Here is a 230,686-nt window from a genome sequence, read left to right on the forward strand (position 1 = left end):
TGGCATGCGCTGGAGTGGACAGGAACTGACGACCGAGCAGGCCGGGGCCCTGCCCGGCCTCGCCCGGCTGAACAACCTGGTGCGCAGCGTGCGCACGCCCGAGTTCGACGGCATCACCTTCCACGAGGTGCTCGCCAAGTCCGCCCTCAACCGGGTGCCCGGCCAGAGCGCGATGCCCTTCGGCTGGACGATCAACCCGTACCGGGGCTGTTCCCATGCGTGCACCTATTGCGTGAGCCCTGAAACCCTCATCCTGATGGCAGACGGGCGGCAAAAGCCCCTGTGGGACGTCAAAGTCGGCGAGGCCATCATCGGCACCCGAGTGGAGGGGTCTTATCGTCGCTTCGTGCAGACCACCGTGCTTGCGGCTTGGAACACGCGCAAGCGGGGCCACCGGATCACTCTGGGCGACGGTACGGAGATTGTGGCGAGCGGCGACCACCGCTTTCTGACCGAGCGAGGCTGGAAGTTCGTCACCGGCTCGATGAGCGGCGATGGGCAACGTCCGTATCTCACCACGAACAATAAGTTGATGGGCTTCGGGCTCAATGGACTCACCGAGACAACTCAGCCCCAGTACTTTGCGCCCAGTTATAGGCGGGGTTACCTGACGGGGATGATACGAGGCGACGGCATGATGATCTCCCGTGATTATCCGCGTCGGACGGGAGGCGGTAGCAAGGTGCGGCTGTTCAGGCTCGCATTGGCTGATCCTGAAGCGCTCAACCGCACCCGCCTGTTTCTCGACCAGGAAGACATCCACACGCTCACGCGGCCCTTTTCAGCCGCCTCCGAAACGCGGCGGGCGATCAACTCGATCTACTCGGGAAAGGCGGCGAACTACGCCCAGATCACCACACTGATTGCGTGGCCCGAGTCGCCGGATGTGGATTGGCATGCTGGGTATCTTGCGGGCGTGTTCGACGCCGAGGGATCGTGTTCGCAGGGAGTTCTGCGCATCAGCAACAAAGACGATGCGATTCTCGCCAACATTCAGAGGTCCATGGAGATGCTGGGAATCGATCACGTGCTCGAGGACGCGAGACCGAATGGTGTCCGCTGCGTTCGAGTGACCGGTGGGCTGGCGATGCGGTCGAAGTTCTTTAACCTGAGCGGCCCTGCCATCGACCGTAAGCTCTCCATCGCTGGCAGAGCCGTCAAATCGGATGCCAAGCTTCAGATCGTGTCGATTGAAGACCTCGGCGCCACCATGGACATGATCGACATCACCACGGGCACCGGAGACTTCATCGCCAATGGCATCGTCAGTCACAATTGCTTTGCTCGCCCCACCCACAACTACCTCGACCTCGACGCCGGCAAGGATTTCGACAACGAGATCATCGTGAAGGTGAACGTGGCCGAGGTGCTCCGGAAGGAACTCGCCAAACCCACCTGGGGCAAGCATCCGGTTGCGCTCGGCACCAACACCGACCCGTACCAGCGCGCCGAGGGTCGCTACCGGCTGATGCCGGGCATCATCGCGGCGCTCGCCGACTCCGGCACCCCGTTCTCGATTCTCACCAAGGGCACCCTCCTGCGCCGCGACCTCGACCTGCTCGCTGAAGCCAGCCGGCAGGTACCCGTAGACCTGGCACTGTCTATCGCGATCTACGACGATGCGCTGCAGCAGGCCGTGGAGCCGGGTACCCCAAGCACGAAGGCCCGGCTGGCCACGGTCACCGCGATCCGCGAGAAGGGCATGGACTGCTCGGTGTTCATGATGCCGATCCTGCCGTTCCTCACCGACACCCGCGCCCACCTCGACGAGGCCATGCGGCAGGCCAAGGCCGCCGGCGCCACCGGAGTGCTCTACAGCGCCCTGTACCTCAAGCCCGGGGTCAAGGAGTGGTACTTCCACTGGCTCGAGCAGGACCACCCCGAGCTAATGTCCCGGTACCGCGAGCTCTACAAACGGGGCACCTACGCGCCCAAGGAGTACCGCCAGTGGCTGGCCGAGCGGATCCACCCGCTGCTGCGCGCGCACGGGCTCGAGCGGCGCCGCGAGGACCCTGCAACAGGCGGCATCCGCTCGACGGCCCTGACCGGCGTGCCCCAGAACCGCGCCGCCAATGCAACGCCCGGCTCACTCATCGCCGCGGAGCTGCCGCCCGAGCTGACGCCGACCCTGTTTTGACGGTCCTCGACCGCGATCGACCTGCGGCCCGGGTGCTTCACGCAGGCCCCTCGACTGAGATAATCAGACGCGGAGAGGGCACGATGTCACTAGGGTTACCCGGTCACCTGGTTCAGGCCACGTTGAGCCGTGCGCTCGCCCGCGCCTCGCACTGGTTCGGCTTGATCTGCCTGGCTGGAGCCCTGCTCTCGGTGATCGCGCTGAGCGTGTTCCCGCCCACCGACCGGCTGCTGGTCACGGTTGCCGCGATTCTGGGCATGGGTGCTCTGCTGGCGCTCCTCGCCAAGTGGCGCACGGTGCCACTCACGATCGCCTACCTGGTGATCGGCGCAGTCTGCACGTACCTCTTTACTGGCGCCGTGCTGGGCATGCCCGGCTGTTCCCGGCCTCGGACATGTTCCTCATCTCCCTGCCGAAGATGGCGCTCATCATGGTCGGCGGGGCCGGGTCGGGTGCGCTCGTCGGGGTGCTGTGGAGCACCCTCGGCTTCCTGATGGCGGAGGTGGCAGCCACGCTGGCCGTCTCACAGACTCCGGTGCCTGACCGCCCCGACATCTTCACCATCGTCACCTACCTCTTCCTGGTGGGGGTGATGCTGCTCGACGGGCTCGCCCGCCGCACCGGGCGCACCGCGCAGCCGGCGATTCACCGTGCGGTGCAGGATGACGAGTCCCGAAGCCTGCGCCACGACTTCGACCTGCGGGCCGTGGCGCTCATGCACGACACCACCCTCAACCAGCTGGTGTCGGTCGCCCGCGCCAAACCCGGCCCCATGACCCCTGCCCTTGAGGCCGCCGTGCGCGAGACCCTGCACACTCTCGAGCAACGCGACTGGCTCACCCATGTCGACGAACGCACCGCCACATCGCCGGGCAGTGACGGATGGCTCTCCAGCGCCGTCTTCGCCACCATCGACCGCATGCGGGACCGCGGCCTGGTCGTCGACATCACCGGCGACAAAGAAGCCCTGGCACGCCTGGACGCCCAGAGCGACCGCGAACTGGGCCTGGCCGTACAGCAATGCCTGGTCAACGTGCTGCTGCACGCCGGCATTGTCACTGCCGAGGTCGTCATCGATGCCGACGAGCAGAACGTGTCGGTCATGGTGCTGGACGCCGGTCGTGGCTTCATGGAAGCCGAAACCGGCAGCGACCGGCTCGGGCTGCGCCAGTCGGTGCGTAAACGCATCGAACGACTCGGCGGATCGGTGCAGGTGTGGTCGCGGCCCGGCGCCGGCACCTCGGTGCTGCTCACTCTGCCCGCGCCGCCCGCCCGCCCCGAAGCTCCCACCTCGCCCGCCGTTCCAGCCATCGAGCCCACCCCGTGACGCCGCGCCGCGCCACCCAGCAGCGCCTCGACCCGCTGGGCACCCTGGCCGCCTGGCCCCTCGCGCCCCTGATCGCCGCGATCGTGCTCTGTTACTCCGTCATCGCCACGGTTCTGCAGCAGAGCCAGATCCAGAATCCTCTCCTGGCGACCCTCGCGGTCCTGGCGATGGCCGCCGCGGCCGGCATCCTCGTGCTCGCCACCCAGCCGGCCAACGCCCCGTTCGACGGTCGACTGCACCTGGCGATGCTCGGATTCGCGCTGCTCGGCTACCTCCTCGAACAGTTCAGCCGGTGGGGCGGCAACCTGCTTGTGCAGGATGACTTTGGGCCGGTCTGCATCGGGTTCCTACTGCTCGCGCTGGCGCCCTACCGGCCCTGGCGGGAGATCGCCCTCTCCGGTGCCATCGCCAGTGTCGTGGCCATCGTGATCACCGTTCCGCAGCAGCCGTACTACGAGATCACCGTGCCCATCGCCGTGTATGCGATCGTCTCCGCCACCCAGATTCTTGCGCCTGCCGCGGCCGGAGCGGCGTACTCGCGGCGGATCGTGCGCTCCATCCTGGCCTGGCAAGAGGATGCCCGCCGTGCCATCGTGGCTCGCACCGAAGAAACGCGCGGCCAGATGGCGCGCGCCGTGGTGGAACAACAGATCGCGGCCTTGAGGAGCGGCGTCATCCCTTTCCTCACCGAGCTGCTCGAGCGCCGCAGCGTCTCTGCCGTCGACATCGCCCAGGCCGGTCAGCTGGCCGCAGAGGTGCGCCGCACGCTCGTGGCCGAGATCGACCGCACCTGGCTGGACTCGGTAGCGACCCGGGAACGCGCCGCCCTCACCGAGCGGGGAACCCCGGGGTTGCTCGTGGTCGCCGACCCCGACCACCGCGCCAACGCCTTCCGCGCCGAGCAGCGTGCCGCCACCGCCGCGCTGATCGGGGCGCTCTGCGCCGCACCGGGTTTCGACCCGCACAGCCTCGTCGTGCAGATCGCCGGCGCCGCCAAACCCGGCGCCACCAACGCCGTGCAGCCGCTGGTTGACACGATGACGATTCAGGCCGCGCTCGACCTTCCTCCTCGCCGAGTGCGCGCGGTGTTGCGGCCCTACCTCGGAGTCATCCGCGTGGTCTTCGACAACGTGCGGGTCACCGTGCGCCGCCCCTCGCTCACGATCGAATTCGACAGCGTTCGGGCGTCGCACGCCGGCGACCAGGCGGACGAGGCGCCGGCCACACCCGCCACCCCCGCAGGGGTGCGCGCGCGCCACACGCCCCGCCAAGTACGCTGAAACCTCAACGGTCATGCCCCGGCGGGGTGAGTCCACGAAAGACAACGCATAAAGGCGGTACCGGCGGTTATGGCGAAACTGTATTTCCGATACGGGGCGATGAACAGCGGCAAGAGCACCTCGATGCTCCAGGCCGCCTATAACTATGAGGAGCGCGGCCACCGCGTCCTGCTCACCAAACCCTCCATCGACACCAAGGGCGACCGCGGCATCCTCTCCCGTCTGGGCGTCACCCGCGGGGTCGACTTCCTGCTCACCCCCGACACGGATGCATACACCGCGTTCCAGGAACACCGCGCCGGCGTGCTCGCCGGCACCGGCCTCGACGTGAGCGCCCTGCTCGTCGACGAGGCCCAGTTCCTCACCGAACCGCAGGTGGACGACCTGCTGCGCATCGCCATCATCGAGAACGTGCCGGTGTTGGCGTACGGCATCCGCACCGACTTCCAGACCGTCGCGTTCCCCGGCAGCCGCCGGCTGCTCGAGGTGGCGCACAGCCTGGAGGAACTCAAGACCATCTGCCGGTGCGGGCGCAAGGCCGTCTTCAACGGCCGCAAGGTCGACGGTGCCTTCGTTTTCGACGGCGACCAGGTCGCCATTGACGGCGTGGAGGTCACCTACGAATCGCTCTGCGGTTCCTGCTACCTCGAGGAAAGCCACGGTGTGCTCAACAACCGCCGCCGCGAAGCGCTGCGGCACGAACCGGAGCACGGGGGCCAGGAGCGGGGGCGCTCAACCGACGGACGCCCGCAGAACGCAGACTATTTCGTCGAGAGCGCCCCAGCCAGCCCCCCGGCGCATTCCCCTTCACCACAGTAAGCACCCAGCTCGGCCGGTGAAAGCCGTCATTTATCAGGGCACCCGTTGCGGGGGCAGCGAGAGGAAGAGCATGCACAGGTACCGGGTCGCGATGATCGACGATCACGAGATTGTCGCGCGCGGGTTCGCCGGTCTCTTCGACACCATCCCGGAAATCCACGTGGTGGCGACTGTCGCCACCGTAGCAGAGCTGCTCGACCAGGTGGGGGAGACCCACATCGACCTTGTCATTCTCGACCTGCGGCTCTCCGACGGTTCCACCGTCACCGGCAACGTCGACCGGTTGCGCGCCACGGGTGCGGCGGTGCTCGCGTTCACCGGCGGTGATGACGCCCAGCTCATGCGCGCCGCCGCCCATGGCGGCGTGCTCGGCGTCGTGCGCAAATCCGAACCGGCCAATGTTCTCCTCGACGCCGTCACCCGAGCCGCGGCGGGCGACACCATCGCCTCCACCGAATGGGCGGCGGCGCTGGATGGCGACCCCGACCTGTCCGACGCCGGCCTCAGCCCCCGGGAACGGGAGGTGCTCTCGCTCTACGCCGCCGGAGCGAAGGCGCCCCTGGTGGCCTCGCACACCGGGCTGAGCGAGCTCACCGTCGTGGACTACATCCGCCGGGTGCGCTCGAAGTACGAACGGGTGGGCCGGCCCGCTAACACCAAGATCGACCTGTACAAGCGTGCGCTGGAGGACGGCATCCTGCCGGTGCCCGGACGCTCATGAGCCCCCAGGATCCGCTGGTCCAGCCCCCCGCGTCGGTCGACCACCCTTCGCCGGTCGAGCCCCCCACGCTGGTCGAGCCTGTCGAGACCAAGCCGCCCCCGCCCGCCGAGACCCTCGTCAAGCCCCTCACCGCCGCAACCAACCTCACCCGGCTGCTCTGCATCGCCGTGGCGTGCGCGGCAGCGATCTTCGGCGTGCTCTCGATCGGCACCTTCGCAGAGCAGATCTGGCACCCGAACCCGCAGCTGGCCGTGGCGGCGTGGGCCGCGTCCTTCGGACTGCCCGTGACGCTCGGCCTCTGCTCCGGGTGGGCACCGGTGCGGGTGCTGCGCCTCATCGTGGCCACAGAGATGTTCTGCTTCATCGCTATCACCGGCTTCTGGCTCTTGGTGCGGCCCGACCAGTTGCCGGCCGGCGCCGACATTCCTTGGGCGATCACCTTCACGGGGGTGCCTTGCGTGGCGGTGGCGATCTTTGCCCGGGGCGGCACGGCCTGGGCGTTCACGCTTCTCGCCTGCACGCTCAGCGGGCTGGTGAGGTTCAGCACCTCGGCGGAGGCTAACCCAGCGCTCATCGGCCTGGCCGACGGCCTCTACTCGCTGTTGCTGGTGAGCGTCTTCGTAGCCCTCACCCTCGCCGCCCGCCGTGCCGCTGCACGCGTCGATGACGCGACCCTGCTCACCCGGCAGGCCGAGGCCGGCCGGGCCGCCCAGGTGGCCCGCCGCCAGGAACGCCTGAGCATCGACGCCCTCGTGCACGACAGCGTCATTTCCACCCTGCTCATGGCCGGGCTCGGCCGTACCGCACCGGCCGTGGTGGCCGAGCACGCGTCGAAGACCCTATGGCAGCTCGACGCCCTCCGCTCCCCACCGGTGCAACCCGTCGTCCTGGTGTCGGACCTCGTGCGCCGGCTCACCCGGCTGACCCACCAGATCGCACCGGATGCCGTCGTGCGGGTCGACAACGCCGGCACTCCGGCCGGTGCCGCGCCGGTGGAGCGCACCGTGCCATCCGATGCCGTGGCGGCGATGCTCGGCGCCGTCGGCGAGGCACTGCGCAACTCCGTCGCGTCGGCCGCAGGGCCGGGACCTCGGCGCGGAACCGTCCGGCCGGTGCGCCGCACCGTGACGGTGCTGTCCACCTCCGCCGGTTTTCAAGTAACGGTAAGCGACGATGGCGTCGGCTTCGAGCCCGCCCGGGTGCCGCCGGAGCGCCTCGGCATCAGCGAGAGCATCATCGGGCGCATGCAGCGGGTGCCGAACGGTGTGGCCAGCGTGCGCTCCCACCCCGGCCGGGGCACCGACATCATGATCGCCTGGGTGCCCGAGCGCAGCACGCCAAGCACCCCCACAACGCTCACCCCACTGGTCGAGCGCACCCCTTCGCTGGTCGAGCCTGTCGAGACCCGCGCCCCAATCCGCCCACCGCGCACCTCGGTGCTCGAACCCACCCCCACGCTGGTCGAGCCTGTCGAGACCTCCCCGCGCGACCGCCGCGCCGCCGAACGCCAGCCCGAAACACCGCTGCCCAGCGGGGCCAACGCCTACTCCCTGTCCCGGGCGCTCGACCTCTCCACACCGTTACCCCGGCTGATCCTCGCCCTGTTCGTCCTTGTACACGGCGTGTTAGCCATCATCGCCATCGTGCCGGGCCGGCCGCTGGCCGAGATGGCCGCCGCCTATCTGGTGATCGTGTTGGCGGCTCTTTCGCTGATGCGTCCCCTCCACGAGCCCTTCCCGCGGTCCCAGATTGCCATCGTCTTGGGCCTCTGCGGCGTCGGCGCGGTGCTGATGTTCCTCTACCTGCCGCCGCGCAGCGGGGTCCCGTTCGCCCACTGGCACCTCGGCGCGATCACCCTGATCCTCGTGGTCCTGGCCGCACGTGGCCAGATCCGCGCGGCCTGGATCGGCTACGCCGTGCTCGCGCTTTCTACGGTCGCGTGGGCCGTGGCCACCGGCCAGACGGTGGGCGCAGGCGTCGACCTGGTCATCCGGCATGCCGGCACTCTACTGGCAGGCACCCTATTCGTAGTCGGGCTCGATCGCACCGAGGCAACTTTGCGCGTGCTCACCCACGACGACATCGCCCGCGCACGCCGCGACGCCACCACGGTGGCCGCGCTGGACGAACGCGAAGCCGAACTGAGACGGGTGAACCTGCTCGCCCGGCCCACCCTGCTGCGCCTGGCCGAACCGCACGCCCTCACCGCCGCCGAGCGCGCCCAATGCCTGCTCGTCGAGGCCAGCCTCCGCGACGCCATCCGTGGCCGCGCCCTGTTCGTGCCCCCGGTCATCGACGCCGTCCAGGCCGCCCGGCAACGCGGCGTGGAGGTCACCATGATCGACGACAGCGTCGACAGCCCGCCCGCCCAGCTCGCCGTTCTGGCCGCCACGGTCGCCGAGGTACTCCACACGGTGAGCACCGGCCGCGTGACCGTGCGGGTACTGCCTGCCGATCGCCCCATCATCGCCACGCTGGTGGTCGAGTCTGGTGAATCCCGCATGCTCGTGGTTGGTCCCGACGGCCGGGTTGTCGGTTCCTAGGGCGCGCGCAAAAGAGGGTATGCAACCCCGGTCTCACCGACCGCTAACATCAGGTTCCGGTGACCTCATTCATGGTCTCTGCTCCTAGACAGGTCCCACATGAGCCTTCGCGCCGCCGCCCTCACCACCGTCACCGCTCTCGCGCTCGCGATCGGCTGGCCGGCATCCGCTCTTGCCGCCCCGGTGGTCGACACAGTGACTCCCACGGCAACCATCGTCGTCGACGACACGACGCTGGTCTTCAAACAGAGCACGCCGGTTACGTTCGAGTTTTCCGAGGCGGTCCTCGGCTTCACCAACGCCGATGTCACGATGCCGAACGGCACTCTCACCCCGGTGAGCTCTACAGACGGCGGCACCACCTACACCGGAAGCTACCGCCCAGCGGCATCAATCACCGCAGCCGCTAACGTGATCACGCTTGACCTCACCGGTGTCACGGATGTAGCCGGCAACGCCGGCCTCGGCACGGCCACCTCCAATACCTTCGCGATTGACACCAAGCTCTTCAGCGCCACAACCGTGGTCGCCGACACCTCGATCAACGTCGACGAGACCTCTCTCGTCACCTTCACCTTTTCCGAACCGGTGACCGGCTTCACCAACTCCAACGTCGTCGTCTCGAATGGCACTCTGACGGAGGTGTCATCCTCCGACGGCGGCACCATCTGGACGGCGACGTTCACGCCGGTGAGTGGCACCACAGTCGCCACCAACTGGATATCGCTCCGCTACTCCGGCATCAAGGATCTCGCCGGTAACCCGAACGTCGGCTCGGCGACCTCGAACCCCTTCGCCATCAACACCGTCCGGCCCACCGCATCCGTCACCGTGACCGATACCGCACTCATCGCGGGGGAGACGTCGCTGGTCACCGTCACGTTCTCCGAAGCCGTCAGCGGCCTCGACACCGGTGACGTCACCGCCGCCAACGGCACCGTCTCCGCCCCGAGCTCGGCGGACGGCGGCATCACCTGGACCGCCACGCTCACCCCCACCGATGGCACCGCGGAAACCACCAACCAGGTCACTCTCAACCTCGCCGGCGTCACGAATTCCGCCGGCAGCACCGGAACGGGCACGGCCGCATCGAACAACTACGCCATCAACACCGTGCGTCCAACCGCGACCATCGTCGTCGCCGACGAGGCGCTGGCGATCGGCGAGACCTCGCCGGTCACGATCACGTTCTCCGAGGCCGTGACCGGCTTCACCAACGCCGACATGCTCGTCGCGAACGGTACCCTCACCGCGGTGAGCTCATCCGACGGCGGCATCACCTGGACGGCCACCTTCACCCCGTCGAGCGCCACCACCAGCGCCACCACCGTGATCACTCTCGACCTCGCCGGTGTCTCCAACAGCACCGGCAACGTGGGCGCCGGCACAGCCACCTCCAATACCTTCACGATCGACGCTGAGCGCCCCACCGCCACCATCGACCTCGACGACACGGCGTGGGCGATCGGGGATGTACCGCGGGTTACGATCACGTTCTCCGAGGCCGTCACCGGCTTCACGAATGCCGACCTCGCCGTCGACCTCGGCCGCCTCAACGCCCTGAGCTCGGCCGACGGCGGCGTCACCTGGACGGCCACCATTACGCCGCACTGGGCCCTCGAGGACGCCACCAACGTCATCACCCTGACGGCTGGGGGCGTGACCGACCTGGCCGGCAACGCCGGCACCGGAACGGTCACCTCCGCGAACTACACGGTCGACACCAATCGCCCCTCTGGGGGCATCGTTGTGGCCGACGCCCTTCTCACAGCCGGCGAGACCTCCCTCGTCACGGTGACGTTCTACGAGGCCGTCACCGGTTTCGACAACGCCGACCTCACCGTCGAGAACGGCTCGTTGTCTCCTGTGGCGTCGACGGACGGCGGCGTCACCTGGACGGCGACGCTCACCCCCGCGAGCGGCGTCACGGCCAACACCAACTTCATCACCCTTGACAATGCCGGTATCAGCGACGTGGCGGGCAACGCGGGCGATGGTTCGGGCGATGACCCGGTCGTATCCAACTCTTACAGGGTCGCCACGGTGCGCCCCACGGCGACCGTCCTGGTGCCTGACGACTTCCTCAACATCGGCGATTTGACGCGCATCACAATCACGTTCTCCCAGAGCGTGAGCGGCCTCACCGCGGCCGACATCTCGTCCCCGAACCTCACCCTGGGCCGTCCGAGCAGTCTCAACGGCGGTAGAACCTGGTCGGCCCTTGCCACCCCGATCAGCGATGTCACCGACTTCAGCAACGTGCTGACGGTCGATCTCACCGGTGTCACCAATTCCGCCGGCAGCACGGGCATCGGCACGGCCGACTCGAACAACTACGCCGTCGACACCCAGCGCCCCACCGCGACCGTGGCACTCGACACCTCCGCGCTCACCGCCGGGCACACCTCGCCCGTCACGATCACGTTCTCCGAAGCCGTCACCGGTTTCGACAACACAGCCCTCAAGGTCGCCAACGGCACGCTGTCCGACGTCACATCCGCCGACGGCGGCATCATCTTCACGGCTACGTTCACGCCGTCGGCCGACGTCGTCGACGCGACCAACGTGATCACGGTTGATCAGTCCGGTGTGAGCGACCTGGCCGGCAACGCCGGTACCGGCACGGTCACCTCCGCGAACTACACGGTCGACACTCAGATACCCACGGCCACCGTGGTCGTCGCCGACGACACCCTCAGCGCCGGCGAAACCTCGCTGGTCACCATCACCTTCTCCGAGGCCGTGACCGGATTCACCCTCGCCGACCTCTCGGCCGGAACCGGCGCGCTCTCCAACCTCAGCTCCGCCGACGGCGGCCTCACCTACACGGCCACCCTCACCCCGACCGACGGCACCACCCAGGCGCCCAACCTGGTCACGCTCGACCTCACCGGGGTGACGGATGCGTCCGGCAACCCGGGTGCCGGCACGGTCGACTCCACCGGCTACGCCGTCGACACCGAGCGCCCCACGGCCACCATCGTGCTCGCCGACACCGCACTGAGCATCGGTGAAACCACCCCGGTCACGATCACCTTCTCCGAAGCCGTGACCGGCCTCGGCAACGCCGACCTCACCGTCGCCAACGGCACCCTTTCCGCGTTCAGCTCCACCGATGGCGGCCGCACCCACACGGGCACGTTCACCCCCACAGTCGGCGTCACCGCGCTGGCCAACGTGATCAGCCTCGACCTCACCGGGGTTGCGGATGCCGCCGGCAACGTCGGTTCCGGCTCCGCCGACTCGACCACCTACGCCATCGACACCGAGCGCCGCACCGCCGCCGTGCTGCTCACCGACGCCGACCTCGCCATCGGGCAGTCCTCGCCGGTCACTGTCACGTTCTCCGAGCCCGTCACCGGCTTCGACACCGCCGACCTCACCACCGCGAACGGCGTTCTGGCCAACCTCACCTCCGCCGACGGCGGCCTCACCTGGGCCGCAACGTTCACCCCCACGGATGCCGTCACCGCTACCAGCAACGTCATCACCCTTGACCTCACCGGCGTGACCGATTCAGCCGGTAACACCGGCACGGGCACGGTCGCCACCGCGAACTACACGGTCGACACCCAGCGCCCCACGGCCACCGTCACCGTGGCCGACGACACCCTCACGGCAGGGGAGTCCTCGCTCGTCACCGCGACCTTCTCCGAAGCCGTCACTAGCCTCACCGTCGCCGACTTCACGGTCGGCAACGGTCGTATCGCCAACGGCACCGCGAACGGCCTGAGTTCCGCCGACGGCGGCATCACCTGGACGGGCACATTCACCCCGACCAGCGACATCACCGAACCGGCCAACCTGATCACTCTCGACCTCGCCGGCGTGACGGATGCTGCCGGCAACACCGGATCCGGCACCGCCACCTCCAACACCTACGCCATCGACACCACGACCCCGCCGACACCGACCACCCCGCCGACGCCAGAACCGGCACCGACCACCCCGCCGACGCCGGCCCCGGCGCCGCAGCCCACCGTCGCCCCGGTCGCTCCCAGCGAGACCGACGTCACGTCGGCCACCCAGAACGCGATCAACTTGAGTGACAACGCGGTCGCCGCCGGCGACCAGATCACGATCTCTGGCCTGGCGCCCAACCAGTGGTACTTCACCTGGTTCTTCTCCACCCCCACCCCCACGACCTGGCAGCTCGCCTCCGCCGCCGGAACCATTGCCCTGACGGTGCCGACCAGCCTGCCCGCGGGCGAGCACCGCGTCATCGTGCAGAACTCCGCCGGTGCCGTCTACGGCTGGGCCGCTCTCACCGTGCAGGGCGAGCTGCCGCAGGCCACGGCAACGCCTACCGCGCAGCCGCGGGCCGAGTCCACGGTGCAGGCGCAGGGTGACGCCACCCCGCTGGTGCAGAAGTCAAGCAAGCTCGCACAGACTGGCTTCGACGCCGGCGTTTTGCTTGCTGCCGCCGGGGCGCTCGTTCTGGTCGGACTGATCCTCGCTGGCGTCGCGCTCCTCCGTCGCCGTCGACTAGTAACGCCCTAGCCACCCGCAAGACGGGATCAGCCCAGCAGCGCCGGCACCACCACGAGCGCGTTGAACGTCACGTGCGCCACAATCGCTCCGCCCAGCCGCCCGGTGAGCACGGCCAGTGCGCCCGCGCCCAGCCCGAACAGGAACGTAGACACCCCGATCACCACCGTCGCGATCAGCGACCCGGTGTCGATCATGTGAACCAGCGCGAAAACTGCCGCGCTCACCACCACGGCGGTCCCGGCAGCGACCGCCGGCGAAACCCCCTTGCCAGAGGCCGCGCCCCGCACCGACCGCAGCACCAGCCCGCGAAAGAACATCTCCTCTATAAGAGGAGAAAGAACCACGGGTGCCAAAAGCACCACGAACAGCCACCACAGATCCCGCACCGGTTCGCCCAGAGTCGCGCCGGTCGATCCCATCTGACCGTACCCGGCAATCTCCACGATGGTGGCTAGCACTCGGGCCACAACGCCCACAGTGAGCCCCCACAGCACATCCAGCGGCCGAAAGCGCAAGCCAATGTCGCGCACCAGCGACCGCGTGCCAAACCCGAAACAGAAAATTAACACCGCGCCCAGAAAGGGTACCCACGCCACGAGGTAACTCAGCAGTGTGCCGAGCTGCTGGTCGAGAATGATGCCTCGAGTCAGCAGGATGTTTACCCCCACCACCAGCAGAACAGCCGCGACCACGCCAACGGCTGCAATCTCCACGCCAAGGCGCGGGTGGGCGTCGCGATCAGTGCCTGTTGTCATGAAGCCCAAACTATCTGTTCGAGGGGTTGCCTTTCGAACACTTCGGTGGATGAAGACCGGCTCGCGTATGGCACCATAACTAGGGGGTGAACGATTCTGGCCTCGTACCTGTCTGGCAAGCACCAAGGAAAGGCCGCTGAGTGGAACTTCGCGACTACATTCGTATCCTCCGCAAGAGCTGGGTGCTGATCGTGCTACTCACCCTTGTCGGAGTTGGTGCCGCCGCTGCGTTCTCCCTAGTTCAGACGCCCAAGTACAGTGCCACAGCAAAGGTCTTCGTCTCCACGCAATCCACCGGTACCGCGTCCGATCTGGTGCAGGGTAATAGCTTCACGGTCCAGAGAGTGAAGACATACTCCGACCTCGTCGCGACCCCTATTGTGCTGCTGCCCGTTATCGGCACTCTCGAGCTCGGAATTACGTCGGATGAACTAGCCGCGCGCGTAACCGCGTCCGCGCCGCTCGACACGTCGATTATCGACATCGCTGTGACCGACACTGACCCTGTGCGCGCCGCTGACACCGCCAATGCCATCTCACAAAGCCTCACAGCGGTCGTCGAGGAAATCGAGACTCCGCTCACAGATGACGCGATCTCCCCGGTCAAGCTCACCCGTGCGCAAGAAGCGACCGTGCCGTCCGTGCCGGTTAGCCCGAATGTGCCCCTGAATATCGCCCTCGGTGGGCTGGTGGGCCTTGCGCTGGGAGTTGGCCTAGCCGTGCTGCGTGAGACTCTCGAAACGCGAATTCGTAATGAACACGATGTCGAGGGTGTCACCGACGTCGCCATCCTCGGGGGCATCGTCTTCGATCCGAAGGCCCAGGACCGCCCCCTCATCGTGCACGTCGACCCACGCAGCCCCCGAGCCGAGTCATTCCGCACCCTGCGAACCAACTTGCAATTCCTTGACGTGGGTCGCACCGACCGCAGCTTCGTCATCACCTCTTCTATCGAGAGCGAAGGAAAGAGCACCACGGGCGCGAACCTAGCCATCGCCCTCGCGGACGCCGGGTCCAGAGTGCTACTGATCGATGCCGACCTCCGCCGTCCTAAGGTCGCCGACTACATGGGTGTAGAAGGCGCTGTGGGCCTCACGGACGTGCTGATCGGGCGCGCCGAGCTCGATGACGTCATCCAGCCCTGGGGACGAGCGCAGCTGTTCGTGTTGCCGGCCGGGCACGTCCCGCCCAACCCGAGCGAGCTGCTCGGCTCCGCGCGCATGACTCACTTCATCGCTGAGTTCAACCGCATGTTCGACGTAGTCATCTACGACACTCCGCCCCTGCTGCCGGTCACCGACGCGGCCATTCTGGCCAAGAACGTCGGCGGTGCGATCATCGTCGTCGCCGCAGGCCGCACGCAGAAAAACCAGCTCAAGGGCGCGATCTCCTCGCTCGAAAACGTCGGCGCTCCCATCTCCGGTCTCGTGCTCACTATGCTCCCCACTAAAGGCCCCGACGCCTACGGTTACAACCGCTACGGGTACGGATACGGCTACGGGTATGGCGATGAAGTCACGACTGATGAGCCCACCAGACGCGAGCGAGCCCAGCAGGCAAAGCGAGCACGGGTCACCAAGGCCAAACAGTGAGTGACCTGCCCGCCGCCCGGTTGAACGTGCTCGTTGTCTGCACCGGAAACATCTGCCGGTCACCGCTAGCCGAGCGTTTGCTGCATGCCCAGCTTGAATCCGCCGGAATCCCGGCGGTTGTCGCAAGCGCGGGGACGCAGTCGATGGTGGGGCACGACATGACCCCCGAAGCAGCGCAATTGGCGCAGCACTACGGCGCCGACCCGACTGCCCACCGCGCCCAGCAGCTGACCGAGCGACTAATCGCTGATGCTGACTTAGTGCTCACGGCTACGCGCGAACACCGCAGCGCGGTGGTTTCCCTGCACCCTCGTGCCTCCCGATACACCTACACGCTCAACCAGCTAGCCCGCCTCCTGCCCGGGGCCCTGGCCCCGTCGTCGGAGGGGGAGCCGCTCTCGCCGGTCGAGCTTGTCGAGACCCCGCAAGCCGACGCGGCCACGACCCTGCGGGCTCTCCTGGGCGACGTGTCCGCCACCCGAGGATTTTCCCCGCCCCCTACCCACCCCGACGACGACGACATTGAGGACCCCTACCGGCAGTCCGCCGAGGTATATGCGCGCGTGGGCAGTGTTGTGAATATTGCGGTCACGACTATCACCAACGACTTCGCCACCGCGGTGGGTCGCCGCTAACCCCATGCCCCGCCCACCCCGCTACAGACCCCGTGATGCCTCGCGCCGCCGCGGCTGGATCTATCTCGCCGTCATTGCGTTTATTCTCGTCGACGTGCTCCTCATCATCTGTGCATTGGGCGGCCGCGGCGCTGACACCGCTCCAGAGCCATCGCGGCCTATCCCCACGTTCACCCCGAGCGAGCAAACGCCCACTCCGACGGCCGAAGCCGCGGTATCTAACGCGATACCATCCACGCGACTGCTCTCCGCCCTTGACGCCACCACTGCCTGGAGGGCCACTACCGGGGAGTGTCCCACGGCGTCGGCCACACCGGAGATCTCCACTGATGCGGGAGCCACATGGCAGGCCACCGACGCTACGAGCGACGTCCAGGTCACGGCCTTGCAGCAACTCAACGTCGTCACTGAATCCCTCGTGGAGCTGGTGGGTTTATCCGCCGCAGACTGCACACCTCAGTTCGTGAGGTCATTCGTCGCAGGAGCGGACTACTCTGACTACCCGAGCCAGCTCGCCAGCGAGTGGTACATCGACCCAGCAGACCGGTCAATCGTCCATTCGCCTGCGGGCACGCAGGCTGCGTCGTGCTCTACGGTCGTCGCACTTGCGGCGCGCGCCGACGAAGAAGAAGACTCTGCTGCGGTTCTATGCGATGACACCCAGGTATTCACCACTGGCGACAGCGGCACAACCTGGGCCAGTCCCATTCAGGTGTCCGGCGCAGTTAATATCGCCGTAACCCCAATGGGGTACATTGTAGCGACGGTCGGTCTCCCCGATTGCAAGGGAGTGCAGCTTGCCGTCCTGACTACTGAACAGCAGTCGGTTCAGCAGACAGGATGTCTCGCTGTTGATCTGCCAACGGAGATTATGCAAGATAACGTGGCCATTTCTGAAGCGGGCGGCACGGTGTGGGTGTGGGCTGGCGATTCAGTTCAGCGATCCATCGACTGGGGAAGGACCTGGCAGTAGCCAGGTGTAACGCGGGGGACCATGAGCAAGACACAGGTAGGCGGAGCGACGGCCAACACCAGACGTCAGGGACGCAACTGGCGCGATGTGTATGCTGCCCGACTGGTTCTCACGGATCTTCTCGTGCTGGTCTGGGTGGTATTCGGTGTCCAAATCTTCTGGTTTGGGATTGCCGCTGCGGACGTTCGTTTTGGTGGCAACCTCACCGAGGTCGCTGTTAGTTATACCGCCATTTCTCTCACCATCATTACGGCGTGGATGCTGATGTTGGGGATCTATGGTAGTCGTGGATATCGCGTATTAGGCACTGGCCCCCAGGAGTACCGGCAAGTCGCTGACGGCACAGTTAGGCTATTCGGCCTCGTCGCAATCGTGTCGTTTCTCTTCCAGATCGACTTCGCCCGCGGTTACATTCTCATTGCATTTCCCCTCGGACTTGTTGTCCTCGTTTTCTCTCGATGGATCTGGCGACTGTGGCTCGGCGCCCAGCGACTGGATGGAAAGTTTTCGTCCAGAGTGCTGCTCGTGGGCTCCCAAGACTCGGTTATCCACCTGGCACGTGAACTGGCGAGGCAATCAGCAGCGGGTTATCTGGTTGTGGGAGCTTGTATTCCGGGAAGCTTCGGCCTCGATTACCTGCCCGGCACGACGGTCCCCGTGTTCGAGAACATCGACAAGCTTCAGGACGCGATGGCCGCTGTCGGAGCAGATACCGTCGTGGTCAGCAGCAGTGATGAGCTTCCCCCGCAGCGAATGCGCGAACTTAGCTGGGGACTGGAACCCGGTCGCCAGCACCTCGTAGTGGCGCCTAGCCTTATCGATATTGGTGGGCCGCGTATTCACACTCGTCCCGTTGCCGGACTTCCGCTAATACATGTGGAGACTCCTCGGTACGAAGGAAAGCGCCAGTTCGCGAAAAGAACCTTCGACATCATTGGAGCCGGCGGTCTGATTCTTGCTCTCTCGCCGCTTCTGGCGCTCATTGCGGTGTCAATTCGTCTAAGCACACCTGGCTCTGTCCTCTTCCGACAAGAGCGAGTAGGGCACAACGGGGCTCATTTCAGAATGCTCAAGTTCCGCTCGATGGTTGTGGATGCTGAGCTTCAGCTGAGCGGGTTGCAGAGCCAGGCACGTGATGAGGGCAACCGCGTGATGTTCAAGATGAAGAATGACCCCCGCGTGACTCCAATCGGTAGATTCCTGCGCCGGTACAGCCTCGACGAACTACCCCAGCTCTTCAATGTCTTCGGCGGGTCTATGTCACTCGTCGGACCTCGTCCTTCTTTGGAAAGCGAAGTCACAGAATACGAATCTCACGTGCACCGCCGATTTCTTGTTAAACCGGGGATCACTGGACTCTGGCAGGTAAGTGGTCGATCGAACTTGTCGTGGGCCGAGACAGTCCGCCTGGACCTCTATTACGTAGAGAACTGGTCCATCACGGGTGACATCTCCATCCTGTGGCGCACCGCGAAGGCTGTGATGGCACAGGAGGGCGCCTACTGATGATGATGATCGGACGGTACTCAACATCAGCGATATTCGAATATCTTCGGCGCAAATAGGAAGAGCAGAAACTTAGAGTGATGGGACGACGTAAGTGACCGCCAAGGATCAGGAAGTCAAGAAAACGGTGGCAATTGTCGGCACGAGGGGGTATCCGAGCTATTACGGCGGGTTCGAAACTGCGGTGCGCAGGTTGGCACCGTTTCTCGTACGTGAGGGTTGGGATGTCATCGTATACGGTCGTCACGGTGCCACGAAGGACGATGATCCCAGCCGCGAACCACTCGTCAAAAGACGAGTGACCCCAGGAATCGAATCGAAGTCGTTGAGCACCCTCTCCTACGGGCTAACTGCATGTCTAGATGTGGTTCGAAGCAAGCCGGACGTCGTGATCGTAATGAACGTTGCCAACGGTTTCTGGCTGCCTCTTCTGAAAGCACGGGGAATTCCAACGCTTGTGAACGTGGATGGAATTGAGTGGGACCGAGCCAAATGGGGCCGCTTCGCGAAGCTCATGTTCCGGGCAGGCGCAAAGATGACAGCTTGGTTCGGAGATCGCTTGGTTTTTGACGCACGAGCCATTGCTCGTCGTTGGGACCGGGAGTTTTCTAGAGGCGGCGAATTTATACCTTACGGTGGGGATATCCCCGCGCTCCTGCCGATAGAAGAGGGACTCAGTCATCGCGGCTATATTCTTGTGGTCGCCCGTTTTGTCCCGGAGAACACCGTTCCCGAATTTCTAGCTGCAGCTCGGACCCTTGCGGAATCGTGGCCGATTGTCATCGTTGGCTCGGGGGGGTATGGCGGGCAACTCGACGATCAGGCGAGAGCTCTGGCGGCGTCCTCAGCGAATGTGCACTGGCTTGGTCACGTGAGCGATGACGTGCGGCTGATGTCACTTTGGCAGCATGCCGGTGTCTACTTCCACGGTCATAGCGTCGGAGGGACGAACCCCGCCCTGGTGCAAGCTATGGCCTGCGGCGCGCCGACGGTGGCTCGAGATACGGAGTACAACCGTGAGGTCCTCGGGGAAGACGGCGGTCTGTTTGCGGAGCCCACGCCTGCCTCAATTACGCGCGAGATCGACCTGCTGATGAGGAATTCACTTCGTCAAGAGCACCTCAGCGGGCTTGTTGTGAAGCGTGCAAGTGCGGAGTACCAGTGGAGTGGAATATGCGCAAGATACAACGAGTCTCTGATGAAGCTAATCGACCGAGCGGAAAGGTGAACGTCCAATGAAGATCTTGGTGATAAACAAGTACTGGCGGAATCTGGGCGGTGTCGAGACTCACACATTTGCGGTCGCTAAGTGGCTGGCTGACTCCGGGCATGAGGTGATCCCATTTGCCATGCAGGAAAGTGAAACCCTTCCGACCCCTCACTCGGCATTTTTCCCGAGTGAGGTGGACTTCAGAATGCGATCTGCGCGAGGCGCGATCAAATCTGTGGAACGCTCGACTATCTCTGGCGAGACCAAGACGAAGCTGCGTGCCCTCCTTGATGAACACAAGATTGAAGCTGCGTACGTTGTCCATGCGTACCACCAGCTCGGCACAGTGGTCTTGAACATCCTCGCGGAGCGCGGAATACCCACGGTATTGAGTCTTCACGACTACAAAATCGCGTGTCCCAACTATCGGCTGTTTTCGGAGCGGACCAACAAGATTTGCACGAAGTGCCTTGATCACCGATCAGGGTTTCTCTGGGCTCCCGTGGTTGAGCGCTGTTGGTCTGGAAGCGCTATAGCGGGTATAGCTCTTACGTTAGAGGCTACCGCTACGAGGTTGAGGCGAAGCTATCTCGCTCCGGCGGTCGTTGTGACCACTAACTCATGGCAAGACCGATCTGCTATCGCTGCGGGCGTGGATCCTGCGCGAATTCTGCGCATTCCGCACCCGGTTGAGCTGGAACCAGAAAGAGAAACTCCATCGGACGCAGATCTCGTCATGATTGGACGTCTGGTACCGGAAAAGGGTACGGACATCATCATTCGGGCATCGGCGTTGAGTCGCATACCTGTGACCATTGTGGGAGACGGCCGCGATAGAGGGGCGCTCCAGGCTCTAGCGACCGAACTGGGGGCTCCTGTTCGTTTCACCGGGGCGCTGTCGCTCGATGAGACGCGCGAGCAACTTAAGGACTCTGCGGGCCTTCTTGTGCCGTCTGTTTGGCACGAAGTTAGCCCCTTGTGGTCTACGACGCAATTGCGCGGGACGTCCCAGTCGCGGGCTCCGATGTAGGAGGAATCTCTGATCAGTTGGCGGAAGGGCGAGGTTACTTGGTCGAACCCGGTGACGTCACAGCCTGGGCCGCGGTCATGGAGGAGATGATCAAAAACCCGGCCGGAGGCATCCAGAAGAGTCGTGCCGCCAGGGATTTCGCAGCCACACACTGGTCCCCGGACTCATGGGCGCACAACCTGACTGGTGCGTTCTCAAAGGCCGGAGTCAGCCTCACAACTGAGAATTCCGATTCTTCTTTAGATGTGCCGGAAAGCGGAAGCGGGACCTCAATTGTCTGACCATATCTTCACTCCAACGGCGGGTATTGAGCTTGGGGCCGAAGATGACCTTCACTTCGCGCGTGCTGACTCACGCATGCGAAGGTATGTGCCCCAACCGAATCTTCAACGCCACTGCGCAAGGTGGTCTGAGTGACCCTGGCTGGCGAGACCACCGATGGGTCAGTCAATGATTCGTATGCACTACTAGTTGTAGTTACGTATCGTTCCGAGTCGCACATCGATGAACTTGTGGATGTCTTGGGGGACTGGCTGAGTAGCGGGGCCGGCCGAGTCGCAATAGTCGAAAACAGTGGATCCAAGTCCCTGATTCGCGCTGTCGAGAAGCACCTCGCGTTCGCAGCACCGCGAACGCTTGTCCGCCTCAACGATGTTAATTCCGGGTTTGCCCCAGCCGTCAATGCGATGTTTGCAGAAGCAAGATCGACATGGGGCCCTCCGGAGCGTGTGATTCTGCTCAACCCGGATGTTCGGACTAGTTCTGCGACCATCACAAGCCTCTGTGACGTTCAGGACCGGGAAGGGTACGGAATTGTCGCACCTTTGCTTGTGGGAGAGGACGGGCACACGATCGACCGCGGGAGCATGCGACGTAGGTGGAACAAGAGGAGACTGTTCGCTGAGGTGATCGGCATACCGAAAGCTGCCAAATTCTTGGGCACGAGGGACCGGAATTTATCACGTCAAGAAATGGGTGCTTCAGGACGTCTCACTGTCGACATCACCTCCGGCGCTTTCATGGCAATTCGGTCAGACATCTTTGGAGATGGACTGGATGAGCGGCTTCCGATGTATTTGGAGGATCAAGAAATCTGTTATCGATCCCACCAACTTAAGTCAGGGGTTGTTGTCGCGTCCAATCTCGTTGCGACACACCTCGGGGGCGAAAGCCGAAAGTCAAACCTCAAGAGCCAGCGTGCTCTCCGGATGATGGAACTGGCGGATGCTCCTCTGCGATCTTGGGCTGACTGGAGTGGCGGGTCTTTAGGTGTCGGACGACTAATCGTTAGGACGGGCGGCCTTGTCAGGGTGATCCTGGCCATCTTGATGAGTCCCCTTCGTCTGCGGACACGCGAGAGCCGGAGTTGGCTCAAAGACCAGCTCGTCCTTGGCAGTTGGTTCATGCGCTATCGAGTCCGACGCCACAGCGCGTCTGGAGATCTGCGATGAGGCATCTTGCTATATCTGTGTCGCGCTCGGTACACGAGCCGGTACGTGGTGGTGCGTCTTGAATTCAGCGACGGAAGAATGGGACGGTCGCGGAGATACACGAAAATCGCTCGTGTCGATTTCGTGGTTTGTCCCATACTCCGGGATAGACCACGCAGGTGGTGAACTTTTACGTCGTCACTTGCAGGCGCTACTCCACGACTATGAGGTCGCGTTATTTGCCCCCGACGAAGGTCACAACCTCACTCCGGGCGATACCCACGATCCTGAGAGTGTTTCAGTTTTCAAGCTCGGGGGCACCATCCTGTCCCACAAATGGATGAGGCCGGCCAGAAAGACGCTGAGCTTTCTAAAAGGTGCAACATTGGGGTCTGATTTCGAGTTGGCGGCCCACCGTAGTCGGGTGCTGAAGAATCACCTTAGGGCCGCTTCGGTCGTAGAGTTCCAGTGGATTGAGAGTGCCTCTCTCGCAGGATGGGTACGCAGGATCGCGCCTACGGCGAAGCAAGTCTTGATCGTGCACGATCTCAACTCGCAACGCTGGGCAAGGCTGATTGAACACGAACCGAAGAGATCTCGGCGGATGGTGGCTCGAGTGCGAGCCTGGCTATCGAACCGAACCGAGGCCCGAGTGCTCAGGTCGGTAGATCACATCGTGGTGCTCAGTGATAAGGACCGAGACCTGGTGAAGGCCGTTTGTGAGCGTGCAACCGTCTCCGTGATCAATCCGCCTCTGGGAGTGGAGGGAACTGAAACTCGCGCCGTGGTGACTCCGGCGTCGTCAGCCAGTCGTGTGCTTTTTGTTGGGGCATTTGGGAGGCCAGAGAACAGCGAAGGCGCCCTCTGGCTAATTAAGGAGGTGTGGGAAAGAGTCAGACGACAAGTGCCGGACGCGACCCTGATCTTGGCTGGTTCCAAACCACCGCCCTGGCTCGTGGATGCGGCTGAATCTAGTGAAGGTGTCCTGGTCACCGGCTATGTGGACGATTTGTCGCCATATTTCAAGCAGGCTGATGTGTTTGTCGCTCCTCTTTTCCGAGGAGCAGGCGTGAAATTCAAGACAATTACCGCGATGCTGCATTGTGTTCCGGTAGTCTCGACGACAGTGGGCGCTGAGGGAATATCCAACGCTTCTTCCTACGTTTCTATCGTGAATGACGCCGACGGCTTCGCAGATGGAATTATCTCTGGCCTCACCAACATGGCGGCGCGTGAGGCGGCCGTGAAATCTGCATTCCAGTGGTGTGAAGGTCGCTTTGGTGAAGAGAAGTTTGCGGATGTTATAGGCCAGCTGTACCACCGGATTGAACAGAGTTCCAGGTAGATGAAAAGTACGCATAGAGGGGCCGATTCAGAATCGGCTCATTCCAACCTCACGGGCATGGGGTTGCGGTCCCGATCCAATACCAGCCCGGGCGAGCGGAGAAGACGTGGCTGAAGCCGTCCTTTTAATTCCGGCCTGTGTCTTCCTCGCACTCTTCACACAACGTTTCGGCTCGGCCGTAGCCATAGTCGTCGTTCTTGTAGGGTCGCTGGCGATCTTCCCCGTTGTACTCACATCTACTGTGCGTGCGCCCCATGTTGGGGTTGCGGGACCTGGCTTAGACATCTCCACGTACGGAGCAGGAGTCTGTCTGGCTCTGCTGATCGCCTTGTTTAGTCACGGCAGCGGGAGCAAGACTCAGCCGCTATGGATGTTCCTGCCTTTCGTTGTTTTCCTAATAGTTGGCATGTGCTTTCTCTGGTCGGGCACGAATGAGCAGGTTGCGGGCACTTGGCAGTATCTGCTGGGAGTAGGTGGCTGGATCGTTGGTGGATTCGTAGGGAGGAAACTCGTCGTCGGTCAAGGTGGGACCGCGGGTGCCTTCACGACTGTCATCTTCTGTGCGATCGTGATTCAGTTTGCGCTGAGCGTACTTCAGTGGGTGGGCGTGCTTGCGCCTTCCGTCGACGCGCAAACAGCCGAGCTTGTGGGCGGAAGAGTTAGCGGTTCGCTCAATCACCCAAATAACCTTGGCAAGACGCTTTTTCTCCTGATGGCGCTTTTGCTTCCGTTCACCAAGTCTGACAATCGGCGGATCCGGCTGACCTCGCAGGCTGGCTTGATTGTCGCGCTGATTCCGCTGGGCCTTACTGGTGGGCGAGCGGTACTCGCCGGTGCCATTCTGCTGATGGGAGCTTGGGCGGTCCTGCAGCCCGCCGCGCTTGATCGTGGGCGGCGCTTTGTCCTTCCTGCAATGGCCGGATTGGCCGTTCTGATGTTCGGAGGGGCAGCGCTATCTCGACTTGAAGAAGACCCAACGGGAGGGTCGCGGGACCGCCTTCTAGCAGTTGCTCTCGACCTGATACCGTCGCACCTTTGGACCGGGGTGGGCCCGAACTCATACGTCACTGCCGTGGGTCCATACGATGCGCTTACGGCGACCGGATGGCCAGTTCACAACACTTTCGTGTTGGGAGTCGTCGAACTTGGCCTCATCGGAGCAGTGTTGTTGTTCGTTCCCGTGGTGTGGGCTGCCCTGCGGGCCGTTGTGCACCTGGGACAAAAGGGCCCGCATGCTGCGTTTTCCGCCGCCGCGATTTCGAGTATCCCCGGCCTTCTGCTGATCGGAACCACAGGGTGGGGAATGCTCGCGGGGCCGATATTGCCATTGTGGTTTTTTGCAATGGCGGTTTTAACGAGTGCGGCCAGCGAAAACGGCCTGCGCGCGGGCCGGGCCAATGGCCAACAGGCATTCGAGCGCGAACCAGGCCTGACGTTCCTCGCACAGGCAACAAAGCAGACTTCCATGAAAGGTAAATAACGATGCGCTCAACAAAACTCTTTTGGTGGGCCCCTTCGCGGTCCATCAGGGCCTTAGTTCCAGAGCTTCGTTCAAATCCGGGTGTCTGGGCGCGCCTTGCCGTGTCCAGCCGACGGCTTTTGAAGAATTTCGGTGATGAATTTTCGCCCATGGCGTTGGAGTATGCGACGGGTAGGCGAGTGGAGTGGGCACCCTTGGGAAGCGCGGATGTCGTTGCAATCGGTTCCGTTCTAGACCTAGCCATCGAAGCGCAATCTGACGCGTTGTATTGGGGCACTGGAGCAAGAGGCCCGTTGAACGGTGTGTCACTAAGCTCATTCGATACTTCCCGCGTTCTAGCCGTCCGCGGACCATTAACAGCTGACGCGATTGGTCATCCAGATTCCACTCTTGGTGACCCTGGCCTTTTGATTTCTGAGTTCATAGCCAAAGCGGATAGGCGTAAGAAGCTGAACCACCGAGTATTTGTTCCGCATTTTCGTACGTGGGCTTCAGCGGCCGGAAGGCAAGAGATTCGGATTGCCAGGTCATCCGGCTATTCGATAGTCGAGCCAACTCGATCACCGATCGCCGTGGCGCGACAGATAGCGTCCGCACAGTTTGTGGCTTCTTCCAGTCTCCATGGACTGGTCTTCGCTCACTCTCTAGGAACTCCTGTTCAGATGGTCCTCCCGACCGGCGGTGAAGACCCTTTCAAGTATCGAGATTACTTTTCATCGATGGAATTGCCGTTCGACCCGATCACGATTGATTCTCTAGTCCTCCCTTCCACTGTGTCGCAGCGATTCGCGGCCCTCGAGAGAGATGCGAAGGTTGCCGCAACGAACGCCGCTGCCTTGAGTGAGGGCCTCCTGAGGGCTGCGAGTCGAGCGTGAGCACGAGCCGGGTTCACGCTCGGGGCGCCGGCGAGAAGGAGTCTAGGTCCTTGATTGCGCTCGTGAGAATCACGTCCAATCGCGACCCTTCGGAGGAGCTGAGTTGGCCTCTCTAGGGCAACAGGCGGCGAGGGGTGGGGGAATTACGCTCCTGGGTCAAGGGGTGAAACTAGTTCTGCAGATTGCCAACCTCGTAGTGTTGAGCAGGATACTTAGCCCTCGGGATTTCGGTCTTGTTGCTATGGTCACGGCCTTGATCGGTGTCGGTGATGTAATTCGGGATCTGGGACTGTCGTCCGCCGCAATGCAAGCCCGGACATTGTCGCGACACCAAAAGTCGAATCTGTTCTGGATCAATTTGGGACTCGGCGCTTTCCTCGCCGTGGCGACATTTAGCGTCGCTCAGCCGATCAGCGCCTTTTACGGAAAGCCCGAGTTGGTGGCGATAACCAGTTGGCTGGCACTGACTTTTCTTCTGAATGGCTTTCAAACTCAGTTTCAAGCCGAACTGGGTCGGAACCTTCGGTTCTTTAGTCTTGCTTGGACCGAACTATTGGCTCTGGTGCTGGGATTCGCAGGCGCGGTCTCAGCTGCTCTGCTGGGCTACGGATTTTGGGCATTGGTGGTCCAGCAGCTTGTTCAGTGTTTCTTCATGACGCTATTGCGAGTAGCGTCGGCGAGCTGGTGGCCGGGACTGCCTCGACGACATGCGAACATGGGTGGCCTGCTCAGATACGGCGGCAATTTGACCGGCACCCAGGTGCTCGTTTACGCAAGCTCGAATATCGACAGTGTTATCGTAGGAGCCGCTTTCGGATCGACCACGTTGGGTCTCTACAACCGGGCGTTCCAACTTCTTTCGGCTCCTCTCAATCAGTTTTTCTCGCCCATAACGCATGTCGCGCTGCCCGTATTATCTAAGCTGCAGGACAGCGCGAGTGAATTCATGGCCTACGTAGTTCGAGCGCAGCTCGTACTCGGCCACTCTGTGGCTTTTATCTTCGCGGCGGTGATTGTTGCGGCGGAACCTTTGATTCGCATCGTGCTGGGCGATCAATGGACGGCGTCCTCTCCTATATTGCAGATCCTGGCGATTGGCGGAGCCGTGCAAGCTGTGAGTTACCCGGCCTACTGGGTCTTTCTTGCACGCGGGCTGACTGGTGCCCACCTCAGGTTTTCCCTAATCTCCCGGCCCGTGGTTATTGCGATGATTGCTCTTGGCAGCATTTTCGGCGTAGAGGGCGTCGCTGCCGGCTATGCGGCAGGCATGTGCATTACCTGGCCGTTGTCGCTCTGGTGGCTTTCGCGTCAGGGTGTATCAGACGTCAAGCTTCTCCTCTTCACAGGATTGAGGGTCCTTGCTGCTGGCGCCTTAGCTGGCAGCGCTACGGGAATTCTCGTCCACTTGATTCACCCAAGCAGTTCGGTTGCGCACATCGTTCTCACTGCCGTTTTCTTGTTTGCGTCATACTCCATATTGATTCTCGTGAGCCGAAAACTGCGATCGGACCTAAGAGCCATGGTGCTCGTGCTGATGCTGCTGCGAGGACGTAAGGCAATCGGGCAGGAGACGCAGCCGCCCGCAGGCACGATGCGGGGTAGGGGGCGTTCTGCTTCGATGTGGCGCCTCGCGTCTAGAAGCCGAAGGAAAGCAAATCGGGAGTGAGTATGAGCTGAATGCTAGCGTCAGCCCCTGGTCGCCGCGCGACTCGGATCCTGACTCTGGATTCTGGGACGGACATGCCCTTGCGGCATTATGGACGGCGTACCCCAAACCTGTTTGGCGGAATAGGAGTGCAAACGCCGCCTTTCAGAATCGTCGTCCACCCCTGCGAATGGCGAATTACCACTAAAGAAGGGCGCAAGTTGAAGATCCTCGTTACCGGCGGCGCCGGTTTCATCGGCTCGAACTTTGTTCGCCGCACCCTGCAGGACGCCTACCCGGGCCTGGAAGGCGCTGAGGTGGTCGTTCTCGACGCCCTCACCTACTTCGGGAACCTGGAGAACCTGGCCCCCGTGGCCGACTCCCCCCGGTACTCCTTCGTGCAGGGCGACATCCGTGACGGTGCCCTGCTCGACACTCTCTTCCCCGGCCTGGACGCCGTGGTGCACTTCGCTGCGGAGTCCCACGTGGACCGCTCCGTCCGCGACGCGTCGATCTTCGTCGAGACCAACGTGCTCGGCACCCAGCAGCTGCTCGACGCGGCGCTGCGCAACGACCTGCCCCGGTTCGTGCACGTGTCCACCGACGAGGTCTACGGCTCCATCGCCGAGGGCTCCTGGAACGAAGAACGCGCCCTCGAGCCCAACTCCCCGTACTCCGCGTCGAAGGCCGGAAGCGACCTGCTCGCCCGCAGCTACCACCGCACCCACGGCCTGAACGTGTCGATCACCCGCTGCTCGAACAACTACGGCCCGTACCACTTCCCCGAGAAGGTCATCCCGCTGTTCGTGACCAACCTCATCGACGACCTGCACGTTCCCCTCTACGGCGAGGGCAACAACATCCGCGACTGGCTGCACGTGGACGACCACACCCGCGCCATCGCCATGGTTCTGGTCAACGGCCGCGCAGGCGAGATCTACAACATCGGCGGCGGCACCGAGCTGACCAACGTCGAGCTCACCCAGCTGCTCCTCGACGCCACCGGTAAGGACTGGTCCTACGTCGACCGCGTCGCCGACCGCCTCGGCCACGACCTGCGCTACTCCGTGGACATCTCGAAGATCCAGGCCGAACTCGGCTACTCTCCCGAGGCGCCCTTCGCCCAGGGCCTGGCCGACGTCGTGCAGTGGTACCGCGGCAGCCGCTCCTGGTGGGAACCGCTCAAAGCCCGCGCGGCGCTGAGCTAGCAGCCGATAGCCGAAGCGCATACCGTTTGCGCTGTCGGGCGGTTGCAGTGGGCGGGTTCGAAGACCTGGACGGTAGCGTTGACCTAGCTTCGCACCCGATGCACACCAGAACGGACCCAGAATGTCACATTCCCACGCTCGCACTCGGCGATCCCGACCGGTTCGGCGCAGGCGACGTGTGGCTGTGTGGGTCATCTGCAGCGCGGTCATTCTTGTCTTGGGTGCGGTTGCCTGGGTGGGCTCGCGGGCGTTGATGGCGAAGAGCGAACTGGAGAGCGCAATTCCGTTGGCGAGCGCTGTGCAAGACCAAGTGGTGGCAGGGCAGAGTGCGGAGGCAGGTGGCTCTGCGGATCAGCTGGTGAAGCATGCAGTGCGGGCCGCCGACCTCACCAGCGACCCCATCTGGCGGGCATTCGAAGTGATTCCCGCACTCGGCCAGAACCTGTCGGCGGTGCGCCAACTGGCGGCAGTCGTGGAAAACATCGCCACGGGCGCGGTCGCGCCGCTGACAGAGGCTGCTGGATCCATCGATATCGAGGCGTTCAAGCCGACAGACGGAGCTATCAACGTGCAGCCTATGGTGGATGCCCAGCCCAGTGTGGCCCGGGCCGCGTCAGCCTTGTCGACGGCCCAGACGGATATTTCTGCGATCAACTCTGCGAACAGCATTGGTCAGGTCAGCGACGCAGTGAATCAACTTCGCGAGGTCGTTGACGGTGCTGCTCTGAGCATCGACTCCGTGGACCGCGCAGTGCGCCTTCTGCCCTCAATCCTGGGGGTCGCTGGCCCTCGCGACTACCTGGTGCTGTTCCAGAACCCCGCAGAGCTGCGTTCGACAGGTGGCATTTCCGGAGCGGTCGCGCTGCTGCACACGGACGGCGGTCAAATCTCGCTGGCTCAACAGGTGTCGAGCGCCGAATTTAAGCATTTTGACTCACCGGTGCTGGAATTACCCACGGAGACGCGCGGCATCTACGGTGACATCACGGGCCGTTTCATCCAAGACGTGAATCTCACGCCCGACTTCACCCAGTCCGCGAAACTCGCCCAAGAAATGTGGCGCCTGCAATTCGGCCAGGACGTGGCCGGGGTGTTGTCCATCGATCCGGTCGCTCTCAGCTACCTATTGCGGGCCACGGGTCCGATCACGCTTCCGACGGGCGATGTCATGTCTTCGGAAAACGCCGTGCAGTTGCTGTTGTCAGATGTATATGCGCGCTACCCCGATACTGATGACCAGGACGCGTTCTTCGCGTCAGCGGCAGGGTCAGTGTTCGCCGCAGTGGCCGGTGGAAGTGCCGACCCCCTAACGCTTGTGCAGGCTCTGGCCCGTGCGGGCAGTGAACATCGTGTTCTCGTGTGGAGTGCGGACGATACGGAACAGAGCATTCTGGCCGATACCACCCTGGCGGGTGGGCTGCCGATCAGTAGTGCAGACACTGAGCGGTTCGGGCTCTACTTCAATGACGCGACGGGCGCCAAGATGGGACCTTTTTTGGACGTGCAAACGGCGGTCGGGCAAACGATATGCCGTAACGACCGTCGGCCCAATTACGCGGTTGACGTCATACTCACCAACACTGCGCCCGCAGACGCCGCGACGGCGCTGCCCGGATATGTAACCGCGGAAGGAAACTTCGGCGTGCCCCCAGGAAGCGTCAAGACGATCGTGTCGGTCTACGGCGCACCCGATATGGACAATCTCGGACTTACCCGGGACGGTGTGCCTGTCGGCTACCACCCGGCGACAGATAGCGGCTACCCGGTAAGCGGAATCGCCATCGAACTCGCGCCGGGCGAAACCACGACCATTCGATTCAACTGGTTGGGCGGCAGCGCCGCAAAAAAGACCCAGGAGCTACAAATGACACCCGTTATTCACAGGAATGAAACAAGAAAACTGGAAATAGCCTGTTAACGTGCCCTAGTCTAGAAAAAGCCTCATTCGAGGTCTGCCCCATTCGGGGCACGCCAGTGTCGGCAAATACGTTCTAAATCCAGCAGGGGGTACCACCATGGCAAAAAGACCTTTGCGACTATCGCACTCGCGGTTCTCGCAGTCTTCGCAGTTCCGGCCGCAGCTAACGCTGCCGGCTACGTCCCGGAGAGCAACGTTGTTGTCTCTGGCACCGTCGCACCGGGAGCAACGGTCGCCGTTGCTTTCACCGACGGATCCTTCACTCCCGGCGAAACGGTTTCGTTCGCTGTCACCGGGTCTGGTACCGCCACCCTCTCTGTCGTCAAGGCCGCCACGGTCTCGCTCACCAAGTCAGCAACGGGTGCGGGCGCCGCCAGCGTTAACGTTGTGCTTCCGGCCGACGCGACGGGCACCTACACAACGACCGCCACCGGCCTGACCTCTGGTACCGTCGGCACCGCAGCCATTAGCCTCGCTGCAGCAGACTCCGCCGCAGGCTCAGGCTCGTCCGCTAACGGCGGACTTGCCAGCACTGGCTACGACGCACCGATGCTCGCCATCTGGGGTGCCGCCGGAGCACTGCTGCTCGGTGTGGCGCTGACGGTCGCACTGACCGTTGTGCGCCGCCAGCGCGCCAACGCATAATCGCCCCAACAGGCTAGAGGCACCACCTTCCGACACTGTGTGTGGTAGCTAGTCAGCAAAACAGAAGGCCCCGAACATTATGTTCGGGGCCTTCTGTGTGTTCCGCGGACGCTTGAGTAGGCAAGTTGCACTGTCCCGGTATGCTCTGATGCATGGGCGCAATCGAATGAAAATTTCAGTTATCGGCTGCGGATATCTCGGCGCAGTTCACGCCTCGGCAATGGCCGAATTGGGCCACGAGGTCGTCGGCATCGACGTGGACGTCGACAAGATTCGGGCTCTTGCAGAGGGAATCACGCCATTCTACGAACCTGGCCTTCCCGAGGTGCTGTCGTCTGCACTTGCATCCGGTCGTTTGCGTTTTAGCGCGGACATTGCGGATGCCCGTGGTTCAGCCGTGCATTTCATCGCCGTGGGCACTCCGCAAAAGGCGGGCAGCAACGCTGCAGACCTGCGATTCGTGGACGCCGCTTTACACGCACTGATACCACACCTGCAGAAGGGCGACCTGGTCGTCGGAAAGAGTACGGTACCCGTCGGTACCGCTGCGCGCCTCGCTGAGGTGCTTTCTTCGTCCGGAAGCGGAGCCATATTGGCGTGGAACCCCGAATTCCTCCGTGAGGGGTTCGCCGTGCAGGACACGATTGCCCCCGATCGTTTGGTGTACGGCGTTGCGGCCGGGGAAGATGGGCGCCGGGCGACTGCGCAGCTCAACGAGGTCTACGCCACCGCGATTGAGGCCGAGACCCCTTTGGTCGTCACTGATTACGCCACAGCTGAACTCGTCAAGGTCGCCGCTAACGCGTTCCTCGCGACCAAGATCAGCTTCATCAATGCGATGGCGGAAATCGCGGAGGTTTCGGGTGCAGACGTGACCCAGCTCGCTGACGCGATCGGCTACGACAGCCGCATCGGTCGACGATTTCTCAACGCAGGTGTGGGGTTCGGCGGAGGGTGCCTTCCCAAAGACATCCGTGCCTTCACCGCACGAGCCGAAGAGCTTGGTCGTGGCGAGTCGGTTGCTTTCCTGAAAGAAGTGGACGCCATCAACCTGCGGCGGCGTCAGCGTGTTGTCGACCTCACTGTGGCTGCGTTGGGCCGCTCCGTGCACAACGCCAAGGTCGCAGTATTAGGGCTGAGCTTCAAGCCGCACTCCGATGACGTGCGGGACTCACCAGCTCTGGACGTCGCCGTGCAGCTGAGAGGCCTTGGTTCTGACGTAATGGCAACTGATCCCCAAGCCATTGAGAATTCACGTTTGCGTCACCCGCAGATCACGTATTCCACAGACATCGAGGAGACTCTTCGCGGTGCCGACGCGGTGGTCCTCGTCACCGAGTGGCCCGAATTCAAGTCAATAGACCCAGTCTGGGCAGCCGGACTCGTGAATTCGCGCACCATCATCGACGGGCGCAATACGCTGGACGCGGCAGCATGGCGAGACGCCGGCTGGAACTACTACGGATTGGGCCGACCCTAAATGGCATTGCAAGACCCCCGCTTAGTCGCTTTTGACCTCGATGACACCCTGGCTCCCTCGAAGTCACCCATCGATCAGCGCATGGCGACGTTGCTGGTGAGGCTGCTGGAGGTGGCAGAGGTGTGCGTCATCTCGGGCGGACAGTTCGCGCAGTTCTCCATGCAGGTCATCGATAACCTGGCCGGGGTTGACGACAGCGCACTCGCGCGCTTGCACCTCATGCCCACCTGCGGTACTCAGTACTACCGCCACCAGTCTGGGGACTGGGAGCAGGTCTACGCCGAGAACCTCACCGATGACCAGAAACAACGCGCCCTCGCCGCAGTGGAGACGACGGCTCGTGAGCTGGGCTATTGGGAGACCGAGACGTGGGGGCCCATCCTTGAGGACCGGGGCTCCCAAATCACCTTTTCGGCCTTGGGCCAGGCGGCTCCCGTAGCGTCAAAGACAAAGTGGGATGCTGACGGTGCAAAGAAGACGGCGTTGCGGGAGGCTGTTCAGGCTTTGCTGCCCGATCTGGAGGTTCGCTCCGGCGGATCGACATCCGTGGACATCACCCGCCGGGGGATCGATAAGGCGTACGGTATGACCCGCCTGGCCGAACTCACCGGGATTCCGCTGGCAGACATGCTCTTCATCGGGGATCGACTCGACGAAAACGGCAACGACTATCCCGTGAAGGCACTCGGTGTCGACTGCGTTGCCGTCGAGAATTGGGAAGACACGGCGTCGGTGCTGGACGACCTGATCCCCACTCTCGTCCCTTAGGACGTCGCTGCGATATTGAGGCCTTGCCTTCAGCTCGTACTCGTGTGTTTATGTACGCACACACTGTACGACTGGAGGCAACCCGATGCCCAATGTCCTGACTGCCCTATCACCGCGCTCGCTCTTCCTGCGTCGCGGTCGACGTTGCCGCCAATGCGGATCGCCGATCGCCGATCGCGAACGCTACTGGTGCTCCGACGAATGTGAGGAGTACTGGGTGGATGACTGTCTGTAGGACTATTCGCCGTTGAGGTCTGCGGTAACTCGAGCGCTCTGATCAGGGCAGTTCTTGGCCGCGGACTGCTCGAGCACGCGGTGGGCCAGTTCCACGCGTGATTCCTCGGAGAGTCCCTCGGTGGCGTAGGTAGCAAGCACCTTGTCGACGGCGGCGTTGAGGTCGATGTCGGGGTGCTCGGCGAGGTTGGTACAGACAACCTGGCTGTAGAGGTTCACCATGGTCTTGGTCTGCTTGTCGAGCAGCTGCGGTTCCGTAAGTGCCGTCGGCGTCGGCGTTGCCGTCGCCGTGGGGGTTGCCGTGACCGCGGGCTCTGGGGCGGAGCACCCTGCGAGAAGGATGGCGCCGAGGAGAACGGTGACTGGGGCTTGAAGACGCATTCCGTGAGCATACCCAGTGTGGGATGCGAATTCACCCGTGGCCTCGGCCGGGTTCACATGGTGCGGATGGCGTAGAGGGCCAGAGCGGCCACCACAACCGCGGCGATAGTGACGAGGATCACGCGGGCGGCTAGCATCCCCGCGCTGTGTTCGTGCCGTCGGTACCAGCGGCGAATCCGACGAGTCCGTCGGCGGATTCCCATGCGGCCCAACCTAACGGACGGTGACTTCAAATGCACCCCGAATGAGGACCCCCAGTTCGGGTGTAGGTGAAAAGGGGGACACTAGCCCGGTCTGAACCGGCGGTCTATGGTGTGCGCACCGCATCCCGACTGTTCCGCAGGAGGCAACCCGATGCCCACAGTGCCCGCAGTGCAACCCGCCCCGGTGCGACATGAAGCGCCGCCCGCCCGCCGGCGGGTCTGGCACATCGTGTTCCTGGTCTTCGGGGTCGTCGCCGTGGTGGTGTTCGCGGTGGCGGGTGTCACGGTCTTCAACCTCACCCGCAGCTTCGATGCGGTCGAGAAGATCCCGGATGCGTTCCCGGCCGCGAGCGTGGACCGGCCGCCGGTCTCCACGGGAACCGCGGCCACGGCGCTGAACTTCCTGCTGCTCGGCTCCGACTCCCGCGGCGACAGCACCGGCTCGATCGCGAACATCAGCGGGCAGCGCTCCGACACCATCGTGATCCTGCACATTCCCGCCGACCGCGCCGGCCTGTCAGTGATGTCGATACCCCGCGACAGCTGGCTCGAGATCCCCGGTTATGGGGAGGCCAAGGTGAACGCGGCACTGTCGTATGGCGGAGTACCGTTGGCGGTGCAGACCGTGGAGGGCCTGATCGGGGCGCGCATCGACCATGTGGCGGTGGTGGACTTCGCCGGTTTCAAGGCTGTGACGGATGCGCTCGGCGGTGTCGACATCGACAACCCAATCGCCTTTGACTCGTACCATCTCGCCGGCCACGTCTTCCCGCAGGGCGTGCAACACCTCGACGGCACCGAGGCTCTGGCCTTTGCCCGGGAACGCTACGCCTTCACCGACGGTGACTTCCAGCGGGTGCGTAACCAGCAGTTGCTCATCCGGGCCCTGCTCAGCGGTGTGATGCACAAGTCCACCCTGACCGACCCGGGCAGCATGGGGGCGGTCATCGGGGCGGTCACGCCTCATCTGGCGATCGACGACAAGCTGTCCTCCGCCGACCTCGTGGCTCTCGGCGTGGAGCTGCGTGACGTGCGGGCGGACGACGTGTCGTTCTTCACCATTCCCACCGCCGGAACGGGCACAGCAGACGATGGTCAGTCGATTGTCAACCTGGACTGGACGGCCCTCCCCTCGGTACAGGACGCCTTCCGCGCGGATACCGTCGGAGCGCTGGCGCAGCAGTAGGTTGCGGGCTGACTAGGTCAGGTAGCCGTCTTCGGCAGCGCGGCGGATGAGATCCCCCCGCCGACTGGCCGGCCTGCCGACCTTGGCGTACTTCTCACGTACCCGGCGGAGGTACGTCTTGGCGGTCTCGTATTGCACTCCCATGTGCTCGGCCACATTCCTGGTGGTGTGGCCAGCCGAGTAGAGACGGAAGGCAGTGACTTCTCCAGGGCTCAGGAGGGGCGGTAATGGCCGCTGTGCACCTCGTGGGGGTGCGGGAAGGGGTTCCAGCGCCTCCAGGCGTGACGGGCGACCCATGACCGCGCGGGCCGCCTCCATGAATTGAGCCATCGAGAGATCCTTGGTGAGGTAGCCCGTGGCCCCGGCGAGACGGGCACGGTCGTGAACCTTCCAACTGTCGACGTTGCTGACCACGACCACGTTGGCGCCGGCTGCCCTGCACGTGCGCACCCGAGCTTCGATAGACACCGGTCCGGCGATGTGGTCGTCCAGGACCACCAGGTCGGCAGGGAAGTTGGGATGGTGCACGAAGTCCGCCCAGGTGGTCGCGGTGAGGACCAAATCAAAGTCCGGCGCGTGCTGTCCGATCCACGCGCCCATGCCGTCCAGCAGTAGTTCATGGGTGTCCAGAAGGCCAAGCCGGATCGGTGCGGTGTCGTCACGCGTGGTCACAGAGGAATCTCACAGTCAGGTTGGCGGCAGAGGGTTCATGGCGGCCCTGAGAGGTGGAGAGCTAGGAGGCGGGTCCGAGGTGCCCACCACTGAGTCCCGGAGGACCAGCCTACGCGCTCACGTCGTCTGTGATCCTGCCTTGTAGACGAGAGCGGGGGAGCGGGAGCCGATCGCGGCGAGCAGCACCAGCGCCAGCAGTGCACCGAGCAGGGACCCGGAGGTGTTGGCGATCACATCCATGACGGTGGCGTAGCGAGAGGGTAGGAAGACCAGCTGCCCCAGCTCGGTGACGCTGCTGGCGACCAAGCCCGCCAGAACGGCCATCCACCATCGTGCACTGCCGAGAAGAATCACACCGAGCAGCCCGACCGGCACGAACAACGCAATGTTGGCGGTGAATTCCACGAGCCCGTAGTTGAACCACGTCGGCACGCCGTGCGCATGCAGGTGGGCCAGGACGGTCGTGATGGGGCGGTGCGCACCTCGGTCCACCGGGGTGGGCCAAAATGCGATGAGAGCAAGAGCCACCAGGTACGCAGCTGCGAGGACAAGGGCGCCGCGCCGCAGGGCGTGAGGTGCGCGCCGGCTGTCAGTGCTCATGCGACTCTCCCTCCTGCGGAACGGGAGAGGCCTCCGGCACGGTTCATCGCGGGAGGACATCACCGTCAACGGACCAAGTGACCAGACTAGCGAGCCGCTGCTGTGAGGCCAAGGGGAGTCAGCGGCCGGGCACCTCGACGCGCTTGGGCAGCAGGAACACCAGGAGCAGGGCCACCACGCTGAGCGCGGCGCTGACCGCCATCGCCAGGGTGGCGCTGTCGGTGAATCCCGTGGCCAGGGCCTCCGGGCCGGGGCCGGCCACCACCAGGGTGCCGAAGAACACGCTGCCCACGACGGCGATGCCCGCGGCGCTGCCCACGCGCTGCATGACGCCCACCACGCCGCTGGCCGCACCGGCCTCGGCACGGTCGACGGTGGCGACGATGAACGACACGTTCGGGGCGATGAACGCGCCACTGCCCAGGCCCGCGATGAACAGCGGCGGCAGCAGGAGCCAGTTGGTGAGGTCGGCCGGGTCGGTGATCAGCAGCACCAGCCACACCCAGACGAGTCCAACGGTGACCAGGGCCACGCCTAGCACCAGTACGGTGCGGCCCAGGCGCTGGGTGAGCCTGTTGCTCTGCGAGGACGCGATGATCGAGCCGATCGCGAACGGAATGGAGACGAGCCCGGATTCGAGCGCGGTGTGACCGAGACCCGCCTGCCAGAGGATGGAGATGGTGAAGAAGATGCTGGTGAAGGCCGCGAAGTAGACCAGGGCCAGAATCACGCCGCCGGTGAAGGCCGGGTGGGAGAACAGGTGGGGCGGCACGAGCGGGCTCTGGCCGGCCTTGCTGACCCGCACCTCCCAGGCGCCAAACGCCACGATCAGCAGGGCGCCTGCGGCGAGTACGAGGTAGGTCCAGACCGGCCAACCGCGGTCCTGGCCTTCGATGAGCGGCACGAGCAGTGCAACAAGACCGGCCGAGACCAGCAGCAGGCCCACCCAGTCGATGCGGGAGGACGCGGCGGCGCCCGGGTCGGAGGCCGTGCCGGTTCCGGAGGGCAGCAGAATGGCGGCCGCGATGAGCGCGACGATGCCAATGGGCAGGTTTACCCAGAACACCAGGCGCCAGCCGTTCTCCACGCCGAAGGCCTCGATGATCAGGCCGCCCACGATCGGGCCGAGCGCGGTGGACACGCCGATGACCGAACCCATGATGGCGAAGGCCTTGCCGCGGAAGCGCGGCGGGAACATCAGCTGGATGACGGCCGTGACCGCGGGCACGAACATGCCGCCCGCGAGTCCCTGCACTACCCGGGCCACGATGAGCTGCAGCTCGTTCTGAGCCAGACCGCACGCCAGGCTGGCCACAGTGAAGAGGGCCAGGCCGGTGAAGAAGACCCATTTGTGGCCGATGCGGTCACCGATGCGGCCGGCCGGGATGAGCGCCAGGCCGAAGGCCAACGCGTATCCGGAGATGATCCAGGAGAGAGTCGCCTCCGACGCGGTGAGGCTGGTCTGGATGCTGGGCAGCGCCACGTTGACGATTGTGGTGTCGAGCAGAGCCATGAACATGCCGGCGAGCAGCACGATGAGCGCCTGCCAGGCACGGCGGGAGACGGCGGGAGCCGGCGACGCGAGGGGGGAGTCAGACATGAGGGCCTTCCGGGCGCAGAGGAACAGAAAAACCCCCACTCGCAAGAGTGGGGGTTTCTTCTGTCGGGGTAACAGGATTTGAACCTGCGACCTCGTCGTCCCGAACGACGCGCGCTACCAAGCTGCGCCATACCCCGATGGCCCTGTAGGCCTCGTCAAGTATAACCCCATCGGCTCGGGGGGTTTCGACCAGCCCGTTTCGCCGGGCTCAACCACCGTGAGTACGGTGGTCGAGCCTGGCGAGACCTTGTTACTGCTTGCCCACGACCACGATCACGGTTCCGCCCGGAATGGCGGGGGAGCCCGCCACCGGGTTCATCACCGTGACCCGGCCCACCTGGGCGGGGTCGGTGACCGTGTCTTCGAGAACCTGCACGCCGAAGCCGCTCAGCGATCCCTTGGCCTGATCCAGTGTCTGGCCCACCACGTTGGGCAGCAGCACCTGGGAGCCGTTGCTGGAGTACGCGGTGATGATGGATCCGATGCTGGCGGAACCGCCGCCGGCCGGGTCGGTGCGGGCCACCATGCCGGCGGGCAGCTCGGAGTCGGTGATGCCGCCGTCGGCGAAACCGAAACCGGCGCTCTCGATCTTGCTCTTGGCATCGCCCATGCTCAGACCACGCACGTCGGGAACGGAGACCTGGGCGCCGCGGATGACGTTGCCGGAGGCAGCCTCGAAGTCATCTCCGCCGTATTTCTCATTGGCGGCGCTCATGATGACCGGCCAGATGCGGTGTCGGGCCGTGGCTACCTGGAGTCCATTGAACTTGGTGTCGCGCTGGTTCTGGAAGCCCGTCACGTTCACCACTCCGACGACTGTGGCGACCTTGGTGCTCGCTCCACTCATCCAGGTAGCGAGAGCATCGTCGGTCGTACCGGTCTTACCGATCATCGGCACCCGCGGGTAGGTGTTCCCGTAGGACTGCGTGGCCGACCCCTCGCTCATCACCCGTTGCATGGCATAGGCCATTCCGGCGGCGACGGCCGGCTCCACCGATTCGGTGCACGTGGACGCTGGTGGGGTGATCTCCGTTCCATCGGCACCGACGATCCGGTCGATCACGATGGGGGAGCAGGTGGTGCCCTTGTTGGCGATACCCGCGAAGGCCACGGCCATGTTCAGGGGAGCCACCTCGTTGGTGCCGAGCACCGACGACGGGGTCTTGCTGAGCGGGTCGCCATCCGCCCGCACCACGCCGAAGGAGGTGGCCATGTCGCGGATCTTGCACAGGTCGAGGCGCTTGGCCATACCCATGAACCCGGTGTTGATGGAATCGATCGTGGACTGCAGGGCGGTGTAGTTGGTGCCACCCTCGTTGCCGTCGTTGCGAGGGTTGTATGACCCGGCAGACTGCGGTCCGTCGCAGTAGTCCTGGAAGGTTCCCCAGTTGGACTTGCGGGCCGAGTCGACTCGTTCGCCCAGCGCGTGGCCTTCCTTGAGCCATTCGGCCAAGGTGAACACCTTGTAGGTGGAGCCAGGCTGGAAGCCGGTCGAGCCGCCCTCGGTGTAGTTGGTGTTGTAGTTGATGCCGGTGTACTCCGGGCCGGGGGCTTCCTCCAGCTGGGTGTACTTCTTGTTCTGAGCCATCGCGATCACCCGGCCGGTGCCCACCTGCACGCTCGTGGCCACGGCGCCGACGTCCCAGGACGCCGTCATGGGGATCTGGGCGTTGATGGCGTCCTCGGACGCCAGCTGCAGGTCAAGGTCGAGGGTGGTGTAGATCTGGTAGCCGCCGCGACGGAAGTTGAGCATCCGGGTATCTTCGTCGGCGCCGAAGGTGGGGTCGCTGCGCAGCACGTGGGTGACGTAGTTGCAGAAGAAGCCAGCGCCGCCGGCGGTCTGGCAACCGGTGGAGGGCTCGGTGATCTGCGGCTCGATGGGGCTGGCGACCGCGGCTGTGTAGTCGTCGGCGCTGATCTTCTCGTACTTGAGCATCTCGCGCAGGATGTAGTCCCGGCGGTCCTTGTTCGCGGCGTAGCCGTTAGCCGCGCCGTTCGTTTCGCTGTCGGGCCGGTCGAGGCGGAACTTTTCCGGGTTGTTCACGATGGCGATCAGGCTGGCCGCCTGGGGCAGGTTGAGCGTGGCTGCGCTGGCGTTGTAGTAGTACCGGGCGGCGGATTCGATGCCGTACACGGTGCCGCCGAAGCCGGTGATGTTGAGGTAGCCCTGCAGGATCTGGTCCTTGCTGTACTGCTTCTCCACACCGATCGCCAGGCGCATCTCCTTGAGCTTGCGCTCCGGGCTGGTCTTCGTGGCGTCGTCGAAACAGGCATCCAGCTTGGCCTGATCGGTCATGATCTCGCACTTCTGCACGAGAACGTTTTTCACATACTGCTGGGTGACCGAGGAACCACCGGACACGTCACCACTGGGGGTGAGGGTCGACAGTGCTCCGCGGATGGTGCCCTGCAGGTCCACGCCGCCGTGCTCGCGGAACCGGGGGTCTTCACCGGCGACGACGGCATCGAGCACGAACGGGCTCATTGATTCGATGCCCACCTCGACGCGGTTCTGGTCGTAGAACGACGCGAGCGGATACGGGTTGCCATCGTTCTGCACCGCGTAGATCGTGCTCACCTGCGAGAGTTCCTCGATCGCCAGGTAGTTGGGCAAGTTCTCGAAGGCGTTGATCGTGCTCGTGGTGGCCATGCTCGAAATTGCCAGTGCAGGCGTGATGGCCACGGTGACCAGCAACCCGGCGACCGCGCTCATTGCGACCAACCCGAGAAGCCCGCCGAGCGCGCCACCGAATGTACGTTTGTTTTCCCCCATAAGCGTGAGCCTATGCCAGAACGGCTGGATCCCGCCTTCAGAGGGTGGCCCCAGCTTGGGGGTCGAGGTGCGGAATTACGCGGCGGTGAGGGTGAGCAGGGTCGCCTCGGGCGGGCACGCGAAGCGCACCGGAGCGTAGATCGAGGTGCCCAGTCCCGCCGAAACATTGAGGTACGAGGTGCGCAGGCCCACGTTCCACAGGCTCAGGCCCTTCACCTGGCGGCGCGGAATATCACAATTGGTTACCAATGCGCCGTACTTGGGTATGCACACCTGTCCGCCATGGGTGTGACCGGCCAAAATCAGCTGCGCGCCGTGGTTCACAAACGAGTTGAGCACGCGCTGGTAGGGCGCGTGCACCACTCCCACGGTGAGGGTCGAGCGCGGGCCGGTCGGCTCTTCGGGGTCCGGCCAGGTCTCCTCGGTGAGCGGGTCGTTGCCGCGCAGCTCGTCGATGGCGCCGGTGATGAGGTCGAGACGGTCCCGGCGGATGTGCGGGTCGTCCACGCCGAAGAACTCGAGGTGGGTGCCGTTGATGTCGAGCGCATCCGCCGCGTTGTTCAGGTCGATCCAGCCGAGTTCAGCGAAGACCCGGTGCAGGTCGTCGGTGTCGAGCTCGATGTGGCGGGGGCGCAGCATCGACGGGCCGCCGAAGTACTTGAGCGGGTTCTTCGGCTGCGGGCCGAAGAAATCGTTCGACCCGTTCACGAAGATGCCCGGGACGCCCGCAAACGGCTCCAGTGCGTACTCCACACCGGCGATGCCGTCTTCGTGGCCCAGGTTGTCGCCCGTGTTGACCACGAGGTCGGGTTTGAGGGCCGCGAGGCCCCGCACCCAGTCCTGTTTGTCGCGCTGCCACGGAGCCATGTGCAGGTCGGAGAGATGCAGCACCCGGATCGGGTCGGAGCCGGGCGCGAGCACGGGAACGGTGACCTCGCGCAGGGTGAACCGACGTCGTTCGACGAGGGACCCCCACGCGAACGCGGCCAGACCGGCCGCGGTCACGGCGGCGGTCGACGCGACGATGGCGCGTCCGGCGCTCAACCCGCAGCCCCCATCTTGCCGACCACGATGGTCACGGTTCCGCCCTTGGTGCCGGGGGTGCCGGCCGCCGGGCTCATCGAGAGCACCTTGTTGTTCTGCGTCGGGTCGGTGACGGCCTGGTCGTTGGTCACCACGCCGAAGCCGTTCAGGGTGGCCTTGGCCTGGTCGGCGGTCTGGCCCACGACGTCGGGAATGAGAACCTGGTTGCCGTTGCTGGAGTACACCGTGATGGTGGCTCCCACGCTGGCGTTGGACCCGTTACCGGGGTCGGTGCGCGCCACGGTGCCGGCCGGCAGCTCTGAGTCGGTCACGCCGCCGTCGAGGAACTCGAAGCCGGCGCCCTCGATGGCACTCTTGGCATCCGCCATCGACTTACCGCGCACGTCGGGCACAGTTACCTGAGCGCCCTGGATGACGTTGTTCGAGGCTTCGTCGAAGTCGTCTCCACCGTACTTGGCGTTGGCGGCGCCCATGATGTCCGGCCACATGCGGTGCCGGGCGGTGGCGGCGGATCCGCTCTCGAAGTTGTTCTTACTGGAACGCTGGTTGGCGTCACCGGTGACGGTCACGACGCCAACCACGGTGGCGACCTTGGTGCTCGCGCCGCTCATCCAGGTGTCCTTCGCGCCGTCGGTCGTACCGGTCTTGCCGATCATGGGCACCCGCGGGGAGGTGGAATTGTAGGACTGCGTTGCCGAGCCCTCCGTGAGCACGCGCTTCATGGCGTACGCCATGCCGGCGGCCACCGACGGCTCCACCGACTGAGTGCAGGTGGAGGCGGGCGGCGGGATCTCGGTGTCGTCCGGGCCGACGATGCGGTCGATGACGACGGCGGAGCAGGTGGTGCCCTTGTTGGCGATGCCGGCGAAGGCCACCGCCATGCTCAGCGGTGCGATCTCGTTGGTGCCGAGCACCGACGAGGCGCCCTTCTCGAGCTCGTCACCGTCGGCACGGTGCACGCCGAAGGATTCGGCGGTGTCGCGGATCTTGCAGAGGTCGAGCTTCTTGGCCATGCCGATGAAGCCCGTATTGATCGAGTTGATGGTCGACTGCAGGGCGCTGTAGTTGCGGCCAGCCTCGTCGGCGTCATTCTTCGGGTTGTAGCCCGGGAACGTCTGCGGGCCGCTGCAGTAGTCCTGGAAGGTGCCCCAGTCTGCCTTGCGGGCCGAGTCGACCCGTTCGTTGAGCGCGTGGCCTTCCTTCAGCCATTCGGCGAGGGTGAAGACCTTGTAGGTGGAGCCGGGCTGGAAACCGCTGGAGCCGCCCTGGTTCTTGTCGGTGTTGTAGTTGATGCTCGTGTACTGAGCGCCCTGGCTGAGGACGTCAGGGTCCTGGCTGTAGATCTTGTTCTGCGCCATGGCGAGAACCCGGCCGGTACCCACCTGAACGCTAGTGGCGACGGCACCCATGTCCCAGCCGTCGAAGGTCTCGGGCACGTTTTCGGAGATGGTGTCTTCGGCGGCCTGCTGCAGGTCGAGGTCGAGCGTGGTGTAGATGTCGTAGCCGCCGCGACGGAAGTTCGTCATGCGGGTGTCTTCGTCTTCACCGAAGGTGGGGTCGGTCTTGAGGATCTGGGTGACGTAGTCACAGAAGTATGCGCTGCCACCGGCGGTCTGGCATCCGGTGCTCGGCTCGGTGATGCTGGGTTCGATCGGCGCGGCGATGGCGGCGTCGTAGTCTTCCTGGCTGACCTTCTTGTACTTGAGCATCTCGCCGAGGATGTAGTCGCGGCGCTCCTTGTTGTCGGCGTAGCCGGTGGCGGTACCGTTGGTTTCGCTGTCGGGCCGGTCGAGGCGGAACTTCTCCGGGTTGTTCACGATGGCGATGAGGCTGGCCGACTGCGAGAGCGTGAGGTTGGCCGCACTGGTATTGAAGTAGTAGCTGGAGGCGGCTTCGATGCCGTACACGCTGCCACCGAACAGGGTGATGTTCAGGTAGCCCTGCAGAATCTCCGGCTTGGTGTATTCCTTCTCCACGCCGATGGCCAGACGCATCTCCTTGAGCTTGCGCTCAGGAGTGGTGGCGGTGGCCTCGTCGTAGCAGGCGTCCAGTTCGTCCTGGTCGGTGAGGACCTCGCACTTCTGCACGAGAACGTTCTTGACGTACTGCTGGGTGATAGAGGAACCACCCTGGGTGCCGCCGCCGGTGACCGTGGACAGGGCGCCGCGAATGGTGCCTTGCAGGTCGACTCCGCCGTGTTCGAAGAAGCGGGGGTCCTCGCCGGACACCGCGGCATCCTGCACGAACTGGCTCATGCTCGCCAGGGGGACCTCGACGCGGTTCTGGTCGTAGAACGAGGCGAGAGCGTAGGGGGCGCCGTTGTCCTGCACCGCATAGATGGTGCTCTTCTGGGACAACTGGTCGACCCGGAGGTAGTTGGGCAGACTCTCGAACACGTTGATCGTGTTGGTGGTGGTCATGCCCGTCACGGCCAGGGCGGGGGTCACGGCGACAGTAACCAGAACACCGGCGACGGCGCTCATTCCGATAATGCCGAGGAGACCGCCGAGCGCTCCACTAACCGTACGTTTTTTGGCAGACATACAATTGAGCGTAAGGGACAATTCTGAAAAACAGCCTGAATCGGAGCCGCATGACTGCCTGGGAGTACCTCACCACCCCGCTGATGATCCACAACACCGCCGCGATCCTCAACAACTGGGGATCGGAAGGCTGGGAGCTCGTGCAGGTCGTCACCGGCCCCGAGGGTGGACTCGTCGCCTATCTCAAGCGCCCTGTCGCCGGCGCAGAAGGAGCATGACAATGTCACAGGTAGAAGCTCGCCTGGCCGAGCTGGGAATCGAACTGCCGTCGGTCGTTCCGCCGGTCGCCTCGTACGTGCCCGCCGTCGTGAGCGGGTCGCTGGTGTTCACCTCCGGCCAGCTGCCGATGGTCTCCGGCGCGCTGCCCGCCACCGGCAAGGTCGGCGACGGCCACGGCCTCGTGCCGGCCGCGGACGCCAAGGAGTACGCCCGACAGTGCGCGCTCAACGCGCTCGCCGCCATCCAGAGCGTGATCGGGTCGCTCGACCGCATCACCCAGGTGGTCAAGGTCACCGGTTTCGTCGCATCCGCCCCCGACTTCACCGGCCAGCCCGGCGTCGTGAACGGGGCCTCCGACGTGCTCGGCGAGATCTTCGGCACCATCGGCGTGCACTCCCGCTCCGCCGTGGGCGTGGCCGTGCTGCCGCTGGACTCGCCCGTCGAGGTGGAGCTCATCGTCTCCTTCGCCTAACCCGCCACTTCAGGGCATCGTGGGTCGAGCTTGTCGAGACTCATCGGGATCTCGACAGGCTCGATCAACGTGTCGCCGGGTTTATGAGGCGGTCGCGGCTTCGGGGCGCGGATGGCTGGCCGAGAACGCGGCGCCGGCACGGGTGGCCAGCGCCTGCGCGGGCAGTTCCACCCAGCGGTACATCAGCTGTGCGAGCACCAGGCTCAGCGGCACCGAGATGAGCGCACCCCACCACCAGTGCTCCGGGCCGAAGAGCTGGGCGAAGGTGACCACCACGGGGAAGTGCACGAGATACAGGCTGAAGCTGATGGCGCCGAGCCAGCCGAGCAGCCGGCCGCTGAGCAGCCGTTGCACCGGCGACCAGAGGGCCACCGTCGCAACGATGAGAACGGCGCCCGGAACGCGGAGCGCCAGGGCCAGGGAGTTCCACGGCTCGCTGAGCAGCGGGCGCGCCAGCCAGTAGCCGATGAGCAGCGCCGGCCCCAGTATGGCGATGGCCGCCCATGCCAGCGTGCCGCCGCGTCGCCGGGCGAGCCGCGTCGAGCGGGCCAACAGCGACCCGTGGTTGGCCGCGAGCAGCGCACCCAAGCCGAACGCGGGCAGATACATCAGCGGCTCGATCCCCAGCACGTACCCGATGGTGGAGGTGGCCAGCAGCACGGCCACCCAGGCCAAGGTCCACCGTCGGGTGGCCACAGCCAGGATGACGCCGATGGGGAGGAGCAGTGAGAACCACATTTCCCAGGCCAGCGACCACAACGGCGGATTGACGTCCGGGCGCCCCGTGTAGCCGACGATGCTTGCTTCGCGCAGCAGATTGCCGATGCCGAGACCGGCGTCGCCCTGCTTCGCCATCCAGGCGCCGGCGTTGGCGTCGACGCTTCTCGGAACCAGGGCGATCCACACGGCGGCCAGCCCCACGGAGACGAGTACTGGGATTGCCAGCCGGATCACCCGGCGGGGGTAGTAGGCCAACCAGTCGTAGCCGGCCGAATGCGCCGGGGGCGCGACCGGGATCTGGGTGCCGGCAGCGGGATGGGCGTCCGGCTGCATCCACGGCCAGCGGCGCAGCGGGGCGAGCACGAGCACGAAGCCGCTGAGCACGAAGAACACCAGCACGAACTCCGGCCCGGCGAAGAAGATCTTGAGGGGGGAGAGGGTGGCCCACCAGCCCGTGGAGAAGATCGCCACATTCGCGCTCGACGAGTACGCGGCCGAGATTGACGGAGCGGTCATCGACACGTGGTGCACGAGCACGACGACGGCCGCGACGCCACGCAGGGCGTCGAGGGCGACGAGACGGGTGCGGGGTTCGGCGGCAGACATCCGCTTCACGCTAGGGCCCCTTCGTGAACGTTTCCTCCAAGCACACCCGCGAGCCGTGAGCTAAGCACCTTCCCGGGCCCGGGACGGTGCTTAACTCACGGCTCGCGAGGGGTCAGCGCATGCTGTCGGTGATGATCTGCATAATCGAGGTGTCGGCGAGGGTGGTGGTGTCCCCGATCTCACGGCCCTCGGCCACGTCGCGCAGCAGGCGCCGCATGATCTTGCCCGAGCGGGTCTTCGGCAGCTCGTTCACGATGTGGATCTCCCGTGGCCGGGCGATCGCCCCGATCTGCAGTGTTACATGTGCGCGGAGGATCGCACTGATGTCGGCGTGGCTCGCCGCATCCGTCTGGCTGTACTTGATGATGACGAACGCAACCACCGCCTGCCCGGTGGTCTCGTCGTGCGCGCCCACCACCGCGGACTCGGCGACCATGGCGTGCGCCACCAGCGACGACTCGATCTCGGCCGTGGACAGCCGGTGCCCCGACACGTTCATCACATCGTCGACCCGGCCGAGCAGCCAGATGTCGCCGTCGCGGTCGAACCGGGCGCCGTCGCCGGCGAAGTACAGCGGGCCGTTCGGCGCATCCTGAAACTTCTCCCAGTACGTCTCGATGAAGCGCTCCGGGTCGCCCCAGATGCCGCGCAGCATCGACGGCCACGGTTCGGTGACCACGAGCAGGCCGCCGTTGCCATGCCCGACGTGGTGGCCGTCTTCGCCGATCACGTCGATGGAGATGCCGGGGATCGCCACCTGCGCCGCGCCCGGCTTGGTCTCGGTGATGCCGGGCAGGGCGCTGATCATGATCGCGCCGGTCTCGGTCTGCCACCAGGTGTCGACCACCGGGGTGAGCTGGTTGCCGATCACCTCGCGGTACCACATCCACGCCTCGGGGTTGATCGGTTCGCCCACCGATCCGAGCAGGCGCAGGCTGGTCAGGTCGAACTTCTGCGGTTCCTGCCGACCGATCTTCATGAACGTGCGGATGGCGGTGGGCGCGGTGTAGAGGATGCTCACCTGGTACTTCTCGATGATCTCCCACCAGCGGCCGGGGTGCGGGGTGTCGGGGGTGCCCTCGTAGAGCACCTGGGTGGCCCCGTTGGCCAGTGGCCCGTAGACCACGTAGCTGTGGCCGGTGATCCAGCCCACGTCGGCGGTGCACCAGAAGACGTCTTTCTCGGGCTTGAGGTCGAAGACGTTCTTGTGGGTGAAGGCCACCTGGGTGAGATAGCCGCCGCTGGTGTGCAGGATTCCCTTGGGCTTGCCCGTGGTACCGGAGGTGTAGAGGATGAACAGCGGGTTCTCGGCGGGGAACGGCTGCGCCTCGTGCTCGGCATCGACGGCGGCGAGTTCTTCGTGCCACCACTTGTCGCGGTCGTTCCACTCCACGTCGCCGCCGGTGCGTTCTACGACGAGCACGGTGTGCACGCTCGAATCATTGCTGGCCAGGGCCGCGTCCACTGCGGGCTTGAGCGGGGTGGCGCGGCCCTTTCGGTAGCCGCCGTCGGCAGTGATCACGACCACGGCCTCGGCGTCGTCGATGCGGGAGCGCAGGCTCTCGGCGCTGAAGCCGCCGAAGATCACCGAGTGCACGGCGCCGATGCGGGCGACGGCGAGCATCGCCACGACGGCTTCCGGGATCATCGGCAGGTAGATGGCCACCCGGTCGCCGGCGCGCACCCCGAGGCCGAGGAGCACGTTCGCGGCGCGCTTGACCTCGTCGGTGAGCTGCGCATAGGTGATCGAGCGGGAATCGCCCGGCTCGCCCTCCCAGTGCAGCGCCACCCGGTCGCCGTTGCCGGCGAGCACATGCCGGTCGAGGCAGTTGTAGGCCACATTGAGTTCGCCGTCGTCGAACCACTTCGCGAACGGTGGGTTGGTCCAGTCCAGCGTGCGGGTGAACGGCTTGTGCCAGTGCACCAGTTCGCGGGACTGGTCGGCCCAGAAACCGAGCCGATCTGCTGCCGCATCCGCGTAGAGAGCCTCAGTGGCCACCGATTGGGCGGCGAACTCTGGAGAGGGCGGGAATCGGCGGGACTCATGGAGAAGATGGTCGATTTGCACGCTCATGATGGTTCGCTCCTTTGCGAGTTCAGGCAGTGTCGAGGCGCCGCGGCGGCCTCATCCCTGAACCCTACACGGCCCGTGCGACCCGCTCGAGAGCATTTCTCGGCGAAAGAACGACCGAATTTCTGCCCGGGATACATTCGGAAAACGCTTCTCACGTGGCTTTCTTTTCGTGTCCTCATTTAGGGGGACCCAGGGGACTTGCGTATCTGGTTTTCCCAAGTATGCTTGAGCTTGTCTGAACGAAAGTTTTGACCTGTGGTGCGTTTGGTTCCCCCAATCAGCGCACTGCCGAGGCGGCACCTGTTCCCCCCAATAGGTGCCGCCCCCCTCTTTTTAACGGCGCTCCCGTGTCTCTCAACGACATGCCCGCGCCTTCCCCCGCACGGCTCGCGCGCCCCACTGCGAGTCGTGCACCTGCGTGACCAGCTGTACCGCTTCACCGCTGTATCGGCCCCCTCCAGGCACACCTGTTGCCCGGTCGGACTTCTGAGCCCCGCACGCCGGGCGCAGTCGTCCGGCCGGGCAACACGTGTCTCTCCGCCCGGGCGCCGCTCCTCCACAGTGGGGTGCCGAGCACGCCTCCGCACAACGGTGGCTGTGGCCCCTCCCGCCGGCCGCCCCAGGCCGTACGGTGCACGAATGCCAGAGCCCTTCGTCGCCGTACCCTCCTACCTGAGCCGGCCCAACCCCGTGACCGTCAGCACGGTCCCCCATCCCGCCGCGGCTGGGGGAGACCCGGCCCGTGACAGGCCGGGCGCGCAGCCAGATCGCGCCCGTGGTGTGGCCGATTCGGCGCCAAGCCCGGCCCGCGACACCATGCCGCCCGTGCTAACCCGCGCCGATGTGTCGGTGCTCGGGCCGCTCGCACCCTTCGCCCGCGATGGTGCCGTCACCGATCTGTTCATCAACGGGGCGGCCGGCCTCTGGCTCGACGCCGGTCACGGCCTGGTGGTCGCGCCGGACTGGCACAGCGACGAGCGCGGCATCCGGGACCTGGCCGTGCGGTTGATCGCGCTCGGCGGGCGCCATATCGACGAAGCCAGCCCATGCGTGGATGTGCGGCTGGCTGACGGTATCCGGGTGCACGCCGTGCTGCCGCCGGTCTCGAGCACGGGTACCTTGCTTTCCATCCGGCTACCGCGGGCGCACCGCCTCAGCCTCGACGCCCTGGCCGCCGCCGGCATGTTCGGTGCCCGTGAGGCTGCGGACGCTCAACTCGGCCGCCTGCGCGCCGCGGTGCTCGACCGACAGAACCTGCTCGTCACCGGAGCGGCCGGCAGCGGCAAGACCACCCTGCTGGCCGCCCTGCTGGCCGAGGCTCCGGCCGACGAACGCATTGTGGCCATCGAAGACGTCGCCGAATTGCGCATCGATCACCCGCACGTCGTGGGCCTGGAGTCGCGGCAGGCCAACCTGGAAGGGGCCGGGCGGATCGGACTGGAGAGCCTGCTGCGCGAAGCGCTGCGGATGAGGCCCGACCGGTTGGTACTCGGCGAGTGCCGCGGCGCCGAGATCCGCGAGCTGCTCGGCGCCCTCAACACTGGGCACGACGGTGGGGCTGGCACCCTGCACGCCAACTCCCTGGGAGACGTGCCCGCCCGGCTCGAGGCGCTCGGCGCGCTCGCCGGGATGAGTCCGGCCGCCGTGGCGCGGCAGACCGTGAGCGCCATCGGCCTGGTGCTACACCTCGAACGCCGCGGCGGCACCCGCCGGCTCGCCCAGGTGGGCCGGTTCGTTCTTGACGCAGCCGAACGCCTGAGCGCGGTGGAGGCATGACCAGGCGTGCGGCGGCGCCCAACCCGATTGATGAGGTCGCCCGGATCGCCGAACGCCTGGCCGTGCTGCTCGCGGCCGGAGTCTCGCCGGTCTCCGCGTGGGACTACCTCGTGCCACCTGCCGGCGCCGACCCGCCGGAGCGGCGATCCCGCAGCATCCTGATGCGTCGCGCCCTCGGCCGGAGAGCCGCGCCGCGCCACGGCCCGCCCGGCCGCACACCCGTCGGGTGGTTTGGCCGGTGGTTCGGCCGGGCGCCGACCGACGCCGGCTCCCGCGCTGTGCTGCTGGCGGCCGCACGGGCGGCGCACGCCGGCGACAGCGTGTCCGAGGCGATCGCCCACGAGGCGCAGCAACTGCCCACCCAGCCGGCGGATGCCTGGCGGGCACTCGCCGCTGCCTGGGAGGTCGCGACGCAGGCCGGTGCCCCCTTGGCCGGATGCCTGCGCGACCTGGCCGGCGCGTTCCGTGACCTGGGCCAGCTGCACCGCGACCTGACGGTGGCGTTGACCGGACCCCGGGGCACCGCCCGGATGGTGCTGGTCCTGCCGCTGGTGGCGCTGCTGTTCGGCGCACTGCTGGGCTTCGACACCGTGCACACCCTGTTCTTCACCGGCCCGGGCCTGGGGTGTCTCGCCGCGGGCTTGCTGCTCATGGTGGGTGCGTCCCGGTGGAACCGGGCTCTGGTCGCCTCCGCCGGGGCCCAGCTCACGGCGCCCGGTCTCGAGCTGGACCTCACCGCCATCGGGATGGCCGGAGGAAGCTCCATCGACCGGGCCCGCGACGTGGCACGGCAGAGCGCCGAACGGTTCGGTCTGCGCCCGGTCCACACGGAGATCGCGGCCGACACGGTGATCGATCGGGTGCTCGAACTCTCGGCCAGAGCGGGCATCCCGGCCGGTGAACTGCTGCGCAGCGAGGCCGACCAGGCCCGCCGGGATGCCCGCAGCGCCGGCCGGCAGCGCGGCGAATCGCTCGGCGTAGCCCTGATGATCCCGCTCGGGGTGTGCGTGCTGCCGGCCTTCATGCTCGTGGGCGTGGCGCCGCTCCTGCTTAGCGTGCTCTCCTCCACACTCACCGCGTTCTAGGTTTTCGCGTCAGAGCGCCGGGCGCGCGACCGGACTCGTCCCCCTCCCCCTCCCGCGAGCTGTGACTTAAGCACCGAAATCCCGGGTTTTCTGGGGCTTTACTCACGGTTCGCGGATACGTGGGAGGGGTGTTTGCGGGCTACAATCCTTATCAACGTCAGTGGTCAGCGAGAGGGTGGGATGTCACCAGACACAGAGGGGGAGCGATGCCTGAGCACGTGCCGGAGCACACGCGAAAGGACTGGAGCCAGCCCGCCGTGGCGAAGATCCAGGGGAGATGGATGAACCCGCCTTCGCGCGGTGGAGAGCCCGGGGAATCGATACTCCTCAGCATGTACACCGACGACGACTTTTACGCGATCTACAGGAAGCCCACCTGCGTGGTGGTCTGCCCGTTGGATGGGTGCGGAACCCGCCTGATTGCCAAGAGAAATGATCATGAAACTCGTTGGCTCGCCACCCACCCTGGATCGGTGTCCTGCTCCCACAATGACGTGCCGTTGATCCGACCGACCGGTGGCGGTGGGCCGGAATCGGATGAGCATCTGTGGATGAAATCGCGCATCGCTCTCGTTTGTCGCAAGTTCGGCTACGACGCTGTGATCGAACACCAGCCCACTCACGCAGACGTCTTCCTCCCCGACTCCAAGATCGCAATCGAGTACCAGCGTTGGGACACCAAGTTCGACAAACGGAATCTGGATCGTTCACATGCGGGCGCCGACACCACCCTGTGGTTCTTCCCCGAGCCCCCGCGGGGATTGACGACGCAGGACGACAAAGCGCTGGACACGCTCATCAAGGCCCGCATCAGGCAGCACGGCGGGATTTACCTCACTCCGCGCGGGAGAGGCAGCCGGGTTGACAGCCGTCTGGTCAACCAGAAACCTTGGGACCATCCCAAGGACACCGAGATGAGGCGGACGACGAGGTTGTTCGTTTCCGGCTCGCTCGTCACGTACAGCAACGACCGCGACACCAAGGGCCTGAAATACGCCGGAAGCGTCGGCCTTCAGCGCTTCATCAGAGAGGTCGTCAGCGGCGAACGCACGCTGCAATACGCGAACGTCCGGCTCGGCGATGGCACCGTCCGGAGAAAGGTATGGGTGCTCGCCAGCGACCTGCAGCAGGTCGCGGCGGATGCGGCGAGGGCGGCGGCGCAGAAGGCAACGGCGGAGAAGGCCGCGGCGGAGAAGGCGGCGGCGGCGGCGGACGAACGGGCACTTCGGATGCGCGAGGAGGCGGACAGGGTCGTGATGAACGGGGAGGGTCTGCGGGCTGATGAGGTCCAGGGCCCTGCACTGGCGCGGGAGATCGACAATGCCGAGACAGTACAGGCCGACGGTCTCACAGCAACAGAAATCCCCTCACCTTGGGAGTCGACGGCGGACGTTCACACGCCACGCGTGGCCCGCCGATCACTATGGCAGCGGGTGAAGGGTTCGCTCGGAAAGCGTTGGCCCAGGCCGTGAAGTGGGTGCGTGCATGAGTGCACCCGCGGCATCCTTCGGGCGATGACCGAGCGTCTCATGTGATGCCTATTGGAGCCGATCCGGCACTCCTCCACAGGTAGGTGCGTCGATGATCTTTGCACTGACGGGACCACAGCGATGGTGCGCACGGTGCTGCCGACACAGAGTGGCTGGACTCGTGCCACCGCACCGCGTCTCTGACGCGAAAGGAGACCCATCATGCTCACCCGCCACACCCTCGACACCACCGATCCGCGCACAACCGGGAGCGGTCCGACCAGGAACGGCCCGAAGCTCGAACCGGCCCCGCCCGAGGAGGTGCACAGTGTTCGCCACCAGCCTCCGACCGCCAGCGTGGGAACCGGGGTAGGGAACGGCCTGGTGCGCACCCGCACCATCCGTTCGAACACCCAGCGGGCCCTTGGCCGGCTGCGGGACGACCGCGGTGCCGCCACCGCCGAGTACATCGTCGCCACCATGGCTGCGGTCGGCTTCGCGGGGCTGCTCATCGTGATCCTGCGCGGCGACGAGGTGCGCGGCATCCTCACCGAGTTGGTGCGCAGTGCGCTCACGGTGGGGTGACGCGCAGCGCGGCAGTGTCACGGCCGAGTTCGCCGCGCTGCTGCCGGCCGTGTTGCTGCTGCTGGGCTGTTGCCTGGGCGCGGTGCAGGTGGTCGGTCAGCAGGTGCGGTTGGCGGATGCCGCAGGGTCGACGGCCCGGTTGCTCGCCCGAGGGGAGGGGTCTGGTGCGGCGGCGGGGCTGGTGTCCGGTCTGGGCCTGAACGCCACTCTCACGGTGCAGCATCAGGGCGAGTTCGTCTGCGCCCAGCTCCGTGCCGTGAGCGCGTTCGGGCCGTTCGCCACCGTGGGGCTCACCTTCGGGGCGCGCTCCTGCGCTCTGGCGGGCGGCCCGTGAGCCCGCCCGGTTCGGCGGGAGCGGCCGTGCGGGTGCGGCCGTCGGGGGAGCGCGGCTCGGGGTCGGTGCTCGCCGTGGCCGTGGTGGGAGCGATCGTGGCGGTGACCGTGCTTCTGCTGCCGATTCTCGGCCTGCTGGCGATCGGCCAGTCCGTGCGCGCCGCGGCGGACGCATCCGCGCTCGCCGGAGCGGACACGGCTGCCGGGCTGGTGCCCGGGGTGCCGTGCGAGGTGGCGCAGCGAGCAGCTGACCTCAACACGGCGCGGCTGGTGACCTGCACGGTCGACGGCCTCGTGGTCACCGTGATGGTGTCCAGAAGCGCCGGCGGCTTCCCGATATCCGCCCGCGCGCGAGCAGGTCCGCCGCCCGCCCGTGGTTAGACGATGGCTGGAGCACCGCTAGAGCGTTTGCGAGGCGACGGAAGACGCGGAGCGGGCGCATCCGCTCACCGGTTCAGGAGGCGGAGGAGCCAGACGCCTCGAAAACGGCCTCCAGATAGCGGTAGTCCACGGCCGTGGGACGTTCGGGGTGTTCGGTGGAGTCGAACTCGAGCCCGGCGGCACGGGCATAGAGGTAGCGCTTGCCGTGCGAGTCCGAGGGAATCTCGATGCGGGGCCGGGGATCGCCGGATTCGAGAAATTCCGTCGTGACGGTCTTGCCCTCGAGCGGGCCATCGGTGAGTTTCGCCGTATATGTGTCGTGCGTTGCTGTACCCATGTCTCCATTCTCCGTCTGGGCCCCCAGGAGGCAACCCCCCAATCCGAATCCGGCGCTCGGGCCATGCCGGGCACCGCACGCCCCCAGCGCATTTCCGGGAACATGTGCGGCGCCCGGCCCAGGCCTTGCATCGGGCCACAGTCGAGCTACCGTGGAGGGGATTCGGAGCCCTCCAGCGCGGTCTCGGTAGGCGCACACCCGATTCCTGTGTGTATGGTGTGGCTTGGTCGTTACACAGACCGTTACCTATAAAGAGGAGTCTGGTGCCAGGCACTAAGAAGCTGGTCATTGTCGAGTCGCCGACCAAGATGAAGTCGATCGCCGCCTATCTGGGCGACGGATACGAGGTTTTGTCGTCGGTCGGTCACATTCGAGACCTGATCGAGCCCAAGAATCTGCCGCCGGAGCTCAAGAAGGGCCCGCTGGGCAAGTTCTCCGTCGACGTCGACAACGGCTTCGAACCGTACTACGTGGTCTCCGACGCCAAGAAGAAGACGGTCAGCGACCTCAAACGAGCTCTGAAGAACGCCGACGAACTCCTCCTCGCAACTGATGAGGACCGCGAAGGCGAGGCCATCGCGTGGCATCTCCTCCAGGTTCTCCAGCCCAGGGTTCCGGTCAAGCGGATGGTGTTCCACGAGATCACCAAGGACGCCATCATCGCGGCCACCAACAACACCCGTGATCTCGACACCGCGCTGGTGGATGCGCAGGAGACCCGGCGCATCCTCGACCGTATCTACGGCTACGAGATCTCGCCCGTGCTCTGGCGCAAGGTGGGCCCCGGCCTGTCCGCCGGCCGGGTGCAGTCCGCCGCCACCCGCCTCGTCGTGGATCGCGAACGCGAACGCCTCGCCTTCGTCTCCGCCGGCTACTGGGATCTGTTGGCCCAGCTCGCTCCGGGCGCCTCCGCTGAGAACGGCTTCCAGGCCAAGCTCGTGCGCCTCGGCGGCGAACGTATCGCTACCGGCAGCGACTTCGATGACACCGGCAAGCTCAAGCCGAAGGTTGTCGCTGCGACCCTCGACGAGGCATCCGCCCTCGCCCTCGCCGACGCGCTCAAGGTGCCCGGTGTGCCGATCACGGTCACCAAGGTGGCCTCCAAGCCGTACCGGCGCAGCCCCGCTGCGCCGTTCACCACCTCCACCCTGCAGCAGGAGGCCGCGCGGAAGCTGCGCTTCACCGCCCGGCAGACCATGAGCGTGGCCCAGTCGCTCTACGAAAACGGCTACATCACCTACATGCGTACCGACTCGCCGTCGCTGTCGCAGCAGGCGATCACCGCCGCCCGCAAGCAGGCCGCGTCGCTGTATGGCGCCGAGACCGTGCCCGCGAGCCCGCGCCTGTACAAGGGCAAGAGCAAGAACGCCCAGGAAGCGCACGAGGCCATCCGCCCGTCGGGTGACACGTTCCGCACCCCGGCGTCGCTGGCCAGCTCGCTGCGCGGCAACGACTTCAAGCTCTACGACCTGATCTGGAAGCGCACCGTCGCCAGCCAGATGGCGGATGCCACCGGATCGACCGCGTCGGTGACCATCGCCGCGGGCCCCACCGGCCAAGCCGCGCACCCCGCCGCGTCGGAGGCGCTGGCCGAGTTCGCCGCCAGCGGCACCGTGATCACCTTCCGCGGCTTCATGCTCGCCTACGAGGAGTCGAAGGACGAGGAACGCAACGCGTCCACCGACGCCACCGAATCGAAGCTGCCGCCGCTGGAGGAGGGCCAGTCCCTCACCCTCGTCGAGGTGGAGGCCAAGGGCCACGAGACCACCCCGGCCGCCCGCTACACCGAGGCCAGCCTGGTGAAGAAGCTCGAAGAGCTCGGCATCGGCCGCCCGTCCACGTACGCGTCGATCATCTCCACCATCACCGACCGCGGCTACGTCACCCCGCGCGGCCAGGCTCTGGTGCCCAATTGGATCGCCTTCTCCGTGGTGCGCCTGCTCGAGGAGTTCTTCTCCGACCTGGTGGAGTACGACTTCACCGCCGAGATGGAAGACGACCTCGACCGCATCGCCGGCGGCACCGCCGACCGGGTCGACTGGCTGACCAGCTTCTACTTCGGTTCCGACAAACACCGCGGGCTCCGTCAGGTCGTCGACAACCTCGGTGAGATCGACGCCAAGTCGATCAACTCGATCCACATCGTCGACGACATCACCCTGCGCATCGGCAAGTACGGCCCCTACCTCGAGGTCGTCGACCCGAGTGCGGGCCCGGATGCCACTCCCCGCCGGGTGAACATCCCGCCGGACCTGGCACCCGACGAACTCACCCCGGCCAAGGCCCGTGAGCTCGTCGACGCCCCGGTCGTGACCGACCGCGTCATCGGGGTGAACCCCGACAACGGCAAGGAGATCGTCGCCAAGGACGGCCGGTTCGGCCCCTACGTGACCGAGCTCGAGCCGCCGGCCGACACCGACGGCCCCGGCGAGACCGTGGACCCGCTCACCGGCGAGGTCACCCAGCTGGCCGACGCCACGGCGACGGCCGCCGCATCCGCTGCCGGCGCCAAGCCCAAGCGCAAGGCCCCGGCCAAGAAGGCCGCCGCCGCGGTGAAGCCGCGCACGGCGTCGCTGTTCAAGTCGATGGACCTGGCCACGGTCGACCTCGACACCGCGCTGGCGCTGCTCAACCTGCCGCGCGTGGTGGGTATCGACCCGGAGACCCAGACCGAGATCCTCGCGCAGAACGGCAAGTTCGGCCCGTACCTCAAGAAGGGCGTCGACACCCGCTCACTCACCAGCGAAGACCAGATCTTCGAGATCGACCTCGCCGGTGCCGTCGACCTGTACAACCAGCCGAAGTACGGCGCCCGCCGTGCCTCCAGCGCGCTCAAGGACTTCGAAGAGCCCGATCCGGAGAGCGGCAAGGCCATCAAGATCAAGGACGGCCGGTTCGGCGCCTACGTGACCGATGGCATCACCAACGCCACCATCCCCAAGGCCGAGAGCATCGAAGAGGTCGACTACGAGCGCGCCGTGCAGCTGCTCGCCGACAAGCGGGCCAAGGGACCGGCGGTGAAGAAGGCTCCGGCCAAGAAGGCGGCCGCGAAGAAGGCGCCCGCCAAGAAGCCCGCCGTGAAGAAGGCTCCGGTGAAGAAGGCCGGCAGCGCCACCACGACGGCTGCCAAGCGCGCACCGGCCAAGAAGACCGGTACCTCGGCCGCGACGCTCGGTACCTCACCGCGCGCCGAACGCACGCCGGAGCAGAAAGCCGCGACAGCCGCGAAGGCAGCGGCCACTCGGGCGGCCACCGCGGCCGCGAAGGCTGCCCAGGCTTCGCAGTCGTGACGGATGCTGTGACGCCCGGCCTGTTCATCACCCTCGAGGGTGGCGACGGGTCGGGCAAGAGCACCCAGGCCCAGCTGCTCACCGATTGGCTCCAGGCGCAGGGGCGCACGGTCGTGCGCACCCGCGAGCCCGGCGGCACCGAGGTGGGTGTGGAGATCCGCGAGATCGTGCTGCACCACCGTGGCGAGGTTTCGTCGCGCGCCGAAGCCCTGCTTTACGCTGCCGACCGGGCCCAGCACATCGCCACGCTGGTGCGCCCGGCGCTCGCCCGGGGTGAGATCGTCATCCAGGACCGCTACCTCGATTCGTCCGTGGCCTACCAGGGTGCCGGCCGGGTGCTCGGCGGCACCGAGGTGCGCGACCTCTCACTCTGGGCGGTCGAGGGTCTGCTGCCGCACCTGACCCTGCTGCTCGATCTCGACGAGACCGCCGCCCGGAGTCGCCTCGACGCCGACAACAAGGTCTTCGACCGGCTTGAGGCCGAGAAGGGCGAGTTCCACGCCCGGGTACGAGCGGCCTTCCTTGACCTGGCCGCCGCTGAGCCCGACCGGTTCCTGGTGCTGGATGCTGCAGCGCCGATCGACGAGATCGCGGAACGCATCCGGGCCCGCGTCGCCACCCTGCTGTAGCAGCCGGGCCCGGGTAGAGGTCGTCTCGGCCTGGGGGATCTCCCGTGAGTTGCGGCGAAAGTAGCCGTCCCGGGCGCCGAGGCGGCACTGTGCCGCAAGTCGGCGGATGCGGCCGCCACGACATGCGGCGACCCGCCCCCCTCCCGGGCTCCCGCAGGGGACTTGGCGGCAACTCGGTGGCTCGGTGGCATGGACGCTGCTGTCGCCGACCTGCCGCTGGCCCTGCAAGTGGGTCCGCTTCGGTGAGTTGCCAGTTGCCGCCCCGTCGCGGGCGCCCAAAGGGCACCAACTGGCACCTCACCGCAACGCAGGGTCGTGAGTTGGCAGTTGGGGCCGTTTGGCGGGCATCCATGGGGCGTGAAGTGGCATCTCAGCACCCAGCCGACGCTCGGGGAACGTGAGGGCTATCCGGAGTCGGAGCACGGCCGGGAAGCACCGGCTTGTCGGCGGGGCCGGGTACCCTTGTTGGATGGCAGTGTGGGACGACCTGACGGGTCAAGCAGACGCGATCGCCATTTTCCGCGCGGCAGCAGAGCGCCCGGGAGCGGTCGCCACTCTGGAGCGCCCCGACGGTGACGAGGATGCCGCCGCAACCGGCGCCGTTACAGGCAGCCGGGACGCCACGTCGGCAGCCGGCACCGCTGCCGCGAACACCGCATCGGTCAGCACCGCGTCCGCCACCACCTCGGCGTCGATGACCCACGCTTGGTTGATCACCGGGCCGCCCGGCTCCGGGCGCTCCAACCTGGCGTTCGCGTTCGCCACCGCGCTGCTCAGTGACGGCACGCCCCAGGGGGACACCTCCACCGGCCGGCTGGTCGACGCGCGCACTCACCCCGACCTCACCGTGCTCAGCACCGAGGGCGTCATCATCAAGATGGAATCCGTCAAAGAGGCCGTGGCCCGGTCTCAGTACTCTCCGTCGGTGGGCCGCTACCGGGTCGTCGTCGTCGAAGACGCCGACCGCATGGTCGAGCGCACCTCCAACGTGCTACTCAAGGCGCTCGAGGAGCCGCCGGAGCGCACGGTGTGGATCCTCTGCGCCCCCAGCGAGGCCGACCTGCTGCCCACGATCCGCTCCCGGGTGCGCACCGTGCGCCTGCGGGTGCCGAGCATCGCCGACGTGGCGACCCTGCTCATCCGCCGCACCGGCGTGGACCCGACGATCGCCGAACGGGCGGCTCGGGAAGCCCAGAGCCACATCGGTATGGCCCTGCGGTTGGCGACCAACGCCGAGGCCCGGGCCCGCCGGGAGGAAACCCTCCGCGCGGCGCTCGGTCTCAGCGGTGTCTCCAGTGCGGTCAACGCCGCCGCCCGGCTGCTGGCCATCGCCGGCGACGACGCCAAGGCGATCACCCTTGAGCGCGACGCCACCGAACGTGAGGGCGTGCTGCGCTCACTCGGCGTGGAGCCGGGCCAGTCGGTGCCGCCCGCGCTGCGCGGCCAGATCAAGGCCCTCGAAGACGATCAGAAGCGCCGCGCCACCCGCAGCCTGCGGGATGGAATCGACCGCATCCTGGTGGACCTCACCTCGCTGTACCGGGACGTGATGATGGTGCAGCTGGGCCGGGACGACACCCTGATCAACCTCGAACTGCTGACCGAACTCCGCCGCGCCGCGAACGCCTGCGCGCCGGCCGCGACGGTGGCCACGATGGATGCCATCGCCCTGGCCCGGCAACGCATCGAGGCGAATGTGGCCCCGGCGCTGGCACTCGAGGCCATGCTGGTCTCGATGATCCGCCGCTGACCCGGCTGCCCGCCGATGTTGACGACTCCAGACGAAGAACCGAAGAAGGGGAACCCGTGAGCAAGCGCACACGCGTATTCACGACCATGGCGGCCGCGGTGGCGCTCACGCTCGGACTGACCGGCTGTGTGCCATGGTTCCTGCCGCAACCGGCCCCGTCGACCTCCACCCCCACCGGGGAGAACGTGGAGGGCGACCTCGCCCCCTTCTACGGCCAGGTGCTGGCGTGGACCGACTGCGAGGACGGCATGCAGTGCACCACCGCGACAGCTCCGCTGGACTGGGAGGACCCGGCCGCCGGGTCAGTCGACCTGGCGCTGGTGCGGCACCCCGCCACGGGTAACCGGATCGGCTCCCTGCTGGTCAACCCCGGCGGCCCAGGCGGCTCCGGTTACGACTTCGTCAAGGACTCCGTGGACTACGCGACGGATGCCGCGCTGCAGGCCCGGTTCGACATCGTCGGGTTCGACCCGCGTGGTGTCGGCAGGTCCTCGGCCGTGGCCTGTTACGACCCGGCGCAGATGGACGAGTACCTGTACGGGCTCACCACCGCCGAACGCGGCAGCGACGCCTGGATTCAGGAGCAGGAGGCCAGTGCCGCGGGCTTCGCGACCGCCTGCCAGGACAAGACCGGCGCTTTGCTCGGCGAGGTCGACACCAAGAGCGCAGCCCGCGACCTCGACCTGCTCCGCGCCGTCCTCGGCGACAAACAGCTCAACTACCTGGGCTTCTCCTACGGAACCTTCCTCGGCGCCACCTACGCGGAGCTGTACCCCGACAAGGTCGGCCGCCTCGTTCTCGACGGCGCACTGGACCCGTCCACCAGCAACTTCGAGGTGACCAGCACCCAGGCCAAGGGCTTCGAGAGCGCGCTGCGGGCCTACCTCACCGACTGCCTGGCCGGTAAGGACTGCCCGTTCGACGGCACCGTCGACGACGCCATGGCCACCATCTCGGCCTTGCTCGCTTCGGTCGACGCCAGCCCCATCACCGCTTCGGACGGTCGCCAACTCGGCGCGAACTCGCTGCTCACCGCCATCATCTACCCGCTCTACCAGGCCACAGCGTGGAGCTACCTCAGCGACATGTTCGAGGGCGTCTTGCAGGGCAGCGCCGACGGCGCCATGCAGTTCGCGGATGCCTACAACGGCCGAAACGCCGACGGCACCTACCTGGACAACTCCACCGAGGCGTTCATGGCCATCAACTGCGTGGACTACGCCTACAACGCCGACCCGGCCAGCATGCGGGCCGAGGCCGCCCAGATCGAGCAGATCGCCCCCACCATCGGCAAGTACATGGCCTACGGCGATATCTCCTGCGCGGCCTGGCCGTACACCTTCACCGGAGAACGCCAGGAGATCCACGCCACCGGCGCCGCCCCGATCCTGGTCGTGGGCACCACCAACGACCCGGCCACCCCGTACGTGTGGGCGCAGAACCTCGCCGCCCAGCTGGACAGCGGCCAGCTGGTGACCTACGAGGGGGAGGGGCACACGGCGTACAACAAGTCGAACTCCTGCGTGAACGACGCCGTGGACAACTACCTCATCGACGGCACGGTGCCCGCGACCGACCCGACGTGCTGACCGGCTCCCGCCCGGCATCCCACCGGGCGGGCCGTTTGCGCCGCGTGCAACAATTGAGCCATGGCTACGGAAGCTGACGGAGTGGGTCTGCGGGAACGCAAGCGCCTCGCCACGCGCCGGGAAATCCAGCGGGCTGTGCTCACTCTCTGTTCCGAGCGGGGTATCGACAAAGTCACCATCGAGGAGATCAGCCGGCACGCCGACGTGTCGCCGCGCACCTTCTTCAACTACTTCGCGTCCAAGGATTCCGCGCTGGTCGGCGACGAGCTGGAGCTGGCCTGCGACTCCGACATCGAGGCCTTCGTGGCCGCCGGACCCGGCGATGTGCTCACCGACCTGGCCACCCTCCTCGCTCAGAGCCTGCAGAACACCGACGGTGACCGCGAAATCCACGAACTGCGCCGCGCGGTGATGAAGGAGAACAGCTACCTGTTCACCATGCGGATGGCCACCCTGCGCAACTTCGAGGCCGGCCTGCAGGCGATCGTGGAGCGCCGGTTCGCGGCCGACGACCCCCGACTCGCCCAGGACCCGCAGGCGTTATCGCAACGGGCGTTGCTATTCACCCTGGTGGCCATGGCGGCAACCCGGCACGCCTGGCGGTGTTGGGCGGAAGCGGACGATTGCAGCCCCTCTCGGCGTGGGTGGCCAAATCGTTCCGCGAGCTGTACACGGTGACCTCTCCGACCGACTAAGCTTGGATGCTGTGTCGCCGAGCGTTCTTGCGCAAGGAAGAATTCGGTCTCACGCCGCCTTAGCTCAGTTGGTAGAGCGATTCACTCGTAATGAATAGGTCATCAGTTCGATTCTGATAGGCGGCCCCAACACGGACCGAAGCCTCACGGCTCCGGTCCTTTTTTCATGCGTGCGATCCTTCCCGCTTGCCGTCTGCCCCGGGGTAGGGTCGAGACGTGCCTGACTGGACCGAACACGTAATCTGGTGGCACGTGTACCCGCTCGGCTTCGTCGGAGCGGACGTCGCCGGCGTCGACCGCCGGCCGACGCACCGGCTGCGGATGCTCGTGCCCTGGTTGGACTATCTGCTCGAGCTCGGCGCCAACGGCCTGGCCCTCGGCCCGGTGTTCACCTCCCGCACGCACGGATACGACACCACCGACTACCTCGAGGTGGATCCCCGGCTCGGCGACACCGCCGATCTCGACTACCTCGTCGCCGAGGCGCACCGCCGCGGCATTCGGGTGATGCTCGACGGGGTCTTCAACCACGTGGGCCGCGAGTTCGGGCCGCTGGTCACCGCGCTCGCCGACCCGGCCGCGGCCGAGAACTCCCTGTTCCGGCGCACGCCCGCAGGCGACCTGGTGGCGTTCGAAGGGCACGACGCCCTGGTGACCCTTAACCACGACGACCCCGCCGTCGCCGACCTCGTCACCGGCGTGATGACGCACTGGCTTGACCGGGGTGTCGACGCTTGGCGCCTCGACGCCGCCTACGCGCTGCCCGCGGAGTTCTGGGCGGGCGTGCTCCCGCGGGTGCGCGAGCACCACCCGGAGGTGTACGTGATGGGCGAGGTGCTGCACGGCGACTACGCCGCGTTCGTCGCCGCATCCGGGGTCGACGCCGTGACCCAGTACGAACTGTGGCAGGCGATCTGGCACAGCCTGGCCGAGGGCAACTTCTTCGAGCTGGACTGGGCGCTCACCCGGCACAACGCGTTCCTGGGTGCCTTCGTGCCGTACACGTTCGTGGGCAACCACGACGTGACCCGGCTGGCCAGCCAGATCCCCGACGCGCGCCACCACGCGCATGCCCTCGTACTGCTACTCACTCTGGGCGGGACCCCGGCCATCTACTACGGCGACGAACGGGGCCTGCAGGCCGTGAAAGAGGAGCGCGCCGGCGGCGATGACGCGATCCGGCCTGCTTACCCGGAGAGCCCCGCCGGCCTCGACCCGGCGGGTGCTGCCACGTTCGTGCGGCACCAGGAGCTGATCGGACTGCGCCGGCGGCATCCGTGGCTGCACACGGCCACGAGCCGGCCGCTCACCCTCACGAACACTGGGTACGTGTTCGAGGTGACCGACGGCAGCCGTCGCCTGGTCGTGGCGCTCAACCTGAGCGACGAGGCCCTGCCGGTCGACACAGATGCGACCCCGCCGCTGGCCGGCACGGCCCACGCGGGCCCGGCCGGGGTCACGGTGCCGCCGCACGGCTGGGCGATCTTCGGCTGAACGGAGCGACCTCGCTGGTCTGGTGCCGGTTGCCCTTCAGCCGAGCGGCCCACGGTGCCCGGAGATCGTCGTGGCGCAGGTTTATCGTCGCGGCGCAGGTTTGCGCGGGGTTTAGCGTGCGCCGCGAGACGCATCCTGCGCCGCGAGACGCATCCTGCGCCGCGAGACGGAACCTGGGTCGCGAGCATCCGCGCGCTTCGCTGGCACCGGCGCTCGCGCGCATGGTTGACTCAGGTATGGCTGAAACTGGGCGCGAACGGGTCGAATCGGATGCGCGAGCGCGCGGGCTCGAGATCGACATCGTCGAGCGGCCCGCGGCCGACAGCCTTGAGAGTGCGGCCCGGCTGCTGGGGATCGACCCGGCCGGCATCGTGAAGTCCCTCGTGGTGAAGCGGCACGACGGGGACTACATCTTCGTGCTCGTGCCCGGCGACCGGCAGATCAGCTGGGCCAAGCTGCGTGGTCTCGTGGGCGTGAACAAGCTCTCCTTGCCGCACGAGGATCTGGCCCTGGCCGCCACCGGATACTCGCGCGGCACCATCACCCCGCTGGGCAGCAGCACCGCCTGGCCGGTGTACGCCGACGAGCGGATGCGCGGCATCCGCGTGGCGATGGGCGCGGGGAGCACGGCTACTCGGCGTTCGTCGACGCGGACGCCCTGATCACCGCCTACGACGCCACGGTCGCCGACATCACCGACGAGCTCAAGCCCCGCTCCTAGGTCTGGAGTGGCGCCACAAGCCGCATCCCCTTTCGCGAACTGTGACTTAAGCACGCGTCCGGGCCCGTTTTAGGTGCTTTGCTCACGGTTCGCGGATGGGGTGGGGCGTGTTCCGGGTTGCAGCCGGAGTTGTGGCGAGGGCCGTCTCTCGCTCTTTCCCCTTCGCGAACTGTGAGTTAAGCACGCGTCCCGGGGCTTTTTTGGTGCTTTGCTCACGGTTCGCGGGATGAGCGCGCTCGCCGTCGCCTCCTAGGCTGGGGAGATGGCCGACCCGCGCACACCGACGAACGATCCGGGCGCGCCGACGAACGGCCGGCTTGTCTCCGCGAAACCGGCCGGGGCGACCCGCCGGCACAAGATGCTGCTGCTGGGCGCAGGGCTGCTGGTGGTTCTCGGCGGCACGGCCGCGGTCGGGGTGGCCCTGACCGGCTTCGGGGCGGCATCCACCTCGTCGTTGGTGCCCACCCTGCCCCGGCCGCCGCGGAACCGGCGCCGACGGCTCCGCCCACGGATCCCGCGGAGCCCGGCGACGCCGCCGAACCGACCGCCCCGGCCCCGGCGCCGGCCCCGGTGGCCGTCTTCCTGGGCGACTCCTACACGCAGGGCTATGGTGCGGTTCCGGTTGAGCGGCGCTGGTCCTCGCTGGTGGCCGCGGACGCCGGGTGGACCGAGGTGAACCAGGGCCTGGGCGGCACCGGTTATGTCACCCCCGCGGACCTGCACGCTTGCGGCCTGGACTACTGCCCCACCTACGTGGAGAGGGTGCCGGGCGTGATCGCCGCCGCCCCCGATATCGTCGTGGTCGCCGGTGGCCAGAACGACCGCTGGGCGCTGGCCGGCAGCCCCGATCAGGTGCGGGCGGCGGTCGACGCGACCTTCGACGGCATCCGCCAGGGGTTGCCGACTGCTCGCATGATCGCCGTGGGCCCGTCGACCGCCGAAGCGCCGACGGCGCTAATCGTGGAGCTGGACGGCTGGGTGCGGGCCGCCGCCGAGCGCGTCGGTGCGGAGTACGTGAGCCTGATCGAACCGGTGTTGATCGAGGAGGCGATGATCGCGCCCGACCGGGTGCACGTGACGGATGCGGGCTACCGCGCCCTCGCCGACCGGGTGCTCGCGCAGATCAACCGGTGAGGCTGACGGGTCAGCGGGGCAAGCGGCGGTCCTTGACCACCAGGACCACGAAGACGTAGAGGCCCACCAGCTGCCAGAGCGCACGAAATAGCAGGTCGGTGGGGGAGTTGCGGGCGCAGAAGTCGGGCGGGGGCGGGGTCGCCGGCCGCGTGGGGGAGACGGGACTCGGCACGACTCGCTGGTGCTGAGCCGTGCGCCGGGGGAGAAGCAGATTCTCGCTCACGGGGGTCAGCGTACGCGCGGCCGGTGACGGCTCGGCAAACGGCAGATGACGCATCCGGGACGCCGCAACTCGCTGGTTGAGCCTGGCGAAACCAGCTGGCGGACCCGCTCCTCGGAGGAGACCGGCCTCCGTGGTCTCGACAGACTCGACCGACGATGGTGCCGTGGTCTCGACAGACTCGACCGACGATGGTGCGGTGGTCTCGACAGACTCGACCGACGATGGTGCGGTGGTCTCGACAGGCTCGACCACCGAAGGTGCGGTGCCCAGGTTGGTGAGCGGCCGGCTGCCGCGACCTACTCGGGGTTGCCGGGGCACACGGCGGCCGTTTCGGCCACGTCGATGCGCTTGATTCCGTCGGACCTCTCCTCCACGGTCACCCGCGGCGCGGCATCCGCTTCGCTCGCCTTGGGCGCGGTGGTGAGCTGATCGTGCCGGTTCTCGTCGAAGGATTTTTCGCTCATGAACGGCACAATAACACGCCAATCGGGGAGCGGCCGGGCCGATTCGCTAGGCTCGCAGCATGACTGAAGCACTCCGCTGGGGAATCCTGGCCACGGGCGGAATCGCCCACCAATTCGCCGGCGACCTCGTGAAGAACAGGTTCACGGTGCAGGCCGTCGGCTCCCGCAGCCAGGCGTCGGCGGATGCGTTCGCCGCCGAATTCGGCATCCCCACCGCGCACCCCTCCTATGAGGCGCTCGTGGCGGACCCGGAGGTGGACATCGTCTACGTGTCCACCCCGCACCCGTTCCACGCGGCCAACGCCGCCCTCGCCCTCGAGGCCGGCAAGCACGTGCTCGTGGAGAAGCCGATCACCCTGAACGCCGCCGAAGCGCGCACCCTGGTGGCGCTCGCCGAGAGCAAGAACCTGCTGCTGCTCGAGGCCATGTGGACCCGGTTCCTGCCGCATATGGCGCGTATTCGCGAACTGCTCGCCGCCAACGCGCTCGGCGACGTGCACACGCTGCTCGCCGACCACACCCAGGACCTGCCTGACGACCCCGCGCACCGCATCAACTCGTTGCCGCTGGGCGGCGGCGCGCTGCTCGACCTCGGCATCTACCCGGTGTCGTTCGCGTCGGCGCTGTTCGGGCAGCCGGAGAAGATCCTGGCCGCGGCCACGTTCAAGGACACCGGGGTGGATGCGCAGATCGCCAGCGTGTTCCGCTACCCGGGCGGGCAGATCGCAACGCTGCACTCCGCTAGCGACACCAAGGGACCGAACACCGCGAGCATCCTCGGCACCGCTGGGCGCATCGACATCGACGAGGTCTGGTACTCGCCCACCTCATTCCGCGTGTACGACAGCAACAACGAGGTCGTCGAGACCTATGACACGCCGGAGTTCGCCGGGCGGGGCATGCACTTCCAGGCCACCGAGGCCGAGCGGCTCGTGGCCGCCGGACTGATCACCAGCGAGCTGCTCAGCACCGCCGAGTCGGTGCAGATCATGGAGACCCTCGACGAGATGCGCGCGCAGATCGGTCTGGTCTACCCCGGCGAGTAAGGCAGCCTCACACCCTCGCTCGCTAAAATGAGCGGGTGGATACACCAGATGCGACCGTGCCCGATCCCGGGGATCCCTCGCTGAACCCGGCTGAAGAATCCACCCAACGCATCGGAACCGCCACCTCCGACGGCGCCGGGTCGGGCGCTCCAGCCGGCACCGGCGGTTCAGCCGGTCCCGCTGGAGCATCCGGCACCGGCGCATCCGCGAACCTCGCAGCTCTCTGGGCCAACCGGAGGTTGCGCGTCATCCTCGCGGCGGCCGTGGCCTTCGTGCTGCTCGGCAGCGGTGCCATCTGGGCCGGCGCCGCCACCGGAGGCCTCGAACCGCGGGCGGTTCCCGCGGCCGGGACCACGAGCACCCCGACCCCGACACCCACCCCGACCACCCCGGAGTTGCGACCGGCCCCCGCGGCCGCCACCGCCGCCAGCCCGCTGCGCACCTGCTCGGTGGCCGACCTGGCCGGCGACTCCCGGCTCGGTGACTTCCAGGCGCAGGTCGTGAACGCCGCCACCGGCGAGATCCTCTTCGACCGCGGCGGCAGCACCACGTCGCGTGCCGCCAGCGTGCTCAAGGTGCTCACCTCCGCGGCGGCCCTGAGCGTTCTCGGACCGGACTACCGCGCCACGACCACGGTTGTAGCTGGCAGCGAGCCCGGCCAGATCGTGCTCGTCGGCGGGGGCGACCTCACCCTGTCGAGCACCCCCACCGGTGACGAGTCGTTCTACCAGGGTGCGGCCCACCTCGACGCGCTGGCGGAACAGGCCCGCACCGCGGTGGACGGGCCGATCACCTCGGTGGTTCTGGACTCCTCCTACTTCGGTGACCCCGGCTGGGAACCCAGCTGGGAGCGCAAGGAGCAGACCGACGGCTACATGCCCGAGATCACCGCGCTGCAGGTCGATGGCGACCGGAACGACCCGTACCGCAGCACCTCCGCGCGCAGCGACGACCCCGTCGCCCGCGCCGGCGCCGCTTTCGCCGATGAACTCGGCGGCGACGTCAGCGTGAGCGTGGGCACCGCCCCGGCCGGAGCCACCGTGCTCGCCTCGGTGCAGTCCCAGCCCGTGTCGGTGCTCATCAAGCAGTCCCTGATCGTCTCCGACAACGCCCTGGCCGAGATGCTGGCCCGCCTGGTGGCCGTCGAGGGCGGCTCCGGCAACACCTTCGACGCCATCGAGCCCGCAGTGCTCGCGGGGCTGAAGGGGTACGGCATAGACACCACGGGCATCCGTATCGTGGACGGGTCGGGTCTGTCCGACAACAACGCGGTGCCGCCGGCCTACCTCACCAAGTTGTTCCAGAAGATCAACGCCCGCGAGGGCAATCTGGGCGTCATCTTCGACGGCCTGCCCGTCGCCGGCGGCGACACCGGATCCCTGTCGTACAGCGACCGGTTCACGGGCGCCAACGCGGATGCCGACGGTGCCGTCTTCGCCAAGACCGGCTGGATCGACACCGGCTACACCCTCTCCGGCATCATCAACGCCGACGACGGCACCACCCTGACCTTTGCCGTATACGCGCTGGGGGATGTGGGCGATAATGCGAAGCAGGCGATCGACACCATCACGACGGGGTTCTTCCGCTGCGGAAACAACCTCTCGAACAACTGAATTCCAACGATAGGAGTGCTTCCGTGACCCGCGCACTGATCATCATCGACGTTCAGAACGACTTCACCGAGGGCGGCGCCCTGGGCGTCGCCGGCGGGGCGGCGGTGGCCGAGGCCATCACTGCGCTGCTCACGGCGCATCCACACAGCTACGAGCACGTTTACGCCTCGCGCGACTGGCATGACGCCGAGGGCGGAAACGGCGGCCACTTCGCGGTGGACGCCGAACCCGACTACGTCGACACCTGGCCGGTGCACTGCGTGGCCGACACCGCCGGCGCCGCGTACCACCCGGCGCTGCACCTGCCCGAGACCACGGTGCACATCCTCAAGGGCCAGGGCCGGCCCGGCTACTCCATCTTCGACGGCGTCGACGTCACGGGCCAGAAGTTCGGCGAGCTGCTCATCGACGCCGGCGTGACGGATGTCGATGTGGTCGGCCTGGCCACCGACTACTGTGTGCGGGCCAGTGGGCTCGACGCCCTGGAACATGGCCAGCACGTGCGCGTGTTCACCGACTTGGTGGCCGGGGTGGCGCCGGAGTCCAGCGAGAAGGCTCTGGCCGAGCTCGCCCACGCGGGAGCGGTGCTGGCCGCCTCGGAGCTCGTCGACCAGGCCTGAGTTCGCGGCAATTCGTTGCGGCGTCGCCTGCCGCTGCGCTGACCTGCGGTATGTTGCCGTCTGCAAGGGCGGGACGGGCCACTGCGCGGCACGTGGGCGCTGAAGGATGTGCCGACTTGCCGGCAACTGCCCTCTGCGCGGGCGCGAGACGGCGCTTCGCGGCAAGCGGATGCTGAGCGTCACGCCGAGGCGTCGCCACGTGGCCCGGGGATCGGCCCTGGTCTGCGCCGCGGCATCCGGCAGGCGCGGTATCCCTCGTACAGCGCCATCCCGCGGGCTGCGGCATCCGGCGGGCTGCGGCATCCGGTGACGTGGCAGTTGAGGCCCCCTGGGAGTGCTTGAAGGGGCGGGAAGCGGCAACTCGCACCCTCGCGGAAATTTTCCAGGGCGGGTGCATCCGAACGGGGTCTCTTCCGGAAGTAACGGGTAACGGGTAAACCGACAGGTTCCCGCTCTCGTTTCACTGACTGGAGGAAACCATGCGCAAGACCCTTATCGTCGGCGTTGCAGCCGGCGCCCTTGTCGCCCTGGCGGGAATCGCCCCGGCGAACGCCGCAGACGACGTCGCCCAACTATCGGTGTTGCACGGGGTACCCGGCCTCACCGTCGACGTGTACGTCAACGGCGACCTCACCCTGGACAACTTCGAGCCCGGCGACCTCGCCGGCCCGCTCGAACTGGCGCCGGGTACCTACACTGTGGCGATCACGGCCTCGGATGCGGCGGACGCGAGTTCACCGGCCATCGGCCCGGTCGACCTCCCGTTGGAGGGCGGCAAGAACTACACCGCTGTGGCTCACCTCGACGCCGCCGGAACGCCCACCGCCACCCTGTTCACCAACGACATCAGCACCGTCGGGGCCGGTGAAGGCCGACTCACGGTGCGTCACGTGGCCGCGGCACCCGCTGTGGATATCCTCGCGGGCGGCACCGCGGTGATCACCAACCTGACCAACCCAACGAGTCGCTGCTCACGCTGCCGGCCGGTACGGTGTCGGCCTCGGTGGCCGCGACCGGAACCACCGACCCGGTGGTCGGCCCGGCCGACGTGAACGTGGCCGAGGGCACCAACACCATCGTCTACGCCTGGGGCAGCCTCGCCGACAAAAACCTGGCGCTGGCCGTGCAGACCATCGACGGCCTGCACTCCAACCCCGACGGTGTCCCGGCCGGTAGCGCGGGTCTGGTCGCCACCAACCAGCCCGGTGACGCCACCGGCTGGTGGATCGGCGGTGCGGCCCTCGCCCTGGTGCTGGCCATCAGCGCAGCTGCGGTCTACGGAACCCGCCGCGCCGAGGCGCGGCGCTAGCGGAAACCGATAAGGAAAGGTCGGGTCACGGTGAGCTTGTTCGGGTTGCCCACCGTGGCCCGCGCCGTGCGGGAGCGGGGCCGTCAACCGGCCCGGTCCCGTCGGCCCAGGAACCGGCGGCCCGCCGTGGTCACCACCCTGGCCGGCGGTCTGCTGGCCGGTTTGGTTCTCCTCAGCGGATGCGCCGCCCCGGGCGGGGCGCCGGCCGGCACTGATCCTGCCGCCGGTGCCTTCACCGGCCTGGGCGGTCCCGCCTCCGCCACGCTTCCCGGCGGCATGCCGGGCGCCTCCCCGCGCCCCGATGCGCGAGCCGAGGTCACCGTGCCACGGATGACAGCATCCCCGGCGCCCGCCCCGTCGGCCACAGTGTCGCGGCAGTCCGCGGCCCTGGCCGCGCAACCGGCTCCGGTCAGCGCCCCGGTGCGGGTGCGGGCCGAGGCCCTCGATATCGACATGCCCATCGAGGCCGAAGGCCTGGCCGACGGTGGGGCGATGGCGCTGCCGGCCAATCCGGCCGTTGCCGCCTGGTACCGGTACGGATCCGGCCCCGGCAGTGCCGCCGGCGCTACCGTGGTCGCCGCGCACGTGGACTCCCTCGCCTACGACATCGGCCCGTTCGCCGCTCTGGCGGATGCCCCGGTGGGAACGGAGATCGTTCTGGAGACCGCCGACGGTGGCGCGCACCGGTACACCGTCGCATCCGTCGAAAGTCAGGAAAAGCCCGAGGTGCCGTGGGCGAGCGTCTTCGACCGCACCGGGCAGCCCCGGCTCACGTTGGTGACCTGCGGCGGCGAGTTCGACTACGACGCCCGGCGGTACCTGTCGAACGTGATCGTGACAGCGGTGCCGGCACCATGACCGGGGTCCGGATGCTGCGGTGGGTGACGCCTGAACGGGGCGTGCGGGAATCGGTCGGTGCTGGATATGCTGGTCGCACTTGCGAGCCGGAACCTGCGGGTCGCGAGGTCTGAGATGGATACCCGCACCACGCGGCACCGACCCGGGAGGCCACACGGCTTCGTGAGCGCACCCTACGCGAACGGCACCGACGACGACCGCGACCTTGCGAGCCTGGTCGCCGGCTTCAGCGCGGGCGACGAACGAGCGCTCGCCGAGGCCTACGCACGCTGGTCGTCGCTCGTATACACGCTGGCGATGCGTTCGCTCGGCCACACCGGCGACGCCGAAGACGTCACCCAGAAGGTGTTCATCGCCGCCTGGCGGGGCCGCACCGGATTCAACGAGGCCCGGGCGCCGCTGCCGGCCTGGATCGTGGGTATCGCCCGGCACTGCATCGCCGACGCTCACGAGGCCCGGGCGCGGCAACGGCGCATCGAACAGAGCCTGGTCGACGACGCCGACACCCTCGCCGTCGACGAGTCGGCGGATGTGGCCGAGCGGCTTCTGCTGGGAGAAGAACTCAACAGGCTCGAACCGGTGCCGCAACGGGTTATGCGGCTCGCGTTTTACGAAGACCTCACCCACGTGCAGATCGCCGATAGCCTCGGATTGCCGCTCGGCACAGTGAAGAGTCATATCCGCCGCAGCCTCACCCGCTTGCGCACCCGATTGGAGGCGAACGATGACGCATCTTGACCGCGATACCCTCGCCCTGGTCGCGCTCGCTGAGCTCGAACTCAGCCCCCAGGAACGCGCCCACTTGGCCGACTGCCCCGGCTGCACGGGCGAGCTGGATGCGTTGCGCCACACCGTGCTGATCGGCCGCAGCGCCGGCAGTGTCGACCTGGTCGAACCGGCGGATGCCGTCTGGGGGCGCATCCACGCGGCCCTCGGACTGTCCGAGGGCGTGGTCGGGGTGCCGAGACTGGCGGACCCGCAAGGCGCCGCGGCCGCCGAGGAGTTCGTCGCGGACAGTGCTGCCGTGCGGCCGGAGGGTCCGGTGGCGGCCGAGACCACGGAGGTCGGTCCGAGAGGTGAGAGCGACGAGGTGCCGCGAGCGCCGGCTGCGCCGAACGTTCCCGGTCACACGGGCGCCGGGGTTCCGGGCGCTGGGCCTGATGATGTGCCCGGTGGCCCGGCGCGACTTCCGGCATCCGTTGCGGATCTGGGTCGGCGCCGGCGCCGCTGGCTTCCTCTGGCCGCCGCGGCCTGCGCGGTGGGTCTGGTGGGCGGTATCGCTGCCGGAGCCTGGTGGCAGGCGACCCGGTCACCCGCGCCGGTGCCCGTGATCGCCGAGGCACAACTCGACGCACTACCGGGCTGGACGGCCAGCGGCAGCGCCGCGGTGGAGGAGAGTGCGGACGGTGAGCGCGATGTCGTGGTGGACCTGACCGGGGGAGATGACTCCGCCGGGCTGCGCGAGGTCTGGCTGCTGACCGCTGACGCCACCGGGCTGGTGAGCGTGGGCCTGCTCGACGGCTCGAGCGGACGGTTCGCAATTCCGGCAGATATCGACCTGTCCCAGTACCCCGTGGTGGACGTCTCCGCCGAACCCGACGACGGCAACCCGGCGCATTCGGGCGACTCCATCGTGCGCGGCACCCTGCACGGCCTCTGACCGCACCGAGCGGCCAGCGAATTGCCACTTCGCGTCCTCTCGGAGGCCGGCACTGGGCCTCAAGTGGCAACTCGCAGGGCGGCGCTGCCGTGACGTGCCAGTTGCCGCCCATTGGGACGCCGTGAGGGGGCCTCAAGTGGCAACTCGCGCGAGAAGCGGACTTGCCGGCGCACCTTCCTCTCCACCCGGGCGCCGCTTCACCCGAGTGGGGGATTGTGACCGACCCGTCGGGGGAACAGGCTGGCGGCATGACCGCCCACCCCACATCCGCCCGCCCCACCCTCGCCGAGACCGACCGCGCGACGCCCCGGCGTTGGTGGGTGGCGTTGCTCGTGGTGGGGTGGTTCAACCTCGTGTCGGCGGTAGGCGGTGGCGTCGGCCTGATTCTCGGCAACGGGATGGGTATGCCGCTGAGCTGGCTGGACGGTACGCCGTTCGACTCGTTCGTGATCCCCGGGCTTGTTCTGCTGCTCGTGGTCGGCGGCACCCAGGCACTCGCTGTGCTGCTCCAGCACCGGCACCTGCCCTGGTATCCCGCCGCAGCCGGGGTCGCGGGATTCGGCATGGTCATCTGGATCTACGTGGAGGTGGCGCTGCTGCCGGTCTATTCGATCCTGCACACCATCTACTTCACCACCGGGCTGCTGCAGCTGATCTTCCTGCTGCTCTGCCTGGGCATCCTGCCGGCTGATCGACGGGCGCGGGGTTGATTCGAGCCGGGCCGGTCTCGGCGGACGACCGGGGTGCGACTCGCACGGGAAGCGCCGGTGCCGCGGCCGGTAGGGGATGCTCAGCGGCACGCGAGTAGATTTGAAAGCAACGACTTCAGGGAGGCATTTGTGGCGCACGTAACCGAAGCAGAGCTGCTCCAGCACGTACCCAACGAGCTGTACATCAACGGGCAATGGGTGCCCGCCGCCGACGGGAACACCCTCACCGTGCACGATCCGTCCACGGGCAAGGTGATCAAGACCATTGCCGACGCCGGTGTCGCCGATGGCCTGGCCGCCCTCGCCGCCGCCGCCGAGGCGCAGGATGCCTGGGCGGCGACGCCGCCGCGGGTGCGGGGTGAGGTGCTCCGCCGCAGCTTCGAGCTGCTGCAGGAGCGCAAGCACGAGTTCGCGCTGCTGATGACCCTGGAGATGGGCAAGCCCCTCGCCGAGTCCTACGGCGAGGTCGCCTACGGTGGTGAGTTCCTGCGCTGGTTCAGCGAGGAGGCCGTGCGCATCACCGGCCGCTATGGCACAAACCCCGAGGGCACCGGGCGCATGATCGTCTCGCAGCACCCGGTGGGGCCCAGTTTCCTGATCACCCCGTGGAACTTCCCGCTGGCCATGGCGACCCGCAAGATCGCGCCCGCGCTCGCGGCCGGATGCACCGTCGTGATCAAGCCCGCGGCGCTCACCCCGCTCACCACCCTCTACCTGGTCAAGCTGTTCGAGGAGGTGGGCGTTCCCGCCGGGGTGATCAACGTGGTCACCACCTCGCAGTCCTCCGCTGTGTCCGGGCCAATCATCGCCGACCCGCGGCTGCGGAAGCTCAGCTTCACCGGGTCCACCGGCGTCGGCCAGAGCCTCATCGCGCAGTCCGCTGAGAACGTGCTGCGCACCTCGATGGAGCTCGGCGGCAACGCCCCGTTCCTGGTCTTCGAAGACGCCGACATGGACCGCGCGGTGGAGGGCGCCCTCGCGGCGAAGTTCCGCAACGTGGGCCAGGCCTGCACCGCCGCCAACCGGTTCATCGTGCACCGTGACGTGGCCGAGGAATTTGCCCGCCGGGTCACCGAGGCGGTCAGCGAATTCACCGTGGGCCGAGGCACCGAATCCGGCGTCAACATCGGCCCGCTGATCAACGCGGAAGCCGTGACCAAGGCCGACACCCTGGTGCAGGATGCGCTCGGTCGCGGTGCGACGCTACTCACCGGCGGGCACGCCCTGGCCGGCACGGGCACGTTCTACGAGCCCACCGTGATCAGCGGAGTCAAGCCGGGCAGCGACATCCTGCGCGAAGAGATCTTCGGGCCGGTGCTCTCGATCGTGCCGTTCGACGACGAGGACGACGCCGTGCGCATCGCCAACAACACCGAGTACGGCCTGGTCAGCTACGTGTTCACCCGGGATCTCGCGCGGGGGCAGCGGATGATCGAGCGTCTGCAGACGGGCATGATGGGCCTGAACATGGGCGTGGTTTCCAACGCCGCCGCCCCGTTCGGCGGGGTCAAGCAGTCCGGACTCGGCCGTGAGGGCGGCTCCGAGGGGATCCACGAGTACCTCTCGACGAAGTACACCCTCACCCCCGACCCCTTCGTCGACTACGACTAACGCCTTCCCTTCCCTCCCCGTCCGCGAACTGTGAGCAAAGCACCCAAAATCCGGGATTTTGGGTGCTTTACTCACAGCTCGCGGGGGTGGTCGGGGTCGTTAAACTCGGGGGATGCCCGTTATCGAGATCTCCGACCGCAGCGACCCCCGGCTGGCCGACTACACCCAGTCGACGGATGTGGCGCTCAAGAAAACACGCGACACCGAGCACGGGCTGTACATCGCCGAGTCCGCGCTGGTGCTCGAGCGGGCGCTGCGCGCCGGACACCGGCCCCGCTCGGTGCTCACGCTGGCGAACACGCTCGACGAGGCTCGCGCGCTCGTCGGCGACGACGTACCGGTGTTCGTCGGACCGGGAGACCTACTGACCGAACTGACCGGCTACGTGCTGCACCGGGGACTGATCGCCGCGATGCACCGGCCCGCGTTGCCCGACCCGGCCGCACTGCTGGCCGGCGCCCGCCGCATCCTGATCCTGGAGAACGTGACCGACCCCACCAATGTGGGCGCCATCTTCCGCTCCGCCGGGGCGATCGGGGCCGACGCGATCCTCGTCACGCCGCGCTGCTCCGACCCGTTCTACCGCCGGGCCATCCGGGTGTCGATGGGCACCGTGCTGCAGGTGCCGTGGACCCGGGTGGGCGACTGGCCGAGCACCCGCCGGCTGCTCACCGAGCACGGTTTCCACGTCGCGGCCCTGGCGCTCACCCCGGACGCGGTGAGCTTGCGCGACGTCAACGGGGAACAGCATGCCCGGCTGGCCCTGCTGCTCGGCGCCGAGGGTGAGGGGCTCACGGATGAGGCGCTCGCCGCGTCGGACTCCGTGGTGCAGATCCCCATGAAGCACGGCATCGACTCCCTCAACGTGGCCGCCGCCAGCGCCGTGGCGATGTGGGCCCTCTCGGGCTGACCGCCCCCGCCGGGCGCGTCCGTCCGGCGCACCGCCGTCGCACCCGCCGATCGCACCCGCCGATCGCACCGCGATGGTCCCCGCCAGTCCGGTCCCCGTCGGTCCTGGCCCGGCCGGTGTGCACAACTCCTGCTCGATTCCGCCCGGCCGGGCCGGGGCCGCGGGATTCCGGCATCCGCTCGCCCCGCCATACCGGCGGGACTTGCAGGAGTTATGCACCCGTCTGCGCCGGGTGGCGAGCCTAGGCTGGGGGCATGAGCAATGATGCTGTCATCGTCGACGTCGTTCGCACGCCCTCCGGCCGCGGTAAGCCCGGCGGTGCGCTCGCCGGGGTGCACCCCGCCGACCTGCTCGCGGGGGTGCTGGGCGAGTTGGTCAGCCGAAACGACCTCGATCCGGCGCTGGTCGACGACGTGATCGGCGGATGCCTCACCCAGGTTGGCGAGCAGAGCACCAACATCACCCGCACCGCGCTGCTCAGTGCGGGGTTTCCCGAGTCGGTGCCGGGCACCACCATCGACCGGCAGTGCGGCTCGAGCCAGCAGGCGGCGACCTTCGCCGCCCAGGGCGTGCTCGCCGGCAGCTACGACATCGTGATCGCCTGCGGGGTGGAGTCGATGAGCCGGGTGCCGCTCGGGTCGGCCGGGGGACCGGTTCCCGCCGGCGGCTCCGACGCGGCCGGCCGCACCGAGGGCTGGGGCTCGCCCACGGCCTGGTCGGCGGTGGCCAGCCAGGACCCGCACGGCCGGCTGATGCACGAGCGCTACCCGAACGGGCTCGTGGGCCAGGGAGTCTCGGCCGAGCTGATCAGCGCCCGATGGGGCCTCACCCGGGCCGAACTCGACGAGTACGCCGCCCGGTCGCACCGGCTGGCCGCCGCAGCCGCCGACCGCGGGGACTTCGCCGGCAGCCTGCTCCCGGTGTCCCTGCCCGACGGCCGCCGAGTCGAAGATGACCAGACCATCCGGCGCGGCACCACCATCGACACCCTCGCCGACCTTCCGCTGGCCTTCCGCACCGACGAGCTCGCCGCCCGGTTCCCCGAGGTGGACTGGCAGATCACCGCCGGCAACTCCTCCCCGCTCACCGACGGCGCCTCCGCCGCCCTGATCATGAGCGCCAGCCGCGCCGCCGCCCTCGGCCTCACCCCGCGGGCCCGGTTCCACAGCTTCGCGGTCACCGGCAGCGACCCGCTGCTCATGCTCACCGGCGTCATCCCCGCCACCCGACGCATCCTCGCCCGCTCCGGGCTCGGCATCGACGACCTGGACGCCTATGAGGTCAACGAGGCGTTCGCCTGCGTGCCGCTGGTCTGGCAACGCGAATTGCACGCCGACCTGGCCAAACTCAACGCCAACGGTGGAGCCATCGCCCTCGGCCATGCGCTGGGTTCCTCGGGCACCCGGCTGCTCGGCACGCTGCTCGAAACCCTCGAAGTCGGCGGCGGCCGCTACGGCCTGCAAACCATGTGCGAGGGCGGCGGCATGGCCAACGCCACCGTCATCGAACGGCTCTGACTGTGCGTATCACCGGATGCTCAGCCCTCGTCACCGGCGCCGCCTCCGGCCTGGGCCTCGCCACTGCGCAAGCGCTGCTCACGGCCGGAGCTCACGTGGTGTTGTTCGACCTGGCCGGCTCGGCGGGCGAGGAACGGGCGGCGGAGCTGAACGCATGGGCCCGGTCAGCGCCCCATTCGGCGGGCGACAGCGCCGGCTCGGATCCGGCTCATTCCCTGGCGGGGATGGAGTTCCCCGCAGGAGCCACTGCTATATTCCATCCGGGGGATGTGACCTGCGAGTCCGACGTGGCGGCGGCGATAACGGCAGCCGGAACCCACGGACCATTGCGCATCGTGGTCAACTGCGCGGGGATCGCCCCGGCGGCCCGGGCCGTGGGCCGGCAAGGCGCCATGCCGCTGGCTGACTTCGAGCGGGTGCTCCGGGTGAACCTCCTCGGCACCTTCAACGTCGTGCGCCTGGCCGCCGCGGCAATGCAGGCCGTCGACCCGCTCGACCCCGGCGCCGCGGGCCCCGCAGGCAGCGCGGGCCCCGCGGGCCCTGCGGGCCCTGCGGGCTCTACGGGCCCTGCGGGCCCCGCAGACCGCGCCGGCTTAGCAGGTTCCGCGGGCTCCGGCCCGCTCGGCGCAGAGACCGAATCGGGCTCGGCCGGCACCGATCGGTTCGACTTCACCGTCCGAGGCACACCGGAACGCGGCGTGATCGTGAACACGGCATCCGTCGCGGCGTTCGACGGCCAGATCGGACAGGCGGCCTACTCCGCCTCGAAGGGCGGGATCGCGGCGATGACCCTGCCGTTGGCCCGCGAGTTCGCGCGCTCGCTCATCCGCGTCATGACCATCGCCCCCGGACTGTTCGACACCCCGCTGCTGCAGGGGCTGCCCGCCGAGGCCCGCGCGTCGCTGGGTGCCCAGGTGCCGCATCCGGCCCGGCTCGGTCACCCGGCCGAGTACGCCGCCCTGGTGCGCCACATCGTGGAGAACCCCATGCTCAACGGGGAGACCATCCGTCTCGACGGCGGCATCCGGATGGCGCCTCAGTAGCAGTCCCCCAGCGGCCGGATGGAGCCCGCGCGTGGGGACGCCCGCGAAGCGATCCCTCGTAGCGTGCCTCAGCGCTCGCTGCGTGTCTCGGCGCTCGCAGCGTGTCTACGTGCTCGCGGCGTGCGGTAAATCGGCAACTATCGCCTGCTTCGAGCACTTTCTCCTGCTTCGAGCACTTTCTCCTGCTGCGAGCACGTTCACCCGCCGCGAGCACTATCTCGTGCGCCGAGGGGGACCAGCGGCCGGGCCACTACACTCATCAGAAAACTTCAGGGAAGGTGCCGGCGTTGACATCATTCGAGACCGAACTGCGGCGGGTGGTGCAGCCCCGCGCCCGGGTCATCATCGACAACGACTTCTCCGGCGATCCCGACGGGCTCGTGCAGCTCGCCCACCATGTGCTCTCGCCGTCGGTGGAGATCCGCGCCATCATCGGCTCACACCTGAAGCCCGGCGACCCGTTCGACCCCTCCGAGCAGACCGCCGACAACGCGGCCGCGGCTGCCAGCACCGTGCTCGACCTGCTCGGCCGCGCCGGCACGATTCCCGTGCTGGCCGGGTCGAACGCCGGCATGACCGACCCGCTGTCACCCATCCGCTCGGCGGCGACGGATGCCATCATCGCCGAGGCCATGCGCACCGACACGAACCTGCCACTGTTCGTGGCCTGCGGGGCCGGTCTCACCGAGATCGCCAGCGCCTACCTGCTCGAACCGCGCATCGCGACGCGGCTCACCCTGGTCTGGATCGGCGGCCCCGAGCACGACGGCCTCGCCGCACCACCGCCCGGGTCCCACGGCCCCGAGTACAACCTGGCCATCGACATCCCCGCCGCCCGCGTGATCTTCGACTCGTTCATGCCGATCTGGCAGGTGCCGCGTGACGCCTACCGGCAAACCCTGTACTCCTGGGCCGAACTGCTCACGGATGTGCGCCCGCACGGCGCCATCGGAGCCCACCTCTACGACGCGCTCGCCCAGGTCGCCGTGATGGCGGGCAGCCACGGCCTGCCCCTCGGGGAGACGTACATCCTGGGTGACGGCCCCCTCGTGCTGCTGACCGCGCTGCAGTCGTCGTTCGAGCCGGACCCCTCGTCGAGCGAGTACGTCACCCGCACGGTGCCGCGGATTCGCGCCGACGGGTCCTACGACACAATTCCCCGGCAGGGCCCCCGGCCGATGCGGGTGTACCACCGGCTCGACCTGCGGCTGCTCTTCGCCGACTTCACCGCCAAGCTCGCCGCCCACGCCGCCGGCTGACCGCCCTGCGCCCTGGCTGCTGGGGCCGGCGCCCGCCCCGTTGCCTGGCGGCGTGGCGGCCCGGCGGCCTGACCTGTGGCCGCACGGGTTGCGCGGGCACTGTGCCGCTGCGCGGGTGGCGCGCGCCGGGCGCGCAGCGGCGTCTGACCCGCGCATCAGTATCCTGCCGGCTACCGCGCGCGGGGTGACGGCCGCGACGGGCCCCGGCAGGACGACGTCTGGTGTGGCTCCGCGCTAGCGGGCGGCGGCGAAGAGGGGCGCACGAAGGTGGCGAAGTGGGGATTCGCCGACTGACAGGCCGCTTGCTACGAGGAGGCCGGCAGCTTCCTGTTCGAGGTCGGCACGAGCGTGGCCGAGTTGCCCCTGTCCGCCCCGATCGTCCTGAACTGAGCGGCGTCATGAGCGACCTTTCCTGGCCCAACCCGCTGATCGCCGCGTTCTACCCGTGCCCACGCTGGGGGGCGTCTGTGCACCCACCCTTCGGTACCGTGACGGAGTCTTTTACGTGGTGGTGACGGATGCGGTGGGGCGCCCAGGAGACCGCAGACTCGTTCACCGGCTTCCGCGCCAACGGTACTGAGTGACTCCACCGCGAGCTGAGACAAAAGCCCCAGAATTCTCGAATTCTTGGGGCTTTTCTCACAGTTCGCGGGTTGGGGAACGGCTTGCGGCGATAGCACCTGGGAGGATCAGTCCATGGACTCCCTGACGATCCCCGGCCCGCACGGCACCATCCCCATCCGGGTCTACCGTGCGGCCGGTGCCGGTGCCGGTGCCGGTGCCGGTGCGGATGCGCGCCCGGCGCTCGTCTGGGCGCATGGCGGAGGCTTCGCCTGGGGAGACCTCGACATGCCCGAGGCACAGTGGGTGTCCCTGGAACTCGCGGCGCTCGGGGTCACCGTCGTCAGTGTCGACTACCGGCTGGCCCCGGTGTCGGAGGCGCTGACCGACGGCGAGCCGGCCCGCGACGGCGTGCGTTTTCCGGTGGCCTCAGAGGAAGTCGCCGAATGCTTCCGGTGGACCGTCGCGCACGCCGGGGAGTGGGGTATCGACCCCGGCCGGGTGTCGCTCGGCGGTGCGAGTGCCGGGGGCAACCTGGCCGCGGGGGCGGCCCTGCGGTTGCGCGATGCCGGGGGTGAGCATCCGGTGTCGCTGATGCTCGCCTACCCGCTGGTGCACAGCGTGCTGCCGGAGCCCACCGCGGCTCTCGCGGGGATGATTGCGCTGCTGCCCGCTGAAGCCCGGTTCGAGCCCGACGACGTGCGCGCTCTGAACCTCAACTATGTGGGCGATCCCGCTGAACTGGCCAACCCCTACGCCTTCCCCGGCGGGCACGATCCGGCCGGGTTGCCGCCGACCTTCATCCTGAACTCCGACCACGACAGCCTGCGCTCGTCGGGGCAGGCGTTCGCCGCCGAACTGGCGCTGGCCGGCGTGGACGTGACCGTCTGCCACGAGCCCGGAACACGGCACGGGCACCTCAACGAACCGGACAATCCCGGCGCGCACGCCAGCATCCGCCGTATGGCCGCCTGGCTCACCCGCCGCGAGCTGTGAGTTAAGCCCCGAAAACGGGCGTTTTTGGTCGCTTAAGTCACAGTTCGCGGACCGGGGCGCGGGGGAGTGCGGGGGAGTGTGCCAGCATGGGGGCATGGCGCGGCGGGGCGAGATGCGCATCCGCCGGCCGGGCATGGGGTGCCTGATGGTTATTGCTCTAGGGATTGTGCTTCTGGGCGCATCATCGACGCTGTTCACGGCAGCGGTGCGGATCCGCGCCCGTGCGAACCCGCATGACCCGTTCCCCTTCTGGTCGAACCCGCCGGTACGGCCGCCGCGGGCAAACCTGCTGCAGGGACTGGCCGGCGCGGCACTGATACTCGGCGGCTTCGTCCTCTTCCCCGCCCTGGGCTTCTTCACCGCCCTCCTGTTCGCCGCGGCCACCGTGGCGCCGGCGCTGGCCATGCTCGGGCATAATCGCGCGGCGGTCGCCTGACTCCTGCTCGTCCGGCCGGTTCCGGCCCGCGAACTGTGAGTTAGGCCCCGAAAACGGGCGGTTTTGGGTGCTTAGGTCACAGTTCGCGGGGAGAAAATACCAGAGCTGGTGGGCCCTGCTGCGAACCTGAAACCGGGCGGTCGACACCTTGAGAGCACAGGGACTCTCGGCCCGGCTCTTACCTGGGGAGAACGCCGACGCCACCCAGCTGGTGGAACCATCGTGTTCCTCCTGTCCGGCACGCTGCTCACCTTCTCCGCCTGCCTGTACCTGCTGGCGGCTGGGCTTGGGCGGCCGTGACCCGGGCGCCGGTGAACTCGGTTTGTGTGCCGTCGACGGTCAGGGTCGCCTGGGCCGCGCGCCCGGCCGGGAGCAGGCGGCCGACCGCGCGGGTCTCCGCCGCCCCGATCAACCCGGCCATCCAGGCGAGGATCGGTGCGATGACGGCGTCGTCGACGAATCCGCCGTTATCGTCGAGCAGCAGAACGTCCACGCCGCGCTCCCGGGCGGCGGCCACCACGGTGCGGAGCGGGTCACGGGCCAACAAGCCAGCGCGCAGCCCGTCGCGGAGGTCTCCCTCGCAACTGGCGTACTCGCTCCGCTCAACGTCGGTCGGCTCCGTCCCGCTGCCGATGCGTCGCAGCAACGGGATGACCGTCCGGGCGAGTTCCGCGACCCGGCCGGTCAGCTCCGAGCGCGCGGCCAGCGTCCAGCTCTGCTTCTGCGCCGAGACCAGGGCTTCCCGGTGCAGCAGGGTGATGCGTCGCTGCATCCGGTCGACGACGAGGAGGAGCGCGACGGCCAGCCCCACCAGGACCACGGGCCGCACCCCGACCTGCACGATCTGCACGGCCGGGGCGCCCCCGAGAACGCCGGCTGTGACGAGCACCGCGACGATCACTGCGGTGCCGACCAGGGCCACGCCGCTTCGCCCGCGCAGGGCGAGCGAGACCAGGAGGAAGGCGGCGCCGACGGCGAACCACATGGTGCCGTAGGAGAAAGCCATGCCGTAGAGGGAATGGGAGGCGATGACCCCGGCGATCAATCCACCACCGGCCAGGGAGACCACGACAGCGGTGCGGCCAAGTGACGGTACCCGGTGGGGAGCGGCTCGGAGGATCTCCGCGGCGCCCAGGGCCGTCGCGAGCATGGCCAGCTGCAGCGGCCAGGAGCCGGGAATCAAGATGGCCGCGAGAAGGGCGCACGCGGCCTGGGTCGCGACGTAGATGTACGTGAGGACGGTGACGCCCGCGCGCAGGGATACCCGGTTGTCCGGCAACCCGATTTCCGGCTCGGGGGCCACGGTCACGCGGAGACGGATAACCGTTCCACGCCCGGGAGCCGAATCGATGTCGGCGCTGCCGCCGGGCAGACGATCCATGCGACCGACGATGCTCTGCCGGATACCCAACCTGTCGTCATTGATCCGGCCCGGGTCGAAGCCCGGCCCGTCGTCGCTGATCTCCACGCGGATCTCCGAGTCCGTATAGATCAGAACGACGCTGCGTGCCGCATCCGGAGCGTGTTGGATGCTGTTGCGCAGAGCCTGTCGCATCGCTCCGATCAGGCCTTCGTGAGTCTGGGCGAAGGTGGCACCGGATGCCGGCGTGGACTCTCCCCGCACGCTGAAAGAGACGCAGTGGAGCCGGGCCTCCTCGGCCAGAGCCGCGCGCAGCATGACCGGCTCGTGCGCCTGCCCGTCGGCCAGGGACGTCACCGTGGACACGGCCGTGCGCGCCTGCGCGGCGAGCCGTTCCCGGGGGATCGGAAGGTCGGTGGAGGCGAGCACCAGGGTCGCGAGCACCTCGTCGTGCACCAGTGTCGCTGCCTTCGTGCGCGCCGCGAGCCGCCCGCTCTCGGCGGACTCCCGGGTCGCCGACACGGCAGCCGACGCCGCCTCGCCGTCCAGCCCGCGTCCGACGGCCAGCATGTGCCCGCCGATCACACAGATCAGCGCGCCCGTCAGAAGCGCTTGCAGGTCGTTGACCACGCCGTCGAGGTCGAGTCCGCCGTAGAGGGTGCGGAATACCATCCCGGCCGTCGTGCCGGCGATCACGGTCGCCCAGCCCAACGCCCGACCGCCGGCCACGAGCGCAGCCGCCGCCGCTGCGCCGGTGGCCGACAAGGTCCACGGAATGCGATCGATCCCCTCAACGGGCACCGCTGCCGGGAAGGTGACCAGGGTCATCCAGTACAGGGCCACGGCCAGCAGGGCGAGCAGGCGCAGCGTCAGATCCGAGACCCGGCGGGCGATGACGCCGGCCACGAGCGTGACGAATGCGGCGAGCCAGGCGATCATCAGCGACCACAGGGGGAACTGCCCCTGGCCGCCCTTGAGCAGGAAGGTCACGTGAACGGCCACGACGATCACGATCAGCAACGCCGAGTCGAGGACGAGGATGTGTCGTGCTGACCGCTCAGCCGTACCGATTCTCTCGCCCCGGCCGGTGTTAGTCACGCCCGGGCGCCTGCACGAAGCCGTCTTCGATGCCGCGCTGGTAGAGCTCGACCTTGGTCGTGGCCGACCGGCCGAGCCGGTGGTAGAGAGAGCGGATGCGGCGGAGATGATCGTTGACCGTGTTCTCGGAGATGAACAGGCGCTCCGCGACCCCGCGGGCGCCCAGGCCGGACGCGTAGAGGCTGAGCACCTCGCGCTCCCGGAAGGTCAGGGGAGCCGCAGCGAGCAGCGGGTCGGTGTCGAGGGCCGACGCCCACTCGGTGGTGGGCACTAGTTCGCCCCTGGCCGCGGTCTGCACCGCTTCGACGAGCGCCTGGCGGGGTGTTGACTTCCGCACGATGCCGAGCACCTCGGCCCGTGACGCGTTCCGCACCAGGAACGGGTCTTCGCCGGAGGTGAGCACGAGCACGTCGGCACCCCAGTCACGGATCAACCGCACGTTCTCGGCCGGGTCGGTGCCGTCGCGCAGGATCAGGTCGAGCAGCACGAGGTCGGCGTCGCGCATCCGGCCCACCAGGCCGGCCACAGATGTCGCGTGGCGGGCGAATACCAGCCCGTCGGCCGCATCGACCAGGTTCTGCACTGCCAACGCGACCAGTTCGTGGTCGTCGACGATCGCGACCCTCGTCGTGGCCCTCATCTGTGCTCCTGATCTGTGGCGCTGCCCGCGTTGCCCCCGCATGAGGGGACGTGACCGGGCCTTATCGTCAGACTAGCGGTGCCGGATGCCGCTTTTATAACCCCGTCGGGGTACACGGTGAGTCAACGTCGAATCATGACGGCGGCGGGGGAGGGCCCCCTGCGTTTTGGGACCGGTCAACGGTCCGTCGCCGGCCGGGTGGTGCGGGACTCAGACGTTGCTGTCGGAGGTCAGGGCGAGGGTCATGAAGACACTGTGCGGGTCGAGTACGTAGTCCGCGAAGGGCGGGCAGACGGTGAACCCATGCCGGGCGTAGAGCCGGTGGGCCGGCGCGAAGAACTCCTCCGTGCCGGTCTCCAGGTAGAGCCGCTCGAGGTTGCGCTCGCGGGCATCGGCCAGGATCCGGGCGAGCAACAACGCGGCGACGCCCCGCCCGCGGGCCGTGGCGGTGGTGCGCATCGACTTGATCTCAGCCTGGGTGGCGGTCAGGCGTTTCAGCGCGCCGCAGCCCAGCAGCGCCCCGTCCTCGCGCGCCGTCCAGAACGAGATGTCCGGCGCCGACAACGCCGAGTGGTCCAGGGCGTGCACGCTGTCGGCCGGTGAGGTGGCGAACATGTCGGCCAGGTGCTCATCCAGCAGCAGACGCACGTCGACGGTGGTGGGGCTGTCCGGCTCGATGTGAATCATGGGGACAAATTTACCGAAGGGCTAAACAGGGCGCTGCCGGCGGTTTGATGTTGTGGGGTACCGTGGCGATCATCCAGGGTGTCGGGCCGGCCGGTCTCCTCGTGATCATCCCGGTCTGGTTGCCGGCCGTCCTGGTGATGCTGCGTCACAACCGCCGCCTCGCGGCGTAACGCTCAGAGCGTCGGCGGCCCGGCGGCGATGGCCTGCAGTGCGGCGACATGGATGCGCATCGCCGCCAGGCCGGCATCCGTGGCGGTGAGCCAGGTGCGCGGCCGGTTGCCCACGAAACCCTTGCGTACAGTGACGTAGCCCGCTCCGCTGAGGGTGCTGATGGCCTTGCTGAGCGCAGAGTCGTCGGTCTCGAGCAGGTGGCGCAGGGTGGCGAAGTCGATTTCAGCATCCGCCCGCAGCGCCGCCATCACGGAGAAGCGCAGCGGGGTGAGCAGGGCGTCATCGAGGTCGTGCCGGGGGTGGTGTTCGCCCATCAGACCTCCCAGATCGGCGCCGGTCGGAACGCCGCGACCACCAGCGGAGCCGCGATGAGGAGGCCGCCGACGACGCTCACGGCGTCGAGGTTCCAGCTGGTGCGGGAGAGCACGACGGACAACACGAGCGTCAGTGTGTACGAGTAGCCGAGCGCGGTCCACTGGGCAGGTCCCCAGTCCTTTGCGATTTGATCCAGGTCCACCCGGGTGGTGTGGCTGGCGATCAGGAACAGCAGGAACGCGCACGCGGCGATGGTCCCGGCGAGTCCGAAGGACGGCCCGGTCAGCACTCCGATACCGCCGAGTCCGATGCCCAGCGCCGCGGTAAGGGCCCGGCCGGTGGGGTCCAGTAGGCCGGAGAGGGTCGGCTCCGAGCGTCGGACCCCGGCCGCGCGGGCCCGTCCGGCCGAGCGCAGCGCGACCACGATCACGGGAACAGTCGAAGCGACCGCCAGCGCCAGCGTCGCCGACCACGGCGTGCCCGGTGCCAGGAAGGTCAGGTAGGCCATGGCCGCGAACGGGAGGAGGCACCCGGCGATGTAGCCTGCCCGATATCGTTTGGCTCCCCGGCGTGTGGGTCGCCGCAGGCTATCCGAGAGCCCGCCGGTCAGAGTGGAGAGGGCGAAGATCCCCGACAGGACGAGGGATCCCAGGTCCATGGCGTCACGCCCTCTGTCATAAACCCCAGGGATGAGGTTCGTGCCGGACGCCCCACTGAAGCCGGTCAAGGCGAACGCGAGGGCGTAGGTCACCACCGCCAACGCCATCCACGCGTCGATGATGGCCTGCGTACGGGCATCGATGGCCTCGCGCACCCGGTCGCTGACCGCGTCACTGGCCTGCAGCAACCGCGCTGCCGCCTCCGGCGTACTGCGGTTCGTCTGCTGGTGGTTCGTGTTCTGGTCGTTCATCGTGTTCCCCCGATCACCGCGGCGATCGCGCCGCACAGTCAATCTAGCATCTACTTGCCACTTGGCAAGTGGATGATCGCCTGCTGGTTCGGCCGCCCCGACGGCGCTCGCCGCGGCCGTACTGTCTACTGTGGAGGGGTGACCATTGAGCCAGAATTCCCCTCCGCCCAGGACGCCGCCAACGATTCGCGGATACTGGTCTTCGGACGCCTGCTCGGTGCGGCGAATCGGCTCGAGTACATCCTCGGTCGCTCGCTGGAGGAAGAGGCCGGACTCAGCCACTCGCTGTTCGAGCTCCTGCTCGTGGTGGGGCGTGCGGGTCCCGGCGGAATCGCGGCCCGCGACATCGCCCAGGCGCGGGTACTCACCTCCGGTGGGGCGACCCGGCTCGTCAATCGTGCGGCCGAACGAGGCCTGATCACTCGCCGAGTCTCTGACGACGACGGCCGGGTGCAGCTCATTGAGCTGACCCCGCACGGCGAGGAGGTGCTTCTGGCGGCAAGCACGCTGCACGCGCACAACGTCCAACGCTATCTCCTCGATGTGCTGCCCGCAGACCAGGCCGAGGCATTCGCCCAGACGATCCGCACGCTCAGCAAGGCGGCGGCGCAGGCCCTTCCGCTGATGCCCTGACGGCTACAACCGAAGATCTCCACCGAACGGGAATAGCTGACTAGTCAGCTAACGTTATGAGCAGTGTGCGGCTGATCGCCGCTGTACTCGGGCTCGTCCGAGTGCCCCTACGGAAGGATGATCTGTCACCATGTCGCTCAACTATGAGGTGTTCGACCTCGATTTCCCCGCCGGTTCTCAGAACAAGTCCGCGGTGCTCGTCACCGGCGACACCGAGGCGCTGCTCGTCGACGCCGGTTTCACCCGCGCCGACGGACACCGTCTGGTGGCCGCCATCCTCGACTCCGGAAAGACCCTGACGACCGTCTTCGTCAGCCACGCCGATCCCGACTACTACTTCGGCCTCGAAGCCATCGCCGACGCGTTTCCTGATGCCGCGTTCGTTGCGACGCCAATCGTGATCGAGCACATCCAGGCCTCGTTCGAGGGCAAACTCAAGGCCTGGGCCGCACTGGGGGCGAATCTGCCCACCCGGCTGGTCGAGCTCACCCCGCTGACGACGGATGCCCTCGTCGTCGACGGCCAGCACCTCGAACTCCGGGGCGGCTCCGCACTGCTGCCCGACCGGCACTACCTTTTCAGCGCCGACGATCGCGCCATCCTCGGCGGCGTGCTGGTGTTCCAGCAGGAGCATGTCTGGACCGCGGACACCGCGACCCCCGAGCTGCGCGCCGCCTGGATCGCGCAGCTCGACGAGATGCTCACCCTGAACCCGGCTCTCGTCATTCCCGGCCACCGGCTGCCCGGCACGGCGACCGATTCCTCCGCTCTGGAGTACACCCGCGGCTACCTGCAGGAGTTCGAGCGTGTGCTCGAGATCTCGGCAGATGGCGCGGCGACAACCGCCGCACTCGTGGCGGCGTATCCCGCATCCGGCATGCTCATTGCGGCCCAGCTCGGCCCGAAGGTTGCCAAGGGAGAAATGACATGGGGCTGATCGACTCCGACCCGGCCACCTCAACGGCGCCTCGCGATGTCGTGCGCCGGCAGTACCTCGCCTCGGCCGCCGGCGACCTGGAGGCGCTCCGCGCCACGATGGCTCCCGACGTGGAGTGGACCGAGATGGCCGGCTTCCCGTTGGCCGGCACCTACCGCACCCCGGAGGGCGTCACCTCGAACGTGATGGAAATCCTCGGCCGCGACTGGAGCGGCTGGGCAGCCCACGACGACAGCTACGTCGTCGACGGCGAGAACGTGGTGGTGCTCGCCCGCTACACCGCCACCCACCGCACGACCGGCAACAGCCTGGACGTGCGCGTCGCCCACCACTTCATCGTGCGCGGCGGGCTCATCGTGCGGTTCGAGCAGTTCGTCGACACCCTCAAGGTCGCCGAAGCCGCTCAGGGTCACGCGGCCTAACCCCGCCCGCTTGCTGCACGGAAAGTCGAGGCCGCGACCGGGGCGTCCATCGGTATCCTCAACGTCTCGTCGTACGGCAACCTGACGAACCCCGAAGACACGCATGGCGTTCCCGTCGTCGCCGCGTGGTGCGGCTAAGTTCGAACGATGTCAGTACATCGCACAACCTTGGTCATCTTCGGCGCCGGCGGAGACCTGAGCACCCGATTGCTCCTTCCCGGGCTCGGTCAGCTGCTGGCGTCCGACCGCGACATCGACCTTGAACTGATCGGCGCGAACAACGTGGAGCTCTCCACGGATGCGTGGCAGGACATGCTCCGCACCGCGTTCCTGAAGGGCGGTGCGGACCCGGCCGCCACCGATCCGGTGGTCGCGCGCAGCCGCTACGTGGTGGTGGACGCCACCGACGCCGAGGATCTGCGCCGCCTGATCGGCGACTGTGCCACCCCGCCCGTACTGTACTTCGCGCTGCCCCCGGCTGTGACCGAAGCCAGCTGCCGGGCCCTGGACACGATCGAGCTCCCCGAGGGCCTCTCTCTGGCCCTGGAGAAGCCATTCGGCACAGACCTGGCCAGTGCAGCGGCGCTCAACCGGCTCGTCTCGCGGCTCGCACCCGAGGCGCGGATCCACCGGGTGGATCACTTCCTCGGCAAATCCACGGTGCTGAATCTGCTCGGGTTGCGCTTCGCGAACCGCCTCTTCGAGCAGAACTGGAACGCCGAGAATATCGAGAAGATCGAGATCAGCTACGACGAGAAGCTCGGCCTGGAAAGCCGCGCCGGCTACTACGACAAAGCCGGTGCGCTCGTGGACATGATCCAGAGCCATCTGCTGCTCGTGTTGGCGCTGGCCACGATGGAACCGCCGTCGACCCTCGACTCTGACGACTTACGTGGAGCCATGGCGCAGGCCCTCCGCGCCACGCACCTCTGGCCGGGTGACCCTCGCCTGGTGGCCCGCCGTGCGCGCTACACGGCCGGCACCATCGACGGACGTGATCTGCCCGCCTACACGGACGAGAAGGGTGTCAACCCGGAGCTGGAGACCGAGACTCTCGCTGAGATCACCCTCGCCGTCGACAACTGGCGCTGGGCGGGCGTTCCCATTGTGTTGCGCTCGGGCAAGGCCCTCGATGACACCCGCAAGAACATCGTGATCACCTTCAAACCCGTGCCGCACCTGCCCACCGGGTTCACCAGCACGACCTCGCCCGCACGGTTGCATATCGCGCTGGATCCCAACGGTCTCAAGCTCGACATCAACGTCAACGGTGAGGGCGATCTGTTCACCCTCGAAACGATCTCCCTGCAGACCGATCTCGGTGCCGGACACCTCGACGCCTATGGCGAGGTACTCGCGGGCATTCTCACCAACGACCCGTCGGTCTCCGTGCGCGCGGATGTTGCGGAGGAGTGCTGGCGCATCATCACCCCGGTGTTGGAGGCGTGGAAGAATGGCGACGTTCCGCTGGATGAGTACCCGGCTGGCAGTGCCGGCCCCGAGGACTGGCGCTGACCTGACCTGAGCTGACCCGGCCCGAGCGCGAGCCGTCGGTCGGCGGGTTGTGGCCGCTACTGGTCGGCATGGGCCTCGAGGAATTCGTAGACCTCGGTGTCGTCGACGCCGGGGAAGGTGCCCGAGGGCAATGGGGAGAGCACGTGCGCGTGCAGCCTGGCGCTCGGCCAGGCCTGGCCGGCCCAACGGGAGGCGACCGAGCCGGACGGGCGACGGCAGCAGGACTCGTCGGGGCAGCGCGACACCGCCCGTTGCGTGGTTTCCCGCCCCCTGAACCACTTCGCCTGCGCGAACGGGGCGCCGACGCTGATCGAGAATTCGCCGTCCGAGGTGGTGCCGGTCTGAGTGGCGCACCAGAACGTGCCGGCCGGGGTGTCGGTGTACTGGTAGAACTCGGTGGTGCGGTTGGTGTGCGTGAACGCGCTGCGGGCGCTCCACTGCTTGCAGACCAGTTGCCCCTCGATCGACCCGGTCACGTCGGCCGGCAGCGGCAGGCCGTCGTTCTCGTAACCCTTCTGTAGGGCGCCGTCGCCGGAGACCCGCAGGAAATGCACGGTCATGTCCAGGTGCGCGGTGGCGAGGTTGGTCAGCCGCAGAGCCGCGGCTTCGTGGGTGACCCCGAACGCGTCGCGGAGGTCTTCGACCGAGAGCACCCGGTCGCGTTTGGCGGTCTGCAGAAAGCTGCGGGTGACCTCCAGCGGCATCAGGCAGCAGGCGGCGAAGTAGTTGATCTCCAGCCGCTGCCAGAGGAACTCGGCGTAGCTGGCCGGGCGTTCGTGGCCGAGCAGCCGGTGCCCCATCGCCTGCAGCGCCATCGAGCGCAGCCCGTGCCCGCCGGGGATCGACGCCGGCGGCAGGTAGATGCGGTGGTTGGCCAGGTCGGTCACCGACCGGGTGGAGTGCGGCAGGTCGTTCACGTAGATCAGGGTGAAACCCAGCTGCTCGGCCATCACGCTCACCTCCCGGTGCGTGAGGGCCCCGGAGACGTGGCCGGAGGCGCGCACCCGTTCCTCGGCGAGTTGCTCGATATCGGGCATGTAATTGCCGCGTTCACGCATCCGTTCACGCAACTCGGTGTTGGCCCGGCGGGCCTCCTCGGGGGTGGCGATGGCCTCGCTGGCCCGGCGGGCCAACTCCCGGTGCAGGCCAACGAGCGACTCGATCGCCGGCAGCGGCATGCCCTTGGTGACCTTCACCTGAGGCAGGCCGAGGGCGCCGTAGAGCGGGTTCTTCTGCGCCCGGGCCAGTTCGATCTCCAGGGCCGCGCGGGTGTTGGGCGCCTCCCCGCTGAGCAGATCGGCGAGCGGCACCCCCAGCGCCTGGGCCAGCTGTTGCAGCGTGGACAGCTTGGGCTCCCGGCGTCCATTCTCGATCAGCGAGAGTTGGCTGGCCGCCAGGCCCACCTGCTCGCCGAGCTGGTCGAGCGTGAGCGCTCGCTCGCTGCGAAAGTGACGGATGCGGTGACCCAAGGTGACGAGGTCGGAGGCCGGCGTTGGCATTCCTTAAGCATACGTAAAGAACCGTGTTTCTTAACCAGGGTTTTTCGGTTTCTGCACCGAATCCGGTCGCATTCTTAATGAACAGGACGAAATTAGCGTTCCTGCCCATGCCTCACACACCGCGGCAGCCGCCCGGAAACCAGTGAAAAAGCATCTTGAGGAAGGCCAGACAATGACCGTCACCCACCCCGGCCAGAGCCGCATCCGGGCCCACGCCGCCCACTCCACCGAGACCACCGTGCCCACCGCCTACGGGGCGCCCACCGGCACCACCGATCCCGCCCTGCAGGCCTGGGTCGACGAGATCGCCCGCCTCACCCAGCCGGATGCCATCGTCTGGTGCACCGGCACGGCCCAGGAGGCCGACACTCTCTCGAAGCAGCTCGTCGCCGAGGGCAAGCTCATCCGGCTCAATCCGGAGTGGCGGCCGAACAGCTTCCTCGCCCGCACCAGCCCGAGTGACGTGGCCCGGGTGGAAGACCGCACCTTCATCTGCTCCACCCACCGTGACGACGCCGGCCCGACGAACAACTGGGCCGAACCCGGCCGGATGCGCGCCGAGCTCAACGACGCGTTCACCGGCAGCATGCGCGGCCGCACGATGTACGTCGTGCCGTTCTCGATGGGTCCGCTCGGCGGCCCCATCTCGCAGCTCGGCGTCGAGCTCACCGACTCTCCCTACGTGGTGCTCAACATGGGCATCATGACCCGGATGGGCCAGGCCGTGCTGCGCCTGATCGAGGCGGGCACGCCGTGGGTGCGCACCGTGCACAGCGTGGGCTTCCCGCTCGTGAACAAGGCGGGCATCCGCCGTGCCGATGTCACCTGGCCCAGCAACGACACCAAATACATCGTGCAGTTCCCCGAGGACCGCGAGGTGTGGTCGTTCGGGTCCGGTTACGGCGGCAACGCGCTGCTGTCGAAGAAGTCGTTCGCGCTGCGGATTGCCTCGGTGATGGCTCGCGACGAGGGCTGGCTGGCCGAGCACATGCTGCTGATCAAGGTCACCTCGCCCGAGGGCGGCACCTACCATGTGGCCGCCGCGTTCCCCTCGGCCTGCGGCAAGACCAACCTCTCGATGCTCAAGCCCACCGTGCCCGGCTGGAGCGTGGAGACCATCGGCGACGACATCGCGTGGCTCCGCCCCGGCGACGACGGCCGGCTCTGGGCGATCAACCCCGAGGCCGGGTTCTTCGGCGTCGCCCCCGGCACCGGCGAGACCACCAACCCCACCGCCGTGCAGACGGTGTGGGGCAACACCATCTTCTCCAACGTCGCCCTCCGCGACGACGGTGATGTGTGGTGGGAGGGCCTCACCGATACCCCACCCGCGCACCTCACCGACTGGGAGGGCAACTCCTGGACGCCCGACAGCGGCCGGCCCGCCGCGCACCCCAACTCTCGGTTCACCGTTCCGGCGGCGCAGTGCCCGTCGATCGCCGACAGTTGGGAAGACACCGGGGGTGTGCCGATCGACGCGATCATGTTCGGCGGCCGCCGTGCCACCAACGTGCCGCTCGTCGCCGAGGCCCGTAGCTGGAAGCACGGCGTGTTCATGGGGGCCACGATCTCGTCGGAGAAAACCGCCGCCGCCGAAGGTACCGTGGGGGAGTTGCGCCGCGACCCGTTCGCGATGCTGCCCTTCTGCGGGTACAACATGGCCGACTACTGGGCGCACTGGCTGCGGGTCGGCCGGGGCCTCGGCGCGCACGCGCCCGCTGTCTTCCAGGTCAACTGGTTCCGCAAGGGCGATGACGGCAGCTTCCTCTGGCCCGGGTTCGGTGAGAATTCTCGGGTGCTCGAGTGGATCATCCGCCGGGTCGAGGGAGCGGCGGAAGCCGTCGACACCCCGATCGGCCTGCTGCCGGTAGAGGGTGCGCTCAACGTCGACGGACTCGACGTGAGCCCGGATGCGCTCGAGCAGCTGTTCCGCATCGACCCGGCATCTTGGCTGGCCGAGTGCGACCTCACCGAGGCGTTCTTCGCCCGCTTCGGCAGCCGGGTGCCCGCCGCGCTGCACGCCGAGTTGGCGAGCGTGCGCTACCACCTCTCCGCCTAGCGGGCCGCGGCCCCCGCACGCGTTGGTCGACCCCCGCACGCGTTGGTCGAGTCCCCGTTGGTCGAGCCTGCCGAGACCCGGTGACGGGCCGCCGAATCGGGGCGTGCGTTTCGTCACCGGCACGCGAGGTTTCGACAAGCTCAACCGACGGCTGGGTTGGATTGGCCGATCCGTCACTGCCACCGGCAGATCGGGCTAGGGTTCCCGCGAGCGGAGGCGACCATGCACCGTAGGGGCGTCGGAACCTTGCCGGCGCGCTGGGCCGGCGTCGGTTCCCGGATGCCATTCCGCGGGCCCCGCACCGCTCTGCCGAGGGCCCGTTGCTGGCCGGTGTGGTGGCCGCGTGGCGCAACTTCGGGGCGGTGCTCTCACCGCGGGCCGGGCGACGGAATAAGATTCACTCATCCCGAGGTAGGCGATGAGGTGAATCCGTGGTGCCAGATGGCGATCTGCGACCGCGGCGTGGCACCAACCTGCCAAGAATGGGTGATTTCAATACCGCCGTCGTCCTCGACGCGATCCGTCGCTCGGTGAACGGCCTCAGCCGGGTGGAACTGGGGCACTCCACCGGGCTGTCCGCGCAGACCGTCTCCAACATCTGTCGTCGGCTGCTGGACCAGGACATGGTGCTCGAGGCCGGCAAGGCCAGCAGCGGTCCCGGCAAGCCGCGCACGATCCTGAAGCTGAACCCCAGTGGCGTGTACGCCGTGGGCGTGCACCTCGACCCGGCGGTGATGACCTTCGCGATCCTCGACCTCACCGGAGCCGTCGTGCACCGATCGCGCAGCGCCACGCCCGCGGCTAGCGACCCTGAACACGTCATCCGTCACATCTCGGAGGAGATCGAACGGCTGATCCGTGAGGCCGGAGTGGACCGCACCAAGATCGCCGGGCTCGGCGTCGCGACGCCGGGGCCGATCGATCCCGAGCGGGGAACCGTCGTCGATCCGCCGCACCTGCTCGGCTGGCACCTGGTGCCACTGCGTGATGCCCTCGCCCAGGCGACCGGCTTCGAGGTGCTCGTCGACAAGGACGTCACCGCCGCCGCCGTCGCCGAGATGTGGGCGGGCGGGCCCAGCGGGGTCGGCAGCTTCGTGTTCTTCTACCTCGGCACCGGCATCGGGGCTGGCGTGGTGCTGCGGGACGAGGTCGTGCGCGGCAGTTCGCACAACTCCGGAGAAATCGGCCACATCGTCGTCGACCCCGACGGCCCGCAGTGCGGTTGCGGGCTGCGCGGCTGTGTCGCGGTCACCTGCACCCCGCAGAGCCTGGTGCGGGCGGCGGTGGGGCTCGGCGTGCTGACAGCGTCGAAGCCCCACGCGGATGCCCGAGAGACCGATCTGCAGTTCTCGGCCCTGTGCGCGCTCGCCGATGGTGGGTCGGCCGCGGCGTTGGCCGTCCTGGACCAGTCCGCCGGCCGGGTCGCGAAAGCGGTGTCCGTGCTCACGAACCTGCTCGACGTCGACAGGGTGGTCTTCGGCGGGCCGTACTGGTCGCGGCTGAGCCGGGTTTACCTGCGCCGGATACCCGGCCTGTTGGACGAGCTGACGGTCGCCAGGAGCATCCACCGCATCGAGGTGGCCGGTACGGGTGTCGGCGAGGATGTCGGCGCGGTCGGCGCCGCCTGCCTGGTGCTGGACCACGCGCTCGCGCCACGCGCGGCCCGTCTGATCCTCGGTTAGTCACAGCTCGATAAAGGTGTCGTCAGGCCCTTGTGCGAATTTATCCATTCGATTTAGTATTCCTGTATGCCACCTGCCGGTAACTGGGCCGGTCAGCGTTTGGGGGGCACGAGCTGGAGCAAAGGAGCACCATGCATCGCAACGCAAAACTCGCCCTGTCCGTGTTGGCGGCAACCTCGATGGTTGTGCTGGCGGGCTGTACGGCTGCCGGGGGCAACGCCGAGGGTGACAGTCAATCTTTGAAGATCGTGTACCAGAAGACCGATTCCTTCACGGCTCTGGACGAGCTGTTCACTAAGATCAAGCCGGAGTTCGAGGCCGCTAACCCCGGGGTCACCGTCGAACTCGAGCCAATCCAGGCCAATGACGACGACTACTCCACCAAGCTCGCACTCTCGCAGAAGTCCGCCGAGACCGCGCCCGACGTGTTCTACGAGGACACCTTCCGGCTGCGCTCCGACATCGACGCCGGTTACCTGCTCAACATCGACGACCAGCTCGCCGACTGGGACGAGTGGGGGCAGTTCAACGAGGGCGCCAAGGCCGCCGGGATGGGCGATGACGGCAGCGTCTACGCCGTTCCGCTGGGCACCGACACCCGGGGCATTTGGTACAGCAAACCGGTCTTCGCCGCCGCGGGCATCGAGCTGCCGTGGCAGCCGGAAACCTGGGAAGACATCCTGACGGCCGCCCGCGCCATCCAGGCCAGCCAGCCCGATGTGGTTCCGTTCAACATGTACGCCGGTAAGGGCACCGGCGAGGGCACTGTGATGCAGAGCTTCTACGAGTTGCTCTACGGCACCGGCGACACCCTCTACAACGAGGATGACCAGAAATGGGTGGTCGAATCCCAGGGGTTCAAGGACTCCCTCGAGTTCCTGGAGACGCTCTACGCGGAGAAGCTCGCCCTGGACCCGTCCGAGGCGCTGGACCCGAACGTGTGGAAGAAGGTGTTCGGAGAGTTGTTCCCGCAGGGCAAGCTCGGCGGCACCGTCGAAGGCTCATACACCCCGTCGTTCTGGCAGACCGGCGGCTCCTACGAGTGGCCCGCGTACACCGAGGACATGGCCGTCGCGACGTTCCCCACCCAGAATGGTGAGGAACCCGGAGGCGTGAGCATGTCGGGCGGCTGGACCCTCGCCGTGGGAGCGAAGACGGCCGACGCCGACCTCGCATTCGACTTCCTAGCCCTGGCCGTGAGCCAGGAGAACGCCCTCTGGTACGCGATCAACAACTCCCAGATTGCCGTGCGCACGGATGTGGCCAGCGAACCGACCTACCTCGCCGCCAACCCGTTCGTGGCCGACGTGACTGAGCTGGTCGACGTGACGCACTACCGGCCGGCGACGAGCGACTACTCCAAGATCTCGGCCGAGGTACAGGCGGCCACCGAGGCCGTCATCACCGGGCAGATGAGCGTGGATGAGGCGGCGGCCGCGTACGACACCGCCGTGGAGGGCATCGTGGGCGCCGACAAGGTCACCACGAAGTAGTCCATGTCAGCCGAGACCGTTTCCCGCTCTCCCCGTGAGGCCGTGCAAGGGCCGGGACCTTCGGGTTCCGGCCCGCGCCGGCGGCCCCGGGGACGCACCCTGACCCGGGTGCTGCCCCTGGCGCCGGCCGTCGTGCTCCTCGCGATCTTCCTGCTCGGGCCGGTCATCTGGTCGTTCTACGGGTCCTTCACCGACGCGGCCCTCACCGGCTCGAGCGCGCAGGACCCGCAGTGGGTGGGTCTGGACAACTACCTCACCCTGTTCAAGGACCCGGTCTTTCCGCTGTCGCTGTGGCTCACCTTCGTGTTCGTGGTCGCGTCCGCCATCGTCGGACAGAACTTCCTCGGTCTGGGCATCGCCCTGCTGATGAACCGGGCCAGCAAAGTGGTCAGCGCCGTGGTTGGCACGGCCGTCGTCGCGGCCTGGGTGCTGCCCGAAATCGTCGCCGCCTTCGTCGCCTACGCCTACTTCAGCGAGGACGGCACTCTGAACCAGGTGCTCGCCGCGGCGGGGATGACCGGCCCGAACTGGCTGTACAGCTTTCCGATGCTGTCGATCATCCTGGCCAACGCCTGGCGGGGGACCGCGTTCTCGATGATGGTCTACCGGGCGGCGCTGAACGATGTGCCGGTGGAGGTGACGGAGGCTGCCATGATCGACGGCGCCGACGGCATCAAGCGCCTCACCTGGATCACCATCCCGATGATCAAGAACAGCATCGCCACCAACCTGATGCTGATCACCCTGCAGACGCTGTCGGTGTTCACCCTGATCTGGGTGATGACCGCCGGCGGACCCGGCAACGAAAGCACCACCCTGCCGATCATGGCGTTCCAGGAAGCGTTCAAGTTCGGGGACATCGGCTACGGCACCGCCATCGCGACGGTCATGCTGCTTATCGGTGCCGCCTTCTCGCTGGTCTATATTCGGGCGCTCCGCCCAGAAAAGGTCTGAACCGATGACCGTCAGCACCCTCGCCAGCTCGGTGGCCTCGCCCCGCAAGGCCACCGCCGCGATCCTGGCCAATGCCGTGCTCATCGTGATCGCGCTGTGCTTTCTGCTGCCGTTGGCCTGGCTTGTCCTGGCCTCCCTCGACGTCAAGGCCACCTACCAGACCCAGATTCCCGAGCAGCTGTCCCTGGCCAACTTCGCCGCGGTGTTCAACCCCGAGCTGACCTTCCTGCCGCTCTGGAACAGCCTGCTGCTCTCCGGCGGCGCCGCCGTGGTCACGGTGCTGGCGTCGGTGCTGGCCGCCTACCCGCTCTCCAGGTACACCATGCGGTTCAACAAACCGTTCATGTACGGCGTCCTGTTCGGCACCTGCCTGCCCATCACGGCGATCATGGTGCCGGTGTACAGCCTGTTCGTCCGCCTGAATCTGCTGGATTCGATTCCCGCCACGATCTTCTTCATGGCCGCGACCTCGCTGCCGATGGCCATCTGGATGACCAAGAACTTCATGGACTCGGTCCCGGTCAGCCTGGAGGAAGCCGCCTGGGTCGACGGGGCGTCCGCGATGAACGCCCTCCGGCGCATCGTCGTGCCGCTCATGCGGCCGGGTCTGAGTGTGGTGTTCATCTTCGTGTTCATTCAGGCCTGGGGCAATTTCTTCGTGCCGTTCGTGTTGCTGCTCTCGCCGAGCAAGCAGCCGGCCGCGGTGAGCATCTACAGTTTCTTCGGCCAATACGGGGCCATCGCCTACGGTCAGCTCGCCGCGTTCTCCGTGCTGTATTCGGTTCCGGTGATCCTGCTCTACGTCCTCGTTTCCCGCGGCATGGGCGGGTCATTCACCATGTCAGGCGCGATCAAGGGTTAGGGAGCGGTACCAGTCATGCATGATGACAGCACACTCGTGGAGTTGCGGATCAGCCGATTCGTGCGGGAACGGCTCCGTCCCGCCCTCAACCGGGCCGCGGTGCCCCTGACCGTCGAATCCTGGGATGCCCCGGGCGAGCCGGTGCCGTTCATCGACGCCATCCGCCAGGACTACAGCCCCTTCGGCACGGGCCGCGCCTGGGGCCGCCCGTGGGGGACGACCTGGTTGCACGTCACCGGCAGTGTTCCGGCGGAGTGGCCGGTCGATGATGCCCTGCGGGTCGAACTGCAGGTCGATCTGGGCTTCAGCACGGCGACGCCGGGTTTCCAGGCTGAAGGCCTGGTCTGGTCCCCGGACGGCGTCATCCTCAAGGCGGTCGAGCCGCGCAACCGCTCCGTGCCGCTGAAGACGGGACCCGGGGGTCGCATCGACCTCTACATCGAGGCGGCCGCCAACCCGGATGTCACCTCCGGCTTCACGTTCGTCGCCACCGACAAGGGCGACCCCGCCACGGCCGGGACCACCCCGATCTACCGGCTTCGGCAGGTGGACGTGGTTCTGACGGACCAGACCGTGTGGGAGCTCCTGCAGGACTTCTGGACCCTGACGGGTCTCATGCGGGAACTTCCCCAGGGCCTGGCCCGGCGGGCGGAGATCCTGCGGGCGCTCGAACGCAGCATCGACGCCGTGGATCCCGACGACGTCGCGGGCACGGCGGATCATGGACGCGCCGCGCTCGCCGAGGTGCTCGCCCGACCGGCGAACGCGAGCGCGCACCATCTGCACGCCGTGGGACACGCCCACATCGACAGCGCCTGGCTCTGGCCCGTGCGGGAGACCGTGCGCAAGGTCGCACGCACCTTCTCCAACGTGCTGGCCCTGATCGAGAAGAACCCCGACTTCACCTTCGCCGCCTCATCCGCTCAGCAGTATGCCTGGCTCAAGGAGCACTACCCGGAGCTGTTCGCCCGGGTCAAGGCGCAGGTCGCGGCCGGCACGTTCGTGCCGGTGGGCGGGATGTGGGTCGAGTCGGACACCAACATGCCCGGCGGCGAGGCACTGGCCCGCCAGTTCGTGGCCGGGAAGCGCTTCTTCATGGAGGAATTCGGCGTCGAACCCCTCGAGGTGTGGCTGCCCGATTCGTTCGGCTACTCGGCGGCGTTGCCGCAGATCGTGGCGGCGGCCGGGTCCCGGTGGTTCCTGACCCAGAAGACCTCGTGGAACGAGACCAACCTGATGCCGCACCACACCTTCCGGTGGGAAGGCATCGACGGCACCCAGATTTTCACACACTTCCCTCCCGTCGACACCTATAACGCGGAGTTGTCGGGGGAGGAGCTGGCTCGAGCGGAGCACCAGTATGCCGAAAAGGGGACGGCCAACACATCGCTCGTGCCATTCGGATGGGGGGACGGCGGCGGCGGACCGACCACGGAGATGATCGCCGCCGCCCGCCGAACCGAGTCGCTGGAAGGCTCGCCAACGGTTGAGCTGTCCAGCCCGCGCCGGTTCTTCGAGGCCGCCGAGGCGGAGTATCCCGAACCGCCGGTGTGGCTCGGCGAGTTGTACCTCGAGTTCCACCGAGGCACCTACACCTCCCAGGCGCGCACCAAACGCGGCAACCGCCGCAGCGAGCACCTGCTGCGCGAGGCCGAACTGTGGGCGGCCACGGCATCCGTGCGGTCAGGCGCCGCGTACCCGTACGAGTTCCTCGAGCAGACCTGGCACACCGTGCTTCTGCAACAGTTCCACGACATCCTGCCCGGCTCGTCCATCGCCTGGGTACACCAGGAAGCCGAACGCAACTACGTCGCCGTCGCCGACACGTTAACAGGGCTGATCGATACGTCGGTGCGGCAACTGTTCTCCGACGGTGACGCCACCGTGCTGCTGAACGCGGGCCCGTACGCCATCGACGGAGTGGCCGCCATGTCGGGCGCGGACGCCGCCCGCCCCGATCCGACGTTGCCGGTCGCTGACGTGACCCTGACGCGCACGGCGGCGGGCCTTGTGCTCGACAACGGTCTAGTGGCCGTCACCATCGACACCGACGGGCTATTCAGCTCGCTGTGGGATGTGGTCGCGCGCCGCGAACTTGTACCCGAAGGATCCCGGGGCAACCTGCTGCAGCTGCACCGGGACACCCCCACCCAGTGGGACGCATGGGACATTGACGAACACTACAAACGAAACACCGTCGATCTCACAACGGCCGAATCCGTCGAGGTGGTCCTGGACACCCCGAACGAGCCAGAGTTCGGGTGACCCGCGCCTTCGGTTCGTCCCATGTGGTCGAAGACATCACCCTGTCGGCCGGGTCGCTGGCGGTGGACCTTCACCTGAACCTGGACTGGCACGAACGGCAAAAGCTGCTCAAACTGGCATTCCCGCTGGACGTGAACGCCGATCGGGCTGCCTCAGAGATTCAGTTCGGCCACGTTTTCCGGGCCACACACGCCAATACGTCCTGGGATGCTGCCCGCTTCGAGACGGTGGCGCATCGCTGGGTGCATGTGGGCGAGCCCGGCTACGGGGTGGCGGTGAGCAACGACTCCACCTACGGACATGACATCAGCCGGTCACCTAACGGCATCGGCCGATCCGCGACCACAGTGCGGCTGTCGCTGCTGCGTGCAGCGGTGTTCCCTGATCCTGCAGCCGACCAAGGCGGGCACGAACTACGGGTCTCCATCCGTGTGGGGTCCGGCATCCCCGAGGCCGTCGCCGAGGGCTACAGGCTGAACCTGCCGCTGCGTTCGGTGTCAGGGGTGGCCGACGCAACCATCGAGCCACTGCTGAGGGTGGACAATCCGGCGGTCGTGGTGGAGGCCGTGAAATTGGCGGAGGACCAGAGCGGCGACCTCATCGTGCGGCTCTACGAGGCTTACGGCAACCGGTCGACGGCCCGGCTCATCCGTCACTTCGAGGCAACGGATGTGGTGGAAACCGACCTGCTCGAGCGCCCCCTGGTCGTGCCCCGCGTCGGACTGGCCGCAGGAGCGCCCCTGGCCGAGGAGTCCTCCGGAGTGCCCGCAGGGCCGTCCCGCGAACTGATCCTCACCCTGCGCCCGTTCGAGATCGTCACCCTGCGCTTCCGCCGCCCCTGAGCGGGCGGCCGGGGCCGCGTCGAGTTGCCACTTTGCGCCCCGTCGCCGGCTCTGAGGGGGCACAAGGTGGCAACTCACGACGGACGAAGTTGCTGACTTGCCAGAAGAGGCCTCTTCACGGCGCTGAAGGGGCCTCAAGTGGCAACTCAGTCCCGGCGGACCGGGGGATGGGCTCGCCGAGATGCCGAAAAGTGCCCCTTCAGGCACGCTGAGGGGGCACTTTTCGGCAACTCGCGGGCACTCCGCGTGGGCGCCTAGACGAGAAGCTGGTGCTTGGCCAGGTCGCGGTAGAGCGGCGTGGAGGCGACCAGTTCGGAGTGGGTGCCGGTGCCCACGACCTCGCCGTGGTCGAGCACCACGATCTGGTCGGAGTCGACGACGGTGGAGAGTCGGTGTGCGATCACGATCAGGGTGCGGTCCACGGCCACCGCGTCGATGGCCTCCCGCATCAGCTGCTCGTTCATACCGTCCAAGCTCGAGGTGGACTCGTCGAGCAGAAGGATCGGCGGCGCCGCGAGCAGCGCGCGGGCGATCGCCAGGCGCTGGCGCTCGCCGCCGGAGAGCTTGACGCCGTCCTCACCTACGGCGGCGGCCAGGCCGGCGGGGTCGCGGTCGAGCACCTCGCCGAGGTTCACGGCGTGCAGCACGGCCACGCACTGCTCGTCGGTGGCGTCGGGCGTGGCCAGGGTGAGGTTGTCGCGCAGCGACCCGGCGAGCACCGGAGCGTCCTGCTCCACATAGCCGATTTGGCTGCGCAGGTCGGCGCGGTCCAGGCTGCGGATGTCGAGGCCGCCGAGCCGCACCACGCCCGAGTCGGCGTCATAGAATCGCTCGATCAGCGCGAGGATCGTGCTCTTGCCGGCGCCCGAAGGCCCGACCAGGGCGGTACGCAGGCCCCGCGGGGCGGTGAAGGACACGCCGCGCAGTACGGGTTGGCGTTCGGCGGTGGGCGCCGACGCCTCCGTCCCCCGGCGAGGGCAGTGCTGCCCAGCGACCCGTCTTCGGCCGCGAGCATGGCCCCGGCCGCGGTGGCCGGAGCCAGAGCGCCGGGAATGACGGTGGCGAGCGGCTCGCCGGTGACGGCATCCGTCGTGGCGGCCACGGTGGGTGCGTAGTGGAAGCGCACGTCCTCGAACGAGATCGCCGGCGCCTGCGGGTTGACGCGCGCGTTCGCGGCGCCCACCACGATCGCCAGCGGGGCGATGTCGCGATCGAATTGGTCTTCGCTGGGCAGGTCGATGATCTCCTGGATGCGCCCGAGCGCGCCGAGCGCCGAGTTGATCGAGGTGATCGCCCCGAAGAACTGGCCCAGCGGCATGATCATCATGAACAGGAACAGGATGAACGCGACGAGGTTGGCAACCGTGATGCTTCCGTCGGCGACACGGAAGCCGCCCACTCCGAGCACGACGAGCAGCGACACCTGCAGGGCAATACCGGCGATCGGCACGACCAGGGCGGAGATCTTGGCGACCTTGATGCCCATCTGCCAGGCGCCCTCGGCGTCCTTCTCCACCACGGTGATCTCCCGGGCGGTGGCGTTCGCGGCGCGCACCGTGCGCACCGCGCTGATGGCGCGTTCCACGCTCGCGGCGAGGTCGCCGACCTTGGTCTGCGCGGCGAGGCTGGCCGTGCGGATGCGCTGGCTGAGCAGCACGACGGTGACCACCGAGACGCCGATCACGAGCACGGTCAGGCCCAGTAGTACCGGGTCGATGATGAGCATCGCGATGAGGGCGCCGATGAAGGTGAGGGAGCCGCCGATGGCCTCGACGGCGCCCTGGGTGAGCACGGCGCGCAGCAGGGTGGTGTCCGAGCTCACCCGGGAGACGAGGTCGCCGGTGCGGCGGGCGTCGAACTGGCTGATCGGCAGGTTGAGCATCCGCCCGATCAGGCGTTTGCGGCTGGAGAGCACCACGCCCTCGCCGGTGCGCTGCAGCAGGTAGTGCTGGTAGCCGCTGATCAACGCCGAGACGACGACAAGGGCAACGAGCGCGCCGACGATGCCGTCCAGCGGGTCGTTGGCCTGGACACGGGTGATGACCTGGCTCACGAGCAGCGGCTGGGCCAGGCTGGCGGCTGCGCCGAGCACGCTGAGCACCACGACCACGCTGAGTACGGCCTTGTGTTCGAAGAGGTAGGGCAACAGCTGGCTGAAGGATGCGCGCGGGCCCTCGACGGGTGCACCGCGCCGGCCCATCCGGGAACGGGGCTTGCCTGCGGGGGTCTCGGACGAAGCGGTGCCGGGGGTAGTCGTACTCACCACTCGAGCTTAACCGCCATCCAGGTGCGCGAAAGCGGCCAGGTGGCTGCCTCAGCGAACTGAGGCAGCACCATGACCGCTTCTGCGAACCTGGGCGGGTGCCCCTTAACGGTCCAGGTCGAGGTCGCGGGTTTCGCGGCTGAGGAACAGCGCCACCAGGGTGATCAGGCCCATCACCGAGAGGTACATGCCCACCCAGAACGGGCTGCCCCCGCCGAGGGTCCACAGCCACACGGCGATGAACGGCGCCACGGCTGCGCCGAGGATCGAGCTCATGTTGTACGCGAAGGCCGAGCCGGTGTAGCGCACATTGGTGGGGAACAGCTCGGGCAGCAGGGCGCCCATCGGGCCGAACGTCATGCCCATCAGGGTGAAGCCCAGGATCAGGAACACCATCACGCCGATGAACCCGGCGCCCAGTAGCGGCACGAAGAGGAACCCGAACACCACGATGCCCGCGGTCACCCAGAGCAGCGTGCGGCGACGGCCGAACCGGTCGGCCCAGGGCCCGGAGGCGAGGGTGAAGATGCCGAAGAACACCACACCGGCGATCATCATGAGCACGAACGTCGTGTAGCTGTAGCCGAGGCCGGCCACCGGCGCATCCGTTGCGGCACGGCCGTAGCTCAGGCTGAAGGTGGTCATCAGGTAGAACAGCACGTAGGTGGCCAGCATGATGAACGTGCCCAGGATGAGTTCGCGCCAGTTGGTCTTGAACACCGCGGCGAGCGGCAGCTTGGCCACCTTCTTGGTGGTGACGATCTTGGTGAACGAGTCGCTCTCCACCAGGCGCAGGCGCACCCACAGGCCGATGATCACCATGACGGCGCTGAATAGGAACGGAATCCGCCAGGCCCACTCGAGGAACGCGTCGGACGGCCGGGTCGGGTCGTCGGAAGGCAGCAGCAGCGCGATGAGGAGGAACAGGCCGTTGGCGATGATGAAACCGAGCGGGGCACCCACCTGCGGGAAGGTGCCGTACCAGGCGCGCTTGCCCTTCGGCGCGTTCTCGGTGGCCACCAGGGCCGCACCGCTCCACTCGCCGCCGAGTGCGAAGCCCTGCGCGAGACGGAGAACCACCAGCATGGCCGGGGCGAACCAGCCCACCATCGAGTAGGTCGGCAGCACGCCGATCAGGAACGTTGCGATACCCATCGTGAGCAGCGCGCCGACGAGGGTGGCCTTGCGGCCCTTCCGGTCGCCGAAGTGGCCGAAGAACAGGGCGCCCAACGGGCGGGCCACCATGGCGGCGCCGAACACCGCGAACGAGGCCAGCAGGGCCGCGGTCTCGTTGCCGGTGGGGAAGAAGAGGTGCGGGAAGACGAGGACCGCCGCGGTGGCGTAGACGTAGAAGTCGTAGAACTCGATGGTGGTGCCGATAAGGCTGGCCAGGATGACGCGGCTGCGCGGATTCGCGGGCGCTGGGGCGGCGGAGGTGACCGCCGCGGTGGATGCAGACATGGGAAAAGGCGCTTTCACAAGGGGAGATGGCTGGGCTGGCGTTCGGCGCGCGGCGGCGGTCAGTCGACTGGGGCGAACGTGAGGCGGTGCAATAAGAAGAGGGCCGCTTGTGGCGGCCCTGATTCACCCTACATTCCGGTGGTGACGGCCGACGAATCCCCCGCGGGCGCCGGCGAGGCCAGCCGGGGCAGGGCGACCGTGACGTGGGTGCCGGTGCGGCCGTCGGACTGCAGGTCCACTGTGCCGCCGAGCCGGTCGACCAGTCCCTTGGTCAGCGGCAGGCCGAGACCGGTGCCCGGCAGCGACTCGGCGCTGGCCGACCGGTAGAACCTGTCGAAGACCCGCTCCACGTCGGACGACGGAATGCCGATGCCGTTGTCGCTCACCGTGAGCAGTACCCCGTCGGCATCGCCGGAACAGCCCACCCACACCTGCCCGTGCGTCGGCGTGAACTTGACGGCGTTGCCGACCAGGTTGGTCAGCACCCGGCGAACGTCGGATGCCGAGCTCTGCAAGGTCAGCGTTCCATCCCCGAACTCGGCGGTCAGGGTGATGCCGGCGCTGTGCGCCTGCGGGGCCAGCTCCTCGACGCACTCGGTGACCAGGGTGCGCAAGTCGATGGGTCCGACCGGACCGGCGTCCGAGCGCAGGCTCATGCTGGAGAGATCAAGCAGGTTCTCCACCAGCTGAGCCAGCCTGTGCGAGTTGCGCACGACCACCCTGGTGAATCGGGCCTGTTCGGCCGTGAGCTCGGTGTCTTCGAGCTCCTCGGCGTAGCCCAGAATGCTGGTGATGGGGGTGCGGAGCTCGTGGCTGACCGAGGAGACGAAATCGTCCTTCTGGCGGTTCAGATCGCGGAGGGCCTGCACCACCTCCCGCTCGCGTTGGAGCAGGGTGTCGCGCTGGGCGAGCTCGGCGGCGAGCAGTAGCACCGAGATGGCGTAGGTGACGAGGAACAGGTGCACGAGGGAGCCCGTCGCGGCGGTGGCGGTGCCAGAGGCTCCGGTGAAATACCCGACGCCCAGCGAGGTGAATCCCGACGCCACCAGCGCCGTGCCACAGAGCTCCCACGCCACGACCCTGATCCCGAACCTGAACGCCGCCCAGGTGAGCAGGGGAAGGATGAGGAACGAGAGCGGTAGCGAGCGGCCGGGACCGTACGCCACGCCGAGCACCAGCATCACGGAGCCGACCTGGATTAGGAGCTCCAGGGTACGTTCCGGCCGCACCCGGCGGCCATTCGTGAGCGCCAGCGGCACGAGGGAGAACACGGCGAAGGCGTGGGAGGGAAACGCGGCCAGCAGCACGTCGCCGAAGGAGGCGCCCGTGAGCAGTGCCAACGTGCCGGCGGCCCCGACGCCCACGGCCAGGGCTCCGACGAGTGCGGCGATAGTGAAGCGCAGCACGTCGGGCACGGTGTCGAGCCCGGTCGGCCGGTCGCGCCTGACGAACACCGCCGTGAACAGCGCGACCTCCAGCGCATTGGCCAGACCGAAGCCGAGGGCCACGGCCAGCGGGCGGCCGCCGACGAGGTTGGAGGCGACAGAGACAGCGCCCACCAGGATGGCGACCAGCCAACGTTCGGCCCCCCGGGACAGACACACGGCGAGCACTCCCGCGGCCGCGGCCGGCCACCAGACGGCAACCGCGCTGGCCGAGGCCGGTGCCGACAGCGCGGCCAGCCCGAGAAGGTACGCCACGAGCAGCAGCGCACCGATGGCGGCGTACCGCCAGTAGCGGGGCGCATTCCAGAGGAATGCGACGAGATTGTTCACCGGCGTGGTGTCCCCCTGTGAGCTGTGACCGCGACGCGATTGGATAATGTCAACGTAGCGCGTCGTACGCCCCGTTCGGGGCGCGGCGCGAATGTTGCCGGTCGAGTGGGGGGAGAGTACGGATGGCGCACATTCTGATCGTGGAGGACGACGAGGATGTCCGGGCGCTGATCGTGCACAAGCTGCGCCGCGCCGGACACGAGGTGTCCGAGGCCGGTGACGGGCAGGATGGGCTGGAGGCGGCGCTTACCAGCGTGCCTGACCTGGTGGTGCTGGATTGGATGATGCCCAAGCTCACCGGGGTGGAGGTCTGCGCCCAGATCCGTGCCGACACCACCCTGACCCAGCCGTGCATCCTGCTGCTCACGGCCAAGTCTCAGGACAGCGACATCGCCCAGGCGATGGCGGCCGGGGCCAACGGGTACCTGATCAAGCCCTTCCGGGCCAACGACCTGCTCGAACGCGTCGAGGCCTTGCTGGCACCCCACTAGCCATTCCGCGCTCGTTCCCACCTCGTCGGTCGAGCTCGTCGAGACCAGGTGAGTGTTGTCGTGAACGTGTGCGGGTCGCGGGATCTCGACGGGCTCGATCAACGTGTGGGGCGCGCCCGTGCCGGTGGTCGAGGGTGTCGAGACCCGATGGGCTACCGGTCGCGCAGGGCTTTGAGCACGAGAGCCGTGGACAGAGCCGCCGTCGCGGCCTCTTCACCCTTATCCTCCTTCGAGCCGGACAGGCCGGCCCGGTCCAGGCCCTGCTGCTCGTCGTCGAGGGTGAGCACGCCGAAGCCCACGGGCTTGCCCGTGTCCAGGGCCACGCGGGTGAGGCCATCCGTCGCCGCCGCGGACACGTACTCGAAGTGCGGGGTGCCGCCGCGGATGATCACCCCGAGCGCCACCACCGCGTCGGCGCCAGAGTCCAGCGCCACCTTGCTCGCCACGGGCAGCTCGAAGCTGCCGGGAACGCGCACGAGGGAGAACGTCGCCCCGGATGCTTCGAGCACCCGGGTGGCCCCGGCGATGAGGCCGTCGGTGATCACGTCGTGCCAGCGGCCGGCGATGATGACGACCTCCAGTCCGGTGCCGTCGACGGTGATGTCGGGGGAGCCTGCTCCACTCATAGTGCGAGTCCTTTCACGATCTGGTGTGCTGAGATTTCATGGCCCATGCGGTCACGCTTGGCCGCCAGGTAGTCCTCGTTGTGGCTGCCGACACCCACCACGAGCGGCACCCGCTCGGTGACCGTCACGCCGTGCACCTCGAGCTGGCGCACCTTCTCGGGGTTGTTGGTGAGCAGGCGCACGGAGCTCAGGCCGAGCTCATCGAGGATGGCGGTGGCCGCGCCGTAGTCGCGGGAATCGGCCGGCAGTCCCAGTGCGAGGTTCGCGTCGAGGGTGTCCAGGCCGTCCTCCTGCAACTTGTAGGCGCGCAGCTTGTTGATCAGCCCGATGCCGCGGCCCTCCTGGCCGCGCAGGTACACGACCACGCCACCCTCCCGGTCGATGGTGTCCAGGGCGGCCTGCAGCTGCGGCCCGCACTCGCATTTCAGCGAGCCGAAGGCCTCGCCGGTGAGGCACTCGGAATGCACGCGTACGAGAGCGCCGTCGTGCGGGGTGCCCGAGACGATGGCCACGTGGTCGGCTCCGGTCATCCGGTCGCGGTACGCGCGGATTTTGAAGGCGCCGTGCGAGGTGGGCACCGTGGTCTCCACCTCGAAGTCCACCCGCGGCGACTCGCGGATGGGGCTGACCGAGGCGAGATCGTCGTCGCAGTGGAATTCCTGCAGGTAGTCGATGAGATCGGCGATGGTGATCACCGGGATGCCCTCGCGCTCGCCGAGCACGAGCAGTCCGGGCAACCGCATCATCTCGCCGTCCTCCGCGACGATCTCGCTGATCCCGGCGACGGGCACGAGGCCGGCCAGTTTCATCAGGTCCACGGCGGCCTCGGTGTGGCCGTCGCGTTCGCGCACGCCACCATCCATCGCACGCAGCGGCAGGATGTGGCCGGGCCGGTTGAGGCTGGTCGGGGTGGAAGCGGGGTCAGCGAGCACGCGCAGGGTGTGCGCCCGGTCGGCGGCGCTGATGCCCGTGCTGAGCCGGTCGGCGGCGTCGACGGTCACGGTGTAGTTGGTGCCGCGGGGGTCTTCGTTGTTGAGCACCATCACGGGCAGGTCGAGGGTGTCGGCGATGTCGTTGGTCATCGGCGCGCAGATGAACCCGGAGGAATGCCGTACCGTCCAGGCCAGCCACTCCTGGGTGGCCAGCTGGGCGGAGATGATCACGTCGCCCTCGTTCTCGCGCCCCTCGTCGTCGGCAACGATGACGGGTTTGCCGAGCCGGAGTGCCGCGAGTGCGGTGGGGATGTCGGCGAGGCTCATGAGGTGCTCCTTTGTACAACGGATGCTGCGGACGGCTCGGAAGGTTCGGATGCTGCAGGGGCTGCAGGGGCGGCCCGTTCGGCGGCGTTCGCGGCGAGGGCGAGCATCCGCTCGACGTGCCGGGCCAGGATGTCGGTCTCCAGGTTCACCCGGTCGCCGACCTCGAGCCCGCCCAGCGTCGTGGCGGCGAGGGTCTCGGGGATCAGCGACACTTCGAACCACTGCTCAGGCTCGGCCGCCGGGGAGATGTTGCTCACCGTGAGGGACACGCCGTCGATGGCGATGGAGCCCTTGTCCACCACGAGGGGTGCCAGGGCGGGGCTGAGCGTGAAGCGCACGACCCGCCACGCGTCGCCGGGCACGATGGCCAACACTGTGCCGGTACCGTCGATGTGGCCCTGCACGATATGACCGCCGAGCCGGCCGCCCACCAGGGCGGCCCGTTCCAGGTTCACCGCCGAGCCCTCGGTCGCGCCGGACAGCGTCGACATGGCCAGGGTCTGCGCCATCACGTCGGCGGTGAAGGTGTCGGGGGTCTGTTCCACCACGGTCAGGCACACGCCGTTCACCGAGATGGAGTCGCCGTGCCCGGCGCCGTCGACCACCAGCGGGCCGCGGATGGTGAGCCGGGCGGCGTCGTTGGTGTGCTCGATGTGCTCGATGCTGCCGAGCTCCTCAATGATTCCGGTGAACATGGCGGTCCTCTTCACTTCTCGCTGGCTATCACGGCGGGGATGGTCTGGTCGGTGGTGGTCTCGGTGGGAATGCTGCGGGCGACCAGCAGGATGTCGTCACCGAGCCGCACCAGGTCGTCGATCTGCAGCCGGCGTTGCCCGGAGATGCCCGTGACACCGATGTCGCCGAGGGCCAGCCGGTCGCCACCGAGGAGGGTGGGGGCCAGGTAGACCAGGTATTCGTCGACCAAGCCGGCCCGCACGAAAGCGCTGGCCAGGGTAGGACCGCCCTCCACGAACACCCGGCGGATGCCGCGCTCGCGCAGGGTGGCGAGCAGAGTGGCCACGTCGTGGCCGGACACGAACCACGGTGCGAGGGGATGCCGGTGCACCGCGGCGTCGGCCGGCACGGCCCGGTCGCCCACCACGACGGGTTGCGGCTGGTGCGCCAGCAGGGTCCCGTCACTGTCGCGGGCGGTGAGGCTCGGGTCGTCCGCCAGCGCGGTGCCGGTGCCCACGAGGATCGCGTCGGCCGCGGCTCGACGCTCGTGTACGTCTTGGCGCGCGAGAGGTCCGGTGATCCAACGGCTGCTGCCGTCGGCGGCCGCGGCGCGTCCGTCCAGGCTCGATGCCCACTTGAGCGTCACGAACGGGCGGCCGAGCCGGGCGGCGACCAGCCAGTCGGAGAGGAAGACCTCGACCTCGTCGGCGAGCAGCCCGCCGGTCACGTCCACGCCGGCCGCGCGCAAACGGTCGGCGCCGCCGGAGGAGTGCTGCCCGGGGTCCGTGACGGCGTAGACGACCCGGCCGATGCCGGCCTCGATCAGGGCGAGGGCGCAGGGGCCGGTGCGGCCGGTGTGGTTGCAGGGTTCGAGGGTGACGACGGCGGTGGCACCGCGGGCGGCGTCCGGGTCAAGGTGGGCGAGCGCATCCACTTCGGCATGAGGGGTGCCGGCACCACGGTGCCAGCCTTCGGCGATGACCTCGCCGGCTGGGCTGAGGATGACGCAGCCGACCCGGGGGTTGACGCCGGCGACCGGTCCGTTGCCCGCCAGTCGCAGGGCTCGGCGCATCGCGCTGCCGAGCGTGTGCTGCTGGTGCATTCCCTGTCCCGTCGTAGACGCTCCGGGAGGGGGTTTTCGCGTACGCGAAAGCCGTCGACGGTCCACAGACAACCGTCGATTCGCAGCTCCTCCCATCCGGACTTTAACCGTCGGTGCTGGAATTTCACCAGCTCAACCGGAACCCAAACAGCAGGATCCGGCTCGCGGACTTTCACCGCCGGTTCGGATTCTCACCGACCCCGGAGCACGTTTCTTCTATCAGTTATATCTCAACGCGCAGGGGGGTGGCGTATTCCCGGCCGACCTGGATGACGGTTTACGACGCTCAGGGGGTGGCGACGAGAGCCCGTGCGGTGCTTTCGTCCACGAAGAGATCGGTGATCAGACCGGCCTTGAGCGCACCGCGAAGGCTGGCCAGCTTCGCCGTCCCCGAGACCACGCAGAGTCGGCGCGGGGTCCTCCGCAGTACGCCGAAATCGGGGCCCGTACCACGTGCGTTCAGAAGGATGCCGTCGGTGGAGCCGTCCGCCCGGTAGAAGATGGTGGCCACATCGCCCACCACGCCCGCCCGGCTGAGCGAGGTGTAGTCGGCCTCCTCGAGGTAACCGCCCGCGTAGACGTGGCTGGGCACCTCGGAGAATGGTGAGCCGAGACCGAACAGGGCCACGTCCATCCGGGCCTGCATCTCGAGCAGCCGGCTGACGCTGCGTTCCCGCCAGAGCGCCTGCTTGGTGGCCGGGTTGTCGAAGAACGCCGGCACCGGAAACTGGTGCACGTGCGCCCCGAACGCGTAGCCGAACCGGCCGAGGATCTCGCTGGCGTAGCTGAGGCCCGTGGTGCGCATATTGCCGGCGCCGTTGAGCTGGATGATCTGCGAGTTGTGGGTCTGTTTGGGCGTCACATGGCGGCTGATGGCGTTCATCGTGGAGCCCCAGGCGATGCCCATCACCATGTTCGAGTCGAAGAACTGGCCGAGAATCCGTGCAACTGAGAGCGCCACACGTTCCAATCTGTCCACGTCCGTGGCGTGATCGGGCACCGGAACGACGTGCGCGGTGATCTGGAAACGCTCCGCGATGAGCAGCTCGAGGCGGCTCGGGGCGTCCAGTGGAGAGCGGATCTGGATGTCGACGAGGCCGGTCGCCCGAGCGTGGCTGAGCAGGCGGGACACCGAGGAACGGGAGGTATGCAGCTCGTGGGCGATGGCATCCATGGTCAGGTCCTGCATGTAATACAGGTGCGCCGCGGTGAGGGCATCCCGCACCCGATCGGACTGCGCTGACTCGTCGACGAGGCTCACAGCCCCTCCTTGCACGTTTGTTCACTCGGCTTGACCGGATGTGATTGATCTACTCAAGCTTGATTAATCCATATGGAGGGCCCCCGCGCAAACCCGGTTGGGCTTTCCGCACCAAACCGCACCAAGCAGTATCCGGTCGTCGGCTTGGTCGAATGACGAACAAAGGTAGTGAACAGTGCAGTCCAACCCCGTTTCCTCACCCGCCGACGCCGCCCGCGCCGCGCTCGCCGAGCGCCCTCAGGCGAAGGTGCTCATCATCGGTGCCGGCATCAACGGCATCGCCACCTTCCGCGACCTGGCACTGCAGGGTGTCGACGTGGCGATCGTCGATCGGGGCGACTACGTCTCCGGGGCATCCGCAGCGTCGTCGCACATGATCCACGGCGGCATCCGCTACCTGGAGAACGGCGAGTTCCGGCTGGTCAAGGAGTCCGTCACCGAGCGGAACGGCCTGCTCAAGATCGCCCCGCATTACGTGAAGCCGCTGCCGACGACGGTGCCGATGTTCTCGGCCCTCTCCGGGGTCCTCGCCGCTCCGCTGCGTTTCCTCACCCACAAGCAGGGCAAAGCGCAGGAGCGCGGCGCGCTGCTGATCAAGGTGGGCCTGGTGCTCTACGACTCCTTCTCCCGCGACGGCGGCTCGGTGCCCAAACACGAGTTCCACGGCCGCAAGAAGTCGCTGGCCCGGCTGCCACGGCTGAACCCCGGCCTCAAGTACACCGCCACCTATTACGACGCCTCTATGCACGACCCGGAGCGCCTCGCGCTCGACGTGCTCCGCGACGGCCTCGATGCCGGCCCGCACGCCCGCGCCGCCAACTACGTCGAAGCCGTGGGCATGGATGCCGACGGCGTGCGCCTCCGCAACACCAGCACCGGCGAGGAGTTCAGTTTCGCCGCCGACGTGGTCGTGAACACCTCGGGGCCGTGGACCGACCTGACCAACTCGGCGCTCGGCCAGGCCAGCACCTACATGGGCGGCACCAAGGGGTCGCACATCGTGCTCGACCACCCGGAGCTGCTCGAGGCCACCGGCGGCGGCGAGATCTTCTTCGAGAACAACGACGGCCGCATCGTGCTGATCTACCCGCTCGCCGGCCGGGTGCTCATCGGCACCACCGACCTCGAGCACGATATGAGCCAGCCGATCCGCACCACCGAAGAGGAGATCGACTACTTCTTCGACCTGGTCAAGCACGTGTTCCCCGACATCGAGGTGAACCGTTCGCACATCGTGTTCCGGTTCTCCGGCGTGCGCCCGCTGCCCCGGCACGACGACGAGGCCCCCGGCTTCGTCTCCCGCGACTACCGCATCGAGTCCAGCCCGCTGGGCTCGCGCTCCGGCACCCTGCTCAGCCTCGTCGGCGGCAAGTGGACCACCTTCCGGGCGCTGGCGGAACACCTCAGCGGCGACATCCTGGCCCTGCTCGGCCAGCCGCGCATCGTGTCCACCGTGGGTCTGGCCATCGGCGGCGGTAAGGGCTTCCCGGCCACTCCCGCCGCACTCACGGTGTGGCTCGCCGCCCACGGTGACGAGGTGGGCCGTGCCCGCGCCCAGCAGCTGCTCACCCGGTACGGCACCCGCGCCGCCGCGATCATCGACGTGCTCACCGAGCAGCCGGATGCTCCGCTGGAGCACAACCCGCTCTACTCCCGCCGGGAGATCGAGTACTTGGCCCGCGAAGAGTCCGTCACCCACCTGATCGACCTGCTGCTGCGGCGCACGAGCCTCGCCTTCGTCGGTGGGCTCAGCGTGCCCCTGCTCGAGGAACTCGCCGGGCTGCTCGCGCCGGTGCTCGGCTGGGACGCCGAGCGCACCGCCGCTGAAATCGAGCAGGCAGCCGCGGAACTCAACGAGGTACACGGCGTCGACCTCGCCGGGGCGGACACGGTGCCGTCGATCTAGTTCTTTTCGAGGGGGCGGAGGATTTCTCCGCCCCCCGCTACTGCACGACGGTGTGCGCTGATCTTTCGGCGTCTCCCAGAAAACACGAAAGGTCAACGTGGACAATCTCGGTGTTGTATTCCTCTCGGAGCTGGTGGGCACGGCCCTCCTGGTGCTCCTCGGCTGTGGCGTCGTCGCCAACGTCGCTCTCACGAAGAACAAGGGCTTCGGAGCCGGCTTCCTCATGGTCACCATCGGCTGGGGCCTCGCGGTCTTCGCCGGTGTGATCGTCTCCTACAACTCGGGAGCGCACCTGAACCCGGCGGTGACCCTGGGCCTGGTGTCCTCGGGCGCCACCGAGTTCGGCTCGGGCGTGCCGGTGAACGTCATCTCGGTGCTCACCTACATCGCCGCCCAGATGATCGGCGCCATCATCGGCGCTGTCGTGGTCTGGCTGGCGTACAAGCAGCACTTCGACCAGGAACCGGAACCGGCGAACAAGCTCGGCGTGTTCGCGACCGGGCCGGCCATCCGTTCGTACGGCTGGAACCTGGTCACCGAGATCATCGGCACGTTCGTGCTGGTGTTCGTGGTGATCGCGTTCGGCGGCGGACGTCAGGGTGAGAACGGCGGCCTGGCCGCCCTCGGCGCACTGCCGGTGGCGCTCCTGGTGATCGTGATCGGCACCTCGCTCGGCGGGCCCACCGGCTACGCCATCAACCCGGCGCGTGACCTCGGCCCCCGCATCGCCCACGCCCTCCTGCCCATCAAGGGCAAGCGCGGCTCCGACTGGTCCTACTCGTGGGTTCCCGTCGCCGGTCCGGTCATCGGCGGCGTGCTCGCCGGCTGGGCCTCCCTGATCCTGCTTCCCATCCTTGCCTGACCGTTCAGCCACCCACCCATCAATCTCACCAACCGCGTCCCAACACAGGAGTTCCGACATGAGTGACAAGTACATCTTCGCCATCGACCAGGGCACCACGAGCACCCGCGCGATCATCTTCGATCACTCGGGCTCGATCGTCTCGACCGGTCAGCTCGAACACGAGCAGATCTTCCCCCGAGCCGGCTGGGTCGAACACGACCCGATGGAGATCTGGGGCAACACCCGTCAGGTGATCGGCCAGGCCCTGTCCAAGGCCAACCTCACCCGCCACGACATCGAGGCCGTGGGCATCACGAACCAGCGCGAGACCGCCGTGGTCTGGGACCGCACCACCGGGCTGCCGGTGTACAACGCCATCGTTTGGCAGGACACCCGCACGCAGGCCATCGTCGACCGTCTTGCGGCGGATGGCGGCGGCGACCGGTTCAAGCCCGTCGTGGGCCTGCCGCTGGCCACGTACTTCTCCGGCACGAAGATCGCCTGGATCCTCGAGAACGTCGAGGGAGCCCGCGAGAAGGCCGACGCCGGCGACCTGATGTTCGGCACCACCGACACCTGGGTGCTCTGGAACCTCACCGGCGGTCTCGAGGGCGGCGTGCACGCCACCGACGTGACCAACGCCAGCCGCACCCTGTTCATGAACCTCGAAACCCTCGAATGGGACGACGAGATCCTCGGGATCTTCGGGGTGCCGCGCTCGATGATGCCCGAGATCCGCTCCTCCAGCGAGGTCTACGGCACCGTCAACGAGCACAGCCTGCTGCGCGAGGTGCCCATCGCGGGCATCCTCGGTGACCAGCAGGCCGCGACCTTCGGCCAGGCCGCGTTCGACCAGGGCGAGGCGAAGAACACCTACGGCACCGGTAACTTCCTGATCTTCAACACCGGAACCGAGATCATCCACTCCAAGAATGGCCTGCTCACCACGCTTGGCTACAAGCTCGGCGACGCCGAACCGCACTACGCGCTCGAGGGCTCCATCGCCGTCACCGGATCGCTCATCCAGTGGCTGCGTGACAGCCTCGGCATGATCAGTTCGGCCAGCGAGATCGAGGCGCTCGCCCGCACCGTGGACGACAATGGCGGCGCGTATTTCGTGCCGGCGTTCAGCGGCCTGTTCGCGCCGTACTGGCGCTCGGATGCCCGTGGCGCTCTGGTGGGACTCACCCGGTTCGTCAACAAGGGCCACATCGCCCGCGCGGCGCTGGAGGCCATCGCCTTCCAGACCCGCGAGGTCATCGACGCGGTCAACGCCGACTCGGGAGTTCCGCTGACCGAGCTCAAGGTGGACGGCGGGGCAACGGGCAACAACCTGCTGCTGCAGTTCCAGGCCGACATCCTCGGTGTGCCCGTTGTGCGTCCGGTCGTCGCCGAGACCACGGCGCTGGGCGCCGCCTACGCGGCCGGCCTGGCCGTGGGCTTCTGGAGCGGTTTGGGCGAACTGCGCGCCAACTGGCAGGAAGACGCCCGTTGGGAGCCCGACATGGACGAGGCCGAGCGGGCCCGTCTGCTCCGCAACTGGAAGAAGGCCGTCACGAAGACCCTCGACTGGGTCGACGAGGACGTCCTCTAGCTCCAGGACCCAGCAGCCCCTCAGTGGACATCACTTCGGCGCCGCATCCGTCACTCTTCGGAGTTGCGCGGGTGCGGCGCCGTTTCGCGCCCGGCGTGCCACAGGCGCAGTGGCGTGCCTCCCGCGTGACGCGTTGCGCAGGTGCGGCGCCGATCCGCGGATGCCTGGCGTGAGCGGCGTGCCTCCCGCGCAGCGGCGTGCCTCCCGCGCAGCGGCGTGGGGCACGCGCGTGGGAGAACGCGGGTGCGGCGCCGTTTCGCGCCTGGCGTGCCACCGGCGCAGTGGCGTGCCTCCCGCGCGACGCGTTGCGCAGGTGCGGCGCCGATCCGCGGATGCCTGGCGTGAGCGTCGTGCCTCCCGCGCAGCGTCGTGCCTCCCTCGCAGCGGCGTGGGGCACGCGCGTGGGAGAACGCGGGTGCGGCGCCGTTTCGCGCCCGGCGTGCCACCGGCGCAGCGGCGCCTGACCCGCGCGTCGGCCGGTGCGGCGTGGCCACGTGGCCGCCTCCGGTTGGCGCTAGCTCGGGGCGAGGAGGGCGGGCAGGGCGGCGAGGGTGCTCAGGCGGAGGACGCCCAGGGTGCGGGCCTCGGCGAGGTCGGCGTCCGGCGGGGGTGGGCCCGCCGACCCGACCCGGTCCAGCCAGACGCCGGTGAGGCCCGCGGCGGCGGCGCCGATCGCGTCGGTGCGCAACCGGTCGCCCACATACACCGAGCGGGCAGGGTCGGCGCCGAAGAGGGCGCAGGCGTGCCGGAAGATCTCCGCCCGGGGCTTGGCCAGGCCGAACTCGGCCGAGGTGACCACGTGCTCCACCCGGGCGTGCAGCCCGGTGTCGGCCAGTTTCACGCTCTGGTAGGCCAGCTCGCCGTTGGTGATCAGCCCGAACCGCACGCCGGGGATGCGGCGGGTGAGGTCATCCAGGCACGCCAGAGCGTCGTCGTGCAGGCGCCAGCTCGCCCGGTAGTGCACAAAGTAGTCGGTGAACCAGGCGGCAGCCTCGGCGTCGGTGAGCTGGACCCCGTGCGCGGCGGCGAAATCCCGCGCCCGGGCGCTGCGCTGCCCGGCGAAGTCCAGGTCGCCGGCGAGGTAGGCGTGATAGTGCTGCTCCTCGAGCGCGTTCCAGAGGGCCACGACCGAGTGCGGATCGGCGGCCGCGCCCCCGCCGCCCTGCGCGGCGACGTGACCGAGGATCCCGGCGGCCACGGCCTCACGGTGCGCGAACAGGGTGTCGTCCAGGTCGAACAGCACCACAGCGGGCGGCGTCACACCCGTCACACCCGTCACATCCGTCATTGCGGCCGCACCGGCCACAGGCGCCCCGTGGAACGCTCGGCACCGCTCATGCGGCCACGACCTCGGCCGGCCAGCCCGCGGGCGGTGTGCGGTCGTCGGTGGCGTGCAGCGCGCCCTTCCACGAGGGCGGGTGGGTCCCGTCTCGATACGCGATCCCGGCCGGCCCCTGCCCGGTGAAGCGGAACCCGGCCTTCCGGGCAGCGCGCGCCGACGCGAGGTTGCCGGCGACGCACTCCCAGTGCACGGTGTCGCAGAGCCCGGTCGAGAAGCCCCACTCGAGCACCAGCCGCTGTGCCTCGACCATGAGGCCCCGGCCCCGGTGGGCAGCGCCGAGCCAGAACCCGATCGAACTCGTGCGGCTCGCGAAACCGGACTGCGAATCCGAACCGGACGCGGAACCCGACCCCACACTGGGCTCGGCCGCAGCCTCCGCAGACCCAACCGGCACGCTCAGGCTGATCACACCGAGGAGCTCCGATCCGACCTCCCCGCGCACCGCCCAGGTGTATTCCTGGTCGCCGGCCCACGCGTCCGGCACGTAATCGGTGACGAAGTCGGTGGCATCCTCGAGCCGGTACGGCGACGGCAGGCGTGCCAGATACCGCGCCATCACCGGGTCCTGGCAGTACTCGAACACCAGGGCGGCGTCCGCCGGGCGCGGGGCATCCAAGCAGAGCAGCGGGGAGGACAGCTCGACCGGTCGCATCAGCAGAGAGAACGCCTCAGCGGCGCGCCAGGAAACCCATGCGCTCGAACGCGTTCGCGAGGGTGACATCGGCCACGGCGGCGGCCCGGTCGGCGTTGCCGGCCAGAATCCGGTCCAGCTCGGCCGGGTCGTCGAGCAGCTCGAGCGTGCGCCCTCGGATCGCGCCGAAGGTCTCGGTGACCACCTCGGCCAGGCCCTTCTTGAAGTCGCCGTAGCCGCGGCCGGCGTACTCGTCCTCGAGCGACTGGATCGAACGCTCCGCCATCACGGAGTAGATCGTGAGCAGGTTCGCCACGCCGGGCTTGTTCTCCCGGTCGAAGACCACGCCGCCCTCGGCATCGGTCACGGCGCGCATGATCTTCTTGGCGGTGACGGATGGCTCGTCGAGCATCCAGATCACGCCGGCGTGCGACTCGGCAGATTTCGACATCTTCGCGGCGGGGTTCTGCAGGTCATAGATCTTCGCGGTGTCGCGGATGATCGAGGCTTCTGGCACCGTGAAGGTGTCGCCGAAGCGGGAGTTGAACCGTGCCGCCAGGTCTCGGGTGAGTTCAACGTGCTGGCGCTGGTCCTCGCCCACGGGCACGATCTCGCTCTGGAACAGCAGGATGTCCGCGGCCATGAGCACCGGGTAGGCGAACAGCCCCACCGTGGTGGCGTCGGCGCCCTGCTTCTGTGACTTGTCCTTGAACTGGGTCATCCGGCTGGCCTCGCCGAACCCGGTGAGCGTGTTCAGAGCCCAGGCCAGCTGCGCGTGCGCGGTCACGTGCGACTGCACGTAGAGGGTCGACGCCGCCGGGTCGATGCCCGCAGCGATGTACTGCGCGGCGGTGGCGCGGGTGTTCTCGCGCAGCTTGGCCGGGTCCTGCGCCACGGTGATGGCGTGCAGGTCCACGATCGAGAAGTACGCGTCGTGGGTCTGCTGCAGCTTCTTCCAGTTCAGCAGCGCACCGATGTAGTTGCCGATCTGCAGCGAGTCGGCGGACGGCTGCATGCCGGAGTAGAGGCGGGTCTTGGTCATGATGGGGTGTCTTTCGTTGAGCGTGGGCCGCGGTGCGGCGAGGGGACGAGCTAGATGTCGTAGTCGACGACCACGGGGGCGTGGTCGCTCCAGCGCTGGTCGTAGGCATCCGCCCGGTCGACCGTGTAGTTGACGACGGATGCCGCCAGTGTGGGAGTCGCGAGCTGGTAGTCGATGCGCCAGCCGGTGTCGTTGTCGAACGCCTGGCCGCGCCAGGACCACCAGGTGAACGGTCCGTCCACCTCGCCGGCGGCCTTACGGCCCACGTCCACCCAGCCCAGGCCCGCACCGTTGTTGTAGTCGGCCTCGTCCTCGGCACCGAGGATCCTGTCGAAGTAGACGCGCTCCTCGGGCAGGAAGCCGGCGCGTTTCACGTTGCCCTTCCAGTTCTTGATGTCGAATTTGCGGTGCCCAACGTTCAGGTCGCCGAGCACGACGACCCGCTCGCTGTGCGCAGCGAGTTCGGGCAGCCGGGTGAGCATGGAGTCGAGGAAGGTGAACTTCTCGACCTGCTTGGGGGTGTCCACCTCGCCGGAGTGCACATAGGTACTCACCACGGTGACGACTTTGCTGTTCACCTCGAAGTCGGCCTCGAGCCAGCGGCCGGCGCTGTCGAAGTCGGGGTGGCCCAACTCGACGCGGTGGATCGACGCGCTCTTCCTGCTGGCGATCGCCACGCCGGCGCGGCCCTTGGCCGTGGCCGGGTCGTGCAGGATGTTCCAGTCTGGTCCGAGTAGACCCTCAATGTCTTCGGTCGCGGCGCGCACCTCTTGGATGGCGAGGATATCGACGTCGCGGGTGGCGAGCCAGTCACCCATGCCCTTCCGGAACGCGGCACGGATGCCGTTGGTGTTGATGCTGGCGATGCGAAGCGGCTGGGTGGTGGACTCTGGTGCAGAAGACGGCATGCGCCGATTCTACCGAGTGCCCCCGAAGCCGGCGCCGGGCCGGCTCACTTGACGGCGGCGATGCCGCTCGATCCGTCCTTCTCAGCGCGATTCTCCGCCCGCCGCAGCCGGCGGGTACGGCCGGGTCGCTGATACCAGGATGCGTCCGCCAGGGCTTCCTGCGCCTCGCGCAGCTCGGCCGCGGCCACGAGGCGCTTGGCCTCTGCCTCCTTCTCGGCGGCAAGTTTCTTGGCCTCGTCGGCGCTCAGCGTCGACGGCGGGATGCCGGCGTCCTGCATGCCCACCGCGATCCAGGAGGCGGAGATCAGAGTGACCGTGGAGGTGAGGTTGAACCAGATCAACAAACCGATGATCACCGCGAATCCGGCCAGGAGCGGGTTACGCGCGGCGCCGCCGAGCAGGGCCGCCCCGAGGATCTTGAGCACGCCCAGGGCGACAGCACCGAGCAGCGACCCCACCAGGAGGTTGCGGAACGGGATGCGCACGTGGGAAAGCACCCGGAATAGCCCGGCCAGGGTGATGGTGTCGATGATCAGCACGATCAGCAGCCCGAGCGCCTGGCTCGACGCGACGAACCAGAACGAGTCGCTGCCCTGACCGACCAGTCCCAGCAACCAGCGCAGTGCCTCGGTGCTCAGAATGGAGATGACCGCGGAGGTCACCAGGGCCAGGCCGAACAGTAGGCCGAGACCGAGTTCGCGTAGCTTGGCGAGCACGAAGAAGGTGGTGTCCTGGCCCATGCCGAAAATGCCGCGCACGGCCTGGGAGGTGGTGCTGAGCCAGCCCAGGGTGGTGCCGAGCAAACCCACCAGGGCGATGGCGCTCGACCAGGTGAGCGCGCTGGTGTTGTCGAGGGTCTCTGGATCGATCACGCCTGGCGTTCCGATCAGGCCGGGAACGGACTGGTTGATGATCACGAACAGCTGATCCATCAGGTCGGGGTTGGAGTTGAGCCAGATCCCGGCGACGGAGAACATCAGCCAGAGCGCAGCGAAGATCGCGAAGATCGCCTGGTAGGCCATGCCGGCGGCGAGCACGGGTCCGCGACTCTGGCTGAAATGGGTGAACACTCGCACCGGTCGAGTGGCCATGATGCGCGTGACAAGGTCGCCGATCTTCATCGACCCAGCCTAACGAAAGGCACCGCCGACGCCCGGGTCGCCTCGCCACCGACCCCCAATCCGAGGCGCATCCGGGTGCTGAGGCTCTCTCGAGTCTTGTGGGATGCCCGGCCGGCTGCGACGATGCTCCTGTCGTCCCAGTTGCCTCGGCACCCGCTGTTCGAACCTGGATGGACCATCCATGTCATCACCGTCGATTCCGCCGCACGGTCAGCGGCCGAGTGCCCTCTCCGGTGCGGTTCTGCGCACACTGTGGGCGGCCGCACTGCTGGCCGGAGGGGCCGGCGGCACTCTGCTCGCAGCGGACGAACTGGCCTCGGCGGCACCGGGCACGGCGGAGCAAGACCCGGCGTCGGCGGCCCAGGGCACGGCGTCGAGCGGGCCGGGGGCGGCATCCGCCCAGCAGGCACGCGACAGCACCGATGCTCTCGCTCTACTGCCCCTGGGCGGGGGAGTGGCGGCTCTCGGAACGGCGTCGGTAGTGGTGTTCCGGCGGCTGAACCTCAGCGACGACTGACGCCCGGCTCGCGTCGTGCGCACGCCGGGCGGTCGAGGATCGTTACGGCTTGCCCCGCATGATGGCCTGCTTGACCTCGGCGATGGCCTGCGTCACCTGGATGCCGCGCGGGCAGGCTTCGGTGCAGTTGAAGGTCGTGCGGCAACGCCAGACGCCTTCCTTGTCGTTGAGGATGTCCAGGCGCACGGCGGCGCTGTCGTCGCGGGAGTCGAAGATGAACCGGTGTGCGTTCACGATCGCGGCCGGGCCGAAGTACTGGCCGTCGGTCCAGAAGACCGGGCAGCTCGACGTGCACGCGGCGCAGAGGATGCACTTGGTGGTGTCGTCGAAACGCTCGCGCTGGGCGACGGTCTGGATGCGCTCCTTGCCGTCCTTGGGCAGGTTCTGCGCCATCAGGAACGGCTGCACCTCGCGGAAGGAAGCGAAGAACGGCTCCATGTCCACGATCAGGTCCTTCTCCAGCGGCAGGCCCTTGATGGCCTCCACGGTGACGGGCTTGGTGATGTCGAGGTCCTTGATCAGGGTCTTGCAGGCCAGGCGGTTGCGCCCGTTGATGCGCATCGCATCGGAGCCACAGATGCCGTGCGCGCAGGAGCGGCGGAAGCTCAGGGAGCCGTCCTGTTCCCACTTGATCTTGTGCAGCGCGTCCAGGATGCGGTCGGTCGCGTACATCTGAACGTCATAGTTCTCCCAGTGCGGGTCTTCGTCGGTCTCCGGGTTGAACCGGCGCACCGACAGGGTGACCGTGAACGACTGGATCTCTTCGGGAACCGCTGGAGGCTTCTCGAGGGTGGGGGTGCTCACTAGTACTTCCTCTCCATCGGCTGGTAGCGCGTAATGGTCACGGGCTTCCAGTCGAGCGAAATGTGGTCGGCAGCATCCGCCGACAGCGCGTCGCCGGACAGGTAGGCCATGGTGTGCTGCAGGTAGTTGACGTCGTCGCGCAGGGGATAGTCGTCGCGCATGTGGCCGCCGCGGCTTTCCTTGCGGTTGCGCGCGGAGTACACGACAACCTCGGCCAGGTCGAGCAGGAAGCCCAGCTCGACGGCCTCGAGCAGGTCGGTGTTGAACCGGCGGCCCTTGTCCTGCACGCCGATGTTCTTGTAGCGCTCGCGGAGCAGGTGGATGGTCTCGGTCACCTCGGAGAGGGACTCGTCGGTGCGGAACACCTGTGCCTTGGCGTCCATGACCTCCTGCAGCTCGCGGCGGAGCACGGCGATGCGCTCGGTGCCGGTGGAGGTGCGGATGGTGGCCAGCAGCTCGCGCACGAACTTGGCCGGGTCTTCGGGCAGCGGCACGAACTCGGCGGTCTTGACGTACTCGACAGCGTTGTTGCCGGCGCGCTTGCCGAACACGTTGATGTCCAGGAGCGAGTTGGTGCCGAGCCGGTTGGAGCCGTGTACCGAGACGCAGGCGCATTCGCCGGCGGCGTAGAGGCCCGGCACGACGGTGGCGTTGTCGCGGAGCACCTCGGCCTTGACGTTGGTGGGAATGCCGCCCATCGCGTAGTGCGCGGTGGGCATCACGGGCACCGGCTCGGTGACAGGGTCGACGCCGAGGTAGGTGCGGGCGAACTCGGTGATGTCGGGCAGTTTGGTCTCGAGCACTTCGGCGCCGAGGTGGGTGCAGTCCAGGTAGACGTAGTCCTTGTTGGGGCCGGCGCCGCGGCCCTCAGCGACCTCCTTGACCATGCAGCGGGCCACGATGTCACGCGGGGCGAGGTCCTTGATGGTGGGCGCGTAACGCTCCATGAACCGCTCGCCGGAGGCGTTGCGGAGGATCGCACCCTCACCGCGGGCGCCCTCGGTGAGCAGGATCCCCAGGCCCGCCAGGCCGGTCGGGTGGAACTGGAAGAACTCCATGTCCTCCAGCGGCAGGCCCTTGCGCCAGATGATGCCCACGCCGTCGCCGGTAAGGGTGTGCGCGTTGGAGGTGGTCTTGTAGATCTTGCCGAAACCGCCGGTGGCGAAGATGAACGCCTTGCCGGAGAAGACGTGCAGCTCACCGCTGGCCAGGTCGTAGGCGACCACGCCGGAGGGCTGGTCGACGCCGTCGACGTTCGTCATGATCAGGTCGAGCACGTAGAACTCGTTGAAGAAGTTGATGCCGCGCTTGACGCAGTTCTGGTACAGCGTCTGCAGGATCATGTGGCCGGTACGGTCGGCGGCGTAGCAGGCGCGGCGTACCGGGCTCTTGCCGTGGTCGCGGGTGTGGCCGCCGAAGCGGCGCTGGTCGATCTTGCCCTCTGGCGTGCGGTTGAAGGGCAGGCCCATGTTCTCGAGGTCGATGACCGCGTCGATGGCTTCCTTGGCGAGGATCTCCGCGGCGTCCTGGTCGACGAGGTAGTCACCGCCCTTGACGGTGTCGAAGGTGTGCCACTCCCAGTTGTCTTCCTCCACGTTGGCCAGGGCCGCGGCCATGCCGCCCTGCGCCGCACCGGTGTGCGAGCGGGTGGGGTAGAGCTTCGAGATTACCGCGGTGGATGCGTTCGGGCCGGCCTCGATGGCGGCCCGCATGCCCGCTCCTCCCGCCCCGATGATGACGATGTCGAACTGGTGGTAGTGCACGCCGTCGACGATGGTGGATTCGGGATTGGTCACAGGTGCATCCGTCATGGAAGTTTTTGCAGCTCCTTGGGGGCCTAGAGGGCCTGGCAGAAAGTGGGCAGAAGGTCGGCGGGAGAACCGGCCGGGCACGGGTCGAAGGTGAAGACAACGAGGGTGCCGAGAACGATCAGGATGACCACGGCAGCGAGGATCGCGGACTTGAGGATGCCGCGGCCGACCCGCGTGGTGGCGTAGTCGTTCACGAGGGTGCGCATACCGTTGCCGCCGTGGATGAGGGCGAGCCAGAGCATGGCCACATCCCACCACTGCCAGAACGGGCTGGACAGCTTGCCGGCGACGAAGGCGAAGTTGAGGGCGCTGACGCCCTCGCCCACCATGAGGTTGACGAAGAGGTGGCCGAAGATCAGCACGACCAGCACGATGCCGGACACGCGCATGTAGATCCAGCCCCACTTCTCCCAGTTGATACCGCGCTTGTGCGGGGTGCGGGCGTACGGGCTGCGGGGGGCGGCGAGAGTCGAAGTCATGATCCGGTCCTCCTAGTGGCTGAACACGTTGATCAGGTGGCGGGGCACGAAGGCGATCATGGTGACCAGCCAGAGGCCGATGACCACGTAGAAGAGCACCCGCTGGTACTTCGCGTTCCAGAAGTCGATGGCGATGATCCGCAGGCCGTTGAAGGCGTGGAACACGATCGCGGCGACGAGGGCGGTCTCGCCCAGGCCCATGATGGGCGTCTGGTATTGGCTGATCACGGCGTTGTAGGCCTCGGGACTGACCCGCACGAGGGCGGTGTCGAGAATGTGCACGAGGAGGAAGAAGAAGATCGCCACCCCGGTGATCCGGTGCAACACCCAGGACCACATGCCCTCACGGCCGCGGTAGAGCGTTCCGGCCGGGCGACGCGAGGTCGTCTTCCGCTGAGCTGTCAGGGCCCCTGCCGAATTCTGTGGCATGACCAACCCTCCCTGGCTGAGTCGTGACCCCTGCTGAACGAGGTGTCATCGTTGAACAAACACGTGCCTACAGTCTATGTCTCGACAACGAGATAAGTCGGTTAGGGCTGCCTAAGCAAGCTGGCCGGAACAGAGGCTTTGTACCCTCTCTCCTGCACCACCCTTTTCGGGGTCGGGCCGGCCGGGTCAGCGACGTTGCGCCAGGGGCACCAGGGTCTCGGCGCGGCGGGCGAGTCCCTCGTCGATGACCCGCTGGTAATAGTCGAACAGGGTGCCGCAGACGCTCTCCCAGCTGCGGCCGAGCACCGCCCGGCGGCCTGCCTCCCCCATCCGGTGCCGCAGTGACCTGTCGGCGACGAGCGCGGACACGTGGCGGCGGAGGTCCGCGTCATCGTCGGGATGGAACAGGAAGCCGTCGGTGCCGTGGTCGACGAGGTCGATCGGGCCGCCGGCCCGGGGCGCCACGACGGGCAGTCCGGCCGCATGCGCCTCCTGCAGGGTCTGGCCGAACGTCTCCTCGGTGCCCGCGTGCAGGAACACGTCGAAGGCGGCGTAGGCGGCGGCGAGCTCGGGTCCGGCGAGACGGCCGAGCCAGGTGACCGGCATGCCGGCCAGCGCCCTGGCCACCAGGGGAGTGGACGGTCCGTCGCCGACCAGGGCGATGCTGATACCGGGCAACCCGCGCAGGGCGCGGAAGCGTTCGACCTGCTTCTCGGGTGCGATCCGCCCCACGTAACCGATCACGACCTCGCCGGCCGGTGCCAGGGTCTCGCGCAACGCCGCCACGCTGGGGTCCCTCCGGTTATTGGGGTGATAGCCGTCCAGGTCCACACCGCGGGTCCAGCGATCCAGGTTGGCCACACCGATGCGCCGCAGGTCCCGCATCGAGGCCTCCGACGGCACCAGGGTGAGATCGGCGCCGTCGTGCACCCACTTGACGAACCGCCAGGCCAACCGGGTGGCCTGGCCGAGGTGGTTGCGGTGGGCATAGCCGGCCACATCCGTTTGGAACACCGCCACGCTGGGCACCCCCAGGCGCCGGGCCGCGGCGATCCCCTGGGCGCCGAGCAGGAACGGTGACGCGGCGTGCAGCACATCCGGTTGGAAGTCGGCCAGCAGCCCCAGCACCCGCGGGTTCGGCAACCCCACCGGGAACTGCCGGTAGGACAGGGCGGGCACCGTGTGCACCGGAAAACCGGCGTACGACTCCGGGGCCCCGAACGGAGCCACGACCATGGCCTCGTGGCCGGTGCGGCGCAGTTCGGCCAGCACCTTGCAGACGCTCGTGGTGACCCCGCTGACCGTGGGGAGGAAGCTTTCGCTGACGACGGCAACCCTCATGTCGCCACAGTAGGCAGCCCGCACGTCTGCCCGGTGAACCCTGGATGAACAGGGTCGACGAACCGGTAGTCTGGCGCAATGTCCCACTCCAGCGATGCCCTCGACCGCTTCTACAGTGTGATCCCCGCCGGCGGGATCGGCTCGAGGCTGTGGCCGCTCTCGCGCGCCGATGCACCCAAGTTCCTGCACGACCTCACCGGCAGCGGCCAGACGCTGCTCCGCGCCACCTGGGACCGGCTCGCACCGCTCGCCGGCGACCAGCGCATCATGGTCGTCACGGGCCGCGCGCACCGCGCCGCCGTTGAGGAGCAGCTGCCGGAGTTGGCCGACCTCAACGTGGTCCTCGAAAGCGAGCCGCGGGACTCCTCGGCCGCGATCGGCCTCGCCGCCGCCATCCTCGAGCGCCGCGAGCCGGGCGTGATCATCGGCTCGTTCGCCGCCGACCACGTCATCAAGGGCCCGGCCGCCTTCCGTCAGGCCGTCGTCGAGGCCATCGCCGCGGCAGACACCGGTCTCATCGTCACCATCGGCATCCAGCCCACCGAGCCGGCGATCGGCTTCGGCTACATCAAGACCGGCGGCCCGCTCGACATCGACGGCGCCCCGAGCGCCCAGTCGGTCAACTCGTTCGTGGAGAAGCCCAGCCCGGCCACCGCCAAGCGTTACCTCTCCAGCGGCCAGTACCTCTGGAACGCGGGCATGTTCATCGCCCGCGCCGACCGCCTACTGGAAGAGATCGGCGCGTCAGAGCCCGAGTTGCTCGCAGGGCTCCTGGAACTGGCCGAGGCGTGGGACACGCCCCGCCGCGGCGCCGTGGTCGACCAGGTCTGGCCCAAGCTCAAGAAGATCGCCATCGATTACTCGGTGGCCGAACCGGCCGCCGTCAAGGGCAAGCTCGCCGTGATCCCCGGCCAGTTCGACTGGGATGACGTGGGAGACTTCGCGTCGATCGCCAAGATCCATGCCAACGGCCGCAAGCGCGACCTGGCGATCCTCGGCGAGGGCGCCCGGGTGCTGGCCGACTCCTCCAGCGGCATCGTGGTCAGCCACACCAAGCGCATGATCGCGCTCATCGGCGTGGACGACATCGTCGTGGTCGACACCCCGGACGCCCTCCTGGTCACCACCAGCGCGAACGCTCAGAAGGTCAAGGCCGTCGTCGACGCCCTCCGGCTCTCCGGCAGCTCGGACGTGCTCTGACCGGCTTGGGCGCGCCCGCGACGGGTTGCTCGGCATTAGCCCCGGTAGATGACGATTTGTGTCCACCGGATTTCCAGAATGTCGCGGGTTGATAACCTTTTGGCTACAGTGCCGCTTTGCTCATCTGAGCAGGGGTGTTCTGGGTAACGTGTACTCCATATAGCAGCCCGTGCGATCCCACGCCGGGCCTCATCTGGAGGTCAATCTTGACAATCACGACCCGCAAGGCAACGCTCGGCGGCCTTGCCTCACTCGGCGTTCTCGCTCTGCTCGCGGCGTGTGCGCCGGCCCCCACGACGTCCGGCTCGTCCGACAGTGCGAACGCGGACTTCCTGCCCTGCATCGTCTCCGACTTCGGCGGCTTCGACGACAAGTCGTTCAACCAGTCCAGCTTCGACGGCATCAAGAAGGCCTCCGACGAACTCGGCATCGAATTCAAGCAGGCCGAGTCCACCTCTGAGGACCAGTACGCCGGCAACGTCACGAGCATGGTCGACCAGGGCTGCAACTTCATCCTGACCGTCGGCTTCGCCCTGGCCAACGCCACCCGCGACGCCGCACAGGCCAACGAAGACGTCAACTTCGCCATCATCGACTCCGCGCTCTCCAACGACGACTTCAGCCCGCTGACGCTCGACAACGTCAAGCCGGTTCTGTACGACACCGCGCAGGCCGCCTTCCTGGCCGGCTACCTCGCTGCAGGCACCACCAAGACCGGCACCGTCGGCACCTACGGTGGCATGCAGTACCCCTCCGTCACCATCTTCATGGACGGCTTCGCCGACGGCATCGCGTACTACAACGACGCCAAGAGCACCGACGTCAAGCTCACCGGCTGGGACAAGGCCACGCAGTCCGGACTGTTCGCCGGCGGCTTCGACGACATCAACCAGGGCAAGACGCTCAGCGCGGGCCTGATCGACGCCGGCGCCGACATCATCCTCCCGGTCGCCGGTCCGCTCTTCCAGGGCACCGCGCAGGCCATCACCGAATCCGGCAAGGACGTCGCCATCGTCGGTGTCGACAGCGACCTGTTCGAGACCACGCCCGAGTTCGCGGCGCTCTACCTCACCTCCATCATGAAGTCGATGACGGATGCGACCGACCAGATCGTCACCGACGCCTCCACCGGAGACTTCACCGCCGAGCCGTACGTGGGCACCCTGGAGAACGAGGGCGTCGGCCTGGCCCCGCTGCACGACTGGGAGTCCAAGGTCGACCCGGCCCTGGTCACCGAGCTCGACGACCTCAAGGCGCAGATCATCAGCGGCGACATCGTCGTGACCAGCGACGCCACGCCCAAGTAACACCCAGTTCCACCGGCATTACCGTTTAGCACGACCGCCCGTCAGGGCACCGGGGAGGCCAGCGTCACGCTGGCCTCCCCGTTTCGTTGCGTGGTCTGTTCCGGCTACCGCCCCGCCTGGACCCCGGCCGGACAGCACCTCAATAGAATCGAAGACTATGAAGCTCGAACTTCGCGGCATTACGAAGAGATTCGGTGCCCTGGTTGCCAATGACGACATCAACCTCACCATCGAGGAGGGCGAAATCCACGCCCTGCTCGGAGAGAACGGAGCAGGTAAGTCAACGCTGATGAACGTGCTCTACGGCCTGTACCGTGCCGAGGAGGGCGAGATCCTGCTCGACGGGGTCGCCCAACACTTCACCGGGCCCGGTGACGCCATGGCCGCCGGTATCGGAATGGTGCACCAGCACTTCATGCTCATCCCGGTGTTCACCGTCGCCGAGAACGTCATGCTCGGCCACGAGCAGACCAAGGTCGGCGGTCGCCTCGACCTGCCCGCCGCGCGCAAGCGGGTCCGCGAGATCTCCGACCGCTTCGGGTTCAACGTCGACCCCGATGCCCTCGTCGAAAATCTCCCTGTCGGTGTGCAGCAGCGGGTGGAGATCATCAAGGCGCTCTCCCGGGACGCGAAGGTGCTGGTCTTCGACGAGCCCACCGCGGTGCTCACCCCGCAGGAAACCGACGAGCTGATGAACATCATGCGCCAGCTCAAGGCCGCTGGGACCTCCATCGTCTTCATCACCCACAAACTGCGTGAGGTGCGCGAGGTCGCGGACCGCATCACGGTCATCCGTCTGGGCAAGGTCGTCGGCACCGCCTCACCCACCGCGAGCAACGAAGAACTCGCCACCCTGATGGTGGGCCGCGCCGTCGACCTCACCGTCGACAAGGCGCCCGCCACCCCGGGCGCCCCGGCACTCGTGGTGACCAACCTCACCGTGATCGACCCGCTCGGCCAGATCCTCGTCAACGACGTCAGCTTCGACGTCAAGGTCGGCGAGATCCTCGCCATCGCCGGAGTGCAGGGCAACGGCCAGACCGAACTGACCGAGGCGTTGATGGGCCTGCAGGCCCGCGTGGTGGGGGAGATCACCCTCGACGGCAAGTCCCTCCGCGGCCACTCGGTGCGCCAGGTGCTCGACGCCGGTGTCGGCTTCGTGCCGGAGGACCGCACCAGGGACGGCCTGGTCGGCGCTTTCACCATCGCCGAGAATCTCATGCTCGACCGCTCCAACAAGCTCCCGTTCGTCAAGCGGTTCAACGTGCAGTTGAGCTACCTCGCCGATTTCGCCCGAGCCAAGGTGAAGGAATTCGACGTGCGGTCGCAGGGCATCGAGACGCCCGTCGGCCGGCTCTCCGGCGGCAACCAGCAGAAGGTCGTGCTCGCCCGCGAACTCAGCCGCGACCTGCGCCTCTTCGTCGCGGCGCAGCCCACCCGCGGCCTCGACGTGGGTTCGATCGAATTCGTGCACGAACGCATCGTCGCGACCAGGGATGCCGGCACCCCGGTGATTGTGATCTCGACCGAACTCGACGAGGTCGCCGCCCTCGCCGACCGCATCATGGTCATGTACAGCGGCCGCATTGTCGGCATCGTTCCCGGCGACACCCCCCGATCCGTTCTGGGTCTGATGATGGCGGGCGAAACCCCCGCAGAAGGAGCCGCAGCATGAGCGCCGCTCAGCAGCCCACCCCGACCCCGGCGCCCACCGAGCCCGCCGAACCGTCGCGCTGGCACAACATCTTCCGCGAGATCACCACGGGCAACGCGATCATCTCGGTGCTCGCCGTGGTCCTCGCTCTGCTCGTCGGCGCCGTGATGATCGCCTTCACCAACGACGCGGTGCAGGAAAGCGCCGGGTACTTCTTCTCCCGGCCCGGAGACCTCGTCGGCGCCGTCTGGAACTCGGTCTCGGGTGCCTACTCGGCGCTGTTCCAGGGATCGGTGTACAACTTCCGCCGCCCGAGCTTCGCCGACGGCATCAAGCCGCTCACGGAGACCTTCACCTACGCCACCCCGCTGATCGCGGCCGGCCTCGGGGTCGCGCTCGGTTTCCGAGTGGGCCTGTTCAACATCGGCGGCCGCGGCCAGATGCTCATCGCCGCGACCCTCGGCGGCTGGGTGGCGTTCGCTCTCGAGCTGCCCGCCGGCATCCACATGATCGCGGCCCTCGTGGCCGGCGTCCTCGGCGGCGCCCTCTGGGGCGGGCTGGTCGGCCTGCTCAAGGCACGCACCGGCGCGCACGAGGTGATCACCACGATCATGCTCAACTACGTGGCCTTCTACCTGGTCAGCTTCCTACTGCGTGACGGGTTCCTCAAGACGCCCGGCTCGAACAACCCCAAGAGCCCCGCCACCAAGGAGACCGCGGTGTTCTTCGACATCCTCGGCCCCAACTACAACCTGCACTTCGGGTTCATCCTGGTGATCGCCGCCACCTTCTTCGTCTGGTGGCTGCTCGGCCGCTCGAACCTGGGCTTCAAGTTCCGGGCCGTGGGCGAGAACCCCAACGCCGCTCGGGTGGCGGGCATCAGCGTGCAGCGCATGTACGTCTACGCCATGCTGTTCTCCGGTGGGCTCGTGGGCCTGGCCGGCATCAACCAGGTGCTCGGTACCACCACCAGCGGCTTCGGCGCCGGCATCGACTCGGGGATCGGCTTCGACGCCATCACCGTGGCGCTGCTCGGCCGCTCCAAGCCGTGGGGGTCTTCGCCGCGGGCATCCTGTTCGGCGCTTTCAAGGCCGGCAGCTTCTCGATGCAGGCAGCCGAGGGTGTGCCCATCGACATCGTGCTCGTCGTGCAGTCGCTCATCGTGCTCTTCATCGCCGCGCCGCCGCTCGTGCGAGCGATCTTCCGGCTGCCGGCGCCCGGGGCGCCGCGCCGTAAACCGGTTCCCAACGTGACCCAGGAGGTGGTGGCGAAATGAGCACGATCGCTCCCGTGAACCAGCCCACTCAGCCGTCGGAGCCGCACGAGGGCCCCGCGACCACCGTCATCAAGAGTTGGAAGGTGCCGATCATCCTCGGCGTCTTCACCGTGCTCGGGTTCCTGCTTCTGGTCGTCTTCGGCCGCTCCGGCACCAGCACCATGGTGCTCTCCACCTCCAGTGACCTGATCCAGCTGCCGGATGTGCCGCTGCCCACGCTGCCCACCGGCATCGTCGTGACCGTGCTGCTGGCGCTCATCACCGGGCTCAGCGCCTGGATGGTGCAGACCCGCCGCAAGGTTCCGCTCTGGCTCATCTCGGTCTTCGCGTTCCTGCTCCTGCTCGGCTTCCTGGCCTGGGCATCCGCCGACGCGCGCATCCCCGTGCCCGGCCTGCTGTTCGGGTCGCTGAGCCTGGCCGTCCCGCTGATCTTCGGCGCCCTCGGCGGCGTCATCTCCGAGCGCGTCGGCGTGGTCAACGTGGCCATCGAGGGGCAGCTGCTCGCCGGCGCGTTCACCTCGGCCGTCGTCGCGTCGGTCACCCGGCAGCCGCTGCTGGGCCTCGTCGCGGCCATGGTGGCCGGCGTGCTGGTGTCGTTCGTGCTCGCCGCGTTCTCGATCAAGTACTTCGTCGACCAGGTCATCGTGGGTGTGGTGCTCAACGTGCTTGTCACCGGCGTGACCGGGTTCCTGTTCTCGCAGGTGCTGGCGCCCAACGCGGAGCTTTTGAACCAGCCGCCCAAGTTCGAGCGCATCAACATCCCGCTGCTCAGCGAGATCCCGATCATCGGGCCGGTCTTTTTCCGGCAGACGCTGATCGTGTACATCATGTACATCGCCGTCGCCCTGGTCTACTACGGCATCTTCCACACCCGGTGGGGCCTCCGCCTCCGCTCGGTGGGCGAGCACCCGCAGGCCGCCGACACCGTGGGCATCAACGTCACGGGCACCCGGTTCTGGAACGTCTCCCTCGCGGGAGCCGTGGCCGGTCTCGGTGGCGCGTACTTCACGCTCGGCTCGGTGGGCGCCTTCGGCAAGGAGATGACGGCCGGCGCCGGCTTCATCGCCCTCGCCGCGGTGATCTTCGGCCGCTGGGACCCGATCCGAGCCACCCTCGCGGCCCTGCTGTTCGGCTTCGCCAGCAACCTGCAGAACGTGCTGAGCATCATCGGTTCGCCGGTGCCCAGCGAGTTCATGCTGATGCTGCCCTACCTGGTCACCATCTTCGCCGTGGCCGGACTGGTGGGGAAGTCCCGAGGGCCGGCGGCATCCGGCAAACCGTACATCAAGTCGTGACGGAGACTGTAGTGACTTCTGACCCCTCAACCCCCACGTCCGGCGACATCGACTGGGGCGAACTGCGCAGCGCGGCCGCCGAGGCGATGACCCATGCCTACGTGCCGTACTCGAAGTTCCCGGTCGGTGCGGCGGCGCTCGTCACCGACGGCCGCATCATCAGCGGCTGTAACGTGGAGAACGCCTCGTACGGCCTCACTCTCTGCGCCGAGTGCGCGCTCGTGTCGGTGCTGCACCTCACCGGCGGCGGCCAGCTCGTCGCCTTCAGCTGCGTCGACGGCGACGGCAACACGCTGATGCCGTGCGGCCGCTGCCGCCAGCTGCTCTACGAACACTCAGCCCCTGGCATGCTGTTGGAGACCGTCTCCGGCGTGCGCACCATCGACCAGGTCCTGCCGGACGCCTTCGGGCCCCGCCAGCTCGCCGCCTATCGGGAAGACCACTAAATGAGCTCCACCGCCCGCTCCATCGAAGCCTTCGACGCCGTCGACCTGATCCACGCCAAGCGTGACAAGGGTGAGCTCTCGACCCCCCAGATCGACTGGCTGATCGACGCGTACACCCGCGGTTACGTCGGCGACGAGCAGATGGCCGCCATGACCATGGCGATCTTCCTCAACGGCATGTCCCGCCGCGAGATCCGCGACATGACCATGGCCATGATCAACTCCGGCGAGCGGATGAGCTTCGCCGGCCTCGGCAAGCCGACCACCGACAAGCACTCCACCGGCGGCGTCGGCGACAAGATCACCCTGCCGCTGATGCCCCTCGTGGCCGTCTTCGGCGCCGCAGTGCCGCAGCTCTCCGGCCGTGGCCTCGGCCACACCGGAGGCACCCTGGACAAGCTCGAGTCCATCCCCGGCTGGCGCGCCAACCTCAGCAACGAGGAGATGTTCGCCCAGCTGCAGGATGTCGGCGGCGTCATCTGCGCCGCGGGCAGCGGCCTGGCCCCTGCCGACGGCAAGCTCTACGCCCTCCGCGACATCACCGGCACCGTCGAGGCGATCCCGCTGATCGCGTCGTCGATCATGTCCAAGAAGATCGCCGAGGGCACCAGCGCGCTGGTGCTCGACGTCAAGTTCGGCTCCGGCGCGTTCCTCAAGGACATCGAGCGCTCCCGCGAGCTGGCCCGCACCATGGTGGCGCTCGGCGAGGACGCCGGGGTGGCCACCTCCGCGCTGCTGACCAACATGAACGTGCCGCTCGGCCTGGCCATCGGCAACGCCAACGAGGTGCGCGAATCCCTCGAGGTGCTCGCCGGCGGTGGCCCCGCCGATGTGGTCGAGCTCACCGTGGCCCTGGCCCGGGAGATGCTCACCCTGGCCGGCATCGTCGACGTCGACGTGGAGGCTGCCCTCAAGGACGGCCGCGCGATGGACAAGTGGAACGCGGTCATCCGAGCGCAGGGCGGGGACCCGACCGCCGCGATGCCCGTGGCCAAGGAGACCCACACGGTGCTCGCGGATCGCGACGGGGTGCTCGTGGAGCAGCAGGCCCTCCCGTTCGGCATCGGCGCCTGGCGCCTGGGCGCCGGACGCGCCCGCAAGCAGGACCCGGTGCAGCACGCCGCCGGCATCGACCTGCACGCCAAGCCCGGCGACACCGTGCGGAAGGGCGAACCGCTCTTCACCCTTAGCGCCGACGAGCCGGAGCGCTTCGCGCGGGCCCTCGAGGCCGTCGAGGGCGCCTGGCGCATCGGCGACCCCGGCGAGCCCGTCCTCGACGGCGGCCCCCTGATCGCCGAGCGCATCACCCGCTAGCTGCGCCGCAGTCCCGCATCCGCGGGCGGCGCCTCACGGCCTGCCGCCCGACGTGCCACTTGAGGCCCCTTCGCAGACCGCGAAGGGGCCTCAACCGTCATCTCACGCGCGACCACGGTAGTGAGTTGCCACTTGAGGCCGCTTCCGCCGTGGACAGTGGGCCTCAAGTGGCAAGTCAGTGTGCGCCGTAGTATGGGCGCCAGCCCCTGGAGCGCAGCGCGTCGTCCACACGAGCGAGGATCTCCGACGTTGGGGTGTCCTTCACGACGCGGATCACTCGCCAGCCGTCCGCCATCACGTCGTCGAGACGTTCCAGATCGCGGGCGTACTGCACGCTGTCCGTTCGATGGTGTTCGCCGTCATACTCGATCAGCACGCGGTAGCTCAGGTAGACGAGATCCCCGCGAACCCGCTTTCGGCCCGCACGCAAGGGCAGATAGATATTCGTCTCTGGTTCGGGGAATCCCGCCCGCAGGATGAGCAGCCGCAGCCGGGTCTCCTGCCGAGACTCCACCCGGGGGCGCACCCACACCAGAGCCTGCCGGAGGCGCTGGGTTCCTCGCTGTCCGAAACGGTGCGCGACGGCAGCCGTCAGGTCGATCAGTGCCGCCGGAGGGCGACGGGTGCCCAGAAGGAAGTCGCCGGCCGCGATGAGATCGTCCAGGCCGAGCGTGCTGGCGAGATCGCACCATGTCGTGACGGGTGAGGTGACGGCGAGCCCGTCGACAAGCGACCTATCTGGCCGGACACTGAACGTGTGGCCGACCACACCCTTCATTCGCGGCGCTCGTTCGGGCGCGACGACTCCGACGTGCAGGCGGGAATCCTGGGAGGCACCCTGGGGAAGCGGAATTCCCAGCAGCTGTGCGGCCGTGATGTGGCTGAAGAAGTGGCCGGAAGGCATGCCCGCGGCGTAGGCCTGTGCGAGGCTGCTTCTCTCGCGTTCGCCGCCGACCAGAACTCGTACCCCGCGGAACGGTATCTCCAAGTCGTTGGCGCGCGTGCGCTTCGTGCTGACCCCGGCGGCGCGGGCATCAGCCAGGGTGAAGCCGTTCGGGGCCAGGCGGCGGGGCAGTTCTGAGCGCTTGCGCATGCGAACACCGTGGCAGATGTCGCCCGTGGGCATCACTAGTTATCCACCGGTATCCCCCCCCGCTGCGTTGCAGCGGGCGGTGAGTTGCCACTTGAGGCCCATCATGAGCCGTCGAACGGGCGTCAAATGGCAACTCGGCAGATCGCGCCGTGCCGAGTTGCCAGTTCAGGCCCGTTCGACGGCGCTGAGGGGGCGTCAAGTGGCAACTCAGATAGATGACGGGCACGGGCACAGGGGCGCGAGCGGGCGGATGTGGCGGCATCGGGGCGTACACAGCGGTGGGGCGATAGATTAGGGAGGTGAATACGAGCCCCGAGGAATACCTGATGCCCGGCAGCGGCGTGAGTATCAACGCACTGCCCAAAGTTTCGCTGCACGACCACCTCGACGGTGGTCTGCGGCCGGCCACGATCATCGAGCTCGCCGAGGCCATCGACCTCGACCTGCCCGCCGACACCGAGACCGACCTGGCCGACTGGTTCACCGCCCAGGCCACTTCCGGGTCGCTGGTGGACTACCTCAAAACCTTCGACATCACCGTCGGCGTCATGCAGACCCACGACTCCCTCGCCCGCGTCGCCCGCGAGTTCGTCGAGGACCTCGCTCTGGACGGCGTGATCTATGGCGAGATTCGCTGGGCACCCGAGCAGCACCTAACAGCAGGGCTCAGTCTGGATCAGGCCGTCGATGCCGTGCAGGAGGGCATTGAGGCCGGTATCGACCGTGTCGCCCAGGCCGGGCTGGTCATCAAGATCGGCCAGGTGATCACCGCGATGCGGCATGCCAAGCGTTCGCTCGAGGTCGCCGAACTCGCCGTGCGGCACCGGGACCTGGGCGTGGTGGGCTTCGACATCGCCGGCGCCGAGCAGGGTTTCCCCGCCGCCGACCACACCGAGGCGTTCGACTTCCTCGCCCGCAACCTGTTCCCGATCACCGTGCACGCCGGCGAGGCCGACGGCCTCGACAGCATCCGTGGCGCGCTCTTCGACGGCCGTGCCTTGCGCCTGGGCCATGGGGTGCGCCTGGCCGAAGACATCGAGATCGGCCGCGAGGACCAGGACAACACCTACGTCACCCTCGGCCCGCTCGCCCAGTGGGTGCGCGACCGCGAGATCCCGCTCGAACTGAGCCCGTCGTCCAACCTGCAGACCGGCGCCATCGCCGCCTGGGGCGATGACATGCTCGACCACCCGTTCGACCTGCTCTACCAGCTGGGCTTCCGCGTGACCGTGAACACCGACAACCGTCTGATGAGCGGCACCTCGCTCAGCCGCGAGCTGGCGCTGTTGACGGATGCCTTCGGCTACGACCTCGACGACCTCGAAGCCCTGCAGCTCAACGCGGCATCGAGCGCGTTCCTGCCGCTCGAGGAGCGCGAAGAACTCGCGGATGCCATCGTCGACGGCTTCGCCAACGCCTGACCCGGCCCACCCCAACCCCGAAAGCAGCCATGTCGCTTCCCCCGCTTCCCCTCGACGCCATCGACGTCGGCCTGCACGTTCCCGACTGGCGTGCCGCGATCGGCGCCGCGGGAGCGGCGCTCGAGAGAAGCGGCTCCACCGCCCCGGGCTACACCGAGCGCATGGTGGGTGTGATCGAAGAGTTCGGCGCCTACGTGGTGATCGCGCCCGGGTTAGCCCTTGCGCACGCCAGGCCGGGGCCCGATGTGCTCACCGAGGGTCTGAGCGTGGTGACCTTGGCCGATCCCGTCGCGTTCGGGCATCCGCACAACGACCCGGTCAGCGTGGTACTCGGCCTGGCGGTGACCACGGGCGACGAGCACGTGCACTTCGTCGCGGAACTCGCCAACGTGTTCAACGATTCGAGCATCATCCCGGCACTAGCAGCGGCGCTGGACGCCGAAACCGTACGCTCACTTCTGGGCATTGCGGCACCAACAGGGCACGCAGCCACCGAAGAGGAGTCATCATGAAGATCGTCGCACTGTGCGGAGTGGGAATCGGCACGTCCGCCATTCTCAAAGTCAACGCCGAACGCGCCCTCGAGCGCCTCGACATCCAGGCGGACGTCACCGCCGCCGACATCGCCAGCGTCAAGCTGGCCGCCGCCGACGCTCAGGTCATCCTCACGTCGAGCGAGCTGGTGCCGTCGATCGGCAAGACCAACGCTGACGTCATCATCATCGATAACTTCTTCGACCTCGACGAGCTGACCGCCAAGCTCGAAACCGCGCTGGGTTAGCCAAGCGGCCCGGGTCGCAGCGCGACCCGGAGCCGTGGTTCAGCCGATCAGCGCCCGCATGCCGCGGTCGAGCTCGGCCAGGGCGTCGGATGCGCCCTGACGCCGTTCGGCCAGGCTGCCGACGGTGCTGCTGGTGTCGAGGTAGACCTTCAGCTTGGGCTCAGTGCCGCTCGGGCGCACCATCACGCGGGATCCGTCGGTGAGCACGATGCGCAGCACGTCGCTGGGCGGCAGGCCGTTGAAGCCGCGCGAGAGGTCGTCGATGTGGTCGACCCGGCTGCTGCCGATCATGGCGGGCGGGCTGTCGCGCAGGCGCGCCATCACCCGGTCGATCTCGGTGAGGTCGGTGACCCGCACGGAGATCTGGCCGGATGCGAAGTGCCCGAACTTCTCCGAGAAGGCGTCCAGGTGCTCCGCGAGGGTGAAGCCGTCGGCCTTGAGGTCGCTCACCAGTGAGAGCAGGGCGACCGCGGCCGAGATGCCGTCCTTGTCGCGCACGGTGCCCGGGTTCACCAGGTAGCCCAAGGCCTCCTCGAAACCGAAGATCAGCCCGGGCGCGCGGGAGACCCACTTGAAGCCCGTGAGGGTGTCGGCGAAGGCCAGTCCGTAGGCATCCGCCACGGCCTTGAGGGCCGGGGTCGACACGATCGAGCAGGCCAGGGTGCCGTTGGCGCCGCCGTCACCCGGAGCGTTCTGGGCCTCCACGGCCGCACGCCAGCCGAGGATCGCGCCGATTTCATTGCCGCTCAGGCGCCGGTAGCCCTCTGCCGCGTCGGCGTCGGGGATGGCGATGGCGAGCCTGTCGGCATCCGGGTCGTTGGCGATGATGAGTTCGGCGCCCACCTCGCGGGCGGTCTCGTAGGCGAGGTCCATCGCGCCGGGTTCCTCAGGGTTGGGGAAGGCGACGGTGGGGAAGGCCGAGTCGGGGGCGATCTGCGCGTCGACGAGGGTCGGCAACGCGAATCCGGCGGCGTCGAGCACCCGGCGGGTGGTGTCCCAGCCCACGCCGTGCAGGGCCGTGTAGACGGCGTTGACCTGTGCGCGCGGCGGCCGGGCGATGGCGGCGGTGGCGTCGACGTAGGCCTGCACGACGGACTCCGGTGCGGTCTCATACGCCGCGCGCGGCAGGTCGGAGACCAGGAGGGTGTCGGCCACCCGTTGGATCTGGGCGGCGATGGCCACGTCATCGGGGGAGACGATCTGGGAGCCCGCGTCGGCGTCGCCGAGGTAGACCTTGTAGCCGTTGTCGTTGGGCGGGTTGTGCGAGGCGGTCACCATCACACCGGCGCTGGCTCCGAGGTGGCGCACCGCGAACGCGAGCACCGGGGTCGGCAGCAGGCGGGGGAGCAGGATCGCGCGTACGCCGGCGCCGGCCATGATCGCGGCGGTGTCCGTGGCGAACACGTGCGAGTTGCGGCGGCCGTCGTAGCCGATGACCACCGAGGGGATGCCGCCGGGCCGGACCGTCGGGGCCTGTTCGAGCAGGAAGGCGGCCAGGCCGGCGGCGGCCTGGGAGACCAGCACCCGGTTCATCCGGTTGGAGCCGGCGGCGATCTCGCCGCGAAGGCCGGCGGTGCCGAACGCGAGGCGCTCGTCGAACCTGGAGTGCAGGTCGGCTACGGCGGCCGGGTCGCGGTCCTGGGCCTGCTGCAGGAGCACGCGCAGTTCGGCGCGGGTCTCGGGGTCGGGGTCCTGGGCGAGCCACGCTGTTGCGGTGACGACGAGTTCGCCCACCGGGTCGGTCGCGGCCGGCTCGATCACGACGGTGTCGAGCACCGCGGTCGCAGCCGGGACCTCGTCCAGGGGCGCTGCGACGGTCTCGAGCACGGCGGTCTTCGGTTCGCGTTCCTCCTCGGGCACGGGTTCCTGGCCAAGTTCTGCGGCGGGCTCGGCGGCGTGCGCGCCGCGGCGGCGGGTGTCGTCGGCCGTCTGCTGGTCCGGAATGCCGTTGTCCAGGCTCACAGCGAGGCCACAATCTTGGCCAGGAGCGCGCTGATGGTAGCTTCGGCCTGCTGGCCCGCCTCGAGCACTTCACCGTGGCTGAGCGGGGTCTTCTGGATGCCGGCGGCCAGGTTGGTGATCAGCGACATGCCGAGGATCTCCATGCCGGCCTGCCGGGCCGCGATGGCCTCGAGGGCCGTGGACATGCCCACGATGTGACCGCCGATGGCCTTGGCCATCTGCACCTCGGCCGGCGTCTCATAATGCGGGCCGCGGAACTGGCAGTACACACCCTCGTCGAGCGAGGCGTCGATGCCCCGGGCCAGGTCGCGCAGGCGCTGCGAGTACAGGTCGGTGAGGTCGATGAACGTGGCGCCCTCCAGCGGCGAGTCCGCGGTGAGGTTGATGTGGTCGCTGATCAGCACCGGCGTGCCGGGCGTCCAGGTCTCACGGATGCCACCGGCCCCGTTGGTCAGGATCATGGTCGTGGCGCCCGTGGCAGCGGCGGTGCGCACGCTGTGCACGACTCGGCGCACGCCGTGGCCCTCGTAGTAGTGGGTGCGGGCGCCGATCACGAGGGCACGCTTGCCCGTGGGCAGCAGCACGGAGCGAAGCGTGCCGGCGTGGCCGGCCAGCGCGGGCGCGCTGAAGCCGGTGATGTCCTGCGCGGGGATGGTGTGCGTGGTCTCGCCGATCAGATCGGCCGCCTTGCCCCACCCGCTTCCCAAGGTGAGGGCGATGTCGTGATGGTCGACTCCGGTGGCGTCGGCGATTTCCTGGGCGGCGATCTTGGCCACGTCGAAGGGGTTGGTTTCCGGCGCGTCAAGAGGATTGATCTCGGTCGTGAGCATCCCCCTACTCTAATTGCCCTGGCGGGGTTTGGCCCGGCGCGGGTGGCGCGACAGAATAAGTGAATGTCTTACGAGTTCGAGAGAAAACAGCGGATCGCCATCATCGGTGGAGGCCCCGGCGGTTACGAGGCGGCCCTGGCGGGTGCCCAGCAGGGCGCTGAGGTGACCCTGATCGAGCGCGTCGGCGTCGGCGGAGCAGCTGTGCTCACCGATGTGGTCCCCTCGAAGTCGCTCATCGCCACCGCCGAGGCGTCCAACTCGATCCGGGAGGCGACCGACCTCGGCGTCCAGTTCTTCGTGCGCGGCGACACCGGCAAGCCGCTGCACCCCGAGGTGGCGATCAACCTGGCCGCCGTCAACAAGCGCCTATTGGCGCTGGCCCGGGAACAGTCCGAAGACATGCGGGCCACCCTCGTCAAGGCCGGCGTCACGTTGCAGAACGGCCACGGGCGTCTCGACGGCCGCGACGCCGTGATCGTCTCCACGGGCGACGACGGGTCCGGAACTGACTTCGACCGGATCGAAGCCGACACCATAGTGCTCTCGGTCGGCGGCAGCCCGCGCACCCTGCCCAGCATGATGCCCGACGGCGAACGCATCCTCACCTGGACCCAGCTCTACAACCTCAAGTCGGTGCCCAAACACCTGATCGTGGTGGGCTCCGGCGTCACCGGCGCCGAGTTCGCCTCCGCGTACCGGGCGCTCGGCGCCGAGGTCACCCTGATCTCCAGCCGCGACCAGGTGCTGCCTGGCGAGGATGCCGACGCGGCCGCCGTGATCGAGAACGTGTTCACCCGCAACGGCATGGTCGTGCTCAGCAAGTCCCGCGCCGCATCCGCCGAGCGCACCGCCGACGGCGTCACCGTCACCCTGTCCGACGGGCGCACCGTCGAAGGCAGCCACTGCCTGATCGCCGTGGGCGCCGTGCCCAACACCACGGGCCTTGGCCTGGTCGAAGCAGGCGTGCAGCTGGATGAATCCGGGCACATCCGGGTCAACCGGGTGGCGCGCACCTCGATCCCCAACATCTACGCGGCGGGCGACTGCACCACCGAGATGCCGCTGGCCTCGGTGGCGTCGATGATGGGCCGCACGGCCGTCTACCACGCCATGGGCGACGCCGTGAAGCCCATCGAGGTGCGGAACGTAGCCGCGAACATCTTCACCCAGCCGGAGATCGCCACGGTGGGGTGGGCTCAGAAGGAGATCGAGGAGGGCCTGCGCCGCGGCGAGGTCTACAAGATGCCGCTGGAGGCCAACCCGCGCGCCAAGATGATGGGCATCACCGACGGCTTCGTCAAGCTCATCGCCTCCCGAGGGACCGGCACCGTCATCGGCGGCGTCATCGTGGGCCCCAAGGCCAGCGAGTTGATCTTCCCGCTCACCTTGGCCGTCGAGCACGGCCTCACGGTCGACGAGGTCGCCGAGGCCTTCACGGTGTACCCGTCGCTCACGGGCTCGATCACGGATGCCGCGCGCGCCATGCACAAGGTGCACTACTGACCCGCAGGCTCGGCTGACGGCCGACCGGTAGCTCGACCGGGATCGGCCTCCCGCCGAGGTAACTGTTCCTCGTGCGGACAAGTGCACCCGGCGTACCGGGCGCTATTGTCCGATTCGGGAGCAGTCGGGCCGGTTAGGACACGGTCAGCAGCAGGTGGCCGCTGGAGACCGTGGCGCCGACGTCGGCGCCGATGGCCCCGACCACGCCGTCCTTGTGGGCGGTGAGTGGCTGTTCCATCTTCATGGCCTCAAGCACGAGCAGCAGGTCGCCCTTGACCACGGTGTCGCCCTCGGCGACGAGGATCTTGACGATGGTGGCCTGCATCGGCGCCTTCACGGCATCTCCCGTGGAGCTGCTGCTCACCGAGTGTGCGGCGGTGCGGCGGCGCGGTGCGGGGCCCGCGGTCTTCTCCGTCGCGGTGCCGGGCAGCAAACGGCTGGGCAGGCTCACCTCGATGCGGCGGCCGTCGACCTCGACGACCACGTTGTGGCGGGCATCCGAACGGGGACGGTCTTCGACCGTGCCGCTCCAGGCCGCGATGGTGTTCTCGAACTCGGTCTCGATCCAGCGAGTGTAGATCGAGAAGGGCGCGCCGTCGGCGGGCGCGAAGGCCGGGTCGCGCACGATCATGCGGTGGAACGGCAGCACCGTGGGCAGGCCGGCGACCTCGAACTCGTCCAGGGCGCGGCGTGCGCGCTCCAGGGCCTGTTCGCGGGTGGCGCCCGTGACGACGAGTTTGGCCAGCAGCGAGTCGAACGAGCCGGAGATCTCGTCGCCGGACTGTACGCCGCTGTCGACGCGCACGCCGGGGCCGCCGGCTGGGCGGAACACGTGCACGGGGCCGGGCGCGGGCATGAAGCCGCGGCCGGCGTCTTCACCGTTGATGCGGAATTCGAACGAGTGGCCGACCGCGATCGGGTCGTCGTAGTCGAGCACGCCGCCCTCGGCGAGACGGAACTGCTCGCGCACCAGGTCGATGCCGGTGACCTCTTCGGACACCGGGTGCTCCACCTGCAGGCGGGTGTTCACCTCGAGGAAGGAGACCGTGCCGTCCTGGCCGATCAGGAACTCGCAGGTGCCGGCGCCCACGTAGCCGACCTCCTTGAGGATGGCCTTGGACGCCCGGTACATCTCGGTCGTCTGCGCCTCGGTGAGGAACGGCGCCGGCGCCTCTTCGACGAGCTTCTGGTGGCGACGCTGCAGGGAGCAGTCGCGCGTGGAGATGACGACGACGTTGCCGTGCGCATCCGCCAGGCACTGGGTTTCGACGTGCCGGGGCTTGTCGAGGTACTTCTCCACGAAGCACTCGCCACGGCCGAACGCCGCGATGGCCTCGCGCACCGCGGAGTCGAACAGTTCGGGTACTTCTTCGCGGGTGCGGGCCACCTTCAGGCCGCGTCCGCCGCCGCCGAAGGCTGCCTTGATGGCGACCGGCAGGCCGTGCTGGTCGACGAAGTCGAGCACCTCGGAGGCGTCCGCGACAGGATTCAGGGTGCCGGGCGCCATCGGGGCGTGCACCTTCTCGGCGATGTGCCGGGCGGAGACCTTGTCGCCGAGCTGTTCGATGGCCTCGGGCGACGGCCCGATCCAGATCAGACCGGCGCCGAGGACGGCGCGGGCGAAGTCGGCGTTCTCGGCGAGGAAGCCGTAGCCGGGGTGCACGGCGTCGGCACCCGACCGGCGGGCGATGGAGAGAATCTTCTCGATGACCAGGTAGGTTTCGGCGCTCGTCGTGCCGTCCAGGCCGTAGGCCTCGTCGGCGAGGCGGGAATGCAGGGCGTCGCGGTCCTGGTCGGCGTACACGGCGACCGAGAGGATGCCGCTGTCCTTCGCCGCTCTGATCACTCGGACGGCGATCTCGCCCCGGTTGGCGATGAGGACCTTCGTTATACGCGACATAGGTACTGAGCCTATTGGTCAGCACCCCAGCTTTTTTGGTTCTTTCCCACAAAAACGGATGCCAGAACCCTGCGTCGGGCTACAAAGACGCCCATAGGGTCGTCAGTCCGGTAGGGCCGAAGTACCCCGATTCCACAGGCTCGGCCAGTCATAGCCCAGCCGGGACACCAATCGGCGCAGGGTCGGCAGTGACAGCCCGACCACCGTCGACGGGTCGCCCTCGATGCGGGTGATGTACGGCGCGCCGAGACTGTCGATAGTGAAGGCGCCGGCCACGAACAGCGGTTCGCCCGTCGCGATGTAGGCGTCGAGCTCGGCATCCGGGATGTCGTCGGCGAAGGTCACCGAGGCCTGGGCCACGGCCCCGACTGCCCGCCCGGGCGTGCCGTCCACGTACTCGATCAGCCAGTGCCCGGAGAAGAGTTGGCCGGTGCGGCCGCGCTGGCCGTGCCATCGTTCGCGGGCCCGCTCGGGGGTGTGCGGCTTGCCGTAGATCACGCCGTCGAGCACGAACACCGAGTCGCCGCCCAGGATGAGGCCGTCGATGCCGTGCGTGGCGCCGTCTGCGGCCACTGCCTCGGCCTTCGCCCTGGCCAGAAGCTCCACCACGTGGTGCGGGGTCAGCGGCGCACCGGTGCGCACAGCCTCCGCTTCGGCGACGGCATCCTCGTCGACGTCGGGCGAGATCGTGGCGGGTTCGATGCCCGCCGCCCGCAGCAGCGACAGGCGGGCGGGGGAGGTGGAGGCGAGGTACAGGCGCATGGGACCCTTCGGTGTCTCAGCAGATGTGGGATGCTCGTTCAATGGGCACCAACACCAATAATCAGGCACGACAGGGCAATCCCGAAGGCGAAATCGGCACCGAGCTCGAGCTCGACGTCACAAACGTAGCCCACGGCGGCATCTTCGTGGCCCGGCACGAGGGCCGGGTGGTCTTCGTCAGCGACACCATGCCGGGTGAGCGGGTGCGCGCGCGGTTGACCGACGCGAACAAGAAGAGCTTCTGGCGCGCCGAGACCGTCGAGGTCCTCGAGGCCGCCCCGGAACGCCAGCCGCACATCTGGGCCGCCGCGGCCATCGACCGTGACCCGGCCGACCGAGCCGGCGGCGCCGAATTCGGCCATATCGAACTCGGCCACCAGCGTGAACTCAAGCGTCAGGTGCTCGCCGACGCCCTACACCGCATGGCCGGCATCGACACCGACGTCACCGTCGAGCCGGTTGCGGTGGCGGCGGATGCGTCGCCCGGTGACGCTATGGACGGCACAGGCTGGCGCACCCGGGTGCGCCTGCACGTGACCGACAGCGGAATCGTCGGCCCCTATGCGGCCCGGTCGCACCGGGTGATCCCGGTCGACGACCTGCCGCTGGCCGTGCACGCCCTCGAGATGGCCGCGCCGCTGGACCGGTTGTTCGCCGGTGCAGCCTCCGTCGACGTCGTGGCTCCCAGCGTGGGCCCCGTGCAGATCCTGCCCGCCGAGCAGGACGACAAGGGCCGCCGCCGCCGCACCGCCCCGAACCCGATCACCGAGCTCGTCGGCGACCGGGAATTCCGGCTCGACGCCGCCGGCTTCTGGCAGGTGCACGCCCGCGCCGCCGAAACCCTCTTCAGCGCCGTGCAGGACGCCATCGACCCCGACCTGTTCGACCCGAAGGCGGCCAACCTCGACCTCTACGGCGGGGTGGGTCTTCTCGCTGCCGCCGTCGGGGAGCGATTCGGCCCGTCCGTGCGGATCACCTCGGTGGAAAGCGACGCGCAGGCCACCGGGTACGCCGCAGAGAACCTGGCCGAATGGGTCGGCGCCGCTGCCCAGACCGACCGGGTCGACAGGTTCCTGGCCGGCCTCGCCCGCGATGCGAAAAACGCAGACCAGGGCCGCCAGCAGGCCGCCACCGTGGTCCTCGACCCGCCGCGTTCGGGTGCGGGGGCGGATGTGGTCGACAAGCTGGCCTTCCTCTCGCCCGCCCAGGTGGTCTACGTGGCCTGCGACCCCGTTGCCCTGGCGCGGGACATCGCGCTGTTCGCCGGGTACGGGTACACGCTCAAGAGCCTGCGCGCGTTCGACCTGTTTCCCAATACCCACCACGTCGAGGCCGTCGCACTGCTGACCAAATAGCTAGTCTTAGCGAAGTACCCGCAACGAAGGATGAGCACATAGTGACCGAGCTTGACGCAGCGCCCGACCTGGTCGACCACCCCGTACGGGTGGGAATCGCCGACGACCACGAGTCGGTGCGTCTGGGCATCAAGGCCGCGTGCGAGAACGCCGGCTTCGAGGTGGTCTTCGCGGCCGCCACTGTGCGGGAACTCGTCGACGGTATCTCCACCCGGACGGTCGACGTGATCGTGCTCGACCTGTCCCTCGGGGATGGCTCCCTGGTCACCGACAACGTGCACCTGGCCCGTACCACCGGGGCGTCGGTGCTCGTGCACAGCATCGCGGACCGGGTCGCCCTGGTGCGGGAGGCCCTCGCTGCCGGCGCGGCAGGCGTGATCCCCAAGTCGTCGCCGACAACCACGGTGATGGCCGCCGTCGCCTCCGTCGCCCGCGGCGATGTGCTCAACAACCTCGAATGGGCCACAGCGATCGACGCCGACCGGGACTTCGCCAAGGCGCAGCTGGGCCGCAGGGAGCGGGACGTCCTGCACCTGTACGCCTCCGGCCTGCCGTTGAAGATGGTCGCCATGCAGCTCGGTATCGCGCACTCCACCGCCCGTGAGTACCTGGACCGGATCCGGGTCAAGTACGTGGAGGTGGGCCGCCCGGCGCCCACGAAGGTGGACCTGTTGCGGCGGGCCGTGGAAGACGGCATCCTGCCCGGGCTGGACCCGGACGGCGGGGATGGGCGCTCCTAGGCCGGCGGAGGCCCCGCCGGTCCGGTCCTTCCGGCTCGCGCCCGGACGGGTCGCCCCCGAACAGCTCGGCGCCGACCTCCTCAACGAATCCAAGCAACCTCGCAAGCCCATCTCCCGGGCCCAGATCGAGCGGGTGGTCTCCCGCGCCGTTGGCGGCGTCGGTGCGATCTTCGCCCTGCAGACCTATCCGGCGATGTTGCACCAGCTGGACAGCCTCAAGCCGGGCCTGGGCATCGCCCTGACGGTCGCGATCTTCGGCGGCCTGGGGCTGGCGATCATCGCCACGCTGGTGAAGAGGTTCATCCGGTTCACCAGCGGGCTCTTCGCGATCCTCTACCTGGTGGCGCTGGTCGCCTGGCCGGCCATGCTGAACACCCCGGACGGCGTGCTGGACGGCAAGTCCTGGCTCTGGTACCTCTGCACCGTCGCCACCTCCTGCGCCGCCGTGTCGTTTCCCCTCTGGTGGGCGATGACTTATACCCTCCTCGCACCGATCGCCTACGGCATCGTGCGTGTGCTGCCGGCCGGCGGTGGTGCGGAGCCCATGCTCGGCGCGCTCGACGCGTTCTACGCGATCCTGCTCGGCCAGGTCGTGCTCATCATCATCACCATGCTCCGTCAGGCGACCGCGGCCGTCGACACGGCGCAGACGAACGCTCTGCAGACCTACTCAGCGGCCGTGCGCCAGCACGCCACCGAGGTGGAGCGGGTGCAGGTGGACTCGATCGTGCACGACAGCGTCTTGGCCGCCCTGCTCTCGGCTGCCGCGGCCGGAACGCCCAAGGGCGCCGAGCTCGCCTCGACGATGGCGAGGGAGGCCATCACCCGGCTCAATGAGGCCGGCTCGATCCCTGTCGGCGATGACAGCATGGTGCCCTTCAGCGAACTCAAGGACAAGATCCGGGCCCTCGCCGGCCGGTTCGACGAGCCGATCGAGTTCATCGACTGCGACGCCGAGAACCTCAGCCTGCCCGCCTACGCCAGCGAGGCGCTCTACGCGGCCACCGCGCAGGCCGTCAGCAACAGTGTCCAGCACGCCGGAGCTCCCGGCGCGCCGGTGCCGCGGTCGGTGCGGATGAACGCCAATCTGCTCGGTGGCTGCACCATCGAGATCGCCGACTCCGGTGTGGGCTTCGACCCCGAGCTGGTGCCGAGCGAACGACTGGGCCTGCGCATCTCCATCAGAGAGCGCGTGGCCACGGCCGGCGGCATGGTGCACGTGCGCAGCGGCCTCGGCCGAGGCACGTCGATCCAGATCGAATGGCCGCTGAGCGACGGCGGTGACGACGCGTGATCACGGTTCCCCGCGGGCTGATCCTCTCGCTCGCCGCGCTCTTCTCGGCCTATCACGTGATCCTGGCGTTCTACTCGCTGGGCGTGCCGGCGTCCCCGGTCCCGCCGCTGATCGCGATCTTGCTCTACGCGGCGGCCACCACCATGAGCCTGTGGCCCACCAGCCCGGCGCGGATGTCGCTGTGGCTCGGGTTCTTCAACGTCGCCGTGTGCATCGCCGTTCCGCTGCTCGTGGGCAGCCAGCTCGACGGGTCGGTGCCCGACAACGGGTACGCCACCTGGTACGTGGCCGCGGTTGGCACCCTGATGACCATCACGGCGACGCGGAGGCGCGCGACCCTGGCCTGGGTGGGGGTGGCCTTCCTGGTCGCCCACACGGTCGTCTGGGCCGGCGCGGGGGCTTTGGCGTCGATGGGTGTCATCGGCAGTGTGGTCTGGGTGGTGGTGGCGGTGATGCTGGCCCGCGCGCTGGCCAAGGCCGGCCGGGACGCCCGCCAGTACGGCCTCGCCGAACGGGAGGCCACCGAATGGCAGGCCGCCCAGGAAGCGCACCTCTACGAACGGCAGGTGCGCCTGGCCCAGACCATCCGCCTGGCCGCGCCGATGCTGCGCCACATCATCGCGGCCGGCGGCGCGCTCTCCGAGGGGCAACGGCAGGAATGCCGCTACCTGGAGGCCGCCATCCGCGACGAGATCCGCGGACGCCGGCTGCTCAACGAAGCCGTGCGCCGTGAGGTGATGTCGGCGCGCCGCCGCGGCGCCACCGTGACCCTGCTCGACGAGGGCGGCATCGATGACCTGGTGGGCACGGATCTGGAGGTCGTGCTAAACACGCTGGCCGACGCCATGGCGGGTACCTCGGCGTCGACGATCATCGCCCGCACGGCGGCCGACGGATCGGGCACGGCCGTCACCGTGGTGGGCCTGAACAGCCCGGACCCGCGTCTCAGCGCTCTCGGCCAGGATTCCGACGAAGAGGTGGACCTCTGGTTGGAGATCCCGCGTGCGCAACACGCCCGCGGCGTGGCGGGGGCGACGACCCGGCGGCACTGAGCACTGAGCGCAGACGTGCGGAAGGGGACCTACCGAAGCAGATCCCCTTCCGACATTTCCGTGTCGAGGCGACAACCCGAATGTCGCCTTGACGCGCCCCCAAACATCCGCCTGCTTACCCTAGTCGGCGAATATCTGGTGGTGTCACCCGAAAGCAACACCCAGCACTAGTAATACTGCTGCCAGTCGGCACCGGGGAAAAGTCGTCATTTAGGGGGACAGTCCATCGGGCCGCCGCCAGGGGTACCGCGGCCTAGGCCGTGAAGCCCCGCCAACGTTCGTCGCCGCGGGCCAACGGCTCGCGGATGGCGCGCGCACTGTCCTGCCAGGGGCTGCGGCTCTCGTCCGGAGCGGCGCGCAAGTTGTCTGACTCGGCCCGCAGCATCGCCCGCAGCACGGCCGTCACCGCGGCGGCCTCCTGGTCGGTGACGCCGGTGGTGATGAAGGTCAGGTCGGCCGGGTCGAAGCCGGCCGGGAGCTCTGTGTCGGTCATGAGAGACGCCGCCTACAGCGGGATGTTCCCGTGCTTCTTGGCCGGCAGGCTGGCGCGCTTGGTGCGAAGCGCCCGCAGGGCCTTCACCACCGACACCCGCGTCGCCGCCGGTTCGATGACGCCGTCCAGCTCGCCGCGTTCGGCGGCCAGGAACGGGCTGGCCACGTTGTAGGTGTACTCGTTGGCCAGGCGGCTGCGCACGGCCGCGACATCCTCGTTGGCGGCCTCGGCCTTCTTGATCTCGGCCCGGTAGAGGATGTTCACGGCGCCCTGGCCGCCCATCACCGCGATCTCGGCGGTCGGCCAGGCCAGGTTGATGTCGGCGCCGAGCTGCTTGGAGCCCATCACGATGTACGCGCCGCCGTAGGCCTTGCGCAGAATCACGGTGATCAGCGGCACTGTGGCCTCGGCGTAGGCGTAGAGAAGCTTCGCGCCGCGGCGGATGATGCCGGTCCACTCCTGGTCGGTGCCGGGCAGGAAGCCGGGCACGTCGACGAGGGTGAGGATCGGGATCGAGAACGCGTCGCAAAACCGCACGAACCGGGCGGCCTTCTCGCCGGCGGGGATGTTCAGGGTGCCGGCCATGGAGTTCGGCTGGTTGGCGACGATACCGACGCTGCGGCCCTCGATGCGGGCGAAGCCGACCACGATGTTCGGCGCGAACAGCGGCTGCGTCTCGAGGAAGTCGCCGTGGTCGACGATGTGCTCGATGACGGTCTTCACGTCGTAGGGCTGGTTGGGAGAATCGGGGATCAGCGTGTTGAGCTTGAGGTCGGCATCCGTGGTCTCGAGCTCGACCTCGCTGTCGAAAACGGGCAGTTCGGCCAGGTTGTTGTCCGGCAGGAAGCTGAGCAGCGTGCGTGCGTAGTCCAGGGCGTCGGACTCGTCGCTGGCCAGGTAGTGCGCCACACCGGAGATCGAGTTGTGGGTGAGGGCACCGCCGAGCTCCTCCATGCCCACGTCTTCGCCGGTGACGGTCTTGATCACGTCGGGGCCGGTGACGAACATCTGGCTGGTCTTGTCGACCATGATCACGAAGTCCGTCAGGGCGGGGGAGTACACGGCGCCGCCGGCGGCGGGGCCGCAGATGATGGAGATCTGCGGGATCACGCCGGAGGCTGCGGTGTTGCGGCGGAAGATCTCGCCGTACTTGCCCAGGGCCACCACACCCTCCTGGATGCGCGCTCCGCCGGAGTCGAGGATGCCGATGATGGGCACGCCGGTCTTAAGGGCCAGGTCCATGACCTTGATGATCTTCTCGCCGGCGACCTCGCCGAGCGACCCGCCGAAGATTGTGAAGTCCTGGGAGTACACGGCCACCTGGCGGCCGTGGATGGTACCGGTACCGGTGACGACGGCGTCACCGTACGGACGCTTCTTCTCCATGCCGAAGGCCACGGTACGGTGCCGCACGAACTCGTCCAGCTCGACGAACGAGCCTTCGTCAAGCAGCTCGGCCACCCGCTCGCGGGCGGTCATCTTGCCCTTGGCGTGCTGCTTTTCAATGGCCGCGTCGCCGCTCGCCGTCACGGCCTCGTGATAGCGCTGCTTGAGGTCGGCAAGTTTCCCAGCCGTCGTGTACAGGTCTGGTCCGGTCGAGTTCTCAGTCACGCCGTTCACTCTACCGGCCCCACCCCGCCGGCCTCCCAGGGCCCCGCCCCGTGCATGGTCCCGTGCGCCACTCCTGCAATTCCCGCTCGACCCGGCCGAATCCTGCGGTGCCCGGCCAAACTGGGCAGAATTGCAGGAGTTATGCACCCGCAGGGGGTGAGGGAAGAGGCGCAGGTTATGGAATTTCCGATCAGCAGGTCCGTCGGGGCCCGGTTCGAGTACCTCCCGGAGGCCGGCTCGACCAACGACGTGCTGGTGACCCGGGCGACGGGGCCGGATGCCGCGGCCTGGCCCGACCTGTCGGTCATCGTCACCGACAACCAGACCGGCGGCCGCGGCAGGCTCGGCCGGGTCTGGATGGCGCCCAGCGGCAAGTCGTTGGCCGTCTCGGTGCTCCTGCGCCCCCGCTTGGCCTCCGGACCATTGCCGGTCAACCGGTTCGGCTGGTTCCCGCTCCTGGCTGGCGCGGCGATGACCCGGGCCGTCCGAGCTGTCGTGGACGCCGCCGCGCCCGACGGCACCGACGGCGAGGAGGCCCCCCGGCACGAGGTCACGCTCAAGTGGCCCAACGATGTCCTCATCGACGGCTACAAGGTCTCCGGGGTGCTGTCCGAGCTGCTGCCGGACGCAAGCGGGCTGTGCATCGGTACCGGCTTGAACCTGGCCCTGGACGAACACGACCTTCCCACGCTCACCTCCACCTCCCTGATGCTGGTCACCGGCAGCGTGCCAGACCCGGATGCGGTGCTGGCCGCCTACCTCACCAGCCTCAGCACTCTTGTGACAAAGTTCCTCGAGCACGGAGCCGACCCCGACGCCAGCGGCCTCCGCGCGGAGGTCAGCGAGCTGTGCGGCACGCTGGGCAGCGCCGTGCGGGTGGAACTGCCCGGCGGCAACGACCTGGTCGGCACCGCAGTCGGCCTGGATGTCGACGGCCGGCTGATCGTGGAAGACCAGACCAACGGCGAGCTGCAGGCCGTGGCCGCGGGAGACGTGACGCATCTGAGGTATTAATGGGTTATGACCAACCCAGCCAGCACGCCCCCCGGTGCCGCGCCGGCGGCCGCCCCGCCCGAGGTGGTCGTAGCCCGGCTGCGCTCGCACGCCCGTGCGCTCTTCTGGCCCACACTCGTCCTGATCGGGGTGTGCGGTGCCACCGGCTACTTCTACGGCAGTTTCGCGGAGCCCTGGGAGAACGTGCTGGTGCTGGTCGGGGCCGCGCTCGTGGTGGTGCTGTTCTGGCTGATCCCGCTGATCGCCTGGCTCACCCGGCGCTACACCGTGACCACCCGGCGCCTTATCGTGGTGCACGGCATCTTCGTGCACGTGCGCCAGGAGCTGCTGCACAGCCGCGGCTACGATGTCAGCGTGCAGCGCACCTGGCTGCAGTCGCTGTTCCGGTCGGGCACCGTGCGGATCAATTCCGGCCTGGAGCATCCGCTGCTGCTGCGCGATGTGCCCGATGCCGGGCTGCTGCAGCGTGTTCTGCAGGACCTGATGGAACGCTCGCAGACCGTGATGAGCACCAGACGCCAGGAACAGTCGGCGTTCGGCGAGGAATCAGCTTTCTGGACGGGTCGCCAGCCGTAACGAGCCCGTCGTGGCCGGAACGGGACCGGATACGGGTGCCGTGGCCGGCGCTATGACCCGGGTGCGGCGGTCGGGGGCGAACACCCAGTAGCGGTAGAGCACGAACCGGAATACGGCACCGAGCAGGAGCCCGACCACGTTGGACGAGATGTTGTCGGCGACGACGCTGGTGTAACCGAGCACGTAGTGGCTCACCCACAGGCAAGCCAGGCCGATGCCCATGCCGATGAAGCTGACGAAGAAGAACTCCAGTCCCTCGCGCAGGGTCTGAGACTGCCGGTTCTTCGAGAACGTCCAGTACCGGTTGCCCACCCAGTTGGCCAGGATGGCGAGGACCGTTGAGACGACCTTGGCCCAGATCGGCCCGGAGTCCAGGTTCTCCGGCGAGAAGATCGTCGAGCGCAGCAGGTTGAACACCGTCACATCGACGGCGAAGCCCACGAGTCCGACCATGCCGAACTTGGCAAGCTGCGCGGCGAACGCGAAGAGTCGGTGTCTGCGGGGCGTCATTCTCGGCATGCTTCCGTCCGAAAGATAGGTCAAAATAGAAGGTGGAGCGGGATAACGCGCTTCTTTCGCAGTCTACGACGCGACATATTTCCCATCCTGGGAGTTCGTAGCCCTTGGGATGAACGCTCGCACAGAAATTGGTGAACAGATGAGCACGATCGTTGGTGTGATCGGCGGAGGCCAGCTGGCCCGCATGATGATCCCCGCCGCGGTGAACCTGGGCCTGGACCTGCGGGTGCTCGCCGAGGCCGACGGGATGTCCGCCGCGCTCGCCGCGGTGTCGGTAGGGGACTACCGCGACCTGGACACCGTGCTGGCCTTCGCCGACACCGTCGACGTCATCACCTTCGACCACGAACACGTTCCGCAGGCTGTGCTGCGCGAGCTCGTCGCGCGTGGGGTGAGCGTGCACCCGGGTCCGGATGCGCTCCTCTACGCCCAGGACAAGCTCCTCATGCGCGAACGGCTCACCGAACTCGGGCTCCCCGTTCCCGACTGGGCGCGCGTGCAGGACGCCGACGAACTCGCTGCCTTCCTGGCCGATCACGGCGGCCGGGCGGTCGTCAAGACGGCCCGCGGCGGCTACGACGGCAAAGGCGTCCGGGTCGTGCAGCACGCCCACGAGGCCGACGACTGGTTCCTCGCGCTCGCCGAAGACGGCAATGCCGGCGCCCTCCTGGTGGAGGAGCTCGTCGACTTCCGCCGGGAACTCGCCCAGGTCGTGGCCCGGCGCCCGTCCGGCGAGATCGCGATCTGGCCCGTGGTGGAGACCGTGCAGTTGGACGGCGTCTGCGCCGAGGTCATCGCCCCCGCACCGAAGTCCGCGGGCCGGCTGAGCGACGTGGCCGCCGACATTGCCGAACGGGTCGCAGAAGGCATCGGCGTCACCGGCGTGCTCGCCGTCGAACTCTTCGAGACCACGGATGGCCGGCTGCTCGTGAACGAGCTCGCCATGCGCCCGCACAACAGCGGCCACTGGTCGATCGACGGGGCCGTCACGAGCCAGTTCGAGCAGCACCTGCGTGCCGTGCTCGACCTGCCGCTGGGCGGAACGGGCCTGCGCGAACCGTGGTCAGTGATGGTGAACGTGCTCGGCGGCCCGGTGGAGGGCAGCATGGCCGACCGTTACCCCGCCGCGTTCGCCGAGCAGCCGCTGGTCAAGGTGCACAACTACGGCAAGGACCCGCGTCCGGGGCGCAAGATCGGCCATGTCACGGCATCCGGCGCGGATTTGGACTCGGTCACCTACCAGGCGCGTGCCACTGCGGCGTTTTTCCAGGACTGAAGCCTAAGATCGTCTCCGTGCCAGACAACCTCTCGACGAGCGCCCCCGAGCCCGTGTCCCCGCCCGACGTCCTCGTCGGTGTCGTGATGGGATCCGACTCCGACTGGAACGTCATGAGCGACGCCGCGGCGCTGCTGAAGGACTTCGGCGTGGCCCACGAGGTGCAGGTCGTCTCTGCGCACCGCACACCCGAGAAGATGATCCGTTACGGCCAGGATGCGCAGTCCCGCGGCCTCAAGGTGATCATCGCCGGAGCGGGCGGCGCTGCCCACCTCCCGGGCATGCTCGCCGCGGTGACCACCCTGCCCGTCGTGGGCGTTCCCGTTCCGCTCGGCCGGCTGGACGGCCTCGACTCCCTGTTGTCGATCGTGCAGATGCCCGCGGGCGTTCCGGTGGCGACGGTGTCGATCGGCGGCGCGCGCAACGCGGCGCTGATCGCCGTCAAGATCCTGGCCACGGCCGATGACTCCCTGCGCCTCAAGTTGGAAGGCTACGCCGCGGACCTGGCCGAGCAGGTGGAGCAGAAGAACACGGCCCTGCAAGCGAAACTATGAGCCAGGCCAGCAGCCCGATCCGGTACCCGAACACCGGCTCAAGCCAGGTCATGACCCGCCGGGCCTGGTGGCTCGTGGTGCTCAACATCATCATCCCGGGCTCAGTGCAGGTGCTGGCCGGCAGCCGGAAACTCGGCCGGTTCGGCCTGCGCGCCACCCTGACCCTGCTGGTTGCGGCAGCGGTCGCCGCGATCGTCTACGCCGTGAATCCTGAGATTCTGCTCACGATCGCCACCAACTCCATCGCCCTCTGGGTGCTGGCCATCGCGCTGGTGTTCTACGCCGTGGTGTGGATGATCCTGACCTTCGACACCATGCGCCTGATCCGGCTCATCAAGGCGCGGCCCAAGATGCGCCCGTTCATCGCCGGCCTGGCCACCGTGGCCATGGTCGCGGTCGCCGGCAGCGCCGGCTACGGCGCCTACTTCGCCACCACGACGAGCGGATTCCTCTCCTCCGTCTTCGCCGCCGGCCCCTCCGAACCACCCGTCGACGGCCGTTACAACATTCTGCTCCTCGGCGGCGACGCCGGCGCCGACCGTCTGGGCATGCGCCCCGACAGCACCTCGGTGGTGAGCATCGACGCCGAGACCGGCAAAGCCGACATCATCGGGTTGCCCCGCGACCTCGAGAACGTGCCGTTCCCGGAGGACTCCCCGCTCTACGCGTCCTACCCGAACGGCTACGGCTACGACGATACCTGCGACGTGGACGTCTGCCAGCTCAATTCGATCTACACCGAGGTCGAGCTCAAGAGCCCGGACATGTACCCGGACGCGGTCTCGGAGGGCAGCGAACCGGGCATCGAGGCCATGCGTGACGCCGCCAGCGGCGTCACCGGCCTGACGATCCAGTACTACGTCTTGATCGACATGCAGGGCTTCGCCCAGCTCATCGACGCCCTCGGCGGCGTCGACATCAACGTGGCGGAGCGGCTGCCCATCGGCGGCCAGGAGGACGACCTGAGCGATGTCGAGGGTTGGGTGGAAGCCGGACAGCAGCACATGGACGGTTTCACCGCCCTCTGGTACGGCCGGGCCCGGCACGGCTCGAGCGACTACGACCGGATGTCCCGCCAGCGTGTCCTGCAGGAAGCCATCCTCAAGCAGTTCAACCCCGCGAACGTGCTCACGAAGTTTCAGGGTGTGGCGCAGGCCGGTGAAGAGGTCGTCAAGACCGACGTGCCCCAGGGCATGCTCGGCTACTTCACCACCCTCGCGGCCAAGACCAAGGAACTGCCGGTGGGCGCCGTCGAACTGGTACCGGACAACGGCGTCGATCCGACCGACCCCGACTACGACTACATCGCCGGACTCATCGATGCGGCGCTCAACCCGGTCGTGGAGACGCCCGCACCCTGAGGTAGCGGCTGATGCATCCGCGGTGAGCCGGTGCTGAGCGGCCGCCGCTCGGGGCGGTCAGCTTCGGGGCCCATCGGCGCTGACGCGAGGGCTCAGAGGTCGGCGTGCAGCTGCCAGACCCGCTCGGCGGTGTCCCGCCAGGTGAAGGCCTTGGCCCGGTCGCTGCCGAAGATGCGCAGACGCGTGGCGAGCTCGGTGTCGCCGAGCACGCGCCCCAGGGCCGCGCTCAGCCGTTCGGGATAGCCGGCCGCGTCACCGCGTTCCACGGCGAAACCCGCATCGCCGCCGGCCTCGACCAGGGCGGGGGCGTCGGAGTGGATGACCGGGGTGCCGAACTGGAACGCCTGGATGATGGGTAGGCCGAAGCCCTCCTCCAGGCTCGGGTAGACGAACACCGATGCTCGGCTCATGACGAGCGCGAGTTCCTGGTCGGTCAGCCCGTGCATCGATCGCACCCGGTCGGGCGCAAGGCCCGCCTCGTCGGCGACCGACGCCAGCGTGAGATCGCCCCAGGAATCGGGGCCGAGGACGATCAGCGGCAGGTCGGCGGCGCCCGGAAGGCCCAGAGCCGTGATGAGGGCCGTGACGGCACGGCGCGGCTCGAGGGTGCCGGCGGTGAGGATGTACTGGTCGGGGAGCTTCAGGGACACCGCCAGGGCCTCTGCTGCGGCCGAATTGGTGGGGAGGGTCAGTCCACTGCTGACGGCGCCACCGATGACGCGCACCCGGTCACCGAAGTCCATGACCTCCCGAAGCTGATCGGCGAGGGCGTGGCTGGGCACCACGATGGCATCGGCGTGCTTGCGGGCGCGCTTGAGCATCATCTTGGTCCAGGCCACGGTGGTGGGGGTGAGCGACTCCGGGTGCGTCCAGGCGAGCACGTCGTGCACCGTCACGGCCACCTGCGTCTCGTCCCTGGCCCGGTCGTGCCGGCGGAGCGGTGCAAACAGGCCCGGGGCGTGCACGAGGCCGTGACCCGCCGAGGTGGCTACGCCCAGCTGCCAGGCAGCGGACAGCTCGCGGCGGGCCAACGCCATCTTGTGCAGGCCGGCCAGCCCGGGCAGGGCGGCTTCGATCTGGGCGTAGTTCTCCGCGCTGGCGGCCGAGACGATGCCTTCGACCGCGCAGTCCGTCGGCGCCGTGCTGATCAGCGACCGGGTGAGTTCCTCGGTGTACCGGCCGAGCCCGCCCGGAACGGGCGAGATCAGCTGGTCCACGACGACCCGGAGGGTGATCATGACGGGTCGAAGGCGCCGCGGCCGGCGGCGTCGGCGAGGGCTTCGGTCCAGTCGCGCATCGGGGTCAGGCCGGCCGCGGCCCAGGCGTCGTGCCCGAGGACCGAGTAGGACGGCCGGGCGGCGGGTCGCACGAATGTGCTGCTGTCCGTGGGCCGTACTCGCTCGGAGTCCAGGCCGGCGCTTTCGAACACGGCCTGTGCGAAGCCGAACCAGGAGGTCTGCCCGGCGTTGGTGCCGTGGTAGATCCCGGCGGGGGCATCCGCGTCGAGCAGGGCCACGATCTGGGCGGCCAGGTCGACGGTCCAGGTGGGCTGACCGAACTGGTCGGCGACCACCGAGACGGTGTCGCGGCCCGCGGCGAGGGTCAGCATGGTGCGGCCGAAGTTGGGACCGTGGGCGCCGTAGAGCCAGGCCGTGCGCACGATGAAGCTGCCCGCCGGGTTCTCGGTGAGAACGAACTGCTCGCCCGCGGCCTTGGTGCGCCCGTAGGCGTTGATCGGGTCGATCGCGGTGTCCTCGGGGTACGGGCTGGTGCCGGTGCCGTCGAAGACGTAGTCGGTGGAGATCTGTACGAGCTTGGCGCCGACAGCGGCCGCTCCGATCGCCAGGTTGCGCGGGCCGATGGCGTTCACCAGGTAGGCGTCGGCCTCGTGCTCCTCGGCCGCGTCGACCGCGGTGTACGCGGCGGCGTTGATGATCACGTCGAACCCGGTCACCGCCTCGCGGACTGCCGCGAGATTGGTGATGTCGAGTTCGGTGCGGTCAACGGCCGTCACGTCGCGTCCGGCGAGGGCCGTCTGCAGATCGCGGCCGAGCATCCCGGCCGCCCCGGCGATCAGATAGCGGGTCATGCTAGCTCAGCGCCGCGCGGGCCTTGAGCGGTTCCCACCAGGAGCGGTTGTCGCGGTACCACTGCACGACGTCGGCCAGGCCCTGGGCGAAGGGCACCTCGGGAGAGTAGCCGAGTTCGGCCTGGATCTTCGAGATGTCCACGGAGTAGCGCAGGTCGTGGCCGAGGCGGTCGGCGACGCGGTCGACGTAGGACCAGTCCTTACCGGTCGCGTCGAGGAGCAGCTGGGTGAGCTCGACGTTGGTCAGCTCGGTGCCGCCGCCGATGTTGTAGATCTCGCCCGCGCGGCCTTTGACCAGCACCATGGCGATGGCGCGGGTGTGGTCGTCCACGTGCAGCCAGTCGCGGATGTTGTTGCCCTCGCCGTAGAGGGGAACGTGCAGGTCGTCGATGAGGTTGGTCACGAACAGCGGGATGACCTTCTCGGGGAAGTGGTACGGGCCGTAGTTGTTCGAGCAGCGCGTGATCGACACGTTCAGGCCGTGGGTGCGGTGGTAGCTGCGGGCGAGCAGGTCGCTTCCGGCCTTCGACGCGGAGTACGGGGAGTTGGGCTCGAGGGCCCGCTCTTCGTTCCAGGAGCCCTCGGCGATGGAGCCGTAGACCTCGTCGGTGGACACGTGCACGAACCGGGGCAGGTCGTTGCGCAGCGCCGCGTCGAGCAGCTGCTGGGTGCCGAGCACGTTGGTCTCGACGAAGATCGACGCGTCGCGGACGGACCGGTCCACGTGGGACTCCGCAGCGAAGTGCACCACGGCGTCCAGGCCGGGGAAGAGAGTGTCGAGCAGGGCACCGTCACGGATGTCCCCCTTGACGAAGGAGTACCGGGGGGAGTCGGCCACGGGGGCCAGGTTCTCCAGGTTCCCGGAGTAGGTGAGGGCGTCGAGAACGACCACCTCAGCGCCTTCCAGGCCCGGGTAGGCGTCCTGCAGGGTGCGGCGAACAAAGTTCGAGCCGATGAAACCGGCGCCGCCGGTAACGAGGATCTTCATAGAGAGGTAACCATTCCGTTTGCGTAAAGGGCCTACGCGATTGTACTGGACGCACATTGCTAGGCTGGCAACCGTGCAGATTCGCGAACTCTCCGTCCCCGATTCCTACGAGGTGACCCCGAAGCAGTTCGGGGACGACCGGGGGGTCTTCCTCGAGTGGTACCGCTTCGACAAGCTCTCCGAGGTGGTCGGGCACCCGCTGGACCTGCGCCAGGCGAACACCAGCGTGTCCAGCCGCGGTGTGGTGCGCGGCATCCACTTCGCCGACATCCCGCCGGGACAGGCGAAGTACGTCACCGCCACGCACGGTGCGATCATCGACTTCATCGTCGACATCCGGGTGGGCTCGCCCACCTTCGGGCAGTGGGATTCGGTGCTGCTGGATGACGTGGACCGCAAGGCCGTGTACCTCGCCGAGGGCCTCGGCCACGCGTTCGTCGCGCTGACCGACAAGGCCACCGTGAGCTACCTGGTCTCCTCGACCTACAGCGCCGGCGCCGAACACGGCATCAACCCGCTCGACGAGCAGGTCGGCCTGGTCTTCCCCTCGTCGGCCGGCGAACTGTTGCTCTCGCCCAAGGACACCGACGCCCCGAGCCTCGCCGAGGCCGCCGCGAGCGGACTGCTTCCCGAGTGGAACGCCGCCCGCGCCTACTACGACTCGCTGAACGAACGGAACTAGACATGCGCGGAATCATTCTCGCCGGCGGATCGGGCACCCGCCTGTGGCCGATCACCAAGGGCATCTCCAAGCAGCTGATGCCGATCTACGACAAGCCGATGATCTTCTATCCGCTGTCGACGCTGATGATGGCCGATATCAAGGACATCCTCATCATCACCACCCCGGAGTACAACGACCAGTTCAAGGCGCTGCTGGGCGACGGGTCCGACCTGGGCATCAACATCGAGTACGCCGTGCAGCCGTCCCCGGACGGTCTCGCGCAGGCGTTCATCATCGGTGAGGACTTCATCGGCGACGACAGCGTCGCCCTGGTCCTCGGCGACAACATCTTCCACGGCGCGGGCCTGGGAACGGCGCTCCGCAACAACGCCGACATCGACGGCGCCCTGATCTTCGCGTACCACGTCTCCGACCCCACCGCCTATGGCGTGGTCGAGTTCGACGACAAGTTCACCGCGGTGTCGATCGAGGAGAAGCCGGCCAAGCCCAAGAGCAACTACGCCGTGCCCGGACTGTACTTCTACGACAACTCCGTCGTCGAGATCGCCAAGTCCATCGAACCCTCCGCCCGCGGCGAGCTGGAGATCTCGACCGTCAACGAGCGCTACCTCAACCAGGGCAACCTGCACGTGCAGGTCCTGGACCGCGGCACCGCCTGGCTGGACACCGGCACCTTCGAATCCATGATGCAGGCCAGCGAATACGTGCGCGTCATCGAAGACCGCCAGGGCCACAAGATCGGCTGCATCGAAGAGATCGCCTGGCGCGCCGGCTGGATCGACGACGCCCAACTCGCCCGCCTCGCCGCCCCGCTCGCCAAGAGCGGCTACGGCGTCTACCTCAAGGGCCTGCTCAGCACCGACTGAGCACCCGCCGATGTGCCGAAGGCCCCGTGGATCTGATCCACGGGGCCTTCTCGGTGCGTAACCAACACGAAAACTGACGTGGGGGTTGTGCTTCCCGCCCCGGCGGTTTCACGGGCGGGCTGGGGCGGCTCAGCCGCCGGACTGGATGTGCGCGAGCACGTCGTCCATGGTGGCCTTGATGCCGGCGGGCAAGCTGGTGAGCTGGCGCTTGTCCAGGTCCGGCCACACGGTCGACGTGATCCGCAGGTCCAGGCCCTGCATGGAGGCCTCGGCGGAGTAGCCGAGCATGACGTTGGGCTTGCTCTTGGCCAGGGTGCGGATGTGTCCGAGCAGGTTGCTGATCGTCACGGCCTGGCCGGAGGCGAGGTTCTTGATCGCCTCGGTGCGGCCGCCACGAGCGGTCACCGACTGGAGCCTGGTGACGCAGTCGACGACAAGCTCGGCGCAGTCGCGCACGTAGATGTAGTCGCGCATGGTCTCCAATGGAACGAAGATCGACGCCGGCTTGGGGGAGAACTGCGCTTTCGCGAGATGCGAGATGAGACCCTGCATCTTGCCGAGCTTCTGGCCGGGTCCGTAGAGGTTGGCGATCCGGCCGGCCAGGACCGAGACGCCCGATGCGCGGGAGAAGGCGAACAGGCTCGCCTCGGCGTCGAGCTTGAATCGGCCGTAACCGGAGATCGGCACCGGAAGGCTGGTCTCGTCGAACGGCGGATGCGCCGACCCGCCGTAGACGCCGCCGGCCGAGGAAGCATAGAAGAGCGCGCCGCGCAGGGCGGTGCCGTGCGCGCCGGCGGCCAGGGCGACGGCGTCAAGCACCAGCCTGAGCTGGGCGAGCTCCGCCGCGATGGCGGCCGGGGGTGTGGAGGTGACAGCGTTTCCGGCCAGCCAGAGCACGGCCCAGTCGGCGGACTCCGTGGCGGCGGTGCGCAGCAGCCGTTCGGCGGTGGCCGCGGCTGTGGCGGCCATCGCCTCATCGTCGGCCCAGGGCAGAGGATCAGCGGGCAGCAGCACCCAGCCGTTGCGCCGCTCGATGGCGGCGGCGGTGGCGCTGCCCAACAGGCCGCGGGCCCCGATCACCCAGGCGTATGTGGTCACTTCGCGGCTTTGTGCGTCCGCCCGAGAGGCCCATCCGCCGGGTCGGTGGTGATCAGGTACGGCGGCTTGCCCATGGCCATGTTCACGTTGATGCCGATGTACTCGGCGATGATGCCCAACGAGAACAGGATGAACCCGGCGCTCAGGAGCACCAGAACGCTCAACGACGCCCACCCCTGGATGGCGATGTCGCCGGCGAGCCGCTGGATGAAGATGACCACGGCGAAGACTACGCCGACGAGGGCGAAGATCACGCCCAGGCCGCTGACGAGCCGCAGCCCCCGGGTGCCGGTGGTGAGGATCATGCGCCAGAAGTGCGAGAACAGCCGGCGTGCGGAGTAGCCGGAGCTACGTTCGCCCTCCTCGCGCAGCTCCACCGGAGACGTCGTGACGCGGGCCGCGACCCAACCGATGGCGACGTCGAGGTACACGCCGCTGCCGGCATACGCGGCGACGCTGCGGCCGATGTTGCCGAGCATGAGCCGGTAGCTCTGGTAGTCGGCGGCGGCACCCGAGCCGGACAGCTTGGTGAGCAGGTACTTGGCGGCCTTGGACGCGCCGTTGCGGAGAGCACCGTGCGGGGCGGGATTGGTGGGTTTGGCGTAGACGACGGAGGCCTGCTCACGCATGGCGGTGTCCAGCATCCCGCCGATGGCGCGCGGGTCGTGCTGGCCGTCCTCGTCGAGGGTGACGATCCAGTCGCCGCCGGAGGAGGCCATGCCGGCCAGGGTGGCGGCGTGCTGGCCGAAGTTCTTGCTCAGCCAGATGCCGCGGGCGAACGGGTAGCGTTCGGTGATGTCGCGGATGATCGAGGCGGAGTTGTCCGGCCCGTGGTCGAAGACCAGCAGAACCTCTTCCACCTGGAAGGTGTAGCCGTCCGGGGTGATGCTCAGCCGGGTCAGCGGTTCGATCTCGCCGAGCACGGCGGCCAGGGTGCGTTCGCCCTGGTAGACGGGGATCACGATCGAGATGCTGTGGTCGGCGACGTCGGGTTCTGCAGAGGGGAGTGTCACGGGTTCAGAACCTATCACACGGCCGGTTTCGTCAGCCGGGAGCTCAGGCCGCTGCATCCGCCTTCACCGCCTTGGACATGCGACGGCCGAGCCAGAGGTACGCCAGCCGGCGCACCTGGGCCATGATGCGGGCGCGGGTGTTGCCGATTCGCCGGTCGAGGCCGGAGACGACGTCGGGCCGGGTCTGGGCCATCCAGTTGTGGAAGCCGATCGCCTGCTCGGCCTGTTCGTTGACCAGCCGCACGCTCCACTGGCTGTCGGAGATACGGAATCCGGCCAGGCTGCCGGGAACGCCGACGAACTTACCCTCGAGGAGCACCAGGGAATAAGAGGTCTCATCGATCAGGTAGGGCCAGCGGGAATCCCACCAGCCGACCTTCTTGAGAACGCTCGTGCGCATGAGCACACAGCCGGGCTCGCCGAAGATGTTGGTGCCCTGGGTCACGGTCTTCCGCACGGCGACGGTGCCGTCGTGCACGCCGGTCAGGCCGGCCAGGCCGCGGTCCTTGAGCACCGGAACGCCGTTGGCGTCGACGATGTCGCGCGGCGAGGCGGCGAGCACAGCGCCGGGCGTGGACACGAGAGCGGCTACCTGCTGGGCAACGATGGTGGGGTAGAGCAGATCGTCGCCGCAGACGAGCTTGATCAGCTCGCCCGTGGCCGCCTGGCTCACCCGGTTCCAGTTGCGCAGGGCCCCGCCGCCGCCCTCGGTGTGCAGCAGGGTGACCCGGGGATCGGAGCTGTAGCGCTGCATGACCGCCCAGGTGTCGTCGGTCGACGCGTGGTCGGAGACGATCACCTCGAGGTTGGTGTAGGTCTGACCGAGAACCGACTTCATCGTGTCGTCCAGGTAATCAGCGTTGTTGTACGCGGGGATCACGATGGAGACGAGGGGTTCGGCCTGGCTGGAAGGAGTGGGGCCCGAAGGCAGCGAGTTGGTACTCATATGTAGGTGATGGCTCGTTTCGTTGTGGGAAACTACCCCACCACGATACCGGCTGACCCCCGTCGTGCGGTTGTGAAGGCACCGTGAGGGATAATCTTCTGGTGCAGTCCAAAATAGTGTGGCCCATTCTCGTCGTGGTGGCGGTCCTGGCGGGAGCGTCCATCCCGCTGCTCTTCGACCCCGGTTTCTACTACGTCGATGACAGCCAATCCGGAGCCTTCGGGCAGTGGTACGAGATCGGTCGCCGGGTGCTCGACCTGGACTGGTCGCTGATCAACCCGCGGGTCTGGCAGTCCGGTAACTACCTCGCAGAGGGTGCCTGGGGCATCCTCAGCCCGGTCCTCTGGGTTGTGGGCATCGGCGCCCACCTGTCCGGTAGCGCCCTGATCTTCAGCACCGTCATCAAGATGCTCTGCCTGCTTCTGGGCGGCCTGGGCGTGTACGCCCTTGCGCGCAATTTCGGGGCACTGCGCCCCTGGGCTGCGCTCGTCGCCGTCGCCGCGCCGCTGGCCGGCTTCACCCTGTATATGGATGCGCCCTCCTGGGCCAATGGATTGATGGCGTGGAGCTTCCTGCCGCTGACCTGGGTGCTCGCCCGCCGGGCCGTGCTGCAGGCGAAGTCGCCCACCCTGCCGATCCTCTCCGGGATCGCGCTCGTCGGGATCGGCTACGCGCACGCCACGATCTTCTTGGCTCTGACCTTGGGAGCCCTCATCGTCGAGGCCTTCCTCACGCGGCACCGGCCCTCCATCGTGCGCGCGTTCGTGCTCGCCTTCGCGGCCGGCAGCTTCGCCGTGATCGTGCACCTGCCGGGCCTGCTCACCGCGCCGGTCACCGGCCGCACGAGCGGGGTGGGCAACACCGACCTGCTCACCGTCAACCTCAGTGGACTGTTCGCCTCCGGCACCCCCGTCGGCACGCCAGGCATCCTGTTCTTCAACGCGCAGTTCCCCTACGCCCCGCTGCTGTACATCGCGTGGTTCCTGCCGCTGCTGGCGTTCGTGGACCTGACGCGCCTGCGCCACCTGTTGCGGAGCCGGCTGAGCATCGTGATCGTGCTGATCGCCGCCCTCGTGGGTGTGCTGCTGCCCAGCGATTTTGGGCCACTGCGCTTCCCGGTGCGCATGATGCCGTATCTCACCCTGGCTGTGCTGCTGCTCGTCGCCGTCGGACTGTCGCACGCCCGCCCGGCCGTGCTCAGCCGCAACCGGTTCCTGGTCGCGGGAGGCCTGGTCCTGCTGGGCGCCGGGCTCACCTTCAGCGCCGGCCCGCAGTACGTCAAGGTGCTCGCCGCGGTCACCGTTGTGATCCTGGCCGCGGTGTGGGTGGCCTACCGGGTGCTCGGCGACCGTCCGCTGCCGGTGCTCGGCAGTGAGTCCGCCGGCCGGCTGGCCGGGCGGGGCGTCCCCGTCGTCGCCGGTGCCGCGATCGTCCTGACCGTGCTGCTCCTGGTGCCCCAGCACATCTCCTCGCCCACCTCGCCGCTGCCCGACTACGGGGTGCCCAACGATGTGAGTGACTACCAGCAGCAGCTCGAGGACGCCGAGGGTGACGTCATCATCGCCGGCGGTGTCGGAGACCTCGGTGACCCGGGTGCCTGGGACGAGACCCTGGTGGGCAACCTCTGGTACGTCACCGAGGAAGACGTGCAGAACGCCTACTCCGCCGTGTACTACACGCCGTACAACTCGCTCACCTGCATGCAGTACAACGGCTCCACCTGCGGTGCGCTGTATTCGCGCCTGTTCACCACCATGCCCGAGACCGGCAAGACCGTCGCCGACCTGATGGGCGTCAGCTCGGTGCAGGCCGTCAAGGCCGTCGTTCCCAAGAAGGACTGGTCGGTTGTCCCTGAGGGCTGGCATGTCGCCGAAGACACCGCCAAGACCCGGCTGATCGTGCGCGACGAACCCGTCGCCGGAGCCGGCTCCGTCGTCTGGGCGTCCGACGGCACCCAGGTCACCGTGTTGAAGGAAGACGCCATGGGCGTGTCGTTCCGCGTCGACGAGATCGGCGCCGACGGCGGCCAGGTGGCGCTCAGCCGCATCCCGTGGCCCGGCTACCAGGTGGACGGCGGCACGGTGTCCGCCGAACCGGTCGACACCTTCCTGCTCGGCGTCGACCTCGATGCCGACCAGCTCGGCAAGACCGTGACGGTGTCGTTCTACGCGCCCGGCTACCCGGTCCAGCTCGCCGCGGCCGCGTTGCTGCTGCTGATCCTGCTCGGCTGGCCGATCCTGCGGCTGGTCGGACGCCGCCGCGACGGCGACGGCCGCATCGTGCGCGTGGCACGCGCCAGCCGCGTCCCCGCACCCGAGGTCGCGGTATGACCCGAACGTCGGCGGCTCGCACCGTCGCGGTCGTGGTGGCCTACAACCGGCGTGACCTGCTCATCGAGGTGCTCGACGCCCTCGCCGCGCAGACCGTTCCGGTCGCTGCGGTCGTGGTGGTCGACAACGCCTCAACGGATGACACCGCCGCGCTGGTGCGGGACCGGTTCGGGTACGCGGACCTCGTGTCGGTGTCCCGTAACACCGGCGGCGCCGGTGGCTTCGCGATCGGGGCGGCCCGGGCCGTGATGCGCCAGCACGCCGACCTGGTCTGGCTGATGGACGACGACACCGTGCCCACCCCGACGGCCCTCGAGGCTCTCATCGGCAGTGTCGGCGACGACCCGCTGGTCACCATCGCGGGCTCCAGAGTCGTCTGGACCGACGGCCAGGACCACCCGATGAACACCCCACGGGTCAAGCCGTTCGTCGGGTCGCGGGAACGCGCCGCCGCGACGGCACGGGAGGCGCTTCCGGTGCGGAGCTCGTCGTTCGTGTCGATGCTCGTCCGTGCGGACGCGGTGCGCCGGCACGGCCTGCCGATCGCCGACTACTTCATCTGGAACGACGACTTCGAATTCTCCACGCGCATCCTGCGCCGCAGCAGGGGGCTGTTCGTGCCCGCCAGCGTCGTCGTGCACAAGACCGTGAAGCTCGGCGCGACCGACATCGACCCGGGCGAGCGCTTCTACTATGAGGTGCGCAACAAGGTGTGGCTGCTGCGCCTGGCCCGCGGGCTGAGCCCGGCCGAGAAGGTGCTCTACGCCGGATCGACCGTGCGTCGGTGGGCGCGCACCTTCCGCGCCTCGGCCAACCGCCCGGTCCTGGTGTCGGGGCTCCGCCGCGGCCTGAGCGACGGATTCCGCAGCCGCCCGCGGCCCAACACTGTGGCGCTGGCCGGTTTGGGCGAGGCCTCCGACGATGTCGCCGCCTGCGAGGCCGGGGTGGCCCGGGCATGACCGGCACCGAATTCTCGCTCCTGCTCCCGGTCTACGCCGGAGACAAGGCCGCCTACTTCGCCAAGGCGTTCGCCAGCACCGTGGTCGACCAGAGCCGGCGACCCAGCGACGTCGTGATCGTGCAGGACGGTCCCATCGGCACCGATCTGGCCGCCGCCGTGGCCGCCGCGACTGCCGCATCGCCCGTGCCGGTCAACCATGTGCGCCTGCCCGCCAACGTGGGCCTGGCCCGTGCGCTGGAGACCGGGCTCGGACATTGCGCCCACGATGTCGTCGCCCGGATGGACGCCGACGACATCTCGCTGCCGACCCGGTTCGAACTGCAGCTGGCCGTCATCGAGGCCGGCTTCGATCTGGTCGGCACCGGAATGCTGGAATTCGATGAGGCCGGCCGGGTGCTCGGCAAACGGATCCCGCCCACCGACGCCGACGACATCGTCGCGTCCGCGCGCTTCCACGACCCGTTCAACCACCCCACGGTCGTGTACCGGCGCTCGGTCGTGGCGCGCGCTGGCGGCTACCGGGAACTTCCGCTGATGGAGGACTACTGGCTCTTCGCCCGGATGATCCAGGCCGGCGCGCTGGTGGCGAACCTGCCGGATCCACTGGTGATGTACCGGGTGGATGCGGGGGCGTACGGCCGCCGCGGCGGCCTCACCCTGTTCCGCAGCGAGATCGCCTTGCAGCGCAGCCTGCTCAAGGACCGTTTTGTCACCCGTGGCCAGTTCCTCCGCAATGTGCTCGTGCGCGGCGGGTACCGTTTTGTCCCGGTGTCCCTCAGACGGGTGGCGTACCGCCGCTTCATCGTGAGAAATTACGCCAATGACGCCGACTGACCGGCGCGTCCGGTACCTGTAGACCTTCTCAGGCGCGCACTCGGCGTTAGGGTGGTCAGACGTGCGCAGAGGCGTGGTTGGTGCAGTGGGGGGCTGGTTTCAGGGCTTTTCGTTGGGCGTTTCCCGCGGTGGGCCGCACGATCACCGACCAGATAGCCGAGGCCACACGTGTACAGACCCGACCCAGAGCGGGGAGCCGGCGTCATTCGGCGCCCGGTCGCCCGCAACCTCGTCGCGATCCTGAGCGTGTTCGCCCTCGTGCTGGGTCTACTGACCGTCGGCGCCACCACGGGCCAGGATTCGGCCGAGGCAGCCACCGCCAGTGACTTCAATCCCGGCAACATCATCAGCGACGCCGAGTTCTACAACCCCGGCACCATGACGGCGAACGAGATCCAGGGATTCTTGAATTCCCGGGTGCCCAACTGCCGGTCCGGCTTCGTCTGCCTGAAGGACTACTCCCAGGCCACTGCCAGCCAGAGTGCCAAGAGCGAGGGCTGCGCCGCATACCCCGGCTCCGGCAGCGAGTCCGCCGCCACGATCATCGCCAAGGTCGCGGCCGCGTGCGGGATCAACCCGCAGGCGCTGCTGGTGCTCCTCGAAAAGGAGACGAGCCTGGTCAGCGACACCTGGCCGTCCTCCCTGCAGTACCGCAAGGCCGTGGGCTACGGCTGCCCGGACACCGCCGACTGCGACGCCAACTACTACGGCTTCTTCAACCAGCTCTACAACGCGGCCTACCAGTTCAAGAAGTACCAGGCCAACCCGGGGTCGCGCGGCTACGTCGCGGGCCGCTGGAACACCATCCAGTGGAACCCGAACTCCTCCTGCGGCTCCTCCAACGTCTACATCGAGAACCAGGCCACCGCCGGGCTCTACCTGTACACGCCGTACCGTCCGAACGACGCCGCGCTGAACAACCTGTACGGCACCGGCGACGGATGCTCGTCCTACGGCAACCGCAACTTCTGGCGGCTGTTCACAGACTGGTTCGGTGACACCCACAGCGGCAGCTCCATCGTGCGCGACACATCCAGTGGCGGCCTCTTCCTCATCTCCGGAACGTCGAAGTACCCCATCCCGACCATGGACGTCTACTACGCCCTGGCCAACCTGGGCAGCTACCGCGATGTGCCCGCCTCCTATATCGCCGGGTACAGCACCGGAACCGCCGCCAGCGAGCTGGTCCGCAACCCGCTGACCGGTGAGATCGCGCTGGTGCAGGCGAACAGCCGGCACCGATTCAGCACCTGCAACCAGGTGGCCGACTGGGGATACAACTGCTCCACGGCGATCGACCTGATGCCGGGCCAGTGGGCCAAGCTCCCGTCCAGCGGTGACGTCTCGGCGTTCGTTGTGCAGCCGGGCAGTTCCACTGTCTACTACCTGAACGCGGCGACCCGGTTCCCCGTCGACGAGTGGGCCGGCGTTCTGCGGCTGAACGGTGGCGGCGCACCCTGGGTGGGCACGATCCGCAACTCCGCCGCTGAACGGTTCCCGGTCGGCCGGGTACTGGCGACGCCGGCGACCGCAGTCAAGTCGGCGTCGTCCAGCGATGTGTTCCTGATCGACGGCTGGGGATCCCGGATCCGCATCCCGTCGATGGCGATCCTGTCCGAGTACGGCCTCAACTCCATCCGCACCCTCAGCGACAACGCCATCAACGGCTACCCCCGCACTGGGGCCGACCTCACCACCGTCGCGAACTGCAACGGCACAGAGGGACTCGTGCACGGCGGAGCGTTCTCGGCGCTGAACAGCAATGGAACGGGCATTCCGGTCACCGGGCTGGACGGAACCACCTGCGCCGCGTTCGCCGGCGGGGCTGCCATCGCGTCGGCCGCGTTCGTGCTCACGCCGGGCTCGCCCGACGTGTACCTGCTCACCGGCGGCGCCGCCCGGCCCGTCTGGGGCTGGAACGACGTGCTCCGTCTCAACAACGGGTCAGCTCCGGTCATCTCCGCCCTCACCGGCGGCACGGTGCAGGGACTGCCCCAGCCCGGCGGCGTCGTCGCCCCGTACGCGCTGGTGAAGTCGAACCAGGACTCCACGGTGTGGGTGACCGACGGTCTGGACAGGAAGCTTCGACTGGACTCGTTCGGCACCAGTGACGCCCTGGGCCTCGGGTCCTACCGTGTCGTGCCCGATCAGCTGCTGAACGCCTACGGCACCACGGGTGCCACGCTCAGCCGCGCGGTGTCCTGCTCCGGAACGACCTATCTCGGCCTGGGCGGCACGCTGTACTCGGTGTCGGCCGGCAACCCGCACGGGCTTCCGGTTGTCGCTCTCGGTGACGCCTGCGGCGTGCTCAACCGCTCCGGCGCTGCGCCGCTCGACCGGGTGTTCCTCAAGTCCAGCACGTCCTCCATGGTCTACTACCTCGTCGGCGGCCAGCGCCGCGCGGTGAATTCCTGGTCTGACCTGGTCGCGTTGAACGGCGGGTCTGTTCCGCAGATCTTCACCGTCAACCCGTCGGAGGTGTCGACTCTGCCCGATGGTGGGGCTGCCACCCTCTAACCTGGCATCACACACAGCGCGTCCCGCCTCCGGTCGGGGCGCGCTGTTGTGTTCGTGGGGCCGATACCGCGGCACAGACACCCCGGCGCGACGTCGCGGGTGAGCCGATGGTGAGCGGGCAGACCACCGGATGCCTCAGCGCGGCGCCCCGTGCCCCGCTCAGGCGCCGAGAACGCAACGACGTCCCGATGCCGGGGCCGAGCGTGCCGACGCGCGTGAGAGCGGCCTGGCGGCTACCGCCGAGCGGGTGCGTTGCGACAGACCGGTGCGGCCGGAAGGCGAGTGTGGCGCTCGGTCGTTACTGGGCGCGCATGCGCGCGACGGCCTCGTGCGATTCGCCGTCGAAGACGACCCGGCCCTTGTCGATCAGGATGCCACGATCGCACAGGTCGGCGACCATGCCCAGGTCGTGGCTGACCACGACGAGGGTGCGTCCCTCGGCGTGCAGCTGCCGAATCTTGGCCAGGCACTTGCGCTGGAACGGTTCGTCGCCCACGGACAGGATCTCGTCGACGAGGAGGATGTCGACCTCGGTGTGGATGGCGACCGAGAAGGCCAGTCGCAGGAACATGCCGGAGGAGTAGTGCTTGACCTCGGTGTCGATGAACTTGGCGATCTCGCTGAACTCGACGATATCGTCGAAACGCGCGTCGATCTCCTTCTGCGACATGCCCAGAATGGCTGCGTTGAGGTAGATGTTCTCGCGCCCGGAGAGGTCGGGGTGGAAGCCGGCGCCCACTTCGATCAGGCCTGCGACCCGGCCGCGGGTGAGGACCTCGCCGCGGTCAGGGCGCAGTACTCCGGAGATCAGCTTGAGCAGGGTGGACTTGCCCGAGCCGTTGAAGCCGAGAAGAGCGACGGATTCGCCGGTGTTGATGCGAAAGCTCACGTCATCGAGTGCGTTGAAGGTCGACGAGATGGGCTTGCGACGCAGCGCCGCGATGACCGATTCCTTGAGGGAGTGGGTGTGGCGCAGCAGGAAGGTCTTGCTGAGGTCGGCGGCGATAATCGCCAGGCGCGGCTGCGCCTCGGCCTGTGGGTCAGAGGTCTTGGGCAAAGCGGCGCTCCAATCGGCGGAAAACGAGCTGCCCGAGCACGAGCAGGACGCTCGAGGTGATCAGGGCGCACAGACCGTAGAACCACATGTTCGGTGGCAGCGGGCTGCTCCCGTCCGTGGTGGGGTACCAGAACCCGGCGTGCAGCAGCTCGACTGCAGCCGTGATGGGGTTGAGCTGGTAGATGACCATCAGCCAGTCCGGCACCTTGTCGGCCACGGTGTTCCACTGGTACAGCACGGGGGAGGCCCACGTGGCGACGAGCAGAATCAGTTCGACGAAGTTCTGCGCGTCGCGGAAGGACACGTTGATCGAGCCGAAGAACAGACTGAGCCCCATCGCCAGAAGAACGATGATGAGAACTCCGAGCAGGATCCCGAGCACCTGCACGAGGTTCGGGTGCCAGCCCGTGAACACGCAGACGACTCCGAGCACGAGGGCCTGGGGGAGGAAGTTGATGAAGGCCACCAGGGTGGACGACACCGGGAAGAGCTCCCTGGGCAGATAGATCTTCTTGATCAGGGGCGCGTTGTCCACCAACGACTTGGTGCCGTTGCTGAATGCCTCACTGAACAGATTGATGACGATGAGACCCGAGAACAGGTACACGGGGTAGTTGGGGATGCTTCCGTTGAGCTGCAGGAACACGCCGAGGGCCACGAAGAACACCAGGAACTGCGTGATCGGCTTGACGTAGGACCACATCCAGCCCAGCACCGAACCGCGGTAGCGCACTTGCACTTCTTTGCGCACGAGCAGGGACAGCAGGTACCGCCGGCGGAATACGTCGATCAGTCCCGCCCCTTGACCTGGCCGGACGAACCCGTCGAGGTCGGGTACTGGAGCGATTTGCGTCACGCGGGTCCTATCATCGAGTCGCCTGCCTGGGTTTCACCGGGAGGGGGCAACGGGCCCACCCGTGATTCTAGCTGTATGCCGCGGCGCGGGACTCGTCCCTATTCGTGGGTGCTCTCGGCGGGAACCGGAGCGGTGTCGGCCGCCGGAACGGACGCGGGGGCGACCGGACCGAGTCCGAGGGTGGACGTCCAGGACTCCAGTGACGTGAGGTCGTGCTCGCGCGAGCGGTACGTCTCACTCAGCGTGCTCCACCGGCGGCGGAAGCGCAGGTTCTGGGTCAGGCTCGACCAGAGCAGCGACCGGAACATGCCGCGGTCGCGGATGTGCCAAGTCACGCCCGAGCCCTCGGCGTTGGTGATGACCACGCTGTCCATGCTCGGCACGGTCCACCACGGCGCCGTACGGGGCAGATGGGTGTCCGGGCGGACGCTGGCCTGCGGGTGCGGCTTCTTGAGGCCGTGGCGCACGAAGCTCTTGATCAGGAACGAGTAGAGCTGGCGACCGCTCGGGCGCGGCTCGTCGCTACCGACGAGATTGGTCATCGGGAACCGGCCGAAGCGGCCGAGGTCCTTGATGAGAGCCGATTCGGGGTAGTCGCCGGCCAGGGCGCGGATGGCGGGAAGCCGGGTGGTCAGCTCGCCGTGCAGGGCGTCCGGTCCGGCCATGACGCTCTCGTAGGCCAGCTGGCGCAGCTTGACCGTGTAGTAGTCCATGGTCAGCAGGTGCCGCACGTCGGAGGCCAGGTTGCTGATGGTCAGCCGCCCGCCCTTGGCGTGCGGGGAGTGCAGCAGGGCCGCAACGAGGCGGTTACGGGCGTGGTAGAACGCCTGCCAGTCCCTGGAGTCGTCCTTGTCGACCCAGGACACGTGCCACACGGCCGCGCCGGGCAGGCTGACGGTGGAATAGCCGTGCTCGGAGGCGCGCAGGGAGAACTCGGCATCGTCCCACTTGATGAACACGGGAAGGGACAGGCCGACCTCACGGATGATCTCGATCGGGATGAGGCTCATCCACCAGCCGTTGTAGGCGACGTCGTTGCGCTGGTGCAGCCAGGTGGTCTGGCGCAGGTTCATGGCGGTGAAGTCGTGCCGTGACGGCGTGATCGGGCCCCACATGAAATTCCACGTGTCGATGGACTCGGCGAAGGCGTGCAGCTTGGTCTTGTCGAACATGTCGAACATGTGCCCGCCGACGATGGTCGGGTCCGTGCACACACGGGCGAAGGCCAGGGCGCGGCGGATGCTCTCCGGTTCGACGACGACGTCGTCGTCCAGCAGCATCACGTAGTCGCTGGTTCCGGCAGCGACGGTCTCGAGCATTCCGCGGGAGAACCCGCCGGAGCCGCCCGCGTTGACCTGGTCGATGACGCGGAGGCGTCCGCCGAGCGCGGCATCCACCTCGGCGTACCGGGCGTGTTCGCGGATCTTGTCCGTGCCCTGGTCGACCACGAGGATCTGGTCGAGTCCGGCCAAGACGTCAGCGTCGGTGGCGATGGTGGCCAGTAGCTCGAGGCAGTAGGCGGTGCGGTTGAGCGTGGTGATCGCGATGGTGAGGGTGCGCTCCGGGCCGACCGGCTCGTCGGAGGGCGGCGCCTGCCATTCTGCGCTGGTGAGGGCGAAGTCTTCGCCGCGCGAGACCAGGTCGAACCAGTACCAGCCGCCGTCGATGAAGTAGTCGAAGCCGAGGTCGAAGTCCACGGTTCCTGCCTCCTCCACGTGAGCGGAGTCGACCACCTGGATGACACCACGGGCGTTGGAGCGGTAGACGATGATGTCACCGGGGCCCGTGGTGGAGATGCTCAGGCGCACGCCGGTGAGCTTGGTCCAGCGACGCCAGTAGCTGGCGGGGAACGCGTTGAAGTAGGTGCCGAGCGAGACCCGCTTGTCGAGGCCGGGCTTGAGGCCGCGGCGGCCGTCGAGCATGGGCGTGACGTTGTGGTGGGTGAGCCGCAACGGCTGCAGCGTCGACTCATCGGGTGCGGCGCGGCGGCCGCGCCTGGTGACGGCGCCGGGGGTGACGATCTGGGTCCACTCGTCGGGGTCGACGTAGAGCGGCGCGACGTCGGGGTCGGACGACGACGGGAAGATCACTTTTTGCAGAACGATGGGGGTGGACATGGTGAGACTCCGACTCGCTATTCGGTGCGCCCGCTAAGGAGCGGCTTGAGCTTGTTCTCGAACATGGAGAGCGCAGAACCGATGGCCATGTGCATGTCGAGGTATTGGTAGGTGCCCAGCCGGCCGCCGAAGAAGACGTCGGGCTCGCCCGCCTGGAGGGCGCGGTAGGACTGCAGGCTCTGCCGGTCCTCCGGGGTGTTGATGGGGTAGTAGGGCTCGTCGGCCCGGGTCGCGGCGCGGGAGAATTCACGCATGATCACGGTCTTGTCCTTCGGGTATTCAGCGCGCTCCGGGTGGAAGTGGCGGAATTCGTGGATCCGGGTGTACGGCACGGACGAGTCGGCGTAGTTCATCACCGGGGTGCCCTGGTAGTCGCCGACGTTCAGCACTTCCTGTTCGAAGTCCAGGGTGCGCCAGGTGAGCTCGCCGCCCTGGTAGTCGAAGTAGCGGTCGACGGGTCCGGTGTAGACCACGGGGACCTGGCCGACGACGGACTTCTTGTTGTATTCCTGGGTCTCGTCGAAGAAGTCGGTGTCCAGGCGAACCTCGATGTTCGGGTGGTCGGCCATCCGCTCGATCCAGGCCGTGTACCCGTCGACGGGCAGGCCCTCGTGGGTGTCGTTGAAGTAGCGGTTGTCGTAGTTGTAACGCACGGGCAGTCGGCTGATGACCTCGGCGGGCAGCGCCGTGGGGGAGGTCTGCCACTGCTTGGCGGTGTAGTCCCTGATGAACGCTTCGTACAGCGGTCGGCCGATCAGGGAGATCGCCTTCTCCTCGAGGTTGCGGGACTCGCCGGTGGCGAACTCGCTGGCCTGGCCCTTGATCAGGGCCCGCGCCTCGTCGGGGGAATAGGCCGCGCGGAAGAACTGGTTGATGGTGCCCAGGTTGATCGGCAGCGGGAAAACCTCGCCGCCGAAGTTGGTGAAGACCCGGTGCTCGTAGTTGGTGAACTTCGTGAAGCGGTTGACGTACTCCCAGACCGGCTCGTTGGAGGTGTGGAAGAGGTGCGCTCCGTACTGGTGCACCTCGATTCCGGTCTCGGGCTCCGCAGCGCTGTAGGCGTTGCCGCCGATGTGGCTGCGGCGGTCGATCACCACAACCTTGAGGCCGAGTTCTCTGGCGGCACGTTCCGCCACGGTCAGGCCGAAGAAGCCGGAGCCGACGACTACAAGGTCAACCGTCATATCAAAAAAGTCCTTTGTCTGGGATGGTGCAGCCACGCTCCTGCAACGCTCCACGATAGCCGATGCTTGCTGGGAGGGTCCCCTTTTGGGGTGCCTCGGCCGCGTCGTACGGGCCGGGGACGGGCCGTATGGCCGGTCTCCGCCGCAGTTTCACCCGATGGCCCCAAGGTATGGTGAATCAGTGACAGACGCACGAGTGGCCAGAGTATCCGGCCGCGGCCGATTCCGAACCGGCGCAGTGGTGGCGGCAGCTCTCCTGCTCCACCTGATCACGCAGGCCGGTATGTACCTGGCCACCCCCGGTTTCTCGCTCGGACGGTTCCGCGATTACTTCGTGCACGACCAGCTCGGCTACCTGGCGATCGTGAAGAATTTCTCAGAGGGACTCTTCGTCGCCGTGGAGCCGGACACCGAGACCGGGGCGAACACCTACCCGCGGATGTACTACGAGGCCATCGGCCTGGTGGCCCGCGTCACCGGGTGGGACCCGATCGTGGCGTGGAACGTGTGCGGCATGGCCGTGCAGCTGGTGCTCGTCGGGCTGCTCGCCGGCATCCTTGTCGGCCTGAGCCGGCGCTGGTGGGTGGGCCTGATCGCGCCGGTTCCCTTCATGCTCGGCACCTTCTCCCGGCTCACGGTCACCGGCTGGTACACGCCGCTCGAGTCGCACGCCGTGATCTGGGGCCCGTTCGGGCTGCTGCACACCCTCAACGGCGAATCGGTGTCGCTCTCGCTCGCCGCCATCTGCCTGCTCTCCCTCGGCCTGCTCTGGTTGCGGCCGGCCCGCCCGCGCACCCGGGTGCTGCTCACGACGCTGATCAGCCTGGTGCTCGGTGGCCTGGCCAACGTGCAGACCTACTCGTTCATCGCCGCGATCTACCTGCTGGCCTTCGGCCTGGCCACCTGGGTGATCCTCCGTGGCCGGCACTACGTGCTCGCGGCGCTGTCCGTCGTCCTCATCCCGGTGGTCTTCCTGGCCGGACCCACGGTGGCCGACGCCGGCGGTCAGCTGCCGGCGCTGGTGTTCGGTTTGCTCCCCGCCGTGCCCGGCATGATCGCCCTCATCGTGCGGAGCCGGGGTACCGTGCTGCTGTACTGCGTCGCCGTCGTGCTCGGAGCGTCCCCGCAGGTGGTCCAGACCGTCGTCGGCCTCGTCACGGGCGACCCGTTCCTGGCCTACCGGGTGGCCTCCAACACCAAGCTCGGCGTACCGCTGGAGACCGGGCTGATCTCGGGCCTCGCGCTGATCGTTCCTCTGATCGTCGTCCTCACCGCTGCCATCTGGCGCAAGCGCCCGCTCTGGGGCGCCTACGCGCTCGGAGCGGCCCTCGCCTGGATCCTGCTCGGCACCAACGACCTCTGGGGTGCCAACGCCGAGCCCTACCGGCTCTACATGGACGTGTTCTTCCTCGTGGCGGCCACCATCCTCCCCATCGGGGTCATGGTGCTCACCGATCTGTGGAACGCCCGCGCCGAGCCTGTCCCGTCGGAGGTGGTCGAAGCCGACACGGCAGCCACGGCCAACGTGGCCGACACGCAGCCGTCGGATGCCCCCGGTGCCTCCGCGCCGCGCCGCCGCGCCGTCCCCCGCTGGGCCGTGCTGGTGGCCGCGCTGCTCTGCGTCGGCATCGCCACGGTGTCGCTCACGGACTGGTGGGTGTTCTACCGCGCCGGCGTCGCCCGGTCCCTCCTGGTGACCGATTCGCCCCGAGACCGGGCGCTGACCGAGCTGGCGCTGCTCTCGGCCCAGACGCATCCGGGCACCCTGGTCATGGTGGATTCCTGTATCGACCCGCGGGTGCTCAAGGTCACCTCCGGTGTGCCCATTGCGTACTACCACCTCGGAATGGCCTGGCCCACCGACTATGACGCCATCGCCACGATCGTGTCGAGCCGGCTGAGCGGCGCCATCGACCGCGACGCGGCCATCGAGGGCAACGCCACCCAGGTGCTCACCGACAGCGAGTGCGGAGACGACTGGGGCGACCGCTACGCGGACGACCTGGTCGAGCAGAGCACCCTGCCGTATACCCAGCCCGACGGCTCGAGCGGCACCATCACGCTGTGGGGCCTGGAGTAACCAGCCGCCGGCAGCTGCTCAGACGGCGGTGACCCGGGTCTTCCGCACCAGGATCAGGTACACGGCGTGCAGGAGAACTCCGGCCGCCGGGCCCACCAGCAGCGCCAGAACGGTCTTCTCGATGAAGCCGAGGGGCAGCAGCAGGCAGCCGATCGTGGTGAGGGCGGCGACGATCCAGCCGGCGCTGAACGCGGCGTGGGCGTTGCGCGAGAGCACCGCGGGGGCGCTGACGCACAGCGCACCGACCAGGGCAGAGGAGAGCACGAGGATCGCGATGATCCAGCCGTCCACCGTCGGCGCTTCCGGGTAGACGAAGGCGAAGATCGGCGGCCCGAGCAGGTAACCCAGCACGGCGAGCACGAGCCCGACGGCCACAACAGCGCCCTCCAACATGAGCAGGGTGCGCCAGAACTGCGCGGCCCTGCTGCGGAAGAAGACGATCAGGAAGCTCTGCAGGGCCATGCCGACCACGATCAGGGGCGCGCGGGTCAGCGTGGCTGCGAGAACGATGATGCCCAGGTCGTCGGCCGAGACCGTGGGCGAGGTGAGCTTGAGCACCAGCGGGAACCCGCTGATCATGATGCCCATCGCGGCCGCGGCCACGATGGTGCGGCCGACGTTCCAGGTGAGCTGCGGCAGGGAGACGTCGAGCCGGGTCTTGCCCACGATGCGGGCGCGGGCGAACGGCCACACGGCGAGAACGGCCACCGGGAACGGGATGGCGATGGCCCAGGCGAAGGCGACGGCATCCGGGATCAGGTAGGCCACGCCGATCACCAGTACCAGGCGCAGCAGGCCCTCGATGCTGATCAGCGCGAACAGGGCCTTCCAGTGGCTGACGCCGTAGAGGGAACCGGCCAGGACCGCCAGCGGCACGTAGGAGGCGGCGCCGACGGCCAGCGGGAAGACCATTGCCCAGCCGTGTTCGGGGAAGACTGCGGCCTGCCAGAACGGCGCGGTGCCCAGTACGAGCACCAGGACCCCGAAGAACGCCATCAGGGCGAACGTGCCGGCCTGGCCGGACCGGGTGGTGTCACCCGGGAGCCTGGCCTGGGTGCCCCGGGTAATCTCCTGCTGGATTCCCGTCAGAGCCGCGGCGACCAGGAAGGTGAAGGCCCAGAACACAGCGAAGGTCGCGTACGGGGCGACGCCGATCAGCTTCGGCACCCACGCTGTGATCAGATAACCGGCGATCCCCACCACGCCGGTCGCCGCCACGATCAGGACGAAGCCGTTGCCGGTCTTCGGGGTCGCCGTCTCCACAACGGGCAGCTCCTGGTCTGGCTCTTCTGTTTGACTCACGTGCACGGGTCCCGCTTCCTCGACTGGTCGTTCCATTGTGCGTGCTTCGGTGGTGGCACCGGCGCAGGCCGTTCGCCGCGAGCCTAGCCGTCCGTGCTGTTACGCAGGCTCGGCCCCAGTAGCCGCCGCCAGCTCTGCCCCTGCGCGGCCTTCACCGAACAGATCAACAGAAGCACCCAGCCGTACTCCACCAGGACCGTGCTCTCGGCCGCGGAGGTGACGAGCAGCACCACGAGCACGAGTGGCGACCAGACGTACACGACGGGCCGTTTGTTCGAGGCGAGCAGCCACGAGCGCACGAAGGCCAGGATCACGAGCGTCACGAAGGATAGGAATCCCACGAGGCCGACTTGGAAGTATACGTCGAGGAACGCGTTGAGGGCAGACGCGTGCTGGCTGTTCGTGACGAAGTCCAGCCAGCCGTACGGGCTGATCCGCTCCGGCCAGATGCCCGTCCAGCCCCAGCCCTCGAGCGGATGCAGGTCCACCAGACGCCACATCTCTCGCCAGAGCGACGAGCGGGTCTCGAACTCGCTGCCGGCGTTCAACTGGCTGATGATGCCGGCCCGGGCGACGAAGACGAACAGGGCCGTGAGCACGGCGGCGCCGAGCAGGCTCAGCTGCAGGAGCCAGCGGTTCTCGGCCGGCGTGCGCCGCAGCCAGTACAGCGCAAGGGCCGCGATGCCCACGGCGCTGGCGACGACCACGAAGACGGGGGAGTGGGTCAGGATCAGGCCGAGCACCGCGAGGGCGATCGACCAGGCGGCCCGGCCGGGACGCACCGAGCGGGAGCGCAACTCGATGATGAAGCTGATCGCGGCGATCAGGGAAACCAGGCCGAGAACGTTGCGGGAACCGAAGATGCCCTGGATCGGGCCGAGTAGGGCGATGTTGCCCTGCACGCCGAGGAAGGTGATCGGGAGGTCGAGCAGGAGCCCGGAGAGCACCTCGAGGGCGATAGAGAGCCCCAGGAGCACCCGGAGGACGTCCCCGGTTGCACGGACGATCTGGATGGTGTCGCGCACCAGGGCCACATAGATGGCCAGGAATGCGAAGGCCAGCTGGTAGCCGACGCCGCTGAGCGTGCGCATGGGATACTCGCTCCAGAGCACCGACAGGGAACACCAGACCAGGAACACCAGGATCGATACCGGCAGCAGGCCGTGCCACTCGATACTGTGCCTCCGGGCGATCATGGATGCCGCGGCCAGGAGCACGAGGCAGATCAGCGCGCCCAGGAGCCCCGGCCACCCCATCAGGCTGCGCAGCAGGTGTGTGGCGAAGGCCAGGCCCAGGATCAGGTGGGTGAGCGTCGCGCTGAACCGCGGCGACGAGAAGGCCGCGGAGACCGCGGCGGGAATATGGCGGGGCCGGGACTGGTCCCTCATCGCCGGCCCACACCCAGAAGCTCGGCGTCTGCGCCGGGGCGTTTGGTGGTCACGGCGAGGATCACGAGCAGCACCCAGCCGGACTCGACCAGGATGCGGCTTTCCGCCAGGCTCTGCGCGAGGAGGGCGACCGTGAGCAGGAGCGGCAGCAGCGAGACGACGGAGAACGGTTCGGTGTCGGCGACACCGAGGCGCGGCCGGTCGACGGCGAGGAACCAGGCCCGCCACAGGGTCGACAGGGTCAGCGCGGCGAAGACGATCAGGCCCAGGATGCCCAGCTGCAGCCAGACATCCAGCCAGGCGTTGTGGGCCTGCAGGTATTGCACGCCCTTCCGCACCGCCAGGCCGTTGAACGGCTCCACCCACGGCGCCCAGTAGCTCACCCAGCCCCAGCCGACGACCGGCCGCTCGCCGGCGAGGCCGATGACCCGGGACCAGATGTCGAATCGTCCGGTGAGGTCCTCGCTCTTGCCGAGCAGGGAGAGCAAGGTCGAGGAGAAAGCGACGAGCCCGACGACGGCCGCGGTCAGTGCCGCCGCCGCCGTGACGTAGAGCGGGCGACGGCCCAGCGGCGGCAGCCGGCGTGCCCACAGGGCGAAGAGCAGCGCGGCGGCGACGGCGACGAGAGCGACGGACACCGTGGCCGACCGGGTCAGCCAGAGCATCACGAGCGCCACGGCCACCCAGAAGATGCCGCGCCAGCGCGTCACGGTGCCGCCGACCAGCTGCACGGCGAAGACGATCAACGCCAGCAGGGCGATGAAGCCCAGCAGGTTGCGGCTGGCCACGATGCCCTCGATCGGGCCGCCCTCCAGCAGCAGCGCCCGCGACCAGTAGAACGCGGCGGGGATCTTGCCGCTGTACTCGACCCAGAACGGCAGTACCGGATGCCCGATGAACACGGCCACGATGAACTCGAAGAGGACGGACAGGCCGAGGATCAGCTTGAGGGCCACGCTGAGGGTGCGCAGCAATTCGGTCCAGCTCAGGCACAGGGCGAGGAACAGCCCGGCGATGGTGGTCGCCCACTGCAGGGTCACCCCGATGGCCCCGGCGCCTGGATACGCCGACCAGGCCAGGGACAGGGTCGCCAGCAACAGGAACGCGGCCAGGGATTTGGGGAAACTCCGCCAGGTCCACTCCCGCCGGATGGACAGGAGGTAGCCGACGCTGCCGACGAGGACGACCACGGCGATGGCGCCGAATCCCCACCAGCCGAGCAGGTTGCGCCAGGCCTGGCCGGCCAGCACGGTGAAGAACACCAGGGTCGCGAAGAGGCGAACGGTGAGACGGCTCTGCACGGCGGGCATGTGTCTAGGGTACTGGGGACGCCTCTGCCGGACGGCGCGGATCCTCTGATACCCTGAGGGGTATAACTCGAGCGGATGCCGGCGCGTTCTGTGTGCCGCACCGCCCCGCGCAGCCCCGGAGGGACCCCATGACCGACATCTCGGTGACCGAACTCGCAGCACTGGCCGACCCCGTCGTGGTCGACGTGCGCGAACCGTACGAATTCGACGCGGCCCACGCCGATGGCGCGCGGCTCATCCCGCTCGGCGAGCTGCGTGAGCGCCTCGCCGAGGTGCCGCGCAACGTGCCCGTCTATGTGATCTGCGCCGCCGGCGGCCGCAGTGCGCAGGGTGCCGCGTTCCTCGCGCAGAGCGGAGTCGACGCCATCAACGTCACCGGGGGCATGACGGCCTGGCAGCAGGCCGGCCTGCCCACGATCAGCGAGGGGATGAGCGCATGAGCACCCCCGTCGTGACCGAGGACCAGCGCGCCGCGAACCAGAAGAAGGTGCTCAACCGCCTGCGCCGCGCCCAGGGACAACTCAGCGCCGTCATCACGGCGGTCGAGGCCGGCGGCAGCTGCAAGGACGTGGTGACCCAGCTCGCCGCGGTCTCGAGCGCTCTGGACCGGGCCGGGTTCACCATCGTCTCCTCGGCCATGCGCGACTGCATCGCCGAACCCGACAACGCCGAATCCCTGACCGTCGACGAGCTCGAGAAGCTCTTCCTGGCCCTGGCCTGATCCCGGGCCGGCGGCTACTGCGGGGTGCCTGCGCCGCCCTCGGCCAGGTAGGCGAGGCGGCGCAGGGTCTCCGTGTTGCGTACCGAGATGGCCGCGTCGCGCAGGAACAGCGGCACGAACCGGCCGGGTCCTGCGGTGGCGTCCTCGGTGATGCGCACGCGGCATCCGTTGCCCTGCGGCCGCACGTCGACGGCCACCTGGGCTTCGCCGATGGGCCAGCCCCGCGCCTGCAGCAGCGCGTGCCGGGGCGGGTCCCACTCCAGCACCGACGTGGTGTCGTCGAGCAGGGCGGGCCAGACGCCGACCGAATGGTGGATGGTGCTGCCGGTGGCGGGCCAGGTCGCGTCGACGTCCCGCATGCGGGAGGCACCGACCACCCAGCCCGGGTAGAGCCAGCCGTCGGCGAGTACCGCGAAGACGCTCTCGGGGGAGCACTGCATGGTTCGGTAGTTCACGGCCACGGGGGGCACCTTTCATCAACCGGCTGTCGGGGAGAGATCGGGAGCGACGCGCACGCCGAGGTCGTGGCGCAGCGCGCTGAGGGCGGCGTGCCATCCGGCCAGGCCGTGCACACCGGGGCCGGGCGGGGTGGCCGAGGAGCACAGGTACACCCCGGCCAGCGGTGTGCGCCAGGGGTCGGGGGAGAGCACGGGCCGTCGCACCAGCTGGGTGAGGCTCACCTCGCCGGCCGAGATGTCCCCGCCGACGTAGTTGGGGTTGTGCCGCTCCACGTCCTGCGCGGTGCGGGCGGCGGTCGCCAGGATGGTGTCGCGGAAGCCCGGCGCGTACCGCTCGATCTGGCGGATGATCACCTCGGTCTGATCCACGGTGGAGCCACGGGGAACATGCGTGTAGGCCCAGAGGGTGTGTCGGCCCGCCGGAGCGCGGCTCGGATCGATTCCGCTGGGCTGCGACACCAGCACATAGGGTTCCTCGGCGTGCCGGCCGCGCGCCACGGTGTTCTCGGCCCTCCGGATCATCGCCCGGGTGCCGCCGACGTGCACGGTGCCCGCGGCGGCGAGGCCCTGCGCATGCCAGGGCACCGGGTCGGACAGCGCAAAATCCACCTTGGCGACGGCGTTTCCGTACCGGAAGGCCGCCAGACGCCGCGCGTACCCGGCGGGCAACTCCCCCTCGGCCAGTCGCAGCAGGGCACGGGGCGTGAGGTCCAGGAGCACCACCCGGGCCGGCGGCAGCTCGCGCAGCCGTCGCACCTCGGTGGACGTGACGATCTCGCCGCCGTGCGCCAGGAGGTCGTCGACCATCGCCGTCACGATGGCGCCGCTGCCGCCGACCGGGATCGGCCAGCCGCCCGCGTGCGCGTAGGTCGCGAGGGTGAGCCCGGCGCCGGCCGTGGCCAGGCTGGGCAGCGCCCTGATCGTGTGCGCGCTCACGCCGGTGAGCAGCGCCGGGGCCGTGTCGCCGCTGAACCGCCAGTCCCACAGTGGGCTGCCCTGCTCGAGGGTGCGCAGGCCGAAACGCAGCGCGGTCGCCGGGTGCCGGGGCATCCGCAGCAACTGGTTGCCGGTGAACTCGGCCACCTGCTGTGAATGCTCCACGAGCGGGGCGAACAACCGGTGCCACGCCGGGCCGTCGCGGCCCAGTTCGTCGACCGTGCGCGCCAGGCTGCGGTACGCCAGTCCGGCCCGGCCGCCGGGCAGCGGATGCCCGTAGGAGACCTCGGGCACCGTCAACTCCAAGCGATCCGAGAGGCCGAACCGCTGGAAGAACTCCGACGCCAGCGCCAGCGGGTGTACGGCGGAACACACATCGTGGTGGAAGCCGGGCAGTGTGAGCTCAGCGGTGGCGGCACCTCCGCCGACCTGCGCCGATCGCTCGTAGACGCGCACCTTCAGCCCGGCCCTGGCCAGCGTCACCGCGGCGGCCAGGCCGTTCGGCCCCGAGCCCACCACGACGGCGTCGATCTCCGGCCGCCCGCGCCGCACGTTCACGCCGGCCGGCCTTCCCGCTCGAGCGCTCCGGTATCCATGCCCTCATTCTTCCGTGCGCTGGCACTGACGGCTAGCGCCCCCGCCCTGCCGAATTGTTCCCGCACCGGACAAGTGCACCCGGTGCGCCGGGTGCACTTGTCCGCACGGGTACCAGTTGAGGCCAGGGGCGGGGCGGCGGCGGGCACTAGACGAAGGCGGCCAGTCCGGTGATGCCGCGGCCCACGATGAGAGTGTTCATCTCCTGGGTGCCCTCGTAGGAGTAGATCGCCTCCGCGTCGGAGAAGAACCGGGCGATGTCGTAGTCGAGCACGATGCCGTTGCCGCCGAACAGTTCCCGGCACCAGGCAACGGTCTCCCGCATCCGCGAGGTCGTGTACGACTTGGCCAACGCCGAGTGCTCGTCGCGTTGGGTACCCTCGTCGAGCATCTGGGAGACGCGCACCACCATGCCCAGGCTGGCCGTGATGTTGCCCAGGCTCTTCACGAGCAGGTCCTGCACGAGCTGGTGGCCGCCGATCGGCTTGCCGAACTGCACCCGCTCGGCGGCGTAGGCGACGGCTGCCTCGTAGGCGCCGATGGCCAGGCCGACCGCCGCCCAGGACACCTCGGCCCGGGTGAAACGCAGCACCCGGGCGGTGTCCCGGAACGAGTTGGCCTCCTGCAGGCGGTTCTGCTCGGACACCCGCACGTTCTCCAGGGTGATGTCGGCGTTCTGCACCGAGCGCAGGCTGATCTTGCCCTCGATCTTCGTGGCCGTGTAGCCGGCGGTGTCGGTGGGCACGATGAAGCCCTTCACGGCGCCGTCCGCGGTGTCCTTGGCCCAGACGATGGTGATGTCGGAGAAGGTGGCGTTGCCGATCCAGCGCTTGGCGCCGTTGAGCACCCAGCTGTCGCCGTCCCGCGTCGCGGTGGTGCGCAGCCCCTGCGCTGAGTCCGATCCCGACAACGGCTCGGTCAGCGCGAAGGCGCCCACGATGTCGCCGCTGGCCAGCCGGGGCAGCCAGTGCGCACGCTGGGTGGGCGACCCGCAGGCCGCGATCGACCCGGCCGCGAGGCCGTTCTGCACGCCCACGAAGGTGGCGACGGATGCGTCCACCCGCGCCAGCTCCAGCGCCACGAAGCCGCGGAAGACCGCCGAGTTCTCGAATGGACGGGTCTCTTCCCACCCGAAGGAGTACGCCCCGAGGGCGCCGAGCGGTTTGATGATCTCCGTCGGGAACTCGGCGCGCTCCCAACATCCGTTCACCACCGGACGCACATCCGACTCGAGGTAGTCGCGGATGCGGGCGAGGGCGGTCTTCTCCTCGGGCCTGAGGAGGTTCTGGTATCCGAAGAAATCACTGCCGAGGGGCTCGAAGGTCATCTGTGTGCTCCATTGCGACGAGGATGGGCGGCCGGGCGGAATCGCCCACCGGGTGACGAAAGCCTAGGACCCCTGATCGGCGAGGGGAAAGCGGTTGGTAGTTTGGTCTAAACCTTTCGACTCAGGAGCCAAGCATGTTTGTGGGCATCGATAACACACCGCGGGATTACGCCTGGGGATCGCCGACCGCGATCGCAGAGCTGCTGGGGCATCCGGCCTCCGGTGGTCCCGAAGCCGAGCTCTGGCTCGGCGCGCACCCCGGCAGTCCGTCGGTGATCCTCGACCCGGCGCTCGCCGGGGGAGCGAAGGACCTGGCCGAGTGGATCGCCCAGGCGCCCGAGATAGCGCTCGGCTCGCGCTTCGCCGCCGCCGGACGGCTGCCCTTCCTGATGAAGATCCTCGCCGCCCACAGCCCGCTGTCGCTGCAGGCACATCCGTCACCCGAACGCGCCGCGGAGGGCTTCGCGCTGGAGAACGCCGCCGGGATCCCCGTGGACGCCGCCGACCGCAACTACCGCGACCCTTCCACAAGCCGGAGATCATCTTCGCGCTCAGCGACACCTTCGAGGCGCTCTGCGGGTTCCGCGATCCGCGCCAGATCCGCTCGATCCTTGCCGAGCTCCGCGCGCTGGACGCCACCATGGACGACCCGCAGCCCGGGGCGCTGGCGGGGCTGGAGAACCGGCTGCTCGGCGCGGACGCGCTACACGACGTCGTCGACTGGTTGCTGCGCGACGGTCGCGGTGGCGATTCCGGCGAGGTCTCCTGGTTGGTCGAACGGGTCGTGGCGCTCGCCGAGCGGGCCGCGTTCCTCATCGAGGGCGGCGCCCAGGTGAGCTTCGCCGCCGAACTCGCGATGGTGCGTTCCCTCGCCTTGGCCTACCCGGGCGACCCGGGCATCGTGATCTCCCTGCTCACCAATCTGGTGTCGCTCAAGCGCGGCGAGGTCCTGTACCTGCCGGCCGGCAACATTCACGCCTACCTGTCCGGGCTGGGCGTCGAGGTGATGGCCTCCTCCGACAACGTTCTGCGCGGGGGCCTCAGCCCCAAGCACATCGACGTCGACGAACTGCTCGAGGTGCTCGACTTCCATCCGCTGCCGGTGCCCTATCTGGCCCCGGCCGTGCAGTCCGACGGCGTGGCCGTCTACCGGCCCGACGTGCCCGATTTCCAGCTGGCGCACATCTCGGTGCCGGCGGATGCGGCGGCCGACGAGGCCGGCCGCGTCGGCGTGCCCCTCCGGCAGGTGACGCTCACCGGCCCGGCCATCGCGATCTGCACCTCCGGCCGGTTCCTGGTCGCCGGCGCCGGCTCGTCGATCAGCCTGGCCAGGGGCGAATCGATCTACATCACGCCCGACGAGAGCACGGTCACCTTCGCGGGCTCCGGCGAGGTCTTCCTGGCGACCACCGCGTAGTCAGGCGCGGGGCGGGGAATCCCGAACGTGCGCCGGTAGGCCGTCGGCGTGGTCTGCAGGGTGCGCACGAAATGGTGCCGCATGACGGCCGCCGCGCCGAACCCGGTCTGCGCGGCGATGGAGTCGAGGGTGTCGTCGGTCTCCTCGAGCAGCTGCTGTGCCAGCATCAGCCGCTGCCGGTTCAGCCAGGCCGTCGGAGTGGTGCCGAGCTCGGCCCGGAAACGCCGAGCGAAGGTGCGTGGCGACATCAGGGCGCGCCGCGCAAGCTGGTCCACCGTGAGGTCCTGGTCGAGGGTCTGCATCATCCAGTCGATGATCTCGGCGAAGGAATCGCTGCAGCGTTCCGCCACGGGGGTCTGGATGAACTGGGACTGCCCGCCGTCGCGCTGGGGCGGCACCACCATGCGGCGGGCGATCACGTTGGCAGCCGTGGCGCCGAGCTCCCGGCGCACCACGTGCAGAGCAGCGTCGATTCCCGCCGCCGTGCCCGCCCCGGTGACCACCCGGTTGTCGTCGACGAAAAGCACATCGGGGTCGACCGTCGTGTTCGGGTAGGCGGCGGCGAGGGCGTCCGCGTACATCCAGTGGGTCGTGCTGCGGCGACCGTCGAGGATCCCGGCCGCACCGAGGATGAAGGCGCCGCTGCAGACGCTGAGCACCCAGGCGCCCCTGGCCTCCGCGTCCCGCACCACTCGCAGTACCTCCGGGTGGATCTCCGTGCCGGCCTGATAGGCGGGGATGGCGATCAGGTCGGCGTCCGCGGCGGCGTCGAGGCCCTGATGCACCACGATGTCGAAGCCCAGCTTGGTGCGGAGCGCCCCCGGAACGGCCGTCACCACCTCGAAGTCGAACACCGGACCGTTGTGCTCGGAGCGGTCGATGCCGAAAACCTCGCAGATCACTCCGAATTCGAACGGGGCCATGCCGGGGATGGCGACGCAGACGATCTTCTTGAGCATGGGGTCCTTCAACGAGTGGCAGGAATGTGTCGGTAGTCGGCAACTCTGCCACTCGTGGCAGAAAGTCGCAAGACCTACCGTTAGTGCCATGATCCTGTTCCTGAGTATTCTGATGGCCCTCCTGGTCTGGGCCGTGGTGGCTGGCCTGAGCGCGCTCCGCTCCGACGGCTATGGCGACGTCGAGCTGACCCGGCGCAACCGGCTCCCCGAGTCGTTCCCGCGCGACCGATAGTGTGGTCTGAACAGCAGCGCACGGCTGCTGGGAAGAGCGCAGGGGCACCACATGGCTTGGCTTGTTACCGGAGGGGCCGGCTATATCGGCTCCCACGTCGTTCGCGCGTTCCTGGCTGAGGGCATCGAGGTCGTCGTCCTCGACGACCTGTCCAGCGGGCACGCTGAATTCGTTCCGGACGGCGTGCCGTTCGTGCAGGGGACCCTGCTCGACACCGCGGTGCTGGCACAGACCTTCGCTGACCACTCCATCGACGGTGTCGTGCACGTGGCGGGCTTCAAGTACGCCGGCGTATCGGTGACCCGCCCGCTGCACACCTACGAACAGAACGTCACGGCGACCGCGCTGCTTCTCGCCGCCATGCAGGATGCCGGCGTGAGCCGCATCGTCTTCTCCTCGAGTGCGGCCGTCTACGGCACGCCGTTCACCGACCTGGTGACCGAGGACACCGCCAAGAGCCCGGAATCGCCGTACGGCGAATCGAAGCTCATCGGCGAGTGGTTGCTGCGCGACCAGGCGGTTGCCGCCGGCCTCGCCCACACCTCGTTGCGCTACTTCAACGTCGTCGGCTCCGGTACGCCCGAACTCCGCGACACCAGCCCGCACAACCTGTTCCCGATGGTGTTCGACGCCCTGGTCGAAGGGCGCACCCCACGGATCAACGGCAACGACTACCAGACCGCCGACGGCACCTGCGTGCGCGACTACATCCACGTGGCCGACCTGGCGATCTCGCACGTGGCCGCCGCCCGTCGCCTCGACGCCGGTGAGAGCATCGCCCCGGTCTACAACCTCGGCAGCGGCGACGGTGTCTCCGTCGGCGAGATCATGAGTACCGTCGCGGCCGTCACGGGAATCCCGTTCACGCCGGAGATCGGACCGCGTCGCACGGGCGACCCCGACCGCATCGTGGCATCGGGCGAGCTCGCGGCCCGGGATCTCGACTGGAAGATGCGGCACAGCCTGCAGGACATGGTGCAGAGCGCCTGGGAAGCCCGTCAAGCATCCTCAGTGTGATCAGAACACGATTCGGGCACTGTGGGCGAGTCTGAACCCTCCAGCCCGTATTGAGGGTTTACGATCTGCGACTTGACGGCAGCGAACTACACCGGTGTAATTAGTTCTAGCGCGAAAACGTGCATGAGCTGATGGGTGGAGGCGATATGACGTTGTCTGAATATCGTTCCGGGGTACCTGAAGACTGGTTCGTCGATCCCGTACGCCTCGGCGTGCCGGGGGTCCGCAAGGATCCGGCGCTTGCCGACGGTGCCGACGACAACCCGCTGGGCTGGCAGTCGGACTCGCTGTGCGCCCAGACCGACCCCGAAGCCTTCTTCCCGGAAAAGGGTGGCTCCACGCGGGACGCGAAGAAGATCTGCGCCTCCTGCGAGGTGCGTCCGCAGTGCCTGCAGTACGCCCTCGCCAACGACGAACGCTTCGGAATCTGGGGCGGACTGTCCGAGCGCGAGCGCCGCAAACTGCGCAAACGCGCGGGCTGACCTGTTTCCACACGATAGCCGGGTTCAGGGCGCGCCTGACCGGTTGAGCACTCTGACCGGTTATCCGACCTAGGCTGTTCAGGATATGCAAGCCAGAGTCACCGCCATCATCGTCGCCCGCAACGGCGCCTCGCACCTCGAGCGAACTCTCGAGGCCCTCCGTCAGCAGACCCGCCAGCCGGACACCGTCGTCGCCGTCGACTGCGGATCGAGCGACGCCACCTCCGACCTGCTCGCCGCCTTCGGACCCACGCACTTCATCTCCGCGGACTCGTCTCTCTCGTTCGGGGCGGCCATCAACGCCGCCGTGCGCGTGATCGGCGAGCCCACCGGCGACCACGAACTGCTCTGGCTGCTCGCCCAGGACAGCGCCCCAGAGCCCGGCGCGCTGCAGAACCTGGTCGGGGAACTGGAGATCGCTCCCTCGGTGGCCGTGGCCGGGCCGAAGATCATGGAATGGGTCGCGGACGACTACATCCACGACTTCGGCGAGTCGATGACCCCGTACGGCTCCACGGTCACCCTCGTCGAGAGCGAACTCGACCAGGAACAACACGACGGCATGAGTGACGTGCTGGCCGTCAGCGCCGCCGGAATGCTCGTGCGGCACACGGTCTGGAACCGGCTCGGCGGCTTCGACCCCGCGCTGCCCGTCGTGGACGACTCCCTCGATTTCTGCGTGCGCGTGCGCCTGGCCGGTTTCCGCGTGTCCGTCGTCGCCGCCGCCAGGGTCAGCTCGGCCGGTGACGGCGTGGCCGGCCCTGACGGCTCCTCCCGCGGACGTGCCCGACGCCGGCGCGTGCGCGCCGAACGCGCCGCCCAATTGCATCGCCGACTGGTGTACGCCCCGGCCTGGGCCCTGCCCGTGCACTGGCTCTCCCTCATCCCGTTGGCGTTCCTGCGCTCCATCGTCGACCTGCTCCGCAAGGAGCCCGGCGCCATCCTGGGCGAATTCTCGGCCGCCTTCGCCGCCGCCTTCCAGGGCGGACGCGTGCGCACGGCCCGGCGCCGGCTCGCCGCGACCCGCACGCTGGGCTGGTCCGCCATCTCGTCGCTTCGGGTGTCGGCCGCCGAGGTGCGGCGTCGCCACGCCCTGACCCGGGAAGCCGCCCTCACCGGTGCGCGCGGCGACCGGCCCGAAATCCGGTTCTTCTCCGGCGGCGGAGCCTGGACCACCCTCGCAGCAGCAGCCGTCGGCATCGCCATGCTCGCATCCCTTATCGGCGCTCAGTCCCTCACCGGCGGGGGCCTGCTGCCGTTGTCGGCGACCGTCGGTGGACTGTGGTCGAACGTCGGCTACGGCTGGCGCGACATCGGCCTGGGATTCGTCGGCGCGGGCGACCCGTTCGCCGTCGTCCTGGCCATCCTCGGCACCCTCAGCTTCTGGTCACCGTCGTTCGCGCTCGTGCTTCTCTACCTTCTGGCGCTGCCGCTGGCCGCGGTCGGCGCCTGGATGGCCGCCACCCGGCTCACCCACCGCGGCGCGATCCGCGCCATCGCCGCCGCCCTTTGGGCGCTCTCGCCGGCATTCCTCACCGCCATCGCGGCGGGCCGCCCCACGGCCATCATCGTGCACCTGCTGTTGCCGTGGCTGTTCTTCGCCGCCTTCGCCGCCGCACGGTCCTGGTCGGCGTCCGGCTCGGCCGCGCTGCTCTTCGCCGCGATCGTGGCCTGTGCCCCGTCGCTCGCGCCCGCCCTGCTGGTGGGCTGGTTGCTCTGCGTGCTCGTCAGCGGGCGCAGTGTGATGCGGTTCATCGGCATCCCGCTTCCGGCTCTCGCGCTGGCCATCCCGCTGATCTGGAACCAGGCCCTGCGCGGTAACTGGTTGGCCCTGCTGGCCGATCCCGGTGTCCCTGTGCCCACCGCAAGCGTTCCGGTGTGGCAGTTCATCCTCGGCTTCCCGTCCGGCGACTTCGGCGGGTGGACCCACCTGCTGCCGGTGTGGGGTGGCGACCCGTCCGTGGCCGGCTACCTGGTCCCGATCCTGTTGATCCCCATCGCCGTGCTCGCGCTCCTGTCGCTGCTGCTGCTGCCCGGCGCACGTGGCGCGGCGTTCGCGTTGCTCACCGCCCTCCTCGGACTGCTCACGGCGATCCTCGCGGGGTCGCTGTCGGTCGCCTCGGTCGGCAGTCAAGCCGTGGGCATCTGGCCGGGCGCAGGTCTCAGCCTGTACTGGCTCGGAATTGTCGGCGCCGTTGTGTTCACCGCACGCGGCTTGCACCGCGCCGCCGTCGCCCCCCTCGCGGTGGCCGCGGTCGCGTTGGCCGTCGTGGCCCTGCCGCTGGCCGCCGCGATCCCGCTCGGCACCTCCGCCGTGCAGGAGGGCATCGGCCGCATCCAGCCGGCCTTTGTCACCGCCGAAGCTGCCGTCGACCCCAGGGTGGGCACCCTGCAGATCGTCGCCCAACCGGATGGCGGCATCCTCGCCACCATCGTGCGCGGCACCGGGGACACCCTCGACGTGCAGGCGACCGTCAACAGCACGGCCACGACGCTCACCGAGGAGCAGACCGAGCTGGCCACCCTTGCGGGCAACCTGGCCTCGCGGAGCGGCCTGGACGCCACCGCCGACCTGGCGAAGTTCGGCATCCGCTTCGTCCTGCTGCGGCCGGCCGCCGGCACACCCGCGTCGTGGGGCGAAACCGCCGGCATCAGCCAGGCGGCGGCGGACACGACGGCCCGCACCATCACCTCGCTCGACGGCAATGCGGCCCTGGCGCCCGTCGGTGACACCGTCTTCGGTCAGCTCTGGCGTTCGGATGCTCCCGCCGATGCCAACGCCAACGGAACGATCCCGGCCGACCCTGGCGGGGTCTTCGGACTCGTCACCGGCATCATCGCCCTCGTCGTCATCGGCGCGACGATCCTGCTCTCGGTGCCGACCGGTGCCGGCCGTGAGGCCGTGCGTCAGGCCCACCGCGACGCCGTTCGGCGCGCCTCGCGGCTGAGCAAACCGGTCAGACCCACCCGCCCGGCGCGCACTCCGAAGCCGGCGCGGATCCCGCGCACGAAGCGACCCACGGGCAGACGCGTGCGCGGATCCGCCGCAGTGGAGAGTGCCGTGGAGCAGAGCGCCGGCGAGACCGGCGAGGCACCGAGCCCCGTCCTCGAGCGAAACAGCAGCCCCGACACCGACAGCGCCGGCAGCATCGGCACCGATCCCAGCACCGACAGCACCAGCCCGAAGGATGCAGACCATGGCCACTAAGCGCAGAGTGGCCATCATCGGCGTGCGGCTCACCGCCGGCCTCGTCGGCATCGCCGGCGTGATTCTCGCGGTCGGCGGAGCAGCCCTGGTGCCGTGGCCCAGCATCGTCGACGTCGCCCCCTCGACCCTCGTGACGCCGGTGGCCAGCGACCAGGTGCGGGTCTGCCCCGGGCCTCTCCTCACCCTCGCCGAGGACTCCAGCCAGGCAGAAGCCGCCACCTCCGTCGGCCGGTACGACACGGTCTACTCGGCGCGCACCCAGGCCTCTGACTCGACCGAGGTGGACGTGGAGCGCAGCCAGCTCGTGGCCGCCGACAACACGCAGAGCGACCGGGACGGCGGACCGCTGGCCCTCAGCGTCCCTGTCGAAGAAGGCGCCACCGACGCGCCGTTGGTCGCCGGTGCCCAGTCCCAGACGGTGTCGAGCGAGACCGTCGGCGGCCTCGCCGTCGCCGCGTGCACCGAAGCATCCAGCGATTCCTGGCTGGTCAGCGGTTCCACCGATGTGGGCCGCACCAGCCTGGTTCTCTTGAGCAATCCGACCACCGTCGTCGCGTCGGTCAACCTCACCGTGTACGGCGAGGCGGGACTCGTCGAGGCCCCCGGTTCCACCGGCATCCTCGTGCAGCCCGGCGCGCAACGCATCGTGTCCCTCGCCGGTCTGGCCCCCAACCTGCGCTCGCCCGTCGTGCGGGTGCAGGCCACCGGCGGCCAGGTGGCCTCGTCGCTGCAGCAGAGCGTGGTGCGCGGCATCCAGCCCGGCGGTGTCGAACTGGCCGGACCGACGGCAGGACCGTCGACCACCCAGATCATCCCCGGCGTCGTCGTGAACGACCAGCAGGCCGCCGACGCCTCGGTCGACGCCGGTGCCGTGTCCGAGGACACCCCGTCGGTGCGAATACTGGTTCCCGGCAGCGCCGCGGCCACTGTCAGCGTCGGCGTGCAGAGCGAGGACGGCACCTCGACAGGCACGTCGCTCGAGGTCGACATCCAGGCCGGCGTCGCCACAGAGGTGCCCCTCAGCGGAGTCGGAGCGGGCAACTACACCGTGCGCCTGAGCGCAGACCAGCCCCTCGTCGCCGGAGCGGTGACGACCACAAGCGGAACCATCAGCCCCGACTTCACTTGGTCGTCCGCGGCCGCCACCCAGGACAGCGACTTCCTGGTCGCGGTCGCCGCCGGGCCGTCCCCGGCCCTGCACCTGGCCAACACCACCGGCAGGGACACCGCACTCACCCTCACGCCCGAGAGCGGACCGGCCAGCGAACTGACCGTGCCCGCCGGGCAGTCCATCGTCGTGCCGGTCGAGGCATCCGCCCGATACCTCGTCGAGGGTGGAGCGGGCATCGCGGCCACGGTCGGCTACACCGGAGACGGCCAGTCCTCCGCCTACGCCCTGAGCCCGATCGGGCCGATGGCCGCCGCCATCCCGGTCTACTCGCACTGACCCCGAGGGCACGCACGTGCCCCGCCCGCCGAAGGAGCCCGTCGTGACAGACACCACCATCGCGAGCCCGGCCGCCGCCGCCCCGCACCTGCTCGTGACCGGAGGAGCCGGTTTCATCGGTGGCGCCGTCGTCGAGGCCGCTCTGGCCCGCGGCTGGCGGGTCCGCGTGCTCGACTCCCTCCGCAGCGACGTGCATGGCGGCCTACCCGCCGCCGACCCGCGGATCCAGTTCCTGGTCGGCGACGTCACCGACCCCGGCGTGGTTGCGCACGCTCTCGCCGGCATCGACGTGGTGTGCCACCAGGCCGCCAAGGTGGGTCTGGGCGTGGACTTCTCCGACGCTCCCGACTACGTGCACAGCAATGAGGTGGGCACGGCCGTCCTGCTGGCCGGCATGGCGACCGCCGGGATCGACCGCCTGGTGCTTGCCTCCTCGATGGTCGTATACGGGGAGGGCAGCTACCGCGGCTCCGCGGGCTTCACCCGCCCCGGCCCCCGGCTGGCTGCCGACCTCGACGCCGGCGTTTTCGATCCGCTCGACCCGTCGACCGGGCAGCCGCTCGAACCCCTGCTCGTCGGTGAGGACGACCCGCTGGACCCCCGCAATGTGTACGCGAGCAGCAAGCTGGGCCAGGAATACCTCGCGACGACGTGGAGCCGCAGCACGGGTGGTCGCGCCGTGGCCCTGCGCTACCACAACGTCTACGGACCGGGGATGCCGCAGAACACGCCGTACGCAGGAGTCGCCTCGCTGTTCCGCTCGGCGCTGCAGCGCGGCGAGGCGCCCACGGTGTTCGAGGACGGCCGCCAGCGCCGGGACTTCGTGCACGTGCGCGACATCGCGTCGGCCAACCTCGCCGCCGTCGACTGGACCGGACCGGCCCCTGCCGGCACCTTCCGGGCGTTCAACGTGGGCAGCGGCACCGTGCACACCATCGGCGATATGGCCACCGCGCTCAGCGCGGCCGCCAACGGCCCCGCCCCGGTCGTCACGGGCGAGTACCGGCTGGGGGATGTGCGGCACATCACCGCATCGTCCCAACGGCTGCGCGATGAGCTCGGCTGGGAGCCCTCGATGAGCTTCGAGGCCGGGATGCTCGAGTTCGCCACGGCACCCCTCCGTGCCGCGGTGCTATAACCCGCTCGGCGCTGCGGCGCTGCGGCACTCAGGCCGGGACGGCCTCGGCGTGCCGCGGTAGCAGGACGTCGAAGCGGCATCCGCCGGGGATGTTCCGCACCGTGACCTCGCCCTGGTGCGCCGCCACGATCCCGGCGACGATCGCCAGACCCAGGCCTGCCCGCCCGTGCACCAGGTCGGCGTCGGGGGTGCGTGGTTCGCTCCCGCGCCAGCCGGCGTCGAACACCCGGGGCAGGTCGGCGGGGTCGATCCCGCCCGCGGCATCCTGCACCGAGATGGCGGCCCGCCCGTCGGCGTGCTCGGTGACCGCGACCACGATGGCGCTGCCGGGCGCCGACTGCTGCACCGCGTTCATCACCAGGTTGCCCACCGCGCGGGACAACTCCCGCGGATCCGCGAGGATCGACAGGCCCATGGCGCCCTCGAAGCGCAGGTCGAGCGATTTCGCCCTGGCGACCGGACCGAGATCGGCGACGGTGTCGCTGATCAGGTCGTACAGCGCCACGGTCTCCTGGGTCAGGCGCAAGGTTCCGGTCTGGATGCGGGACAGCTCGAAGAGATCATCGACCATGCCGTTCAGCCGGTCCACCTGGCTGCGAATCTGGCTGTAGTACCGGGAGGGGTCCTCGACCATGTCGTCTTCGAGGGCCTCGGCCATGGCACGGATGCCGGCCAGTGGGGTACGCAGGTCGTGCGAGATCCAGGCGACCAGTTCCCGGCGGGAAGCCTCGATGCGGCCTTCTCTGTCCCGGGACTCCTGCAGGCGTTCCCCGGTCGCGGCGAGCTGGCCGGCCAGCGCAGCGAATTCGTTATTGCTGTGCCGTTCAGCGGAAGCGACCGGCTCGCCCCGGCCGAGGCTGGCCGCCGCGAGTGTGAGGTACTGGCTGTCGCGCACGATCCAGCGCCCGAGAAGCCCCGCCATTGCTAGCGACACGCTTCCCGCGGCGGCGGCCACGAAGTAGAAGACCGTGAGGTCATGGGCCGAGACGTACATGAGTGAGGCGGCCGCCGCCATGCCGCTGACCACCGATACCACCGTGGCCAGGGCGACCACGAGCAACTGCAGAACGAGGGAGTACCGCGCCAGCAGCCGCAGGGTGATCAGGCCCGCCGCACCGACGATCACGGCGGTCGAGAGCGCGATCACGACCACGCTCACCATCCCGTACGGGGTCACCGTCGTGCTCCGTCATCCCGGTCGTCGGCGTGCGCGGCGACCAGCGGCTCCGGGTCGAACCTGTAGCCGACGCCCCAGACGGTGTTCAAGAGCAGGGGCTGGGTGGGATCGGCCTCGATCTTCTCCCGCAACCGCCGCACGTGCACCGTCACCGTGGACAGATCCCCGAAGTCCCAGCCCCACACCGATTTCAGCAGGTCCTCCCGGCTCAGGGCGCGGTGAGGATGCCCGATCAGGTACGCGAGCAGGTCGAACTCCCGAGCCGTGAGCACCAGGGCCTCGCCGTTCAGGCGCACCTCGTGCGCGGCCAGGTCCAGTGTGAAGGGTCCGGCGTCGACGGCGCCGTCGTGCACGGGCTCCGGCACGGTGCGCCGGAGCACGGACTGCACCCGGAGAACCAGTTCGCGCGGGGAGAACGGCTTGGCGAGGTAGTCGTCGGCGCCGGCCTCCAACCCGTCGATCCGGTCTTCCTCCTGGTCGAGCGCGGTGAGCATGATCACCGGGGTGCCCCAGGCCGCTTTGATCCGCATGCAGACCTCGATGCCGTCCAGGGCCGGCAGCATCCGGTCGAGCACGACCAGGTCGGGGCGCGTCGCGGCCGCCTGGTTGAGCCCGCTCTGGCCGTCCGGAGCCTGCTCGACAGTGAAGCCGGCGGCCACCAGGTAGCGGCAGACGATCTCGGACACCGTCGGATCGTCGTCGATGACCAGGATGCGGCGTTCGGAGTCGGCACGGGGAGGGCCCGTCGGGGGCGGTGGAGTCACCTCTGAAGGATAAACGGTGTGCGGCGGGCACGCAGCACATCCGGCCCTGCCACAATCCTTCCCCACTCCGTAACGTTTGCGCGGAGTGTCGGGCGGGGCCCCCGACATAGGGTCGAGTGATGAGTGAGATTCGGGTCGACGTGGTCATGCCCTGCCTGAATGAGGCGGGTGCGCTGCCCTGGCTGCTGGCCCGGCTGCCGGAGGGCTACCGCGCCATCGTGGTGGACAACGGGTCGACGGATGATTCCGCGCGCATTGCCGAGGCGGCCGGCGCCCTTGTCGTCTACGAGGCCCGCCGCGGGTTCGGGGCGGCTGCGCACGCCGGGCTCCTGCATGCGACGGCGCCCATCGTGGCCTTCTGCGACGCGGACGCGTCGATGGACCCTGAGGACCTGCCCCTCGTGGTGGATCCGGTGGCCGCCGGAGAGGCCGATCTGGTGCTCGGCCGCAGACGTCCGACAACGGCCGGATCCTGGCCGATACACGCACGGATAGCCAATTCCACTCTTTCTTGGCGACTGCGCCGAATAACAGGTGTGAACATCTACGACTTGGGCCCGATGCGGGCCGCACGACGAGAGGACCTCCTGGCCCTCGATCTGCAGGACCGGCGCAGTGGCTATCCGCTCGAGGTCTTCCTGAAGGCGGCGGCGCGGGGCTGGCGCATCCGCGAGGTGGATACCTCGTACGCCCCACGGGTGGGGCGCAGCAAGGTGACCGGCACGGTGCGCGGCACCCTCACGGCCGTCGCCGACATGTCGAGACTGCTGAAGGAGGCCCGCAAATGACCACCCTGATCGTGATCGCCAAGGAATGTCTGCCCGGCCGGGTGAAGACGCGCCTGCATCCCCCGCTCAGCTTCGAGCAGGCGGCCCAGTTGGCCGCCGCGAGCCTCGACGACACCTTCGCCGCCGTCGCGCCGTTGCCCGCCACCCGCCGGGTGCTGGCGTTCGACGGGGTGGTTGTACCGGCCGCCGCGGCCGGGTACGACGTCGTGCCGCAGATCGATGGTGGCCTTGATGAGCGTCTGGGAGCCATCTTCGACGGCTGCACCGAGCCCACCGTCCTGATCGGGATGGACACCCCGCAGATCACGGCCGAGTTGCTCGCCCGGTGTTCGCACCGTGGCCCGATGACGTCGACGCCTGGTTCGGGCCGGCCGCTGACGGCGGATTCTGGGCCCTCGCCCTCCGCGCTCCCGACGGCGACCTGATCCGGGGCGTGCCGATGTCCCGGTCCGACACGGGCGCGCGTCAACTGCAGCGACTCCGCACCGCCGGCCTCCGGGTCCAGATGCTGCCGACCCTCACTGACGTGGACCACATCGAGGACGCGTTCACCGTCGCGGCGTTGGCCCCCCGAGGCGGCTTCGCCCAGACCTTGGCCGGTTTCGACGCCCTGCAGCTGAGCGGAGTGAACCGATGACCATGCTGTCGGCCCGTCCCGGCGTCCCCGGCACCACGACCTTCGGGTCGGGCGGCGCCGAACCGTACGCGGCGGCGTTGGAGAACGAATCGGCCGTGCTCTACCTGCGTCATGCCACAGGCAGGGCCGCGGCGACCATGGACGCCGGTCGCTGGAGCGCCGCCGCCGACGACACCGACGTGCAACTGCTCGCCGGTGCCGCCGGCCCCGTTCTCGACATCGGGTGCGGCCCCGGGCGGATGGTACGGGCCGCGCTGGCACAGGGCCTCGCCGCGACCGGCGTCGACGTGTCCCCCACGGCGGTGCGCATCGCCGCCGAGTCCGGTCTGACCGTGCTGGAGTGTTCGGTCTTTTCCTCGCTGCCGGGGGAGGGCGACTGGGGCACCGCCCTGTTGCTCGACGGCAACATCGGCATCGGTGGCGACATCGTCGCTCTGCTCGGCCGATGTGCCGAGCTCATCTCGTCAGATGGCGCCGTACTCGTCGAGGTGCACCCGGACGCCGAGCGCGACCACGCCTTCGACGGCACGCTGGAAGACGCTCAGGGGCGCACCAGTGCGGTCTTCCCGTGGGCCGAGGTGGGCATCGGTCCGCTCCGAGCCCGGGCCGGCGAGGCCGGGCTGCGGGTGGTTCAGGACTGGACGAGCGACGGACGGTGGTTCGCCCGCCTGGTGCGCACGTAAAACCACACCGATACCGCGATGCTGCCGGCCGCGAGCACCAGCCACGCCACACCCAGGTTCAGGGCGTAGTCGAGCGGTAGCACCGTGGGGTTCTTCGCGCCGAGGCTCTGGGCGACGATCGCGGGCACGACGATCAGGCTCAGCAGCGAACCGAGCACGATCGCGGCCTGGACGGTCACGATGATGCCGCCGGCCAGCCGATGGCCCGCCCGCCGGGTGAGCACACCCAGTCCGAACACCAGGGGAGAGAGCACGGCGTCGTGCAGCACGATGGCCGCGCCGATCCAGAGCGCCACCCCGGGGAGCCGCTGCACCGCGACGGTGTCGAGCAGGACATAGGCGCCCCAGGCGAGCCCGAGCACACCGAGGCCGACGAGGGCGACGCGGGCGGTGCGCATCCGCGGTGACACGGCGGGGGTTGCTGTCATCATGCGTCGATCGCCTCGATCCGGCTGAGCCATTTGGTCTGCAGCACGCCAGGGCGCCCGGGCGCGATCATGCGCGCGGGGTAGCCGTGCTCGATGTCCAGGACGCCGCCGTTGAGCTCCAGGGCGACGAGGGTGAGCGAATCACGCACGTACTCCCGGCCCATCTCGGTCTGCTTGAACCCGCCGCGCTGCTCGAGGCTGATGATGCGGAAATCGGCGTCGGGGGAGGCGCCGACCAGGTCGACCAGGTCGCGCAGGCGCACGCCGCGCCAGGAGGCCATCTGGCTCCAGCCCTCTACACAGGCGATGGGCAGGTCAACCGCGGTCTGGGGCAGGGCGGCCAGCTCGGCGCGGCTGAAGCTGCGTTCGGTGCCCCCGTGGGCCACGGTGAGCACCCAGTCGGCGGCCATGGCCGCGGTGGCGACCTTCGCCTGGGCGGAGGTGCGATTGACGGGAACGCCCTGCGGGCCCACACCCTTCTTGCGCGGACCGAACACGTTCGCGGCATCCAGCGGCGCCACGGTCTGGCCGGCCGTGAGACCCACCACGGCGGCGATGCCCAGCGCGACGGTGGCGAGGAAACCGCGCCGGCTCGTGCGGGGCGCCATCCGCGGGGTCGCATCGATGTACGCCAGCAGACGCCCGGTGAGGCCGCGGGTGCGCGGCAGGCCCGGACCGTCGTCGTCGACCGGGGTGTCCTCCGCGGTACCGTCAGCGGTGTCGACGGGGTGCCGCTCATCGGGGCCGGGCGCGGGCGTGGCCCGCCAGTGCGCCGAGATCAGGGGTAGTTTCACGCCGATGTGCACGAGCAGGGACCCGATGATCACGAACGCGAGCGCGAAGTGCACCTGCTTGAACGAGAACGGGAACGGGTACCACTGGTAGGTGTTCAGTAGGCCGATGGTGATCTCCACCAGGGAGGCACCCACGAAGAGCGCGATCGACGCCCGCTCGAGGAGATTGGCGAACGACTTCACCGGCGGGTACTGGAACAGCTGCGGGAACACGACGTAGAGCTTGGCCAGCAGCAGCGGGAAGCAGGCGATCCCGGCGATGATGTGGGTGCCCTGAGTCAGCTGGTAGAGCCCGGTCGGGCGGGTGGGGAAGCGCATCCAGGGCAGCGGTTGCTGCAGGAAATGGCTGTAGAGACCGGTGCCGAAACAGATCAGGAACGCCAGGCCGAGGAGCCGGCCGATCACGGTGGCCATTCGCGGAGTCCGCACCGGAGAGGCGAGCTGAGCCCTGGCCTCGTACATCAATCGGCGCATAGTCCATTCCACCACCTTGTCGCTCGCGGCAGTGTATGCAATCCTTACGGTTCGGTGACGGGGCGTGGTTCGGTCGGGGCCCTGGTACCCGCTCGGGGAGGATGGCAGAGTGCGTATTGCCGTCGTCTCGATTCTCCTGGCCGTCAGCGCGGCCGTCACCGGGGTCGTGGTGGTGGCTTTCGACCTGTTCCGGCCGCACCGGGACACCGCTCAGCTCCTGATCGGCACCGCGCTGCTCTGGCTGCTCTTCGCCGCCGCCCTGGTCGCCCTGCGCGGGGTTCGGGGCCGTGCGGTGGGGGTGTTGATCCTGGCCGGATCGCTCCTGATCGGCGGCGCCGCGATGGCCGGACCGCCCAACACCAGTACCGACTCCGCCCGGTACGCCTGGGACGGGGTGGTGCAGAATGCCGGGATCTCTCCCTACGCGTATGTGCCCGCCGATGAGCGGCTCGACGACCTCCGGCCCACCTGGCTCTTCCCCGCCCCCACCGAGATCGACGGCGCCCTGGTCTGCGCGGGCGAGCGCATCGCCACCGTGCAGCGGGACTCCGGCGAGCCGCTCTGCTCCGCGCTGAACCGCACCGCGGTGCCCACCATCTATCCGCCGGCAGCGGAGATTTACTTCGCGGCCGTGCGCGCCGTCGTCGGCTCCGATGCCGGCTACTGGCCACTTCAGCTGACCGGACTGCTGCTCAGTCTCGGCATCACCGGGATGCTTCTGGTGGGGATGCGCCGCCGCGGCATCGACCAGCGCCACGCCGCCCTATGGGCCTGGTGCCCGCTCGTTGCGACCGAGGGCATCACCAATTCCCATGTGGACCTGCTCGGTGTGGCCTTCACCCTCGCGGCCGTCTTCTGGGTGAGTAGCGGCAAACGCGTCCGTGGCGGAATCATGCTCGGGGTGGCCATCGGGGTCAAGCTGATCCCCGCGATCGCGGCACCGGCGATGCTCAAGCGGCAGGGCTGGAAGGTCGTCGTGGCGGCCGCGGCCACCTTCGCCCTTCTCTACGTTCCCTACGTGCTCTCCACCGGGATCGCGGTGCTGGGTTACCTGCCCGGCTACCTCAGCGAAGAAGGCTACGAGGACGGTTCCCGGTTCGCCCTGGTGTCCCTGATCGCCCCCGGCGGCGCCGGCATCGTCCTGGTCGCGGTGCTGCTGGCCGGCCTGGCGGCCTTCACGATCTGGAAGACCGATCCCGAGCGGCCGTGGCTCGGACAACTGGTGATGATCGGCGGCACCCTGCTCATCCTCAGCCCCCGCTACCCCTGGTATGCGCTGCTGTTGCTGCCGTTCGTGGCTCTCAGCGGCCGGTGGGAGTGGCTGGCGATCCCGCTCGCGCTCACCCTGCGGCTTCTGGTTCCGTCGCTGACCGTCACCCGGGTCTCCCTGGCCGTGGCCCTCCTGGTGATCGTCGTCGTGTCGGTGCGCCGGGCCGGGCCGGGAGCCCTGGGGCGTGGCCGCGCCGCGCTCGCCCGGATCGGGTCCAGGGCTAGCGCCCGGCAGCGGTCGGCAGAGAACTAGACGCCGGGCAGCCGGGTCAGCGCTCGTAGCGGAGCACGTTCACGCCGGTGAGCGCCCACTCCTCGGTGATCGAGTAGCCCAGGTCGGCGAGCTTCGCGGTCACGCTCGGCCGCCAGTCCTGCTTGTTGCTCGTGACCAGCCACACCGCATCGACCCCGGCGAACCGGTTGGTCACCTCGTCCAGCGGGTACCGGGTCTCCCACAGCTGCCCGGTCTGGGCGGCTGGGGTCTTGAGCTTCACGTCGATGAGGCCGGCGAAGGCATCCGGGTACGAGTAGGCGATCACCCTGGTGGTCGCGGCCGGATGCTGCCGCACCGGCCCGTACACGATGGCGGCCCTCTCGCCGGGGCGCGTGGCGCGCTCCGACTCGATGAGGCTGGCCACCTCGCTCCACGATGAATTCTGTTTGGCCTCCGGCTGGCGTTGGGCCACGAATTGTGGCGCGGCCAGCGCGGCCAGAAGCACCAGCGCCGTCACGGCCAGCCATCGCCGCCGCAAGCGTCCCAGAGCGACCCCGATCAGGATCGCAACGGCCGGGGCGCAGTAGGTGAGATAGCGAGGGGAGTACAGCGGCGAGACCACCAGTGACGCGAGAATCACGCCGATGGTCGGCACCATGAGCCACGGCACCGCGATCGACAGCAAGGACGGGTTGCCCGACAGGTTTCGCGGGGCACCGGCGGCCGAGCTCCTGGTGCGAAGGCCGGCGAGAACCAGGAACAGGATGCCCAGTGCCACCAGGACCCAGCCGACCACGGCGAAGAGCGGGTTCAGATAGAACCACTGCGTCACGAACACACCGTTCCAAGTGCCCCAGCTGATCGGGGCGATCCAACTCACCTGACCGGACTGGCGCACCACGGCCAGCGCGAACGGCAGCAACACAATCGCGGCGGAGCCAGCGGCGATGGCCCAGCCGATGAACGACGTCCGGGCCGCCCGGTCCCGGCGGCGACCTGCCCAGACCGTCCACAGGGCCGTGACGCCGTGGGCGGCAACGAGGAAGGCGAGATAGATGAAGACCAGAGTGCAGGCGATGGCGGCCACGGCGTACAGGGTCCACCAGAGCGCACGGATGCGGCGTGGAGCGGGTCCGCGGCGCCAGGCGGCCAGGAACACCAGGGTCAGAGCCACGGCCAGGGCGGCAGTGAGCGCGTAGGAGCGTCCCTCGGTGCCCATCCAGGTGACCCGGGGGAGCAGGCAGAAGGCCACACCGGCGAGCACGGCGGTGCCCCGGCCGGTCCGGGTGCGCATCAGGAGCACGATCAGGGCCGCTGTGACGCCGACGGCGACGGCGCTCGGAAGCCGGAGAGTGATCGGGGAGTAGCCGACCAGGTCGAGCCACAGGTGCATGCCGGCGTAGTACAGGCCGTGTACGGCGTCGACGCTCTGCAGCATCCGGCCGAGCTCGGGCCAGCTGCGCATGGTGGCGGACACCGTGGCCGCCTCGTCGAACCACAGCGACGGCTGCCAGGCAAACGCAAGGCCGAGCAGCGTGCCGAAAATACCGATCAGCAGCGCATCAGGCCAGGCCTGTCGAACCGAGATGCGGCCGTTCGGCGCGACAAGTGCACGCGAGGACGGAAGGGCGGTGGTCATGGTCCTGCGCTCTCCAATTCCTGCCAGGTCGTATTGGGCGTGTGGCCGCGACGACCCCGTTCGAGCGTAGGCGACCTTTCCCGGGAATCTACCCGGAGCCGGCACCGGCAGAACGGCGGGGCGCCCTCACGCACGTGCCCGAGTCGTCGGTCGAGCGTGTCGAGACCCCCGTGACCTGTGGGCTGGTGGCGCCCAAGCGTTGGTCGAGAGTGTCGAGACCCCGTGATGTGCGTGTGTGTTGTGCTGTGACGCAGAAGAACGGCCGAGCGTGTGCTCGGCCGTTCTTGTGTACTGCGGGGTGTTACTTGGTGGCGACGGTGATGGTCGCGATGCCGACGAGTAGCTGGTCGGCGATGGCGTCGGTGCCGAACGTGGTGTTCAGCAGGCCGGCGGCGTCGGCGGAGATGTGCACGGTGGTGCCGGTGAGGATGGCGTTGTCGCCGTCCATCTGGAGGGGCTTGAGGGTTCCGCCGTAGAGGTCGAAGAGCTTGACCTGGGTGGCGGCGGACTCGCCGTTGGCGGTGACGTCGCCGAAGAGTTCGCTGGTGCCGGGGTCGATGGTGAAGTTGGTCAGTTCGACGACGGTGTCGCCGGCGGTGAGGGAGAAGCCGCTTCCTTCGTGCTCGATGTTGCCCTGGACGTAGGGGCGGTAGTCTTCGGCCGGGTCGTAGTAGTCCACGTTTCCGCCGGTGATGGGGAAGTGCAGGCTGCCTTCTTCGAGGGTGGCGGTGCCGACGGTGCCGGGGGTGAGGCCGAGGCTGGTGAGGGCGGCGGCGAAGTCGGCGTCCAGGAGGACGGCGGTGTCGACGCCGGTGAGGGCGGGGATCGAGGCGACCGGGGTGGGGGTGGCTTCGGCGGAGCTGCTGCTCGAGGAGGAGCTGGAGGACGGCGTCGAGGAGGTGCCTTCGTCGGTGGAGCAGGCGGCGAGGCCGGCGACGAGGAGGCCGGCGGTGGTCAGTCCGAGTGCGGTCTTGGTGAAGCTGCGCATGATGTGTTCCTTTGCTGTGGGATGGTCTGCGGGGTGTTGCTGGTGTTGCTGGTAGTGCTGGTAGTGCTGGTAGTGCTGGTAGTGCTGGTAGTGCTGGTAGTGCTGGTAGTGCTGGTAGTGCTGGTGTTGCTTGGTATGCAGGTGGTTCGGCCCCCCGGCAGAAAAGGTTTGGTCGGTCTCAAAAAAAGTTCTCGGCGTCGGTCCGGCTCGCATGCAGAGGGCTCATCAAACGCCGGTGGGCGCGCCGATAGCCGGATCCGCACAGCCACGAGACACGTCGATACCCGCACCGCACAACCATCCGGCCTGTCGATACCCGGTAAGTCGATACCCGATAACGGGGAAGAGTGCTGGGCTAGTAGCGCCGGAAGCGGTCAGGGGCCAGATCCCAGGGGTCCTTGCCGAGCAACTCGGCTACTCCCCGGAACACGCAGCTCTCGATGACCATCCGCTGATGGAACTCGTCATTGCGGTGAAGCCGGCTCAACCGCTGGATCGGCAGTCGGTAGAACGAGATGCGTCGTGCATGGGCGTCGACCGAATATCGTTCCACTCCCACACCTTCGATCACGCTGACCGGACCGGGGGAGACTTCGAAGGTCACATCCGACAGTTCGGCCGGCCAGACCATCCGTAAATAGTCCACGGTTGACGCGATGGTCATGTCGAACGTGTCGATGCGTGTGCGCAGCGGCGGCAGAAACGGCCCGGTCGCAGAACTGCGGATGCCGCGTCCGTGACGGTCCCGCCCCCGACCGCGCTGGGTCGGAGTCTGCACGGTTGTGCGGCGTGAACGAGACATCTCCCCAGTCTACTTCCGGGCTATCGGCGGTATCCTTCAATCACCATGTCAGCCAGAGCGTGCACCCGTATCTCCTGTAGCGATGAGGCCGTGGCGACCCTCACCTTCTCTTACGCCGACTCGATGGCGGTGCTCGGACCCCTTGCCGGCACGCATGAGCCGCATAGTTACGACCTCTGTGACCGGCACGCCCGCCTCACCACTCCGCCGCAGGGATGGCAGATGATCCGGCATCGTCTCAAGGCCGAATCCGATGTCGCCGAGGACCACCCGGCCGCTTCGCTCTAGCTCGCGGCACCAGGTGGGCGCCGCGACTCTTCCTCCTCGGGGTGATGAATTCGCGTGACACGCCCGGGCGTTTGAGGTGATTTGCCCCGCCTGCGGAATCCCCGTAATGTCATCTCTCGTCACCCCACAGGTTCGGAAAAGCCGCAGAGCTTCCGGCCTCAAGCGGGACCACCTCCCACCTTCAGTACACAAGTCGTCATCGACGTTTCTTGGTGCTGAAGCGGAAAACAGCTTTTCGCCCGATCCCTCAGATTGATCGAACAAAGCGTCCCCTGGCATTATTTTGCCCGGGACACGCCGTTCAGTTGATTTGACACAGGTCAACGAGGGCGCTAAGATCGTAAAGTTGCCCCGGAGCGACAGCCTTTCAGGCCTGAAGTCGGGTGCGTCCGATCCTTGAGAACTCAACAGCGTGCACAATGTCAAATGCCAAAAACCTCGGTCGTAGGGCTCCTTTCTAGGGAGTACCGCGGAAGAGATTCCTTTGGAAAACATTTAAACAACAAAGCAAGTCAGTAATGATTTGTTCTGTCAGTTTCAAACTTGCATCGTTGTCGCCTATTCCGGCGGCTCGGTGCACTAGATGTGACGCCAGCTTGCTGGTTAGTCAGCTAAACATTTACGGAGAGTTTGATCCTGGCTCAGGACGAACGCTGGCGGCGTGCTTAACACATGCAAGTCGAACGGTGAAGAGGAGCTTGCTTCTTGGATCAGTGGCGAACGGGTGAGTAACACGTGAGTAACCTGCCCCAAACTCTGGGATAAGCACTGGAAACGGTGTCTAATACCGGATACGAGCTTCAGCCGCATGGCTAGGAGTTGGAAAGAATTTCGGTTTGGGATGGACTCGCGGCCTATCAGCTAGTTGGTGAGGTAATGGCTCACCAAGGCGACGACGGGTAGCCGGCCTGAGAGGGTGACCGGCCACACTGGGACTGAGACACGGCCCAGACTCCTACGGGAGGCAGCAGTGGGGAATATTGCACAATGGGCGCAAGCCTGATGCAGCAACGCCGCGTGAGGGACGACGGCCTTCGGGTTGTAAACCTCTTTTAGTAGGGAAGAAGCGAAAGTGACGGTACCTGCAGAAAAAGCACCGGCTAACTACGTGCCAGCAGCCGCGGTAATACGTAGGGTGCAAGCGTTGTCCGGAATTATTGGGCGTAAAGAGCTCGTAGGCGGTTTGTCGCGTCTGCTGTGAAAACCCGAGGCTCAACCTCGGGCCTGCAGTGGGTACGGGCAGACTAGAGTGCGGTAGGGGAGATTGGAATTCCTGGTGTAGCGGTGGAATGCGCAGATATCAGGAGGAACACCAATGGCGAAGGCAGATCTCTGGGCCGTAACTGACGCTGAGGAGCGAAAGCATGGGGAGCGAACAGGATTAGATACCCTGGTAGTCCATGCCGTAAACGTTGGGAACTAGATGTGGGGACCATTCCACGGTCTCCGTGTCGCAGCTAACGCATTAAGTTCCCCGCCTGGGGAGTACGGCCGCAAGGCTAAAACTCAAAGGAATTGACGGGGGCCCGCACAAGCGGCGGAGCATGCGGATTAATTCGATGCAACGCGAAGAACCTTACCAAGGCTTGACATATAGAGGAAACGGCTGGAAACAGTCGCCCCGCAAGGTCTCTATACAGGTGGTGCATGGTTGTCGTCAGCTCGTGTCGTGAGATGTTGGGTTAAGTCCCGCAACGAGCGCAACCCTCGTCCTATGTTGCCAGCACGTAATGGTGGGAACTCATGGGATACTGCCGGGGTCAACTCGGAGGAAGGTGGGGATGACGTCAAATCATCATGCCCCTTATGTCTTGGGCTTCACGCATGCTACAATGGCCGGTACAAAGGGCTGCAATACCGCGAGGTGGAGCGAATCCCAAAAAGCCGGTCTCAGTTCGGATTGAGGTCTGCAACTCGACCTCATGAAGTCGGAGTCGCTAGTAATCGCAGATCAGCAACGCTGCGGTGAATACGTTCCCGGGCCTTGTACACACCGCCCGTCAAGTCATGAAAGTCGGTAACACCCGAAGCCAGTGGCCAAACCCGCAAGGGATGGAGCTGTCGAAGGTGGGATCGGTGATTAGGACTAAGTCGTAACAAGGTAGCCGTACCGGAAGGTGCGGCTGGATCACCTCCTTTCTAAGGAGCACAGCAGTGCCGTCTGTATACAGCGGAGTAACACTGCCAAGTCATACGAAGACGAATGTTCTTCGATGGCGCTCATGGGTGGAACATTGACATTGATGCAGAACCAAATGGTTTGATCTCAGTACTTCACTTCGGTGAATGGAAAGGGTTGGGTCAGGCGGGTTTGCATGACGCACGCTGTTGGGTCCTGAGGGACCGGAACAATCGGTGATCGAGCTTGTCTTGATCGCGGTTGAACTTTTCCTCTGGACCTTTTTCGGTCAACAGTCGTACCTTTCGGGGTCGTTGGTCGTAAGGGGTACCGCCCGTACTTTGAGAACTACACAGTGGACGCGAGCATCTTAAATTTGAACCCTTCGGGGTCAAATTACAAAGATCAACACACTCTTTGAGTGTGTGATCATTGGTCAATTTCGGTCACGGACTTTGTTCGTGACACTTAATCGATTCAAACTCATGTGATTTCAAATTTTCAAGAGCAAACGGTGAATGCCTTGGCATGTAGAGCCGAAGAAGGACGTAGTAATCTGCGATAAGCCTCGGGGAGTTGATAAACGAACTGTGATCCGAGGATGTCCGAATGGGGAAACCCCGCCAGGCCCGCAAGGTGACCTGGTGACTCCCGCCTGAATATATAGGGCGGGTAGAGGGAACGTGGGGAAGTGAAACATCTCAGTACCCACAGGAAGAGAAAACAATAGTGATTCCGTTAGTAGTGGCGAGCGAACCCGGAAGAGGCTAAACCGATCATGTGTGATAGCCGGCAGGCGTTGCATGGTCGGGGTTGCGGGACTTTTCTGCTGCTTCTGCCGAACAGTGAGGGTTAGAACGTTGTATAGACGAACAGGATTGAAAGCCTGGTCATAGAGGGTGCGAACCCCGTAGTCGAAATGCAGCAATCGCCCGAAGAGTATCCCAAGTAGCACGGGGCCCGAGAAATCCCGTGTGAATCTGTCAGGACCACCTGATAAGCCTAAATACTCCTACATGACCGATAGTGAACAAGTACCGTGAGGGAAAGGTGAAAAGTACCCCGGGAGGGGAGTGAAATAGTACCTGAAACCGTTTGCTTACAAACCGTTGGAGCACCCTTTGTTGGTGTGACAGCGTGCCTTTTGAAGAATGAGCCTGCGAGTTAGTGATATGTGGCGAGCTTAACCCGAGAGGGGAATGCGTAGCGAAAGCGAGTCTGAATAGGGCGATTCAGTCGCATGTCCTAGACCCGAAGCGAAGTGATCTATCCATGGCCAGGTTGAAGCGACGGTAAGACGTCGTGGAGGACCGAACCCACTTCAGTTGAAAATGGAGGGGATGAGCTGTGGATAGGGGTGAAAGGCCAATCAAACTTCGTGATAGCTGGTTCTCTCCGAAATGCATTTAGGTGCAGCGTTGCGTGTTTCTTGCCGGAGGTAGAGCTACTGGATAGCCGATGGGCCCTAAAAGGTTACTGACGTTAGCCAAACTCCGAATGCCGGTAAGTGAGAGCGCAGCAGTGAGACGGTGGGGGATAAGCTTCATCGTCGAGAGGGAAACAACCCAGACCACCATCTAAGGTCCCAAAGCGCGTGCTAAGTGGGAAAGGATGTGGAGTTGCATAGACAACCAGGAGGTTGGCTTAGAAGCAGCCACCCTTGAAAGAGTGCGTAATAGCTCACTGGTCAAGTGATTCCGCGCCGACAATGTAACGGGGCTCAAGCACGCCACCGAAGTTGTGGCATTGATATTTTTGGTAAGCCGCACCCTTGTGGTGTTGGTTCAGCCGTGTTGATGGGTAGGAGAGCGTCGTGTGGCCAGCGAAGCGGCGGTGTAAACCAGCCGTGGAGGCTACACGAGTGAGAATGCAGGCATGAGTAGCGAAAGACGGGTGAGAAACCCGTCCTCCGAAAGATCAAGGTTTCCAGGGCCAGGCTAATCCGCCCTGGGTAAGTCGGGACCTAAGGCGAGGCCGACAGGCGTAGTCGATGGACAACGGGTTTATATTCCCGTACTGATGAAAAACCGTCCAAGCTAATCCAGTAATGCTAAGCATCTGAATCCTCTAGATGGATCCCTTCGGGGTGAAGCGTGAGGCCTAGCGTGCGACCCTATGCTGGTGCGGTTAGCGTATTAACAGGTGTGACGCAGGAAGGTAGCTGAGCCGGGCGATGGTTGTCCCGGTCTAAGGATGTAGGCCGAGAGATAGGCAAATCCGTCTCTCATATAAGGCTGAGACCCGATGGGTAGCCCGTAAGGGTGAAATCAGTGATCCTATGCTGCCAAGAAAAGCATCGACGCGAGGTTTTAGTCACCCGTACCCCAAACCGACTCAGGTGATCAGGTAGAGAATACTAAGGAGATCGAGAGAATCGTGGTTAAGGAACTCGGCAAAATGCCCCCGTAACTTCGGGAGAAGGGGGGCCTGAGGCGTGAAGGGATTTACTCCTGGAGCGTTCGAAGGCCGCAGAGACCAGTGGGAAGCGACTGTTTACTAAAAACACAGGTCCGTGCCAAGTCGCAAGACGATGTATACGGACTGACGCCTGCCCGGTGCTGGAAGGTTAAGAGGAACGGTTAGCCGTAAGGCGAAGCTGAGAATTTAAGCCCCAGTAAACGGCGGTGGTAACTATAACCATCCTAAGGTAGCGAAATTCCTTGTCGGGTAAGTTCCGACCTGCACGAATGGCGTAACGACTTCCCAGCTGTCTCAACCGCGAACTCGGCGAAATTGCATTACGAGTAAAGATGCTCGTTACGCGCAGCAGGACGGAAAGACCCCGTGACCTTTACTACAGCTTGGTATTGGTGTTCGGTGTGGCTTGTGTAGGATAGGTGGGAGACTGTGAAGCTTGGACGCTAGTTCAGGTGGAGTCATCGTTGAAATACCACTCTGGTCATATTGGATACCTAACTTCGAACCGTGATCCGGTTCAGGGACAGTGCCTGGTGGGTAGTTTAACTGGGGCGGTTGCCTCCTAAAAAGTAACGGAGGCGCCCAAAGGTTCCCTCAACCTGGTTGGCAATCAGGTGTCGAGTGTAAGTGCACAAGGGAGCTTGACTGTGAGACTGACAAGTCGAGCAGGGACGAAAGTCGGGACTAGTGATCCGGCAGTGGCTTGTGGAAGCGCTGTCGCTCAACGGATAAAAGGTACCTCGGGGATAACAGGCTGATCTTGCCCAAGAGTCCATATCGACGGCATGGTTTGGCACCTCGATGTCGGCTCGTCGCATCCTGGGGCTGGAGTAGGTCCCAAGGGTTGGGCTGTTCGCCCATTAAAGCGGTACGCGAGCTGGGTTTAGAACGTCGTGAGACAGTTCGGTCCCTATCCGCTGCGCGCGCAGGAAATTTGAGAAGATCTATCCCTAGTACGAGAGGACCGGGATGGACGAACCTCTGGTGTGTCAGTTGTTCCGCCAGGAGCACCGCTGATTAGCTACGTTCGGAACGGATAACCGCTGAAAGCATCTAAGCGGGAAGCCGGCTTCGAGATGAGATTTCCATCCCTTAGGGGGAGAGGCTCGCAGCTAGACTACTGCGTTGATAGGCCGGATGTGGAAGAGAGGACTAAAGACTCTTGGAGCTGACCGGTACTAATAAGCCGATAATTTGATAACACTCAGTTTGAATAAGCTGCTATGCGTCCACTATGTGGTTCTCGATGTACGGTCGAGAACAACACACTCCACCAGGTGTTCTATAACTAAAAATATAGATTCGATTCATCAAGGTGTTTCGGCGGCTATAGCAAGAGGGAAACGCCCGGTCACATTCCGAACCCGGAAGCTAAGACTCTTTGCGCCGATGGTACTGCAGGGGGGACCCTGTGGGAGAGTAGGACACCGCCGGACTTAACTTAGAAACACCAGAAAAGCCACCCCGACCGGGGTGGCTTTTCTGCGTTTAACCCCCACGCCGTTGCCCTCCGCGACCACGTCCCGGATGCCGCACCCCACCCCGGTCGAGCCCGTCAAGACCCCGTAGGCCGGCCTCCAAACCCGACCACACCCGTCCCGTCACCAGGTCTCGACAAGCTCGACCAGCGAGGCGGGCGCGTCCCGCAGACATCCGCGACCACGCCCTGGAACCGCACCCCACGCCGGTCGAGCCCGTCGAGACCCCGTAGGCCGACCTTCACCGCACGACAAGGGCCCGTCACCTGGTCTCGACGAGCTCGACCAGCGAGGCGGGAGCGTCCCGCAGGACGGGTCACCGGGTCTCGACACTCTCGACCAGCGAGGCGAGAGCGACCTACGGGACGGGTCACCGGGTCTCGACAATCTCGACCAGCGAGGCGGGTGCGTCCCGCAGGGATCCGCGACCACGTCCTGGATGCTGCACCCCACGTCGGTCGAGCCTGTCGAGAGCCCGCACGCCGACCTCCGAACCGCAACACACCGACCCGGCACCAGGCTTCGACGGGCTCGACCAGCGATCGAGAACGACCCACTTTCGCCCGGAGACGCGACGGGAGGGGGGAGGGGGAGGGCGGTGGTCAGCGGTTGGGGAAGTCGTGGGGGAGGCCGCTGAGGACCGGGGCCAGGGTGTCGAGGCGGCCGCGCTCGAGCAGGTGGCCGGCGTACTCGCGGTTCCGTCGCACCTCGGCCACGCCGATGAGGAGGTACTCCGGCGGCACCGGGGGCAGTGGGGACACGAACGGCGCCACCTCACCGGCCAGGGTCTCGGCCAGACGCACGCGGGTGGCGGGGGAGAGCTGATGTGCCTGCCGCAGGAACTGCGCCACCCGGCGGGAGAGTCGGTCGGGCAGGCGCGCGACGTCGACGGTTGCGGCCCAGGACTCCAGCACGGGCGGGAGCACGAAGGTGGGCTCGGTGATCCGCGGTACCCGTTCGTGCTGGCTGTAGGTTCCGGCGAGCAGGTCGCCGAGACGCTTTGAGCGGGAGTTGAGGAGGGCGCAGGTGACCGCAAGTCCGCCGAAGGTGAGGAAGATCTCGATCACACCCATGAGCGCGCGGATGAATGAGTGCCGCAGCCCGGTGGCTCCGCCGTCGTCGCGCACGATGCGCGCCCCGATCGCCCACCGGCCGAGCGAGCGGCCGTGCGACACAGTCTCCACGAGCATCGGCACTATCAGCAGCGAGAAGACCAGGCCGGAAATCGCCAGTGCCTGCGCGAGGGCTTCGTCGATGCCGTCGCCGAAGACGACGGACACGACCAGGGCCATGAGCAGGAAAAGCCCTACGTAGGCCACCCAGTCGATCATGGTGCCGGCGCCGCGCAGGAAGACGCTCGCCGGGCGAACGTCCAGCGCAACCGCCTCTCCGGTCACCAGCTCATGCTCGATCAGGGAATCTTCACCATGATCGGCCGCTTTCCAGGGCTCAGCCATGTCTACTATTGAACCAGATGGATCTCGACGCGTATTCTGCGGCGCACCGCGCCGAGTGGGACCGCCTGGCCGCCCTCGGCCGCCGGCGGACTCTCAGTGGTGCCCAGTCCGACGAGCTGATCCAGGGCTACCAGGCCGGGGCCACGCAGCTGTCCGTGATAAAGACGTCAGCGGGTTCGACGCTGCAGGGCGACCGGCTGTCGGTGATCCTGTCCCGAGCCCGCTTGCGGTTCACCGGCGCCGGGACCAACGTGCTCTCCCAGCTGCCCCGGTTCTTCCTCGTGCAGCTGCCTGCCGCGCTGTACCGCCTGCGCTGGCTGACCCTGGCGGTCGCGATCGTGACCGTGCTGGTCGCCACACTGTACGCCGTCTGGGCGGTGAACAACCCGGCGGTCCTGGCCAACTTCGGCTCGCCCGCCGAACTCGAGCAGCTGGCCAACCAGAGCTTCGTGTCGTACTACTCGGAGAATCCGGCGGCCTCGTTCGCCGGGCGGGTGTGGACCAACAACGCCTGGATCGCAGCGCAGTGTGTGGCCTTCGGCATCCTGGGCGTGTACGTTCCGTACATCGTGCTGCAGAACGCCCAGAACCTGGGTGTCACCGCGGCCGTGATGTTCTCTTACGACCAGGCCGACACCTTCTTCCTCTACATCGCCCCGCACGGTCTGCTGGAGCTGACCGCGATCTTCGTGGCCGCGGCGGCCGGGCTGCGGATTTTCTGGGCCTGGATCGCCCCGGGTGCACGCACTCGCGGGCAGGCCCTGGCCGAGGATGCCCGCGCCCTGTTCACCGTGGCCGTCGGTCTGGTCTTCGTGCTGCTGGTATCGGGGATCCTCGAGGGCTTCGTCACACCAGCACCCTGGCCGTGGCCGGTGAAGATCGGCATCGGGGCGGCAGCGCTGCTCGCGTTCCTCGCCTACATGCTCGTGCTCGGCGGCAAGGCGACCCGCGCCGGCGAGACCGGGGACCTGGCCGAGTTCGAGGCCGGCAGTGCCAGGGTCTTCGCCGGCTGAGTACCGGATGGAGCCCGGTTGGTCAGAGCCGGCCGGCTGCCTTGAGTGCGATGTACCGGTCGGCCAGTGCCGGCGGTAGCCGCTCAGGGGACCCGGTTACGACGTCTGCGCCAAGTTGCCGTACGGCGGCCTCGACGCGTGCGCCGTCGAGCATGGTGCGTTCGGCGGATGCCGCGCGGTACACCTCCTCGCGGGTGGCTCGGCTCTGCACGAGATCGACCACGCCGGGGTCGGTCACCGAGGCCACCAGCACCGTGTGCCGTTGGGTGAGCTGGCCGAGAACCGACAGCAGTCCCGTTGACGCACCGGGCGCATCCATCGGAGTGAGCAGCACCACGAGCGCGTGCTGGCCCGTGATCGCCCGGATCTGACCGGGCAGCGCCGTCCAGTCCATCTCGATGAGCTCGGGTTCGATCAACGCCATGCCGTCGACCATGCGGCTGAGCAGCTCGGCGCCGGATGCGCCCTGCACCCGAGCCCGCACCCGGCGGTCCCAGGCGAGGAAATCCACCCGGTCGCCCGCCCGGGAGGCCAGCGCGGCGAGCAGCAGCGCCGCTTCGAACGCCGTGTCGAGGCGCGGTTCGTCGGCGACCCGGGCGGAGGAGGTGCGGCCCGTGTCGATCACGATGACGATGCGCCGGTCGCGCTCGGGGCGCCAGGTGCGCACCACGACGTCGTTGCGGCGGGCCGTGGCGCGCCAGTCGATCGAGCGCACATCGTCGCCGCGCACGTATTCGCGCAGCGAGTCGAATTCGGTGCCCTGACCGCGCACCAGCACGCTCGTGCGGCCGTCGAGTTCCTTGAGCCGGGCGATGCGGGAGGGTAGGTGCTTGCGCGAGTGGAAGGGCGGCAGCACCCGGATGCGAGCGGGTGCCTGCAAGGTAGCCTGCCGGGACCAGAGCCCGAGCGGCCCGTGCGAGCGCACCGTCACGTGCGAGGCCGTGCGCTCCCCACGCCGGTACGGCCGGAGGGTGAGCGCGATCCGGCGTCGTTCGCCGGCGGGCAGGGTCACGGCCGTGCGGTTGTTGCCCGCCCCGGCCGAGGGCTGCCAGGCGTCCCGAACGGTCCCGCGTAATCGGCGGGGGCCCTCGTTGGTGAGGTACAGCTCGCTGGTCACCGCCTCGCCCAGGCGCACCCGGGCCGGCAGCACGCGGGTGAGTGTGAGCCGTCGCGGGGAGGCGGCGAGGGCGAGGTCGAGCCCGCCGAGTGCCACGGTGAGCAGTAACCAGCCGCCCAGGACCGCCAAGGCCCGCTCCGGTGTGCTGCCGAGCAGCACGATGGGCACGACGCCGAAGGCGACGAGAAGGACGAACCGGCCGGTCAGCGTCATCGGTTAGATCGGAACCTGGACCTGCTGCAGCACACCGTGCAGGATGGCGTCGACGGTGATGCCTTCCAGCTCGGCCTCCGGGCGCAGCTGGATACGATGCCGCCAGACCGGCAGCACCATAGCTTGCACATGGTCGGGCGTGATCGACGCGTAGCCGCTCAGCCAGGCCCAGGCCTTGGCGCTGGCGAGCAGGGCCGTGGTGCCGCGCGGGCTCACGCCCAGCTTGGCGGAGGGGCTCTGCCGGGTGGCCCTGGCCAGATCGACGATGTAGGCGAGCACATCCGGGCTGGCGCCGACGGCGGCGACGGATGCCTGCGCGGCGGCCAGGTCGGCCGCTCCCAGCACCGGGGTGACCCCGGCCGCGCTCAGGTCGCGCGGGCTGAACCCCGTCGCGTGCCGGCGCAGGACCTCGAGTTCCACGTCCCGCTCGGGGATATCGAGCACGAGCTTGAGCAGGAACCGGTCCAGCTGCGCTTCGGGCAACGTGTAGGTGCCCTCGTACTCGATCGGGTTCATGGTCGCCGCGACGATGAAGGGCTCTGGCAGGGCCAGGGAGAGACCGTCCACGCTCACCTGGCGTTCCTCCATGGCCTCCAACAGCGCGGACTGCGTCTTCGGCGGCGTGCGGTTGATCTCGTCGGCGAGCAGAATGTTCGTGAAGACCGGCCCGTTGCGGAACTCGAACTCGCCGGCCTTCGCGTCGTAGATGAGCGAGCCCGTGACATCGCCGGGCATCAGGTCGGGGGTGAACTGCACCCGCTTGGTGTCCAGGCTCAGCGCGTGGCTGAGCGAGCGCACCAGCAAGGTCTTGGCCACTCCGGGGACACCCTCGAGGAGCACATGCCCGCGGGCCAGCAGGGCGATGATCAGGCCGGTGACCGCGCCGTCCTGACCGACGACGGCCTTGCCGACCTCTGTGCGTACCTGGGCCAGTGCCCGGCGCAGGTCATCGGCCGGGCTGGCGGCGTCCGGTACGGGCCCCTCGGCCGGCGGGGAGGTCTCGGCGGATGTCGCGGCGTGGCTGGTCATGGTTCCATTCTTCCGGTTGACGGGGGAGAGTCTGGGGCGGAGCCGGGCGGGCGCACAGCTCGGGAGGCGTCGGCCTCGAGTTCGGCGACGGCATCAGACAGTCGCATCAGGGCCGCGTCGGTGGCCGGCACGTCGCCGACGAGCAGCGTGTGCACGCCGACGGGGTCGCGGCCGGTGAGCGCGGCAACCGTGCGCACCACCTCGTCCAGCGCCGCGGTGCGCGGCAGACCGGCGGCCCTGGCCATGCGCGTGACGGCACCGATACGGATCGCGTCGATCGCCCGCAGCCGGGCGTTGCCCCGGGCGTAGAGCCGGGCGCGGCCCTCCATGGTCTCGCTGGCGCGCACCACCACGGCAGGTCTTCGGCGACGAGGGGGCCGAAACGGCGACCCCGCCACACCATGGCCGTCATCGCCACGACGAACAGGAGCACCATCACCGGCGTCACCCACCCGGGAGTCAGATCGCCGAGCGACGGCGGGCCCGTGGCGGCGACGTCGCCGAGCGTCGGCAGATACCAGACCAGGGTGTCATCCTGGCCGAGCAGGTTCAGGGCCAGCGCGGCGTTACCGAAGGTGGCGATCTCATCGTTGGCGAACACCGAGGTGTCGGCGACCAGGGTGAGGGTGCGGCCATCCGTGACCCGTTCGACGACCGAGAACGTGGAGCCGTCCCCGGGGAAACAGCCCGTGTAACCGATGCTGCCCGCCGGCAGGCCTAGTGTCTTGCCGCCGGGGGAGATGCTGCCGGCACGCTCCGCGGCCGGGAGCTCGCACTGGGCGGTGAGCTTGTCCGCTGTGGAGACACCGCCGAACCCCACCTCGGGGGCCAACGCCTGCAAGAGCCGGAAATCGGGGTCGGCCACGACGGTGTGCGGGGCCAGCGTTCCCAGTTCGGCGAGCCTGTCGGCGGTGAGATATCCGGATGCGTCGGAGACGAACACGGTCGCCGTCGGGTCCGCGTCGACTGCCGCGGCGGCCTCGTCGAGGGTGTCGACCGGCAGCACGGTGACCCCCTGCTGACGCAGCACCTCGACAACGGCCATGCCGCCGCCCGGGTTCGGGCTGTCCGCGGCGAGCGGGGGACCACTGGTGCCGGCGACCCCGGTGATGACGAAGGCGATGACGGCGACGAGCAGTGCGCCGAGCCCGGCCACCACCCAGAACACCGATCGGCGCAGCGCGGCGCGCACGGTGGGCGTGCTCGAGGCAGGTGCGGCCGGCCGTGCGGGCGCGACGGGGGCGCTCACGGTGCCACCGTCGTCGGTGCCGTCAGACGGGGGCGGGCGGCCACGAGGGCGGCGTCGAGGGCGACCAGCGCCCGGTATCCGGATTCGGTGCCCGTGCCGCCCAGGTAGCGCACGCTCTCGAACACGGTCGCCCCCTCCCGCAGCCTGTCTCGTTCTGCCGGGAAGGCCTCCGCGGCGAGCTCGGCGACGCTGTGCGCGGTGGTGCCCGGCGTGGGCCGGAGAATCGTGCGTTCGGCCAGAGACTGGGCGATCGCCCGGAACTGCTCCGCACTGGCCAGTGACCAGTCACCGGCACCGGCGGCGGCCTGCGCGGCGCGGCGCATCTGGTCGGCGCTCCGGCGGTCGTCGGCGGCGAAGAGCCCGGCGGCGCGCTGGCGGCGCCGTTCCCGCCGGGGCAGTCCGAAGATCAGCACCGCCGCCACGAGAACGGCGATGCCCACAAGGGCGCCGACCACGGGAATCCACGCGTTGCTGCCGTCACCGGTGAAGGAGAGCGAGGAGAGCCAGTCGAGGATCGCCTGGCTCAGCCGGTCGAACCAGGTCGGCTGGGCCGCCTGGTACGGAGCCTTGGCAAGCTCGTCCCGCAGCCACTGCTGCGCCTCGGGCGCGTCGGGATTCACCGGGATCCCGAGCCACGCCAGTCCACGCCCCCACACCACGATCATGCCCAGGGCGCCCCCGGGCCGGCAGGGGGCACATCGGCTGCGGGCGTACCCTGGGCCGGCACGAGATACGGGTCCGCGGCGCGGTCACCGGGAACCGCCTCGACGAAACGCTGCAGCTCGAGGTCGAGCCCCTCCTTGCGCATCCGCAGGTCGATGTAGACCAGGGCGACGGCGGCCGACTGCACGACGGCCGTCACCGCGCCGATCACGGCGGCGATCAGGATCGTGAGGATGTAGAGCAGCGCCGCCGGGATGTAGGCCTCGAAGGCCGCATTGGGGTCGATCAGGCTGGTGACCACGCTGAACAGCAGCGTCAGCGGAGTGGTGACGATCTGCGCGATCACGTTCACGATCACGGCGATGAGCAGCAGCACGCCCAGGGTGCGCCAGAAGAAACCGGTGGTGAGCGACCACGAGCGTCGGATGGCCCGGCGGATGCCCAGCCGCTCCAGCACGATCAGGCTCGGCACGATGGCCGTCTTGGTGCCCACCCACGCGGCGGCGGCGAGCAGGGCGAGCCCACCGAAGACGCCGATGACCACGGCCAGGGCGATCCAGGCCCCGCCGAGCAGCGCGCAGACGAAGACCAGGCCGCCGACCAGCAGGACCCCGACCAGCAGCGCCGCGCCCAGGAGCACGGTCCAGCCCACCAGGGGCCACACCCGCCGGCCGATCTGGCGCCACAGCGCCGTCAGCCGGAGTTTCTCACCGAGCGTGGCCCGGGCGACCTCGAGCACGATGACGCCCTGCAGCAACGCCGACGCCACGATGGACAGGGCGATCGGCACGAGGGCGGACAGCACGATCGCCAGGACCGCCCCGGCCTCGACGGCATCCTGTTCGTCGGCGGGAGCGGCGTCGACCCGGCCGAACGCGATCCAGGTGACCACGCCCACGACCAGAAGGGTCACCAGCACGGTGACGCCCTGCACCAGCAGGGCACTGCCGAAGGTGGCCTTCGGATTGCGGCGCAACACCTGGAACGGGGCGCCGAGCAGGGTGCCGAAGCCCAGCGGCCGCAGCGGGATGAGGCCCGGTTTGGGAGGCGGGGTCCAGGCCGGCGGCGGGGTGTTGGCCCACTGTCCACCGGGTGGCGGCGGGTATCCGGGCTGCCCGCCAGGGCCGTACGCACCGTAGCGCGGTACGTCCGGAGTGTTCGTCGGGGGGTGCCAGTCGGGGTCCGTCACGCCTCCATGCTGGCATACCCTGGCGCCGCGCGGGTCCCTGTCAGAAATCTCAGGGCCGCGTCGACTACTCTTGTGCCAGAGATTGCCCGCGTTGTGCGCGTAATTGCCCGGTGACCGGGCGGAAAACGGATGTATGAACTCACGCATTTTGGTTGTCGACGATGACCCCGCACTGGCTGAGATGATCGGCATCGTGCTGCAGGGTGAAGGCTTCGAGCCGCATTTCTGCGCGGACGGCTCGTTGGCGCTCGACGCTTTCCACAGCGTCGCCCCCGACCTCGTGCTCCTGGACCTGATGCTGCCGGGGCTGGACGGCATCGAGGTCTGCACGCTCATCCGCGCCGAATCCGGCACCCCCATCATCATGCTGACGGCCAAGTCCGATACGACGGATGTCGTCAAGGGCCTGGAGTCGGGCGCAGACGACTACATGGTCAAACCGTTCAACCCCAAGGAACTGGTCGCCCGGATCCGCACCAGATTGCGCCCCGTTCCCGCGGAGGCACCCGCGAGCCTGCAGATCGGCGACCTCATCGTGGATGCCGCCGGTCACGAGGTCAAGCGCGGTGAGCAGAGCATCAACCTCACCCCGCTGGAGTTCGATCTGCTGCTGGCCCTGGCCTCCAAACCGCAGCAGGTCTTCACCCGGGAGATGTTGCTCGAGCAGGTGTGGGGCTATCACTACAAGGCCGACACCCGGCTGGTGAACGTGCACGTGCAGCGGCTGCGCGCCAAGGTCGAAGACGATCCGGACAACCCGCGCATCGTGATGACCGTGCGCGGTGTCGGCTACCGGGCCGGCGCGGCCGGCTAGGTTCTGCGGTGTCTGCGCGGTTCGACGTGAACAGGGTCGACTGGCGCTCGTGGGGGTCGTGGCGGCGTTCGATGCGCCGGTTCCGCCGCGGCTGGCGGCGGTCGCTGCAGTGGCGCACCGTGGCCATCACCGTTGCGGCGGCCAGTGCGGCCATCGCGCTGGTGGGTGTCTACATGTCCGTCAGCGTCGGCAACGACCTCTTCCAGTCCCGGCTCAACCAGGTGCTGGTGGACTCGAACCGGGCCACGGCCGCGGCCCAAGGCATCCTCGACTCGTCCGACGCTGTCGACAGGGTGCAGGTGCAGACGCTGCTGGAATCGGCGCGCACCTCGATCTCCGCCGCGTCCTCCAGCCGGCTCGTGGCCCTGTTCCGGGTACCGGGCCAGGAGTCCTCGACCGTCGCGCCGCAGGACTCCTCCACCTTCGGCACCTCCACTGCCGTCATCGCCCCGAATTGCGTAAGGCCGTGCAGCAGGACGGCGACGGGCAGTTCTGGCAATCCGTGACGCTGTTCTCGGACGACGGGGCGTCGGTTCCGGGCATCGTCGTGGGCTCCCAGATCACGGTTCCCGTCGCGGGCCGGTACGAGCTCTACATCGGTTACAGCCTGGCCGACGCCGAATCGACGCTCCTGTTCGTGCAGCGCACCCTGGGCGGCGCCGGTCTCGCCCTGATCCTGCTGATCGGTGCGGTCACCTGGATCGTCGTGCGGTTCGTGGTCTCCCCAATCCAAGTCGCCGCCGAGACCAGTCAGAAGCTTGCCTCGGGGGATCTGGGTGTGCGCATCCCCGAGAAGGGTGAGGACGTGATCGCCACCCTGGCCCGGTCGTTCAACGGCATGGCCGACAGCCTGCAGAGCCAGATCAAGGAGCTGGCGGACCTCTCCGAGGTGCAACAGCGCTTCGTCTCCGACGTCTCGCACGAGCTGCGCACGCCGCTCACCACGATCCGGTTGGCCGGCGACCTGCTCTACGACCAGCGCACCACGTTCCCGCCCGCCACCGAACGCACCGCTGAGCTGCTGCACACCCAGGTGGAACGCTTTGAGCTGCTGCTCTCCGACCTGCTCGAGATCAGCCGGTACGATGCGGGCTCCGTCGAGCTCGAATCCGAACCCACCAACCTGGTGCACCTGGCCGAGGACGTCATCGACGGCATGCGCTCGCTCGCTGAGTCCAAGGGCAGCGAGATCAGCCTGGTCGCGCCCGGCGGCCACCTCGCCGCCGAGATGGACCCCCGCCGGGTGCGCCGGATCGTGAACAACCTCATCGGCAATGCCATCGAGCACGGGGAGGGCAAGGCCATCATCGTGTCGGTGGACAGCAACGAGTCGGCCGTGGCCCTGTCGGTGCGGGACTACGGCATGGGCATGACCCAGACCGAGATCCTGCACGTCTTCGACAGGTTCTGGCGGGCCGACCCGTCCCGCAAACGCACTATCGGCGGCACCGGGCTGGGCCTGGCGATCTCGCTCGAGGACGCCACCGCCCACCGCGGCTGGCTGCAGGTCTGGTCCAGCCCCGGAGCCGGCTCCAGTTTCCGGTTGACCCTGCCCCGCCGGAAGAGCGGTTCACTCAAGGTGTCGCCGAACCCCCTCCCGCCGGCGGATGCCGCCGCGCCCGGATTCGTGTCGCCGCACGCCGAGCCGAGAAGAGACCACCATGCGTAGCCCCACCAGGATCCTCGCCGTCGTCGCGGCGCTGGCCGTGCTGCTCACCGGATGCTCGAGCATCCCCCGGAGTGGTTCGGTGCAGGCCGGTCAGGACGCCGTGACGGGCGAGAACCCGCCGCCGGTGTTCCTGCCGTTCCGGCCACAGGCCGGTGCGAGCATGGAGGAGGTCCTCACCGGGTTCATCGCCGCGGGCACCAGCCCGGACAACAACTACGAGATCGCCCGGGAGTTCCTCACCACGGACTTCGCCGGCTCGTGGAAATCGGACACCGGGGTCACCGTCGACGACCTCTCCGGGCGCAGCATCACCCCGTCGACGACCACACCATGCAATTCTCAGTACGCCCCGTCGCCGAGGTGAACGCGATCGGCGAATACCACGAGGAAGCCCTGTCGGCCAGCGTGCCGCTGCGGTACGAGTTCGCCCAGGTGGACGGGGAGTGGCGGATCAGCGCCGCCCCGAACGGCACTGTGCTCGATCAGACCACGTTCAAGGATGTTTTCAGTGCCCAGTCGCTGTATTTCTACGATCCGGACTTCCTCTTCCTGGTGCCCGATGTGCGCTGGTTCCCGCGCGGCGCATCCACCCCGACCAAGATCGTCAACGGTGTGCTCGGCGGCCCGAGCGAATGGCTCGTCGGCGCCGTGTCGAGCGCGTTCCCCGAGGGCACGGCCCTCACCGCCGACGCCGTCACCGTGGTGGCCAGGGACGCGAAGGTGGACCTGAACAGCGAGGCTCTTAACGCCGACCGGATCACCCTGCAACGGATGAAACGCCAACTCGAGCAGAGCCTGCCGAGCGGGCTCACGGTCACCATCACCATCAACCGCAACTCGCAGGACATCGGCACGCTCGGCGCCAACGAGCCCGAGGTCAACCCGCGGGTGGATGCGCGGGCGTTGGTCCTGCGCGACGGCGAATTCGGTTTCCTGGCCGCGACCGGCAAGACCATCACGGCCTTGCCCGGGCTGTCCGAGGGCATCGCCGCCCTCCAGCCCACCGCGGTCACCCTGTCGCCGTCACAGACGGCGGCGGCCATGCTCACCAACGACGGGGTGTACGGCATCCGGGTGGGCGACGACGCGAAACTGCTCGACCCGAGGCGTAACCTGATCGCGCCGGCCATCGACGGATCCGCGTACATCTGGTCGGTACCTGCCGACCGGCCCAACGAACTCTTCGTGTACAACACCCAGGGCGCCGCGGTGGCGGTGCCCACCCCTGGCAGGATGCGTCGACGATCGCCGCCCTCAAGGTGTCCAGGGACGGGACCCGGGTGATCGCACTGCTGAACACCGCGGGGGAGACCCGGCTGGTCGTGGCGGCGGTGGTGCGGGAGAACGGCGCACCGGTGGGACTGGGCGATCCCGTGCAGCTCGCGACCGATACGGGGACCCCGGTGGACGCGACCTGGATCGACCAGAGCACCGTGGCGTACCTCAGCGTGCAGCCCGACGGCGAGGACCGCATGGTCTCCCATGAGATCGGCGGCACGAGCATGCCGCTCGAATCGTCGATGGGGATCAGGAGCATCACGGGCAGCAACCTGCTGCGCGACCTGCGTGCGTTGAACACCGAGGGGGCCCTCCTGGTGCAGCGCGGCGTCGGCTGGCAGGAACGCATCGACGGAGTCACCCTGGTGGCCACCCAGCAGGGCATCGGCGGCTGATCCGGCCGGCCCGGCGCGGGCCGCTCCTGCACAGGCCCGGCCAGGCACCGGCCGTGCACGGATGTGGCCGGCAGCGCCTCCGACGCGACCCACTCGGCCAGGCTGGCGCGATGATTCCGTCGGAACCCCTCCGTGCCGTGCTCGCCGCCGCCCCTGCCGCGGTCCTGGACGCCTGGGCGGTGCTGATGCCCACAGACTGCAGCGGCTGCGGAGCGGCGGACCGGGCCCTCTGTTCCGGCTGCGCCGCCGCCCTCCGGCCCACCCCGGCGCTCTGCACGCGCGACGACCTCACGATCTGGTCGGCCCTGGAGTACCGCGACGTGGCCGCCCGGGTTCTCGTGGCCTACAAGGACGGCGGCCGCACCGACGCCGCGCCGGCGCTGGCCGGAGCCCTGCGCGCCGCCGTGGGAGCCGCCTTGGCGGCCGCACCGGGCTCAGCCGCACCCGGTGGGACCGGGTGGCCGCCGGCGGCTGTGGAGGGCGTCCTGCTCGTGGCCGTGCCGTCCTCACGGCGGGCCTGGCGGGCGAGGGGGTTCACCCCGGTGGAGCTGCTGCTGCGCCGCGCCGCTCTCCGCCCGGTGCGGTTGCTGCGGCCGGGCGGTCGGGTCGCCGACCAGGTGGGCCTCGGCCGGCAGGAGCGCCTGGACAATCGCACGGGCGCGCTGGTCGCCACCCGGCGGCTCGCGGGGCACCGGGTGCTGCTCGTCGACGACATCGTCACGACCGGGGCCACCCTGCTCGACGCGCGGCGTGCCATCCGTCTCGCGGGTGGGGAGGTGATCGGCGCGGCGACCGTGGCGGAAACCCGGCGGCGTCATCCCGTCACCGAGAGTTCACCGAAAACAGATTGACAAATACTGTGACTTATCCAGCTGGCACGACTACGGTAGGGCCAAAGGCGCGTACCAATCGCCCGGATCAGGGGCGGTTCGCCAGATCTGGAGGTCGTCATGGAAACTAACATCGTTGGACGAAACCTGGGGATCACTGATCGCTTCCGGGATTATGCGACGGAGAAGGCCGAGAAGATCGCCGGCCTCGCCGAGAAGGCCCTCGCCCTGGAAATCAAGGTCAGTCGTCACACCGAGAAGAGCGGCGCCGCCGGTAACGACCGTGTCGAGCTCACCCTCATCGGCAAGGGCCCCATCGTGCGGGCCGAGGCCGAGGGAGGCGACAAGTACGCCGCCTTCGACATCGCTCTCGGACGGTTGCTGGAACGGGTTCGCCGCGCGAAGGACCGCAAGAAGGTGCACCGCGGAGGCGCACACCGCCCGACGTCGCTGCACGACGCCTCCTCCACGGGGTTCGCGGTGATCGACATCATCCCGGCCGACGGAGAGACCCTTGAGCGTGTGCGCACCGGTGCAATCCCGGTCGTGCAGGACGAGACCGCCGCCGCCGAGGACGTCGAAGAGGCGTATTCGCCCGTCGTCATCCGCCGCAAAGTCTTCTCGGCCGCTCCCATGACCGTCGATGATGCCCTCTACTTCATGGAACTGGTCGGACACGACTTCTACCTGTTCCAGGACGCCGAGACGCACCGACCCAGCGTGGTCTACCGCCGCAAGGGGTGGGACTACGGCGTCATCGAATTGGACCCGAATGCCGAGGAGGGCAGGGCGCTGGCGACGGCGTCCAGCGAGTCCAGCTCCTGACCAACTAGCATTGCTATAGTTGCCGGCTAGGTCGGCGCTACGTGCGTCCGACCGGACGACAGGCGTGTTCACACGCCGTGACGACTAGTGGAGTGCATTCGTGGCCTCAATCCTGGAAAAAGTTCTTCGTGTTGGCGAGGGGCGCATTCTGCGCCGGCTCGAGAGCTATGCGAAGGCCATCAATGCGCTGGAAGATGACTTCAGCACCCTCAGCGATGAGGAGTTGAAGAACGAGACCGTGCAGTTGCGTGAGCGTTACTCGGGCGGCGAGTCACTGGATGACTTGCTGCCCGAGGCGTTCGCCGCCGTGCGCGAAGCGTCCACCCGGACCCTGGGCTTGCGTCACTTCGACGTGCAGCTGATGGGCGGGGCGGCCCTGCACCTCGGCAACATCGCCGAGATGAAGACCGGTGAGGGCAAGACCCTGGTCGCCACGACGGCGGCCTACCTCAACGCCATCACCAGCCGTGGTGTACACGTGATCACGGTGAACGACTACCTCGCCAGCTACCAGAGCGAGCTGATGGGGCGCGTGTTCCGAGCCCTGGGCATGACCACCGGCTGCA

195 protein-coding genes, 2 tRNA genes, 3 rRNA genes, 6 pseudogenes and 1 riboswitch (1 of these 207 cut by a window edge) are annotated in these 230,686 nt (G+C 67.8%); of the genes and pseudogenes, 128 read left to right on the forward strand and 78 right to left on the reverse strand.

The window, feature by feature from the left end; all coding sequences use genetic code 11:
- Positions 1 to 4: 4 nt before the first annotated feature.
- Positions 5 to 2,137 carry an intein-containing Rv2578c family radical SAM protein gene (locus KY500_RS00005; RefSeq protein WP_219901829.1) on the forward strand — a complete coding sequence of 711 codons (2,133 nt, stop codon included), beginning with the start codon at positions 5 to 7 and terminating at the stop codon, positions 2,135 to 2,137.
- Positions 2,138 to 2,249: 112 nt separating this feature from the next.
- Here KY500_RS00005 and KY500_RS00010 read toward each other — a convergent pair whose 3' ends face one another.
- The gene (locus KY500_RS00010; RefSeq protein ID WP_219901830.1) at positions 2,250 to 2,396 is read right to left on the reverse strand and encodes a hypothetical protein; all 147 of its coding nucleotides are present in this window, start codon (positions 2,394 to 2,396) and stop codon (positions 2,250 to 2,252) included.
- A 135-nt stretch (positions 2,397 to 2,531) separates the two neighbouring features.
- Between KY500_RS00010 and KY500_RS00015 the strand changes: the two genes are divergently transcribed.
- The 6 genes from KY500_RS00015 (at position 2,532) to KY500_RS00040 (ending at position 13,327) form a co-directional block, all read left to right on the forward strand.
- On the forward strand, positions 2,532 to 3,464 hold the full coding sequence (locus KY500_RS00015) for a sensor histidine kinase (protein WP_219901831.1): 933 nt from the start codon (positions 2,532 to 2,534) through the stop codon (positions 3,462 to 3,464).
- On the forward strand, positions 3,461 to 4,744 hold the full coding sequence (locus tag KY500_RS00020; protein WP_219901832.1) for a hypothetical protein: 1,284 nt from the start codon (positions 3,461 to 3,463) through the stop codon (positions 4,742 to 4,744). The genes KY500_RS00015 and KY500_RS00020 overlap by 4 nt, the downstream gene beginning before the upstream one ends.
- A gap of 69 nt (positions 4,745 to 4,813) precedes the next feature.
- Complete coding sequence (locus KY500_RS00025; RefSeq protein WP_219901833.1) at positions 4,814 to 5,563, forward strand: thymidine kinase; 750 nt, start codon at positions 4,814 to 4,816, stop codon at positions 5,561 to 5,563.
- A gap of 70 nt (positions 5,564 to 5,633) precedes the next feature.
- Positions 5,634 to 6,284: a response regulator transcription factor gene (locus KY500_RS00030; RefSeq protein WP_219901834.1), complete on the forward strand. Its 651-nt coding sequence runs from the start codon at positions 5,634 to 5,636 to the stop codon at positions 6,282 to 6,284.
- A complete protein-coding gene (locus KY500_RS00035) occupies positions 6,281 to 8,827 on the forward strand; it encodes a hypothetical protein (protein WP_219901835.1) in 2,547 nt (848 codons plus the stop codon). The genes KY500_RS00030 and KY500_RS00035 overlap by 4 nt, the downstream gene beginning before the upstream one ends.
- 99 nt (positions 8,828 to 8,926) lie before the next feature.
- Positions 8,927 to 13,327: an S-layer family protein gene (locus tag KY500_RS00040; RefSeq protein ID WP_219901836.1), complete on the forward strand. Its 4,401-nt coding sequence runs from the start codon at positions 8,927 to 8,929 to the stop codon at positions 13,325 to 13,327.
- 17 nt (positions 13,328 to 13,344) lie between these two features.
- On the opposite strand, the gene KY500_RS00045 is transcribed toward KY500_RS00040, so the two are convergent.
- A complete protein-coding gene (locus KY500_RS00045; RefSeq protein ID WP_219901837.1) occupies positions 13,345 to 14,073 on the reverse strand; it encodes a type II CAAX prenyl endopeptidase Rce1 family protein in 729 nt (242 codons plus the stop codon).
- A gap of 140 nt (positions 14,074 to 14,213) precedes the next feature.
- Here KY500_RS00045 and KY500_RS00050 point away from each other — a divergent pair, with 140 nt between their 5' ends.
- From KY500_RS00050 to KY500_RS00125, 16 genes are all read left to right on the forward strand, one after another.
- Positions 14,214 to 15,665: a polysaccharide biosynthesis tyrosine autokinase gene (locus tag KY500_RS00050; protein ID WP_219901838.1), complete on the forward strand. Its 1,452-nt coding sequence runs from the start codon at positions 14,214 to 14,216 to the stop codon at positions 15,663 to 15,665.
- Positions 15,662 to 16,300: a low molecular weight phosphatase family protein gene (locus KY500_RS00055; protein ID WP_219901839.1), complete on the forward strand. Its 639-nt coding sequence runs from the start codon at positions 15,662 to 15,664 to the stop codon at positions 16,298 to 16,300. Before KY500_RS00050 ends, KY500_RS00055 begins: the two co-directional genes overlap by 4 nt.
- 385 nt (positions 16,301 to 16,685) lie before the next feature.
- Complete coding sequence (locus KY500_RS00060) at positions 16,686 to 17,273, forward strand: hypothetical protein (RefSeq protein ID WP_219901840.1); 588 nt, start codon at positions 16,686 to 16,688, stop codon at positions 17,271 to 17,273.
- 21 nt (positions 17,274 to 17,294) lie between these two features.
- Positions 17,295 to 18,779, forward strand: coding sequence for a sugar transferase (locus KY500_RS00065; protein ID WP_219901841.1), 1,485 nt, complete (start codon positions 17,295 to 17,297; stop codon positions 18,777 to 18,779).
- A gap of 94 nt (positions 18,780 to 18,873) precedes the next feature.
- The gene (locus tag KY500_RS00070) at positions 18,874 to 20,007 is read left to right on the forward strand and encodes a glycosyltransferase (RefSeq protein WP_219901842.1); all 1,134 of its coding nucleotides are present in this window, start codon (positions 18,874 to 18,876) and stop codon (positions 20,005 to 20,007) included.
- Between the two features lie 7 nt (positions 20,008 to 20,014).
- Positions 20,015 to 21,019 carry a glycosyltransferase family 4 protein gene (locus KY500_RS19645; RefSeq protein ID WP_219901843.1) on the forward strand — a complete coding sequence of 335 codons (1,005 nt, stop codon included), beginning with the start codon at positions 20,015 to 20,017 and terminating at the stop codon, positions 21,017 to 21,019.
- Positions 20,968 to 21,300 (forward strand): glycosyltransferase, encoded by a 333-nt coding sequence (locus KY500_RS19650; RefSeq protein WP_219901844.1) that lies wholly within the window; start codon positions 20,968 to 20,970, stop codon positions 21,298 to 21,300. Before KY500_RS19645 ends, KY500_RS19650 begins: the two co-directional genes overlap by 52 nt.
- Positions 21,301 to 22,582: 1,282 nt before the next feature.
- Complete coding sequence (locus tag KY500_RS00085; RefSeq protein WP_219901845.1) at positions 22,583 to 23,794, forward strand: glycosyltransferase; 1,212 nt, start codon at positions 22,583 to 22,585, stop codon at positions 23,792 to 23,794.
- 106 nt (positions 23,795 to 23,900) lie between these two features.
- Entirely contained in the window at positions 23,901 to 25,274 is a 1,374-nt protein-coding gene (locus KY500_RS00090; protein WP_219901846.1) for an O-antigen ligase, read from the forward strand.
- Positions 25,275 to 25,276: 2 nt separating this feature from the next.
- Positions 25,277 to 26,149, forward strand: a complete 873-nt coding sequence (locus KY500_RS19655; RefSeq protein ID WP_370626852.1) for a polysaccharide pyruvyl transferase family protein — start codon at positions 25,277 to 25,279, stop codon at positions 26,147 to 26,149.
- A 103-nt stretch (positions 26,150 to 26,252) separates the two neighbouring features.
- Positions 26,253 to 27,815 carry a lipopolysaccharide biosynthesis protein gene (locus KY500_RS00100; RefSeq protein WP_255579597.1) on the forward strand — a complete coding sequence of 521 codons (1,563 nt, stop codon included), beginning with the start codon at positions 26,253 to 26,255 and terminating at the stop codon, positions 27,813 to 27,815.
- Between the two features lie 200 nt (positions 27,816 to 28,015).
- The gene (gene rfbB, locus KY500_RS00105; protein WP_219901849.1) at positions 28,016 to 29,002 is read left to right on the forward strand and encodes a dTDP-glucose 4,6-dehydratase; all 987 of its coding nucleotides are present in this window, start codon (positions 28,016 to 28,018) and stop codon (positions 29,000 to 29,002) included.
- A 178-nt stretch (positions 29,003 to 29,180) separates the two neighbouring features.
- Positions 29,181 to 30,920, forward strand: a complete 1,740-nt coding sequence (locus tag KY500_RS00110) for a DUF4012 domain-containing protein (protein ID WP_219901850.1) — start codon at positions 29,181 to 29,183, stop codon at positions 30,918 to 30,920.
- A gap of 387 nt (positions 30,921 to 31,307) precedes the next feature.
- A complete protein-coding gene (locus KY500_RS00115; protein WP_219901851.1) occupies positions 31,308 to 31,565 on the forward strand; it encodes a hypothetical protein in 258 nt (85 codons plus the stop codon).
- A 166-nt stretch (positions 31,566 to 31,731) separates the two neighbouring features.
- Entirely contained in the window at positions 31,732 to 33,045 is a 1,314-nt protein-coding gene (locus KY500_RS00120) for a UDP-glucose/GDP-mannose dehydrogenase family protein (RefSeq protein WP_219901852.1), read from the forward strand.
- Positions 33,046 to 33,813, forward strand: coding sequence for an HAD-IIB family hydrolase (locus tag KY500_RS00125; RefSeq protein ID WP_219901853.1), 768 nt, complete (start codon positions 33,046 to 33,048; stop codon positions 33,811 to 33,813).
- 237 nt (positions 33,814 to 34,050) lie between these two features.
- On the opposite strand, the gene KY500_RS00130 is transcribed toward KY500_RS00125, so the two are convergent.
- Together KY500_RS00130 and KY500_RS00135 are read right to left on the reverse strand one after the other, a co-directional pair.
- Positions 34,051 to 34,428, reverse strand: a complete 378-nt coding sequence (locus tag KY500_RS00130; protein ID WP_219901854.1) for a hypothetical protein — start codon at positions 34,426 to 34,428, stop codon at positions 34,051 to 34,053.
- 53 nt (positions 34,429 to 34,481) lie between these two features.
- Positions 34,482 to 34,631, reverse strand: a complete 150-nt coding sequence (locus KY500_RS00135) for a hypothetical protein (protein ID WP_219901855.1) — start codon at positions 34,629 to 34,631, stop codon at positions 34,482 to 34,484.
- Positions 34,632 to 34,782: 151 nt separating this feature from the next.
- Between KY500_RS00135 and KY500_RS00140 the strand changes: the two genes are divergently transcribed.
- Positions 34,783 to 35,817, forward strand: a complete 1,035-nt coding sequence (locus KY500_RS00140; RefSeq protein WP_219901856.1) for an LCP family protein — start codon at positions 34,783 to 34,785, stop codon at positions 35,815 to 35,817.
- A 12-nt stretch (positions 35,818 to 35,829) separates the two neighbouring features.
- Here the strand turns inward: KY500_RS00140 and KY500_RS00145 are convergent, their stop codons facing one another.
- From KY500_RS00145 to KY500_RS00175, 7 genes are all read right to left on the reverse strand, one after another.
- Positions 35,830 to 36,489, reverse strand: coding sequence for a DNA-binding response regulator (locus KY500_RS00145; protein WP_219901857.1), 660 nt, complete (start codon positions 36,487 to 36,489; stop codon positions 35,830 to 35,832).
- A gap of 117 nt (positions 36,490 to 36,606) precedes the next feature.
- Positions 36,607 to 37,089 (reverse strand): VanZ family protein, encoded by a 483-nt coding sequence (locus KY500_RS00150; RefSeq protein ID WP_219901858.1) that lies wholly within the window; start codon positions 37,087 to 37,089, stop codon positions 36,607 to 36,609.
- A gap of 118 nt (positions 37,090 to 37,207) precedes the next feature.
- Positions 37,208 to 38,689, reverse strand: coding sequence for a DHA2 family efflux MFS transporter permease subunit (locus tag KY500_RS00155; RefSeq protein WP_219901859.1), 1,482 nt, complete (start codon positions 38,687 to 38,689; stop codon positions 37,208 to 37,210).
- 63 nt (positions 38,690 to 38,752) lie between these two features.
- Positions 38,753 to 38,826 (reverse strand) — tRNA-Pro (locus KY500_RS00160).
- Positions 38,827 to 38,939: 113 nt separating this feature from the next.
- Positions 38,940 to 41,402: a transglycosylase domain-containing protein gene (locus tag KY500_RS00165; RefSeq protein ID WP_219901860.1), complete on the reverse strand. Its 2,463-nt coding sequence runs from the start codon at positions 41,400 to 41,402 to the stop codon at positions 38,940 to 38,942.
- A gap of 135 nt (positions 41,403 to 41,537) precedes the next feature.
- Complete coding sequence (locus tag KY500_RS00170; protein WP_219901861.1) at positions 41,538 to 42,506, reverse strand: metallophosphoesterase; 969 nt, start codon at positions 42,504 to 42,506, stop codon at positions 41,538 to 41,540.
- Positions 42,503 to 44,989 carry a transglycosylase domain-containing protein gene (locus KY500_RS00175; protein WP_219901862.1) on the reverse strand — a complete coding sequence of 829 codons (2,487 nt, stop codon included), beginning with the start codon at positions 44,987 to 44,989 and terminating at the stop codon, positions 42,503 to 42,505. The genes KY500_RS00170 and KY500_RS00175 overlap by 4 nt, the downstream gene beginning before the upstream one ends.
- A 110-nt stretch (positions 44,990 to 45,099) precedes the next feature.
- Here KY500_RS00175 and KY500_RS00180 point away from each other — a divergent pair, with 110 nt between their 5' ends.
- Both KY500_RS00180 and KY500_RS00185 read left to right on the forward strand, forming a co-directional pair.
- On the forward strand, positions 45,100 to 45,267 hold the full coding sequence (locus tag KY500_RS00180) for a hypothetical protein (protein ID WP_166793334.1): 168 nt from the start codon (positions 45,100 to 45,102) through the stop codon (positions 45,265 to 45,267).
- Positions 45,268 to 45,269: 2 nt separating this feature from the next.
- Positions 45,270 to 45,740, forward strand: coding sequence for a RidA family protein (locus KY500_RS00185; protein ID WP_120338166.1), 471 nt, complete (start codon positions 45,270 to 45,272; stop codon positions 45,738 to 45,740).
- Positions 45,741 to 45,821: 81 nt separating this feature from the next.
- Here the strand turns inward: KY500_RS00185 and KY500_RS00190 are convergent, their stop codons facing one another.
- Both KY500_RS00190 and acs read right to left on the reverse strand, forming a co-directional pair.
- Positions 45,822 to 47,066 (reverse strand): acyltransferase, encoded by a 1,245-nt coding sequence (locus tag KY500_RS00190; protein WP_219901863.1) that lies wholly within the window; start codon positions 47,064 to 47,066, stop codon positions 45,822 to 45,824.
- A gap of 112 nt (positions 47,067 to 47,178) precedes the next feature.
- Positions 47,179 to 49,140 (reverse strand): acetate--CoA ligase, encoded by a 1,962-nt coding sequence (gene acs / locus KY500_RS00195; protein ID WP_219901864.1) that lies wholly within the window; start codon positions 49,138 to 49,140, stop codon positions 47,179 to 47,181.
- Positions 49,141 to 49,779: 639 nt separating this feature from the next.
- Here acs and KY500_RS00200 point away from each other — a divergent pair.
- From KY500_RS00200 to KY500_RS00225, 6 genes are all read left to right on the forward strand, one after another.
- A complete protein-coding gene (locus KY500_RS00200; protein ID WP_370626853.1) occupies positions 49,780 to 50,916 on the forward strand; it encodes a TadA family conjugal transfer-associated ATPase in 1,137 nt (378 codons plus the stop codon).
- Positions 50,913 to 52,001, forward strand: coding sequence for a hypothetical protein (locus KY500_RS00205; protein WP_219901865.1), 1,089 nt, complete (start codon positions 50,913 to 50,915; stop codon positions 51,999 to 52,001). Before KY500_RS00200 ends, KY500_RS00205 begins: the two co-directional genes overlap by 4 nt.
- 332 nt (positions 52,002 to 52,333) lie before the next feature.
- On the forward strand, positions 52,334 to 53,473 hold the full coding sequence (locus tag KY500_RS00210; RefSeq protein ID WP_219901866.1) for a hypothetical protein: 1,140 nt from the start codon (positions 52,334 to 52,336) through the stop codon (positions 53,471 to 53,473).
- Positions 53,474 to 53,851: 378 nt separating this feature from the next.
- On the forward strand, positions 53,852 to 54,055 hold the full coding sequence (locus KY500_RS00215) for a DUF4244 domain-containing protein (RefSeq protein WP_219903205.1): 204 nt from the start codon (positions 53,852 to 53,854) through the stop codon (positions 54,053 to 54,055).
- On the forward strand, positions 54,036 to 54,389 hold the full coding sequence (locus KY500_RS00220; protein WP_219901867.1) for a TadE family type IV pilus minor pilin: 354 nt from the start codon (positions 54,036 to 54,038) through the stop codon (positions 54,387 to 54,389). Before KY500_RS00215 ends, KY500_RS00220 begins: the two co-directional genes overlap by 20 nt.
- Positions 54,386 to 54,769: an Rv3654c family TadE-like protein gene (locus tag KY500_RS00225; protein ID WP_255579601.1), complete on the forward strand. Its 384-nt coding sequence runs from the start codon at positions 54,386 to 54,388 to the stop codon at positions 54,767 to 54,769. Before KY500_RS00220 ends, KY500_RS00225 begins: the two co-directional genes overlap by 4 nt.
- A gap of 73 nt (positions 54,770 to 54,842) precedes the next feature.
- Here KY500_RS00225 and KY500_RS00230 read toward each other — a convergent pair whose 3' ends face one another.
- Positions 54,843 to 55,106 carry a hypothetical protein gene (locus KY500_RS00230; RefSeq protein ID WP_219901868.1) on the reverse strand — a complete coding sequence of 88 codons (264 nt, stop codon included), beginning with the start codon at positions 55,104 to 55,106 and terminating at the stop codon, positions 54,843 to 54,845.
- 263 nt (positions 55,107 to 55,369) lie between these two features.
- Between KY500_RS00230 and topA the strand changes: the two genes are divergently transcribed.
- From topA to KY500_RS00275, 9 genes and pseudogenes are all read left to right on the forward strand, one after another.
- Positions 55,370 to 58,396: a type I DNA topoisomerase gene (gene topA / locus KY500_RS00235; protein ID WP_219901869.1), complete on the forward strand. Its 3,027-nt coding sequence runs from the start codon at positions 55,370 to 55,372 to the stop codon at positions 58,394 to 58,396.
- Between the two features lie 8 nt (positions 58,397 to 58,404).
- On the forward strand, positions 58,405 to 59,025 hold the full coding sequence (gene tmk, locus KY500_RS00240) for a dTMP kinase (RefSeq protein WP_219903207.1): 621 nt from the start codon (positions 58,405 to 58,407) through the stop codon (positions 59,023 to 59,025).
- Positions 59,026 to 59,494: 469 nt separating this feature from the next.
- Positions 59,495 to 60,775 (forward strand): DNA polymerase III subunit delta', encoded by a 1,281-nt coding sequence (locus KY500_RS00245; protein ID WP_219901870.1) that lies wholly within the window; start codon positions 59,495 to 59,497, stop codon positions 60,773 to 60,775.
- Positions 60,776 to 60,831: 56 nt separating this feature from the next.
- Entirely contained in the window at positions 60,832 to 62,364 is a 1,533-nt protein-coding gene (locus tag KY500_RS00250; protein ID WP_370626854.1) for an alpha/beta hydrolase, read from the forward strand.
- Between the two features lie 60 nt (positions 62,365 to 62,424).
- A complete protein-coding gene (locus KY500_RS00255) occupies positions 62,425 to 63,042 on the forward strand; it encodes a TetR/AcrR family transcriptional regulator (protein WP_255579604.1) in 618 nt (205 codons plus the stop codon).
- A 70-nt stretch (positions 63,043 to 63,112) separates the two neighbouring features.
- Positions 63,113 to 63,188, forward strand: a tRNA-Thr gene (locus KY500_RS00260).
- Positions 63,189 to 63,275: 87 nt separating this feature from the next.
- On the forward strand, positions 63,276 to 64,553 hold the full coding sequence (locus KY500_RS00265; RefSeq protein ID WP_219901871.1) for an alpha-amylase family glycosyl hydrolase: 1,278 nt from the start codon (positions 63,276 to 63,278) through the stop codon (positions 64,551 to 64,553).
- 221 nt (positions 64,554 to 64,774) lie between these two features.
- Positions 64,775 to 65,274: pseudogene (locus KY500_RS00270) on the forward strand (aminoacyl-tRNA deacylase).
- Between the two features lie 570 nt (positions 65,275 to 65,844).
- Complete coding sequence (locus tag KY500_RS00275) at positions 65,845 to 66,408, forward strand: SGNH/GDSL hydrolase family protein (RefSeq protein ID WP_219901872.1); 564 nt, start codon at positions 65,845 to 65,847, stop codon at positions 66,406 to 66,408.
- Between the two features lie 10 nt (positions 66,409 to 66,418).
- On the opposite strand, the gene KY500_RS00280 is transcribed toward KY500_RS00275, so the two are convergent.
- Complete coding sequence (locus KY500_RS00280) at positions 66,419 to 66,631, reverse strand: hypothetical protein (protein ID WP_219901873.1); 213 nt, start codon at positions 66,629 to 66,631, stop codon at positions 66,419 to 66,421.
- A 296-nt stretch (positions 66,632 to 66,927) separates the two neighbouring features.
- Positions 66,928 to 67,095, reverse strand: a complete 168-nt coding sequence (locus tag KY500_RS00285) for a multidrug transporter (RefSeq protein WP_219901874.1) — start codon at positions 67,093 to 67,095, stop codon at positions 66,928 to 66,930.
- A gap of 59 nt (positions 67,096 to 67,154) precedes the next feature.
- On the opposite strand from KY500_RS00285, the gene KY500_RS00290 reads away from it, so the two are divergent.
- The 15 genes and pseudogenes from KY500_RS00290 (at position 67,155) to KY500_RS00365 (ending at position 83,247) form a co-directional block, all read left to right on the forward strand.
- The gene (locus KY500_RS00290) at positions 67,155 to 68,141 is read left to right on the forward strand and encodes a Gfo/Idh/MocA family protein (protein ID WP_219901875.1); all 987 of its coding nucleotides are present in this window, start codon (positions 67,155 to 67,157) and stop codon (positions 68,139 to 68,141) included.
- 35 nt (positions 68,142 to 68,176) lie between these two features.
- On the forward strand, positions 68,177 to 69,757 hold the full coding sequence (dacB, locus tag KY500_RS00295; RefSeq protein WP_255579605.1) for a D-alanyl-D-alanine carboxypeptidase/D-alanyl-D-alanine-endopeptidase: 1,581 nt from the start codon (positions 68,177 to 68,179) through the stop codon (positions 69,755 to 69,757).
- Positions 69,758 to 69,780: 23 nt separating this feature from the next.
- Positions 69,781 to 70,377, forward strand: coding sequence for an isochorismatase family protein (locus KY500_RS00300; RefSeq protein WP_219901876.1), 597 nt, complete (start codon positions 69,781 to 69,783; stop codon positions 70,375 to 70,377).
- 479 nt (positions 70,378 to 70,856) lie between these two features.
- A pseudogene (locus KY500_RS00305) lies at positions 70,857 to 71,686 on the forward strand (DUF4397 domain-containing protein).
- Between the two features lie 30 nt (positions 71,687 to 71,716).
- Entirely contained in the window at positions 71,717 to 72,544 is an 828-nt protein-coding gene (locus KY500_RS00310) for a class F sortase (protein ID WP_219901877.1), read from the forward strand.
- Between the two features lie 162 nt (positions 72,545 to 72,706).
- A complete protein-coding gene (locus KY500_RS00315) occupies positions 72,707 to 73,282 on the forward strand; it encodes an RNA polymerase sigma factor (protein ID WP_255579607.1) in 576 nt (191 codons plus the stop codon).
- A complete protein-coding gene (locus KY500_RS00320; protein WP_219901879.1) occupies positions 73,269 to 74,204 on the forward strand; it encodes an anti-sigma factor domain-containing protein in 936 nt (311 codons plus the stop codon). The genes KY500_RS00315 and KY500_RS00320 overlap by 14 nt, the downstream gene beginning before the upstream one ends.
- Before the next feature lie 248 nt (positions 74,205 to 74,452).
- Positions 74,453 to 74,914 carry a hypothetical protein gene (locus tag KY500_RS00325; protein ID WP_255579608.1) on the forward strand — a complete coding sequence of 154 codons (462 nt, stop codon included), beginning with the start codon at positions 74,453 to 74,455 and terminating at the stop codon, positions 74,912 to 74,914.
- Positions 74,915 to 75,043: 129 nt separating this feature from the next.
- Positions 75,044 to 76,525 (forward strand): NAD-dependent succinate-semialdehyde dehydrogenase, encoded by a 1,482-nt coding sequence (locus KY500_RS00330; protein WP_219901880.1) that lies wholly within the window; start codon positions 75,044 to 75,046, stop codon positions 76,523 to 76,525.
- Between the two features lie 112 nt (positions 76,526 to 76,637).
- Entirely contained in the window at positions 76,638 to 77,435 is a 798-nt protein-coding gene (locus KY500_RS00335; protein ID WP_219901881.1) for an RNA methyltransferase, read from the forward strand.
- Positions 77,436 to 77,689: 254 nt separating this feature from the next.
- Positions 77,690 to 78,952 (forward strand): thiolase family protein, encoded by a 1,263-nt coding sequence (locus KY500_RS00340; protein WP_219901882.1) that lies wholly within the window; start codon positions 77,690 to 77,692, stop codon positions 78,950 to 78,952.
- 2 nt (positions 78,953 to 78,954) lie between these two features.
- Positions 78,955 to 79,995: an SDR family NAD(P)-dependent oxidoreductase gene (locus tag KY500_RS19025; RefSeq protein ID WP_255579609.1), complete on the forward strand. Its 1,041-nt coding sequence runs from the start codon at positions 78,955 to 78,957 to the stop codon at positions 79,993 to 79,995.
- A 287-nt stretch (positions 79,996 to 80,282) separates the two neighbouring features.
- The gene (locus KY500_RS00355) at positions 80,283 to 81,254 is read left to right on the forward strand and encodes a nucleoside hydrolase (protein WP_219901883.1); all 972 of its coding nucleotides are present in this window, start codon (positions 80,283 to 80,285) and stop codon (positions 81,252 to 81,254) included.
- A 696-nt stretch (positions 81,255 to 81,950) separates the two neighbouring features.
- Positions 81,951 to 82,811: an alpha/beta hydrolase gene (locus tag KY500_RS00360; protein ID WP_219901884.1), complete on the forward strand. Its 861-nt coding sequence runs from the start codon at positions 81,951 to 81,953 to the stop codon at positions 82,809 to 82,811.
- 145 nt (positions 82,812 to 82,956) lie between these two features.
- Positions 82,957 to 83,247: a hypothetical protein gene (locus KY500_RS00365; RefSeq protein WP_219901885.1), complete on the forward strand. Its 291-nt coding sequence runs from the start codon at positions 82,957 to 82,959 to the stop codon at positions 83,245 to 83,247.
- 247 nt (positions 83,248 to 83,494) lie between these two features.
- On the opposite strand, the gene KY500_RS00370 is transcribed toward KY500_RS00365, so the two are convergent.
- From KY500_RS00370 to KY500_RS00380, 3 genes are all read right to left on the reverse strand, one after another.
- Positions 83,495 to 85,705 (reverse strand): sensor histidine kinase, encoded by a 2,211-nt coding sequence (locus KY500_RS00370; RefSeq protein WP_219901886.1) that lies wholly within the window; start codon positions 85,703 to 85,705, stop codon positions 83,495 to 83,497.
- Positions 85,698 to 86,345: a response regulator transcription factor gene (locus KY500_RS00375; protein WP_255579613.1), complete on the reverse strand. Its 648-nt coding sequence runs from the start codon at positions 86,343 to 86,345 to the stop codon at positions 85,698 to 85,700. The genes KY500_RS00370 and KY500_RS00375 overlap by 8 nt, the downstream gene beginning before the upstream one ends.
- 210 nt (positions 86,346 to 86,555) lie before the next feature.
- Positions 86,556 to 87,032, reverse strand: a complete 477-nt coding sequence (locus KY500_RS00380; RefSeq protein WP_219901888.1) for a GNAT family N-acetyltransferase — start codon at positions 87,030 to 87,032, stop codon at positions 86,556 to 86,558.
- Positions 87,033 to 87,079: 47 nt separating this feature from the next.
- On the opposite strand from KY500_RS00380, the gene KY500_RS19030 reads away from it, so the two are divergent.
- On the forward strand, positions 87,080 to 87,202 hold the full coding sequence (locus tag KY500_RS19030) for a hypothetical protein (RefSeq protein WP_255579614.1): 123 nt from the start codon (positions 87,080 to 87,082) through the stop codon (positions 87,200 to 87,202).
- Positions 87,203 to 87,205: 3 nt separating this feature from the next.
- On the opposite strand, the gene KY500_RS00385 is transcribed toward KY500_RS19030, so the two are convergent.
- Both KY500_RS00385 and KY500_RS00390 read right to left on the reverse strand, forming a co-directional pair.
- Positions 87,206 to 87,517 carry a transcriptional regulator gene (locus tag KY500_RS00385; protein WP_219901889.1) on the reverse strand — a complete coding sequence of 104 codons (312 nt, stop codon included), beginning with the start codon at positions 87,515 to 87,517 and terminating at the stop codon, positions 87,206 to 87,208.
- Positions 87,517 to 88,428: a hypothetical protein gene (locus KY500_RS00390; RefSeq protein WP_219901890.1), complete on the reverse strand. Its 912-nt coding sequence runs from the start codon at positions 88,426 to 88,428 to the stop codon at positions 87,517 to 87,519. The genes KY500_RS00385 and KY500_RS00390 overlap by 1 nt, the downstream gene beginning before the upstream one ends.
- Before the next feature lie 138 nt (positions 88,429 to 88,566).
- On the opposite strand from KY500_RS00390, the gene KY500_RS00395 reads away from it, so the two are divergent.
- The 4 genes from KY500_RS00395 (at position 88,567) to KY500_RS00410 (ending at position 91,935) form a co-directional block, all read left to right on the forward strand.
- Complete coding sequence (locus KY500_RS00395; RefSeq protein ID WP_219901891.1) at positions 88,567 to 89,061, forward strand: MarR family winged helix-turn-helix transcriptional regulator; 495 nt, start codon at positions 88,567 to 88,569, stop codon at positions 89,059 to 89,061.
- Between the two features lie 130 nt (positions 89,062 to 89,191).
- Positions 89,192 to 89,998 carry an MBL fold metallo-hydrolase gene (locus KY500_RS00400; RefSeq protein WP_219901892.1) on the forward strand — a complete coding sequence of 269 codons (807 nt, stop codon included), beginning with the start codon at positions 89,192 to 89,194 and terminating at the stop codon, positions 89,996 to 89,998.
- A complete protein-coding gene (locus tag KY500_RS00405; protein WP_219901893.1) occupies positions 89,989 to 90,420 on the forward strand; it encodes a nuclear transport factor 2 family protein in 432 nt (143 codons plus the stop codon). The genes KY500_RS00400 and KY500_RS00405 overlap by 10 nt, the downstream gene beginning before the upstream one ends.
- A gap of 147 nt (positions 90,421 to 90,567) precedes the next feature.
- A complete protein-coding gene (locus tag KY500_RS00410; RefSeq protein WP_219901894.1) occupies positions 90,568 to 91,935 on the forward strand; it encodes a glucose-6-phosphate dehydrogenase in 1,368 nt (455 codons plus the stop codon).
- A 56-nt stretch (positions 91,936 to 91,991) separates the two neighbouring features.
- Here the strand turns inward: KY500_RS00410 and KY500_RS00415 are convergent, their stop codons facing one another.
- Positions 91,992 to 93,434: a helix-turn-helix domain-containing protein gene (locus tag KY500_RS00415; RefSeq protein ID WP_219901895.1), complete on the reverse strand. Its 1,443-nt coding sequence runs from the start codon at positions 93,432 to 93,434 to the stop codon at positions 91,992 to 91,994.
- Positions 93,435 to 93,606: 172 nt separating this feature from the next.
- Between KY500_RS00415 and KY500_RS00420 the strand changes: the two genes are divergently transcribed.
- The 6 genes and pseudogenes from KY500_RS00420 to KY500_RS00445 all read left to right on the forward strand — a co-directional run bounded on the left by KY500_RS00420 (position 93,607) and on the right by KY500_RS00445 (position 103,591).
- Entirely contained in the window at positions 93,607 to 95,493 is a 1,887-nt protein-coding gene (locus tag KY500_RS00420) for a phosphoenolpyruvate carboxykinase (GTP) (protein ID WP_219901896.1), read from the forward strand.
- 482 nt (positions 95,494 to 95,975) lie between these two features.
- A complete protein-coding gene (locus KY500_RS00425) occupies positions 95,976 to 97,175 on the forward strand; it encodes an ROK family protein (RefSeq protein ID WP_219901897.1) in 1,200 nt (399 codons plus the stop codon).
- A 131-nt stretch (positions 97,176 to 97,306) separates the two neighbouring features.
- Complete coding sequence (locus KY500_RS00430; RefSeq protein WP_219901898.1) at positions 97,307 to 98,668, forward strand: extracellular solute-binding protein; 1,362 nt, start codon at positions 97,307 to 97,309, stop codon at positions 98,666 to 98,668.
- 3 nt (positions 98,669 to 98,671) lie between these two features.
- Positions 98,672 to 99,622, forward strand: coding sequence for a carbohydrate ABC transporter permease (locus KY500_RS00435; RefSeq protein ID WP_219901899.1), 951 nt, complete (start codon positions 98,672 to 98,674; stop codon positions 99,620 to 99,622).
- Between the two features lie 4 nt (positions 99,623 to 99,626).
- A complete protein-coding gene (locus KY500_RS00440) occupies positions 99,627 to 100,484 on the forward strand; it encodes a carbohydrate ABC transporter permease (protein ID WP_219901900.1) in 858 nt (285 codons plus the stop codon).
- Between the two features lie 15 nt (positions 100,485 to 100,499).
- Positions 100,500 to 103,591: pseudogene (locus KY500_RS00445) on the forward strand (alpha-mannosidase).
- Between the two features lie 254 nt (positions 103,592 to 103,845).
- Here KY500_RS00445 and KY500_RS00450 read toward each other — a convergent pair.
- The 3 genes and pseudogenes from KY500_RS00450 to KY500_RS00460 form a co-directional block, all read right to left on the reverse strand.
- Positions 103,846 to 105,791, reverse strand: a pseudogene (locus tag KY500_RS00450) (ABC transporter ATP-binding protein).
- A 168-nt stretch (positions 105,792 to 105,959) separates the two neighbouring features.
- Positions 105,960 to 107,315 (reverse strand): MFS transporter, encoded by a 1,356-nt coding sequence (locus KY500_RS00455; RefSeq protein ID WP_219901901.1) that lies wholly within the window; start codon positions 107,313 to 107,315, stop codon positions 105,960 to 105,962.
- Positions 107,316 to 107,443: 128 nt separating this feature from the next.
- Positions 107,444 to 109,090, reverse strand: a complete 1,647-nt coding sequence (locus KY500_RS00460) for an ATP-binding protein (protein WP_219901902.1) — start codon at positions 109,088 to 109,090, stop codon at positions 107,444 to 107,446.
- 122 nt (positions 109,091 to 109,212) lie between these two features.
- Between KY500_RS00460 and KY500_RS00465 the strand changes: the two genes are divergently transcribed.
- Positions 109,213 to 109,581 carry a response regulator transcription factor gene (locus tag KY500_RS00465; RefSeq protein WP_219901903.1) on the forward strand — a complete coding sequence of 123 codons (369 nt, stop codon included), beginning with the start codon at positions 109,213 to 109,215 and terminating at the stop codon, positions 109,579 to 109,581.
- A 152-nt stretch (positions 109,582 to 109,733) separates the two neighbouring features.
- On the opposite strand, the gene ribH is transcribed toward KY500_RS00465, so the two are convergent.
- The 5 genes from ribH to KY500_RS00490 all read right to left on the reverse strand — a co-directional run bounded on the left by ribH (position 109,734) and on the right by KY500_RS00490 (position 114,504).
- Positions 109,734 to 110,207, reverse strand: coding sequence for a 6,7-dimethyl-8-ribityllumazine synthase (ribH, locus tag KY500_RS00470; RefSeq protein ID WP_219901904.1), 474 nt, complete (start codon positions 110,205 to 110,207; stop codon positions 109,734 to 109,736).
- A complete protein-coding gene (gene ribA, locus KY500_RS00475; RefSeq protein ID WP_219901905.1) occupies positions 110,204 to 111,466 on the reverse strand; it encodes a GTP cyclohydrolase II in 1,263 nt (420 codons plus the stop codon). Before ribA ends, ribH begins: the two co-directional genes overlap by 4 nt.
- Positions 111,463 to 112,161 carry a riboflavin synthase gene (locus KY500_RS00480; RefSeq protein WP_219903211.1) on the reverse strand — a complete coding sequence of 233 codons (699 nt, stop codon included), beginning with the start codon at positions 112,159 to 112,161 and terminating at the stop codon, positions 111,463 to 111,465. The genes ribA and KY500_RS00480 overlap by 4 nt, the downstream gene beginning before the upstream one ends.
- Before the next feature lie 11 nt (positions 112,162 to 112,172).
- On the reverse strand, positions 112,173 to 113,243 hold the full coding sequence (gene ribD, locus KY500_RS00485) for a bifunctional diaminohydroxyphosphoribosylaminopyrimidine deaminase/5-amino-6-(5-phosphoribosylamino)uracil reductase RibD (protein WP_255579617.1): 1,071 nt from the start codon (positions 113,241 to 113,243) through the stop codon (positions 112,173 to 112,175).
- A 79-nt stretch (positions 113,244 to 113,322) separates the two neighbouring features.
- A riboswitch (FMN riboswitch) is annotated at positions 113,323 to 113,455 on the reverse strand.
- A 74-nt stretch (positions 113,456 to 113,529) separates the two neighbouring features.
- A complete protein-coding gene (locus KY500_RS00490; RefSeq protein ID WP_255579618.1) occupies positions 113,530 to 114,504 on the reverse strand; it encodes a sugar-binding transcriptional regulator in 975 nt (324 codons plus the stop codon).
- A gap of 175 nt (positions 114,505 to 114,679) precedes the next feature.
- Between KY500_RS00490 and KY500_RS00495 the strand changes: the two genes are divergently transcribed.
- From KY500_RS00495 to glpK, 3 genes are all read left to right on the forward strand, one after another.
- A complete protein-coding gene (locus KY500_RS00495; protein ID WP_219901906.1) occupies positions 114,680 to 116,410 on the forward strand; it encodes a glycerol-3-phosphate dehydrogenase/oxidase in 1,731 nt (576 codons plus the stop codon).
- A gap of 97 nt (positions 116,411 to 116,507) precedes the next feature.
- Entirely contained in the window at positions 116,508 to 117,272 is a 765-nt protein-coding gene (locus KY500_RS00500) for an MIP/aquaporin family protein (protein WP_066592967.1), read from the forward strand.
- Between the two features lie 58 nt (positions 117,273 to 117,330).
- On the forward strand, positions 117,331 to 118,848 hold the full coding sequence (gene glpK / locus KY500_RS00505; RefSeq protein ID WP_120338041.1) for a glycerol kinase GlpK: 1,518 nt from the start codon (positions 117,331 to 117,333) through the stop codon (positions 118,846 to 118,848).
- 514 nt (positions 118,849 to 119,362) lie between these two features.
- Here glpK and KY500_RS00510 read toward each other — a convergent pair.
- The 5 genes from KY500_RS00510 to KY500_RS00530 are packed head-to-tail and all read right to left on the reverse strand — an operon-like array spanning position 119,363 to position 123,892.
- Entirely contained in the window at positions 119,363 to 120,136 is a 774-nt protein-coding gene (locus tag KY500_RS00510; protein ID WP_255579621.1) for an HAD family hydrolase, read from the reverse strand.
- Between the two features lie 46 nt (positions 120,137 to 120,182).
- On the reverse strand, positions 120,183 to 120,842 hold the full coding sequence (locus KY500_RS00515; protein WP_219901907.1) for a GNAT family N-acetyltransferase: 660 nt from the start codon (positions 120,840 to 120,842) through the stop codon (positions 120,183 to 120,185).
- A 16-nt stretch (positions 120,843 to 120,858) separates the two neighbouring features.
- Positions 120,859 to 121,863 (reverse strand): tryptophan--tRNA ligase, encoded by a 1,005-nt coding sequence (trpS, locus tag KY500_RS00520; protein ID WP_219901908.1) that lies wholly within the window; start codon positions 121,861 to 121,863, stop codon positions 120,859 to 120,861.
- A 50-nt stretch (positions 121,864 to 121,913) separates the two neighbouring features.
- Positions 121,914 to 122,771, reverse strand: coding sequence for an exodeoxyribonuclease III (locus KY500_RS00525; protein WP_219901909.1), 858 nt, complete (start codon positions 122,769 to 122,771; stop codon positions 121,914 to 121,916).
- A gap of 44 nt (positions 122,772 to 122,815) precedes the next feature.
- Positions 122,816 to 123,892 (reverse strand): YihY/virulence factor BrkB family protein, encoded by a 1,077-nt coding sequence (locus KY500_RS00530; protein WP_219901910.1) that lies wholly within the window; start codon positions 123,890 to 123,892, stop codon positions 122,816 to 122,818.
- A 181-nt stretch (positions 123,893 to 124,073) separates the two neighbouring features.
- On the opposite strand from KY500_RS00530, the gene KY500_RS00535 reads away from it, so the two are divergent.
- Positions 124,074 to 124,409: a hypothetical protein gene (locus tag KY500_RS00535; RefSeq protein ID WP_219901911.1), complete on the forward strand. Its 336-nt coding sequence runs from the start codon at positions 124,074 to 124,076 to the stop codon at positions 124,407 to 124,409.
- A gap of 42 nt (positions 124,410 to 124,451) precedes the next feature.
- Here KY500_RS00535 and KY500_RS00540 read toward each other — a convergent pair whose 3' ends face one another.
- The 5 genes from KY500_RS00540 to KY500_RS00560 form a co-directional block, all read right to left on the reverse strand.
- Positions 124,452 to 125,213, reverse strand: coding sequence for a succinate dehydrogenase iron-sulfur subunit (locus tag KY500_RS00540; protein ID WP_219901912.1), 762 nt, complete (start codon positions 125,211 to 125,213; stop codon positions 124,452 to 124,454).
- Positions 125,213 to 127,009: a succinate dehydrogenase flavoprotein subunit gene (sdhA, locus tag KY500_RS00545; RefSeq protein ID WP_255579624.1), complete on the reverse strand. Its 1,797-nt coding sequence runs from the start codon at positions 127,007 to 127,009 to the stop codon at positions 125,213 to 125,215. Before sdhA ends, KY500_RS00540 begins: the two co-directional genes overlap by 1 nt.
- Before the next feature lie 41 nt (positions 127,010 to 127,050).
- Positions 127,051 to 127,503 (reverse strand): succinate dehydrogenase hydrophobic membrane anchor subunit, encoded by a 453-nt coding sequence (locus KY500_RS00550; RefSeq protein WP_219901914.1) that lies wholly within the window; start codon positions 127,501 to 127,503, stop codon positions 127,051 to 127,053.
- 12 nt (positions 127,504 to 127,515) lie between these two features.
- Positions 127,516 to 127,932: a succinate dehydrogenase, cytochrome b556 subunit gene (gene sdhC, locus KY500_RS00555; protein WP_084020612.1), complete on the reverse strand. Its 417-nt coding sequence runs from the start codon at positions 127,930 to 127,932 to the stop codon at positions 127,516 to 127,518.
- A 186-nt stretch (positions 127,933 to 128,118) separates the two neighbouring features.
- Complete coding sequence (locus KY500_RS00560) at positions 128,119 to 129,273, reverse strand: glycosyltransferase family 1 protein (RefSeq protein WP_219901915.1); 1,155 nt, start codon at positions 129,271 to 129,273, stop codon at positions 128,119 to 128,121.
- 78 nt (positions 129,274 to 129,351) lie between these two features.
- Here KY500_RS00560 and KY500_RS00565 point away from each other — a divergent pair, with 78 nt between their 5' ends.
- The 7 genes and pseudogenes from KY500_RS00565 (at position 129,352) to KY500_RS00595 (ending at position 137,765) form a co-directional block, all read left to right on the forward strand.
- Complete coding sequence (locus KY500_RS00565) at positions 129,352 to 130,473, forward strand: mannose-1-phosphate guanylyltransferase (protein WP_066592995.1); 1,122 nt, start codon at positions 129,352 to 129,354, stop codon at positions 130,471 to 130,473.
- Between the two features lie 206 nt (positions 130,474 to 130,679).
- Complete coding sequence (locus KY500_RS00570; protein WP_219901916.1) at positions 130,680 to 131,780, forward strand: BMP family protein; 1,101 nt, start codon at positions 130,680 to 130,682, stop codon at positions 131,778 to 131,780.
- Between the two features lie 157 nt (positions 131,781 to 131,937).
- The gene (locus KY500_RS00575; protein WP_219901917.1) at positions 131,938 to 133,455 is read left to right on the forward strand and encodes an ABC transporter ATP-binding protein; all 1,518 of its coding nucleotides are present in this window, start codon (positions 131,938 to 131,940) and stop codon (positions 133,453 to 133,455) included.
- Positions 133,452 to 134,710: pseudogene (locus KY500_RS00580) on the forward strand (ABC transporter permease). The gene KY500_RS00575 and the pseudogene KY500_RS00580 overlap by 4 nt, the downstream one beginning before the upstream one ends.
- Positions 134,707 to 136,005 carry an ABC transporter permease gene (locus KY500_RS00585; protein WP_219901918.1) on the forward strand — a complete coding sequence of 433 codons (1,299 nt, stop codon included), beginning with the start codon at positions 134,707 to 134,709 and terminating at the stop codon, positions 136,003 to 136,005. Before KY500_RS00580 ends, KY500_RS00585 begins: the two are co-directional and overlap by 4 nt.
- A gap of 11 nt (positions 136,006 to 136,016) precedes the next feature.
- A complete protein-coding gene (locus KY500_RS00590) occupies positions 136,017 to 136,451 on the forward strand; it encodes a cytidine deaminase (protein ID WP_255579626.1) in 435 nt (144 codons plus the stop codon).
- Positions 136,452 to 137,765: a thymidine phosphorylase gene (locus tag KY500_RS00595; RefSeq protein ID WP_066593002.1), complete on the forward strand. Its 1,314-nt coding sequence runs from the start codon at positions 136,452 to 136,454 to the stop codon at positions 137,763 to 137,765.
- A gap of 175 nt (positions 137,766 to 137,940) precedes the next feature.
- Here KY500_RS00595 and KY500_RS00600 read toward each other — a convergent pair whose 3' ends face one another.
- The gene (locus KY500_RS00600) at positions 137,941 to 138,858 is read right to left on the reverse strand and encodes a hypothetical protein (RefSeq protein WP_219901919.1); all 918 of its coding nucleotides are present in this window, start codon (positions 138,856 to 138,858) and stop codon (positions 137,941 to 137,943) included.
- 299 nt (positions 138,859 to 139,157) lie between these two features.
- On the opposite strand from KY500_RS00600, the gene KY500_RS00605 reads away from it, so the two are divergent.
- From KY500_RS00605 to KY500_RS00615, 3 genes are read left to right on the forward strand one after another with little or no spacing between them, the layout of a single operon-like run.
- The gene (locus KY500_RS00605; RefSeq protein WP_370626855.1) at positions 139,158 to 140,279 is read left to right on the forward strand and encodes an adenosine deaminase; all 1,122 of its coding nucleotides are present in this window, start codon (positions 139,158 to 139,160) and stop codon (positions 140,277 to 140,279) included.
- Positions 140,280 to 140,308: 29 nt separating this feature from the next.
- Positions 140,309 to 140,791, forward strand: a complete 483-nt coding sequence (locus tag KY500_RS00610; protein WP_219901920.1) for a PTS sugar transporter subunit IIA — start codon at positions 140,309 to 140,311, stop codon at positions 140,789 to 140,791.
- Positions 140,788 to 141,060 (forward strand): PTS sugar transporter subunit IIB, encoded by a 273-nt coding sequence (locus KY500_RS00615; protein ID WP_066593010.1) that lies wholly within the window; start codon positions 140,788 to 140,790, stop codon positions 141,058 to 141,060. Before KY500_RS00610 ends, KY500_RS00615 begins: the two co-directional genes overlap by 4 nt.
- Before the next feature lie 39 nt (positions 141,061 to 141,099).
- On the opposite strand, the gene KY500_RS00620 is transcribed toward KY500_RS00615, so the two are convergent.
- Both KY500_RS00620 and KY500_RS00625 read right to left on the reverse strand, forming a co-directional pair.
- Positions 141,100 to 142,794, reverse strand: coding sequence for a phospho-sugar mutase (locus tag KY500_RS00620; protein WP_219903217.1), 1,695 nt, complete (start codon positions 142,792 to 142,794; stop codon positions 141,100 to 141,102).
- Positions 142,795 to 143,018: 224 nt separating this feature from the next.
- A complete protein-coding gene (locus tag KY500_RS00625; protein ID WP_219901921.1) occupies positions 143,019 to 143,852 on the reverse strand; it encodes a purine-nucleoside phosphorylase in 834 nt (277 codons plus the stop codon).
- A 63-nt stretch (positions 143,853 to 143,915) separates the two neighbouring features.
- Between KY500_RS00625 and KY500_RS00630 the strand changes: the two genes are divergently transcribed.
- Positions 143,916 to 145,355, forward strand: coding sequence for an NAD(P)H-quinone dehydrogenase (locus KY500_RS00630; RefSeq protein WP_219901922.1), 1,440 nt, complete (start codon positions 143,916 to 143,918; stop codon positions 145,353 to 145,355).
- Between the two features lie 133 nt (positions 145,356 to 145,488).
- Here the strand turns inward: KY500_RS00630 and KY500_RS00635 are convergent, their stop codons facing one another.
- The gene (locus tag KY500_RS00635; RefSeq protein ID WP_219901923.1) at positions 145,489 to 147,255 is read right to left on the reverse strand and encodes a biotin carboxylase N-terminal domain-containing protein; all 1,767 of its coding nucleotides are present in this window, start codon (positions 147,253 to 147,255) and stop codon (positions 145,489 to 145,491) included.
- A 102-nt stretch (positions 147,256 to 147,357) separates the two neighbouring features.
- Entirely contained in the window at positions 147,358 to 148,017 is a 660-nt protein-coding gene (locus KY500_RS00640) for a nucleoside triphosphate pyrophosphatase (protein WP_219901924.1), read from the reverse strand.
- A 41-nt stretch (positions 148,018 to 148,058) separates the two neighbouring features.
- Between KY500_RS00640 and KY500_RS00645 the strand changes: the two genes are divergently transcribed.
- From KY500_RS00645 to KY500_RS00660, 4 genes are read left to right on the forward strand one after another with little or no spacing between them, the layout of a single operon-like run.
- Complete coding sequence (locus KY500_RS00645) at positions 148,059 to 149,372, forward strand: class I SAM-dependent RNA methyltransferase (RefSeq protein WP_219901925.1); 1,314 nt, start codon at positions 148,059 to 148,061, stop codon at positions 149,370 to 149,372.
- 41 nt (positions 149,373 to 149,413) lie between these two features.
- Positions 149,414 to 150,112 (forward strand): response regulator transcription factor, encoded by a 699-nt coding sequence (locus KY500_RS00650; protein ID WP_255579630.1) that lies wholly within the window; start codon positions 149,414 to 149,416, stop codon positions 150,110 to 150,112.
- Complete coding sequence (locus KY500_RS00655; protein ID WP_219901926.1) at positions 150,099 to 151,406, forward strand: sensor histidine kinase; 1,308 nt, start codon at positions 150,099 to 150,101, stop codon at positions 151,404 to 151,406. The genes KY500_RS00650 and KY500_RS00655 overlap by 14 nt, the downstream gene beginning before the upstream one ends.
- The gene (locus KY500_RS00660) at positions 151,403 to 152,458 is read left to right on the forward strand and encodes a hypothetical protein (protein WP_219901927.1); all 1,056 of its coding nucleotides are present in this window, start codon (positions 151,403 to 151,405) and stop codon (positions 152,456 to 152,458) included. Before KY500_RS00655 ends, KY500_RS00660 begins: the two co-directional genes overlap by 4 nt.
- A gap of 253 nt (positions 152,459 to 152,711) precedes the next feature.
- On the opposite strand, the gene KY500_RS00665 is transcribed toward KY500_RS00660, so the two are convergent.
- The gene (locus KY500_RS00665) at positions 152,712 to 152,951 is read right to left on the reverse strand and encodes an acyl-CoA carboxylase subunit epsilon (RefSeq protein WP_219901928.1); all 240 of its coding nucleotides are present in this window, start codon (positions 152,949 to 152,951) and stop codon (positions 152,712 to 152,714) included.
- A 12-nt stretch (positions 152,952 to 152,963) separates the two neighbouring features.
- Entirely contained in the window at positions 152,964 to 154,562 is a 1,599-nt protein-coding gene (locus tag KY500_RS00670; protein WP_066598922.1) for an acyl-CoA carboxylase subunit beta, read from the reverse strand.
- A 177-nt stretch (positions 154,563 to 154,739) separates the two neighbouring features.
- Between KY500_RS00670 and KY500_RS00675 the strand changes: the two genes are divergently transcribed.
- A complete protein-coding gene (locus KY500_RS00675) occupies positions 154,740 to 155,576 on the forward strand; it encodes a biotin--[acetyl-CoA-carboxylase] ligase (protein ID WP_219901929.1) in 837 nt (278 codons plus the stop codon).
- A gap of 6 nt (positions 155,577 to 155,582) precedes the next feature.
- Positions 155,583 to 156,152, forward strand: coding sequence for a PH domain-containing protein (locus KY500_RS00680; RefSeq protein ID WP_219901930.1), 570 nt, complete (start codon positions 155,583 to 155,585; stop codon positions 156,150 to 156,152).
- Here the strand turns inward: KY500_RS00680 and KY500_RS00685 are convergent.
- Positions 156,123 to 156,662, reverse strand: coding sequence for a GtrA family protein (locus KY500_RS00685; RefSeq protein WP_219901931.1), 540 nt, complete (start codon positions 156,660 to 156,662; stop codon positions 156,123 to 156,125). The genes KY500_RS00680 and KY500_RS00685 overlap by 30 nt on opposite strands.
- Before the next feature lie 118 nt (positions 156,663 to 156,780).
- On the opposite strand from KY500_RS00685, the gene KY500_RS00690 reads away from it, so the two are divergent.
- The 3 genes from KY500_RS00690 to KY500_RS00700 all read left to right on the forward strand — a co-directional run bounded on the left by KY500_RS00690 (position 156,781) and on the right by KY500_RS00700 (position 159,862).
- Positions 156,781 to 157,947 (forward strand): 5-(carboxyamino)imidazole ribonucleotide synthase, encoded by a 1,167-nt coding sequence (locus KY500_RS00690; protein WP_219901932.1) that lies wholly within the window; start codon positions 156,781 to 156,783, stop codon positions 157,945 to 157,947.
- Positions 157,948 to 158,033: 86 nt separating this feature from the next.
- On the forward strand, positions 158,034 to 158,501 hold the full coding sequence (purE, locus tag KY500_RS00695; protein ID WP_219903219.1) for a 5-(carboxyamino)imidazole ribonucleotide mutase: 468 nt from the start codon (positions 158,034 to 158,036) through the stop codon (positions 158,499 to 158,501).
- On the forward strand, positions 158,498 to 159,862 hold the full coding sequence (locus tag KY500_RS00700) for an LCP family protein (RefSeq protein ID WP_255579634.1): 1,365 nt from the start codon (positions 158,498 to 158,500) through the stop codon (positions 159,860 to 159,862). The genes purE and KY500_RS00700 overlap by 4 nt, the downstream gene beginning before the upstream one ends.
- Before the next feature lie 92 nt (positions 159,863 to 159,954).
- Here the strand turns inward: KY500_RS00700 and KY500_RS00705 are convergent, their stop codons facing one another.
- From KY500_RS00705 to rfbB (KY500_RS00715), 3 genes are read right to left on the reverse strand one after another with little or no spacing between them, the layout of a single operon-like run.
- Positions 159,955 to 161,100, reverse strand: a complete 1,146-nt coding sequence (locus KY500_RS00705) for a glycosyltransferase family 1 protein (RefSeq protein WP_219901933.1) — start codon at positions 161,098 to 161,100, stop codon at positions 159,955 to 159,957.
- Entirely contained in the window at positions 161,097 to 161,951 is an 855-nt protein-coding gene (gene rfbD / locus KY500_RS00710; RefSeq protein WP_219901934.1) for a dTDP-4-dehydrorhamnose reductase, read from the reverse strand. Before rfbD ends, KY500_RS00705 begins: the two co-directional genes overlap by 4 nt.
- Position 161,952: 1 nt before the next feature.
- The gene (gene rfbB, locus KY500_RS00715; protein WP_219901935.1) at positions 161,953 to 162,939 is read right to left on the reverse strand and encodes a dTDP-glucose 4,6-dehydratase; all 987 of its coding nucleotides are present in this window, start codon (positions 162,937 to 162,939) and stop codon (positions 161,953 to 161,955) included.
- Positions 162,940 to 163,012: 73 nt separating this feature from the next.
- Between rfbB (KY500_RS00715) and KY500_RS00720 the strand changes: the two genes are divergently transcribed.
- Positions 163,013 to 163,621, forward strand: coding sequence for a dTDP-4-dehydrorhamnose 3,5-epimerase family protein (locus KY500_RS00720; RefSeq protein ID WP_219901936.1), 609 nt, complete (start codon positions 163,013 to 163,015; stop codon positions 163,619 to 163,621).
- 2 nt (positions 163,622 to 163,623) lie between these two features.
- Positions 163,624 to 164,490, forward strand: coding sequence for a glucose-1-phosphate thymidylyltransferase RfbA (gene rfbA / locus KY500_RS00725; protein ID WP_219901937.1), 867 nt, complete (start codon positions 163,624 to 163,626; stop codon positions 164,488 to 164,490).
- A 129-nt stretch (positions 164,491 to 164,619) separates the two neighbouring features.
- On the opposite strand, the gene KY500_RS00730 is transcribed toward rfbA, so the two are convergent.
- Genes KY500_RS00730 through KY500_RS00740 form a run of 3 tightly spaced genes read right to left on the reverse strand, consistent with a single transcriptional unit; the run spans position 164,620 to position 167,547 of the window.
- Positions 164,620 to 165,588, reverse strand: coding sequence for an NAD-dependent epimerase/dehydratase family protein (locus KY500_RS00730; protein ID WP_219901938.1), 969 nt, complete (start codon positions 165,586 to 165,588; stop codon positions 164,620 to 164,622).
- On the reverse strand, positions 165,585 to 166,601 hold the full coding sequence (locus KY500_RS00735) for a glycosyltransferase (RefSeq protein WP_236900816.1): 1,017 nt from the start codon (positions 166,599 to 166,601) through the stop codon (positions 165,585 to 165,587). The genes KY500_RS00730 and KY500_RS00735 overlap by 4 nt, the downstream gene beginning before the upstream one ends.
- A gap of 43 nt (positions 166,602 to 166,644) precedes the next feature.
- Entirely contained in the window at positions 166,645 to 167,547 is a 903-nt protein-coding gene (locus KY500_RS00740) for a glycosyltransferase family A protein (RefSeq protein ID WP_219901940.1), read from the reverse strand.
- Positions 167,548 to 167,648: 101 nt separating this feature from the next.
- On the opposite strand from KY500_RS00740, the gene KY500_RS00745 reads away from it, so the two are divergent.
- The 4 genes from KY500_RS00745 to KY500_RS00760 all read left to right on the forward strand — a co-directional run bounded on the left by KY500_RS00745 (position 167,649) and on the right by KY500_RS00760 (position 174,189).
- Entirely contained in the window at positions 167,649 to 169,877 is a 2,229-nt protein-coding gene (locus KY500_RS00745) for a hypothetical protein (protein ID WP_219901941.1), read from the forward strand.
- Positions 169,874 to 170,836: a glycosyltransferase gene (locus tag KY500_RS00750; protein ID WP_219901942.1), complete on the forward strand. Its 963-nt coding sequence runs from the start codon at positions 169,874 to 169,876 to the stop codon at positions 170,834 to 170,836. Before KY500_RS00745 ends, KY500_RS00750 begins: the two co-directional genes overlap by 4 nt.
- Complete coding sequence (locus KY500_RS00755) at positions 170,833 to 171,672, forward strand: glycosyltransferase (protein ID WP_219901943.1); 840 nt, start codon at positions 170,833 to 170,835, stop codon at positions 171,670 to 171,672. Before KY500_RS00750 ends, KY500_RS00755 begins: the two co-directional genes overlap by 4 nt.
- 168 nt (positions 171,673 to 171,840) lie before the next feature.
- Entirely contained in the window at positions 171,841 to 174,189 is a 2,349-nt protein-coding gene (locus tag KY500_RS00760; protein WP_219901944.1) for a hypothetical protein, read from the forward strand.
- Between the two features lie 298 nt (positions 174,190 to 174,487).
- On the opposite strand, the gene KY500_RS00765 is transcribed toward KY500_RS00760, so the two are convergent.
- The 4 genes from KY500_RS00765 to glf all read right to left on the reverse strand — a co-directional run bounded on the left by KY500_RS00765 (position 174,488) and on the right by glf (position 179,403).
- The gene (locus KY500_RS00765) at positions 174,488 to 175,246 is read right to left on the reverse strand and encodes an ABC transporter ATP-binding protein (protein WP_219901945.1); all 759 of its coding nucleotides are present in this window, start codon (positions 175,244 to 175,246) and stop codon (positions 174,488 to 174,490) included.
- Positions 175,230 to 176,093, reverse strand: a complete 864-nt coding sequence (locus KY500_RS00770; protein ID WP_219903221.1) for an ABC transporter permease — start codon at positions 176,091 to 176,093, stop codon at positions 175,230 to 175,232. The genes KY500_RS00765 and KY500_RS00770 overlap by 17 nt, the downstream gene beginning before the upstream one ends.
- Before the next feature lie 107 nt (positions 176,094 to 176,200).
- Entirely contained in the window at positions 176,201 to 178,219 is a 2,019-nt protein-coding gene (locus tag KY500_RS00775; protein ID WP_219901946.1) for a glycosyltransferase, read from the reverse strand.
- A 17-nt stretch (positions 178,220 to 178,236) separates the two neighbouring features.
- Positions 178,237 to 179,403: a UDP-galactopyranose mutase gene (gene glf / locus KY500_RS00780; RefSeq protein WP_219901947.1), complete on the reverse strand. Its 1,167-nt coding sequence runs from the start codon at positions 179,401 to 179,403 to the stop codon at positions 178,237 to 178,239.
- 181 nt (positions 179,404 to 179,584) lie between these two features.
- Between glf and KY500_RS00785 the strand changes: the two genes are divergently transcribed.
- Positions 179,585 to 181,483 (forward strand): hypothetical protein, encoded by a 1,899-nt coding sequence (locus KY500_RS00785; protein ID WP_219901948.1) that lies wholly within the window; start codon positions 179,585 to 179,587, stop codon positions 181,481 to 181,483.
- A gap of 18 nt (positions 181,484 to 181,501) precedes the next feature.
- On the opposite strand, the gene KY500_RS00790 is transcribed toward KY500_RS00785, so the two are convergent.
- The 3 genes from KY500_RS00790 to KY500_RS00800 are packed head-to-tail and all read right to left on the reverse strand — an operon-like array spanning position 181,502 to position 185,483.
- Complete coding sequence (locus KY500_RS00790; RefSeq protein WP_219901949.1) at positions 181,502 to 182,821, reverse strand: hypothetical protein; 1,320 nt, start codon at positions 182,819 to 182,821, stop codon at positions 181,502 to 181,504.
- 47 nt (positions 182,822 to 182,868) lie between these two features.
- The gene (locus KY500_RS00795) at positions 182,869 to 184,173 is read right to left on the reverse strand and encodes an O-antigen ligase (protein WP_219901950.1); all 1,305 of its coding nucleotides are present in this window, start codon (positions 184,171 to 184,173) and stop codon (positions 182,869 to 182,871) included.
- Entirely contained in the window at positions 184,170 to 185,483 is a 1,314-nt protein-coding gene (locus KY500_RS00800; RefSeq protein ID WP_219901951.1) for an O-antigen ligase, read from the reverse strand. The genes KY500_RS00795 and KY500_RS00800 overlap by 4 nt, the downstream gene beginning before the upstream one ends.
- Before the next feature lie 128 nt (positions 185,484 to 185,611).
- Here KY500_RS00800 and KY500_RS00805 point away from each other — a divergent pair, with 128 nt between their 5' ends.
- Complete coding sequence (locus KY500_RS00805) at positions 185,612 to 185,923, forward strand: rhodanese-like domain-containing protein (protein ID WP_219901952.1); 312 nt, start codon at positions 185,612 to 185,614, stop codon at positions 185,921 to 185,923.
- Positions 185,920 to 186,204: a metal-sensitive transcriptional regulator gene (locus KY500_RS00810; RefSeq protein ID WP_219901953.1), complete on the forward strand. Its 285-nt coding sequence runs from the start codon at positions 185,920 to 185,922 to the stop codon at positions 186,202 to 186,204. Before KY500_RS00805 ends, KY500_RS00810 begins: the two co-directional genes overlap by 4 nt.
- A gap of 14 nt (positions 186,205 to 186,218) precedes the next feature.
- On the opposite strand, the gene KY500_RS00815 is transcribed toward KY500_RS00810, so the two are convergent.
- The 3 genes from KY500_RS00815 to KY500_RS00825 all read right to left on the reverse strand — a co-directional run bounded on the left by KY500_RS00815 (position 186,219) and on the right by KY500_RS00825 (position 189,519).
- On the reverse strand, positions 186,219 to 186,665 hold the full coding sequence (locus tag KY500_RS00815) for an SRPBCC family protein (protein WP_219901954.1): 447 nt from the start codon (positions 186,663 to 186,665) through the stop codon (positions 186,219 to 186,221).
- Between the two features lie 15 nt (positions 186,666 to 186,680).
- On the reverse strand, positions 186,681 to 188,156 hold the full coding sequence (locus tag KY500_RS00820; protein ID WP_255579641.1) for an NAD(P)/FAD-dependent oxidoreductase: 1,476 nt from the start codon (positions 188,154 to 188,156) through the stop codon (positions 186,681 to 186,683).
- Between the two features lie 184 nt (positions 188,157 to 188,340).
- The gene (locus tag KY500_RS00825) at positions 188,341 to 189,519 is read right to left on the reverse strand and encodes an acyl-CoA dehydrogenase family protein (RefSeq protein WP_219901955.1); all 1,179 of its coding nucleotides are present in this window, start codon (positions 189,517 to 189,519) and stop codon (positions 188,341 to 188,343) included.
- 134 nt (positions 189,520 to 189,653) lie between these two features.
- Here KY500_RS00825 and KY500_RS19660 point away from each other — a divergent pair.
- Together KY500_RS19660 and KY500_RS19665 are read left to right on the forward strand one after the other, a co-directional pair.
- Positions 189,654 to 189,983, forward strand: a pseudogene (locus KY500_RS19660) (type I phosphomannose isomerase catalytic subunit); the annotation flags it as partial.
- A gap of 176 nt (positions 189,984 to 190,159) precedes the next feature.
- Positions 190,160 to 190,936, forward strand: coding sequence for a hypothetical protein (locus tag KY500_RS19665; protein WP_370626856.1), 777 nt, complete (start codon positions 190,160 to 190,162; stop codon positions 190,934 to 190,936).
- Here the strand turns inward: KY500_RS19665 and KY500_RS00835 are convergent.
- The gene (locus KY500_RS00835; RefSeq protein ID WP_219901956.1) at positions 190,864 to 191,895 is read right to left on the reverse strand and encodes a GlxA family transcriptional regulator; all 1,032 of its coding nucleotides are present in this window, start codon (positions 191,893 to 191,895) and stop codon (positions 190,864 to 190,866) included. The genes KY500_RS19665 and KY500_RS00835 overlap by 73 nt on opposite strands.
- 88 nt (positions 191,896 to 191,983) lie before the next feature.
- Here KY500_RS00835 and KY500_RS00840 point away from each other — a divergent pair, with 88 nt between their 5' ends.
- The 6 genes from KY500_RS00840 to KY500_RS00865 all read left to right on the forward strand — a co-directional run bounded on the left by KY500_RS00840 (position 191,984) and on the right by KY500_RS00865 (position 199,419).
- A complete protein-coding gene (locus tag KY500_RS00840; RefSeq protein ID WP_219901957.1) occupies positions 191,984 to 192,127 on the forward strand; it encodes a hypothetical protein in 144 nt (47 codons plus the stop codon).
- Positions 192,128 to 192,178: 51 nt separating this feature from the next.
- Complete coding sequence (galE, locus tag KY500_RS00845) at positions 192,179 to 193,144, forward strand: UDP-glucose 4-epimerase GalE (protein ID WP_219901958.1); 966 nt, start codon at positions 192,179 to 192,181, stop codon at positions 193,142 to 193,144.
- A gap of 146 nt (positions 193,145 to 193,290) precedes the next feature.
- The gene (locus tag KY500_RS00850) at positions 193,291 to 193,626 is read left to right on the forward strand and encodes a WhiB family transcriptional regulator (protein WP_219901959.1); all 336 of its coding nucleotides are present in this window, start codon (positions 193,291 to 193,293) and stop codon (positions 193,624 to 193,626) included.
- Between the two features lie 85 nt (positions 193,627 to 193,711).
- On the forward strand, positions 193,712 to 196,834 hold the full coding sequence (locus tag KY500_RS00855; RefSeq protein WP_219901960.1) for a glycosyltransferase family 2 protein: 3,123 nt from the start codon (positions 193,712 to 193,714) through the stop codon (positions 196,832 to 196,834).
- A complete protein-coding gene (locus KY500_RS00860) occupies positions 196,824 to 198,281 on the forward strand; it encodes a DUF5719 family protein (RefSeq protein ID WP_219901961.1) in 1,458 nt (485 codons plus the stop codon). Before KY500_RS00855 ends, KY500_RS00860 begins: the two co-directional genes overlap by 11 nt.
- A 43-nt stretch (positions 198,282 to 198,324) precedes the next feature.
- The gene (locus KY500_RS00865; RefSeq protein WP_255579645.1) at positions 198,325 to 199,419 is read left to right on the forward strand and encodes an NAD(P)-dependent oxidoreductase; all 1,095 of its coding nucleotides are present in this window, start codon (positions 198,325 to 198,327) and stop codon (positions 199,417 to 199,419) included.
- A gap of 28 nt (positions 199,420 to 199,447) precedes the next feature.
- On the opposite strand, the gene KY500_RS00870 is transcribed toward KY500_RS00865, so the two are convergent.
- Positions 199,448 to 200,596 (reverse strand): cell wall metabolism sensor histidine kinase WalK, encoded by a 1,149-nt coding sequence (locus KY500_RS00870; RefSeq protein WP_255579647.1) that lies wholly within the window; start codon positions 200,594 to 200,596, stop codon positions 199,448 to 199,450.
- A complete protein-coding gene (locus KY500_RS00875; RefSeq protein WP_255579648.1) occupies positions 200,593 to 201,360 on the reverse strand; it encodes a response regulator transcription factor in 768 nt (255 codons plus the stop codon). The genes KY500_RS00870 and KY500_RS00875 overlap by 4 nt, the downstream gene beginning before the upstream one ends.
- 119 nt (positions 201,361 to 201,479) lie before the next feature.
- On the opposite strand from KY500_RS00875, the gene KY500_RS00880 reads away from it, so the two are divergent.
- Genes KY500_RS00880 through KY500_RS00890 form a run of 4 tightly spaced genes read left to right on the forward strand, consistent with a single transcriptional unit; the run spans position 201,480 to position 203,468 of the window.
- Positions 201,480 to 202,148 carry a glycosyltransferase family 2 protein gene (locus tag KY500_RS00880; protein ID WP_219901963.1) on the forward strand — a complete coding sequence of 223 codons (669 nt, stop codon included), beginning with the start codon at positions 201,480 to 201,482 and terminating at the stop codon, positions 202,146 to 202,148.
- Positions 202,145 to 202,573, forward strand: a complete 429-nt coding sequence (locus KY500_RS00885) for a DUF2064 domain-containing protein (RefSeq protein ID WP_255579649.1) — start codon at positions 202,145 to 202,147, stop codon at positions 202,571 to 202,573. The genes KY500_RS00880 and KY500_RS00885 overlap by 4 nt, the downstream gene beginning before the upstream one ends.
- Positions 202,474 to 202,785, forward strand: coding sequence for a DUF2064 domain-containing protein (locus KY500_RS19035; protein ID WP_255579651.1), 312 nt, complete (start codon positions 202,474 to 202,476; stop codon positions 202,783 to 202,785). Before KY500_RS00885 ends, KY500_RS19035 begins: the two co-directional genes overlap by 100 nt.
- Positions 202,782 to 203,468, forward strand: a complete 687-nt coding sequence (locus KY500_RS00890; protein WP_219901964.1) for a class I SAM-dependent methyltransferase — start codon at positions 202,782 to 202,784, stop codon at positions 203,466 to 203,468. The genes KY500_RS19035 and KY500_RS00890 overlap by 4 nt, the downstream gene beginning before the upstream one ends.
- On the opposite strand, the gene KY500_RS00895 is transcribed toward KY500_RS00890, so the two are convergent.
- Positions 203,417 to 203,899 (reverse strand): hypothetical protein, encoded by a 483-nt coding sequence (locus tag KY500_RS00895; RefSeq protein ID WP_219901965.1) that lies wholly within the window; start codon positions 203,897 to 203,899, stop codon positions 203,417 to 203,419. The genes KY500_RS00890 and KY500_RS00895 overlap by 52 nt on opposite strands.
- Positions 203,896 to 205,164: a molybdopterin-dependent oxidoreductase gene (locus tag KY500_RS00900; RefSeq protein ID WP_219901966.1), complete on the reverse strand. Its 1,269-nt coding sequence runs from the start codon at positions 205,162 to 205,164 to the stop codon at positions 203,896 to 203,898. Before KY500_RS00900 ends, KY500_RS00895 begins: the two co-directional genes overlap by 4 nt.
- Before the next feature lie 109 nt (positions 205,165 to 205,273).
- Here KY500_RS00900 and KY500_RS00905 point away from each other — a divergent pair, with 109 nt between their 5' ends.
- Positions 205,274 to 206,686, forward strand: a complete 1,413-nt coding sequence (locus KY500_RS00905; RefSeq protein ID WP_219901967.1) for a glycosyltransferase family 87 protein — start codon at positions 205,274 to 205,276, stop codon at positions 206,684 to 206,686.
- A gap of 16 nt (positions 206,687 to 206,702) precedes the next feature.
- Here the strand turns inward: KY500_RS00905 and KY500_RS00910 are convergent, their stop codons facing one another.
- The 3 genes from KY500_RS00910 to KY500_RS00920 form a co-directional block, all read right to left on the reverse strand.
- Entirely contained in the window at positions 206,703 to 208,286 is a 1,584-nt protein-coding gene (locus tag KY500_RS00910; RefSeq protein ID WP_219901968.1) for a hypothetical protein, read from the reverse strand.
- Positions 208,287 to 208,587: 301 nt separating this feature from the next.
- On the reverse strand, positions 208,588 to 209,274 hold the full coding sequence (locus tag KY500_RS00915; protein WP_219901668.1) for a hypothetical protein: 687 nt from the start codon (positions 209,272 to 209,274) through the stop codon (positions 208,588 to 208,590).
- Positions 209,275 to 209,629: 355 nt separating this feature from the next.
- Positions 209,630 to 210,076 carry a metallopeptidase family protein gene (locus KY500_RS00920; RefSeq protein WP_219901969.1) on the reverse strand — a complete coding sequence of 149 codons (447 nt, stop codon included), beginning with the start codon at positions 210,074 to 210,076 and terminating at the stop codon, positions 209,630 to 209,632.
- 45 nt (positions 210,077 to 210,121) lie between these two features.
- On the opposite strand from KY500_RS00920, the gene KY500_RS00925 reads away from it, so the two are divergent.
- From KY500_RS00925 to rrf, 4 genes are all read left to right on the forward strand, one after another.
- Complete coding sequence (locus KY500_RS00925; RefSeq protein ID WP_219901970.1) at positions 210,122 to 210,364, forward strand: DUF3499 family protein; 243 nt, start codon at positions 210,122 to 210,124, stop codon at positions 210,362 to 210,364.
- Positions 210,365 to 210,982: 618 nt separating this feature from the next.
- Positions 210,983 to 212,503 (forward strand): 16S ribosomal RNA (locus KY500_RS00930).
- 471 nt (positions 212,504 to 212,974) lie between these two features.
- Positions 212,975 to 216,103: ribosomal RNA gene (locus tag KY500_RS00935) — 23S ribosomal RNA — on the forward strand.
- Between the two features lie 117 nt (positions 216,104 to 216,220).
- Positions 216,221 to 216,337: ribosomal RNA gene (gene rrf / locus KY500_RS00940) — 5S ribosomal RNA — on the forward strand.
- Together the 16S, 23S and 5S rRNA genes form the textbook arrangement of a ribosomal RNA operon.
- A 644-nt stretch (positions 216,338 to 216,981) precedes the next feature.
- On the opposite strand, the gene KY500_RS00945 is transcribed toward rrf, so the two are convergent.
- Positions 216,982 to 217,836, reverse strand: a complete 855-nt coding sequence (locus tag KY500_RS00945) for an RDD family protein (RefSeq protein ID WP_219901971.1) — start codon at positions 217,834 to 217,836, stop codon at positions 216,982 to 216,984.
- Between the two features lie 17 nt (positions 217,837 to 217,853).
- Between KY500_RS00945 and KY500_RS00950 the strand changes: the two genes are divergently transcribed.
- Positions 217,854 to 218,849 carry a stage II sporulation protein M gene (locus KY500_RS00950; RefSeq protein ID WP_219901972.1) on the forward strand — a complete coding sequence of 332 codons (996 nt, stop codon included), beginning with the start codon at positions 217,854 to 217,856 and terminating at the stop codon, positions 218,847 to 218,849.
- Between the two features lie 22 nt (positions 218,850 to 218,871).
- On the opposite strand, the gene KY500_RS00955 is transcribed toward KY500_RS00950, so the two are convergent.
- From KY500_RS00955 to KY500_RS00975, 5 genes are all read right to left on the reverse strand, one after another.
- Positions 218,872 to 220,179, reverse strand: coding sequence for a DUF58 domain-containing protein (locus tag KY500_RS00955; RefSeq protein ID WP_219901973.1), 1,308 nt, complete (start codon positions 220,177 to 220,179; stop codon positions 218,872 to 218,874).
- Between the two features lie 3 nt (positions 220,180 to 220,182).
- The gene (locus KY500_RS00960) at positions 220,183 to 221,208 is read right to left on the reverse strand and encodes a MoxR family ATPase (protein ID WP_219901974.1); all 1,026 of its coding nucleotides are present in this window, start codon (positions 221,206 to 221,208) and stop codon (positions 220,183 to 220,185) included.
- Positions 221,209 to 221,314: 106 nt separating this feature from the next.
- On the reverse strand, positions 221,315 to 222,457 hold the full coding sequence (locus KY500_RS00965; protein ID WP_219901975.1) for a DUF4350 domain-containing protein: 1,143 nt from the start codon (positions 222,455 to 222,457) through the stop codon (positions 221,315 to 221,317).
- Positions 222,454 to 223,122 (reverse strand): DUF4129 domain-containing protein, encoded by a 669-nt coding sequence (locus KY500_RS00970; protein ID WP_219901976.1) that lies wholly within the window; start codon positions 223,120 to 223,122, stop codon positions 222,454 to 222,456. Before KY500_RS00970 ends, KY500_RS00965 begins: the two co-directional genes overlap by 4 nt.
- On the reverse strand, positions 223,119 to 224,309 hold the full coding sequence (locus KY500_RS00975; protein WP_219901977.1) for a hypothetical protein: 1,191 nt from the start codon (positions 224,307 to 224,309) through the stop codon (positions 223,119 to 223,121). The genes KY500_RS00970 and KY500_RS00975 overlap by 4 nt, the downstream gene beginning before the upstream one ends.
- Positions 224,310 to 224,442: 133 nt before the next feature.
- Between KY500_RS00975 and mtrA the strand changes: the two genes are divergently transcribed.
- From mtrA to secA, 9 genes are all read left to right on the forward strand, one after another.
- Positions 224,443 to 225,123 (forward strand): MtrAB system response regulator MtrA, encoded by a 681-nt coding sequence (gene mtrA, locus KY500_RS00980; RefSeq protein ID WP_219901978.1) that lies wholly within the window; start codon positions 224,443 to 224,445, stop codon positions 225,121 to 225,123.
- Positions 225,124 to 225,131: 8 nt separating this feature from the next.
- Positions 225,132 to 225,629 (forward strand): hypothetical protein, encoded by a 498-nt coding sequence (locus KY500_RS19040; protein WP_255579655.1) that lies wholly within the window; start codon positions 225,132 to 225,134, stop codon positions 225,627 to 225,629.
- A complete protein-coding gene (mtrB, locus tag KY500_RS00985; RefSeq protein WP_255579656.1) occupies positions 225,590 to 226,792 on the forward strand; it encodes an MtrAB system histidine kinase MtrB in 1,203 nt (400 codons plus the stop codon). Before KY500_RS19040 ends, mtrB begins: the two co-directional genes overlap by 40 nt.
- Positions 226,785 to 227,156 carry a hypothetical protein gene (locus KY500_RS00990; RefSeq protein ID WP_219901979.1) on the forward strand — a complete coding sequence of 124 codons (372 nt, stop codon included), beginning with the start codon at positions 226,785 to 226,787 and terminating at the stop codon, positions 227,154 to 227,156. The genes mtrB and KY500_RS00990 overlap by 8 nt, the downstream gene beginning before the upstream one ends.
- A complete protein-coding gene (locus KY500_RS00995; protein ID WP_219901980.1) occupies positions 227,123 to 228,076 on the forward strand; it encodes a GerMN domain-containing protein in 954 nt (317 codons plus the stop codon). The genes KY500_RS00990 and KY500_RS00995 overlap by 34 nt, the downstream gene beginning before the upstream one ends.
- Positions 228,073 to 228,465: an LpqB family beta-propeller domain-containing protein gene (locus tag KY500_RS01000; protein ID WP_255579658.1), complete on the forward strand. Its 393-nt coding sequence runs from the start codon at positions 228,073 to 228,075 to the stop codon at positions 228,463 to 228,465. Before KY500_RS00995 ends, KY500_RS01000 begins: the two co-directional genes overlap by 4 nt.
- Positions 228,466 to 228,575: 110 nt before the next feature.
- A complete protein-coding gene (locus tag KY500_RS01005) occupies positions 228,576 to 229,316 on the forward strand; it encodes a ComF family protein (RefSeq protein WP_219901982.1) in 741 nt (246 codons plus the stop codon).
- Between the two features lie 99 nt (positions 229,317 to 229,415).
- Positions 229,416 to 230,120, forward strand: coding sequence for a ribosome hibernation-promoting factor, HPF/YfiA family (hpf, locus tag KY500_RS01010; RefSeq protein ID WP_219901983.1), 705 nt, complete (start codon positions 229,416 to 229,418; stop codon positions 230,118 to 230,120).
- A 100-nt stretch (positions 230,121 to 230,220) separates the two neighbouring features.
- Positions 230,221 to 230,686, forward strand: partial view of a preprotein translocase subunit SecA gene (secA, locus tag KY500_RS01015; RefSeq protein ID WP_066593200.1) — the 5' portion only. Its footprint extends 2,351 nt past the window's final position; the window shows 466 of its 2,817 coding nt (coding positions 1-466); its start codon is at positions 230,221 to 230,223; the stop codon falls past the right edge of the window.

Source organism: Cryobacterium sp. PAMC25264, from assembly GCF_019443325.1.
Classification (GTDB): domain Bacteria; phylum Actinomycetota; class Actinomycetes; order Actinomycetales; family Microbacteriaceae; genus Cryobacterium.

Coding starts and splice junctions, on each gene's coding strand:
- KY500_RS00320 (WP_219901879.1), top strand. CDS start 73,269: ATGACGCATCTTGACCGCGATACCCTCGCCCTGGTCGCGCTCGCTGAG.
- KY500_RS00910 (WP_219901968.1), bottom strand. CDS start 208,286: ATGACCACCGCCCTTCCGTCCTCGCGTGCACTTGTCGCGCCGAACGGC.
- KY500_RS00390 (WP_219901890.1), bottom strand. CDS start 88,428: ATGAACGACCAGAACACGAACCACCAGCAGACGAACCGCAGTACGCCG.
- ribA (WP_219901905.1), bottom strand. CDS start 111,466: ATGAGCCTCGCCGACATCCCCACCGCACTCGCGGCACTCCGGCTCGGC.
- KY500_RS00035 (WP_219901835.1), top strand. CDS start 6,281: ATGAGCCCCCAGGATCCGCTGGTCCAGCCCCCCGCGTCGGTCGACCAC.
- KY500_RS00200 (WP_370626853.1), top strand. CDS start 49,780: ATGCCAGAGCCCTTCGTCGCCGTACCCTCCTACCTGAGCCGGCCCAAC.
- KY500_RS00800 (WP_219901951.1), bottom strand. CDS start 185,483: ATGCCCGCCGTGCAGAGCCGTCTCACCGTTCGCCTCTTCGCGACCCTG.
- KY500_RS00970 (WP_219901976.1), bottom strand. CDS start 223,122: ATGATCGTGGTGTGGGGGCGTGGACTGGCGTGGCTCGGGATCCCGGTG.
- KY500_RS00895 (WP_219901965.1), bottom strand. CDS start 203,899: ATGATGACAGCAACCCCCGCCGTGTCACCGCGGATGCGCACCGCCCGC.
- KY500_RS00040 (WP_219901836.1), top strand. CDS start 8,927: ATGAGCCTTCGCGCCGCCGCCCTCACCACCGTCACCGCTCTCGCGCTC.
- KY500_RS00155 (WP_219901859.1), bottom strand. CDS start 38,689: ATGTCTGACTCCCCCCTCGCGTCGCCGGCTCCCGCCGTCTCCCGCCGT.
- KY500_RS00990 (WP_219901979.1), top strand. CDS start 226,785: ATGCGTAGCCCCACCAGGATCCTCGCCGTCGTCGCGGCGCTGGCCGTG.
- KY500_RS00375 (WP_255579613.1), bottom strand. CDS start 86,345: ATGAGGGCCACGACGAGGGTCGCGATCGTCGACGACCACGAACTGGTC.
- KY500_RS00960 (WP_219901974.1), bottom strand. CDS start 221,208: ATGACCAGCCACGCCGCGACATCCGCCGAGACCTCCCCGCCGGCCGAG.
- KY500_RS00920 (WP_219901969.1), bottom strand. CDS start 210,076: ATGTCTCGTTCACGCCGCACAACCGTGCAGACTCCGACCCAGCGCGGT.
- KY500_RS00420 (WP_219901896.1), top strand. CDS start 93,607: ATGACCGTCACCCACCCCGGCCAGAGCCGCATCCGGGCCCACGCCGCC.
- KY500_RS00515 (WP_219901907.1), bottom strand. CDS start 120,842: ATGCGACCGGTCGAGCTGTCCTCCCCGCTGCTCTGCTTGGATGCCCCG.
- KY500_RS00380 (WP_219901888.1), bottom strand. CDS start 87,032: ATGATTCACATCGAGCCGGACAGCCCCACCACCGTCGACGTGCGTCTG.
- KY500_RS00855 (WP_219901960.1), top strand. CDS start 193,712: ATGCAAGCCAGAGTCACCGCCATCATCGTCGCCCGCAACGGCGCCTCG.
- KY500_RS00805 (WP_219901952.1), top strand. CDS start 185,612: ATGACCGACATCTCGGTGACCGAACTCGCAGCACTGGCCGACCCCGTC.
- KY500_RS00510 (WP_255579621.1), bottom strand. CDS start 120,136: ATGACGGATGTGACGGGTGTGACGGGTGTGACGCCGCCCGCTGTGGTG.
- KY500_RS00325 (WP_255579608.1), top strand. CDS start 74,453: ATGACCGCCCACCCCACATCCGCCCGCCCCACCCTCGCCGAGACCGAC.
- KY500_RS19655 (WP_370626852.1), top strand. CDS start 25,277: ATGCGCTCAACAAAACTCTTTTGGTGGGCCCCTTCGCGGTCCATCAGG.
- KY500_RS00455 (WP_219901901.1), bottom strand. CDS start 107,315: ATGTCTGCATCCACCGCGGCGGTCACCTCCGCCGCCCCAGCGCCCGCG.
- KY500_RS00340 (WP_219901882.1), top strand. CDS start 77,690: ATGAGCAATGATGCTGTCATCGTCGACGTCGTTCGCACGCCCTCCGGC.
- KY500_RS00950 (WP_219901972.1), top strand. CDS start 217,854: ATGGATCTCGACGCGTATTCTGCGGCGCACCGCGCCGAGTGGGACCGC.
- KY500_RS00285 (WP_219901874.1), bottom strand. CDS start 67,095: ATGAGCGAAAAATCCTTCGACGAGAACCGGCACGATCAGCTCACCACC.
- KY500_RS00385 (WP_219901889.1), bottom strand. CDS start 87,517: ATGGGCGAACACCACCCCCGGCACGACCTCGATGACGCCCTGCTCACC.
- KY500_RS00915 (WP_219901668.1), bottom strand. CDS start 209,274: ATGCGCAGCTTCACCAAGACCGCACTCGGACTGACCACCGCCGGCCTC.
- KY500_RS00185 (WP_120338166.1), top strand. CDS start 45,270: ATGTCACAGGTAGAAGCTCGCCTGGCCGAGCTGGGAATCGAACTGCCG.
- KY500_RS00560 (WP_219901915.1), bottom strand. CDS start 129,273: ATGAGGGTTGCCGTCGTCAGCGAAAGCTTCCTCCCCACGGTCAGCGGG.
- KY500_RS00860 (WP_219901961.1), top strand. CDS start 196,824: ATGGCCACTAAGCGCAGAGTGGCCATCATCGGCGTGCGGCTCACCGCC.
- KY500_RS00550 (WP_219901914.1), bottom strand. CDS start 127,503: ATGACTTCGACTCTCGCCGCCCCCCGCAGCCCGTACGCCCGCACCCCG.
- KY500_RS00645 (WP_219901925.1), top strand. CDS start 148,059: ATGGGCACCAACACCAATAATCAGGCACGACAGGGCAATCCCGAAGGC.
- KY500_RS00835 (WP_219901956.1), bottom strand. CDS start 191,895: ATGCTCAAGAAGATCGTCTGCGTCGCCATCCCCGGCATGGCCCCGTTC.
- KY500_RS00230 (WP_219901868.1), bottom strand. CDS start 55,106: ATGGGTACAGCAACGCACGACACATATACGGCGAAACTCACCGATGGC.
- KY500_RS00425 (WP_219901897.1), top strand. CDS start 95,976: ATGGGTGATTTCAATACCGCCGTCGTCCTCGACGCGATCCGTCGCTCG.
- KY500_RS00205 (WP_219901865.1), top strand. CDS start 50,913: ATGACCAGGCGTGCGGCGGCGCCCAACCCGATTGATGAGGTCGCCCGG.
- rfbB (WP_219901935.1), bottom strand. CDS start 162,939: ATGAAGATCCTCGTTACCGGCGGCGCCGGTTTCATCGGCTCGAACTTT.
- KY500_RS00140 (WP_219901856.1), top strand. CDS start 34,783: ATGCCCACAGTGCCCGCAGTGCAACCCGCCCCGGTGCGACATGAAGCG.
- ribD (WP_255579617.1), bottom strand. CDS start 113,243: ATGCACCAGCAGCACACGCTCGGCAGCGCGATGCGCCGAGCCCTGCGA.
- KY500_RS00595 (WP_066593002.1), top strand. CDS start 136,452: ATGAGCTCCACCGCCCGCTCCATCGAAGCCTTCGACGCCGTCGACCTG.
- KY500_RS00430 (WP_219901898.1), top strand. CDS start 97,307: ATGCATCGCAACGCAAAACTCGCCCTGTCCGTGTTGGCGGCAACCTCG.
- KY500_RS00480 (WP_219903211.1), bottom strand. CDS start 112,161: ATGTTCACCGGAATCATTGAGGAGCTCGGCAGCATCGAGCACATCGAG.
- KY500_RS00685 (WP_219901931.1), bottom strand. CDS start 156,662: ATGACGCCCCGCAGACACCGACTCTTCGCGTTCGCCGCGCAGCTTGCC.
- KY500_RS00705 (WP_219901933.1), bottom strand. CDS start 161,100: ATGATCACCCTCCGGGTCGTCGTGGACCAGCTGATCTCGCCCGTTCCG.
- KY500_RS00180 (WP_166793334.1), top strand. CDS start 45,100: ATGACTGCCTGGGAGTACCTCACCACCCCGCTGATGATCCACAACACC.
- glpK (WP_120338041.1), top strand. CDS start 117,331: ATGAGTGACAAGTACATCTTCGCCATCGACCAGGGCACCACGAGCACC.
- KY500_RS00635 (WP_219901923.1), bottom strand. CDS start 147,255: ATGTCGCGTATAACGAAGGTCCTCATCGCCAACCGGGGCGAGATCGCC.
- galE (WP_219901958.1), top strand. CDS start 192,179: ATGGCTTGGCTTGTTACCGGAGGGGCCGGCTATATCGGCTCCCACGTC.
- KY500_RS01005 (WP_219901982.1), top strand. CDS start 228,576: ATGATTCCGTCGGAACCCCTCCGTGCCGTGCTCGCCGCCGCCCCTGCC.
- KY500_RS00530 (WP_219901910.1), bottom strand. CDS start 123,892: ATGAAGATCGGCGACCTTGTCACGCGCATCATGGCCACTCGACCGGTG.
- KY500_RS00565 (WP_066592995.1), top strand. CDS start 129,352: ATGTCCCACTCCAGCGATGCCCTCGACCGCTTCTACAGTGTGATCCCC.
- KY500_RS00365 (WP_219901885.1), top strand. CDS start 82,957: ATGGTTATTGCTCTAGGGATTGTGCTTCTGGGCGCATCATCGACGCTG.
- KY500_RS00405 (WP_219901893.1), top strand. CDS start 89,989: ATGGGGCTGATCGACTCCGACCCGGCCACCTCAACGGCGCCTCGCGAT.
- acs (WP_219901864.1), bottom strand. CDS start 49,140: ATGAGCGTGCAAATCGACCATCTTCTCCATGAGTCCCGCCGATTCCCG.
- KY500_RS00740 (WP_219901940.1), bottom strand. CDS start 167,547: ATGAGTACCAACTCGCTGCCTTCGGGCCCCACTCCTTCCAGCCAGGCC.
- trpS (WP_219901908.1), bottom strand. CDS start 121,863: ATGACCAAGACCCGCCTCTACTCCGGCATGCAGCCGTCCGCCGACTCG.
- KY500_RS00010 (WP_219901830.1), bottom strand. CDS start 2,396: ATGCCCAGAATCGCGGCAACCGTGACCAGCAGCCGGTCGGTGGGCGGG.
- KY500_RS00025 (WP_219901833.1), top strand. CDS start 4,814: ATGGCGAAACTGTATTTCCGATACGGGGCGATGAACAGCGGCAAGAGC.
- rfbA (WP_219901937.1), top strand. CDS start 163,624: ATGCGCGGAATCATTCTCGCCGGCGGATCGGGCACCCGCCTGTGGCCG.
- KY500_RS00410 (WP_219901894.1), top strand. CDS start 90,568: ATGTCAGTACATCGCACAACCTTGGTCATCTTCGGCGCCGGCGGAGAC.
- KY500_RS00045 (WP_219901837.1), bottom strand. CDS start 14,073: ATGACAACAGGCACTGATCGCGACGCCCACCCGCGCCTTGGCGTGGAG.
- hpf (WP_219901983.1), top strand. CDS start 229,416: ATGGAAACTAACATCGTTGGACGAAACCTGGGGATCACTGATCGCTTC.
- KY500_RS00680 (WP_219901930.1), top strand. CDS start 155,583: ATGACCAACCCAGCCAGCACGCCCCCCGGTGCCGCGCCGGCGGCCGCC.
- KY500_RS00600 (WP_219901919.1), bottom strand. CDS start 138,858: ATGCGCAAGCGCTCAGAACTGCCCCGCCGCCTGGCCCCGAACGGCTTC.
- KY500_RS19665 (WP_370626856.1), top strand. CDS start 190,160: ATGGACGACCCGCAGCCCGGGGCGCTGGCGGGGCTGGAGAACCGGCTG.
- KY500_RS00585 (WP_219901918.1), top strand. CDS start 134,707: ATGAGCACGATCGCTCCCGTGAACCAGCCCACTCAGCCGTCGGAGCCG.
- KY500_RS00750 (WP_219901942.1), top strand. CDS start 169,874: ATGACCCGAACGTCGGCGGCTCGCACCGTCGCGGTCGTGGTGGCCTAC.
- rfbD (WP_219901934.1), bottom strand. CDS start 161,951: ATGACCCGCTATCTGATCGCCGGGGCGGCCGGGATGCTCGGCCGCGAT.
- KY500_RS00610 (WP_219901920.1), top strand. CDS start 140,309: ATGTCGCTTCCCCCGCTTCCCCTCGACGCCATCGACGTCGGCCTGCAC.
- KY500_RS00465 (WP_219901903.1), top strand. CDS start 109,213: ATGGCGCACATTCTGATCGTGGAGGACGACGAGGATGTCCGGGCGCTG.
- KY500_RS00575 (WP_219901917.1), top strand. CDS start 131,938: ATGAAGCTCGAACTTCGCGGCATTACGAAGAGATTCGGTGCCCTGGTT.
- KY500_RS00125 (WP_219901853.1), top strand. CDS start 33,046: ATGGCATTGCAAGACCCCCGCTTAGTCGCTTTTGACCTCGATGACACC.
- KY500_RS00630 (WP_219901922.1), top strand. CDS start 143,916: ATGTCTTACGAGTTCGAGAGAAAACAGCGGATCGCCATCATCGGTGGA.
- KY500_RS00850 (WP_219901959.1), top strand. CDS start 193,291: ATGACGTTGTCTGAATATCGTTCCGGGGTACCTGAAGACTGGTTCGTC.
- KY500_RS00790 (WP_219901949.1), bottom strand. CDS start 182,821: ATGGAACGACCAGTCGAGGAAGCGGGACCCGTGCACGTGAGTCAAACA.
- KY500_RS00525 (WP_219901909.1), bottom strand. CDS start 122,771: ATGCCGTCTTCTGCACCAGAGTCCACCACCCAGCCGCTTCGCATCGCC.
- KY500_RS00755 (WP_219901943.1), top strand. CDS start 170,833: ATGACCGGCACCGAATTCTCGCTCCTGCTCCCGGTCTACGCCGGAGAC.
- purE (WP_219903219.1), top strand. CDS start 158,034: ATGGGATCCGACTCCGACTGGAACGTCATGAGCGACGCCGCGGCGCTG.
- KY500_RS00415 (WP_219901895.1), bottom strand. CDS start 93,434: ATGCCAACGCCGGCCTCCGACCTCGTCACCTTGGGTCACCGCATCCGT.
- KY500_RS00335 (WP_219901881.1), top strand. CDS start 76,638: ATGCCCGTTATCGAGATCTCCGACCGCAGCGACCCCCGGCTGGCCGAC.
- KY500_RS00825 (WP_219901955.1), bottom strand. CDS start 189,519: ATGACCTTCGAGCCCCTCGGCAGTGATTTCTTCGGATACCAGAACCTC.
- KY500_RS00810 (WP_219901953.1), top strand. CDS start 185,920: ATGAGCACCCCCGTCGTGACCGAGGACCAGCGCGCCGCGAACCAGAAG.
- KY500_RS00175 (WP_219901862.1), bottom strand. CDS start 44,989: ATGAGCGCCGTCGCCGGTGTTCTGGTTACTGTCGCCGTGACCCCCGCC.
- KY500_RS19645 (WP_219901843.1), top strand. CDS start 20,015: ATGAAGATCTTGGTGATAAACAAGTACTGGCGGAATCTGGGCGGTGTC.
- KY500_RS00255 (WP_255579604.1), top strand. CDS start 62,425: ATGGCTACGGAAGCTGACGGAGTGGGTCTGCGGGAACGCAAGCGCCTC.
- KY500_RS00795 (WP_219901950.1), bottom strand. CDS start 184,173: ATGAGGGACCAGTCCCGGCCCCGCCATATTCCCGCCGCGGTCTCCGCG.
- KY500_RS00615 (WP_066593010.1), top strand. CDS start 140,788: ATGAAGATCGTCGCACTGTGCGGAGTGGGAATCGGCACGTCCGCCATT.
- KY500_RS00995 (WP_219901980.1), top strand. CDS start 227,123: ATGCAATTCTCAGTACGCCCCGTCGCCGAGGTGAACGCGATCGGCGAA.
- KY500_RS00535 (WP_219901911.1), top strand. CDS start 124,074: ATGTCATCACCGTCGATTCCGCCGCACGGTCAGCGGCCGAGTGCCCTC.
- KY500_RS00690 (WP_219901932.1), top strand. CDS start 156,781: ATGAACGCTCGCACAGAAATTGGTGAACAGATGAGCACGATCGTTGGT.
- KY500_RS00655 (WP_219901926.1), top strand. CDS start 150,099: ATGGGCGCTCCTAGGCCGGCGGAGGCCCCGCCGGTCCGGTCCTTCCGG.
- KY500_RS00945 (WP_219901971.1), bottom strand. CDS start 217,836: ATGGCTGAGCCCTGGAAAGCGGCCGATCATGGTGAAGATTCCCTGATC.
- KY500_RS00005 (WP_219901829.1), top strand. CDS start 5: ATGCGCTGGAGTGGACAGGAACTGACGACCGAGCAGGCCGGGGCCCTG.
- KY500_RS00150 (WP_219901858.1), bottom strand. CDS start 37,089: ATGAGCACTGACAGCCGGCGCGCACCTCACGCCCTGCGGCGCGGCGCC.
- sdhC (WP_084020612.1), bottom strand. CDS start 127,932: ATGCCACAGAATTCGGCAGGGGCCCTGACAGCTCAGCGGAAGACGACC.
- KY500_RS00955 (WP_219901973.1), bottom strand. CDS start 220,179: ATGACGCTGACCGGCCGGTTCGTCCTTCTCGTCGCCTTCGGCGTCGTG.
- KY500_RS00925 (WP_219901970.1), top strand. CDS start 210,122: ATGTCAGCCAGAGCGTGCACCCGTATCTCCTGTAGCGATGAGGCCGTG.
- mtrA (WP_219901978.1), top strand. CDS start 224,443: ATGAACTCACGCATTTTGGTTGTCGACGATGACCCCGCACTGGCTGAG.
- KY500_RS00440 (WP_219901900.1), top strand. CDS start 99,627: ATGACCGTCAGCACCCTCGCCAGCTCGGTGGCCTCGCCCCGCAAGGCC.
- KY500_RS00065 (WP_219901841.1), top strand. CDS start 17,295: ATGAGCAAGACACAGGTAGGCGGAGCGACGGCCAACACCAGACGTCAG.
- KY500_RS00400 (WP_219901892.1), top strand. CDS start 89,192: ATGTCGCTCAACTATGAGGTGTTCGACCTCGATTTCCCCGCCGGTTCT.
- KY500_RS00165 (WP_219901860.1), bottom strand. CDS start 41,402: ATGAGCGCGGTCGCCGGGTTGCTGGTCACCGTGGCCATCACGCCTGCA.
- KY500_RS00675 (WP_219901929.1), top strand. CDS start 154,740: ATGGAATTTCCGATCAGCAGGTCCGTCGGGGCCCGGTTCGAGTACCTC.
- KY500_RS00625 (WP_219901921.1), bottom strand. CDS start 143,852: ATGCTCACGACCGAGATCAATCCTCTTGACGCGCCGGAAACCAACCCC.
- KY500_RS00030 (WP_219901834.1), top strand. CDS start 5,634: ATGCACAGGTACCGGGTCGCGATGATCGACGATCACGAGATTGTCGCG.
- KY500_RS00885 (WP_255579649.1), top strand. CDS start 202,145: ATGACCACCCTGATCGTGATCGCCAAGGAATGTCTGCCCGGCCGGGTG.
- KY500_RS00665 (WP_219901928.1), bottom strand. CDS start 152,951: ATGACCGACACAGAGCTCCCGGCCGGCTTCGACCCGGCCGACCTGACC.
- KY500_RS19030 (WP_255579614.1), top strand. CDS start 87,080: ATGTTGTGGGGTACCGTGGCGATCATCCAGGGTGTCGGGCCGGCCGGT.
- KY500_RS00210 (WP_219901866.1), top strand. CDS start 52,334: ATGTACACCGACGACGACTTTTACGCGATCTACAGGAAGCCCACCTGC.
- KY500_RS00190 (WP_219901863.1), bottom strand. CDS start 47,066: ATGTCTGCCGCCGAACCCCGCACCCGTCTCGTCGCCCTCGACGCCCTG.
- KY500_RS00700 (WP_255579634.1), top strand. CDS start 158,498: ATGAGCCAGGCCAGCAGCCCGATCCGGTACCCGAACACCGGCTCAAGC.
- KY500_RS00775 (WP_219901946.1), bottom strand. CDS start 178,219: ATGTCCACCCCCATCGTTCTGCAAAAAGTGATCTTCCCGTCGTCGTCC.
- KY500_RS00840 (WP_219901957.1), top strand. CDS start 191,984: ATGATCCTGTTCCTGAGTATTCTGATGGCCCTCCTGGTCTGGGCCGTG.
- KY500_RS00640 (WP_219901924.1), bottom strand. CDS start 148,017: ATGCGCCTGTACCTCGCCTCCACCTCCCCCGCCCGCCTGTCGCTGCTG.
- KY500_RS00130 (WP_219901854.1), bottom strand. CDS start 34,428: ATGCGTCTTCAAGCCCCAGTCACCGTTCTCCTCGGCGCCATCCTTCTC.
- KY500_RS00015 (WP_219901831.1), top strand. CDS start 2,532: ATGTTCCTCATCTCCCTGCCGAAGATGGCGCTCATCATGGTCGGCGGG.
- KY500_RS00900 (WP_219901966.1), bottom strand. CDS start 205,164: ATGCGCCGATTGATGTACGAGGCCAGGGCTCAGCTCGCCTCTCCGGTG.
- ribH (WP_219901904.1), bottom strand. CDS start 110,207: ATGAGTGGAGCAGGCTCCCCCGACATCACCGTCGACGGCACCGGACTG.
- KY500_RS00290 (WP_219901875.1), top strand. CDS start 67,155: ATGACTGAAGCACTCCGCTGGGGAATCCTGGCCACGGGCGGAATCGCC.
- KY500_RS00360 (WP_219901884.1), top strand. CDS start 81,951: ATGGACTCCCTGACGATCCCCGGCCCGCACGGCACCATCCCCATCCGG.
- KY500_RS00120 (WP_219901852.1), top strand. CDS start 31,732: ATGAAAATTTCAGTTATCGGCTGCGGATATCTCGGCGCAGTTCACGCC.
- KY500_RS00880 (WP_219901963.1), top strand. CDS start 201,480: ATGAGTGAGATTCGGGTCGACGTGGTCATGCCCTGCCTGAATGAGGCG.
- glf (WP_219901947.1), bottom strand. CDS start 179,403: ATGACGGTTGACCTTGTAGTCGTCGGCTCCGGCTTCTTCGGCCTGACC.
- KY500_RS00435 (WP_219901899.1), top strand. CDS start 98,672: ATGTCAGCCGAGACCGTTTCCCGCTCTCCCCGTGAGGCCGTGCAAGGG.
- KY500_RS00135 (WP_219901855.1), bottom strand. CDS start 34,631: ATGGGAATCCGCCGACGGACTCGTCGGATTCGCCGCTGGTACCGACGG.
- KY500_RS00245 (WP_219901870.1), top strand. CDS start 59,495: ATGGCAGTGTGGGACGACCTGACGGGTCAAGCAGACGCGATCGCCATT.
- KY500_RS00890 (WP_219901964.1), top strand. CDS start 202,782: ATGACCATGCTGTCGGCCCGTCCCGGCGTCCCCGGCACCACGACCTTC.